Here is a 227,696-nt window from a genome sequence, read left to right as displayed (position 1 = left end):
AGCGCCACCGATTCGGCAGATGACGAGGCGCTGCCTTTGACTCCGGCCGGCGCACGAGACGGAGATACAGAGGTCGGCTCGGGGAATAAGTGGCCCACCTGTTCGTCTTGAGAGCGCACCCATAACGCGTCTCAGGAGGTCAGGTGAAACCTATTCCTATCCATGCATTATCCCGCGTCGCGCTCGTCGCCGGCGTACTCGGCCTTGCGACAGCAACCGCTGCGCTGGCGCATGAAGCTTTCCAGCACTCATCAGGCCCTGCAAAAACGCCCGCCGAAGCCGCTTTTCTTGCCGAAAACGACCTGGCCATGACCCGGATGATGTCGGCCATGACAGTCGAACCGACTGGCGACATCGACCGAGACTTCGTCGAGATGATGGTGCCGCATCACCAGGGTGCAATCGATATGGCCCTGGCGGTGCTGCGCCACGGCAAGAATGAGCAACTCAAACGTCTGGCCCAGGAAATCATCGTTACCCAGCAGCAAGAGATCGTCGCGATGCGACTGGCCATCGGTGACCCATTACCACCCGCACAACCGGCACCAACCCAGGTCGGTGACCATTCAGCGCATTCCGCTGGCCATCCCTAACATCCGCTCGGAGATACCTATGAAAGTCACTCGCTACAGTCTCGACCTGCTCACCGCAGGCTTGCTCGCTCTCTCCGCGTCGACCTGGGCCGGGCAAGTGCCGGGGCCCCTTGACGCCCCGGACATCCCCATCAGCCATCGCGACCGGGTATATGCTGCCGAGCAGTTCTCCAATACCGTTTCGGTCACTGACCCCGCAAGCAACAAGCTGCTCGGCGTGATCCGCTTGGGCTCCCCGCAACCCGGTAACTTCAGCCCGCTGTACAAGGGCCAGGTACTGGTTCATGGCATGGGCTTTTCGCCCGATCATCGCACTCTGGCGGTGGTTTCCATCGGCTCCAACTCCGTGAGCTTCATCGACACCGCGAGCAACGCGGTCAAGCAGGTTACCTACGTCGGCCGCGCACCTCACGAAGCCTTCTTCACGCCAGATGGCAAGGAGGTCTGGGTGACGGTGCGAGGCGAAGATTACATTGCCGTACTGGATGGCAAGACCTACGCGGAAACGCGCCGCATCAAGGTTCCGGCCGGCCCCGGCATGCAGATCTTCTCGCCAGACGGTCAGTACGGTTACATCTGCTCTTCCTTCAATCCTGAAACCACGGTCATCTCGGTCAGCGATCATAAGGTGGTCGGCACCATGAAGCAGGCCAGCCCCTTCTGCCCCGATATTGCCGCGACACCAGATGGCAAACAGGTCTGGCTGACACTCAAGGATATTGGCAAGGTTCAGGTATTCGATGCACGCCCTCCCTTCAAGCCGATCAAGACGCTGGACACCGGCCCGATTACCAACCACGTCAACATCGTCCACAACAAAAACGGCACCTTCGCGTATGTCACCGTCGGTGGGCTAAATCAGGTGAAGGTGTTCCGCACCGACAATTTCGAGCAGGTCGCTACCATCGACGTGGATAAGCTGCCCCACGGGCTCTGGCCGTCAGGCGACGGCACGCGCATCTACGTCGGCCTCGAAAACGCCGATGCCTTGGCCGCCATCGATACTGTGAGTAATACGCTAGTAACCACTATTCCCATCGGCCAAGCGCCACAGGCGGTGGTGTACGTACCCAATGCCGTGCCTAACGGCGACGGCCTGGCTAATCTTCAGCCCCTGGGTGAAGCCGGGCAGACGACGCAATTGCGCCTGCTGGCGACCGATGGCAACACGCAGAACCCAGCCCCCACCAGCGTGACGCTGTTCGATCAGGGTTTGTCGCAAGTGTTGCAGGCCTCGGTAACCGGCCTCACGCCGAAGCAACCCTATGTACTTGCGCTCGCCAGCCAGCCAGACGGTCAAGGCAAACTCGAGCCGCTGGCGTCGTTCATGGCCAATCCAGCGGGTGCGGCAATCGTCAACGCTGTCGGGGCGATCCGGCAGATTGTCCGGCATGAGGATCAAACCCAGCGGCGTTACCTGGTCATTGCCCCGGGCACTGCCGAAGCACCGGGTAAGCCGATCCAACTCCAGGCGCTGTAAGCATTCGCTGCTCTTAACCCCCTGCCTTCCCGGGCAGGGGCTCATCGGACAGTGCGGCGGCCGCAACCATCGTTTTGTCGCGATCGGCCACCAGCGCTGCGCTGAATGAGCTTGAGGCCGTGCCGCAAACCAGGCTGAACGTATCGCCCGGCAACAGCCGTTGATCGCACAGCAGGTTGCCGCCTCTAAAATCGATATGGGGCTGATCGAGGCCCCCTGCCACATGCGGCAACTACTCGCCGAACCCTGGCTCGATGACTAGCTGCTGGTCTTTGTCTCGCCGGCACTGAAGCGCTTCTGGTTGCCCTGCTCAGAGGCAGACACAGGCTAGATCAGTGGGTCGAGTGCCCGTTGCACCGCGGCCGCGCGCGGACTGCTGCCCGTGCTTACCACCGCGTAGTGATAGCCCTGATCGGCCCAGTACTGGGCAAGCAGGTCGCCTTCGCGGCGGCTGCCGCGGCCAATGACGGAATGGCCCGGCGGGCGGATGTAGAAGAGCACGGTTTCACCGCGATCATCCCGGTACAGCACCATCGCCGCGGCGCCCTGCTCTGTGGCCATCAGACGACCGCCCACCGGGTAGAAACCGTAGCTCCTGAGGTCGGGCATCGGTGCCGCGTGGACGAAGTGCATATCCAGCCAGTTTTGCAGTTTTCCCGGCTCGCCGGCGGCGATGTCGACTACCGGGTTGCCGCTCTCGCTGAACAGCCGGTAGGCCTGCACCGCATCGGCCATTGGCAGGCTAGTCGATTGCATGACCATGCCGTGCCCCTGCCAACCGCCCAAACTACCCAGCCCGAAGGCCAAGAGAACCGAAGCAGCGACCGCCAGGCGCGTCTGCCGGCGACGTGCCAGGCCACGGCGTATCGCGGCCGGGTCCAGCCGAGGTTCGGGCTTCAGTGGCGGCAAGCTGGCCAGCGCTGCGCGAAGCTGCTGATTCTCCGCGTGCAGCCGATCGATCCAGCCGGCCAGACCAGCGTCCGCGGCGGCAAAAGCCTTGATCTCGGCGTGCCGCATGGCGTCTAGCTGCCCGTCCACATAGGCCTGCAGTTCGTCTTCACTGGGGTAATTGGGTTTCATTTGATTAACCGCAACGGAGGTTGAGTGATCTGCCCTTCGCTGGCCTCACGTAGCGCTTTACGCGCCCGGGACAGTCGCGACATGACGGTGCCTATTGGCACATCGAGTGTTTCGGCAACTTCGCGATAGCTTAACCCCTCGACGCCCACCAGCAGCAGGAGCGCGCGTTGCTCCGTGGTCAGTCCCGCAAAGGCATCGAGCGTCGAGCGGGCTATCGTCACCTCTTCGGCCGATGCCGCTTGCGGCTCGTCGCCAGTGAAGAACTGCAGAATACGGGCATAGCGACGGCTGCGCCGCTGCCCGTCGAGGAACAACCGATAGAGAATGGTGAACAGCCACGCCCGCAAGTCGCCCTCGGCCTGCTTACTGGCGCTGCGGCTCAGCGCCCGCTCAAGGGCGGACTGAACCAGATCATCCGCACTCGCACTGTGGCGGGTCAGCCAAAGCGCGAAACGTCGCAAGCGCGGCAACAACTCACGCAACTGCTCATCCGTCATTTCCAAACTCATCTGCATCCACCGACTTGACCGGCTCGATTGGCCAGTAGCGACCGTAAGACGCAGGGGTGCGCGGATTATTCCAGGAGCAGCAGACTATTTTGAGCGCGGGAATAAAGCGCGGTGTCCGGCGTATTACCAACGTCCTGCCGAGCGATTCGACAGGTTCCCTACCACCCCTTCAGAGCTTACAAGCATGCGCCGACAACTATTCAGCCTATCCCTTCTCGCCGTTTCGATGCCTCTGCTTGCCGATGGCCAGCCACCGCCAATCATCGACCGAACCGGAACCTATCTGCATCTGGACATCGACAAAATCCTCGAGAGCACGGACCTCACGAGCTTCTGCGGCATTCAACCGGCGCAACTCAAATACCTCGACCACGCGGGGAACGTTCACCTGCTCGAGTACCAGGTAGCGGGCCAGTGCAGCAACGAGAACTAACCCACTCATCAGGACAACAACATGACGCTCAAACCACAGATCCTTCTAACCATGCTCTCACTCGCCATCGGTAACGCCCAGGCGAGCACCACCAGTGATGCAGCGGAGGCGCATTTCAAGGCAATCGCCACAAACGATCTTGCGGCGCTCATCAACAACTATGAAAAAGATGCTCATCTCACCTGGATCGGCGGCCCACTCGATGGCAGCTACGTAGGTACCGCCGCGATCATGCCCGTATGGCATAAATTCACAGACTCGCAGGGGCCGCTACAGCTAAAGATCGAGAATCTGGAAGAAGCTTCAAACCCGAAAGGTTCTACCGTGACTGCGACGGTATATTTCGCAGGCCGGCAGCCCCTCCATGTGCGCTATGTGCTTGTTTACCGTAACGGTCGCATCGCTGAAGAGGTCTGGCAGGTCGTTCCCTCTTCCTAGATATGCCCAGCCCGCGTCACTGGTCTTCCTTCGCTATTTTTAGAATCGCTGATGGCGGAACTGGGGTTCGCAACCGTGGCCACTGAAGTAGGCTTCCATGCGCTCCACTATAGTCGGTGAGCGGTTGTATAGCGCTGGGCTATCCCTGCAAGTGCGAAGGGATAGCCCAGCCTTTAATCGCTAAATTCGCGAGACCATCGCGAATAAATTCGCTCCTACACACATGCCAATCGTGCAACAACACCGGCAGCGCGATCGGTCTGAATCGCCCCAGCTTTTGTGCGCGATGTCACGCAGCATCCAGCCATGAGGCCCTTGCAGAACCCGAAAAAGAGTCTCACGTTCGTAGACGGGCGCCAGGGCTGCAAACTCTTCCGGCCGATTCATCAAACGCAACAGGCGTACCCAGGCATCCATCAGATCAGATGTGAGCGGAGCGACCGAGAAACCTGCATTGATCGAGACCGTGAACGGCTACAGCTATACACCGTTGGCCGCAGTGGAGGCAGCACGTCGACTGCTGGGTGGTACACGACGAGCCGGCTTTGAAACGCCGGCAAGGGTGCTCGGTATCGGCTTCGCCGAGACCATAGCCGGGACGACCATCACCGATTATTAGAGCTTCGCCCTCACTCGTATCCAATGGCCGCTTTTAGCCGATAGCTGCCAGTCTCCCTTCCGAACACCAATCACCCTAGCCACTTCACAAAAGAGCCCCGCATCGCCTAGAGACGATGCGGGGCTCTGCCTTAGAAGGCGAAGCAGGAGCAGCCGAAGGCGCCCCAGAAGCCCTGGAAGTCACTGACTGGAGCGTTGGAGAGGCGAGCGCGTTCGTGGTTGTGGGCGTGTACAGCGCAGGAGCCCACGCACTGGTGTACCTGGGCCACCAACGGTGCGTTCTGCCGCCAGTGGCCGGGCACCAGGGCCACCGGTGACCAGTCGGGCATCACCGGCAGCGCGGGCGGGCCAAGTTTGTCGAATTCGGCTGCGGCGTAGACCACCTTGCCGTCGACCACGGTGAGCACCGATTCCAGCCACTTGATCTGCTCGTCCTCGATGGCGAAGAAGTCCGCTGACAAGGCAACCAGATCCGCCAGTTGGCCGACCTTGATCTGCCCCTTCTTGCCCTGTTCGCTGGAGAACCAGGCGCTGCCATGGGTGAACAGTTGCAGCGCGGTGGCGCGCGGCAGGCCCTGCGGGTACAGCTCCAGGCCACCAACGGTCTTGCCGCTGACCAGCCAGTACAGCGACGTCCAGGGGTTGTAGCTGGAGACGCGGGTGGCATCGGTGCCGGCGCCGACCGGCACGCCCTCGGCCAGCATGCGCTGGATCGGCGGGGTCTGTTCGGCGGCCTTGGCGCCGTAGCGGTCGACGAAGTATTCACCCTGGAAGGCCATGCGATCCTGGATGGCGATGCCGCCGCCGAGGGCGCGAACGCGCTCGATATTACGTGGGCTGATGGTCTCGGCGTGGTCGAAGAACCACGGCAGGCCATTGAAGGGAATGTCGCGGTCGACCTTCTCGAACACGTCGAGCATGCGCGAGATGGACTCGTCATAGGTGGCGTGCAGGCGGAACGGCCAGCGCTGTTCGACCAGGTGGCGCACCACCGGCTCCAGTTCGGCTTCCATGCTGGCGGCCAGATCCGGGCGCGGTTCGAGGAAGTCCTCGAAATCGGCGGCGGAGAACACCAGCATCTCGCCAGCGCCGTTGTGGCGGAAGAAGTCGCTGCCCTGCCCTGGTTTGACGATCTTGCTCCAGTTCTGGAAGTCGGCCAGCTCTTCCTTGGGCTTCTGGGTGAACAGGTTGTAGGCAATGCGCACGCTGAGCTGGCCCTCCTTGGCCAGTTGCTCGATCACCTGGTAGTCGTCCGGGTAGTTCTGGAAACCGCCGCCCGCGTCGATGGCGCTGGTCACGCCGAGGCGGTTGAGCTCGCGCATGAACTGGCGGGTGGAGTTGACCTGGTACTCCAGCGGCAGCTTCGGCCCCTTGGCCAGGGTGGCGTAGAGGATCATCGCGTTGGGCCGCGCTACCAGCATGCCGGTAGGCTCACCGTTGGCATCGCGGACGATCTCGCCGCCGGGCGGGTTGGGCGTGTTGCGGTCGTAGCCGACCACCCGCAGCGCCGCGCGGTTGAGCAGCGCACGGTCGTAGAGGTGGAGGATGAACACCGGGGTGTCCGGTGCCGCCTGGTTGATTTCCTCCAGGGTGGGCATGCGCTTTTCGGCGAACTGGAATTCGTTCCAGCCACCGACCACGCGCACCCACTGCGGCGCCGGGGTGCGCTCGGCCTGGGTCTTGAGCATGCGCAGGGCATCGGCCAGCGAGGGCACGCCTTCCCAGCGCAGCTCCAGGTTGTAGTTGAGGCCGCCACGGATCAGGTGCAGGTGCGAATCGTTGAGGCCGGGGATGACGGTGCGGCGCTGCAGGTCGATGACCTGGGTGCCGGCGCCGCGCAGGGGCATGACCTCGGCGTCGCTGCCGACGGCGACGAAGCGCCCGTCCTGGATGGCCACTGCCGTGGCCTGCGGGTTTTCACGGTCGACCGTGTGCAGACGGCCGTTGAACAGAATCAGATCGGGATGCATGGAAGAATCTCCTTGCCGTTCGCCACCGAAGATCGGCAACGCCGGCCATAGCGCACCAGCGGCGCCGAGAATGGACGAGGCGGCGAGAAAGCGTCGCCGACTGTTGGAAGGGCTGTCGTCAGTCATGGCGTTCTCCTTTGTCGCCGGCCTCCAGCCAGGGCGCGAGCCAGCGGGTGACGCGCGGCATGAACAGGTAGACCACCAGCAGGACGATGCTCAGGGTGATCACCACGTTGCTCGGCAACCAGCCGCCCAGCCAGGGCCAGGCGACGAATGCCGGGTGCCACAACTGCGGCACCAGCAGGCTCAGCGGCAGGATCACCAGAAAGCTGACGCAGGCCTGCTTCCAGCGCGGTGGCTGGGGCTGCTGCGGGCTGGCCGGGGCGAACCAGAACTCACGCATCGGGTTCAGCTCCAGGGCTTCGTCCTCCAGCAACAGCGGCGCGACCTCCGCCACCAGTTGCCGCCGCACCTCGGAGCCCAGCCAATCCTGCAGACGCTCTGGCCCGGTAAAGCGCAGCACACTGGTAAACAGCGGCGCGCCCTGTTCGTGGCTGCGGATCACATCCACCCCGAGATGCCCCGGATAGTCCTGCGCCACGCCGACGATGCGGCGCAACCAGGCCTCATACAGCGCCGCCTGGGCGGGCCGCACGCGATGGCGGATCAGCAGGGTGACCGGCTCGTCGACCCCCTGCCCTTCATCAGGCCGGAGGGCACTCATTGCAGATGCCGCTTCAGCTCGACCCCAGCCTGGCGCATCGCACTGTGCACGGTGGGCACATGAGCCAGCGGGTTGAGCAGGCCGTAGTCGTGGATCATGCCGTTGTAGCGCACGGCGGTGACCTCGACGCCTGCCGCATCCAGCTTGCGTGCATAGGCTTCGCCCTCGTCACGCAGCACGTCGAACTCGGCGGTCTGCACCAGTGCCGGTGGCAGGCCCTTGAGCTGTTCGCTGCTGGCGCGCAGTGGCGAGGCATGGATGTCGGCACGCTGGGCGGCATCGGTGGTGTAGTTGTCCCAGAACCACTCCATCATCGGTTTGGTGAGGAAGTAGCCCTGGGCGAACTGGCTGTAGGACGCGTTATCGAAGCTGGCGTCGGTCACCGGCCACAGCAGCAGTTGGAAACGCAGTTTCGGCGTGCCCGCTTCCTTGGCCTTGAGCGCGACCACGGCGGCCATGTTGCCGCCGACACTGTTGCCGGCCACGGCCAGACGGCTGGCGTCCACGCCGAGTTCCTTGCCGTGCTCGGCTACCCAGCGGGTCGCCGCGTAGGCCTGGTCGATGGCGGTGGGATAGTGCGCTTCCGGCGACGGCGAATAGCCGACGTAGACCGCTACCGCGCCGGAGTTCACCACCAGGTCGCGGATCAGGCGGGCGTGGGTCGGGTAGTCACCCAGCACCCAGCCGCCGCCGTGGAAGAACATGAACACTGGCGGCTTGCCCTTGACGCCCTCGGGGCGCACGACAGTCAGCTTCAGCGGCTGGCCGCCGACCTGGATGGTCTTGTCCTCGACCTTGACGCCGGAGAGGTCGACCTTCACCGAGCTCTGCGCGCCCACCAGCACGGCGCGGGCGTCCTGCGGGCTGAGGCTTTCCAGCGGCTTGCCGCCGCCCTTTTCCAGTGCTTCGAGGAAGGTGCGGGTGTTGCTTTCCACACCGCTGTAATCAGCGGCGTGCACCTGGCCGATGGCCAGGGCGATCACTGCACTCAGCAAGGCAATACGGGGCATGTCGTCTGCTCCTTTCAATCGACCAGGGTGAGGGTCACGTCGATGTTGTCGCGCGTGGCGTTGGAATACGGACAGACGATGTGCGCCCGCTCCACCAGGGTGTTAGCCGCTTCGGCATCGAGCCCGGGCAGGCTGATACGCAACTCCACCTCGATGCCGAAACCGGTGGGGATGGCGCCGATGCCAACCACGCCCTCGATCGACACGTCAGCCGGGATGGCCAGCTTGTCGCGCGCGGCGACGAACTTCATCGCGCCGAGGAAGCAGGCCGAGTAACCAGCAGCGAACAACTGCTCCGGGTTGGTACCGGCGCCGCCGGCACCACCCAGCTCGCGCGGTGTGGTCAGGGCCACGTCGAGCACGCCGTCGCTGGAAATGGCGCGGCCGTCACGCCCGCCCGTGGCTTCGGCGTAGGCGCGGTAGAGAACCTTTTCGATGCTCATCTCAGTGGCCTTCCGAGGCGTTGAACATGGTCTTGGCGTAGATCAGGCCCAGGCCATAGGCGCCGCCATTCTCGATGGCAGTCTTCACGGTCTGCTCGTAGGTTTCGCCACGAGCCCAGTCACGCTGCAGTTCGAGCAGATATTGCAGGGAGGTCATGGGGCGCGCGCCCAGTTGCAGCATGCGCTGGATCGCCATTTCATGAGCTTCGGTGGATACGTCGCCGCAGGCGTCGGTGATCACGTACACCTCGAAACCCTGATCCAGCGCCGACAGCGCCGGGCCAACGATGCACACGGACGTCCACAGGCCGGCGAGGACGATCTTCGGCTTGCCGATACGGTTCACTTCCACGGCGATGCGCGGGTCTTCCCAGGTGTTCATGGTGGTGCGGTCGATCACTTGATGATCCGGGAATACCGACTTGATCTCGTCAAAGATCGGGCCGGAAAAGCTCTTCTCGGCAACGGTGGTGAGGATGGTCGACACGCCGAACTCGCAGGCGGCCTTGGACACCAGCGCGGCGTTGTTGCGCAGGGTGACGGCGTCGATCGACTTGGTCGCGAAGGACATCTGCGACTGGTGGTCGATCATGATCAGGGTGTGGTTGTGCGCATCGAGCAGGGTCTTGCCTGGAGCGGCAACAGCAGTAGCCATGGTGGTTCTCCAAAACAGAATCAGGGAACCCTCAGCTTCCGCCAGCGCAACGGCGAAAAATTGAAGCGGCGTGCTCGCTTTGAAAGGATGTGTGGCTTTATTGCGGCGCTCGCCCTCGGCTCATGGCGCAGCGCTACAAACTGAGCACAGGCATGCAAGCCTTGGCGCGCCGAGACGCACAAGCTGATGGCATCCATCCAACGAATCGGAGCCATTCATGACACCCGCCACCCCACCACTGCCCGCACCGCTCGCCTGGGGCCTGCTCTTCCTGCGCGTGGCCGCCGCCCTTCTGCTGCTACAGGTGCATGGCTTGCCCAAATTGCTGCACTGGCAGGGCGCCCTACAACATATCGAAGACCCGCTGGGGCTGGGCGCAACGCTGACCCTGAGCCTGGCCATATTCGCCGAAGTGCTCTGCCCCTTGCTGCTGATCGCCGGGCTCTATGCGCGCCTGGCCTGCCTGCCAATCATCGCCGTGCTGCTGGTAGCACTGGTACTGGTGCACCCCGACTGGACGCTGGAGCAAGGCCAGTTCGCCTGGTGGATGCTGGTGATTTTCGCCAGCCTGGCCCTGACCGGGCCAGGGCCTTATCGACTGCCGTTGCCTTGGCGGCAACTGGAGCTTCAGCGCGAGGCGCAGCGATCGGGCTGATGGGGGCGCGAGGTTACGCCCGGCAATTGGGCATAACGGCTCATCCTTGAGCGGTGGTGTGACCTGAACCAGGGTGGACAAGCTTCGCGTTGTCCACCCTACGCGGGGGGTATTTCGACGTAGGGTGGATGACGTTTTTTTCATCCACCATTTGCGGCGGTTGTCCGGACTACTTGCTGGTTTCAACAAGCAGTCGGTCGCCCCAGGCCAGCCGGATCAGATGAGGCCACACACTAATGTTCAAATTTGGCCCAGCCGTCCTCAACCGATTCGGATGGCGCCCATAGCCTACTGGCGCAGTGCTGTTCGCAGCGCGTAGGGTGGACTCAGGAACGCAAGCGAACAGTCCACCAGCCAAAGCCGAGTACGCCCTACAGCGCCGTGTACTTGCTAGGAGAACCGGGGGACAGAGTCCACGATATTTATCCCGCGCGCTACTTCTAACCGCCCCTTCAAGAGTGCCGCACGCGGATTGCTATTCCCCCCAGAAGCCTGACATCCACCGATAGGTCAACCTATCAAGGCGCCAGCCGCTCACGTATCCAGGCCTCACCCTTGAGGCGGTAGTTGAGGCGGTCGTGCAGGCGGCTGGGGCGGCCTTGCCAGAACTCGATGCGCTCGGGCAGCAGGCGGTAGCCACCCCAGTGTGGTGGGCAGTGCGGGGTCTGGTTGAGGAAGCGTTTTTCGGTTTCCGCCAACAGGCTCTCCAGCTCGGCGCGGTCGCGGATCACGCGGCTCTGCGGCGAGGCCCAGGCGCCGATGCGGCTGCCCAGCGGGCGCACCTGGAAGTAGCCGTCGGATTCGGCCGGGGTGACCTGCTCCACACGCCCTTCGATACGCACCTGACGTTCCAGGCTGGGCCAGAAGAAGGTCATGGCGGCGAATGGACGCACGGCGAGCTGACGCCCCTTGGCGCTGTCGTAGTTGCTGAAGAAGGTGAAGCCGCGCTCGTCGAGGCCCTTGAGCAGCAGCACACGGCAGTGCGGGCGGCCGTCGTCGTCGACAGTGGCCAGGGTCATGGCGTTCGGTTCGACCGGCGGTTGCTCGGTCTTCACCGCGTCCTCGAACCATTGGCGAAACAGGGAAAGGGGCTCCAGCGGGGCCTGAGTCTCGCTCAGGCCATCGCGGGTGTAGTCACGGCGCATGTCGGCCAAGGTTTGGGTCATGACAATTCCTCAGTCCTTTGGAAATGCCCCAAGCTTACTCCGACTTGCTTTGTTTTCCTTGATCTACGGCAGCTACCTTGGGCGCGTCTTTCAGTTCGGCCTTGGCTGGATGGCTGTACTTGGCGATCAGGCCTTGCATGGTGTCACGCGAGGTGAGGAGGATTTCCACACGGCGGTTGAGGGCACGGCCAGCGGCGCTGTCGTTGGCGGCGCGCGGGGCGTCGGAGCCCAGCCCCATGACCTGCAGGCGGTTCTGCTTGAGGCCACTGAGGCGGAAGATGGAGGTCACGGCGCGGGCGCGCTGCTGGCTCAGGTCGCGGTTGGCGGCGGCGTCGCCGCTGCTGTCGGCATGGCCGAGCACCACCACGGCGATGTCGTTGTCGGTTTCGAGCAGCTTGGCCACACGGGCGATCGGGCCGAGGCTGGCCGGCAGCAGCATCTGCGGGCGATCCGGGTTGAACGAGCCTTGCACCGGCGCGGTGACCACCAGCAGGTTGTCGCGGCGCTCGAACTCGAAGTTGCTGCCCTTGACGGCTTCACGCACCTTGGGTTCGTACTCGTCGAGCCAGGCGCGGGTGACCTGCGGCGGCGGCATGACGGCCGGTTTGGCCACTTCTTCTTTCTTGTCGGTGTTGGAGCAGCCAGCGAAGAGCAGGCAGCAGCTCAAGGCGATGATGGTGTTACGCATGAAGCCCCCAGGGTCTCAGTCGATTCGTGTTATTGAAAGTACGACTGCCAGGCAGTATGGCCAGGCAGTTACAAGCATTGGGCCAGCACGCGCGCTATTTTTTGCGCACGCGGATCCATCAGCACATAGGGCCCCAGATTGTTGATGACGAAACCGAACGCGACATCGCGCTCGGGGTCGGCAAAGCCGCTGGAGCCGCCCGCCCCTGGATGGCCGAAGGCATTGCAGCCCAGGCCGTAGGTGGCGTTGGCCACCTCGGCTTGATCGAGCATGCAGCCGAGGCCGAAACGGGTGCGGGTCAGCAGGGTCTTGTCCTCGCCGACGCCGTGTTCGCGGGTCATCTCGGCGAGCAGTTCGCTTTCCAGCAGGCGGCCGTCGAGCAGGCCGGCGTAGAAGCCGGCCAGGCTGCGAGCGTTGCCATGGCCATTCGCCGCCGGCTGCTGCATGCGCCGCCATTCGGGCTTGTTGGTGCTGGTCATGATCGATGGCGGGTTGGTGAACGAGCGCGTGCTCATGGCACTGGCGTCGCTCATCATCACCTTGAGCAGGCGTTGCGCGGCGGTATCGCCGAGGTTGCCCTTGCCACGGCCGATATGTGCCACACGGTCGAATTCGCTATCCGGCAGGCCGACATGGAAGTCCAGCCCCAGGGGTTTGGCGATTCGGGCGGCGATGCTCTCACCGGGGCCACGGCCTTCGACGCGGCGGATCAGTTCGCCGACCAGCCAGCCATAGGTGATGGGCGCATAACCCTGGCCGTCGCCAAGCGGCCACCAAGGGGCCTCGGCAGCCAGCGCGGCGGTCATGGTCGACCAGTCATAAAGGGCTTCAGCCGGCAGCAGCTCGCGCAGCGCCGGCAAACCGGCCTGATGGCAAAGCAGGTGACGCAGGGTGATGCGCTCCTTGCCGGCGGCAGCGAACTCGGGCCAGTAGCGGGCTACCGGGGCGTCGAGTTCGAGCTTGCCTTCGCCCACCAGTTGCAGGGCCACCACGGCGGCAAAGGGTTTGGTGCAGGAGAACAGGTTGGCGATGGTGTCGCTGTGCCAGGCCTGCTGGCCGTCCTTGTCCATCACGCCGGCCCAGACATCCACCACGGTTTCCCCGCCGATCTGGATGCAGAGCGCAGCGCCACGCTCCTGGGGATCGTCGAACAGGCTGGCGAAGGTTTCCTTCACCGCCTCGAAGCGCAAGTCGAAATAGCCCTGAACCTGCACGTTTGACTCCTTTGACCAAATTGCGCGCATTGTTTCAGTCAATGCGCGGGTTGGGAACCGTTACCAATCGACAAAACGCCCGTGTCACGGGCGCTTCAGTGAATTTCCCGACGAAAGGGCGGCAGTGCGTTGAGAATCGCCTTGCCGTAGCGCTGTGTGACCACGCGCCGATCCAGCAGGGTGATGCTGCCGCGATCGGCCTCGGTGCGCAGCAGTCGCCCACAGGCCTGCACCAGACGCAGCGAGGCGTCGGGCACAGCGATTTCCATGAAGGGGTTGCCGCCACGTGCCTCGATCCATTCGGCCAGCGCCGCTTCCACCGGGTCGTCCGGTACGGCGAAGGGGATCTTGGCGATCACCACGTGCTCGCAGTAGGCACCGGGCAGGTCGACGCCCTCGGCGAAACTGGCCAGACCGAACAGCACGCTCTCCTCGCCGGAATCGACGCGCGCCTTGTGCTTGTTCAGCGTCTCCTGCTTGGACAGGTTGCCCTGGATGAACACGCGCTTGCGCCAGTCACGGTCGAGGCCGTCGAACACGTCCTGCATCTGCCGGCGCGAGGAGAACAGCACCAGCGTGCCCCGGCTGCCGGCGACCAGCGCTGGCAGTTCGCGGATGATCGCAGCGGTGTGCGCGGTGGCATCGCGTGGGTCGGCCTTGAGATCGGGCACCCGCAGCACACCAGCATCGGCATGGTGGAAGGGGCTCGGCACGATGGCGGTGACGGCCACCTTGGGCAAGCCGGCGCGCATGCGGTAACGGTCGAAGGTGCCCAGGGCGGTGAGTGTGGCGGAGGTCACCAGGCAACCGTGAGCAACGTTCCACAGGTTGCGCCGCAGGGTCTCGGCGGCGAGGATGGGGCTGGCGTTGACCTCGATGTCGAACAAGGCGCCGCTCTCGGCCAGGGTCAGCCAGCGCGCCATCGGCGGGCTTTCCTCCGGGTCTTCGGCGGTGAAGGCCAGCCACAGTTCCCAGTTGCCCTTGGCCCGTGCCATCAGGCTGCCGAACAGCGGGTACCACTCCTCGGCCTGGTGGCTGGCGATGCCCACCGCGCCCTCGCCGTCCATCGCCTCCTTGAGCAGCTCGGTGACGCTGGTGAACAGGTCATTGAGCTTGGAGAAGCCCTTCTTCAGCTCCAGCCCCAGTTCGCGCAGGTGCTCCGGCACCACGCCGCCAACGAAGCGATGACGCGGGCGTTCGCGCCCTTCCATGTCCTCGCCGGCCTTGAAGTCGGCCACCTCTTCGCAGGCCGTGAACATGAACTGCTGCTGGGTCTTGAGCTCGCGTGCCAGCTCCGGCACCTGTTCGATCAGGCGGCCGACATCGCCTGGCAGCGGGTTCTGCGCCAGCAACTTGGTCAGGTTCTTGTCGATCTGAGTCAGCCACTCGGAGGTACTGCGCAAGCGGGTGAAGTGGGCGAAGTGGCCGATGGCCTTGTCCGGCAGGTGATGGCCCTCGTCGAACACGTAGATGGTTTCGCGCGGATCCGGCAGCACCGCGCCGCCGCCGAGGGCAAGGTCGGCCAGCACCATGTCGTGGTTGGTGACGATCACGTCCACCTTGCTCATGCCTTCGCGTGCCTTGTAGAAGGCACATTGCTGGAAGTTCGGGCAGTGGCGGTTGGTGCACTGGCTGTGGTCGGTGGTCAGTTGCGACCAGCGGCTGTCTTCCAGCTCTTCTGGCCAACTGTCGCGGTCGCCGTCCCACTTGTTGCCGGCGAGTTTTTCGATCATCGCGGTGAACAGCTTCTGCCCCTGTTCGTCGACGTCGAGCTTGAAGCCTTCGTCCTCGAACATCTGCGCCGTGGCGCTCTGCGCGGCGCCGTCCTGCAGCAGGTTGTCGAGCTTGGACAGGCACAGGTAGCGGCCACGGCCCTTGGCCAGGGCGAAGCTGAAGTTCAGCCCGCTGTTGCGTAAAAGATCCGGCAGATCCTTGTGCACGATCTGCTCCTGCAGGGCCACGGTAGCGGTGGCGATCACCAGGCGCTTGCCAGCAGCCTTGGCCGTGGGGATGGTGGCCAAGCTGTAGGCCACTGTCTTGCCGGTGCCGGTGCCGGCCTCTACCGCCACCACGGCAGGGTCGCCCAGGCGCTTGCCCTCGTCATCGCTCTTGATGGTGCCGAGCACCTTGGCGATCTCGGCGATCATCAACCGCTGGCCGTAGCGAGGCTTGAGTGACTTGGCCTCGAGGAAGCGGGAATAGGCGCCCTGGATCTGGGACTTGAGTTCGCTGCTGAGCATGGATTCCGTAACGAAAAAAGGCTGGATAAATTTTCAGTATTCGCGGAGCGGCCGCTATCATAACGCGCCAATCGATCCGGCGCAGAACCCTGTGCCGAACGATTGCGCCAAGAACCGACAGGAGAGGCCCGATGACCTTCTACGCACCGCTCTACACCCTGCACCTGCTGGCCGCCCTGATCTGGGTCGGCGGCATGTTCTTCGCCTGGATGATCCTGCGCCCCGCCGCCGTCGAGGTGCTGGAAGCCCCCGCCCGCCTGCGCCTGTGGTTGAGCGTGTTCAAACGCTTCTTCGTCTGGGTCTGGATCGCGGTGCTGGTGTTGCCGGTGACCGGCATGGGCATGCTGCACGCCGGCTACTCGGGCTTCGAGGGCGCACCGCGCTACGTGCACATCATGATGGGGCTGTATCTGGTGATGCTGGCGCTGTTTCTGCGCATACAGGCGCTGCAACTGCCGGAGCTGCGTCGCGCGGTGGAAGCGGAGAACTGGCCAGCCGGGGGCGAAGTGCTGGGGCGCATCCGTCGGGTGGTGGGCAGCAACCTGCTGATCGGCCTGGTGCTGATCGCACTGGTGGCCATGCGCCCGTCGTTCTGAATGGGCTGATGTGCGCCGGATAGCACCCGGCGCACAGGCTCAGAAACGCAGCACCTGCATTGCGCCCTCGGGCCCGGCACTGCCTTCCCGCCCCGGCTCGCCTGGGCGGCCATCCGGCGCACCCTTGACGCCATACAGCCAGCAATCCTTGGCCGCACCACCGCGCCCACCCTTGCCAGCCGTACCGGCCGGGCCGCCATCGCCGCCATCAAGCAGTACCTGCACACGCTCGACCTCGACATGGTAGGGCACCTCCAGCGTGACCTTGCCACCTGGCGCCCCGGGATGCCCGTCGCTGCCGTCCTGGCCATCGTAGCCCGCACTGGCACTGCCCCAGGTACAGCCGCCGGGCTGCCCATGGGCGCCATCGAGGCCGTCATAGCCCGGCCTGCCGCGGCCACCGCGCACGTCCAGGGTCAGCGACTCGAGCGTCAGGTCATGCATCTTGATGCTGATTTCTCGCCCGGGAGTCGCCGGATGCTCATGAGTGCCAGGCGCGCCCTTGGCGCTGATCCAGGCGCCAGGCCCGACATCGGCGTTCTGCACCACCAGGCGCAGTGGCTGCTCGCTGGGTGCGACCCCGATGCGTGCCTCGCGGCCCATCTTCAGCTCGCCAATGCGCAGCTCGGTAACGCCAGGGGGGATCAGCAAGGTGGCGTGATCGGCCACCTCGACCCGCTGCAACTGCAGCGAGGCATGGCCTGCCGGCAAGCGCATCAGGCTATTGGACGGCACCTTGATCTGCGAGGCGGCCAGCACCGGAGTGACACACAAGCATAACGCCAAGGCCAGGCTACGCATGGGCAGCCTCCTGCTCAGCGCAAGCGCTCGGGCTGGCGGGCTCGTTCTGCACCGGCTTCAGCGAATAGAGGTGGAAGATGCCGAACAGCAACACCTGCAGGCGCGCTCCCCCGCCATTGCCAGCCGTTGCCAGCAGGCTCGAGAACAGCCATAGCTGCAGGCCGTGCAACAGCGCCATCGAGACCGCCAAGAGCAGGATCAGTTGCTCAAACGGGCTGTCCCACCAACCCGCCAGCGTGCTCAGCGACAGCAACCAGAACGCCAAGGACAGTGCCTTGCCGCCAATCATCAACCCCTTCATCCCCGCCCTCGGTAAGCATTGTTCTAATGGTGCGCAAGTTAACGGGTCATGCGCGCAACCACCAGAGCAGGCGGGCAGTTTTCCGGGATTTTCTGCATCCCCAGAAATGACGAGGCCCCGTCTGACCGAAATCAGACGGGGCCTGACCATCATCCACTGCTATCAGGGACGCGCTTCGACACCCGCTTCGACGCGACGGTTGATGGCGCGACCTTCCGCTGTGGCGTTATCGGCCACCGGACGGGTTTCGCCATAGCCCACCGCATCCACGCGGTTGCCTTCTACGCCGTACTGCTTGACCAGTACGTCACGCACCGCATTGGCGCGACGCTCGGACAGCTTCTGGTTGTAGGCATCGCTGCCAACGGAGTCGGTATGACCTTCGACCACGGTGGTGGTGGACGGGTACTGCTTCATGAAGTCAGCCAGCGCCTTGATATCGCCATAGCTTTCCGGTTTGACCTGCGCCTTGTCGAAGTCGAACTTCACGTCCAGTTCGACGCGCACGACTTCCATCGGCTCCGGCGCGACCGGCTCTTCGACGATCACTTCTTCCTCGACCACTGCCACCTGCTGCTCGTCGGCGCCATGCACCCAGCAATAAGCAGCACCCATACCGGCACCCACCAGTGCGCCACCACCCGCCCAGGTAGAACTTTCGATCGCCCCCAGCGCAGCGCCACCAACACCGCCAACGGCAGCACAGGTGGGCCAGTCGGTTTTCTGCAAGCCAGCGCAACCGGTCAACAGGGTACTGGCCAGAACCAGGGGTACAGCGTTCCTTGTGATACTCATAGTTTTAGGTCTCCAATGTTCATCGGCCCATAACCGATAACAACTCAGTAAAGACGGCTCTCACTCTCTCCGCCAGTTATCCATCTACTCAACGCTGATGTACGCAACCACGAACGCGTTCACGACGCCCTCATCGTCACGAACCTGTCGGCCATTAACCTAGGCCATTGCCTGGCTCTGAGTTAGCCTTTAATTCCACACACGAGGACGCCCGATGACCAGCCGCCCATCTTCCCGTACACCGCAGCAGGCCTTGGCGGCGCTGCTCGACCGCTACGCCCCGCAAACGCTGCTGCTGGTTGGCGCCAGCAGCCTGCCCGCCGTCAGTGCCTTTCAAGCGGCACACCCAGGGTGCCGAATAGACATCGCCCCAGCAGCCCCGCTCGCGACCGAGCTCAGTGGCAAGCGTTTCGACCTCGCCCTGCTGGTCGATTGCCTCGAGCATCTGCCCAAGCGCCAGGGCCTGGAGTTGCTCGCAGGCATACGCAATCTCAATGCCAGCCGCGTCGCCGCGCTGGTGGATCTGGCGGACTGCGACTGGCAGGAAACCGATTTCTTCGCCCTGGCCATGCAGGCCAGCGAGCAGTTCAAACGTGAAGGCCAAATGCTACATCTGTTTACCTATGATCTGCTCGATTACAAGCAAGTTCCCGACTGGTTGAACGCAAAGTTCTGGGCCAACCCGGAAAATTTCGGCAAGTACTGGTGGTGAACCCGATGAGCAATTCCCTTCCAAGCTGCCCGTGCGGCAGTGGCAACCCGCTCGAGCAGTGCTGCGGTCGCTATCACCAGGGCACCCCAGCGCCCTGCGCCGAGCAACTGATGCGCTCGCGCTACAGCGCCTACGTGCTGGGTCTGGTGGACTATCTGATCGCCACCACGCTACCCGCCCAGCAGTCCAGGCTGGCTCGTGACGCCATGGCGGCCTGGAGCGCGCAAAGCACCTGGCTCGGCCTCGAGGTGCATGGCAGCGAGGTGTTCGGCGGCCAACCCGAGCATGCCCAGGTCAGCTTCACTGCCCGCTGGCATGACACCAAGGGAGAGCACAGTCATCGAGAGTGCTCTTCTTTCGTGCAGCACGCTGGGCACTGGTATTTTCTCGACCCGACCGTGCCACTCAAGCACGGGCGTAACGACCCGTGCCCATGTGGCAGCGGGCAGAAATTCAAGAAATGCTGCAGCGCCTATCTGAGTTGATTCCTGACAAGTCTCAGCGCTTCTGCTTGAGTTGAACGAGCCGGGTGTGCCAACCACCGGCCCAACAAGGAGAAGCACATGCACAAGCAAAGCGCCCTCAGCCTCATTCTGGCCAGCCTGCTGGCCGGTTGCGCCAGTGGCCCCGGAGAACACGCCGGGCAATACGTCGATCTCGGCGACAGCCAGCGCGTCACGCGGCTGTTCGCCTACCCCAACAATTGCAACGTCATCTGCTACCGCGACTGGACACTGGAACAGACCGTCGAGCACTACCTCGAGCAGAGCCTCGAACGCGACGGCTATCCACAGGCCAGAGTCGAGGTGAAGCACGAAGGCGAACGCATCCATGCCCATTTCACCGGCGTCCCCCCAGACTACGGCAAGCCGCTCAAGCAGTTGCTCGATTCCGGTGACCTGGCCTACCAGGGCGCCAGCCAACTGAACCGCGACGGCAAGTGGCAGTACAACTGGTATTTCTTCCTGCCGCTGGGCATGGCCCTGGAAAACCGCAAGAGCGTCGAGCTGCTGCACTTCCCACCGGATTATTCCCTGACCCAGGCGCAGGATTATCTACGCTCCAGCACCACGGATCGCTGGGCGTCCTTGCTCGGCTACAACGGCATCCCGTTGGCCCAGACACCTGCCTATCAGACCATCGTCGACATCGCCCCCATCGCCGCGCCGGCCAGCGCCGGTAGCACCCTGGAGGGCGTCTACAGTTACTTCAACACCTACCAGCAGCGCATGGTCAGCGAACTCAGTGCGGGCAAGGGTGGCACCAGTCTGCCCATGGTCGCCTTCGGCAGCCCGGTGCGTGACTGGGTCAAGCAGCAGTATGGCGTGTCCCTGGCAGTACTCGGCCTGGGTCAGATCGACGCAGCACCCGGTCAGCAGGTTGCCGTGCTCGGTGCCAACCACCCCAGCTATATCTGGTATGCAGCCGACCCGGCCAATAATGGAGGCAGCCAGGCCAAAGCCGACGCGAACGGGATCAAGGTCATGGGGCAGGATCTGAGCGCCGCCTGCTGGCAGGCCGGCATGGGCCAGAACCCACCGGGTAATGCCCAGCAGACCCTCAGCGCGTGCACGCAGAAATGGCAGGTGACGGACAAGTTGCAGACCTGTGAGCTGTTCTACGTCACGGTTCGCAAGCTAAAACCGCAAGACGCCGAAGCCAAGTGCAAGAGCCAGGCAGGCTAGCAGACCGCGACCGGGTAAAAGGTCGTGGCACAGCGTAGCCTGGACGCAATCCGGGAGCTTTGCTCAACCTGGCCCCGGATTGCCTCCGGGCCAGGTCAGAGCACTTCATTCCTGCAGCTTGAGGTGGGAAGTATCGGGTGGCGGAGCTGCCGCATCGGCCTTGGCCTGGCCCATATCGCTACCCACTGGCGCCAGGCTGAACTGCGACAGATCCACGGCAGGCGCCACCGGCTCGGCCTTGGCCTCCTGCAGATCGCTGCCCACCGGGGCGATGCCGAAATCCGGCGCATCCACCTCGCTGAAGGCGGCCATGTATTCATCGCGCGGCGCCACCTGCAAGCGCCCAGGCCTCGTTGCAGCGCCTGGCGCGACCTCGGCAGGCGGCGGGGCCAGCTCCACCTCCTCGATGGGCATATCCATGTCGAGCACCTCGACCAGGGCCCCGGCACGCTCCAGTGTCGACCGGTACTTCTCGGCAGCGGTGGCATCGAGGTTGTTCTTGATCACGATACGGCGCCCGGAAAACAACTGGGCGATGCGCTGGGCGTCAGCCTGGAACAACCGGGCCAGATTGGCCTTCACCGTCTCTGGATCGGCACCCGGCACCAGTTGCCCGGAAAAGGCGATCTCGTAGCGACTCATGGTCACACTCCTGTCCTATTCGCCGCTCAGTATGGCGCAGCTTTTTACCGCCTCACAGCGACGCCATCTCAGCTTGCCCATGTCGAGTCTCTCGCTGTGCCCGGACACCGTCTGGGCAGCCACTTGAAGTGCCCTGACACAGTGATCGACACAGGCGGAAAATAATTGACGCCCATCCAGGTTGCAGCCAAGCAGTTGCTTGTTACACTGGAGCGCATCGGGGGTATGAAATGTTTTATCAGGCGCAAACGATAAGAATTATCAGCCTAATGATGTTTGTGGGCCTCGCCAGCGGCCTCGCTGGATGCTCCACCTGGATGACAGGTGGTTTCAAGGATCCGGACGTCCAACTCATCAAGGTGGATGTGATCAAGGCCAGGCTGCTCGAACAGGAGTTTCGCCTGCGCTTTCGCATCGACAACCCCAATGGCGTCAGCCTGCCAGTGCGCGGCCTGGTCTACGACATCACGCTCAATGACATACCTCTGGCCGAGGGTGTTTCCAACGAATGGTTCACCGTGCCCGCCCATGGTCACCACAGCTTCGAGGTGCCCGTGCGCACCAACCTGTGGCGGCACGTGCGCCAGGTGGTGAAGATGCTGGAAAAACCCGACCAGCCCATCCGCTATAGCCTCAGGGGCGAGGTGAAGACCGGCATGTTGTTCGGTCGCAGCGTGCACATGAGGCGCAATGGCGAGATAATCCCCGGCGATTTCATCCCGGAGTGACCTCATGAGCAACACACCCCACGTTCACGGCCCTGACTGCAACCACGACCACGATCATCAGGAGCACGGCCATGTGCATGGCCCACATTGCAACCACGGCCATCAGGAGCCGGTGCGCAACGCCCTGAAGGATGTCGGCCGCAACGACCCCTGCCCCTGCGGCAGCCAGAAGAAATTCAAGAAGTGCCACGGTGCCTGACTCGGGCATGAGTACGCTCGGCCTGACGCTGCTGGTTCTGGGCCTGCTGCTGATCGCGGGCCTGGCCACTTACGCCTGGTACCTCTGGCGGCGCGTCTGGGCACGGCAGAACGCCCAGATCCAGGCTCAGCGCGAACGCCTGCAGCGGCTCGGTGGCGACCTGCAGATCCTCGCCAGCAGCCTGCTGGATGAACAGCTCCCGCTGATCGAAGGCGCCATCCGCATCAAGGTGCTGCTGGACAACTACGACAGCGACCTGAGCAACGACAGCCGCTGCCTGGTCTTCCATCAGCTCTTCGAGGCCACCGCCGACGTGCCCACCCATGCGGCCTGGAAAGCGCTGGACAAGGCCGAACGGCGGCGCTTCGAGCAGCGCTTCAACGTCCTGGAACTGCAGCACAAGGCTGCCGCGCGTACTGCCGCACGCTGGTTGCTGGACGAAGGGCTCAAAGGGTCTCAGGCAAACGTCTGAGCCCTCTTGCCAGGCAACCTCGGCCTCTTTACCTTGGCGCCTTTGTGGCCGGTCATCGCATGATCGGCTTCACCCTCCGCACACCAAGGAACCTCGCCATGCGCACGCTGGCCCGCCTGACGCTTGCCGCCTCCCTGATCAGCCTCGCCGGCTGCCAATCCCTGCTCAACAGCCGCTACGCCGACAGCGTGCCGCCCACCCGAGGCGTGGAGCGGGTCAAGGGCGTGGCCGAAAGTGCATCGGTCAGGCGCAACGCCCTCGGCATGCCGCTGATCGAATCGAGCACCTTCCACGACGCCCTGTTCACCCTGGGTTACGTGCACGCCGGTGACCGCCTCAGCCAGATGGTCGGCATGCGCCTGCTGGCCCAGGGCCGCCTGGCAGAAATGGCCGGCCCCGGCGTGCTGGAGATGGATCGCTTCATGCGCGCGGTGAACTTGAAGAAGAGCGCCGAGATTCTCTACGCCGACGCCTCGCCGCGCCTGAAGCGCTTCTTCGAGGTCTACGCACGCGGCGTCAATGCCTACCTGTTCCGCTACAAAGACCGCCTGCCGATGGAGCTGGCCGAGTCCGGTTATCGCCCAGAGTACTGGAAGCCAGAGGATTCGGTGCTGCTGTTCTGCCTGCTGAATTTCGGCCTGTCGGTGAACCTGCAGGAAGAGATCGCTGCGCTGACCATGGCCCAGCAAGTCGGCGTCGACAAACTGCCCTGGCTGCTGCCGATCTACCCGGACGAGCCCCTGCCCTTCGCCGAGGCGGAAAAACTCGCCGGCCTCGACCTCAAGGGCCAGTTGCCGGACCTGCAGGCGATTGCCCGCAGCGCCGCGCAGATCGCCGACCAGCACATGCTTGGCGTCGCTGCCTCGAATAACTGGGCCATCGCCCCCGAGCGCAGCCGCGGCGGCAGGAGCCTGCTGGCCAACGACACCCACCTGCCACTGAGCATGCCCTCACTGTGGAACTTCGTGCAGATTCGCTCGCCCAGGTATCAGGCCGCAGGCGTTTCCCTGGCCGGCGTACCGGCCGTGGTCGCTGGCTACAACGGCAAGCTGGCCTGGGGCATGACCATGGTCATGGGCGACAACCAGGACATTTTCCTCGAGCGCATCAAGCGCGAGGGCAGCCGCCTGATGTACCAGGCCGACGGCAAGTGGTTGCCGCTGCAAGAGCGCCAGGAAACCTTCTTCATCAAGGGCGAGCGCCCGATCCGCGAGACCCTCTACGAGACCCGCAATGGCCCACTGCTCAATACGGTACTGGGCGAGCGCAAGCACATGCTGCAACCACTGCCCCTGCAGAGCAGCTATGGCCTGGCGCTGAAAACCACCCAATTCGAGCGTGACAAGAGCCTCGACGCCTTCTTCGAGCTGTCCCGCGCGCAGTCGGTGGACGAAGCCTTCGAGGCCGCGCGGGAAATCCGCGCCATGCCGCTGAACATCGTCTTCGCCGACGCTCAGCACATCGGCTGGCAAGTCACCGGGCGCTATCCCAACCGTCGCGAAGGCCGTGGCCTGCTGCCGTCACCTGGCTGGGACGAGCGCTACGCCTGGGACGGTTTCGCCGACCCCATGCTGCACCCTTATGACCAGGATCCGCCGCAAGGCTGGCTGGGCACCGCCAACCAGCGCAGCGTGCCACCAGGTTACGGCATGCAGCTTTCCAGCTCCTGGTACTACCCGGAGCGCGCCGAGCGCATCGCCGAGCTGGCCGGCAATGGCCGTCATGACCAGCGCAGCATGATCGCCATGCAATACGACCAGACCTCCACCTTCGTCGCCAAGCTGCAGGCCATGTTCAATGACCCGACCATGCACGAGGCGCTGCGCCAGGCTATCGCCGCCCTGCCCGCCGGCCAGCGCGAACGCGCCGATGAAGCTTTGAAGCGTCTGATGGCCTTCGACGGCAAGCTGGCTGCCAGCTCGGCCGATGCTGCCATCTACGGAGCCTTCCTGCAGGAAAGCGCGCGGCAGACCTTCCTCGACGAACTCGGCCCGGAAACCAGCCCGGCCTGGAAAGCCCTGGTGGAAACCGCCAATACTTCCTACTCGGCGCAGGCCGATCATCTGCTCGGTCGCCCTGACAGTCCATTCTGGGACGACATCCGCACCCCGCAGAAGGAAGACAAGCCCGCCATCCTGGCGCGCAGCCTGGCCGCCAGCATCGACCTGCTGGAAAGCCGCCTGGGCAACGAACGGCGAAACTGGCAATGGGGCAAGCTGCACACCTACCAATGGGTCACCGACACCACCCGCCTGGCGCCGTACATGAGCGCCAGCCAGCGCACCAGCATCAACACGCTGAAAGGCTACCTGGATCGCGGCCCCTACCCGGCCGGTGGCGACTACAGCACGCTGAATGTCTCGGGCTATCCCTGGGGCGAGAACTTCGACACCTTCCTGATCCCGGCCATGCGCATCGTCGTCGACTTCTCTGCCGACGAACCGCTGATCGGCGTCAACAGCTCGGGCCAGTCCGGCAACCCGGCCAGCCCGCACTATGCCGACGGTATCGAGGCCTGGCTCAAGGGCGGCTACATGAGTTTCCCGTTCAAGGCGGAGAATCTCGACAAGGTCTATGGCAACCAGCGTTTGCTGCTGGTGCCAGGCAAATGATGACCGTTCGTCGGGCAACGCTGAACCTTTAGCTCAGCGCCCCACTCTGAATAATCGACTTACTCCATAGATCATCTTTGAGGCGCCTCTGGCGCCTTTTCTTTTGCCTGCATTCCGTGCCTTTCTTGATCTGGCAGTCTGGCCCATAAGGAGCTTCTTCAGACTCGCGGCACGACCCACTCTCCCCAAGCGGGGCATGCAGAAGACATCCAGCGTATAGCCGCTCGGCTCATCATCACGGTGGCAATCGTGACTGCGTGACAAACCTTGCCTGGCGCGGGTACCAAAAGCCCCCCTGACCGGATGTAAACAGTGATTGCGGACTGCTTTCCTCTGCATTCCACGAAGATCCTTTTTACACTCGGCATAAAAAAGCCCCGCCAATGGCGGGGCTCAACAGGAGCTACTACTCGTGAAGCGGCTTAGAACACGTACTGCAGGCGCATAGCGATAGCATCGCCATCGTTATCGTCTTCGTCGTTGGTGATGTTGTGGGTCGAGCCCTTGATGTAGTTGGCAGACACCTTGACGGCCTCGTTGGCATACCAGTTAACACCGACGGTGTGAGTCTTGGCCTTGGTGTCTTCGACGTCTTTCTCTTCGACCTTGGCGTTGTCGTAGCGGTAGAAGACTTCCCAGGCACCGATCTGCTTGTCGCTCGGTTTGATGCTGTCGAACTTGCCGCCGTCGAGCTTGTAGCCACGCGCCTCGCCAGTCAGGGTGTAAGCCAGTTGCACGTTGTAGCCGCTGGCTTCACGATCATCGGCGATAAGGGAGTCAGACTTGGCATCGATATCGCGCTTCAGGTATTCGCTCTGTACCGAGAACGGACCTGCGGCGAAGGCTGCCTCCAGGCCCCAGGCACTGTCACCATCGAACTGCCCGGGCTGGCTACCAGCGAAGGTCAGACGGTTGCCGTTGGTGGTGTCTTCGGTGGTGCCACGAACGCCCATACGCGACGTTACGGAGCCGTTGAAATCTTCGACATCACGATTGGCATAGTTGACGCCGAAGTGCAGCACATTACCCGCTTCGGCCATCGGAGCGAATACAGCGCGCAGGTTGTAGGTAGGCTGATCCTTGCCGTGCTCGTCTTCGTAATCGGCGCCGTCTTTATTGAAGTAGCCAGCCGAGCCGTAGAACATGTTGCCAGCTACGCCACTGACTTGAACGCCCATGCCATCCTGCTTGTCGTTGACCCAGGAAGCGATTTCATAGATGCCGGAACGCTCCATGGCGGTGATCCACTTGGAGCTGGTGGCTTTTTCCAGGCCGAAATCGGGGTCGAAACGACCGACCTTGATGGTTACCGGAGCGAAACCAGTGTAAGCGATGGACGCTTCGTCCCAATCGGAGCTATTGCCGGACGAAGTGTTGCCGTTGCTGAAGTCATAGTTGAAAACGTACTTCCAGTCCTTGTAAGCGGTGCCGGAAATTTCCAGGATGGCACGGCGGAAGAATGCCTCGTTGGCAGTCTTGCCGTCATCGGTGAATACGCCATCGAATTGGGTGTAATCGGCCTGCAGACGACCACCGATCTTGAAACCGAATTCCTTGTCAGTGGTAGCGACTTCCAGACCACCTTTGGTCTTGACTACGATGTCGGCGCCGTCAGTGGTAACGGTACCGGCGAAAGCCTGGGCGGAGACGGCCAGAGCCAGAGCGCTGGCTGCGAAACCGGCGAAGTGCTTACGGATCATCGAGGATTCCCCTGTTGACTTTAAGTGTTGAAAACACCCGAGCAATGGCTCGTTCGTGTTGGGGGGAATCTTGGCGAGGGGTTATTTCAGCGCAGTTGCCGATATATAAAGATTTGGTTACAGCGGAACTTTTTAATCCGCTTGCTTATAAGGCATATAGCCAGATTCACGATGCCTGCAGTCGTGGCCCGAACAGGATGATGCCGGCACCGACCAGGCATAGCACAGCGCCCAGCCAGTCGCTGACCAGCGGCCGGCTCTTCTCCACCCAGGCCAGCCAACCCAGTGAGGCAACGATGTAGACGCCGCCGTAAGCCGCGTAGGCGCGCCCGGCAAAGGCAGCCTCCACCCGTGTCAGGAGCAGCGCGAACAGGGTCAGACTGAGCAGGCCGGGCAGGATCCACCACGCACTGCGGTCGAGGCGCAGCCACATCCAGAAGGCGTAGCAACCAGCGATCTCGAACAGGGCGGCGAGCAGGAACAGCAGGTAGTTGAGCATCATCTCTTAGCCGCGCAGACTGCCTTCGCGCTCCCAGGCACAGCGCACGCGCAAGGCGCCTTCCTGGGGGCTGTGAAAGCCACTATCGGACTCCCAGCGGAAGGTATGCATGCCGTTGAGTTCGGTCTCCAGATGCACCACGGCGCTGGCCCAGTACAGGCGCTTGAGCAACGTCTCGAAGGCCTCGATCCACAGGTTCCATTCGTATTCGACGCTGCCATAGCTGGCGCCGAAGTGAATCACCTGGGTCTGGTACAGCCCCGCCCCGGGCAGCTCGCAGAAAGAGAACATTTCCCGACCGAGGAAGGGCCACAACTCCCCGGCCGGCAGCTCGGCCAGGACGCTGCGGTTGCTTTCGCGGCGCAGGTGACGCTGCTCGGGGTCATCCGACGGCCAATCGCGGATACAGCCATAGACGATGGATTCGGACTCCATACCGGCACTCCAGAAAAAACAGACAGCCTTCTAACACAGGCCGCCAGCGCACGAAAGGAACTGCCGCCGATAATCAGCGACGTGCAGGCTGCCTGCGCCCCAGGCGCCAGGCCAGGCCCACCATGACCAGCGCCATTGTACTCAGTACCGCGAACGGCAAGCGGTAACTACCGGAGAGATCACGCGCCAGCCCGGTCAGGATAGGCGTCAGGCTGCCCAGGCTGTAGCCAGTGAACAGCATCATCGCCGTCCAGCGACTGACCGCCAGTGGCGAACCGGCTTCATAGAGTGGCAACACCAGCGACAGCGAGAAGGAACCGCCCAGCGAGAAGCCCATGGCGAATGCCCAGACCTCCGGCATCAGGCTCGGCATGAAGGTAATCATGCTCAGGCACAGGCAGGTGCTCAGGCCGCATGCCATCAACAGGCCGTAGCGCGCATCGAAGCGCTGGGCCAGCCAGGGCAGCAGGAAGGAACTGGGCATGCCCATGAGCATGATGATGCTGAGCAGCGAGTTGCTGTGCAGCATGCTCAGGCCCGCCTCGTGATAACGCGCGACTATCCAGGTGGCGATGGCATAGAACAGCCCGGCCTGCAAGGTGAAGAAAGCGCTCACCAGCCAGGCCTTGGGCACACGCCAGGGCAAGCCGGCGGCTTCGCCGTCCGCCGTACTGCTCATCCGGTTAGGCAGGCTTATCCACAAGGCTGTCGCGATCAACGCCGGGACTGCCCAACTCGCCAGCCCCAGATCCCAGGCATCGCCGAATAGCTGGGTCAAGGGTGCGGTGAGCACCGCACCAGCGCCGCCACCGATGGCCATGCCCAGCGAGTACCAACCCACCACACGGCCGACCTGGTCGGCGAAATGGCGCTTGATGAAGCCCGACAGCAGTGGCCCGGCCACGGCAATGGCCGCACCGAGCAGGATCGCGCTGCCGATCAGCAGACTGCTCTGCCGGGCGGCCAGACGCAGCGCCAGCGCCAGGGTGATGGAGGCCAGGCACAGCATGATGGTGCGCTCCAACCCCAAGCGCTGGGCCAGACGTGGCGCCAGCGGCGCGAGCAGCCCCATGCACAGCACCGGCAGGGCGGTGGTCAGGCTGATGAAGCCACGGCTCAGGGAAAGCTCGGTGGCGATGCGCTCGATCAGCGGCGCGAGGGAAGTGATACCGGGGCGCAGGTTGATCGCCGCCAGTATCAGGGCCAGCAACATCAGGCCCCGAGAAAAGGCAGTCACGAAGGCTCCACACTCAGTCGGCCGGCAGGCCGGGGGGCGCCACCCTACCCCCGAAGCCCCGATGAGGCAAGCCTGTCAGCCAGGAAAACTGACTGACCGATCAACTCATCGAACGCGCCTTGCTGCGCATCTTCTCGGCCATGCTGGCCATTTCGTCGTACAACGCCTGCGGGTTCTTCTGCTTCAGAGCCCAGGCCATGCGTCCCATCTCGTGCGGCAGGATGAGGAAGCTGCCCTTGGCCATTTCCGCATGAATGTAGTCGGCGATATCGGCTGCGCTGATCGGCGAGCTTTCCAGCAGCTTGCCCACCTGCGCCTTCATGGCTGGGGTCGGGCCACGGAAGGAGTCGAGCAGATTGGTCTGGAAGAACGACGGACACACCACATGCACACCGATCCCCTGCTCACGCAACTCCACCAGCAGACTTTCCGACAAGGCCACCACACCGGCCTTGGCCACGTTGTAGTTGCTCATCGCCGGCCCCTGCATCAGCGCCGCCATGGAGGCGATATTGACGATCCGCCCCTGGCTCTTTTCCAGCAACGGCAGGAACGCCTTGCAGCCCTTGACCACGCCCATCAGGTTGATGGAGATCTGCCAGTCCCAGTCCTCCAGCGACAGTTCACCGAAGAAACCACCAGAGGCCACACCGGCATTGTTGACGATCACATCGATGCCGCCGAACTTCTCCTCGCAGGCTTGGGCCAGGGCGGTCAATTGACTGTAATCGCGCACGTCGCAACGCTGCACGAAGCCATCGCCACCAGCCTGCCGCACCAGCGCGAGGGTTTCCGCCAGGCCGGCCTCGTTGACATCGGCCAACGCCAGCTTCCAGCCATCACGCGCCCAGCGCAGGGCGATTTCACGCCCCAGCCCGGAGCCTGCGCCAGTGATCATCATGCGGTTTTGCATAGCGGCCTGCCTTTGAATGTTCAGTTGCAATGGCTGGCAGTGTAGCCAAGGTGCACACCTCTCCGCGCCTCCATCAGCCTCATGAATGAAGCAGGCAAATCAGTGTGCAGAGCGCTTGCGGCGACGCCAGACCAGGCCCGCATAGACAACCCCATTGACCGCGACCACCAGCACCGCGAGCCCTAGCTGAATCTGCGGGGTCAGCCCACTGGGGTAAATCACCGGCAACAGGTAATACTCGACGAAACTGCCGGAATACCCGGCATCACCAGCAGCATGGCGGAGCTGGTTTTCCCAGGGAGTCAGCGGGCAGATCAGCTGAAAAGCCTCGACCACTATGCCCCAGGCCACGGCCGGCAGGTGCAACCAGCACAGCCGTGGCCAGCGCCAGACCAGCAGCCCGCCAAGCATCACGAACAGGATGAACATCAGGTGCAGCAGCACCACTGCATCGGCCGCCAGGCGCAGAAGCATTCCCATCTCCTCGGTGAAGGGTATCCAGGTTCCGACAAAGATACCCCGGTACCAAGACCCCATGAACAATAGACGATACCTTTCGATGAAAATCTATCGATTCAACAAGACTATCGACACCATGCAAAGGCCGAATTTCATTTCGCGCCTCCAGAGCACTAGCCTGGCCACATCGGTAAATGATTCTCATCGAGGTGTGCCATGCTCAAGACCCTGACCTTCACCATCATGCATTTCTGCATCGCTTTCGGCGTCGCCTACCTACTGACGGGCAGCATCGCGGTCAGTGGCCTGGTGGCTGCGGTCGAGCCGCTGTGCAACTCGGTCGGTTTCTATTTTCACGAGAAGATCTGGCAGCGCTTCGAGAAACGTCGCCAGGCCCCGCAGGAACGGCCCAAGCATGCCTGGTTGCATCACCACGCCTGACTTGCCAGCCCCCACCTCCTGCGCGGCATACTCGGCGCCAGGATCGAAGCTATCGTCATGCCGTGCCTCGTTCGTAAACGCTAGATAACCCCGGCTCATTGGCAGGCAAAGCGAACGCCATGGCACTTTGCCCGACTTGGCGTTGTCATAAACCCGCTGCTTAATCCAACGATCTCTTCGCAAAGGGACTTATCCTTCATGTCCAGCCTTGCACGACTGACCACCTGGTTGGGTGGCCTGCTGTTCTGTGTATCCGCCGTTGCCGCCGATATCGACGTGCAGAGCTACGGCTACCCGCTGGCCAATCCTTTCGAGGCCACCATTACCACCACGCCACCAGCACTGCGCCCCACTCTGCCGGATGACGCCGATATCGACCAGAGCGACTATTCGATACGCCTGCGCCCCGAACGCGAATTCGAGCTGTCGGAGAATTTCTGGCCGGTCACACGCATGCATTACCGCCTTGCCAGGCAGAAAGGCCGCGCACCGCTGATCTTCATCATCTCCGGCACCGGCGCCAGCTACGCCAGCAACACCACCGAATACCTGAAGAAGCTGTTCTACGGTGCGGGTTTCCACGTCGTCCAGCTCTCCTCTCCCACCAGCTATGACTTCATGGCCTCGGCCTCACGCTTCGCCACACCGGGTTACAGCCCGGATGATGCTGAAGATCTGTACCGCGCCATGCAGGCGGTACGCGCCCAGCATCCCAATCTCGAGGTCAGCGAGTTTCTTCTTACCGGCTACAGCCTGGGTGCCCTGCATGCGGCCTTCGTCAGCCATCTCGACGAAACCCGCCGTGCCTTCAACTTCAAGCGCGTGCTGATGCTCAACCCGCCGGTGAACCTCTACACCTCCATCAGCAACCTCGACAAACTGGTGCAGACCCGCGTACAGGGCATCAATAACAGCACCAACTTCTATGAGCTGGTGCTGGGCAAGCTGACCCGCTACTTCAACGACAAGGGCGGTTTCGATATCAACGAAGCCATGCTCTACGACTTCCAGAAGTCCAGGGAGCACCTCACCAACGAGCAGATGGCCATGCTCATCGGCACCTCGTTTCGCTTCTCCGCCGCCGACATTGTCTTCACCTCCGACCTGCTCAACCGCCGCGGTCTGATCACCCCACGTGGTTACCACATCACCGAAAGCACCAGCCTCACCCCCTTCTTCCAGATGTCCCTGCGCTGTGATTTCGATTGCTACATGACCGAACAACTGCTGCCCATGTGGCGCGCCCGCTACGACGGCGGCAGCCTCAACCAGCTCGTGCAGCAGACCAGCCTCTACGCCCTGGAGGACTACCTCAAGAGCAGCGACAAGATCGCCGTGATGCACAACGCCGACGACCTGATTCTCGGCCCGGGTGACATCGGTTTTCTGCGTCGCACCTTTGGTGACCGCCTGACCCTCTACCCGCGTGGCGGGCACTGCGGCAATCTCAACTACCGCGTCAACGCCGACGCCATGCTGGAGTTCTTCCGTGGCTAAGCACAGCATTCTCATCGTCGCCCTGCTGCTGGCCAGCGGGCAAGTCATGGCCGAACGCCGAGTCGATGCCGACGGCTTCACCAATCCGCTGCAGTACCTCAAGTTCAACCCTGGGCTGGATCAGCAGGAGTTCGAGCGCGCCTCCAGCGACGCCCTGCAGGTACCCGACCCCTGGGAACCCTGGAACCGGCGGGTCTACCACTTCAACTATCGCTTCGATCAGTGGGTCTTCCTGCCGGTGGTCGCGGGCTACCAATACGTCACGCCGGATTTGCTGCAAACAGGCGTGCACAATTTCTTCAGCAACCTCGGCGAAATCCCCAGCCTGGCCAACAGCCTGCTGCAGCTCAAGGGCAAACGCGCGATGAACAGCACCGCGCGCCTGCTGTTCAACACCATCATCGGCATCGGCGGCATCTGGGATCCGGCCACCGCCATGGGCCTGCCCCAGTACCGCGAGGACTTCGGCCAGACGCTCGGCCATTACGGCGTGCCGGCTGGCCCCTATCTGATGCTGCCGCTGCTGGGGCCTTCCAACCTGCGTGACACCAGTGGCCTGGTGGTGGATTACGGCTTGGAGAACGCGGTGAACTACCTGGACTACACCGATGCCAGCAGCGAAAACCCCGGTCTCAGCGTCTTGCGCGGCATCGACCAACGTGCCAACACCAGCTTCCGTTATGGCCAGTTCAACTCGCCGTTCGAGTACGAAAAGCTGCGCTACCTGTACACCGAATCGCGCAAACTGCAGATCGCCGATTGACCGGCTACCGGCTCATGTATCGAACCATTCGATACATGAGCCGAAATTTTTTCACCCAAATATCGATTCAATCGGCCTAGCATGACGTCATGCCACCTTTTCAGGAGCCTGCCATGACCACGCAACGCCGCATTCTCAGCATCCAGCCCGGCCAACCCGCCTCCGATGGCGCTGGCGTGCGCCTCAACCGCGTGATCGGCGGCCCGGGCCTGGAACGCTTCGATCCCTTCCTGATGCTCGACGAGTTTTCCACCGACAACCCCGACGATTACATCGCCGGCTTCCCGCCGCACCCGCATCGCGGCTTCGAGACGGTGACCTACATGCTCGAAGGGCGCATGCGCCATGAAGACCATCTGGGCAATGTCGGCCTGCTCGGCAGCGGCGGCGTGCAATGGATGACCGCCGCGCGCGGCATCATCCACAGCGAGATGCCCGAGCAGGAGTCCGGCGCCATGCGCGGCTTCCAGCTCTGGCTCAACCTGCCGGCCAAGGACAAGCTGGGAGAAGCCGGTTATCGCGACATTCCCGCTACGGATATTCCTCGCCTGACGACGGCAAAGGGTGTGGAAGCAGTGGTGATCGCTGGCAAATTCGACGATGGCGAGATTCGTCAGACTGGCGCCGTGCAACGCCCGCATACCGAGCCACAATTGTTCGACCTGCGCCTGCCAGCCGACAGCGCCATAGCGCCCAAGCTGCCGGATGGACATCGAGTGATGCTCTACGTCTACCAAGGTGAGCTGAACCTGCCGGATGCGAGCCCGGAGCCGATCAAGGCAGGTCGTCTGGTGCGCCTGTCGGACGAAGGCGCGCTGCACCTGGCTAGCAGCCAGGGCGCCGGCGTGCTGCTGATCGCCGGCAAGCCACTGCACGAACCCATCGTGCAGTACGGCCCGTTCGTGATGAACAGCCGTGAAGAGATCGAACAGGCCCTGCGCGATTTTCGCGATGGCGTGCTGGCCTGACTATCAGGCCATCTGCACCACTTCGGCCAGCCCGAGAAAAGCGCAGAGCTCCGCCTTACGCGCCATGGCGTCCTGGTAACCCAGCTCGATCAGCTCGTTACAGTAGCCCGGCTCGAACAACAGGTAACTGAGCACGCCGGCACCACCAGCCTTGGTCGCGCCTGGGCCACGCAGGAACAGGCGCAATGCTCTGGGCATTTCCCGCCGATGGCGGGCGGCAATCTGATCCAGCGGCCGGCTCGGCGCCACCACCAGCACCTCCACGGGCTTCAGCCCGAGGCCGTGCGGGCGTGACTCGCCAGGCAGCATGGTGCTCAGTTGATTGATCCGGTTGAGCAGCTCGATATCGCTTTCCAGACTATCGATGAAGGTGCTGTTGAGCATGTGCCCACCGATCTGCGCCAGGGTCGGTGGCCGCAGACCGGCCCCCCTGCTCGGCGGCTCGGCAGCCTGGCCATTACCACTGACCCCGATCACCAGCACCCGGCTGGCGCCCAGGTGCAGGGCCGGGCTGATCGGTGCCGACTGACGCACCGCACCATCGCCGAAATACTCGCGACCGATTCTCATGGGCGGAAATATCAACGGAATCGAGGCACTGGCCAGCAGGTGGTCGAGCGCCAGGCGTGTGGGGATACCCAGACGACGATGGCGGAACCAGGGATCGATGGTCGCCCGCCCCTGATAGAAGGTCACCGCCTGGCCACTGTCGTAGCCGAAGGCCGTCACCGCCACGGCGCGCAGTTTGCGCTGGCGCACCGCCGCGGCGATTCCGGAGAAATCCAGCTCCTGCTGCAACAGATCACGCAGTGGCGAGCTGTCGAGCAATGCCACCGGCGTGTCACGCCCCAGACCGAGCAAGCTGTGGGCGATGAAGCGCGAAGCCTGACGCAATACGCCGGGCCAGTCGCTGCGATACACCTGATGAGTATGAAAGCGCTGCCACACCATGGTCAGGCGCCGCACAGCCTCACCAAACTGCAAGGCGCCACAGGCCAGGCTGACGGCGTTGATCGCCCCGGCAGAAGTGCCGACGATTACTGGAAAGGGATTGTGCGACGCGTCTGGCAGCAGGTCGGCGATGGCGGCCAGCACCCCGACCTGATAGGCCGCACGGGCACCGCCACCGGACAGGATCAGCCCCGTGACGGGCTCATGCGGACGGGCTATGACGGTCATGGGCGATCCTGTTTTTTTGTTTGAGTATAGAGTGACTAACGGCGCTTTCCGTAAAGCTTCGGTTCACCCTCGGGACGCGTCTTGAAACGACGGTGTGCCCACAGGTATTGCTCGGGGCAAGCACTGACCACCTGCTCGACCCACTGATTGATGCGCAGGCAGTCGTCCTCTTCGCTCTCACCCGGAAAATTCGCCAGCGGCGGATGGATCACCAGACGATAACCGCTGCCATCGTCCAGGCGGCGCTGGGTAAAAGGCACCACGCGCGCCTTGCCCAGGCGGGCGAACTTGCTGGTGGCGGTGACGGTGGCTGCCTGGATACCGAACAGCGGGACGAAAATGCTCTGCTTGCGTCCGTAATCCTGATCCGGTGCGTACCAGATGGCGCGGCCGGCGCGCAGCACCTTGAGCATGGCGCGGATGTCCTCACGCTCGATAGCGCTGGCATCGAGATTGTGTCGCTCACGGCCACGACGCTGGATGTAATCGAACAGCGGGTTCTTATGCTCACGGTACATGCCATCGATGGTATGCAACTGCCCGAGCAACGCGGCGCCGATCTCCAGGGTGGTGAAGTGCACAGCCATGAGGATCACCCCCTGCCCCTCGGCCTGAGCCTGTTGCAGGTGCTCAAGACCTTCGACGTGCGCCAGTCGGGCCAGACGCGCCTTGGGCCACCACCAGCTCATGGCCATCTCGAAGAAGGCGATACCGGTGGAGGCGAAGTTCTCGCGCAGCAAGCGCTCGCGCTCGGCAGCGCTCATGTCGGGAAAGCACAACTCCAGGTTGCGGGTGGCGATACGCCGACGCGAACCCGCCGTGCGATACATCAAGGCTCCCAGTGCACGTCCCAGCTTCAGTTGCAGGCCATAGGGCAACTGCACCACCAGCCACAGCAGCGCGAAGCCCAGCCACAGCGGCCAGAAGCGCGGATGAAGGAAGTAGGAACGAAAGCGGGGGCGATCCATGAAGGGGTTCCAGTTACGAGCAAGGCCGCGCATTCTAACAGGCTGTTGAAAAACTACCTGCGTTGGCAATACTGCGTTTAAAACATCAAAATGCTCATTTACAGCACGTAAACCCGAGTGCGGGCCCAGTCCTTTTTGACTCACTGCGTTCGCCCTTCGGGTCAGCCTTCGACTGTTACTCCCGCTGGTCGTTGCGGCTGTTTTTGCGGGGCCGCCATCGGTATTGTCTTGCCTACCTCGGCTCGGGCTTCCTGCTTCGCTCTACCTCCTGCATCCATGCAGTCGTCGCCTACGTTTTTCAACGGCCTGCTAACGCAGTTTTCCCACCAGCTCGGACACCCGGCCTGGTGCATGGCCCGCGCACATGGCGCGGCAACGCCCGAATCGCTCGTCATCCCCATGATCTCCATTGGCCAGCAGGCGCCGTGCTGGTTGCGGCCTGCAGCTCGAATCGCTATAAGTCCGGCATCTTTCGCATCGCCAGAAGGCCCATCGCCTCACCATGAGCCAAACCGACCTCCTCGCCCAAGACCCCGTATTCCAGCTCAAGGGCAGCATGCTCGCCATCACCGTGATGGAACTGGCGCACAACGATCTCGAGCGCCTCGACGCGCAACTGACGGAAAAGGTCGCCCAGGCCCCGGCCTTCTTCAGCAACACACCGCTGGTGCTGGCGCTGGACAAGCTACCCGAAGGCGAAGGTGAACTTGACCTGGCCGAACTGATGGCCGTCTGCCGTCGCCACGGCCTGCGCACCCTGGCCATCCGCGCCGCGCGCGAGAGCGACATCGCCGCCGCCGAGTCCATGGACCTGCCGGTACTGCCGCCTTCCGGCGCGCGCGAACGACCCATCGATCCGACGCCGCCCAAAGCCCCGGAGAAACCGGCCGAGCCCGAGCATCGGCCCAGCCGCATCATCACCACCCCGGTACGCGGTGGCCAGCAGGTCTATGCCCAGGGCGGCGACCTGATCGTGCTGGCGCCGGTCAGCGCTGGGGCGGAACTTCTCGCCGATGGCAACATCCATGTTTACGCACCCATGCGCGGCCGTGCCCTGGCGGGAGTCAAAGGCAACGCCCAGGCACGCATCTTCTGCCAGCAGATGGGCGCCGAGATGCTCTCGATCGCCGGCCACTACAAGGTCGCCGAAGATCTGCGCCGCGACCCGCTATGGGGCGATAGGGTACAGGTCAGCCTGTCAGGGGACGTGTTGAACATCACCCGTCTTTAACGGATACTTCCGCCACTTTTTACGGACATAAAAAGGGCATCTGGAGGCCTTGGTTGGCCTCGGATTCCCGCGTTTTATTCATTTTTTGGGGTGAATCACCTTGGCCAAGATCCTCGTAGTCACTTCCGGCAAGGGTGGCGTCGGTAAAACCACCACCAGCGCTGCCATCGGTACCGGTCTCGCCCTGCGCGGGCACAAGACCGTCATTGTCGACTTCGACGTCGGCTTGCGTAACCTCGACCTGATCATGGGCTGCGAACGCCGCGTGGTGTACGACTTCGTCAATGTGGTCAACGGCGAAGCCACCCTGACCCAGGCCCTGATCAAGGACAAACGCCTGGAGAACCTCTACGTACTGGCCGCCAGCCAGACCCGCGACAAGGACGCCCTGACCCAGGAAGGTGTCGAGAAGGTCATCAATGAGCTGTCGCAGAACTTCGAGTACGTGGTCTGCGACTCGCCGGCCGGTATCGAGAAAGGCGCGCACCTGGCCATGTACTTCGCCGACGAGGCCATCGTCGTGACCAACCCGGAAGTGTCTTCGGTACGTGACTCCGACCGCATGCTCGGCCTGCTGGCCAGCAAGTCGCGCCGCGCCGAACAGGGCGGCGAGCCGATCAAGGAACACCTGCTGCTGACCCGCTACAACCCCGAGCGCGTCACCAAGGGCGAGATGCTCGGCGTCGAAGACGTCGAGGAAATCCTCGCCATCCGCCTGCTCGGCGTGATCCCCGAATCCCAGGCCGTGCTCAAGGCCTCCAACCAGGGCATTCCGGTCATCCTTGATGACCAGAGCGATGCCGGCCAGGCCTACAGCGATGCCGTCGACCGCCTGCTCGGCAAGGACATGCCACACCGCTTCCTGGATGTGAAGAAACAGGGCTTCCTGCAACGCCTGTTTGGAGGTCGAGAATGAATATTTTCGACTTCTTGCGTTCGCGCAAGAAGGAAACTACCGCATCCATCGCCAAGGAACGCCTGCAGATCATCGTCGCCCACGAGCGTGGCCAGCGCACCCAGCCGGATTACCTGCCAGCCCTGCAGAAGGAACTGGTCGAGGTGATTCGCAAGTACGTCAACATCGATCAGAAGGACGTGCAGGTGGCACTGGAAGATCAGGGCAGTTGCTCGATTCTGGAACTCAACATCACCCTGCCCGATCGCTGATCGAGCAGGGTGACGCTCACGGCGGCTTCGGCCGCCGTGTTCGTTTGTAGCAACACGCACCTGTAGGAGCGGATTCCTCCGCGAAGCGTCTACAGGCCAAAAGCATCGCGAATGAATTCGCTCCTACACCAGCCCACACACCATGCCGCTGAGCCAGATCGAAATACTCCACCAGGACGCCGCCCTGCTGGTGATCAACAAACCCACCCTGCTGCTGTCGGTGCCCGGCCGCGCCGATGACAACAAGGATTGCCTGGTCACCCGCCTGCAGGAAAATGGCTACCCCGAAGCGCGCATCGTCCATCGGCTGGACTGGGAAACCTCCGGCATCATCGTCCTCGCCCGCGACGCCGACAGCCACCGCGAGCTGTCCCGGCAGTTCCACGACCGCGAAACCGAGAAGGCCTACACCGCGCTGTGCTGGGGTCAGCCACAGGCCGATAGCGGCAGCATCGACCTACCGCTGCGCTACGACCCGCCGACCAAGCCACGCCACGTGGTCGATCACGAACTGGGCAAGCACGCCCTGACCCACTGGCGCATCATCGAACGCTGCGGCGACTGGTGCCGGGTCGAACTCACCCCCATCACCGGCCGTTCGCACCAGTTGCGCGTGCATATGCTGTCCATCGGCCATCCGTTGCTGGGCGATCGCCTCTATGCCCATGACCAGGCCCTGGCCGCACATGAGCGTCTGTGCCTGCACGCCAGCATGCTCGCCCTGACCCACCCGCAAACGGGTGAGCGCCTGCGCTTCGAGTGCCCGGCACCGTTCTGATCCTCCCGATTACTCCAGAGCATTGCCCACCCACCTCATCAGGATTGTGTGGGCGTCGGTAACACCTACCCCGCAAACCAGAAGAAAGTTGGCTACCCAGGTCAGCCAGCACTGCCAATCCTGAAGTTGGCACGGCTGGTTCCTCCACTCCTTGGAGAAGCCTGACCAACCTTTGGCAGGCTGCCGTATAGGCGCTGCAGGCCTGAAGAGACCATGCCAGCCGGTACATCGACGTGGACGCAGGTAGTGCATAGGGATGTTCGAGAACAACGATGAAGCGCGGCTCATCCAGTTGCAGCACATCGGCAGGTGCTATCGGCTGGCCGACAGGACGCTGCCGGTCCTGCAAGACGTCAACCTGGTCATCGAACGGGGAGAAAGCTGCGCCCTAATCGGCCGCTCCGGCTCGGGCAAGAGCACCCTGCTCAACGTTCTGGGCTTGCTCGACCGTCCCGATACAGGGAGTTACCACATCAATGGCACGGACATCGCCCAGGCCAGCACGGACGACCTGGCTGCGCTGCGCAATCGCCTGATCGGTTTCGTGTTCCAGAGCTTCAATCTGCTGCCTCGGCTCAGTGCGCTGGATAACGTCGCCCTGCCCCTCACCTATCGCGGTATCCCGCCAAAGCAGGCACGTGTGCAGGCACACGCCATGCTCGAACAGGTCGGCCTGGCAGAACGCGGCGACCACCGCCCCGCCAGCCTGTCGGGCGGCCAACGGCAGCGCGTCGCCATCGCCCGTGCGCTGATCGGCAATCCCGCGCTGATCCTCGCCGACGAGCCGACCGGCAACCTGGATGCCGCCACAGCCCAGGAGATCATGAAGCTGCTGATTGACCTCAACAGCCGTCAGGGTGTCACGCTGATCGTGGTCACCCATGACCCGGATATCGCCAGCCGCCTGGCACGTCAGATCGAAGTGCGCCAAGGGCAGCTATACGAGTCGACCCAGCGATGATCGCCGTGATACCGGAAACGGGCGGCCCGACTGTCAGGCAGATCCTGCTCGAAGCCATTGGCAGCCTGCGCACACTGGGCAAACGCGCCTTGCTGGCCCTGCTGGGTATCGTCATGGGCAGTTGTTCGGTGGTCGCCCTGCTCAATATCGGTGGCAATGCCGCGACACAATCGCTGGCGATCTTCCGCAACCTGGGCAGCAACACCCTGATCTTGCAATTACCCCCACAGGCGCAGGGGCAAGACGGCCTGCCCCTACGCCTGGATGTCGACACGCTGCGCCAGGAAACGCCTGCCATCGCCAGCCTGGCGCCGCTGATGAGCTACGGTGCCCCTGCGATATTCAATGGCCAGCAAAGCAATGCCAACATCATCGCCACCACCCCTGAGCTGTTCGAGGCGGCACGCCTGCCCATCGAGGCAGGTCGCGCACTGTCGAGCTTCGATCGCCGAGAAACCTATGCCGTGATCGGTGCATCGCTGGCCCAGGCGCTGAGCCAGCCCAACGCTCCACTCGGGCTTGGCGACCGCTTGCGCCTGCATGCCTATCAGTTTCAGATCGTCGGCATACTCAAGCAGGAAGCCCCTGGCCTGTTGCTGCCGTTCAATGCCAACGAAACCCTTTTCATTCCACTCGAAGGCATGCCACGCCTCGACCCCCATGCTCACCTGAGCCATGTGGTGGCCCGCGCCAAGAGCGCCGAACAGGTGCCGCTGGCCGGGGAGCAGCTAAGTGCAGCGGTCACTCGCCGCCTTGTGGGTAGCAGCCAACCCACTCTTTCCTATGCACAGCAGATTCTCGAAGGCATGCAGCAGCAAAGCAGAACCTTCACCTACCTGCTCGCCGCCCTTGGCCTGGTTTCCCTGCTGGGTGGTGGAGTGGGGGTGATGAACGTGATGCTCATGAACGTCAACGAGCGCCGCCGGGAGATCGGCATACGCCTGGCCTTGGGGGCACGCCAACGCGACATCCGCAACCTGTTCCTGGTCGAAGCGCTAGCACTGACCAGCATCGGCGCGCTGTTCGGTGCCACGCTGGGGGTGGCGGGCGCATGGGGCTACGCCCAAGTCTCGGGTTGGGCATTCTCGCTGGAACCGGGAGCGCTACCACTGGGGCTCGGCAGCACCCTGCTGGTCGGCCTGTTCTTCGGCCTGCATCCGGCGATGACCGCCTCACGCCTGCAACCGGTGGAGGCCTTGCGTGATGAATGAACGGCTGGTAGTTGCCGTGCTCCTGGTCATGGCATGCGCTCCGTCCCAGGCAGCACGAGAGCAACCGCTGAGCCCTTCGGCCCCCAGCATGCCGGCCCCAGCAAGCCCGGTTCTGCTCAGCGAGCAAATGGCGGACTTGTCCCTGCTCGATGCCGTCTTTCTCGGGCTGCGTAACAACCGCTCGATCAAGAGCGCCTATCTGTGGCGGATCGCCGACAAGTTCGACCTGCGGGTAGCTGAAGACGCCTTCAGCCCCAAGCTATATCTGTCCAGCAGCTACCGCGCTGCTCGCGGCCATGATGATCGTGAGCGCAGCGCTCAGCTCGGCGCGACAACCACGCTGCTGGGCGAGTACGGCACGCGCATCAGCCTTGGCTGGAACAAGTACCACAGCGAAGCCGACATGGCTGGCTGGCGGCGCAACGACGGCGTCGACTTCAGCATCATCCAGCCACTGTTACGCGGCGGTGGACGAGAGGTCACCACGGCCCCGCTGCGGCTCGCCCGCCTCACCGAGCAGGCCAATCGTCTCGGGCTCAAGGCCAGCATTGCGCAGACCGTCTCAGCGATCATCTATGCCTATCGCGACCTGCTACGTGCTCAGGAGCAACTGCGCATCGCCAAGGCCGCCTTGCAGCGCTCGCGGGAGTTGCTGGAGGTCAACCGCGCCATGATCCAGGCCGGGCGCATGGCAGAGTTCGATGCCGTGCAGACCGAAGCCAGCCTGGCCAGCCAGGAACTCGGCGTGGAAGAGGCGGCTAACCTGGTGGACACCAGCCGGCTCGAACTGTTGCGCCTGCTCGCGCTGGATCTCTCCTCGCCCGTGCGGGCGACCGACACCCTGCAGGCAGAGGCGATAGAGATCGACCCCGAGCAGGCCATACGCCTGGCCGAACATCAGCAACCCGACTATTTACGCCAACTGATCCAGCGCCAGCAGGCGGACATCAACCTGCTGCTCGCCAAGGATCAGAGCAAGTGGGATCTCTCCGTCGAGATTGGCGCCAGTCAGGCACGCGACCGTTATGGCTCCCCCTACGACAACGGTGCCCAGAGAAGCTGGGATAGCTATGCCGGGCTGCGCCTGGACATTCCCATCGGCGACCTGAGCCGACGCCAGGGCGAAGTCAGTGCGCGGGTCAACGTCGAGGATCAGCAACTGCAACTCGAGGAGGCTCGGCAAGCACTGATCCGCAACGTCAAGGATGTGGTGCGTGACCTCGGCACGCGCTGGCGGCAATACGAGATCGCCCAGCGCGGCGTGGAGCTGTCCCAGCGCAAACTGGCGATCGAACGGGACAAGCTGGCCGCCGGACGTTCCAGCAACTTTCAGGTACTCAGTTTCGAGAACGACCTGCAGAGCGCCGAGAACGCCCGTCTCAACGCCCTGATCGCCTACCTCAACGCACAGACGCAACTGGATCTGACCCTGGGCATGACGCTGGAAAGCTGGGAGATCATCATCAATGACCATTGAACTGACGCACCGGCGCGGGCTGCGCCTGGCGTTGGCCGCCCTCGCCCTGCTGCTCGGCACGGCCGCTACCTTTTTCTTTCAACCTCGCTCAGGCGCTAGCGCCGAACCCAGCTCCGGCCACTGGCTGGCAGTGCAACCCAGTCTTCTGGAACATCGCATCGGCCTGGTCGGACGCATCGAGCCAGAACGAACTCTCACCATCAGCGCCCCCTTCAACGGCAATGTCGCGAACCTCTTCGTCGAACCGGGGCAGCGCGTGGCCAAAGGCGAGCGCTTGCTGGAAATGGATGCCAGCGAGTTGGAAATGCAGGTACGCGACGCCCTGTCCACCTTGCTCAAGGCACGCCGCAACGTGCGAGAACTGCAGGACTGGGAAAACGGCCAGGAAGTCAGTCGCGCCCGCCGCGCGTTGCGCAGCGTGCAGATGAGCCTGGACGGCAACGAGCAGAAACTCAAGGAAACCCAGGCCCTGCACGAAAAGGGCATCGTGCCTCGTAACGAGCTGGAAGACCTGCTGCGCCAGACCCGTCTCCAACGCCTCGACCTGCGCGCGGCACAAGCCGAGCTGGAAAGCGCGCTCCAGCGTGGCCAAGGCGAGTACCGGCAGATCGCCGAAATGGAATTGACCAATGCCGAGGTCAAGCATCAGGCCCTCAAGCAACAACTGGCAGCACGTGAAATAAGGGCGCCGTTTTCCGGCATCGTCGTGCAAGCCCCAGGCATCAGCGCCGAAGAAGCAGCCAGAGGCCCACTGCAGGTTGGCAGCCGCGTCAGCCAGGGGCAACCGCTGTTCGGTCTAGCCAGTATCGAGGGGCTGAGCGTTATTGCGCGTGTTGCCGAACTCGACGTCAACCAGCTCCAGGAAGGCCAGGCGGTGGAGGTCACCGGCGACGGCTTCGAGGGTCAGCAGTTGCACGGCAGCGTCAAGGTGGTGGGCGGGCAGGCGCTCAGCGGCGCCTCCAGCGGCAGTTCGCAATTCGAGGTGGTAGTAGCCATTCCCGCCCTGAATGAAGCGCAGATGCGTCGAGTCAGACTCGGGATGAGCGCCAAGCTGAGCATCCTCACCTACCGTAACGCCAAAGCGCTGGTGGTGCCGGCCGCTGCTTTGCAGCAAGACGGACAACACTGGCGCATCGACTACCGGAGCACGCCGCAGCAGCCCATGAGGCAGGTCGAAGTCGAAACTGGCCGCTCGATGCCCGAGGGCGTGGAGGTTTTCGGTCTGGAACCTGGCTATGTCCGAGTGCCGGACTGATGGCACAAAGCCCCGCCCCCCATCCATTGGTATGGCAAGGAAACAGCGAATGAGTACGTTCTTCCCAAATTCCCATATTTGACCGAACGATCAGAGTCCCTCCCATCCTTGGCTGGGGTTTCCTTTCGCCTGAGAGGATTACCTTAGATAGCAGATATCGAAACAGCTCATCCGCAGATATTCGATCTGCGCTCTTTGAACTGCCTCGACTCAACTGCCACATCATGGAGCTTGAATCAGATGGACTTGCTCACCGACAAACTTTTCATCCTTTCCCATTTCCTGTCGAGCCGATATTTCTTCGTGCTGCGCACAGGTCATCCATTTATTTCTTCGGCCAGTCGCCGCTGAAGAAATAACAACACACTACTCGATATAGGGATTAGGCAGCTCACCGCTTGCCTGCAAGACAGTTCATTGCCTGCATAACGGTATATCCCTGTTAACAGGGTGCCACCCGCATTCAATGAACTGTACGCCCCATGACTGACTTGAACCACGAGTGCAATCATCGGGGTAATACAGGGCTGTATAGAGAAAGTCGAATTTTTGTTGTGCATCTCGTAACAGCCAGACATACAACAACTCTCTGTTAGTGAGGAAACAATGAAAAACCATAAACTGCTTAGCGCTATGGGTGCCCTGGTAATCGGCCTGGGTGTATCGAGCGCGGCCTCGGCTGCCACCATCACCGGCTCCAGCTTCACCGCAACGGGCACCATTGCCGTTTCCGGGCCGTCGTCTTTCGGTGCCACGGTGAACTGCAACGTCACCTTCAATGGCAGCGTGGATGCTGGCGGTGCCACCGCCAGCATCACCGGCGTCAGCGTCAGCGGCAGCTCGCTGTGCGCCCAGGCGAACATCACTGGCCTGCCCTGGACGCTGACCCCGACCACCAGTTCCGATGGCGGTAATACCTGGGCCGGCACCGTTTCCGGCGTCGGTTTCACCATTGCCGGTGCTCCGCCCTTTATCCCGGCATCCAACTGCGCGGGCCCAAGCACCATCAACGCGCAATGGATCAACTCCAGCACCACCCTGCGCATCACCTCCGCCCAGTCCCTGGCCGGGGGCTGCACTCTGCGCTCGCTGAACGTCACGGCACCGGGCATTTCGGTCAACTGATCGAGTAGCCGAAAGAAGTAATAACCCGCGTGCTTATTAGAATATTCGACGAGCGCGCGGGTTATCGAACAATAAGTTCTCCTTATTAGAGATCAGCCATGCGAAACAACAATAAAGCACTTCCTGCCATACCCCATCGAGCCCTCTGCCTGGCAACTCTGGCCGGCTCGCTAATTATCACTTCACAAGCCCATGCCGGCGCATTCGGCGTACCGACTTACGGCACCCCTGGCTGGGGCCGTGCATTCGCGGGTGGTTCGATGTGGGAGAACGATCCCAGCGCTGCCTTCAACAATCCAGCCGCCATGGCCTTTATCAATCAGAACATTGCCCAGGTATCCGTGCACCACGCACGTGTTAGTTTGAAGTTCAAAGGCAATGTTTATGACTATCAAGGCGGCTTGCGCTCGGATCGGGATTTTGAGCGTGATGCGGCTGGCAATCCGACAGGCGGCATCATCGATAATGGCGCCATTACCAATGACGGTGGCCAAGGCGGTTTCGCAGCAGTGCTGCCCACCAGTTTCCTGGTCATGCCGATCAATGACCGGCTGAGCTTCGGCTTGAGCCAGGTCGTGCCCATGGGGGCCAGAACGACCTGGGATCGCGACTGGAAAGGCCAGGATTTCGCCGTCGATACCAAGGTCGAAACGGTTGGTCTGACCGGCTCGTTGTCGTTCAAGGTCAACGACACCTTCGCGGTCGGTGGTGGCATCATCGTTCAGAACACCAAAGGCTTCATCAGTCAGAACATCGATATTCTGGCCGCCGCAGGCACACCCACGTCACAGCTGAATCTGCCCCTTCCCTCAGGTCTCAGCGATGCCCTGATCCGTATCAAGGTGGACAATACCTCCTTTGGCTGGTTTACCGGCGTCGCCTGGAAGCCCACCGATCGCGATACGCTGGGCCTCAATTACCATGCCCGCATTCGCAACAAGCTGGAGGGCAAGTACAGCTTCTATGCAGATGAGTTCTCCCAATCCCTCATGGACGATCCGTTCTTTGGGAGCGACCAGACAGCCGTCGAGCAGGCCTTTCCCGGCCTGAGCCTGAATTCAAATGGCGCCAATGCAAAATCCCGTCTGGATGTACCTGCCAGCGCCACACTGGACTGGGTACATGAGTTCAATGACCGCCTCTCCCTGGGAGCGAGCATCACCTGGACCGAGTGGTCATCGTTCAAGGATCTCAAACTGAAATCCAACGGCAACACCCTGGTGGCCATCCCCTATAACTACAGAGATAGCTGGATGTATGCGATTGGTGGCGACTACCGCGCCACCGATCAGCTTACCCTGCGTGCAGGTGTGGCCCTGGATCAGACGCCGACACGCAACTCCACCCGCGATGCGCGTATTCCCGACGGTGACCGCACCTTCGTCTCCTTCGGTGGCAGCTACCGTTTCGCTTCCGAGCCTAACCTGAGCATCGACGCGGCCTATTCCCGCCAGTTCGTCGACAAGGCACGCCTGCGCACCGTCAACCAGGATCGCCTGGGCGGCGCACGCATGGATGGCGAAGTGAAAGCCAGGGGGGATGTATTCAGCCTCTCCGCTACCTATAAATTCTGATTGGCCATCTTGGCCACTGCGGATACCGGCAGATTGAAGGGCTGTCGGTATCCGTTTTTTCTCCCTTTGGTTCCGCCTCACCTAGCCTGATCGCCACAGGCTATCCGCTCGATGCATGCAGCGTTCTGCCAAGAAAAGGCAAAAGCGTTACACTCGCGCCATCGTTGTCCGGAGTCCCTATGCGCGAAGAACTGATCCAAGGCCTGCTCGATTTTCTCAACGCCTCGCCGACCCCCTTTCATGCCACCAGCAGCCTGGCCATGCGCCTGGAAGCCGCTGGCTATCGTCATCTGGACGAACGCGCGCCCTGGCACCTCGACGCCGGTGGCCGCTACTACGTGACCCGCAACGACTCCTCGCTCATTGCCTTCAAACTGGGCAAACGCCCGGCCGTCGAGGGCGGCATTCGCCTGGTTGGCGCGCATACCGACAGCCCCTGCCTGCGCGTCAAGCCAAGCCCCGAACTGCAACGCCAGGGCTTCTTCCAGCTCGGCGTGGAAGTCTATGGCGGCGCCCTGCTTGCGCCCTGGTTCGACCGTGACCTGTCGCTGGCTGGCCGCGTGACCTACCGCCGCGACGGCAAGGTGGAGAGCCAACTGATCGACTTCTACCAGCCCATCGCCGTGATCCCCAGCCTGGCCATTCATCTCAACCGCGAGGCCAACCAGGGCTGGGCGATCAACCCGCAGAACGAGCTGCCGCCGATCCTGGCACAACTGGCCAGCAGCGAAACCGCCGATTTCCGCGCCCTGCTCGCCGAACAGCTAGCCATGGAGCACGACTTCAACCCGGATGCGGTGCTGGATTACGAGCTGAGCTTCTACGACACCCAGAGCGCCGCCATCGTCGGCCTCAACCAGGACTTCATCGCCAGTGCGCGCCTGGACAACCTGCTGTCCTGTTACGCCGGCCTGCAGGCGCTGATCGACTCGGACGACGAGGAAACCTGCGTGCTGGTCTGCACCGACCATGAAGAAGTGGGCTCCTGCTCCGCCTGCGGCGCCGATGGCCCCTTCCTCGAGCAGGTGCTGCGCCGCGTGCTGCCCGAGGGTGACGACTTCGTGCGCAGCATCCAGCGCTCGCTGCTGGTGTCGGCTGACAACGCCCACGGCGTGCACCCGAACTACGCCGACAAGCACGACGGCAACCACGGGCCCAAGCTCAATGCCGGCCCGGTGATCAAGATCAACAGCAACCAGCGCTACGCCACCAACAGCGAGACTGCCGGCTTCTTCCGCCATCTGTGCCTGGAGAACGAAGTGCCGGTGCAAAGCTTCGTGGTGCGCAGCGACATGGCCTGCGGCTCCACCATCGGCCCGATCACCGCCAGCCAGCTCGGCGTGCGCACGGTCGATATCGGCCTGCCCACCTTCGCCATGCACTCGATCCGCGAACTGGCCGGCAGCCATGACCTGGAACACCTGGTGAAGGTGCTGACGGCCTTCTACTCCAGCCCCGAACTCCCCTGAGGTTCTGAGACCTGCCATGATCGAACATATCCGCAACAGCCTGCAGGAAGCCCAGCGTGCGCTTGAGGCCTTCCTCGCCAACGAACAGACGCTGGGCAACATCCAGAAGGCCGCCGAGCTGCTGATCGAGAGCTTCGAGCACAAGGGCAAGGCCTTTTCCTGCGGCAACGGCGGCTCGATGTGCGACGCCATGCACTTCGCCGAGGAGCTGACCGGGCGCTACCGCAAGAACCGCCCCGGCATCGCCGCCGTGTCGATCAGCGACCCCAGCCACATCAGCTGCGTGGCCAACGACTTCGGTTATGACTTCATCTTCTCGCGCTACATCGAGTCGCACGGTCGCGAAGGTGACGTGCTGATCGCCCTCAGCACCAGCGGCAAGAGCCCCAACGTGGTCAAGGCCGCCGAAGCGGCCAAGGCCCTGGGCGTGAAGGTCATCGCCCTGACCGGCAAGCCGGGCTCGCTGCTGGAAAGCCTGGCCGACGTGTGCATCTGCGCCCCGGGCGGCGACTTCGCCGACCGCGTGCAGGAGCTGCACATCAAGACGCTGCATATCCTCATCGAGCTGATCGAGCGTAAGCTGAGCCCGCAGAACTACGCCTGAACACGTAGCCCGGATTGCATCCGGGCCACCTCGAGGCGGTGCGCACAGCGCACCCTACTTTCCTGTGCTCGTGAACAGCAGCGGCAAAGGCTTCGCGTGCAAAGCTTGCTCCTACGACAGCGGTATCGACTCAGGCGACGCGCAGGCGTTTCGGGGTCAGGCCCAGGTAGCGGCGCATGGCCGTGGTCAAGGCGCTCTGGCTGGAAAAGCCGCATTCCTCGGCGATCCGCACCAACGGCAGATTGCTCTCGCGCAGCATGCGCGCGGCGCGGTCGAGACGAGTCTTGAGCAGGTATTGATGGGGCGTGAGCCCTACGCTGTCCTTGAACTGGGCATGGAAATGACTGGGGCTCAGGCACATCACCTGGGCCAGTTCGGCCACGCTGATGCGCCGTGCCAGATGCTCGTCGATATAGCCATCCAGCCGCTGCAGATCCAGGGCTCCCTGCGGCGCCCGCTGCTGTTCACCGAACAGGCGCAGGTGCAAGGCCCGCAACAGCACGCCGCCAATGGAACGCGCCAGGATCGAGTCGCTACCATAGCGCTCCAGCTCAGCGCCGGCGTAGCTCAGCAGGTTCTGGAAATCTGCATCCAGGGCCGGGTAACAGGGCTTCTCGAACAGCCGCTGCAGCAGCTCCAGGTCTTCGCCGGGCGTGTCCTGTTCATCCAGATCGAGAATCAGCATGCGATTGTCGCCCATACCGGCGAACTGGTGAGCCTCATCCCCGGGCACCAGGCAGGCGCGCATCCGGCAAACCTCACCGCCGCGTCCACCGACCTCGAACTCGGCGCGGCCGGCCAGCGACATCACCAACTGATGATGATCATGGGCATGTTCATGGGCCTGTTCGTCCAGGCGAATCACTCGGGCTTGCAGCATGGCTAGGACTTGCGACGTGGAGCGAAGGTTGCAACTTTACTCCCTTTCGACAAAAAACGCCGCAACCCCTAAAAAACAAAAGTTGCACCTATAGCAACCCAAGCAATTCAAAACCTCGAATTTCTCTACAACTGGAGAATTGGAGCACTCAGCCCAATCCCATGTATTAGACTGCCGACACGCGGTCATGCATGCCATGACACGCCGCCTTACTCAGCCCACCCCAAGAAGCGGGCCTTATGCTCAATGAACCCTTGACCATGCTTGCCCTGGTGCTGGCACTGCTAACCCTTGCGTTCGTACTGGGCAGACACCCTTCCCCGCGACGCGAGCAAATGCGCTGGCAACTGGACAACCAGCTCATCCGCCATTGCCTGGATCTGCTCCAGGCGATGCAGAAACACCGGGGCCTGGGCGCTCTGCATGATGCCATGGGTATCACCCAGCGCCATGCGGTAGCCGACGAGCTCGATCAGCTCTGGCAGGACTGGCCAGGCGCCGACCTGCAATTACCAGCGCTGCACGAGCAATGGCCGATGCTAAGGCGCAACCCGCACGACTTCGACGGCCACTGTCGCCAGATAGAAGCCCTGCTGGAAGTGCTCGAACAGCTCGAGGATCGCCTCTATCAAAGACAACACCTGGACATTCGCGGCCTGGGCGAAGCCTGCCGAGCCCAGGAAAATCTCGCTCGCCTGCGTGGCCTGGCAGTACGCGCCGCCTATCATGGGCGCTGCCCATCCGGACTAAGGGTACAACTGGAGTTTCTCTGCTCACATCTGCATATCGAAGACGATGAGTCCGAGTTGCCTGCCCTGCTCGAACGCCTGCGCGAGGACTTGATTGATGCTCCCCAGGTTCGCATCACCCCGGGCGAGTGCTTCGCCCTGTTCACGCCACTTCTGGAACGACGCCTGCAACGCATCCGTCAGAAGTGGTCATGAAGCGGCATGGCAGCCGTTGAAAAGCCCGAGCCCTCTCCCCATGTAGCATCCAACGCATACGCAAAGGTGCTCCATGAACGATCAGGACAACACCCCGGAAGCTGTCGAAGTTCACGTCCAAGCCAGCAGTACTGGCCTGGTACTGCCTGCGCAGCAGTTCCCGGACAAGCTCTACATCATTCCCATCCACAACCGCCCGTTCTTCCCGGCGCAGGTGCTGCCCGTGATCGTCAATCAGCAGCCCTGGGGCCGCACCCTGACGCGCGTCGGCAACACCGAGCACAAGTGCATGGCGGTGTTCTTCGTCGACACCCCGCCGGACGAGCACGGCGAGTTCGATCTGGCCAGCCTGCCCGAGCACGGCACCCTGGTGCGCGTACACCATGTCAGCGAGGAAGGTGGCAAGCTGCAGTTCGTCGCCCAGGGCCTGACCCGCGTGCGCATCCGCGGCTGGCTCAGCCGCCGCGGCCCGTACCTGGCCGAAGTGGAATATCCACAAGCCCCGGCCGACCCGCGTGATGAGGTCAAGGCCTACGGCATGGCGCTGATCAATGCGATCAAGGAGCTGCTGCCGCTCAACCCGCTGTACAGCGAGGAGCTGAAGAACTACCTCAATCGCTTCAGCCCCAACGACCCGTCGCCACTCACCGACTTCGCCGCCGCGCTGACCACCGCCCCAGGCCGTGAGCTGCAGGAAGTGCTGGATACCGTGCCTATGCTCAAGCGCATGGAGAAGGTGTTGCCGCTGCTGCGCAAGGAGGTGGAGGTCGGCCGCCTGCAGAAAGAGTTGTCGGCCGAGGTGAACAAGCAGATCGGCGAGCGCCAGCGCGAATTCTTCCTCAAGGAACAGCTCAAGCTGATCCAGCAGGAGCTGGGCATCAGCAAGGACGACAAGAGCGCCGACCGCGAGGAATTTCTCGCCCGCCTCGAAGGCAAGACCCTGCCAGCCCCCGCACAGAAGCGCATAGACGAAGAACTGAACAAGCTGTCGATCCTGGAAACCGGCTCGCCGGAATACGCCGTCACCCGCAATTACCTGGACTGGGCCACCGCCCTGCCCTGGGGCGTCAACGGCGAGGACAAGCTCGACCTTGGCCGCGCGCGCAAGGTGCTGGACAAGCACCACGCCGGCATGGACGACATCAAGCAGCGCATCACCGAGTTCCTCGCCGTCGGCGCATTCAAGGGCGAGATCGCCGGCTCCATCGTGCTGCTGGTCGGCCCGCCCGGGGTGGGCAAGACCAGCATCGGCAAATCCATCGCCGAATCACTCGGCCGGCCGTTCTACCGTTTCTCGGTGGGCGGTATGCGTGACGAGGCGGAGATCAAGGGCCATCGCCGCACCTACATCGGCGCCATGCCCGGCAAGCTGGTGCAGGCGCTGAAGGAAGCCGAGGTGATGAACCCGGTGATCATGCTCGACGAGATCGACAAGATGGGCACCAGCTACCAGGGCGACCCGGCCTCGGCGCTGCTGGAAACCCTCGATCCGGAGCAGAACGTCGAGTTCCTCGACCACTACCTGGATCTGCGCCTGGATCTGTCCAAGGTGCTGTTCGTCTGCACCGCCAACACCCTCGACTCCATCCCCGGGCCGCTGCTCGACCGCATGGAAGTGATCCGCCTGTCCGGCTACATCACCGAGGAAAAGCTGGCCATCGCCAAACGCCACCTGTGGCCCAAGCAGCTGGAAAAAGCCGGCGTGCCGAAGGCGCGCCTGTCCATCAGCGATGCGGCGCTGCGCGCAGTGATCGAAGGCTATGCCCGCGAGGCCGGCGTCCGTCAGCTTGAGAAACAGCTAGGCAAGCTGGTGCGCAAATCGGTGGTCAAGCTGCTGGAAGATCCCGAGGCGAAGATCCGCATTGGCGCCAAGGATCTCGAGGAAGCCCTCGGCATGCCGGTGTTCCGCAACGAGCGGGTGCTGGCCGGCGTCGGCGTGATCACCGGCCTGGCCTGGACCAGCATGGGCGGCGCCACCTTGCCGATCGAGGCGACGCGCATCCACACGCTCAACCGCGGCTTCAAGCTTACCGGCCAGCTCGGCGAGGTGATGAAGGAGTCGGCGGAGATCGCCTACAGCTACGTCAGTTCGCACCTCAAACGGTTCGGCGGCGACCCGACCTTCTTCGACCAGGCCTTCGTCCACCTGCACGTGCCGGAAGGCGCCACACCCAAGGACGGCCCCAGCGCCGGCATCACCATGGCCAGCGCCCTGCTTTCGCTCGCACGCAACCAGGCGCCGAAGAAAGGCGTGGCCATGACCGGCGAGCTGACCCTCACCGGCCAGGTGCTGCCCATCGGCGGCGTGCGTGAGAAGGTGATCGCGGCGCGCCGGCAGAAGATCTTCGAGCTGATCCTGCCGGAGGCCAACCGCGGCAGTTACGAGGAGTTGCCGGACTACCTCAAGGAAGGCCTGACCGTGCACTTCGCCAAACGCTATGGGGATGTAGCAAAGGTACTTTTTGAATAGCCGCAAACGGCAAGCTTCAAGCCGCAAGAAGGAGCGGCGGCCGCTTCGGCTTGTCGCTTGCAACTTGTGGCTTGTGGCTTGTGGCTTGTGGCTTGCCGGTAAGGCTATGCTGGGCCAGGTTTTATTGACTGGAGTTCAACATGCACGCCACCTTGCGCCTGCTCACACTGCCCGCCCTGGCCTTGCTCAGCGCTTGCACCCACCAGTCCGGCACACTGGAGTTGAGCCAGCAGCGGCAATGTCCACTGACCCTGGACAAGGGTCAACTGCTGATCCTCAGTCTGCCCAGCAACCCCACCACCGGCTTTCGCTGGGAGGTGCGCGATGGCGCCGAGAGCGTGCTGCAAAGCCTCGGCCCCGAGGTCTACAGCAACCCCGAAGATCCCGGCCTGGTCGGTGCTGGCGGCATCTCCACCTGGCGTTTCACCGCCCAGGAACGTGGCGAAGGCCGCCTGCTGCTGACCTACCAGCGCCCCTGGGAGACAGACGTGCCACCGGCTGAAACCTTCGAGTGCGAATTGCGGGTGAAATGAACAGAACTGCTTCTGTGGGGAGGGGCTTTAGCCACGACGACTCAAAATCAGTCGCCACTAACAGGCCGTTGAAAAACGTAGGCGACGACTGCATGGATGCAGGAGGTAGAGCGAAGCAGGAAGCCCGAGCCGAGGCAGCCAGTGCAAGGTAAAAACAGGCGAAAAAGCGCAGTTTACGAGTTGTAAATGAGCATTTTGAGCCTGTTTTTAACGCAGCAATGGCAACACAGGTAGTTTTTCAACAGCCTGCTAAAGCGCCTCCCACAAATCCCTGCCAGGTTCAGCTCTTGAGCCGGTAGCCGGTCTTGAAGATCCACCCCACCAGCAGAATGCATAGCGCCAGAAAGCCCAGCACCATCGCCAGGCTGACGCCGACGTTGACGTCGGACACGCCGTAGAAGCTCCAGCGGAAGGCGCTGATCAGGTACACCACTGGGTTGAACAGGGTCACCGTCTGCCAGGCCGGCGGCAGCATGCTGATGGAGTAGAAGGCCCCGCCGAGGAAGGTCAGCGGCGTGACGATCAACGCCGGGACGATCTGCAGTTTCTCCCAGCCATCGGCCCAGACGCCGATGATGAAGCCGAACAGGCTGAAGGTCAGCGCCGTCAGCACCAGGAACGCCGCCATCCACAGCGGATGCTGGATCTCGAAGTCGACGAATAGCCTTGCGGTGAGCAGGATGATGATGCCGAGAATCACCGACTTGGTCGCCGCCGCACCGACATAACCGATCAAAATTTCCAGGTAGGACACCGGTGCCGAAAGAATCTCGTAGATGCTCCCCGAGTACTTGGGCATGTAGATGCCGAACGAGGCGTTGGAAATGCTCTCGGTCAGCAGCGCCAGCATGATCAGCCCGGGAATGATGAAGGCGCCGTAGCTCACGCCCTGTACCTGGGTCATGCTCGAACCGATGGCCGAGCCGAACACCACGAAGTACAACGAGGTGCTGATCACCGGGGTGGCGATGCTCTGCAGCAGGGTGCGCCAGGTACGTGCCAGCTCGAACAGGTAGATGGCCTTGATGGCATACAGATTCATGCGCGCGACTCCTTGAGCAGGGATACGAAAATCTCTTCCAGCGAACTCTGGCTCGACTGCAGATCCTTGAAGTCGATGCCGTGCTGGGCCAGATCACGCAGCAGTTCGGCGATACCAGTGTTCTCGTGCTGGGCATCGAAGGTGAACACCAGGGCATGGCCCTGATCGGCCAGTTCCAGACCATAGTGCGCCAGCTCGGCCGGCACGCAGGACAGCGGCTGCTGCAACTGCAGCGTCAGTTGCTTCTTGCCCAGCTTGTGCATCAGCACCTGCTTGTCCTCTACTAGGATGATGCGGCCCTTGCTGATCACCCCGATGCGATCGGCCATTTCCTCGGCCTCTTCGATGTAGTGGGTGGTCAGGATGATGGTTACGCCCCGCTCGCGCAGGCGCCGCACCATGTTCCACATATCGCGGCGCAGCTCGACGTCAACGCCTGCGGTGGGTTCGTCGAGAAAGAGAATCTGCGGCTCATGGGAGAGCGCCTTGGCGATCATCACCCGGCGCTTCATGCCGCCGGACAGCTCCATGATCTTGGCATTGCGCTTGTCCCACAGCGACAGATCCTTGAGCAGTTGCTCCAGATAAGCCGTATCGGGCTTCTTGCCGAACAGGCCGCGGCTGAACTTGACCGTGGCCCAGACCGTCTCGAACACGTCACTGACCAGCTCCTGCGGCACCAGGCCGATCTGCGAGCGGGCCGCGCGGTAGTCGTGGACGATGTCCTTACCGCCGACCAGCACCTTGCCTTCGCCCGGATTGACGATGCCACAGATGATGCTGATGAGGGTGGTCTTGCCGGCGCCATTGGGGCCCAGCAAGGCGAAGATCTCGCCCTGGCGAATGTCCAGGTCGATGCCCTGTAGCGCCGGATGCCCGGACGCATAGATCTTGTTCAATTGCTGAATGGAAATGACCGACTGCACGGTGGATGGCCCCTTGCCTGCGGAAAACGCCACAGTTTACAGGGCATGAGCCGGCGACATCAGCGCATAGGAGAAAAAACGGCGCACTTGTGGTGCGCCGGGGATGCTGCAGGTGAGGTAGAAAACGATTACAGCGCTTGTGGCGATGCAACCATAGGCCAGGCGGCAGGCACCGCCCGGCGTATTCGCTGGCGAGCGGGATCAGAGCGGCGTCAGCAGCTTGCCGGTGGCGATGAAAGCGCGCAGGTTGTCCAGCACCAGATCGGCCATCTGCTGGCGCGTCTCGACACTGGCGCTGCCGACGTGCGGCAGCAGCACCACGTTGTCCAGTTCGCGCAGCGCCGTCGGCACCTGGGGTTCACGCTCGAAAACGTCCAGCCCGGCGCCAGCGATCACCTTCTGCTGCAACGCCGTGATCAGTGCGGCCTCATCGACCACCGAGCCACGTGCCACATTGATCAGAAAACCATCCGGGCCAAGTGCTTCGAGCACCTCGCCGTTGATCAGATGATGGGTGGCCTTGCCGCCCGGGCAGGTCAGCACCAGGAAATCCGCCCAGCGCGCCAGCGCCAGCAGATCCGGCTCATGCTGGTATGGGCTGCCCTCGACCGCACGGCGATTGTGGTAACGCACCGGCATGGAGAAACCCGAGGCGCGCAGGGCCACCGCCTCGCCAATGCGGCCGAGGCCGACGATACCCAGGCGCTTGCCGCTGACCCGACGCGCCAGCGGGAAACCCGTGGTGCTGTTCCAGGCGCCACTACGCACGAATCGATCGGCCTCGGACAGACGCCGAGCGCTGTCGATCATCAGGCCCATGGCCAGGTCCGCCACGCAATCATTGAGCACGTCCGGCGTGGTGCTGAGGACGATGCCGCGATCACGCAGCAGCTCTAGCGGATAGGGGTCGTAGCCGACGCCGAAACTGCAGATGGCGCGCAGATTCGGCAGCAGCGCAAGCTGGTCAGCCGTGCAGCCGAAACGTGCCGAGGACACCATGTAAATGAACTGCTCGCCCTGCTCGCGCAGGAACGCCAGCGGCTCGACCTGCTGCCACAGTGCACTGACCTCGTATTCCTCGGCCAGCTCGCGGTTGAAACGCTCGCTCAGCGGGCCGATCTGCAGCACCTTGGGTTTGCTCATGGTTCCTCCTGTTTGGATCGTGCGACTCACAGCAATTTGCCCGGATTCATCAGCCCGGCCGGATCCAGCACCTGCTTGATGCGGGTCATCAACTCCAGCTCCAGCGGCGCCTTGTAGTGCTGCGCAGCCATGCGCTTGGATTGGCCCAAACCATGTTCGGCGCTAATGCTACCGGCATCTTCCAGGGTCGAGTCGTAGATCACCCGCATGATCGCTTCGGCCTGCGCCTTGAACGCGGCATCCTCGGCGCCGATTGGCTTGCTGATGTTGTAATGCAGGTTGCCGTCGCCGACGTGCCCGTAGGCCACGATGCGCACACCGGGAAACGCCTGCTGCAGCGCCCGGTCGGTACGCGCGATGAAGTCGGGAATACGGCTGACCGGCACGCTGATGTCGTGCTTGAGGCTCGGCCCTTCATGGTTCTGCGCCTCCGAGATGCCTTCGCGCAGCGCCCACAACGCGCGCACCTGGGCGTCGCTGGCGGCAACCACGGCATCCAGCACCACGCCTTGCTCGAAGGCGGCGCCGAGGCCCTGTTCTAGCAGTTCGTTCAAGAGCGCGTTGGGCTGGGTGTCACTCAGTTCAATCAGCACGTACCAGGGATGCGCTTCGGCAAAAGGGTCGCTGACACCAGCGACATGACGCAGGACGAACTCGACGCTTTGCCACGACATCAGCTCGAAGCCGGTCAGGCGGTCGCCACACAAACCACGCATCTGCCCGATCAACTCGACGGCTGCCTGCGGGCTGGACAGCGCCACCCAGGCGGTGGTCAGGCTGCGCACGGCCGGGAACAACTTGAGCACGGCGGCGGTGATGATACCCAGGGTTCCCTCGCTGCCGATGAACAGGTGCTTGAGATCGTAGCCGGTATTGTCCTTGCGCAACCCGCGCAGGCCGTCCCAGATGCGCCCATCGGGCAGCACCACTTCCAGGCCCAGGGTCAGGTCGCGCATGTTGCCGTAGCGCAGCACCGCGGTACCGCCGGCATTGGTCGCCAGGTTGCCACCGACCGTGCAACTGCCCTCGGCGCCCAGCGACAGCGGGAACAGCCGGCCGACTTCGGCGGCGGCCTCCTGCAGTTGCTGCAGGATCACCCCGGCCTCGACGGTGATGGTGGCGTTGGCCACGTCCACTGTGCGGATGCGCTTCATGCGCGTCAGCGACAATACGACCTGCGCTCCGGAGTCGTCCGGAATCGAGCCGCCGCACAAGCCGGTATTGCCGCCTTGTGGCACCAGGGCAACGCCGGCCTTTGCGCACAGGCGCACCACGGCGGCAACCTCCTCGGTCGAGGCCGGGCGCAGCACAGCAGCCGCCTGGCCACGGTAGGCGCCGCGCCAGTCGCTCAGGTAGCTCTGCATGCGCTCGGCGTCAGTGATCAGGCCAGCCTCGCCGACCGCCTCGCGCAGCGCCTGGAGCAGATCATCCGGCAGGCCACTCATCTCAGGTCACCGGCGCCGGGTTGAACAGCACCAGATCGTTATGCAGACGCAGCCGTTCGGCGCAGGTCTGCTTACGACCGCTGGCCACGTCCAGGTAGAGCTGGAAGATGTGCCAGCCCATATCCTCCAGCGTCATGCGCCCGGAAACGATCTGCCCGGCGTCGACGTCGATCAGATCCGGCCAACGCTCGGCTAGCTGGGTGCGCGTGGCCACTTTGATCACCGGCACCATGGCCAGACCATAGGGCGTACCACGCCCGGTGGTGAAGATATGCAGGTTCATGCCCGCCGCCAGTTGCAGGGTGCCGCAGATGAAGTCGCTGGCCGGCGTGGCGCAAAACCACAGGCCCTTGCCACGGATGCGCTCGCCCGGCGCGACCACTCCGGCGATGGTGCCGTTGCCGGACTTGGCGATGGAGCCCATGGCCTTCTCGACGATGTTGTTCAGCCCGCCCTTCTTGTTGCCCGGCGTGGTGTTGGCACTGCGGTCAGCCATGCCGCGCGCCAGGTAGCGGTCGTACCAGTCCATCTCGCGGATCAGCGCATCGGCCACTTCGACACTGGCGGCACGCGGCGTGAGCAGGTGAATACCGTCACGCACCTCGGTGTTCTCGGAGAACATCACGGTGGCGCCAGCGCGCACCAGCAGGTCGGCGGCCACGCCGAGCGCCGGGTTGGCGGTGATGCCGGAGAAGGCATCGCTGCCGCCGCACTGCATGCCGACCACCAGTTCGGAGGCCGGCACGGTCTCGCGGCGACGCTGGTCGAGCACCTTCAGGCGCTCCTCGATCATGCCCATGATCTGCTCGACCATGCCGGTGAAGCCGGTGCCGGAGTCCTGCAGGCGGAACAGCCAGTCCTCCTCGTCCATGCCGCTGGTGAGCAGGTCGCCATCCATCAACTGGTTGGCCTGCAGCTTCTCGCAGCCGAGGCTGATCACCAGCGCCTGGCCACCCAGGTTGGGATTGCGGCTGATGTTGTACAGGGTGCGGATCGGCACCACCGCGTCAGGCGCGTTGATTGCCACGCCGCACCCGTAGCTGTGCGACAGCGCCACCACGTCATCGACATTCGGGTACTTGGGCAGGATTTCCTTGCGCACGCGCTCGACCACATGATCGAGCACGCCGACCACGCACTGCACGGTGGTGGTCACGCCAAGGATGTTACGGGTGCCGACGCTGCCGTCCGGGTTGCGGAAGCCCTCGAAGCTGTAGCCCTCCAGTGGCTCGCCAGGCGCGGCCTTGAGGGTCGCCTTGGGCAGGTTGTCCAGCAGCGGCGGCTCGGGCATACGCAGCACCTGCTCGGTCACCCAACTGCCAGCGGCGATGGATTTGAGCGCATAGCCGATGACCTCGCCATAACGCACCACCTCACCGCCTTCGGCGATATCCACCAGCGCCACCTTGTGGCTCTGCGGGATGCCTTCGATAGCCGTCAGGCCGTCGTCGAACTGTCCGCCTGCGGCGACGCCCTGGTCATTGACCACCACGCCGACGTTGTCGCTCGGGTGCAGGCGGATGTAACGGGGCGAATCCTGATGGGGAATCAACTGCATGCTGCGTGCTCCTGTTGTGCGCTCAGGATGCCGAGCCGGACGTGGCGTCCAGCTCGACCCTGTGAATACGGCCGACGATCAGGCCGAAGCTGACGACCGCCAGCAGGGCATTGAGGCCGACATAGACCAATGCCCCATCGAAAGAACCGCTGTGGCTGACCAGGTAGCCGATGACGATGGGCGTGGTGATCGCCGCCAGGTTGCCAAAGGTGTTGAACAGGCCGCCGGACAGGCCGAGGATCTGCCGGGGCGAAGTGTCGGCCACCAGCGTCCAGCCCAGCGAGCCGAGGCCCTTGCCGAAGAACGCCAGAGCCATCAACGCCACCACGGCAGCATCGCTGTCGACATAGATGCACAGCACCACCGCACTCGACAGCAGCAGGCCGAGCACCATCGGCAGCTTGCGCGCCAGGGTCAGCGAGTGGCCGCGACGCAGCATGCCGTCGGACAACAGCCCGCCGAGCACGCCACCGATGCAGCCGCTGATGGCCGGCAAGGCGGCGGCGAAACCGGCACCGAGAATACTCATACCGCGCGCCTGCACCAGGTAGACCGGAAACCAGGTGAGAAAGAAGTAGGTAATGGCGTTGTTGCAGTACTGACCGAGGTAGATGCCGATCATCGTGCGCTGGCGCAGCAGCAAGCCCAGGTAGCGCCACTGCGAACCGCCAGTACTGCCGCGCTGCCCTTCCAGATCGATCAGCGCCCCACCCTGCTCCAGGTGGGCCAGCTCCGCTGCACCAATACGCGGGTGCTGACGCGGGCCGTGTAGCTGTTTGAGCCAGACGAACGACAACGCCAGACCGAGGCAGCCAAGCACGATAAATACCGACTGCCAGCCCATGGCTTGCACCACCCAGCCCATCAACGGCGCGAACAGCGCGGTGGCGGCGTACTGCGCCGAACTGGAAATGGCCGTGGCGGTGGCGCGCTCGGCGGTGGGAAACCAGGAGGCGATGATGCGCGCATTGCCGGGAAAGCACGGCGCACTGGCAAAGCCCACCAGCAGCCGCAGCAGGAACATCGAGGTCACCGCCCAGGTGGTCGGCAGCCAACCGACGAAGCCCTGCAGCAGGGTCAGCGCCGACCAGACGAACAACGCCAGGGTATACACCGGCTTGGTGCCGAAGCGGTCGAACAGCCAGCCGCCGGGAATCTGCCCGATCACGTAGGCCCAGCCGAACGCCGAGAAGATATAGCCGAGGGTCACCGCGTCGATGCCCAAACCGGCCTGCATCGCCGAACCGGCGACCGACAGACTGGAGCGATCGGCGAAGGTGATGGTGGTGACCAGAAACAGCATCAGCAGGATGCTGTAGCGCACATGACCGGGTTTGGCGGCTGGCATCAGGGGAACTCGCGCGGGGAACGAAGGGCCCGGCGCACGGCGCCGGGCGACCTGGCTCAGCGTACCAGGCAGGGCTTCTTGTTATCGAAGGTCCAGCCCGGAATCAGGTACTGCATGGCCACTGCGTCGTCACGCGCCCCCAGGCCCTTGGCCCGGTACAGCTCGTGCGCCTTGGCCAGCGCATCCCAGTCCAGCTCGACGCCCAAGCCTGGGGTTTTCGGCACCTGCACCAGACCACCTTCAATGCGCAGCGGGTTGCGCGTCAGGTACTGGCCGTCCTGCCAGATCCAGTGGGTGTCGATGGCGGTCACACGCCCCGGCGCGGCGGCGGCGACGTGAGTGAACATGGCCAGGGAAATGTCGAAGTGGTTGTTCGAGTGCGAGCCCCAGGTCAGGCCCCAGTCGTTGCACATCTGCGCCACCCGCACGGAACCGGCCATGGTCCAGAAATGCGGGTCGGCCAGCGGGATGTCCACCGATTGCAGGGAGATGGTGTGGCCCATCTGCCGCCAATCGGTGGCGATCATGTTGGTCGCGGTGGGCAGACCGGTGGCACGGCGGAACTCGGCCATCACCTCGCGACCTGAGTAACCGTTCTCGGCGCCGCAGGGGTCTTCGGCATAGGCCAGCACGCCATGCAGGTCACGGCACAGGGCAATGGCCTGATCCAGCGACCAGCCACCATTGGGGTCGAGCGTCACACGAGCATTCGGGAAGCGCGCGGCCAGGGCACGGATCGCCTCGACTTCGGCCTCGCCATGCAGCACGCCGCCCTTGAGTTTGAAGTCGTTGAAGCCATAACGGGCATGGGCGGCCTCGGCCTGACGGACGATGGCCTCGGGAGTCAGCGCGGTCTGGTTGCGCACGCGCTCCCAGGCGTCGTCGGCGTCGCGCTCATCGCGGTAGCCGAGATCGGTCTTGTCCTTGTCGGCGATGAAGAACAGATAGCCGAGCATCTCCACCGCGTCGCGTTGCTGGCCTTCGCCAAGCAGCGCGGCGACCGGCACACCGAGGTGCTGGCCGAGCAGGTCGAGCAGCGCCGACTCCAGGGCGGTGACGGCATGGATGGTGATGCGCAGGTCGAAGGTCTGCAGGCCACGGCCGCCGGAATCGCGATCAGCGAAGGCGCGGCGCACCTGATTGAGCAATGCGTTGTAGTTGCCGACTGGCTGGCCGACGAGGATCGAGCGGGCGTCTTCGAGGGTCTTGCGAATGCCCTCGCCGCCGGGGACTTCGCCGACACCGACGTGGCCGGCGCTGTCCTTGAGAATGAGGATATTGCGGGTGAAGTAAGGGCCGTGGGCACCGCTCAGGTTGAGCAGCATGCTGTCCTGGCCGGCGACCGGTACGACTTGCAGCTCGGTGATCAGCGGAGTACCGACAGCGGCAGGGGTCTGTGAATTCATGAGCGTTACCCTGTTGTTCTTATGGGGTGGATGGTCATTCAACGCGGCCGCGCCCGTAAACGGGCGCGGCGCCAAGGCTAGTGGTCGCTCAAGGCATGAGGAACCGATAGCGGTATTACTGCGCGCCTTGCGCTTCGATCAGCTTGGCCAGGGCTTCGTACTCGTCCGGCAGCAGATCGGTCAGCGGTGCACGTACCGGGCCGGCATCGTAACCGACGATCTTGGCACCGGCCTTGACGATGCTCACCGCATAACCGGCCTTGCGGTTACGGATGTCCAGGTACGGCAGGAAGAAATCGTCGATCAGTTTGCCAACGGTGGCGTGATCGTCGGCGGCAATGGCCTTGTAGAAGGCCATGGCGGTTTTCGGGATGAAGTTGAACACGGCCGAGGAATATACCGGTACACCCAAAGCCTTGTAGGCCGCGGCGTAAACTTCGGCAGTCGGCAGGCCACCGAGGTAGGTCAGGCGCTCACCCAGACGCCGACGGATCGACACCATCAGCTCGATATCGCCCAGGCCGTCCTTGTAGCCGATCAGGTTCGGGCAACGCTCGGCGACCTGCTCCAGCAGGCTGGCGTTGAGACGGCAAACGTTGCGGTTGTAGACCACCACACCGATCTTCACCGATTTGCACACCTGCTCGACATGCGCGGCAACGCCGTCCTGCGAGGCTTCGGTCAGGTAATGCGGCAGCAGCAGCAGGCCCTTGGCGCCCAGGCGCTCGGCTTCCTGCGCCATCTGGATGGCCACGCGGGTCGGGCCACCAACGCCAGCCAGGATGGGCACGGACTTCTCGCAGGTGTCCACGGCGGTCTTGATCACGGCGCTGTATTCGTCCGGCGCCAGGGAGAAGAACTCGCCCGTACCGCCGGCTGCGAACAGGGCGGAGGCGCCGTAAGGTGCCAGCCACTCGAGGCGGCGGACATAGCCAGCCTGGTTGAAATTACCGGCAGCATCGAAGTCGGTCACCGGGAAAGACAGCAGACCGGAAGAGAGGATGGACTTGAGTTCTTGTGGATTCATTGTGCGAACACCCTGTAATGCGAGTTGTGAGAAATGGCGTCAGCCTCGGCTGTAGAGATACGTTATCGTACAACAAATAAAAAAACACCAGTTTTTCCATTCACCGTTCGTCGTAGCGCTTCCCCGCATCCCTCAACTTTCAACGCACGGCCCCGTGTTATCAAGGAAATTCAGATACAGAGGATGCGCTCAACACGCCTCTCGAGCAGCAGCAGGGTTATCATCAGCAAGCAAAACAGCGTTGACAGGTCAGGATCGGACTGGTACTAATTTCGCCAAGTCATACGACAACCTATGACAAACCAATAAAAACAAGCGAGGCCCAGGTCATGTCACAGACCTTCATTGCCGCCCTGCCCTGCCATCGTGCTGGTCATTGCACCGACGCCAGCAGCCGCCCGAACAGCGCAATCCGTACAGGCTTCGTTGCCGTCCATGCCCATGCTCTCACTTGCCGCCGCGAGGCTCGCCTGCCGACCCCGGCGCACGACTGAACCGTACCTTCGCCATTGCGGCCAAGGGCCGCGCCAGTTTCGGAGCCCCAGCCAAGATGTACGAAGCATCCCGCCACAGCACGCCACAGATCGTCGACATGCAGGTCATCCCGGTCGCCGGCCATGACAGCATGCTGCTCAATCTGTGTGGCGCCCATGCCCCCTACTTCACCCGCAACCTGGTACTGCTCAAGGACAGCGCCGGTAACACGGGTTGCGGTGAAGTGCCAGGTGGTGAAGGTATTCGTCAGGCACTGGAGCGCTGCCGCGAACGGGTGATCGGCCAGCCGCTCGGCCGCTACAACCGCATTCTCAACAGCCTGCGCCAGGCCATCGCCGGGCCGGCCAAGGGGCCGCAGACCACCCGGCACCAGGTCACCTCGGAATCCGAAGCACGCGTGCTCAAGCAACCGCACGAGATCAACCTGCGCCTGGACAATGTGATCACCGCCGTCGAGGCGGCCCTGCTCGACCTGCTCGGCCAGCATCTGGACGTTCCGGTGGCCGAACTGCTTGGCAGCGGCCAACAGCGCGACAGCGTGCCCATGCTCGCCTACCTCTTCTATATAGGTGATCGTCAGCGTACCGACCTGCCCTACCTCGCCGGCGAAGGCTCGGCGGATGACTGGTACCACCTGCGCCACCAGGCTGCGATGGCCCCGGAAGCCATCGCCCGCCTGGCCGAAGCGGCGCATGCGCGCTATGGCTTCAACGACTTCAAGCTCAAGGGCGGGGTGATGCGCGGCGCCGAGGAAATGGAGGCGATTCGCGCGATCAAGGCGCGCTTCCCCAACGCCCGTGTCACCCTCGACCCCAATGGCGCCTGGTCACTGGATGAAGCCATCGCCCTGTGCCAGGGGCAAGGCCATGTGCTGGCTTACGCCGAGGATCCCTGTGGCCCGGAAAATGGCTTTTCGGGCCGCGAAGTGATGGCCGAATTCAAGCGCGCCACCGGCATTCCCACCGCCACCAACATGGTCGCCACCGACTGGCGGCAGATGGGCCACTCGCTGCGCCTGGAGGCCGTGGACATTCCCCTGGCCGACCCGCACTTCTGGACCATGCAGGGCGCCGTGCGCCTCGGCCAGGTGTGCGAAGAATTCGGCCTGACCTGGGGTTCGCACTCCAACAACCACTTCGACATTTCCCTGGCCATGTTCACCCATGCCGCCGCAGCCGTGCCGGGTCGCGTCACCGCCATCGACACCCACTGGATCTGGCAGGAAGGCACCGAGCGCCTGACCCGCGAGCCGCTGCAGATCATAGGCGGCCAGGTGCGGGTAACCGACAAGCCCGGCCTCGGCATCGAGCCGGACATGGAGCGGATCATGGCCGCTCACGAGCTTTACAAGAAGGTGGCCAACGGCGCGCGTGACGACGCCATGGCCATGCAATACCTGGTTCCGGGTTGGCAATACCACCCGAAACGTCCCAGCCTCGGTCGCGACTGACTCACGCGACTTCGATTCACCATCCGGAGCATTCCAATGAAAAAAACATTCCGCGCCTCCCTTCTTTCTGCCATCGTCGGCATCGGTGCCCTGGTCAGCCATGCGGCCACCTTCGCCGATGAGGTCAACTGGCCGACCCGCCCGATCCAGGTGGTGGTCATCGCCAACCCCGGCGGCGATACCGACTTCAACGCCCGCATGATGGCCAAGTACTTCAACCAGATCACCGGCAAGACCATGGTGGTGACCAACGTCGCTGGTGGCGGTGGCACCCTGGCGGCCGAACAGGTCAAGGGCGCAGCGCCGGATGGCAACACCATTCTCTTCACCCATCCGGGCCAAATGATCGTCAACGAGGTCGCCGGGCTGACCGAAGACAGCTATGAGACCTTCGACGTGTCCTGCATCGCCGGCGTCGACAAGAGCACCGTGTTCGTCGCCTCCAAGCAATCCGGCGTGACCAACATGCAAGACCTGATCGACAAGTCCAAGGCCAATCCGGGCAGCATCACCTATGGCACCGAGATGGGCAGCTTCTCCCACCTGCAGGGCCTGATGCTGGAAAAACTCGCCGGCATCAAGCTGAAGATGGTCGACGGCGGCACCGTATCCGACCGTGTGGTCGGCATGCTCGGCGGTCGCCTGGACATGGGCGCCATCACCTATGGCTCAGTGCAGGACTATGTCCAGGGCGGGCAGATGGTCGCACTGGGCCAGCCCAACGCCGAGCGTAACCCCATGATTGGCGATGTACCGACCCTCAAGGAACAGGGCCTGGACATCACCATGGACAAGCCCTACATCGTGGCCTTCCCGAAGGGCACCGACCCAGCCATCGTCAAGAAGATGTCCGACCTGATGAAGCAGATCACCGAAGTGCCCGAGTACGCCGAGGATCTGAAGAAGTTCAAGCAGCCGGTCGCCTTCTATCCCACCGAAGAAGCCAAGGCCATCCTGGCCAAGACCCGCGACGATTTCATGCAGTTCAAGGATGAGCTGCGCAAGGCCAAGTAAGCCCTCAAGTGATGCGGGCTGGCATCAGGCTGGCCCGCATCGCACCTCAGAACATCGAGGCATGCGATGAGCACCCTGAACAAGAAAGAACTGATCATCGGCGTCGCCATGCTGGTCGCCAGTATCGGCTACATGGCGATGAGTTACCAACTGCCCGGGCACGCCGGCGTCGACGCCGCCACCCTTCCCGTCCTGCTCTCCGGCCTGCTTCTGCTATTGGGCGTGATGCAGGTGCTCGGCGCCTTTGCCAGCAAGACGGCAGTGAACAACGAAGCCCCCAGCCAGGATGACAGCAGCGAAACCGCTGCACCCGCGATCGTCGAACCCAGGACGGTGTTCAAGACGCTGGGCCTGATCCTCGCTTACATGGCCCTGCTCGGCCCGGTGGGTTTCCCGATCATGACCGCGCTGTACCTGTACCTGCAGTTCATCGTGCTGACGCCGGTGAACCAGAAAGTCCGTCACCTGACCTACGCCCTGATCGCCGTGATCAGCTCGGCCGTCATCTTCCTGCTGTTCCGCGAGGCCTTCGACCTGTTGCTGCCCGCTGGCCTGCTGAACGACTTCCTCTGAGGATCGACCATGCTCGAATTACTGCAGCAAGGCTTCGGTGCTGTCTTCTCCATCCATATCATGCTGCTGATGGCCATCGGCGTAGCCGTGGGCATCGTGTTCGGCGCCGTACCCGGCCTGTCCGCCACCATGGCGGTAGCCCTGTGCCTACCGCTGACGTTCACCATGGGCCCGCAGGCGGGCCTGTCGCTGCTGGTGGCGCTGTTCATCGGTGCCACCTCCGGCGGTCTGATCTCGGCGATTCTATTGAAGATTCCCGGTACGCCCTCCTCCATCGCCACGGTGTTCGACGGCGGCCCACTGATGGAACAGGGCCATGGGGTCAAGGCACTGGGTATAGGGATCGTCTTCTCCTTCCTGGGCACCATCTTCAGCATCGTCGCGCTGATGTTCCTCGCCCCGCAACTGGCCAAGGTGGCCCTGAGCTTCGGCCCGCATGAATACTTCGCCATCGCCGTGTTCTCCCTGACCCTGATCGCCACCCTGTCGGCCGGCTCCATGGTCAAGGGGCTATTCGCCGGTGCGCTGGGCATTGCCGTGTCCACCGTCGGCATCGCACCGGTGGAAGCCATCCGCCGCTTCACCTTCGACTTCAGCGAGCTGAACGGCGGCTTCTCCATGCTCACGGTGATGATCGGCATGTTCGCCGTGGCCGAGATCATCAAGGTAGCCGAAACCGGCCGTCATGCCGTACAGGGCAAGGCCAAGTCGGTGAGCATGAAGAACATCAAGGGCTTCGGCTTCTCGCTCAAGGAGTTCCGCGAACAACTGCCCAACGCCGGCCGCTCCGGGCTGATCGGCCTGGGCATCGGCATCCTCCCGGGCATCGGTGCCGGCACCTCCAACCTGGTGTCCTACATCATCGCCAAGAAGCGTGCGAAGGACGGCCACACCTACGGCAAGGGCAACATCGGTGGCGTGGTAGCCAGCGAAACGGCCAACAACGCCGGCATCGGTGGCGCCATGCTGCCGCTGATGACCCTGGGCATCCCTGGCGACACCGTCACCGCGATCATGCTCGGTGGCTTCCTGATCCACGGCATCCAACCCGGCCCGCTGCTGTTCATCAGCCAGGGCCCGCTGGTGTACACCATCTTCGCCGCGCTGATCGTCGCCACCTGCATGATGCTGTTCATGGAGTTCTACGGCCTGCGCCTGTTCATCAAGCTGCTCGACGTGCCCAAGCACATCCTCCTGCCGATCATCCTGGTGCTGTGCGTGGTCGGTGCCTTCGGCCTGTCCAGCCGCTTGTTCGACGTCTGGTCGATCCTGCTGTTCGGCCTGCTCGGCTATGGCTTCGTCAAGGCGGGCATGCCGGCGGCGCCGTTCATCATCGGCTTCATCCTCGGGCCGATGGCGGAAACCAACCTGCGTCGTGGCCTGATGCTGTCGGACGGCAGCTTCGCCGACTTCTTCACCAATCCCATCGCCGGTACCTTCCTGGGTCTGGCCCTGGCCTTCGTGCTCTGGCAGGTGTTCAGCGCACTGCGTCCCAAGCCCAGCGCGATCAACGAGATCCTGCGTACCTGAGCCAGACGGCAAAAAAGGCCCCGCCAGCTAATCGGTTGGCGGGGCCTTTTGCTTGATTACTTGCAGACTCGCTTGGCGATCCAGCGACGGTACCTCTAGCATCCCTTGGCTGCATGGCTCGCTGACAGCCTTTGCTGCGGCAGAAAACGGCCAGGAGCAGCCGGTCGCTAGTCGAGCCTCTAATCAAATACTGGTGTCACAAGCAGAGTTGATGTGTGGTTGCCAGTGCTTTTGTTGTGAGCTAAGTTGCCTGCGACATTTGAAAGATGGCCGCCATGGGATCGGAGATTCTGGTGGTTGGGTGATTATCTCTGGAGGCAAGCTTTGGCGTGTACCTGGCATATCCCTTTGTCGCACCGCGGAGTGTCGGGGCACGGCACACAGAACTTTCTCTGGCAAAACGGCCCTGTCTACATCATGGACAATCACCGGGCCGCCTGGTGGTGCTGGCTACGACACCTAGTGCCCGGCGAGCCGATTGACCTTTTTCATATCGATCGACACACCGATACACTGACTAGCAATTTGCCGCTCTGGAAGCAAAGCTTACCTACACAAATGCATGGCGTTTCCCTGCAGGATTATCTGGGGTACCGAACCGAAGTGCACGGCTTTGATACGGTGACGATTCGATGGGATAACTACCTCAGCCTCTTCCTCGAATACGAGCAAGCGAACCTCGGAAGTGTTTTCTTCGCGACGCATGGGGACGGTGATGCCCCTAATCTCCTCTCAGGCTCGTGGCGGGACATCGTTCCCTGGGAGCTACCTGCCAATTTCGACTTCTACTTAAGCCAGGGAAATAACTGGATCGTTAATGTCGACTTGGACTATTTTTTTTGCAAAATGGACGATGGGAGCTGCCAGCGCTTTCTGGCTGAGGCCTATGTGCGAGACCTCTGTTTTGCGATCAAGAAGAACCTGGACAATGGTCGGATCAAGGTTCTGACGATTTGCCTGACACCTGATGATGATGGCTTTAGCGGTGGATGGGCTTCTGCGGAGACGCTGTGCGCCGAGGTCTGCCAGTACTTAGGGATCCAGGACTTCCAGTTACCTTCTTGAAGGACTCACGAGTCATGGCCAATCAATCACAGTCACAAGAGCAAGGCGTTTGGATATTCAAAGACCAGTCTCCAAAGAGGGTCGAGCGATGTTATTTCTGAGAACGGAAGGTATCTAAAAAAGCCGGGGCTATTCAGTGGGCTGTCGGGCAGGCCTTCATTTAGACATCGCAACCCCCAGCATCTGGCCTCAGAGACAGCACTTTTTGTACTTAATGCCGCTTCCACAAGGACACGGGTCGTTGCGTCCATACTTCTTAGGAGCGAGCGCCCGTTCCATTGTCTTAATAGCCCTTCCGAATGTAGAAGAAGGCTTCATGTCTTTGGTTAACTCATCCATCTCAGGGGATCGTTCCCAGGGGAAACTGAGCGTGATTCCGAATTGGATTTCGCCCTTGAGCCCCACAGACACCCCGTACCACTGTGCAGCCCGCTGAGCGTACTTTCGTTTGGCGCAGTGCACCTCCAGGGATCTGACGGCGTCTTGGCTGGGTGTAGGATTGCAATGGAAGCAAATCCCCGTCCCTGGCTCAGACATTCCCAGTACGAAGTCATGCCGTTTGCCATCCATCTTTGCCATGTTGGTCAAGCCTTCGATGGCCTTATGAACCGTCTTACACGATTCCTCCCCCATAGACAGCAGAGTGAACCCCAGCTCAAGAACCGCAGGTTCAGGCTGGCGCTCGATCTGCTCAATCAATCGCTCGTAAAACGTCCCCCTCATCTTGGTGAGGATGCCTTCAGGGACTCGCTTGCCGGGGAGACCTTCCCGCCGAACAGTCATTGCGGTGTCCAAATCCGCTGCGATCGAGTCCTCCAGCATTACTAGGTTGTATTCGTCATCGAGCCAGAGATTGCACCGCAGATGGTAGGCAAGAGCGGTAAGCTCGTGCCCCATCATCAGCTTATGTGACGACTCAAGGCGCATTCGGACGTAGCTCAGAAAACGCAACGGTGTATCCAGCATCTCTGCTAGTACATCCAGCAAAAATACGTCCATCACGAAGGGCGGGCGAACAATCTCATCAGAGTTATATTTCAGGTACTGGCTGGCTTGAAACGCTAGTGCAGGGTAGTGATCGGACACCACGCAGAACGGGTAGATTTCCTTGATCTGCTTCGGTAGCACGACAGCCTGGCCACGATCATCTTCGAGCCTGCATTTTCCGGAGTTAATAGCCGCGGCGCACTCCGCCCCTTGGTCATAGGCCTTCTGAATCGCTGCGGCGAAGTCAGCCTTAATTTGCCCATCGTTACCTTTGCGGGCAGCTAGGGTTAGCTTTTTGGCTTTTGCCTGAACGATGATGATCCGGTCACCAAAAATGACCAGTACGTCCGCTTCGGCAACAATCCGCTTGCCCTCAAATAGATTGACGTTGGTATAGACACCGGCCTTTCCAAAGACGGAGGCCAGGCGGCGCTGAGAAAACTGTTCGGTGAAGGCTCCTCGATTGTCCGAAGCCTGTTGCTTGTAGTTTTCATCCTGGTTCATCCAGAAGAAAGGCGACTCGTAGAGCGCTTCGTAAATCGAGTAGTGAGAGAACAGCAACACTGAGCCACGCCCTGTCGGCAGCAATGGGGTTGCTGCGACTTGGTTGAAGTCTCCGATCTCCTTGAACAGGCCATTGTGGCCACTGAACGTTAGCGCTTTGAAAACTGCTTCAACGACATCAATCTCCTGACCAGAACGCTGGGCTATCTCCTGCGCGGTGAACTCGAAGAGCTCAAGAACCGGGCCTACAGGTATTTCTCCTACCTTGGTTTCGCCGATCAATCCTGTTTCATTGGTGGCGCGCGCATCCATCAACGAACACATCGCACTCGCCACTCGAAGAGCTTGGGCACTGCTGAACCCCATAACTCTCTTTAACCAGTCATCATCGGGGGCGTGCTTCTCCGCAAAAAAATCACGGTACTGGAAGCTGTAGGCTGACTCGGTGCCATAGAAAATTGGCTCCTTCATCATTGCGCCTTGCCAAAAATCGTCCATGGCGGTGCCCTGTTGAGCCTGGGTGATGAGCTCGCCGATTGTCAGGCCGGTCATAGCGTCGTGAAGCTCGCCTAGCAATTCGTCAGTGCGGGAAACATAACCTCTCAGCGTGCCTTCATCGACCTCAGTTAGATCTACAGGTTGACGCATCATCAGTCCCAACAACGTGCTTATTTCATTGCGATTGAGTCTTTTTCGGCTAAACAGATACTCAAGGTCGGAAGCCTTGTACTCACCTTGAAACGATACGAGGTTGTCGCGGTAACAAATACCGGCCACAGCATGAACGTAACCAGGCTGGGCCGTTAGAACTCTCAATTCCTCAAAAACTTCGGCTTCGCTTCGTTGCGTGGAATGCATTCCCGTTACTCCAAGGTTCATGACTTAGGATTGGTGCCGGTGGACGCTCCTCACCTAGTACAAGCTGATGCGGCAGCCGATCATTAGATTCGTGAGGCTAGCAAAAAAAAATCTGCGGATCTGTCCGACAATAAATGGAATTGACCGCTCTGAGGTACCGGACGCCCCGCGAGCAAACAGGGCTGGGGCTTGCAATGCTCACCTACTGGGATGTACGTGACGATCTTGAGGAAAACAGCTTGCGGCTGGGGGAGCCGGAAGAGGAAACTCCGAGCAACTCTTCATCATGGCTGTGCCTCCAACCAGCCAACAAATGCCACATCGCCTGCGTGTCTTTCTCGACCAGCTAGAGGCATCTTTGTGCAATCCGCATTGACCGCTATTGGCCGATGCCAGCCGGACGTGACAGCCCGCAATGGGTCGAAAGTCTCCTGATACGAGTGGCCGACCTCGCCACATGCCCGGCCTCCAGGCGGGGCATATCCAACGGCTCACCATAGGTTCCGAAGAACCTTCCCTATCAGTCTCGCCGCCCCACCTCGGACTGCTGCACCGTCCACCCAGCCACCTGCTCGCTCAGGCTCAGGCCAAGGCCTGGACGAGTCGGCACCAGCATCCGCCCATCGCGGATTTCCAAACGCTCGTTGAACAGCGGCTCCAACCACTCGAAATGCTCGACCCAGGGTTCGCGCGTATGGCTGGCGGCCAGGTGCACATGCAGCTCCATGGCGAAGTGCGGCGCCAGGGTCATGCCAGCCTGCTCGGCCAGGGTCTGCACGCGCAGGTAAGGAGTGATGCCGCCGACACGCGGCGCATCGGGCATGAGGAAGTCGGCGCCGCGCTGGCGGATGAACTCCCAGTGCTCGGCCGGGCTGGTGAGCATCTCGCCGGTGGCGATCGGTGTATCGAACAGGCGCACCAGCTCGGCATGCCCCTCGGCGTCGTAGCAGTCCAGGGGCTCCTCGATCCAGATCAGATCGAAAGGCTCCAGGCGTCGGCACATGCGCCGTGCGGTCGGGCGATCCCACTGCTGATTGGCATCGACCATCAGCGGAAAGCTCTCGCCCAAATGTTCACGCACCGTGCTGACGCGGTGGATATCCAGTGCCCAGTCGGGCTGGCCGACCTTGAGCTTGATGCCGCCGATGCCCTTCTCGCGGGAGATATCGGTGTTATTCAGCAACTGGTCGAGCGGTGTATGCAGGAAGCCGCCGGAGGTGTTGTAGCAACGCACCGAATCGCGGTGGCTGCCAAGCAGGCGCGCCAGCGACAGCCCGGCACGGCGTGCCTTGAGATCCCACAGGGCAACGTCGAAAGCGCCGATGGCCTGGGTCGCCAGGCCGCTACGGCCGACCGAGGCTCCGGCCCAGCACAGCTTGTCCCACAGCTTGGCTATATCGCTGGGGTTCTCGCCGATCAGGTTCGGCGCCACTTCCACAGCATGGGCGAACTGGCCGGGGCCGCCAGCGCGCTTGGAATAGCTGAAACCCAGGCCGCGATAGCCGTCACGGGTCTCGATCTCGGCGATCAGAATGGCGATTTCGGTCATCGGCTTCTGCCGGCCGGTGAGCACCTTGGCATCACTGATCGGGTTGGCCAGCGGCAGCGCCACCGAGCGCAAGCTCAGCCAGGCGATGCGGTCGTCATCGGCGCAGACAGGGGCGGATCGATCGTTCATGCAAACCTCCTCGGGATGGACAATCGACGACCCAACCAGGCCGCCGAAGATGGACAACCCGATTCAGGCTACGATGATTGCGCAATCATTCAAGGGTCATAGAAGCAGGAAACGCGTCGCCATGAGGAGGACGAATCAGAAACAGGCCACAATCTCGACAACAGCCGCCATCCCTTATCCACTCCCCCGCCCTACCACCTCAAATCCCACATCCAGCCTTAACGGCTGGCGCGCCAGGGTCGGTTCGGCGATACGGGCCAGCAGGGCTTCGGCGATGGCGGTGCCGATGCGCGGGCCGTCGATGCTGATGGTGGTCAACGGTGGGTGACTATGCGCGGCGCTGGAGAGGTCGCCGAACCCCATGACCGCCAGGGTCGCCGGCGCTGGCAGTATCTGCATGCCGAGTAGCTCCACGCCTTGCGTAGCCAACGCCTGCTCCAGGCTGCGGTAGCGACGCAAGCCGCGCGGGTCGTCGAGGGTGACCACCGAGATGCGCCGGTAGCCCTTGCCCAGCAGATAGTCGGCAACGGCCTGGCCCACCGCCTCGTGGGAAAAACCTATCTGCATGTCCAGCGGTTTCGCCGACAGATCCCAGGCTTCCACGACCGGAATACCGACTCGCGCCAGGCGCTCGCGGCTGGTCTGGGTGTGCTCGGTGCCGGTGAGCACGATACCGTCCGGTCGCCGCCCGAGCACGGCTTCGAGCAAGGCTTCTTCCTGCTCCGGACAGTAGCCGGTCAGCCCCAGCAGGGTCTGGTAGCCAGCAGCGGCCAGACGCTCGGTCAGTGCCTGCACGGTGTCGGCAAAGATCGAATTGGCGATGGTCGGCAGAAACACTGCCACCAGCCGGCTGCGGCTCGAGGCCAAGGCCCCGGCGGCCAGGTTGGGCACGTAGCCAGTCGCCCGCACGGCCTCCAGTACACGCCTGCGAGTCACGGCCGTGACCAGCTCCGGACGGCCGAGCGCACGCGACACGGTGATCGGCGACACGCCGGCCACCTTGGCCACATCCACCAGGGTCGGCGCCCGAGCGGAACGCGCCAGAGAATTGCTTCGCCCCATGCGTGCCTCCCCGTTACTGAGACAAATCGCGCCAGCGTTGTCATACAACATTAGTCGTATATAGCCTGAGCCCACTGCCTGTCACCGAGCCCCCTGCGCAGGCCCAGCCGTTGATCGACCGAGAGCGGGCAAGACGCCCGATCTAGAGCCTTGAAAGCACTTTCAGGCAGCCTTGCCCTGACGTCTCGTGAGACCTTTGGCCGAGCCCGAACGCGACCATGGCCTGGCAACGCCTGAACAGGTTCGCGTTGACATCCGGCAAATCAGGTGCTGACATCAATGCCATGTCATATGACAACGTATGACAACTCGATAACAACAAGCAACCAGAGTTCAGGCACCGCCATGACCAGCACCTCCAGCGCGCTCCGCCCCTTCAATCGCCTGCTACTGACCGGCGCCGCCGGTGGCCTGGGCCAGGTACTGCGCGAACGCCTGCGCCCTTACGCCAATGTTCTGCGCCTGTCCGACATCGCTGAGATGGCTCCACCCGCCGGCCCGCACGAAGAAGTCGTGCGCTGCGATCTGGCCGACAAGCACGCCGTGCATCGGTTGGTCGAAGGCGTCGACGCCATCATTCACTTCGGTGGCGTATCGGTGGAACGTCCCTTCGAGGAAATCCTCGGCGCCAATATCTGCGGCGTGTTCCATATCTACGAAGCGGCCCGTCGCCATGGCGTGAAGCGCGTGGTGTTCGCCAGCTCCAATCACGTCATCGGCTTCTACAAGCAGGACGAAAAGCTCGACGCCCACTCCCCGCGCCGCCCGGACGGCTACTACGGCCTGTCCAAGTCCTACGGCGAGGACATGGCCAGCTTCTACTTCGACCGCCATGGCATCGAGACCGTCAGCATCCGCATTGGCTCGTCGTTCCCCGAGCCGGCCAACCGCCGCATGCTGAGCACCTGGCTGAGCTACGACGATCTCACCCAACTGATCGAGCGCAGCCTCTACACCCCCGAGGTCGGCCACACCCTGGTCTACGGTGTGTCGGATAACCGCGAGGTGTGGTGGGACAACCGCAAGGCCGCGCATCTGGGCTTCCAGCCCAAGGACAGCTCGGAAGAGTTCCGCGCCAAGGTGGAGGCACAGCCGATGCCGGCCGCCGACGACCCGGTACGCATCTATCAGGGGGGCGCCTTCGTGGCCGCCGGCCCATTCGGCGACGATTGAGCCGCTCAATGCCTCCGCTTCAAGCCATAACCAGAGCGCTTCAGCCATGACTGCCGAACTGATCGTCGATGCGCGCAACGCCACGGGTGAAAGCCCAGTGTGGAATGCTGTCGAACAGGCCCTCTACTGGGTGGATATCCCAGCCGGACGCCTGCATCGCTGGCAGTTGGCCGGTGCCCAGACGCAAAACTGGCAAGCCGACGAAATGCTCGCCTGTCTGGCCATGCACCCAGCCGGTGGTTGGCTGGCCGGCATGCAGAGCGGCCTCTTCCATCTGCGCCCTCAAGACGACGGCAGCCTGCAGGCCGAGCGCCTGGCCCCCGTCGAGCATGCCCGCCCAGAGATGCGTTTCAACGACGGCCGCTGCGACCGTCAGGGCCGCTTCTGGGCTGGCACCATGCTGCTGGACATGGCGGCTGGTGCACGAGTCGGCGCACTGTATCGCTACGACGGGCAACTGCAGCAGGTACTGGCTGACCTGATCGTGCCCAACGGCCTGGCCTTCAGCCCGGATGGCCGCACGATGTACCTGTCCGACTCGCACCCGTCGGTGCAGGCGGTATGGGCCTTCGATTACGACACGGACAGCGGGACGCCGCACGATCGCCGCCTGTTCATCGACATGAAGCAGCATCCCGGCCGGCCGGACGGCGCGGCCGTGGACATCGATGGCTGCTACTGGATCTGCGCCAACGATGCCGGTCTGATCCACCGTTTCACCCCCGATGGCCGCCTCGACCGCTCGCTCGCCGTGCCGGTGAAGAAACCGGCCATGTGCGCCTTCGGCGGCGCCAGCATGGACACCCTGTTCGTCACCTCGATCCGCCCGGCTGGCGATCTCTCCGACCAGCCCCTGGCAGGCGGCGTATTTGCCCTGAACCCCGGCGTGCGCGGCCTCGAGGAGCCGAGCTACCGCCCCTGAATTCGCTTCACTCCGGGCCACCTGGCGGCGCCGGACTTGCACTGCTGTTCTCTCCAACAACAACAAGATGGAGCTTTCCGCATGAACCTCAAACGCAAGCTGCTTCTCGCCACACTTCCGCTAGCCCTCGGCCTCTCTTCCTTCGCTCAGGCCGAGGTGACGCTGAAGATCGCCGAGATCCATCCGGCCGGCTACCCCACGGTGGTGGCCATGGAGCACCTGGGTCAGAAACTCGAAGAAGCCACCAACGGCGAGATCAAGTCGCGCATGTTCGCCGGCGGTGTGCTCGGCTCGGAGAAGGAAGTCATCGAGCAGACCCAGATCGGCGCCGTGCAATTGACTCGCGTCAGTCTCGGCTCGGTCGGCCCGGTGGTGCCCGCCACCAACGTGTTCAACATGCCGTTCGTGTTCCGCGACGTCGAGCACATGCGCAAGGTGGTCGACGGTGAGATCGGCCAGGAAATCCTCGACGCCATCACCGACTCCGACTTCAACATGGTCGGCCTGGCCTGGATGGAGGCCGGCAGCCGCAGCCTCTACACCAAGAAGCCGGTGCGCAAGATCGAAGACCTCAAGGGCATGAAGATCCGCGTGATCGGCAACCCGCTGTTCATCGACACCCTCAATGCCATGGGCGCCAACGGCATCGCCATGGACACCGGGGAAATCTTCAGCGCCCTGCAGAGCGGCGTGATCGACGGCGCCGAGAACAACTCGCCGACCCTGCTCGAGCACAACCATTTTCGCGCGGCCAAGTACTACACCCAGACCCACCACCTGATCCTCCCCGAGCCGCTGCTGATGTCCAAGACCACCTGGAACGCGCTCACCCCCGAGCAGCAGGCTCTGGTCAAAAAGCTGGCCAAGGAGGCCCAGCAGAAAGAGCGGGCGCTGTGGGCCGCGAAGGAGAAGGCCAGCGACGAGAAACTCAAGGCCGCAGGCGTCGAGTTCATCGAAGTCGACAGCAAACCCTTCTACGACGCCACTGCCCCGGTTCGTGCGAAGTACGGCGCGCAGTTCGCCGACCTGATCGAGCGCATCGAAGCGGTCAAATAACGCCCGACTTCTGAACAACGACGTGGCGCTGAAAGGCGCCACCTGTGGTGAAGCCTCATGAAAAACCTGGTACTGGGCATCAATGACATCATCTACCGGGCCTGCATCGCAGTTGCCGGGTTGGCGATCACGATCATGGCCCTGATCATCCCCTGGGGTGTATTCAGTCGCTATGTGCTTGGCCAGGGCCTGGGCTGGCCGGAACCGGTGGCCATCCTGCTGATGGTGCTGTTCACCTTCGTCGGCGCTGCGGCCAGCTATCGCGCCGGTGCGCACATGGCTGTGCAGGTGCTGAGTGACCGTCTGCCCGCTATGGCTCAGCCCTTTCTCACGCTGTTCGTGCGCCTGGCGATGGGGGCGATCAGCCTGTTCATGCTGATCTGGGGCTACAAGCTGTGCGTGGCGACCTGGAACCAATACCTCAGCACCCTGACCTGGATGCGCGTCGGCATCAGCTACGCCCCCATTCCGCTAGGCGGCTTCATCACCCTGCTGTTCGTCATCGAGCAACTGCTGTACGGCGATCAGCACCAACGCCGCGCCGTCGATTACGAACACTGCGCCGACTCCAAGGAGGCCGTGTAATGGACGCCTTGATCCTGCTGGGCAGCTTCATCGCCCTGATCCTGCTGCGCGTACCGGTAGCTTACGCTCTGGGTATCTCTGCCCTGATCGGCGCCTGGTGGATCGACATTCCGCTGCACGCGGTGATGATCCAGATTACCGGCGGCGTGAACAAATTCTCCCTGCTGGCCATTCCGTTCTTCGTGCTGGCCGGCGCGATCATGGCCGAAGGCGGCATGGCGCGGCGCCTGGTGGCCTTCGCCGGGGTGCTGGTGGGCTTCGTTCGTGGTGGCCTGTCGCTGGTCAATATCACCGCCTCGACCTTCTTCGGCGCCATCTCCGGTTCGTCCCTGGCTGATACCGCCTCGGTCGGTTCGGTGCTGATCCCGGAGATGGAAAAGCAAGGCTACCCGCGCGAGTTTTCCACGGCGGTCACCGTCTCCGGCTCGGTGCAGGCGCTGCTGACGCCACCCAGCCACAACTCGGTGATCTACTCACTGGCCGCTGGCGGCACGGTGTCCATCGCCGCGCTGTTCGTCGCCGGTATCGGCCCGGGCCTGCTGCTGAGCGTGAGCATGGCCGCGCTGTGCCTATGGTTCGCCAGGAAGCGCAACTACCCCAAGGGCGAGGTGATTGCGCTGCGCCAGGCGCTGAAGATCTGCGTCGAAGCGCTGTGGGGCCTGATGACCATGGTCATCATCCTCGGCGGTATCCTCAGCGGCGTGTTCACCGCCACCGAATCGGCAGCCGTGGCGGTGGTCTGGGCGTTCTTCGTGACCCTGTTCATCTACCGCGACTACAAGTGGAGCGAACTGCCGAAGATGCTGCACCGCACCGTGCGCACGCTGTCGATCGTGATGATCCTCATCGCCTTCGCCGCCGCGTTCGGCTACATCATGACGCTGATGCAGATTCCCTCGAAGATCACCGCCGCCTTCCTGGCCCTGTCGGACAACCGCTATGTGATCCTCATGTGCATCAACTTCATGCTGCTGGCACTGGGCACGCTGATGGACATGGCGCCGCTGATCCTGATTCTCACGCCAATCCTGTTGCCGGTGGTCACCTCCTTCGGCGTCGACCCGGTACACTTCGGCATGATCATGCTGGTCAACCTGGGTATCGGCCTGATCACGCCGCCAGTGGGCGCGGTGCTGTTCGTCGGCGCTGCCGTCGGCAAGGTCAGCATCGAGAGTACGGTCAAGGCCCTGCTGCCCTTCTATGCCGCGCTGTTCGCGGTGTTGATGGCGGTCACCTACATCCCGGCCATCTCGCTGTGGTTGCCGAGCATCGTGCTCTGATCACCAGGCGGCTGATGCGGGAACGAACTCATGCGTGCTCACCTCGAAGATCACGCATGTCTTCACGCCGACAGCTATACACCGGCGTAACCCGAGTCGCCTGGCGGCGCCTCGCTTCACAAGGACACAACGCCCCTTCATGTCAGCCGTTCCCTTCCCCCGGCATGTCGCCGCGCTGATTCTCGCCACCCTGGCCTGCGCCTTCGCCGGCAACCATATCGCCGCGCGGATCGCTTTCGATCATGAAGCAGGCCTGCTGCTGGCCATTCTCTGCCGTTCGGGAGTGACCTTCCTGGTACTCAGCGCACTGGTGCTGTGGCAACGCGATTCGCTGCGGCTGAACCGCAGTACCTGGGGCTGGCAACTGATGCTGGGGCTGCTGATCGCGGTTCAGAGCTTCTGCATCTACTCCGCCGTGGCACGCATCCCGGTGGGCCTGGCGCTATTGGTGGTGAACCTCTCGCCCATTCTTCTGGCGCTGCTGACCTGGCTGCTCGGCGGGCCTGCACCGACCGGCCGTGCCGCGGCGATCATGGGCGTGATCCTGTTCGGCCTGGTGCTGGTGCTGGACGTGCCGGCGCGCCTGAGCGGCGCAACCAGCATCGACGCCCACTGGCTGCAGGGCGTGCTGTTCAGCCTGACCGCCGCGGGCGTATTCGCCGTGGCCCTGTGGATCACCGAGCACCGGCTATCACGCATGCCCGGACGAGTACGCAGCATGCTGACCATGGCCGTGGTGTTCAGCGCCTCCACCCTCGCTGGCCTCAGCGGCGCGCTGCCCGGGGGCCTGGGCCTACCCAACGCCATCACGGGCTGGATGGCCCTGGCGGTGCTGGTGCTGCTCTACGGCACGGCCTTTTCCCTGCTGTTCATTCTCATGCCCCGGCTGGATATCGCACGCAACGCGCCGGTGATGAACATGGAACCCGTGGCCGGCATGTTCTTCGGCTGGCTGATCCTGGGTCAGTTGCTGGGCGGGTTGCAGGTGCTGGGCGGGCTGATCGTGGTCGGCGGCATCGTCGCCCTGGCCTACCGCCGTTGAAGGAATGAGCAGCCCGCCTTTGTCCTTGTCAGCCGTGCAGCGCCTCGGCCTCGGCGGCTTCGTGGGCCTGGCGCAGACGTTCACGGCTGTTGGTCAGGTGCAGACGCATGGCCGCCCGCGCCGCTTCGGCATCCTGGCGGGCGATGGCCTCGAAGATCTGCTCGTGCTCGCGCTCCAGGCGCGCCATGTAGTGCGTCTGATCGTCATGCGCCAGACGCGCGGAATTGACCCGGGTACGCGGGATGATGCTGGTGCCCAGGTGGCTGAGAATGTCGGTGAAATAGCGGTTGCCGGTGGCTTCGGCGATACGCAGGTGGAACTGGAAGTCCGAGGACACGGCATCGCTGGAGTTGGCCGTGCTCTCGTTGATCGCATCCAGCGCCTCGCGAATGGCCTGGAGCTGGGTGTCACTGCGGCGCTGGGCAGCCATGCCGGCAGATTCCACCTCCAGGCTGATGCGCAGCTCGAGAATGGCCAGCACGTCACGCAGGGTGACGATGGTCGCCGGGTCGATGCGAAAACCGCTGGCGCTGGGCGTATCGAGCACGAAGGTGCCGATGCCGTGGCGGGTCTCCACCAGGCCGGCGGCCTGCAGGCGTGACAGAGCCTCACGCACCACGGTACGGCTGACGCCCTGCTCCGCCATGATCGCCGACTCGGTCGGCAGCTTCTCACCGCGTTTGATCACACCATCGCGAATACGCTGCGACAGCTCGGCCACCAGTTCCTGGGCCAGGCTGCGTTGCTTGCGAGGGGTGCGGGGTTGGGCAGGGATATTGTCCATATCGATGGCGATTCTCGGCTTACGGTCAGCACCAATCATAGCCCAGCAGTTGTACGATGACACTATCAATTGCGACCTTGACCCTGCCCAGTGCTGTCGCTGCAATACAGCCTCGCCCGGTTGCAGGCGCCAGCGCAGCGTATGTGGCTGCGCGATGTAGACAAACTGTCCCGCGAACAGGTCGCCATTGTTGCGCAATGGGATTTCTACGTTGCGCGAGCATTACCGTCCGAGCCGCTGGACAATACCTTTACCGATTGGTCCGGTGAGGCGCGCATCATTCAGTTATCAATTGCACGACCGAACACAGGACAGCTCGATCTACCTGCTGTTCTGCCCGCCCGAGCGCCCCTTCTTCTGCTTCGAGCCCGTCAGCCATCCGGTCAATAGGCACCATTTGCCAGGCCGGGCGGGACTCGAATTATTGCAGCCCGGCGCAACTTGCCAATTGCGCTACGAATTGCAATCCCAGGCGTGGATGGCATGACGACGCTGGACAGTCGAGAACTTTTGGCGATAATGGCGCGCACTGTTTCGAGCGCTGCAGATAGCAAGTTACATCTCCACTGTAACTAAACGGGAAAATCACGCTCCAAGGTACTGCCGGGCCAGCATGGCCGGTTCAGAACTACCGAATCAGAGGATGGCCGCAACAGTGAAGTCGATGCTTCACGTGCCACCTGAAATCATTGAAGAAAAATAGGAAAGCCAAGTGACGAAAGACGAACTGCGCGCCGAGCTCGAGCGCCAGGCGCAGCGTTACAAGGACGTATACGGCGGGGAAGTCATCACCTACGCCGCTCAACCGGATCCCGACCGCAAACCCTGGCGCAAACGCCCAAGCCTGCTCGATCAGGCCTTCGATAAAGAAATCGAGAAGATCGAAAAAGAACGCAGAGAGAAACAGGAAGCGGCAGAAGAACTCGGCTAAGTTCGCCGCTGTCGTCATTTCCTCGAAGATATCTCGAATAACTAACGAGCTTGTACTGCCGCATGAACCAACGCGCGGCCACGACAAGTCGTGCCCGCGCGCTCATTAGCTGCGCCCTCGGTTCTTCGACATTCAGCGTTTCTTGCTACCCAACAGCGAGCCCATCAGACCGCGCACCAGTTGCCGGCCAAGTTGATTGGCTGCCTGGCGCACGGCGGACTTGAGGGCTTGCCCGGCAATGCCACCAAGAAACTCGCCGGCCATTTGTCCCAGCCCCGGCGCCTCTGCCGTTGCCTTGGCAGCCTTGTCAGCATCGGCGGCCTGGGTCGCCCGAGCCAGCAACCGCTCGTAGGCCGATTCGCGGTCGATGGGTTTGTCATAACGCCCGGCCAAAGGCGACTGGCGCACCAGCGCTGCGCGCTCGCCTGCACTCAAGGGGCCGATGCGCGACTGCGGCGGCGCCACAGCCACACGCTGCACCATGGCCGGGGTACCCTTGTCCTCCAGGGTGGCGACCAACGCCTCGCCGATCCCCAGCTCGGTCAGCACCGTCAGGCTGTCGAAGGCAGGGTTGGGACGGAAGCCTTCGGCCACTGCCCGCAACGCTTTCTGCTCCTTGGTGGTGAAGGCGCGCAAGCCGTGCTGAATACGCAAGCCCAGTTGCGCCAGCACCTCATCGGGCAGATCACTGGGCGACTGGGTAACGAAGTAAACCCCCACGCCCTTGGAACGAATCAGCCGCACCACCTGTTCCAGGCGCTCCTGCAGGGCCTTGGGCGTCCCCTGGAAGAGCAGGTGCGCCTCGTCGAAGAACAGCGCCAGTACCGGCTTGTCGGCATCGCCGCGCTCCGGCAGTTGCTCGAACAATTCGGCCAGCAGCCAGAGCAGGAATGTGGCATAGACCTTGGGCGCCTCGTGCACCAGGCGGCTGGCATCGAGCAGATGTATCCGTCCGCGGCCATCGCGATCCGGGTGCAGCAGGTCTTCGAGCTGCAAGGCCGGCTCGCCGAACAGGGCCTCGGCGCCCTGCTGCTCCAGCCCGGCCAGACGCCGCAACAGCGCCTGCGCCGAGGTATTGGTGAACAGCGCGGCGTCATCGCCGAGCACCTGCGGGTTGTCCTTGAGGTAGCCGAGCAGAGCCTTGAGATCCTTGAGATCGAGCAGTAACAGCCCTTCGCGGTCGGCCACCTTGAACGCCGCGTAGAGCGCCGCCTGCTGGCTGTCGGTCAACTCCAGCAGGGCGCCGAGCAGCAACGGCCCCATCTCGCTGAGCGTGGTACGCAACGGGTGACCGCTGAGGCCATGCACATCCCACAGCGTCAGCGGATAAGCCTGCGGCCGATGCTCCAACCAGGGCATGCTGGCGATGCGCTCGGCCACCTTGCCCTGTGGTGCGCCCATGGCTCCCAGGCCGCATAGGTCGCCCTTGACGTCAGCGGCGAATACCGCCACGCCGGCATCGCTGAAGGTTTCGATCAAGCGTTGCAGTGTCACGGTCTTGCCGGTACCGGTGGCCCCGGCGATCAGGCCGTGACGGTTGGCCAGGCGCAGCGGCTGGCCCACCGGCTGCCCCTGGCTACCGGCGCCGATGATGAACTGGGAACTTGCAGGCATCTTGCCGTCCTCTGGGTTGGAGTCTGTCGCTGTTTCGTGCACCTCGGATCTGCGCCATCCGCCACCGTCGCTGCGAATACGCCAGGCAGCCAGGGCAAGCGCCCCTCAGGTGGGATCCGCTTCGTCCGCTTCGTCCTGCAATTGCTGCCACAGCTCGGCGGCCCCTGCGAAGTCGGTGCCATCCTCTTCGCTCAAGGCCTCGGGATCGTAGCGCCGCACACAGCCCTCGCCCAGGGTCGGGGGTGCGCTGGATGTCGCCTTGTCCAGTGGATCGCTCATGAATACAGTCTCCGCTCAGTTCGCCTCGACATGACCGGGATCGTGCTGGGCGAATTCCTTCACCGCGCGCAACACATCATGCCGACTGACCTGGCCCACCAGACGACCGTCCTCGACCACCGGCAGACGGCCATGTCGACCGTTGAGAAAACGTTCGGACAGCTCGATGACATCGACGTCCGGGCCTATCGCCTCGACATCGGTGGTCATGTAGGCACTGACGCAACCACCAGTGCCCTCGTAATAGGCACCGGAGAGAATGCCGCGCAGGCAGTCGCCCTCCGACAGCATGCCAATCAGATGGCCCTGGGTATCGACCACCGGAGCCCCGGAAATACGGTGCTCCAGCAGACGGTTGATGGCGGTGAACAGATCGGTGTCGGATCTGAAGGTCACCAGGCGGCGGGTCATGTAGTCGCGCACCTTGATGGATTTGAGCATGGGCAGCGTCCTCCACAGTGGGGGGGTTCGGCCCCGACGACGGATCAGTCGAATACCACCGTCTTGTTGTCGTGCACCAGAACCCGGTCTTCCAAGTGATAGCGTAGCCCACGAGCCAATACCATCTTTTCCACGTCCTTGCCGAGGCGCACCATCTCCTCGATATCGTCGCGATGGGTCACGCGCACCACGTCCTGCTCGATGATCGGGCCGGCGTCCAGCTCTTCGGTAACGTAGTGCGAGGTCGCGCCAATCAGCTTCACGCCGCGCAGCGAGGCCTGATGATAGGGCTTGGCACCGACGAACGACGGCAGGAAGCTGTGGTGAATGTTGATCACCCGCTGTGCATACTCGGCGCACAACGCCGGCGGCAGGATTTGCATGTAGCGCGCCAGGACGATCACATCGGCCTGGTGCTCCTTGACCAGTCGCTCCACCTCGGCGAAGGCCGGTGCCTTGTCCTTGGGGTCGACCGGCACATGGAAGTAAGGGATGCCATGCCACTCCACCATGCGCCGCAGATCGTCATGGTTGGCGATCACGCAGGGGATCTCGCAATCGAGCTCGTTGCTGTGCCAACGGTGCAGCAGATCGGCCAAGCAGTGCGACTCACGACTGGCCATCAGCACCACACGCTTTTTCTTCGCCGAATCGGTGATGCGCCACTCCATGGAAAATTCACGGGCGATGGGCGCGAAGGCCTGCTTGAAGCCCTCCAGATCGAATGGCAAGGAATCGGCACGGATTTCGTGACGCATGAAGAACCAGCCACTCTGGGTATCGGAGTGATGGCTGGCTTCGGTGATCCAGCCGTTATAGGTGGCCAGGAAATTACTGACTTTGGCAACGATGCCGACACGGTCTGGGCAGGAAATGACCAGTCTGAACGTACGCATGAAGTTTTGACCCCAGGTAACAGCGCAAAAGTGCGCCATTCTAGGGTTTGCAGAAAAAACCGTCGAGCGCAGACGAGCGCACCGCCGTGCATTCCAGGCGGCGGCCCTGACGCGCAGCATCCTGGTATTCACCCGCAATATCCGCAGCCTCAACTTGTCTGACAGCGAGGCTTTTCACCTCATGCAGCAGGCGCGAAATACAAAACACACGCCGACAACGCTTCGGTACTTCAGGATGAAAAGCGAATCATGAACTAAACGAACAATCTTGGTTCACTATTGTCTGGCAGATACAATCGGTTGCAGAGCGCAAGCAGAAGTTTTTATTTCAGTGTTTACTTGTTTTGAACGCATGACTATTATTGGCCCACTGGTCGCCGTAAATCCAAATCATAAGGTAAATTCCATGTCGCTGATCACCGAATACCGCTCGCTCGAAGAGAACATCAAGGAACTGCAAGAGCGCCTGAAGAATCTGTCGCAAGACGACAAACTGAAAAAAGAACTCGAGTTCGAGGGCAAGCTGCGCAGCCTGATGGGTGAGTATCAGAAGTCGCTGCGCGACATCATCGCCCTGCTCGACCCGGAGGCCAAGTCGGTCAAGGCTCCGCGCAGCGCCAAGCCTGCTACCAAGCGTGCGCGCAAGGTCAAGCAGTACAAGAACCCGAACACGGGTGAAGTCATCGAAACCAAAGGCGGCAACCACAAGACGCTGAAAGAGTGGAAAGCCAAGTGGGGCGCCGACACCGTAGAAAGTTGGGCCACTCTGCTGGGCTGATCCAAGCACAGCGCAGACAAAACGCCAGCCTTGCTGGCGTTTTTTATGCGCGCTAACTGGCTCCAACCATGCCGCACTCCTGCTGTAGCCGTGTGTCATGAATCTGGCGTCAGCGTCTTGCCTGCAGCCCCCTCTAAGAACTACCTGCGTTGCGGCTCAACATGCTCATTTACAATGATGAGCCCAGTGCTTTTTCACCTGTCTTTGTCGGGTCGCCATCGCTATTGCGCTGACTGCCTACGTCTTCAGAGGTGCCCTACGGGCGATGGCTGAACGCTCTCATGTTCACGCTAGCGACCGCACCACTATTGGGCGCTGCCCCCAACTCAGGAATTGCCGAGCCCATAGCGGCTTTCCAGTGCCTGGGCATAGCTGAGCCATTGCGCAAGAAGTTGCCCCTGCTCGGCGGAACATTCACCGCGTAACTTCTCCAGCGCTAGCTTGAATTGCTCAAGGGTATTGGGAGCACCGAATTCAGGCTGGCTCAGGCGTTGTCGGCAGAAATCGAACCAGCGCTGTTGCTCATCCGCCGAAAGTGTCTGCGCGAAGTTGCGCGCGCGATAACGAAAGAGCAATTCCGGTAAACGAATATCGTCGAAAGAAAGTGACTGATTGGTCAGCTCTTCAGGTTGCGCCCGCCGTACCTGCTCGCACAGCCGGCGGTCACGGTCACCGATGAAACCATCGTATAGCTGCTGTTCAGGATCGAGACTGGCGGCGAAGGCTTCCTCGCGATAGATCGAAGCCAGCTTGTCCTGCCAGGCCGCGAGGTTGTCGCGCAGCAGCGCGGCATGCCGCTCGCATTGCGACCAGTCCAGGGCCAGACGCTGGCGATCCTCCTCGCGCAGCACCGAAAGCGGCGCCACCACCGGGCAACGATTGATGTGCAACAGCTTCAAGGGTACCGGCGCCTGCCCCTCACCCAGCTCATCGTGGCGGGTGTACAGGCGACTGCGCAGGGTTTCGGCGTCCAGCTCCAGCAGCGGCGCCGGGTCGGCCTGCAGGTCGACCACGATCAGCGCGTTGCGGTTGCGCGGATGCCAGGCCAGCGGCAGCACCGGCGCCAGATAATGGCGCGCCGCCGAAAAACGGCCGGAAATGTGCAGCAGCGGTTGCAACAGGCGAATCTGGTCGAGTACACGCTGCTTGCTGCGCAACTGGTAGATGAAGTCGTACAGCCGTGGCTGGCGCTCACGCAGCAGGCGCGCCAGGCCGATGGTGGCGCGCACGTCGGACAGCGCATCGTGCGCCTGCCCGTGGTCGATGCCGTTGGCCTGGGTCAGACGCTCCAGCTTGAGACTGACGCGCCCGTCCTCCTGCGGCCATTCGATGCCTTCGGGGCGCAGCGCATAGGCGGTGCGTACCAGATCGATCAGATCCCAACGGCTGTTACCACCCTGCCATTCACGGGCATAGGGGTCGAAGAAATTGCGGTACAGGCTGTAGCGCGTGACCTCGTCATCGAAACGCAGGGTGTTGTAACCGGCGCTGCAGGTGCCAGGCTGCGCCAACTGCGCATGCACGCGGGTGATGAACTCACCTTCGTCGAGCCCCTGCTGCGCCAGGCGCTGTGGGTCGATGCCGGTGACCAGGCAGGCAGCCGGGTGCGGCAGGATGTCGTCACTCAGACGGCAATAGAGATTCAGCGGCTCGTCGATCTCGTTGAGCGCCTCGTCAGTGCGGATACCGGCCACCTGAATCGGTCGGTCACAGCGTGGGTTGATGCCGGTGGTCTCGTAGTCGTACCAGAAGATGCTGCGGCTCAAAACCTATCCTTCCAAGCGATGACGACAGCGGGCTCTGCCGTTGCCGTCGAGAAACGTGAACGAGCACTCATTGCAGCCAATGCTTGCAGACTGCCATTGAGTGACGCGGCGCAAGCCACTACGATGCCGTTTCCCGCCACTCCCTACAAGGACGCAACCGTGAGTGAGACCAGCGTACTCAATCCGTACTCTGCCCCCAGCAGCGATCTCAACCCCATCAGCAGCGACCAGGTCAGCGCCGATCCGCACCTGGCACTGGCGCGTGGTTACGACTTCTCCATCGGCGAGCTGCTCGCCACCGCCTGGCGCAAGACCAGTGGCACCAAGGGCCTGATCTGGGGCGGTTTTCTGGTCATGATGGGTGCGCTGTTCATGGCGCAGATCGTCCTGTACATCGTCGCCATGATCTTCGGCATCGGCTTTATCGGCCTCGGCGCCCTGAGCGGCTCTGAAGGCGGAATGGCCGTAGCCGGAGCCTTCGGTCTGTTCGGCTTCATCCTGATCAGCTCGGTCGCGGTCGTGGCATTGATGTACCCCTTCCTGGCCGGTCTCAACATGATCGGCATTCGTCAGGCAGCAGGCCAGCCCCTGCGCTTCGCGGAAATATTCAGCCACTTCGGGCGTACCTTGCCACTGTTCGTCGCTGGTCTACTGATCGTGATTGCAACCAACATTGGCTACATGCTGCTGATTCTTCCCGGCATCTATCTGCAAGTCGCACTGCTGCTCACCATCCCATTGGTGGTCGAGCGCAAGCTCTCGGCCTGGCAAGCGATCGTGGTGTCCTGCAAAGCCATAAATCGTCACTGGTTCAAGGTGTTCTTCCTGATGCTGAGCATGGGCATCTTGCTCTTGATCAGCGCGCTGCCATTCGGTATCGGCCTGATCTGGACCATGCCGATGTTCATCGTGATGATAGGTGAGCTGTACAACCGCATCTTCGGTGTTCTGCCGGCGCCTGCTGCCTGAGTCCCATGCCGGGCCCATCCTTCGGCCCGGTTGCGTTCGTGTCCCGCTGCTCGCTAGCATCGGGCTTTCGCCCAGACAGACCGCCGATGCCCCTGACCACAAGCACACGCGCCACTGCCGATACCCCGGCCCTGGATACCCACTATCAAGTGGAAACCCCGGAAGGCATCGACCTGCATCTGCGCCCCGCCAGTCTGGTGCCACGTGCCCTGGCATTCGCCATCGATCTGGCCATACGTGGCCTGATTCTCGGCGTGGCCTACGTGGTGCTGGGCCTGCTCGGGCAGTTCGGCTTGGGCCTGGCCACCATCCTGCTGTTTCTCGTGACCTGGTGGTACATGGTGCTGTTCGAGGTGCTCAACCAGGGCCGCTCCCCCGGCAAGCAGTTGCTCGGCCTGCGTGTGGTGCATGACGACGGCACGCCCATCGGCTGGGCTGCGTCGCTGACGCGCAACCTGCTGCGCTTCGTCGATCTGCTGCCATTCGGTTACACCTTCGGCATCCTCAGTTGCCTCAATCATCCGGCTTTCAAGCGCCTCGGCGATATCGCCGCCGGCACCCTGGTGGTCTATCGCGAGGTCGCCCCGAGCCGCCCCGAGCTGCCGGATGCCGAGCCGCTGCCAGCCCCCTTCCCGCTGACGCTGAGCGAGCAGCGTGCCTTGCTCGGTTTCGCCGAGCGCGGCGGGCAGCTCTCCAGTGCGCGGCGCGCCGAACTGGCCGCCCTGTTGGCCGAGCCGCTGCAGATTCCAGCCGAACAGGCCGAAGCGCGGCTCAATGGCATCGCCCGTGGGCTGCTGGGAGCTGCGCCATGAAACAGAGCCTGTTCGAGACGCGTCACCAACGCGAGTGGGACAGCTTCGCCCAGCAACTCGCCGCGCTTGAACAGGGCAAGGCCCAGGGCGAAGCCTGCACGCGCTTCGCCGCCGATTACCGGCAGCTCTGCCAGCACCTGGCCCTGGCCCAGGCGCGCGGTTACAGCAGCCACCTGATCGACCAGTTGCAGCAACTGGCCATGCGCGGCCACCAGCAGTTCTACCGTCACCGCAGTACCCTCGGCGCGCAGTCGATTCGCTTTTTGCTCGGCGGTTTTCCGCGCCTGGTGCGTCGCGAATGGCGCCTGGTATGCGCAGCCAGCCTATTGTTCTTCGGCACCCTGGCGTTGATGGGGGTGCTCACCTACCTGTTTCCCGAGCTGATCTACAGCCTGGTGGCGCCGGATCAGGTCAGCGAGATGGAGCGCATGTACGACCCGGATGCCCGGCGCATCGGCCGCTTCGGTGAGCGTGATGCCGGCGACGACTGGATGATGTTCGGCTTCTACATCATGAACAACATCGGCATCGCCTTTCAGACCTTCGCCGGCGGCCTGCTACTGGGCCTGGGCAGCCTGTTCTTCCTGCTCTTCAATGGCCTGATGATCGGTGCCGTGGCCGGCCACCTGAGCCGCATCGGCTACGGCGAAACCTTCTGGTCCTTCGTCATCGGCCATGGTGCCTTCGAGCTGACCGCCATCGCTCTGGCTGGCGCCGCCGGGCTCAAGCTGGGCTGGGCGCTGCTCGCCCCCGGCCGCCTGCGCCGTGGCGAAGCGCTGCGCCAGGCCGCCAGCCAGGCCATCCAGCTAGTGGCCGGGGTCGTCCTGTTCCTGCTGCTGGCCGCCTTCATCGAGGCCTTCTGGTCGTCCACCACAGTGGCCACGCCCCAGGTCAAATATGCCGTCGGTGCCCTGCTCTGGATCCTCGTGCTGAGCTACCTGACCCTGGCCGGGCGGAGGCAACATGCGCCTGACTGAAGCCAGCCTGGCCATCCGCCCACGCACGGCCTGGGAAGCGCTGGATCTGGGCGTGCTCATGGCTCAGCGCCACGCCGGCCTGCTGATGGCCAGTTGGGCGCTGGTCACCCTGCCGATCTTCGCGCTGCTCTGCGCTCTGCTCTGGGAGTATCCGGGTGCAGCCATCCTGCTGTTCTGGTGGTTGAAGCCAGCCTATGAACGCCTGCCGCTGTACATCCTGTCGCAGGCATTGTTCGGCAACACGCCGACACTCAAGCAGGCACTGAAGGCCTGGCCCAGGCTGCTGAAACCGCAACTGCTGGCCAGCCTGACCTGGCGCCGACTGAGCCTCACGCGCAGCTTCGACCTGCCGGTGCTGCAGCTCGAAGGGCTTTCCGGACAGGCGCGCAGCCAGCGTCTGATCGTACTGTCACAGCGCGGCAGCGGCGCGGCGACCTGGCTCACGGTAGTCGGCGTGCATCTGGAAAGCGCCCTGCTGCTGGGCCTGAGCACCCTCTTCTACCTGATGCTGCCACAGCAGATCGAACTGGACTGGAGCTGGCAGAGCCTGATCGCCGCGGACGGCAGCCAATGGCTATGGCTCGAGCACCTGTCCAACCTCGGCTACGCCCTGCTGCTGATCGTCTGGGAGCCGGTCTACGTCGCCTGTGGTTTCACGCTCTACCTCAATCGCCGCACCGAACTGGAGGCCTGGGACATCGAGCTGGTGTTCCGCCGCCTGCGCCAACGCCTGATCGGCACGGCCTACGCCCTGTTGCTCGGCTGCGCCCTGCTGCTGGGCCAGCCGGCCAGCACGGCCTGGGCCGACGAGGCAGCCACGGCGCCACAGAACGACCCGCTGGGCCCGCAGGCACCACGCTTGCTGGAGCAATCTCTAAACAGCCAGGCCGCGCACGAAAGCATCACCCGCCTGCTCGACGAGCCGCCGTTCCAGAATCGGGAAACCGTCACGCGCTGGCGCCTGGGCGACGAGTCTGCAGAAGAGAAAGAGGAACCAGTCGAGCCCACGGGCTTCCTTGACCTGCTGGAAAAGCTCGGGCAGCTCTGGAAAAGCCTGGATACCATGGCCCAGGTCTTCGAGGTGTTGCTCTGGGGCAGCCTGTTCGCTCTGCTGGCGTTCATCCTCTGGCGCTACCGCGACTGGCTGCAGACCTTCGGCGAGCGCGTCGGCCTGCCGCAACGCCGCACGGTGGTGGCGCCCACGCAATTGTTCGGCCTGGAAGTGGCCCCGCAAAGCCTGCCCGAGGACGTGGCCAGCGAAGCGCAACGGTTGTGGGATCAGGATCCACGCGCGGCCTTGAGCCTGCTCTATCGCGCGCTGCTCAGCCGCCTGCTGCACGATCATCATCTGCCACTGAAGGCCTCGCACACCGAGGGCGAAGTCCTGCACCTGGTCGCCACCCTGCAGCAGCAAGCCCTGCAGCACTACAGCGAACAGCTCACCGGCCATTGGCAGGCGCTCGCCTACGGTCATCGCCAACCGCCAGCCGAACAGGCCCAGCACCTCTGCCAGAGCTGGCGTGAGCTGTTCGGTCAGCAGGTTCGCGCATGAGCCGCCGCGCCGGATTCCTCACGGCCATGGCCGTGCTGCTGGCCCTGGGGCTGCTGGCCATCTATCTGCTGGGGCGCCTGCAGCCCTACCAGGAAACCCTCGAACACGGCCCCGCCCCCGAAGTGGACGCCAACCCTTACCTGGCCGCCGAACACTTCCTGCGCCAGCAAGGCATCGCCGTGCAGCGTGCCGACAATCTGGAAGTCCTCAGCACCCTGCCGAGCCAGGGGCAGACCCTGATGCTGCTGGCCGACCGCGGCAACATGACGCCACGCCAGGCCGAGCACGTGCTGCAATGGACGGCCAATGGCGGCCACCTGCTACTGATCGCCGAGCGCCTGTGGGACGCGGACGAAGGCAAGAGCGGCGATCTGCTCCTTGACCTGCTGGACATCGAGCAGTACATGAGCGACGACCTCGACGACGACGAAGCCGAAGGCGAGCCGGCCGACGCGCAGAGCGAAGACGCCTACCCGGATCTGACCAAGCTGTACCTGCAGAACGAAGACGCCCCGGCCTACATCGCCTTCGACACCGCCTTCCACCTCTACGACGCGCAGAACCGTGCCCATGCCTGGGCCAACAGCGCCCAGGCCACCCACCTGCTGCAGCTCTATCACGGCGACGGTCTGATCACCGTGATGAGCGATCCGTGGATCTGGCAGAACCAAGCCATCGGCGAATACGACAATGCCTGGCTGCTCTGGTACCTCAGCCAGGACAGCGTCGTCACCCTGCTCTACCGTGCCGACCACGATGACCTGTTCACCTTGCTGCTGCGCCACTTCCCACTGGCGCTGGTGGTGCTGGCCCTGCTGATCGCCGCCGCCCTGTGGCACGCCGGCATGCGCCATGGCCCGCTGCTGGCGCCGGCCAGCCGCGCGCGCCGGCAACTGGCGGAACACCTGCGCGCCAGCGCCGACTTCCTGCTGCGCCGCAGCGGCCAGCACAGCCTGCTGCACATCCTCCAGCAGGACATCAAACGCCGCGCCAGGCGCCGCTACCCCGGCTTCGAGAAACTCGGTGTCGCCGAACAGTGGCAGGTACTTGGCCGCCTGACCCGCCTGCCCAGCAAGGCGATCAGCCAAGCCATGCGCCCGCTGCCCAAGCAGCGCCTATCGGCCAGTGACTTCACCCGCCAGGTCGCCCACCTGCAAACCCTCAGGAATGCCCTATGACGAGCGAACAGACGCCTGATACCGAAAACCTGCCGGCTGCCGATGCAGCGGCTGCCGCCCCGGTCAATCCACAGGCCCAGCAGCGCCAGCGCGCCAGCGCCCTGGCCCAGGCCCTGCGCAGCGAATTGCGCAAGGCCGTGATCGGCCAGAACGCGGTGATCGACGACGTGCTCACGGCGCTGATCGCCGGTGGCCACGTGCTGGTCGAAGGCGTACCCGGCCTGGGCAAGACCCTGCTGGTGCGCGCCCTGGCGCGCTGCTTCGGCGGCGACTTCGCGCGCATCCAGTTCACCCCGGATCTGATGCCCAGCGACATCACCGGCCACGCCGTGTACGACCTGCAAAGCGAGCAGTTCAAGCTGCGCAAGGGGCCTATCTTCACCAACCTGCTGCTGGCCGACGAGATCAACCGTGCCCCGGCCAAGACCCAGGCTGCCCTGCTGGAAGTGATGCAGGAGCGCCAGGTGACCCTGGAAGGTCGCGCCCTGGCCGTGCCACTGCCGTTCATGGTGCTGGCCACGCAGAACCCCATCGAACAGGAAGGTACCTACCCGCTGCCGGAAGCCGAGCTCGATCGCTTCATGCTCAAGCTGCGCATGGACTACCCTGAGCCGGACGAGGAGCTGAGCATGGTGCGTCAGGTGACCCGTTCGGCCAAGGCCGACATGCTCGAAGTCAACCCGCTACGCACCCTGCTGCAAGCCAAGGACGTGCTGGCCCTGCAGAAGATCGCCAGCGATCTGCCCATCGATGACCAGGTGCTCGACTACGCCGTGCGTCTGGCCCGGGCCAGCCGCGCCTGGCCGGGTCTGGCCATGGGCGCCGGGCCGCGCGCCTCGATCGCCCTGGTGCGTGGCGCCCGCGCCCGTGCCCTGCTGCGTGGCGGCGACTTCGTGCTGCCCGATGACATCAAGGGCTGCGCCCTGGCCGTGCTGCGCCATCGCGTACGCCTGGCCCCCGAACTGGACATCGAAGGCCTGTCGGTGGATCAGGTGCTGCAACAACTGCTCGACCAGGTACCGGCACCGCGTCTATGAAGCCTTCGCGCCTGCTCCTTGCCCTACTCGCAGCGCTGCTGGCAATCGCCGTACTGCTCGGCGCCCTGCCACTGTTCGGCATCGCGCTGCCGGCCAGCCTGCAACCCTTGAGTTGGGGCATGCTCGTCGCCCTGTTGCTGGTCGCGGCCAGCGATGCCCTATGGCTGCGCCGCCTGCCCACGCCACGGGTGCAGCGCACCTTGCCGGGCAACCTGCCGCTGGGGCGCTGGAGCGACGTGCAGTTGCAGGTGCATCATGACTTCTCGAACGCGGTGCAGCTCGAACTGTTCGACCATGTCCCGGCCGGCATGGCCTTCGAGGGCATGCCACTGCGCATCGACCTGCATCCGGGCCAGCAGACGCAATCGAGCTACCGCCTCAAACCCCAGCAACGCGGACACTTCGCCTTCGCCCGCTGCGAACTGCTGCTGCCCAGCCCGTTACGCCTGTGGCAGGGCCGCCGCCTGCTCGACATGCCTGGCGAGAGCCGTGTGTTCCCCGACTTCGCCCGCCTCTACGGCGCCCAATTGAAAGCCGTGGACGACTGGCTCAGCCAGCTTGGCGTGCGTCAACGCCCGCGCCGTGGTCTGGGTCTGGAATTCCATCAGCTACGCGAGTTTCGCGACGGCGACACCCTGCGCCAGATCGACTGGAAGGCCACCGCGCGCAAGCGCACGCCCATCGCCCGCGAATACCAGGACGAGCGTGACCAGCAGATCGTCTTCCTGCTCGACTGTGGCCGGCGCATGCGCAGCCAGGACGACGAGCTATCGCACTTCGATCACGCCCTCAATGCCTGCCTGCTGCTCAGCTACGTGGCCCTGCGCCAGGGCGACGCGGTGGGCCTGGCGACCTTCGCCGGCAATCACCAGCGCTACCTGGCCCCGGTCAAGGGCCAAACGCAGCTCAACAGCCTGCTGGGCGCCGTCTACGACCTGCAGACCAGCCAGCAGCCGGCCGACTTCAGCGCCGCCGCCGACCTGCTCCTGTCCCGCCAGCGCCGCCGCGCCCTGGTGGTGCTGGTGAGCAACCTGCGCGACGAGGATGACCAGGATCTGCTCGCCGCGGTCAGGCGCCTGTCGCGCCAGCATCGCGTGCTGGTCGCCAGCCTGCGCGAAGAGGTGCTCGACCAGCTCCGCCAGGAGCCCGTGACGGGCTACGAGCAGGCCCTGGCCTACTGCGGCACACTGGATTACCTCAACGCTCGCGCCGGGCTGCACGAGCGCCTGGCCGCGCATGACGTGCCGGTGCTCGATGCCCGCCCAGGCGAGCTGGGGCCGGAGCTGGTCAGCAGCTACCTGGCCTGGAAGAAAGCGGGTGCACTTTGACCCCGCAAGGCGGTCGAAGATATCGACGCAGAGGCCCTGGCACCGGCTTTCCCACACAGATGTTGCGTGGTTATGGCCGAGGCTGGGTGCTATGATTCCGAGTCTGTGGCGCAAGGAGTACAAACTCCACGCCGCTCGCAGGCTGGGATCAGCCTGCCTTCAGGGCCGCCCGTGATCGGCCTCATGCGCATACCGCACACGACCTGAGTAGGAGATAGACCATGGCTTTTGAATTGCCGCCGCTGCCTTACGAAAAGAATGCCCTCGAGCCGCACATTTCCGCCGAGACCCTGGAATTCCACCACGACAAGCACCACAACACCTACGTGGTGAACCTGAACAACCTGGTGCCGGGCACCGAGTTTGAAGGCAAGAGCCTGGAAGAGATCGTCAAGACCTCCTCGGGCGGCATCTTCAACAACGCCGCCCAGGTGTGGAACCACACCTTCTACTGGAACTGCCTGTCGCCCAACGGCGGTGGCCAGCCCACCGGCGCCCTGGCTGACGCCATCAACGCCGCTTTCGGTTCCTTCGACAAGTTCAAGGAAGAGTTCAGCAAGGTTTCCATCGGCACCTTCGGTTCCGGCTGGGGCTGGCTGGTGAAGAAGGCTGACGGCTCCCTGGCCCTGGCCAGCACCATCGGCGCTGGCTGCCCGCTGACTTCCGGCGATACCCCGCTGCTGACCTGCGACGTCTGGGAGCACGCCTACTACATCGACTACCGCAACCTGCGTCCGAAGTACGTCGAGGCGTTCTGGAACCTGGTCAACTGGGACTTCGTCGCCCAGAACTACGCGGCCTGAACCCAGGCAAGGTAAGACAAGAACCCGGCCCTGCAGCCGGGTTCTTTTTTCAGCCCTCGAAAGTCACGAAACAAAGACACTTCGAGCGCCCCGAGCAAATGCTTGCAGTCGGCTCGACGACGATCCAGTATCAACTTTCTGTCAGCACATGGCACTAAAGTCCTAGCCTTCTTCACCGACAACCTCATCGAGACGGCGCGGCCCGCTCTGCGGACTCACGCACGAAAAATGCATACATCCATGGTGGCCCTTTGACGGCCAGGGCGAGATTGCCAATACTTGCCCGATGACGCTGCTGCACTGACACAAGGAATTGACGTTGAAGCTGGAATTGAAGAACAGCTTGTCACTCAAGTTGCTCCGCGTAGTGCTGCTTTCAGCATTCGTGGTCGGCGTCGTATTGAGTTGTGCGCAGATCGTCTTCGACGCCTACAAGACGCGCCAGGCAGTGGCCAACGACGCGCACCGCATCCTCGGCATGTTCCGCGACCCCTCGACCCAGGCGGTTTACAGCCTGGATCGGGAAATGGGCATGCAGGTGATCGAAGGCCTGTTCCAGCACGAATCGGTGCGCTACGCGTCCATCGGTCACCCCAACGAACCCATGCTGGCCGAGCGTTCACGGGATCTGGCGCAGATTCCCACGCGCATGCTCACCGATCCGATCCTCGGCCAGGAGCAGCAGTTCTCAATCAAGCTGGTTGGTCGCGGCCCCTACAGCGAATACTACGGCGATCTCACCATCATCCTCGACACCGCGCCCTATGGAGAGAACTTCGTCACCAACTCGGTGATCATCTTCATTTCCGGCGTGCTGCGGGCCATGGCCATGGGCCTGGTGCTCTACCTGGTCTACCACTGGCTGCTGACCAAACCGCTGGCGAAGATCATCGAGCACCTGACCAATATCAACCCCGACCGCCCCAGCGAGCACAAGCTGCCCATGCTTCCGGGCAACGAGAAGAACGAGCTGGGCCTATGGATCAACACCGCCAACCAGTTGCTCGCCTCCATCGAGCGCAACACGCAACTGCGCCGTGAAGCGGAGAACAGCCTGCTGCGCATGGCCCAGTTCGACTTCCTCACCGGCCTGCCCAATCGCCAACAACTGCAACAGCAGCTCGACCAGATTCTCGAGGATGCCGGTCGTCTGCAACGCCGTGTCGCCGTGCTCTGTGTCGGCCTCGACGACTTCAAGGGCATCAACGAACAGTTCAGCTACCAGAGTGGCGACCAGTTGCTCCTGGCCCTCTCCGACCGCCTGCGCAGCCACAGTGGCCGCCTCGACGCCCTGGCCCGCCTGGGTGGCGACCAGTTCGCCCTGGTGCAGGCCGACATCGAACAACCCTACGAAGCCGCCGAGTTGGCGCAGAGCGTGCTGGACGACCTGGAACTGCCCTTCATGCTCGACCAGCAGGAGGTGCGCCTGCGCGCCACCATCGGCATCACCCTGTTCCCGGAAGATGGCGACAGCACCGAGAAACTGCTGCAGAAAGCCGAGCAGACCATGACCCTGGCCAAGAGCCGCTCGCGCAACCGCTATCAGTTCTACATCGCCAGCGTCGACAGCGAGATGCGCCGCCGTCGCGAACTGGAGAAGGACTTGCGCGACGCCCTGGCGCAGAACCAGTTGCACCTGGTCTATCAGCCGCAGGTGGACTACCGTGACCATCGCGTGGTCGGCGTCGAGGCCCTGCTGCGCTGGCAGCATCCGCAGCACGGTTTCGTCGCGCCGGATCTGTTCATCCCGCTGGCCGAGCAGAACGGCACCATCATCCCCATCGGCGAATGGGTGCTCGACCAGACCTGCCGGCAACTGCGCGAATGGCACGACCAGGGGTTCAGCGACCTGCGCATGGCCATCAACCTGTCCACCGTGCAGTTGCACCACTCCGAGCTGCCACGGGTGGTCAACAACCTGATGCAAGTCTACCGCCTGCCGCCCAAGAGCCTGGAGCTGGAAGTCACCGAAACCGGCCTGATGGAAGACATCAGCACCGCCGCCCAGCACCTGCTCAGCCTGCGCCGCTCGGGGGCGATGATCGCCATCGACGACTTCGGAACCGGCTATTCCTCGCTGAGCTATCTCAAGAGCCTGCCACTGGACAAGATCAAGATCGACAAGAGCTTCGTGCAGGATCTGCTCGAAGACGAGGACGACGCTACCATCGTTCGCGCCATCATCCAGCTCGGCAAGAGCCTGGGCATGCAAGTCATCGCCGAAGGCGTGGAAACCGCCGAGCAGGAGGCCTACATCATCGCCCAGGGCTGCCATGAGGGGCAGGGCTACCTCTACAGCAAGCCGCTGCCGGCGCGTGAGCTGACCCTGTTCCTCAAGCAATCCCAGCGCCTGAACTCCGCCGCCACGCTGTAACCAGCACGCCGCACTCAGTCGCGGCGGCGTGTCAGGTGTCTCACCAGTTCTGCACACCCAGCACCCAGGCCGTGGCCAGTGCACCGACCAGACACAGCACGGCACCAGCCGCCGCCTGCCAATAGAAACCGCGCGCCAGTTCGTCCTCCCCGGCGTTGGCCAGAATGAAGGGCTGTGCCTCCCTCGGCCTGGCCATCTGATTGCGGGCCGGCTCCTGCGCGCGCAGGCGCTGGCGATCCTCGGCCTCCAGCCGCGCAGCCAGACGCACCCGATCCCATTCCCGCTCATCCAGTTGACCGTTGCCGTCGCTGTCGAAGCGACGCAGCAGGCCGGCGAAGTCGCCCTTCCATTCGCGTATCACCGCGCCCTGCGCCGCCGTCGGATCGAAGCCCTGCTGCGCCGCACCCTGAGTGCGAAAATCGCCGATGGCATACAGCGGCTGGCCGGCATGCAGGCGTTCCTCGACGTAGCGGTAGCGCCTGCCACTGCTCAGAAAGCGCCAGAACCCGCTCTTTACCGGCCCCAACGGATGGCGCAGGTTGCCCTCCCAGCTATCGCGCACCACCGGGCGCACCTCGGCGCCGCGCGGGTCGATCAGGCACTCGCCGGTGCCGTCATCCAGACGCAACCAGGCCTCGCTGCTGCCGCGCTCGACCACCCGCCAGGTGCTCTTGTTGTCGCTGGACTGGTATTCCTCGATGCGATAGCGCCACCACAGGCAGGGTTTGCCGGTCAGCGGGCCGCGCACCTCGGCTCCAGGCAGCTCGTGCAACACGCCATACAACTCGACATAACCCTGCGCCGCCGAACGGATCTTCGAGGTGGGGGTATCCAGCAGATGGCGCGCCTGTGACCAACGCCGCAGGCACCACCAGGCGCCGCTCAGACAGGTGCCGAGGGTGAAAGCCAGGGTGACGAAGAAGCCCAAGGGATCACCCTGCATCATGGTCAGTTGAACAGCGACTTGAGGTCGACGTCGGCCTTCTCCGCCTCGCTGAATACCAGCAGCTCGGCAGCCTGGAAATTGAACATCCGCGCCAGGATCACGTCCGGGAACTGTTCGATGCGCACGTTGTTGAGGTTCACCGCCTCGTTGTACAGCTCGCGGCGGTCGGCGATGCCATTCTCCAGACCGCTGATGCGCTGCTGCAGATGCTGGAAGCTATCGTTGGCCTTGAGCTGCGGATAGTTCTCGGCCAGGGCGAAGAGCTGACCGAGCCCGGCGCGCAGACCGCTTTCGGCCTTGCCCAGGGCGCCCACGTCCTGTTGCTCACGGGCGCTGGCCACGGCGCTGCGGGCGGCGATCACCCGCTCCAGGGTAGCGCCCTCGTACTGCATGTACTGCTTGCAGGTTTCCACCAACTTGGGCAACTCGTCGTGGCGCTGCTTGAGCAACACGTCGATGTTCGACCAGGCCTTGCTCACGCCATGCTTGAGGCGCACCAGGCCGTTGTAGAGGGAAACCGCATAGGCTCCCAGCAGTACGGCGACGACGAGCAGAATCACAGCGGTCAGGCTCATGCAGTTATCTCCATGTAGAACTGCGCAACGGAGCGGGCATTCTAGGGTCTGTTGCCGTTTCGCGCACGGCCGCAACGAAACGGCAGTCGGCCCAGCGCCACCAGCAGAGAGGTTCCGCACAGCTTCGCATAATGGCCTTTACACATAATGCGAAACATTTGCATTATGTCGGGGTTTCGCAGATACGCTCGCGCATCTATCACAACCCGCACACGCAAAGGACTCCGCCATGATTCGTATGCCCCTGGCCTCGGCCAGCCTCCTGGCCATCGCCATTTCTCTAGCCGGTTGCGGTGACGACAAAGCACCGGCCAGCCAAGCCGCCGCTCCGGCCGCCAGCGAGAGCGCCGCTCCGGCAGCCACCGCCAGCAAGGTGGACGAAGCCGCCGCCAAGGCCGTGGTGAATCACTACGCGGATCTGGCCCTGGCCGTGTTCAGCGACGCCGCCAGCACCGGCAAGGCGCTGCAAAGCGCCGTCGACGCCCTGCTCGCCAACCCCAGCGAAGAAACCCTGAAAGCTGCCCGCCAGGCCTGGCTGGCCGCGCGCGTGCCCTACATGCAGAGCGAAGTGTTCCGCTTCGGCAACCCGGTGGTGGACGACTGGGAAGGCCAGCTCAACGCCTGGCCGCTGGATGAAGGCCTGATCGACTACGTCGCCCCCGACTACCAGCATGCGCTGGGTAACCCGGGCGCGCAGGCCAACATCATCGCCAACACCGAGATCCAGGTCGGCGAAGACAAGATCGACGTCAGCAACATCACAGGCGATCTGCTGGCCAGCCTGAACGAGCTGGGCGGCTCCGAAGCCAACGTCGCCACCGGCTACCACGCCATCGAATTCCTCCTCTGGGGCCAGGATCTCAACGGCACCAAGCCCGGCGCTGGCGAGCGTCCGTACACCGATTATGTAGTGGGTGAAGGCGCCACCGGCGGCCACAACGAGCGTCGCCGTGCCTACCTCAAGGCCGCCACCGACCTGCTGGTCAAGGACCTGAACGACATGGTCGAGCAGTGGAAGCCCGGCGTCGAAGGCAACTACCGCAGCGAGCTGGTGGCCGACTCCGGCGAGAATGGCCTGCGCAAGATGCTGTTCGGCATGGGCAGCCTGTCCCTCGGCGAGCTGGCTGGCGAGCGCATGAAAGTCGCGCTGGAAGCCAACTCCACCGAAGACGAGCATGACTGCTTCAGCGACAACACCCACAACTCGCACTTCTACAATGGCCTGGGCATCCGCAACGTCTACCTGGGCGAGTACAAGAAGGTCGACGGCAGCACCCTGACCGGCCCGAGCCTGTCGGAGCTGGTGGCCAAGGTCGATCCGCAGACCGACACCACCCTCAAGGCCGACCTCGACGCCACCCAGGCCGAACTGCAGAAGCTGGTGGACAGCGCCGAGAAGGACAACGTGCATTTCGATCAACTGATCGCCGCCGACAACGCCGAGGGCCAGGCCCTGGTGCGTGGTGCCATCGCAGCGCTGGTCAAGCAGACCGGCGCCATCGAGCAGGCCTCGGGCAAGCTCGGCATCGCCGACCTGAACCCGGATACCGCTGATCACGAGTTCTGATCGATCCGCGCGTGACGCAACGGCTCGCCCTCTTGGGGGCGGGCCGTTTTTGTTTGTGGGTGATGGGGGGCCGGACTGGCAAGTTTGTATGAGTGCTCGCTTGTTTTCAGCGTTCGGGCTGCTTATCGGCGTTTCGGCGTCTGTTCCGAATTGCCGCGTTTCTGCTGATGTTTTTGGTTTCGCCCTCCCGGGCGGGTGTTCTAACGCCGCTACGGTATGTTCAGATAGTCCGGGTTTCGCCCCCTCGGGCGACTCACTTTTCTTTGAACTGCGCAAAGAAAAGTAAGCAAAAGAAACGCACCCCCGCCATCCGGGTCTCGCTTCGCTCGACTTCCCTCACTCCGGCATTGCTCCGGGGTCGGCTTGCAAGGGCCATCCATGGCCCTTCAAGCCTCTCGTGGCATCCATGCCACTCGCCCCCTGCGCAATGCCTGCGTTCGGCCTCCTGAAGGGGGAGTTAGCGCGCCGGAACGTACATTTGGCTCCGGGCATGCCCGGCGTGTTCTGGTAGCTGTGGAGCCGCGATTTGGCTGTCGAATAAAACCAATACTTTCATTCGCGTAGGGCGTACTCGCGAAGCAGTACGCCGTTGGTGGGAGTATTGAACGTAGGTTGTGGTGCCGAACTCGGCGTGGCCCGGCGGACTGTTCGCTGGCGCTCCTGAGTCCGCCCTACGGCCGCCCTCTCAAACACTCCGTGCTACTTCTGGGTTACCGCAGGCTCAGGCGCGTGCAGAGCCCGCCCAGGAGGGTGAACGGAATCGTCGTGGAAGAGGTTGAGCGACATGGATGTCGCGAGAGCCGCGATGGGCCAGGGATGGCCCACCGCGGCGGGCCTCTGGAGCGGCGATGGAGTGAACGAACCCTGGCGCAGCCAGGGCCGGATGACCGGGCGGAGGTTTTGGTTACTTTTGCCCCAAAAGTGACTCGCCCGGGAGGGCGAAACCAAAAAACATCAACAAAAACGCGGCAATCCGGAACAGGAGACTGTCAGATTTTTCGTGTGCGGGCGTTAACGCCCGTCACCTGACGGACAGTGAATTCACCAGGCGGGCCTGGTGAAGCGAGACACACAGAACAGCCAACACCGAATTGCCAGTCCAGTGCTCCCCCCACTAAACCACCATCTGCCTCACCACCTCCACCCCACGCTCCATCACCACGCCCTCCAATCCCAACACCTCACCCAGATCCGAATACACCCCACAGCCCCGCTCACTGACCCACTTCTCCCGCCCATCGGCGCACAGCAGGCGATATTCGAGCACGAAGGGCCGCCGTGCCCGCAAGCCATCCTGCACGCCACGCCAGACCTGTTCGCGGTCGTGCGGATGGATCAGCCCGTTGTAGGTCAGATCCTGGCTGTCGATCAGCCGCTCGGCCGAGTAGCCGGTCAGCTCCAGGCAACCGGCACTGACGTACTCCATGCTCCAGTGGCGGTTGTTGCGGCAGCGATAGACCATGGCCGGCAGGCCGTCGAGCAGGTTGCTCAGGCTGCGATGGCGCGCCAGCAACCGTTCGCGCTGCGGCATCTGCGCGCTGACGTCGCTCAGGGTGAGCAGATGATCCGTGGCACAGCGCCGTGCACGTACATCGGCCCAGCGCAGTTCGCCGGCCCGTGTGGTATAGCGCAGGCAACCGCTCCAGAGGGGTTGCGTCGGGGTCAGGCCATGCAGGCCAAGCTGCCAGGCGACGTGATCCTCCAGATGCAGAAAGGCCTCGTGCTCACGCCCAATGCACTCGCCAGCGCGATAGCCGCTGAAGGTCTCCCAGCCACGATTGACCCGGCACAGCCGCCCTTGCCCGTCGAGCTGGATCAGCGCCAGGGGCAATTCGTCGGCGCCCGGCCAGGGTAGCCGGGCCGCCAGCCAATGCAGCAACCCCTTCATGGAAATTCCCCCGAATGACGATGCACCCAGGCCGCCAGCTCCAGGCGTGAGCGCAGGTTGAGCTTGCTCAGCAGGTGCTTGACGTAGACCTTCACGGTGCCATCGCTGATACCGAGCTGGCGGCCGATCAGCTTGTTGCTGAAGCCCTCGGCGATCAGCGCCAGGGTCTGCCGCTCACGCTCGGTGAGTTCGATACGCGCCACTGGGGCAGCGGCGTCGCGCTCGCCCAAGCTGCTGGCGAGCAGCCGCGAGAGAGCCGGGTCAAGCCGGCTCTGGCCATGAGCACAGGCACTGACCGCCGCCAGCAGCTCTTCCGGCTCGCTGTCCTTGAGCAGGTAGCCGTCGGCGCCTGCCCGCAATGCCGGCAGCACATCCTCGCGTGCTGCCGAGGCGCTGAGCACCATGACGCTGATTTCCGGCTGGTCGCGCTTGAGGCACTCAAGGGTCTCCAGGCCACCCTGCCCCGGCATGTGCAGGTCGAGCAGGATCAGCGCCGGGTTCAGCGCGCGTGCCAGGGCGATGCCCTCGCGGCCAGTGGACACGCTGCCAACCACGCGAAACTCGCCGCTACTCTCGAACAGCTCGGCCAGGCCACGGCGCAGCATGGGGTGATCGTCGATCAGCAGCAGGTCGAAAGGCGCGTTCATGCCACCCCCCAGCGCAACAGCACGCGCGTGCCGCCCGTCGGTGCCGACTCGATGCGCAACTCGGCGCCAATGGCGGCGGCACGCTCACGCATGATGTGCAGGCCGAAATGCCCCGTCGGCGGCAACTGCTGCGGCAGGCCGACACCGTCGTCGCACACCTCGACGGCGCCACCGTCGGCGCTCGGCCACAGGCGAATCCATACCTGCCGAGCATGGGAGTGGCGCACCACGTTGGCCAGTGCCTCGCGGACGATCTGCAGCACCTGCAGTTCGCTCTCGGCCGGCAGGCAGTGCCCAGGGAGGCGATTGTCCAGGCTGAACACGCAACTGCTGCTACGGGCGAACTCGGCGACAGACGCCTCCAGGGCCTGGCGCAAGGTGCGGCCATCCATGGTCAGGCGCGCGCTGCTGATCAGTTCGCGCACCTGGCGTTGCAGGGTGCGCAGGGTGTCGCGCAGATCGTCGAGCATGGCATCGGCCTGTTCGCGTTGCTGCGGATCGGCCAGCACCTGCTGCAGGCGGCTGCTGCGAATCTGCAGGTAACCGAGCTGTTGCGCCACCGAATCGTGCAGCTCGCGCGCCAGCACGCCACGCTCGGCACTCAGCTCGCTGCGGCGCAAACGGCGTTCCTCGGCGAAGGCCTGCAGCACCTCGGCCAGTTGCCGGCCGATCAGGCGCAGACACTCGCGCTGACGGGCATCGGGGCGCCGGGCGAATGCCACCTGCAGCGAGGCGACGCGCTGCTGTTCCAGGTGCAAACCGCACAGGGCGAGAAAGCGTCCCTGCTCCAGACAGCGCCCGCATAGCTGCAGCGACCCCGGCGACACACCCGCCAGGTCATGAACGCCATCGGTGCAAGGCAACGGCTCGCCCAACAGACGCCAACCCAGCACTCCCGCCTGCGGCAGCAACAGGCTGACCTGTGTGGCCTGCAGGGCGTCCTCCAGCAGTGGCAGCAAGGCACGCAGGGGGGCTTCGATGCTGCCCTGCTGCAGGGCGCGCAACGGCAGCTCCAGCAGCGCCTGGCGATAGGCAGGCAATGCCGTCTCGACCGGCCTGGCCGGGTGCACGGTGAGCAGGGAACGCAACAACGCCTGGAACATCCAGCCTCCGTTCGAGCGGGGATTCTCAGCAGGCTTCAGCAAGTTCCATGCCCCATCCGCACGGAACAGATAACACTGAAAAGAAAGAAAAATTCTCTATAGGAATTTATCCACCTACCTGCATCTGCACCAATCCGAAGCCACCGCGCCTTCGTTCAGGGCAACGCCGCTGCTCCGATTACCTCCAAGGAGGTATCCCCAACGGGCGAATTGCGAGGGGCTAGCAAGCCCGTAAGGTAATTCCCACGAGGAAATTTCAATTCCTGACAATCATCAAAACGATCCGCACGGGAGAGCTTCCATGACCACTCGCATCGCCATCATCGGCGCCGGCCCCTGCGGCCTGGCCCAGCTTCGCGCCTTCCAGTCCGCCGCTGCCAAGGGGGCGGAGATTCCCGAACTGGTCTGCTTCGAAAAGCAGAGCGACTGGGGTGGCATGTGGAACTACACCTGGCGCACCGGTCTCGACGAACACGGCGAGCCGGTACACGGCAGCATGTACCGCTACCTGTGGTCGAACGGGCCGAAGGAATGCCTGGAGTTCGCCGACTACACCTTCGACGAGCACTTCGGTCGCCCGATGGGCTCCTACCCGCCGCGCGAAGTGCTGTGGGACTACATCAAGGGCCGCGTCGAAAAGGCCGGCGTGCGCAAGTACATCCAGTTCAACAGCACCGTGCGCGGGGTGGTCTTCGACGAAGCCAGCGGCCAGTTCGAGGTCACCGTGCACAGCTATGACCATGACCTCACCCGTACCGAGCGCTTCGACTACGTGGTGGTCGCCAGCGGCCACTTCTCCACCCCCAATGTGCCTTACTTCGAGGGTTTCGAGAGCTTCGCCGGGCGCGTACTGCATGCCCATGATTTTCGCGATGCGCTGGAATTCAAGGGCAAGGACGTGCTCATCGTCGGCTCCAGCTACTCGGCCGAGGACATCGGCTCGCAGTGCTACAAGTACGGCGCCCGCTCGATCACCAGTTGCTACCGCAGCGCGCCGATGGGCTACAAGTGGCCGGAAAACTGGGAGGAAAAACCGCTGCTGAGCCACGTCAAAGGCAGCACCGCGTTCTTTGCCGACGGCACCAGCAAGCACGTCGACGCCATCGTCCTGTGTACCGGCTACAAGCACCACTTCCCCTTCCTGGCCGAGAACCTGCGGCTGAAGACCGACAACCGCCTGTGGCCGCTGAACCTGTACAAGGGCGTGTTCTGGGAGGACAACCCCAAGCTGATCTACCTCGGTATGCAGGATCAGTGGTACAGCTTCAACATGTTCGACGCCCAGGCCTGGTACGCCCGCGACGTGATCCTCGGGCGCATCGCCCTGCCCGACCACGCCGCCATGCACGCCGAAGACCTGGCCTGGCGCGAGGAAGAACTGACCCTGAAGAACGCCCAGGAAATGTTCGAGTTCCAGGGCAAGTACATCCAGACCCTGATCGACGCCACCGACTACCCCAGCTTCGACATCGCCGCGGTGAACCGCACCTTCCTCGACTGGAAGCACGACAAGTACGAGGACATCATGGGCTACCGCAACAAGTGCCACCGCTCGCTGATGACCGGCACCCTGGCCACGCCCCATCACACCCCCTGGCTGGAGGCGCTGGACGATTCCCTCGAAGCCTACCTGGCCGACTCGCCGCAGACAGCCATCAAGGCCGTGGGCTGAGCGCCGCGCACGCCCCGTAGGGTGCGCCGTGCGCACCGGCAGCCATCATAAGAACCCAGGTGCCTTGCATGCAGATGCCCATGATTTCCCGGCCATACGAGCCGGCTCTGTTCGCCCGTGCCCCCGGCCTGGAGCGCCACCGCGTCGCCCCTGGCGGCCTGACGGTGATCGCCCTGGAGCCGGGTGACCGCCTCGAGGTGATCGACCTGGAGGGCGACCAGTTGGCCGAGCTGCTGGCCTTCGACGAGAGCGGCCGCGAAGCGCTCGCCGCCCTCGGCCTACTGTCCAGCCCCGGCGCCGACTTCATCGGCAATCTGCTCAGCGATGGCAGCCGCGAATCACAGCACGTCGCCAGTGGTCTGCTCAAACGCCACATCGACTGCCGCCACCTGCCCATGGCCGCGCGCCTCTGGCAGGCGGGTACACCCGCCGGTTTCACTCGCAGCCTCACCGCTGACGCAGCCTTGCTGGTGGTCGTTGCCGCCCCAGGCGGACAGACAGCGGTGGACAGCCAGCAGCGCGCCAGCGAGCTGCGCCTGATCATTCAGCGCGCCAACCCGTCGAGCCTGCTGATCCCCACCCTGCCAGCGCCCCTCGGAGAGGTGGTCGACGAGTTCACCATCGCCCCCGGCACGGCACGCGACTATGTGGTCGCGGCCGGCCAGTACATCCAGGTGATCGACGTCGCCGGCCGGCAGTGCTCGGACTTCGTCGCCTTCGACCGGCGCGGCCTCGATGCCGGCCGCGAGATCGACCTCGACCCCACAGTCACCCGTACCCTGAATGGCAACGCCTACCCCGGCCCGGGCCTGTTCAGCCGCTTCTATGATCGCGACCTGCAACCGATGCTGGAAGTGGTGCGCGACACGGTGGGCCGCCACGACACCTTCGCCCTGGCCTGCACCGCGCGCTACTACGAGGCCCTGGGCTATTTCGGCCACGCCAACTGCAGCGACAACCTCAGCCGTGCCCTCGCCGCCCATGGCGTGCAGGGGCGGTGCGGCTGGCCGGCAATCAACTTCTTCTTCAACACCGGGGTCGATGCGCACCAGCAGCTTACGCTGGATGAGCCTTGGTCGCGCCCCGGCGACTATGTGCTGCTGCGCGCCCAGCGCGAGCTGGTGTGTGCCAGCAGTTCCTGCCCGGACGACATCGACCCGGCCAACGGCTGGCAGCCGACCGACATCCATATCCGCGTGTATGCCGACAAGGAGCGCTTCAGTATCGCCATGGCCAACCGCAAGACGCCCGACGCCGACCCGGTGCTGACCCGAGAAAGCGGCTTTCACCCGGGCACATCCGCCCTCACCCGCCAGTTCGTCGACTATCGCGGCTGGTGGACGCCCACCCAGTTCGACGGCTACGGCACCCTGGCCGAATACCACGCCTGCCGCGAGCGGGTGGCGGTGATGGACCTATCCGCCCTGCGCAAGTTCGAGGTGCTCGGCCCGGATGCCGAGGCCCTGCTCAACCATTGCCTGACCCGCGACGTGCGCAAGCTGGCGGTTGGCCAGGTGGTGTACAGCGCCATGTGCTATGAGCACGGCGGCATGCTCGACGACGGCACGCTGCTGCGCCTTGGCTCCGACGCCTTCCGCTGGATCGGCGGCGAGGACTTCGGCGGCGACTGGATGCGCCAGCAGGCCGAGAAGCTGGGCATGAAGGTGTGGATCAAGTCCGCCTCCGAGCAGATCAACAATATCGCCGTGCAAGGCCCGCTATCGCGCGAATTGCTCAAGCAGATGATCTGGACGCCGGGCACTCAGCCCAGGCTGGAGGAGCTGGGCTGGTTCCGTTTTCTCATCGGCCGGCTGGACGGCTACGACGGCGCGCCGCTGATGGTCTCGCGCACCGGCTACACCGGCGAACTGGGCTATGAGATCTGGTGCCACCCGAACGATGCGATGAAGGTCTGGCAGCGCCTCTGGCAACTGGGCGAGCCGCTGGGCCTGGCGCCGCTCGGCCTGCATGCGCTGGACATGCTGCGCATCGAGGCCGGGCTGATCTTCGCCGGCTACGAGTTCGACGACCAGACCGATCCGTTCGAGGCCGGCATCGGTTTCTGCGTGCCACTGAAGAGCAAGCAGGACGACTTCATCGGTCGCGACGCCCTGCTGCGGCGCAAGGAGCACCCAATGCAGCAACTGGTCGGCCTGGCGCTGGACGGCAACGAGCCGGCTGTTCATGGCGACTGCGTGCATGTCGGCCGCGCCCAGGTCGGCGTGATCACCAGCGCCACGCGCTCGCCCGTGATGGGCAAGAACATCGCCCTGTGCCGCCTGGCAGTGGACTACTGCACGCCCGGCACCCGCGTGGAAGTCGGCAAGCTCGACGGTCAGCAGAAGCGCATCGGTGCCACGGTCGCCACCGGCACCGTGGCCTATGACCCGGACAAGAGCCGGGTCAGGGCCTGATGTCCCGGGTGCGCACCATGGACGCTTCACTGCAACGACCTTCGGTGCGCACAGCGCACCCTACGGTGTGATGGCACCGACCGCACTGTAGGGTGCGCTGCGCGCACCATGGACGCTTCACTGCAACGACCTTCGGTGCGCACGGCGCACCCTACGGCGTGATGGCACCGACCGCACTGTAGGGTGCGCTGCGCGCACCATGGACGCTTCGCTGCAACGAGGTTCGGTGCGCACGGCGCACCCTACGCGTGAAGGCATCGGCCGCACTGTAGGGTGCGCTGCGCGCACCATGGACGCTTCACTGCAACGACCTTCGGTGCGCACGGCGCACCCTACGCGTGAAGGCACCGACCGCACTGTAGGGTGCGCTACGCGCACCATGAACACTTCGCTGCAACGGCGTTCGGTGCGCACAGCGCACCCTACGCGTGATGGCACCGACCGCACCGTAGGGTGCGCTGCGCGCACCATGGATGCTTCGCTGCAACGACCTTCGGTGCGCACGGCGCCCCCGCGTGGAGGGCACCGAGCGGAATTGGACAAGGAATTGCTAGGCAAGCAAGCAGTGCCCTAGTCAACGTCCAAGGAGGATCGGCCGATGTGGTTCAGCAATACCACCGGAAACCTGGTCAGCGAACTCAACCAATGGCTCGAACACCTGCTCAGCCAGCGCCAGCCAGCCAACGAACGCCCGCACCTGCAGCGACAGCCGCAGTTGCTCGGCAGCCTGGAGCGCCTGCAGCGTGACTGGGAGGAACTGCAGCGTATTCGCCAGCACAGTGAGCAACAGCCGCCAGTCCCCTGTACTGCCGCAGAATATGCCGCGCTGCAACAGCGCCTGACCCTGACCGAACGACAATGCGCGCAGCTCGCAGATGAGCTGCGCGCCAGCCAGGCACAGAACCATAGTTTGGCGGCCGAACAGGCGCATTGGGAGGAGGAGCGCCAGGTCTGGGAGCTGACCAAGCGCACCCTGACCGAAGGTTGCTGGGCGATGAACGTGGTGGACGGCGACCCCGACCACCCACAGAACCTGATCCGCTGGTCCGAGCAGTTCCGCGAGCTGATCGGCTACAGCCACGCCGAGTTTCCCGATGGTTGGGACAGTTACTTCCAGGTGGTCAACCCGGATGACCTCAAGGCGGTGATGCAGGCCTTCAACGCCTCGATGGTGGACAAGAGCGGCGATGGTTTCTACGCCGTGGAATACCGCATGCGCCACAAGCGCCGTGGCGAAGTCTGGTTTCGCGAGCGTGGCCGCTGCCTGCGCGATGCCCAGGGCAAGCTGCTTTACGTCACCGGCGCGGTGCGCGAGATCAGCGACGAGAAGGCCGCCGCCAGCCTGCAGGAACGCGAACAGGCGAGCATCCAGGCCACCTATGGGCAGATCGCTCAGGTCGCCGGGGTGATCAAGGGCATCGCCGAGCAAACCAACCTACTGGCCCTCAACGCCGCCATCGAGGCCGCCCGCGCCGGCGAGCAAGGCCGTGGTTTCGCCGTGGTCGCCGACGAGGTGCGCAACCTGGCACGACGCACCCAGGAGTCGGTGCAGCAGATTCAAAGCATGTTGCAGAAGAACCCCTGAGGCACGACCCATTTTCAGGCGTGGTGCCCACTCGATGAACACAAAGAGGGCATTTTTAAACCAGATGTTTCCGAGACGCGCGGCCACAGGGCCGTGCCAGCAGATGGACTTCTGGCACAAGGATTGCCTATTCACACAGGGAACTTTTTATAACTACAGATAAATAACGACCTGAACGGCATCTACCTGAAGTCCCACTGCCAAGACCGACAGACATTCCAAGAACAGCATCGAGGATTGAAAGATGGAAGAGCAGAAGATACCCACTCTGGAGGAGCTACAAGCTCTGATAGAGATGACCAACACCCTGAATATGGAAATATTCTACTGGTGGTGTGTCGCCCTGATGATCATGATTCACGCCGGTTTCCTGTCCTACGAAATCGGCGCGTCGCGCCTGAAGAACGCGCTGGCCGCTGGCGTGAAGAACATCCTCGCCTTCGGCTTCATCGTCCCCAGCGTGTTCCTGCTCGGCTGGGCGGTCTACAACGGCTTTCCGGACGGCATCGTGCCGCGCATGGACGCCATCCTCGCCGGCATGCCGTGGAGCCAGTCCATGGGGCCGAACATCAGCGATAACGCCACCGGCATTTTCTGGGCCGCCTTCGCCATGTTCGCCGCCACCACCGGCTCGATCCTCTCCGGTGCGCTGATCGAACGTACACGGATGAGCGCCTTCATCATCATGACCATCTTCCTCGGCGGCTTCCTCTGGCTGGTAGCGGCGTCCTGGGGCTGGCACCCGCAAGGCTGGCTGACCGTCAAATGGGGCTTCCATGACGTCGGCGCCGCCGGCTGCGTGCACATGATCGCCGGCTTCTTCACTCTGGCGGTGGTGATCAACCTCGGCGCGCGTATCGGCCGCTTCAACGCCGACGGCAGTGCCAACGCCATCGTCGGCCACAGCATGCCGATGAGCGTGGTCGGTCTGATGATGATCATCGTCGGCTTCTTCGGCTTCCTCGGTGGTTGCATCATCTACAACTCGGGCGCGCAGTGGATCAACATCTACGGTGCTCCCACCAACCTCTCAGCCTTCGCCTTCAACACCCTGATGGGCTTCGCCGGCGGCCTGATCGGCGCCTACCTGACCACCCGCGAGCCGTTCTGGATGATGTCCGGCGGTCTGGTGGGCATCATCTCGGTCGCGCCGGGCCTGGATCTCTACCATCCCGGCCTGGCTTATCTGATCGGCATGGGCGTATCCGCCACTGCGCCGCTGGTCAACAACCTGCTGCTCAAGTTCCGCCTCGACGACGCCGTCGGCGCCTTCGCCGTGCATGGCTTCGGCGGTTTCGCCGGCATCGTCATCAGCGGCATCTTCCTGGCCGGCTACCCGAACGTGAACGGCATGCCGGAGATCAGCTTCCTCGGCCAACTGGGCGGCGCCCTGGTCATGGCAGCGCTGGGCTTCGTGCCGGGCTACCTGATCTCCTATGCCCTGAAGAAAGCCGACCTGCTGCGCGTACCGGCGCATGCCGAGGAGCGTGGTCTGGATCTGACCGAAGTACCGGCCCAGGCTTACCCGGAATGGTCATCGATGTACGGCCAGAGCAACAGCGTCGGCGGCAGTGAGCCGGCAGCGCTGGTTGGCGAAACCAAACCCGCCTGACCAACGAGCGCCCCGCCGTCATCAAGCGGCGGGTCAACCCGAAGCAAAGGAGCATCGCCATGAGCATCACCACTTACGAAGGCGCCAGCGCCGTATTCACCTTCGCCGACAAGCCGACCATCCTGATGGTCATCAGCCTGCTGGTGGCGGGCGTCAGCCTCTATGCGCTGATCGCCACCATGATCCACGAAAAGCACAGCTACGCCCTGCCGGACGAAAAGCTACCCAAACTCAAGTAAGCCCACTGCCGGCGGCAAGGGCCGCCGGCCCTTCCAGGCGTTGCGCCTGCCGGGCATGCACACTGCGCAACGCTCTTTATGCAACAGCGCCCAGGTCGAATACGACCTGGCCCTGGGACATCGAGGAAGTAGTCCATGGCCTGGTTCAAGCCCCCCGCCCCCACTCTGTCGGACTGGCAGCGAGCCTTGCTCGCTGGTGATATCGAAACGGCCCTCGCGCAGAACGATGGCAGCTTGCCCGAACGCTTGCGGAGTTGCCTCGAACGCGGCCTGAGCGACCCACCCGTCAGCGACGGGCGCGCCCTCGGCCTGCTTTGTGGGCGTCTCGAAGCGCTGCAACGACACACCCTGCAGGCCATCGAGCAGAGCGAAAACAGCCTGGGCGAAATTGCCGCACGCAGTGGCGAGCAACTGACCTACCTCGACCATACCCGTGGCTTTCTTCAGCACAGCAGCCAAAGCGCCGATGAACTGCGCGGCAAGCTGGCCTGCGAGCTGGACAATACCCAACGGTTCTTCGCCAGCCAGTTCGCCGAACTGCAACAAGCCATCGAGGAGCGCACCAGTGCCTCGCATCAGGTGATCCGCGCCATCGACGAGATCGGCCGCACCGTGCAACTGCTGTCGATCAATGCCGCCATCGAAGCGGCGCACGCTGGCGATGCCGGGCGTGGCTTCGCCGTGGTCGCCACGGAAATTCGCGACCTGGCCTTGCGCACCCAGGCCAACACCCGCCAGGCCTTCGAGCAGATCGACATGTCGCAACTCAGCGCACGCCTGGCGACCCTGCTCGAAAGTGCCGAGGCGCAGCTACAAGAGCTCAGCGGCCAGGTCGGCACTTCGTTGAGCAGCCTGCATGACCTGTTCGGCCAGATGGCTGGGCGCCTCGATGAGATAGAGGGCAACAATCGCGTCATCGCCGCCGGCGTGCAACTCGGCATGAGTACCGATGCGCAACTGCGCGGGCGCAGCAACTGGAGCCGCGCCCTGCTCAGCGACCTCAGCTCGGTATACGCCAGCACGCAGCCCAAGCAAGGCCTGCAACGCCTGCTGCACGAGGAGCGCCTGCAACTCGACCCAGACTACGATCGCCTGGCCGACATCCGCGCCCGCGGCGAACTGCGCGTGGCCATCGAACCCGCTTTCAAGGGTCTGTCCTTCCGCAGCGAGCCAGGTGCCGAACTACAAGGGCTGGATGCCGAACTGGCGCGGGCCTTCGCGCGCTGGCTGGGGGTCAAGTGCCGCTTCATCGAACACCCCTGGGATCGCTGCCTGCAACTGCTGGAGGCCGGTGCCCAACGCCGCGAGAGCGAGGCTGACCTGGTATGGAGCGCCATGCCACCGATGCCCGGCTATGACCGAGTGGCCTTCTCCATGCCCTACGTGTTCCTGCCCTATGTGCTGGCCAAGCGCGCCGGCGACACGCGCATCCAGGGCGTCGAGGATCTGGCCGACAAGGTGCTCGGCTGCATCAACGACCCAGCCGCCATGGCCACCCTGGAAGAACGTGGCCTGCGCTGGCAGGCCAACCGGCTCAAACCGGGCGGTAAGGTCGAACTGGCCAATCTGTTGGCCTACAGCGACCAGAGCCTGATCCATGAATGTCTGGCCGACGGTACGGTGGACGCTTTCGCCGTCGATCTGCCGATCTACCACTGGGCCTGCCAGGGCGAACGCAGCCCCTGGCGCGGGCGCCTGGAGATCCTGCCAGGTAACCTCAGCCCCAGTCTGTGGTACTACTCCGCCGCCGTGGCCAATCAGCCGAGCAATGCCGCGCTGCTGAGCAGCATCGACCAGTTCATCGCCCACTACCGTAAACAACCGGCCTATCGCGAATTGGTGCAACGCTGGTTGGGCAAGGTCTATGACGACAGCCAATGGCGCTTCGCCGCTGGCATTCATGATGCACGCAGCCTGGCCCGTGCCTGATGACCTCATCAGGGCCATGTCCGCTTCGTCGAAAGGCCCGCCAACAAGCCGGCGGTGGGCCTCAGCCTCTGCGCAGATCGCCACCAGCGGCTGCCATGCCATGGCGGTGGCATGTTACCCAGGCTTGATCTCCTGGCCTGCATACACACCTTCGGGCGCCCACCTGCACCGCTCGGTAACATCTTGCACAGCATGTTCAATGAAGATGGCATATCGCTATACAAAAGTAGCGAAGCGCCATTGCGATATCTGTTCTAGACTCGATTTCAAGGATGACCGCTTACCTGGAAAGCGGCATGTCAGGAAAGCCCGAGTTCGATTGGCGCACGGCCATACGAGCCTCAGAGCCCTCCTGCCTTTTGCCCTGGATTCCCAACTCCATTTCTTACACCGCGTTCAAGGCCATGCCAACGAACGCGACCGATCGCCTGGCGATCGATCCAGGAGCCTCACTTCACACGACAGCCCCGCTCGAGGGCGTGCGGATGGACGCAGGATGCATGAATAGGCTGCGGCCCTTGTTCTTGCGTGCATCAGAACAATCCGCCCATAAGAAATATGTTCATGGCAGGTGCCCTTATGTCGTCCCAGAACACTCGCTTTTCCATCCGAACGCTACTGTATGCCAGCTATGGCTGCCTCCTGGCACTGCTGCTGCTGATAGCGGGCGTCTCGTTCTACAACATCACCGCAGCGGACAGGGATTTCGCCGACTACATCAACGGGATCGAGACGCGTACACGGCTGGCCAACCAGCTCAGCGACGCCGTCAAGGACAGGGCACTGGAACTGCGCAACCTGGCACTTAACAGCGAACCGGCCGAGCGTGGGGCAAAACGTGCGTTCATCGCTCAGCACGAACAGGATGTCTTCGACAAACTCGCGGCCTTGCGCCAGGCGATGAACTCGCACAGTGATGTGTCGAGCCAAAGCCATGAGCTATTTTCGCGCATCGAACAATTGGAAGCACGCTACAGCAAGGTCGCCCATGGAATTGCCGAGCATCTGTTCAAAGGCGAGGACGTCGAAGCCAAGCGCATGGTCAAGGAGCAGTGCACACCGCTGCTCGAGGAGTTGACCAGTACGATCGAGCAATACCTCGAGCACGCCATCAAGCAAGCCAAACAACAAGTTTTGGCCAATGAAGCGCACGCGCTACAACAACGCAATATCCTCATCGCCATCACCGTGATCAGCTTCCTGCTTGCCGCCCTACTGGGCCATCTGATCAGCCGTTACCTGCTGCGCGCACTGGGCGCCGAGCCGAGCGACCTCAACCAGATCGCCCAACGCGTGGCCGAAGGCGACCTGCGCACGATGGAAAAAAGCCTGAACAGCGCCGAGAACAGCGTGCTCGCTGCGCTGCAGCGCATGCAGCAGAACCTGCGCCAGGTGACCCAGGACATCGACAGCTCCTCGCGCACCGTGGCCCATTCCAGCCAGGAGCTGAGCGAGTCGAGCCTGCGCAACGCCGAAAGCGTGGCTCAAGCTCAGCGCGAAGTGGAGCAGATCGTCACCGCCGTGCACGAAATGGCGGCGACCGTGCAGGACGTGGCACGCAATGCCGAGTCCGCCGCGCAGGCCGCCAGCGAGGCCGACCAGGCCGCCGCGCAAAGTCAGCAGAAGGCCGGCCATGCGGTGAGTCTGATCAGCGAACTGGCCCAGGTGATCGACAGCTCCAGCGAGGCCATGGGACGTCTGAAGACCGAAAGCAGCAACATTGGCAGCGTGCTCGACGTGATCAAGTCGGTGGCCGATCAGACCAACCTGCTGGCGCTCAACGCCGCCATCGAAGCGGCCCGTGCCGGCGAGGCCGGCCGTGGCTTTGCCGTGGTTGCCGATGAAGTGCGCAGCCTGGCCCGGCGCACCCAGGAGGCCACCACCGAGATCGAGGGGCTGATCGCCAACCTGCAACGCATCGCCGACGAAACCGCGCGCTACATGGAGCGCTGCCAGAGCTCCAGTTCGCAATCGGTTTCCGGGGTTTCCGAAGCCGGTGAGGCGGTGGCCCGCATCGTCAGCATGATCGAGCGTATCAATGGCATGAACCAGCAGATCGCCACGGCGGCCGAGCAGCAGAGTGCAGTGGCCGAAGAGATCAGCCGTGGCATTGTCTCGGTACGCGACAGCACGGAGCAATCGGCCGACGCCTTCCAGCATGCGCAGCAGGAGAGCGAGAGCCTGGCACGCACCAGCGAAGCCCTGCGCGGCAACATCGCTCACTTCCGTCTATGAGCAACTCAGCTGCGCGGCTCATCAGGCCGCGCAGCGCTCAGCCCAGCAGGTAATCCAGCAGCCGCGCCATCAGCGCGTTGCCCGGCACATAGCGCCTTGGTTCTGCTGCCAGTTGCTCGGGAGTCTGTACCCAGGGGCCCGGCCTGAGTTCGTCGGCGCATTCGTTCAGCAGGTCGGCGACGATCTGCGGGGTCATCTCCGGGTGACATTGTAGGCCGATCACCCGACGTCCGATCTGGAACGCCTGGTGCCGGCACGCCTCGCTGGAGGCCAGCAGTCTGGCGCCCTCGGGCAGGGCGTAGGTTTCCCCGTGCCAGTGCAGCAACTCGATACGGTCGGGAAAGACGAAGCAGCCCTCGCCAACCGATTCGGCCCGCCACACCGGGAACCAGCCGATCTCCGCCAGCGCGTTGGGCTGCACGCGGGCCCCCAGTGCACTGGCAATCAACTGCGCGCCCAGGCAGATGCCGAGCACCGGCACACCTGCCTCGATGGCCTGCCTCAGGAAAGCCTTCTCTTCGATCAGCCAGGGCAGCTCTGCTTCGTCGTTGACGCTCATCGGCCCGCCCATGGCGACGATCAGGTCGCAGCGACCTGGGTCGGGCAAGCGCGCATCCGCCTCGAAGAAACGGGTGTAGTGCAATTCGGCGCCCCGCACCTGGAACCAGTCGGCCATGCTGCCGACATCCTCGAAGGGTACGTGCTGCAATACCTGCACATGCATGGACGGCTCCTCAGGTCAGGGGATCAGGCGTGAATAGCTTGAGGCCGACGATGCCGCCAATGATCATCAGCAGGCACAGGCTGCGCAGCAGGTTCAGGCTTTCGCCGAGAAACAGTGCGCCGTAAGCTACCGTGCCGAGGGTGCCGATACCGACCCACACGGCATAGGCCAGCCCGAGTGGCAGCACGCGTACGGAAAGGCTCAGCAGGTAGATGCTGAGCAGCAGGAAGAAACCGCAGTACAGGCTCGGCCAAAGCCGTGTGAAACCGTCGGTACGCGGGATGATCGAGGCATAGAACACCTCGCACAGCCCCGCCAACAGCAAGAATCCCCAGCCATTCAACCAAGCCATGTACCCTCCTTGCAGACGAATCGGGCCATGGCCCGAGCGACTCGGCTCACACCTTGGCGGTGCGTTTCTTTTTCTCCGGATCGTCGAACGGCAGGCTATGCGCGATGGCGTTGACCGTCAGGCTGCCTTTGACTTCCAGCGCTGCGCCCTGCTCGGCATAGGGCACCTCCATACGCGCGATGGCCATGGATTTGCCGGACAACCGCGAGTACATGGCGCAGGTGATCACCCCCACCTGCTTGCCATCGGCCCACAGGGTGTCGCCGGCCTCGGCAGCCTTGTCGCCTTCGAGCAGCACGCCGAAGATCTTGAAGCGTTCCTTGCCCTGCAGGCGGTAATGTTCGTTGGCCCCACGGAAGCCCTGCTTGCCTGGCGACACCGTGAAGTCCAGACCCAGCTCCCAGAGCGTGTCGCCGGCCGGCTGATCGGCAAAGGGGTACATCTCCGAGTTGTCGTAGGGGAAGAACAGCAAGTAGCTCTCCACCCGCAGCCAGTCCAGCGCGGTGAAGGCACAGGGGATGATGCCCAGGCCCTTGCCCTTCTCCAGGATGCTGTCCCAGATGGCTGGCGCGTCGGCGGCCTTGCAGAAGATCTCGTAGCCGCGTTCGCCGGTGTAGCCGGTGCGCGAGATCATCACCGGGCGCTCGAACAGCCTGGTCTGCAGGTGATGGAAGTAGGGCAGTTCGCGAATGCCCGGCACGTGCTCGGCGAGAAAGTCCACCGCCAGCGGGCCTTGCAGCGACAGGTCGTGCAGGTCGTCGTCGAACAGCACTGCCACCTGCCGGCCCTGGGCCGAACGCACCAGCATCTCGTGGCCGCTGCCAGAGCCGTGCACCACCATGAAGGCGTTGGGGCCAGTGCGGTAGACGATGCAGTCATCGACGAACTTGCCAGCCTCGTTGAGCATGCAGGCGTAGACGCTCTTGCCCGGGTAGACCTTGGAAATGTCGCGGGTGGTGGCCTGATCCAGCAGGCTCTCGGCATGCGGGCCGACATAGTGCACCTTCTTCAGCCCGGACACGTCCATCAGCCCGGCCCGGGTGCGAATCGCCTCGTGCTCGTCGGCCAGGTCGCTGGCATAGGTCCAGGCGGTGCCCATGCCGCTCCAGTCCTCGAGCTTGGAACCCAGTGCACGGTGACGCTCGGCAAGGGCGGAAATACGCCAGGAATTGGCCATGTCAGTTTCTCCTGTTGTTCGTCGTTGAGCCTGCGCAGGCAGGGTTCTGTCTCCCCTCTTCCACCTGTGGGAGAGGGGCTGGGTAGAGGAAACTCGGAGACGCTCAGGCGGCGTGGGCCTGGGGGTCGAACTGGCGCAGCCAGTCCACCACGGTCTGGCGGTAGCGGGTCAGGCCCTTGTAGTCGGCGATCTCGTCCGGCAGGTCGCGCAATACGCGGTGCAGGCGGCAGGCCCAGGCCGGGTTGCTGGCCAGTTCCTCGAGGCTGATCAGGTAGGTGCGGATGCCGAACAGCAGCGCATTGCTGCGTGGCAGGCGCGGCATGAACTGCAGCTCGACGCGCAGGTGCACCAGGCGGGCGACGTTCTCCGGCGTCACCAGGCCGCGCTCATGGCCCCATTGGTGGAAGGTTTCCGAGGAGGTATCCAGGCGCGGGTTGATGGTCATGGTCCAGTTCAGGCGGCGCACCGGCTGGCCAACCGGGATGTTCAGCAGGTACTTCAGCGCGCGGTCGAACACGCCGAGCTGATGCGCCACGCCCGGCACCGGCGCGTGCCACTGCTTGAAGCTCATGCCGGCGTCGAACTTGATCGACCAGTCCGCCGGGCAGGTGACCATGCCGGCGTCCATGAACAGATCGCCGTCGCGCTGGTCGAGCACGGCGAAGTCGCCCTGCACCTGGCGGGTGATGTACTCCAGTGGCTCGAACGGCAGGGTGCTGGCATCACCAAAGGTGAAACGCTGCTCGATGCCCAGCGGGCGGTTGATCCACAGCCACTGATCACCGTCTCGCTCCAGGGCGAAATGCTCGGGGTAGTCAGCGGCCAGGTGCTCCATCAGCATTTCCAGGGTGTCCCAGGCGGCCTGGGCCATGTGCGGCATCACCAGGCAGCGCTGCGGGTCCTTCTCCAGCACGCAGGCACGCTCGGCCATCTCCGAGACGTAGTGCTCGTCGATATCGAACCAGTGCTCGAACACCGAACCCGGCTCGCGCGGCGTGGCCGGTTCGAGGTTGACCGAGTACATGTAGCTGTCCTCGGGAAACGGGAAGGGAAAACGGGCGATGGCCTGCGGGCTGTTGCTGAAGGTGAAATCGTCCCGGTAGGTTTCCAGCGGTTTCATCACGACGGGCATGACTCTCTCCTGTAGGGTGCGCTATGCGCACCATGAGCAAGCGTTGGGGCATTTGCCCCTAGAGATCGAGCAGCAGCGTGCCGGAGCAGCCGCCACGGGAAACACAGGGCATCAGCGCTGCGTCGCGCTGTTGCTCGTCCAGGTAGTGATCGCGGTGCTCCACCTCGCCGCTCAGGTAGCGCGTGGTGCATTGCCCGCACACCCCGCCCCGGCACAGGTTGGGCACCTCCACTCCCGCCGCCTCCAGCGCTTCGAGCAGGCTGTGGTCGCCCGGCACCTGCAGGCGCTGGCCACTGCGCGCCAGCTCGACGGTGAATGGCTGGCCCGGCTCGGGCGCGGCGAAGGCTTCCCAGTGCAGGCGCCCGGCCGACCAGCCATGAGCGGCGGCCAGCACCTTGAGCTCGTCGAGCAGGCGCTGCGGCCCACAGACGTAGAGGTGACTGCCAAGCGGCTTGCCTGCGAACAGGCTGGTGCAGTCCAGGCGCTGGCCGGTAGCGGCGTCGTAACCATGGAAGCGCTCGCCCAGGCGCTCGCGCAGCTCGCTGGCGTAGGCGTCGGTCAGGCCGCTGCGATAGGCGTAGTGCAGTTCAAACGAAGCGCCTTGCGCCTCGAGCTCAGCCAGATAGGCCATGAAGGGGGTGATGCCGATGCCACCGGCCACCAGAATGTGATGGCGGGCCTGCGAATGCAGGGCGAACAGGTTGCTTGGCGCGCCGATCTGCAGACGATCGCCCACCCTGACCTGCTCGTGCAGGTAGCGCGAACCGCCACGCGAGGCCTCCTGCAGGCGCACGGCGATGCGGTACACACCACTGTCGCGCGGGTCGCCCAGCAGCGAATAGGCATTGCGCAGCGTGCGCCCCCCGGTGGGCAATATCACCTGCACGTGGCTGCCGCAGGAAAAGCCCGGCAGCGTGCCGTCGACAGCGCGGAAGCTGAACTCGCGCACCACCGGGGTCAGTTGACGCACGTCGGTGACCTGCACCTCGATCATCGCGTTCATGGCCGCACCTCCGGCGCAAGGGGGGTGTCCGGGTCGAGGCACACGCCCATGTAGGCGCCAAGGCGCTGGGAGAAATGTTCGCGCACGAACAGCCTGACCCGGCACTGGCCACAGGTGCACTCGCCTTCGTTGCCGATGTCCTGGAAATGCCCGCAGTGCACGCAATACAGGCGGCGCCGTGTGCCGCGCTTGAACAGCTCGATCTCGTCACCGAGCAGGCCGGCCTGCCGCGCCAGGCTGTGGATGTGCCAGAGAAAGCTTTCATCGCCACAGACATACAGCCGGGTGCCAGCCTGGGCCTGCTCCAGCAGCATCTGCAAACGCAGGTACAGCGCTTCGCTGCTGGGCAGACTTTCCTGCTCGACACTGCCTGGCAGCGTCTCGCCCAGGCACAGCAGCAGCGTCGGTGTCGGGTGGTCGAGCAACCTGGCGGCCAGGTTCGCCTGCTGTGCCACCACGATCCGGCGGCTGGCCGGCTGCCTGGACGCCTCGCTGGCATAACGTGGGGTACTGAACAGGGTTTCGGTACTGGATGCTGTCATCGGAAATCCTCCCGGGTGAGAGCAAGGCGATGGTCGGTTTGCCTCCAGAGAAAATTCCCTTGGAGAACTTTTTGTTCTCAACAAGAAAGCATGGACTGTGCCATTTCCGTCACCCCGCGCCAGCGCTGGGGCAGACCCGATCAGCCGCACTGCAGGCTGGCGAACGCTGCACAAGGGCGGGGCAATGCGCGCCACTGCGGCGCATGGGGACGTTTTTTGAAAACGGGACTTGAAGGGTGAAGAAAAGGTGGCCACAACAGGCGCCACGCAGAAACGACAACGCCGGCCCCATGCGCCGGCGTCGTTCTTCAGGGCCTGTTGCCACACGAAACGGCAACAGCCCCGGGCAAGGTCAACTGGAGTACTTGTAGCCCACCTCGCCATGCGCGGCGAGATCCAGACCGTCGATCTCCTGCTCTTCATCCACGCGCAGCCCGCCACAGCACAGCGCCGCGATCTTGAATGCCACCCAGCTGGTCAGTGCCGAGAAGAGGATGCTGAACAACAGCACACCGGCATTGATCTGCAATTGCTCGAACAGGCCACGCTCGCCAGTAAAACCCTGCCCGCCCAATTCGCTCAGGGCGAACAGCGGGGTCAGCAGACCACCTAGGATACCGGCCACACCATGCACGCAGAACACGTCGAAGGCATCGTCCAGGCCCATGGCGGGCTTGAGCTTCTCCACCGCCCAGACGCACACCGGCGCAGCGATCAGACCCAGCACGATGGCGCCCATGGGGCCGACGTAGCCACAGGCCGGGGTGATCGCCACCAGCCCGGCGATGGCCCCGGACACCGCACCGAACAGGCTCGGTTTGCCACGGTGCACGCCCTCGATCAGCATCCAGGCCAGTGCCCCGGCGCAGCTAGCCAGCATGGTGTTGACCATCACCAGCATGGCGAAACCACTGGCCGCCAGGGCGCAACCGGCGCAGAAGCCGAGCCAGCCGACCCACAGCAGGCCGCCGCCGATGAAGGTCATGGTCATGTTGTGCGGGGCCACCGCCGACGTGCCGTAGTCACGCCGCCGACCAATCAGCCAGGCACCGACCAGCGAGGCGATACCCACGTTCAGGTGCACCACATTGCCACCGGCAAAATCCTGCACGCCGAGGTTGAACACCCAGCCACCGCCCCAGGCCATGTGCGCCATGGGGATGTAGTTGAGCGTCAGCCAGAGCGCCATGAACAGCATCACCGCCGAGAACTTCATGCGCTCGGCGAAGGCGCCGACGATGATCGCCGGGGTGATCGCGGCGAACAGCAGCATGAACAGGAAGTACAGGTATTCAGGAATGGTGCCGACCACAGAGTCGGTGCCCACGCCCTTGAGGAACAGCTTGTCCAGCCCACCGATCAGCGACTGCCAGGCCCCCCCGTCGGTGAAGCACAGGCTGTAGCCGTAGATGGCGAAGAGCACCGACATCAGCGATGCGGTGCAAAACACCTGCATGAGGATCGACAGCACGTTCTTGCCACGCGCCATGCCGCCATAGAACAGCGCCAGGCCAGGCAGCGTCATCAGCAACACCACCAGCGAGCAGAGCGCCACGAACGCCGTATCGCCACTGTTGATCACGGGCGTCTCGGCCGCCTGCGCGACGGCACTGCCCAACAACGGAATAACCCCCAACGCAACACGACTACGGATCATCGACTACAGCCTCCAATCAGGGAGCCGTCCAGCGCGACCTATCGCGCGGCATCGGCATGCGAGACCCTGCCGGACAACATATCCTGACAGGAATTTTTATTTCCCCACAGGCATAGCAATCCTCTTGCCAATTGGAAACACCCAATTACAAATAAAATAAGTGAAACAAAATCATAAGGTTGAGCAAGGCACACTGACTCACTCGGAGATTCGCTAGCAACAAGCCTCACCGTCTTGGTGCAGGAAACGAAAACGGCGGTTCAGACCTGTAAAAAATGCTGCCCCCTCGCCATGCGGGAGTAGCGGCGTAATAATGGCGCATCATTGCAAGAAAGCATCAAAACGCCATCATTTCGGCATCGGAATACAATTGCCTTCACCAGAACGTGTCATGAAGAAAAACAGGAATCCGCCACGATGAGCGCCTTCGAGCCAGGCAGCGTGTCCGTCAGGCAAACGGGTCGTGCGATACCGCCCCGGCAGCGGACAGCGTACGAGCGCTACGTCGTCCAGCAGCATGGCCGCTTCCTGCTGGCGATCAATTTCATCGCCATGTTCGCCTATGACCTGTACGTCTTCGCCGATGCCCTGCTGATTCCCGACATGGCGCTGGAGTCCCTGCTGCTGCGCAGCGGCCTGAGTCTCATCGGCCTGTTCAACATCTATCTGGTGTTCTGGCGCATCCGCAAGGTGCTGCTGATGGACATGCTGATGCCGATCCACGACATCATCTCCACCATCGCCTGGTTCGAGCTGCTCAAGCGCAGCAGCTCACCCGACGTGCCCACCTTCGTCTACGCCTCGGTGGTCTTCATCATCCTCGCCAACCTCGGTGCACGCTACAGCTTCCGGGGCATCCTGGCCTGCTCAAGCGCCATCTCGGCGATCATTCTGTATAACCTGTGGCTGTTGCATGACGGCCAGAGCAAGCCGGTGCTGGTGTTCAGCATCGCCTACCTGCCGGTGCTGCTGTTCAGCCTGTTCATCAGTTGGACCAACATCAACGGCGTGCGCCGAGCCTTTCTCGAAGATCAGGAAAAACAGCGCCAGCGCGACGAACTGGCTTCGCTCAACCTGCGCCTGGCGGAGCTGGCCAATACCGATGCGCTGACCGGCGTAGGCAACCGCCGTGCCTTCGATCGCACTCTGGCGCAGCACTGGCAGCAGATGCAATGCAACGGTCGCCCCTTCTCCCTGCTGTTGCTGGACATCGACTTCTTCAAGCCCTTCAACGATCACTATGGCCATCAGATCGGCGATCAGAGCCTGCGCCAGGTCGCCGGCTGCATCAGTGCCAGCCTGCGCCATGGCCAGGGCGAGGTGTTCCGCTACGGTGGCGAAGAGTTCGTCGTCCTCCTGCAGATAGCCAATGCCGAGGAACTCCTCGCCCTGGCCGAGCGCTTGCGCGAGCAGGTGGCCAACCTCGCCATCGAGCATCTACACCGCCCCGACGCCCTGATGCACCTGACCATCAGCATCGGCGCCTGCCCCACTCACTCACCTGATGTACAACAGGTTGAAGATCTCTTCGCACAGTGCGACCACTTGCTCTACCGGGCCAAGCAACAGGGGCGCAACCGTGTCTGCGTGCAGGTACCGGCGGAGGCTCAGGTCGGCTGAGTTCAGCGCGCGACACAGATGCCCGAAGGCCTCCTGAGATTTACGGCAGAACGACGCTTCATTGCCCCTCGTCAAGGCACACTGGGCGATTCTGTCTAAGCTTTCCCTTGAGCATGTCGGCAATCGGAACGGATGCCTCGCCCTGGAGCGACCGGCTCATTCGACCTTTGCACGATTGTTGTCTGCCAAACCGCTGGGCAGGCTTCGCTAAAGAAACCCGCTCAGCGCACGATGAGCTGTTCATACGAGAGACTCGAGAACGCACCCGCGCCTCGGGAGGCGCCTGAACCAGGCGCACGTCAGGACGACCGATGACCCCATGTCGAAAGCAGATGCAACCCAGCACAGCAACACTTCCCCCGGCAAAGGCGCACACGCCCCGCATGGCCGCGAGCCCTTGGCCTGCGCTAGTCGCCCTACGCTCGCCCGCTACACCTCAATCCAGATGATAGGTTCATGAAGATGGTCAAGAATGCCCCGTTGAGCGTGAAACTCCTGCTCATACTCATATTTCCCTTGTTCGGCTTCCTGGCCTTCTCTGCCGTGTACCTCGCCGGCAAATACCAGACGCTGAGCGAGATGAAACATACCGTGCTCGCCATCGAGACCGCGCAGAAAATCAGCAACGTGGTTACCGCCCTGCAGCGCGAGCGCGGTGCCAGCGGCGTGTTCCTGGGCAGCAAAGGGACAGCCATGGCCGACGCGCTGAAGCAGTTTCGCCTCGACAGCGATGCTGCAGCCAAGCAGATGCAAGGGCTACCGGCAGATGCCAGCGAAGGCCTGGAACAGGTCATGAAAGACCTCGCTGCGATCGGTGCCTTGCGCCAGCAGGTCGATGGTCAGTCGATCGACAATAGCGAATCCGGCGCCCGCTATACCGCGCTGATCAAAGCACTGATCGGCTACACCCAGTCGCTGGAGGCCAGTGTCAGCGAGCCGCAGATCCTGCGCGCCCTCGGCGCACTCAACCAGTTCGTGGAAATGAAGGAGCGTGCCGGCCGCGAACGCGCCTTGCTGGGACTGGCCTACAGCCGCAACCAGATCGATGCCGAGCTGCTCTCACGCCTGAGCCACAACATCGGCGAGTTCATGGCCTATCAGGATGCTTTCCAGCGCAGGGCGGCAGCGGAGCTCAAGCGCCAGCTCGACGAGACCCTGCAGCAACCCGACGCGCAGGCCGCCATCGGTATGCGCAGCACGGCACTGGAAACGCCCCTGGGTGAAGCGCTGAACGTCAAACCAGCAGACTGGTTCAAGCTCTCCACCGCGCGCATCGACCTCATGGTGCAGGTGGAAAACGCGCTGAGCCAGAGCGTCGGCGCTCTCGCCACGCACGCCTATGAGGAAGCCGCACGCAGCCTGTGGCTGACCGTCGGCGCCATACTCGGGGTACTGGCTGCAGTGGTGCTGCTGGCCTACCTGATCATCCGCAATATCAGATCGGCCGTCAGCGACCTCAACGACACCCTGGTCGCCTTGTCGAAACGCGACCTCACTGCCCATACCCATTACGATGGCCGCGACGAGTTCGGTGTGATCGCCCATAACCTCGACAACATGGCGCAGCAGATCAAGGACGTGATCCAGGAAATCGGCGGTACCGCCGCACAGGTGGCCACCGCTGCCGAAGAGTCCTCGACTGCGGCCCTGCAGACCAGCCAGAACGTGGCCCAGCAGCGCCAGGGCACCGATCAGGTGGCCACCGCCATCAACGAGATGAGCGCCACGGTCAGAGACGTGGCCCGCAGCACCACCGAAGCGGCCGAGATGTCGCGCCAGGTCAACGACGATACCTTGCAGGGCAAGCGCGAGATCGAGAACACCGTGCGCCTGGTGCAGGCCCTGTCGACCCAGGCCGAGCAGACCGCACGGATCATCGTCGAGCTGAAGAAAGAGAGCGATGCCATCTCCTCGGTGCTCGACGTTATCCGTGGCGTTGCCGAACAGACCAACCTGCTGGCCCTGAACGCGGCCATCGAAGCGGCCCGTGCCGGCGAACAAGGCCGAGGTTTTGCCGTGGTCGCCGACGAAGTACGGCAACTGGCGCAGAAGACCCAGGACTCCACCGTCAGCATCCAGCAGATGATCAGCAACCTGCAGAGTGGCTCGGATCGCGCTGCCAGCTCCATGCAGGAAACCCTCGACAAGGCGCAGGCCAGCGCCGGCAACGTGGTCAAGGCCGGCGAACTGCTGGTGCAGATCGCCGACGGCATCGCCAGCATCAGCGACCGCAACATCCAGGTGGCCTCTGCCGCCGAGGAGCAGAGCCTGGTGTCGGAAGAGATCAACCGCAACGTCAACGACATCAACGACCTGGTCATCCAGGTCAGCGCCGCCGCCGAACAGACCGCCGTGACCAGCCGCGAGCTGGCCAGCCTGGCCGATCATCAGCAGCAGTTGGTGGGGCGCTTCAAGGTAGGCTGACAGGCATTCGCTGCCGGCTCTCGACGAGCCGGCAGCCTCTGCGATTCATCGCCTTCAGGATCGAGCCAGACCATGAGCGTCGAGATACGCGCCGCACAGCCAGACGATGCTCCAGCAATCAGCCGGGTGATAGTCGAAACCCTGCGCATCAGCAACGCCAGGGATTACGCCGCGCACGTGATCGCCCAGGTGGAGAAGAACTTCACCGCCGAGCGCGTCGCGCAACTGATCGCTACGCGTCGGGTGCTGGTCGCCGAGCAGGCGCGGCAATTGCTCGGCACCGCCAGCCTGGATGGGCATGTGGTCAGATCCGTCTTCGTCACCCCGAGCGCGCAAGGCCAGGGCGTCGGCCAAGCGCTAATGGCCGCGCTCGAACGGCTCGCCCGCGCGCAAGGCATCACCGAGTTGCGCGTGCCCGCCTCGTTGACCGCCCAGGGCTTCTACCGGCACCTTGGCTTCGTGCTGCAACGGGAAGTGCTCGAAGGCGACGAGCGCATTCTGATCATGGCCCGCCAGCTCGGCTAGCCGAGGGCCTCGCCTGGAACCACAGCGGGCTCCACCTGGTCGGCTATGGCTCTCGCCCCACGGGTTTCCGGCATGGCCAGCCACAGCAGCAGGAAAGCCAGCGCGGCGATACCGGCCAGGGTCAGGAACGCCGCATCGTAGCCGGCGCCCTGCACCACCAACCCGGCCAGGCCGGGACTCAGCGCGGCGCCGAGGCCGAACGCCGTCGACAGCGCGCCCAGGCTGACGTTGAAACGCCCGGTGCCCTGGGTCAGATCCTTGACCACGATGGGCAACAGCGCGCCGAACAGGCCGGCGCCGATGCCGTCGAGCAACTGCACGGCCACCAGCCAGTAGGGATCATCGGACAGGGTATAGAGCGCACCGCGCAGCGGCAGGATCAGAAAGCCTGCCAGCAATAGCGGCTTGCGCCCCCAACGATCAGCCTTGAGCCCCACCAGCATGGCCATCGGCACCATCACCAGTTGCGCCGCGACGATGCAGGCGGAGGTCAGCGGCGTGGCCATCTGCATATTGACCTCCGACAGCTTCTGGCTGACCAGCGGCAGCATGGCAGCGTTGGCCAGGTGAAACAGCGCGCAGCACAATGCGAATATCAGCAATGGCCGGTTGCCCAGTAGCACGCGCCAGCCGGAGGCCTGCTCGTGGGGCAAGGCCGGCACGAAACCACGCGCAACGTCATGGTCGATGGCGCTGGCCGACACTCGGCTGACGGCGATGATGCTGCCGACCGTCATCACCGCCATCAGATAGAACACCGCCACCGGGCCGAACAGATAGGCAAAACCGCCGGCCAGCAGCGCGGCAAAGGCATTGCCGGCATGGTTGAAGCTCTCGTTGCGCCCGATGCGGCCGGTGAAAGCACGCGGCCCGGTGATGCCCAGGGAAATCGCGGCGATGGCCGGGGCGAACACCGAACCAGCGATGGCGCTGATGGTCTGGGTCACGGCCACCCAGCCGAAGCTGGTCAGCCAAGGCAACAGCAGGCAACTGCCGGTCACCACCAGCGCGGCGGCAGCCACAACTGCCCTTTTCGCCTTCGTTCTGTCGACCAGGGCACCGGCCGGAGTCTGCATCAGCAGCGCGCTGACACCGGCCAGGCTCATCACCAGACCGATGCTGGCCGGCTCCCAGTTGTGCACGGCCAGCAGGTAAATCGCCAGGTATGGCCCCAGGCCGTCGCGCACATCGGCGAGGAAGAAATTCAGCCAGTCCAGAGAGAGGGCATTACGCCGGTCGTGATGGTTGTTATCCAATTGAAGACGCTCGCATGGCAGGAGTTGGACGAAGCGGTAAGGAATCATCCATAGAGTCGAATCCCCCACTGCAGTGCCGTGCCTGCCGCGAATTTTGCGTGATCGCCCAGCAAGCCAGACGAACGGCACCGAATTTGCTCAGCGTTGATCCGACACGACCTGCCTAGGAGGCAACATGAAAGTCGAAACTGGAGCCACGAACCTCTTCAGTAGCCAAAGTACGCAAACTCACGCCAACAGAAGTGGCGGCCAGTCGAGCTCGTTCGCCAGCATCCTCGCGGAAAAGTTGCAGGCCGCAGCTAGCAAGTCGGCTTCCGCCACAACCGGCGAAAGCGATGTGAGCAAGAAGTACGACTTCACCCATATGTCACGCAACGAGTTGCTCGAAACGGTGAACGGCCTGATCCACAGCGGTGACCTCACGCTCGACGACACCACCTCGCTGCTGGGTTTCATGGGTTCGTCGCCCTTGCTCAAGGTCGACTATGACGGGCTACCGCTGGAAAACGGCGATGTGCCAATGAACGTCTTCGAGCACATCAAGGCGAGCATGGAAGGCGCACGCTCGCGTAACGAAACCACCAGCATCGCCGGCCTGCAACGCGCGCTCGACGCTCTGATGAAGTTCCAGAAGAGCAACATCGCAGCACAGGCCTGAGCGACCCAAGCTGTGCGCATAACGGCATGGATCCGCCGCTCGATGGCAGCGATTGGCCAGCAGACGGCGAACCTTTGCCGCTACGGTCAGCCACGGCTGACTGACGCACTGACGAAAAAGGGCCGCAACGCCAAGCGTTGCGGCCCTTTTTCATCTTGCTGAGCGGCTCAGTACTGCAGTTGCCCCGGTACCCAGTTGGTGCCGGCCAGCGGCACGCGGGCCATGGCGGCGGCCTCCACGGTGAGGGCCACCAGATCCTCGGGATCAAGGTTGTGCAGGTGCGACTTGCCGCAGGCGCGCGCCATGGTCTGCGCCTCCAGCACCAGCACGCGCAGGTAGTTGGCCAGGCGACGACCGGCGGCGACCGGATCGAGACGCTTGGACAGTTCCGGGCCCTGGGTGGTGATACCGGCCGGGTCGCGACCGTTCTGCCAGTCGTCGTAGTAGCCGGCGGCCGAGCCGATGGCCTTCAGCTCCTCGTCAAGGCGCGGATGGTTGTCACCGAGGGCAATCAGCGCAGCGGTGCCGATGGCCACCGCGTCGGCGCCCATGGCCATGGCCTTGGCCACGTCAGCGCCGGTGCGGATGCCGCCGGAGACGATCAGTTGCACCTTGCGGTGCATGTCCATCTCCTGCAAGGCCTGCACGGCCTGCGGTATGGCCGAGAGAATGGGGATGCCGACGTGCTCGATGAACACTTCCTGGGTCGCGGCAGTACCGCCCTGCATGCCGTCGAGGACGATCACGTCAGCACCGGACTTCACCGCCAGCTTGACGTCGTAGTACGGGCGACTGGCGCCGATCTTCACGTAGATGGGTTTTTCCCAGTCGGTGATCTCGCGCAGCTCGGCGATCTTGATCGCCAGGTCGTCCGGGCCAGTCCAGTCCGGATGGCGACAGGCGCTGCGCTGGTCGACGCCGATCGGCAGGGTGCGCATACCGGCCACACGCTCGGTGACCTTCATGCCCAGCAGCATGCCGCCGCCGCCCGGTTTGGCGCCCTGGCCGAGGACGATCTCGATGGCATCGGCCTTGCGCAGGTCGTCCGGGTTCATGCCGTAGCGCGATGGCAGGTACTGGTAGACCAGATGCTGCGACTGGCCGCGTTCTTCCGGGGTCATGCCGCCGTCGCCGGTGGTGGTGCTGGTGCCGGCGATGCTGGCGCCACGGCCGAGGGCTTCCTTGGCCTGGGCCGACAGCGCGCCGAAGCTCATGCCGGCGATGGTCACCGGAATCTTCAGGTGAATCGGCTTCTTGGCGAAGCGGGTGCCGAGCACCACGTCGGTGCCACATTTCTCCCGATAGCCTTCCAGCGGGTAGCGCGACATGGAGGCGCCGAGCAGCAGCAGGTCATCGAAGTGCGGCAGCTTGCGCTTGGTGCCACCGCCGCGGATGTCATAGATGCCGGTCTCGGCGGCACGCTGGATTTCCTGGATGGTCAGGCGGTCGAAGGTGGCGGACTCGCGCAGCACCGGGGTGATTTTTTCGCTCATTGCAAATTCCTCTTCGGGCGATGGTGCGCATAGCGCACCCTACGGGCCTCGGTAATCGGTAGGGTGCGCTGCGCGCACCGGACGCTGCGGGATCAGTACGCCGAGGCGTTGTCCACCTTGAAGTTGTACAACTGGCGGGCCGAGCCGTAACGCTTGAAGCTGGCCGGATCTTCGTCGAAGCCGGCGCGGTTGAGCAGTTCGGCCAGTTCTTCCAAGTGCTCGGGGCGCATCTCCTTCTCGATGCAATCCGAACCCAGCGACTTGACCCTGCCCTTGACGTAGATGCGCGTCTCGTAGAGCGAATCGCCCAGCGCATCGCCGGCATCGCCGCACACCACCAAACGTCCGGCCTGGCCCATGAAGCAGCTCATATGGCCGATATTGCCGCCGACCACGATGTCTACACCCTTCATCGAGATGCCACAGCGCGCGCCAGCGTCGCCCTCGATCACCAGCAAGCCGCCATGGGCGGTGGCGCCGGCCGACTGCGAGGCGCTGCCCTTGATGCGCACCATGCCGCTCATCATGTTCTCGGCCACGCCGACACCGACGTTGCCATGCACGGTGACGCTGGCCTTCTGGTTCATGCCGGCGCAGTAGTAGCCGGCGTGGCCGTCGATCTCCACGCTCAGCGCTTCGTTCAGGCCCACGGCCAGGTTGTGCTTGCCGCCCGGGTTGCTCACCACCCACTCGCGCTCGGTGAGGGTCTTGGCCTGCTCATGCAGCGCCTGATTCAGGTCGCGCACGGTGGCGCTGGAAAGGTCGATGGTTTTCATGTGCGTGTCTCCCAAAATTAGAGAGTCGAATTCAGGCCGTCGCGAGCGCGCCGAGGGCAAGGAAGAACCGCAGCGAGCCGCGAGACAGTACGAGTAGTACGGCGAGCGGATCGCGAGGATCTGACGCAGCAATCGGTGTGCGCAGCAGGCCTGGAGCGACTCAAGCGCTGCGTTCCCAGATGTACATGGTGGCCGGCTCCGGCTCCCACACCTTGGCCTTGTCGATACCCGGCAGGGTCGACAACGCCTGGTATTCGGAGGCCATGGCCACGTAGTCGTCGGTCTCGGCGAGGATCGCCGGCTTGCAGGCGATGGGGTCGCGGATCACCGCGAAGCCATCACGAGTGCCGATGGCGAAGGTGAAGAAGCCGTCGAGATCCTCCAGCGAATGGTCGAGCGCCTCCTTGAGCGAATCGCCCTGGCGCAGGCGCCAGGTCAGGTAGCCGGCGGCCACCTCGGTGTCGTTCTCGGTCTCGAACTCGATGCCGTGGCGGCGCAGTTCCTGGCGCAGACGGAAGTGGTTGGACAGCGAGCCGTTGTGCACCAGGCACAGGTCCTGGCCGGTGGAGAACGGGTGGCTGCCCTCCATGGTCACTGCGCTCTCGGTGGCCATGCGGGTGTGGCCGATGATGTGGCTGCCCTTCATCCTGGCCAGCGAGAAGCGCTCGGCGATTTCCTTGGGCAGGCCCATGCCCTTGAGGATCTCGATGCTCTGGCCGACGCTCATCACACGCACGCTCGGTGCCAGTTCGGCGAGCACGGCGCGCACGTCCGCCTCGTCAGCATTGGTCTTGAGCACGGCGGCGCTGGCGTTCTGGAACCAGTCCAGCGAGCAGCCCAGACGCCCCTCCAGCTCGCCCATCAGGGCCTTGAAGTCATAGCCGGCGCTGGTGCTTTGCAGGGTCAGCTTGATCCAGCCGTCGCTCACCTCGTCACCGTAGATGGCGAAGCCGGCGCTGTCCGGGCCACGGTCGGTCATGGCCAGCAACATGGGCTCGAAGAGTGCGCCGAGCTGGCTTTCCAGCGCCGGATTCTTCAGATACAAACCTACGATTCCACACATAAGAGCAGTCCTCACTGCGTTCGGTAGCTGCAAGCCTCAAGCGGCAAGCTGACCGAGTTGATACGGACGCCGTGCCAGGCTTCGCTTGCGGCTCGAAGCTTGTGGCTTGGCGCTTCAGAAAAATTCGGTGTAACGCTCGATCTCCCAATCGGAGACGTGGCGGCTGTACTCGACCCATTCCATGCGCTTGAGCTTGAGGAACTCGTCGACCACCTCCGCGCCCAGCACCTCACGGAACAGCGGGTCGGCCTCCAGCGCGTCACAGGCTTCCTTGAGCGACTGCGGCAGGGTCTTGATGCCACGTGCGGCAATCTCGTCCAGGCTCAGGTTGTAGAGATTCTCGTTGCAGGGAGCACCCGGTTCGAGCTGGCGGTCGATACCGTCGAGGCCGGCGGCGATGATCGCGGCGGTGACCAGGTAGGGATTGCAGCCGGCGTCCGGCAGGCGGAACTCGATACGCCCGTAAGGGATGCGCAGCATCGCCGAGCGGTTGTTGTCGCCGTAGGCGATGAAGGCCGGCGCCCAGGTCGCACCGGACAGCGAGCGACCGACGACCAGGCGCTTGTAGGAATTCACCGTCGGCGCGGCGAAGGCGCACAGCGCCGGGCCATGGGCCAACAGGCCGGCGAGGAAGTGATAGGCCAGCTTGGACAGGCCCATGCCGCTGGGGTCGCTGGCGTCATGGAAGAGGTTCTTGCTGGTGCCATTGCCAATCGACAGGTGAAAGTGCATGCCGTTGCCGGCGCGACGCGGATCCGGCTTGGGCATGAACGAGCAGATCATGCCCAGGTCGTTGGCGATCTCGCCGGCGGCCATGCGGAAGAAGGTGAAACGATCCGCCGACTCCATGGCATCGCTGTAGGTGTAGTTGATCTCGAACTGGCCGCAGGCGTCCTCATGGTCGATCTGGTAGATATCGAAGCCCACCGGCTGCAGCGACTCGGTGAGTTTTTCCAGAAAGGCGCGCGAACGCGACAGGCCCTTGTAGTCATAACAGGGCTTCTCCAGCTTGTCGCTGGCATCCACCGGGCACAGTTTGCCCGCGGCATCGCGGCGAAACAGGCTGAATTCCGGCTCCAGCCCGGTATTCAGCGTCCAGCCACGCTCGCTCAGGCGCGCCACCTGCTGCTGCAACACGTAGCGGGTGTCGTAGGGCCAGGGCTGGCCATGGACATGGCCGATGCACACAACGCGACCGTAGCCCGGCTGCCAGGGCACCGGCATCAACGTGGAGAGGTCGCCACGGGCCATGAAATCCGGGCCGTGCGGCTCCATGCCCATGCCCCAGATGGCGAACCCGGCGAAGCCGGCGCCCTCCTCGGCCACCGCCTCAAGGCCCGCGACCGGCACCGACTTGGTCTTGGCCGCACCGTGGATATCGACGAACTGGGCCAGCACGTACTTGATGCCGTGCTGGTCGATTATTTTCTGGGTTTCACTGGGCAACATGGTTTGGGCCTCCGCTGGCGTCGCCATTATTCCGCTGGGGAATTTTAATTTCCCCAAAAGAAATGCAAGCAGCTTGCCAACTGGATATGCCAGGACCGTACCTACCGGAAACCCGCGTCTTTCTTCTATCTGCCGAGGAAAAATGCTTTCATACGAGGAAAGTCGCGATCAAAAAACGCACCGAAGCAAGGCAGCCCGCACATTCCTGGTGCGAATTTTTTATTCATAGAAGAAATAAGCCTGTATGACGACCACGCCGGAAACGCCTCCCCGCCTCAAGCTCGAGCAATACCTGGGCATGCAGATTCGCCGCCAGCGCCAGGCCCAGGAACTGAAAATCGCCGATGTGGCGCGCATCGCCGGGATCAGCCAGGGCATGCTGAGCAAGATCGAGAATGCCCAGGTGTCCACCAGCCTCGATACTCTCAGCCGCCTTTGCGACGTGCTGGGCATGCCCATGTCCAAGCTGTTCAGCCAGTACGACCAGCAAGGCGGTGGCGCCCTGCTGGTGAAGGGCGGCGAAGGCCTCGAAGTGGTGCGTCGCGGCACCGACAAGGGCCACACCTATCACCTGCTCAACCACACCCGTGGGCCGAAGAAGAGCTTCGAGGCCTACATGGTGAGCATGGACGACGCCAGCGAGGAGTTCCCCACCTTCGCCCATCCCGGCACCGAGTTCCTGCACCTGCTGGAGGGGGAACTGGTGTACCGCCACGGCAACCAGCTCTACCCGATGCAGGCCGGCGACAGCCTGACCTTCGACGGCGAAGTGCCGCACGGCCCGGAAAAGCTGGTGAAGGTGCCGATCCGCCTGCTGTCGATCATGAACTACGGGGCGGATTGAGCGCCGCCGTTTATGGGCGCTCGGTTTCCCGTAGCTGCTGGCTCAGCCCGTCGCAACTGCTCGACCATTGCTGCAGCCATTGCGGCAAGGGTGGCGACTGTTCGTCCAGGCCCAGCTCACGAGCGAACTCGGCAGGCGCGACATTGCCCTTCGGTCCACGGAACAGCCCGCGCATGACCACCACGGCGATCACCCGCTGATCCTTGACGAAGCGGTGCTCGACGAAGCTCCACTTGTCGTCCCAGCCCAGCATGCGCGTGTGAATCTCGAAACGCTCGAACAGCTTCAGCTCACGGCGAAACTTGCCCCATACGTCACCGACTATGGGCAGCGCGCGATGGCGCAGGGCCACGCGAAAGGCGCCGCTGCGCAGCACGTAATCCATGCGCCCGACATCGGCCAGGGTGAAGTAACGGCCATTGGTGACGTGCCGGTTGAAGTCCAGATCCAGCGGCCAGACCCGCATGCGCACCACGGTGGTGGCGAGCCCTGGAACCGGCCTGCGCCAGGGGCGGCGCAGCAACATCAGCAGAAGGCGAAACCATAGGTTCATGCGACAAACACCTGTTTGAATGAGAGTGCCGCACTCTAAGTAGGGCTTGTGCAGTAGAGTAGGTGCAGAAATGACTAATAGCATGCGGTTTACGCAAGAGAGCCTTCATGCACATCACCCTGATTCTGGCCGAACACAGCTCGCTGGCCAGTGCCGCCCTGGCCCTGGAAGTGCTGGATGCGGCCAATCGCTTCGCCCTGCCGGCCGCCCCGCCCTTCACCCTCAGCCTGGCCTCGCTGGATGGCCAGCCGGTTACCAGCGCACAGGGCCGCGCCATGCCGGTGGACATGGCGCTGGATGCCATAGAGCACACCGACCTGGTGCTGATCCCCGGCTTTCTGTTCAGCCTGCGCGAGGCACTACCTGCCTTCGGGCACTATCGCGACTGGCTGCGCCGTCAACATGAGCAAGGTGCGGTCGTCGCCTCGATGTGCACCGCCACCTTCATGCTCGCCGAGGCAGGCCTGCTCGACGATATCGAGGCGACCACCCACTGGGCCTTCGCCGACCTGCTGCGGCGCCGTTACCACAGGGTTCGTGTGGACGAACGGCGCATCCTCTGCGAGGACGGCCGGGTGATCACCAGCGCCGGCGCCAGTGCGGCGATGGATCTGCTGCTGCACCTGATCCGCCGCTTCGCCTCGCGCGAGCTGGCGCAGCAATGCAGCCGCTACCTGCTGATCGACAACGTGCGTAGCGAGCAGTCGGTCTACATAAGCTGGTCGATGCCGCGAGGCCATGGCGACGAGGCGATCCTGCGCGTGCAGGACTGGATGGAAGCGCACTTCGCCGAGCCCTGCGGCATCGACGAACTGGCCGCACGCTTCGGCTTCGGCGTGCGCAACTTCAAGCGCCGCTTCAAGGAGGCCACCGGCCACACGCCGCTGGCCTATCTGCAGGCCTTGCGCCTGGAAAAGGCCAAGGAGCTGCTGGAAACCACCCGGCAGAGCTTCGAGACGATCACCAGCCGAGTGGGCTACGAGGACAGCAACTCCTTCCGCCGCCTGTTCTGCCAACGGGTCGGGATCTCGCCGGCCGCCTTTCGCAAGCGCTTCCTGCGCGTGCCGGCAAGCCCCCCGTAACAGATCGAACCTGCTGCTAGCCGGCAATCGCCTTGCGCTGCTGGGCGATGCGCTTGACCAGGTATTCGGCGTCGCGGGCAACCCCGGAAAAACGCCCCGAGCCCCAGGTATGCAACCAGGGCAAGCCGAGGAAATACAGCCCGGAAACCGCAGTGACGCCACGGTTATGCACCGGATGCCCACGGCCATTGAATACCCCGGCATCGACCCAGGAAAAATCCGGGCTGAAACCGATGCACCAGATGACGCTGGTGATGCCGGCCTGCCGCAGATGCAGCTCGGTCGGCACCTGTTGCGGGCGCCAGACCGGTTCATAGGGTTCACCGGGCGGTGCATCGATGCCCTTCTCGGCGATGTAGGCATCGATGCTGGCGTTGATCCGGTTGTAGACCGCATCGGCGGCATCCAGCCTCGCTTGCAGATCGTCGCTGAAGCTCAGGGTCTCGCCATCGAGGCGCTGCAACAGGCCGTACAACTGCATGCCCTCCAGGGCGAACCTGCGCAGGTCGATGTCGCGCCCGCCATCGCGGCCGGTCACGTAGTGGTTGGTATTGTCGCGCACGCCCTCGCGTAGCGGATGCTGGTCGACCCCGATGTCGTAGTAGCCCATCTCGGCCAGCCAGTCGACCACGTCGCGACCACGGTAAAAGCGCGCGCAACGCGGAGCATCACCGACCGCCAGGTAGACCTTGCGCCCGGCCAGGTGCAGATCCTCGGCGATCTGCGCGCCGGATTGCCCCGAGCCCACCACCAGTACGTTACCTTCGGGCAGTGCCTGCGGGTTACGGTACTGCTCGGAATGCAACTGGACGATATCCGCCGGCAAACGCTCGGCCAGGCGCGGGATGATGGGCGTGTGATAACCACCAGAGGCGATGATGACCTGATCGGCGCTGAACTCGCCAGCACTGGTCTGTACCGCATAACCGCCCTGCGGACGCGGGCTGACGCGCTGTACCACGACGCCCTCACGGGCGGGAGCGTCGACGCTGCGAATGAAGCCGTCGAGGTAGTCGATGATTTCCTCACGCTTCATGAACCCGTGCGGGTCGTCCCCGGCATAGGGGTAGCCCGGCAGCGCGCACTGCCAGTTCGGCGTCACCAGGCAGAAGGCATCCCAGCGCTGGGTGCGCCAGCTATGGGTGAGGCTGTGCTTTTCCAGCAGCAGATGGTCGATGCCTTGCTGCTGCAGGTAGTAGCTGGCCGATAGACCGGCCTGCCCGCCGCCGACGATGATGACCTGATGATGGGGAACCTGTACGGATTTGAGATGACTGGGCATTGGGCGCTCCACGGGTGACGGGTGCTGATGAAAGGGGCAGCTAGAACGAGTTCCAGCCGCTGTTGACCTGCCCGGCATGGGCCGTTTGCATGTCGAGAATCTGTACGCTGCCTCCCTCGTAGCGGCGCGCCTGGTGGCGCAGGGCGCCCAGGGTGTCCATGGCCGAACTGCAGTAGAAGCCCTTGACCTCCCTGACCCGCTCGGAAGCGGCGTTGAGGGCGTTCTCGGCACGCAGGATGAAGTCCTCGAGCGCATAGCTGGCACCCGGGCTGAGGTGTTCGTAGATCACGGTGGAAGGTGAATAACCGGACATTTCCTGGCCATCGGGCCAGCGCATCCTGAAGTTGACGGCAGGCATCTCAGCAGTCCTCGCACGCTGGGGTTGATTGGGTGAAACCGGTGAAGGGGCGTTGCCCGAGGTTCCAGAACTCCATGACCTCGCCGCCCAGCTCCACCTGCAGACTGGCGCTGTCGTCGATCCGACCGATGCGCGCACAGGTCAGCCCTTCCAGGGCGAAGGCGGTGCGCACGTCGACCCAGGCGCTTTCCTCCAGGGTCAGCAGGAAGCCGTAGCTGGGAAACGCCTGCAGCCAGCGCAGCAAATCGCCGTCGACCGGGCGCGGCAGTGCATCGAGTTCAAGCCTTGCGCCACAGCCGGTCGGCTCCAGCAGCATCAGCAGGGTGCCCAGCAGGCCGGCGTTGCTGATGTCCTTGGCCGCCGCCAGCAAGCCACCTTCGGCCAGGCGTGGCAGCACATCGAGCTGGCTGCGCAGACGCTCGCCAGAGCGTTGCTCGAAGGCCTTCCAGTACGGCACGCCGGGATGCCAGCGACCATCCAGATCGACCGCCATCGCCAGTACCTGGCCGGGCGCGACATGCAAGGTGGAGAGCAGACGGTGAGCGATGCCGGTTATGGCCACCGCCAAGCCGGCAGGGGCATCGGTGCCCTGGTGGGTATGCCCGCCGGCCAGCAGCAGGCCATAGGCCTGGCAGGCCTCGCGGATGCCCTGAACCAACTGCTCGGCCTTGCCCTCGTCATGGTGCCAGTAGGCATTGACCACCGCCGTGGGGCGCCCGCCCATGGCGGCGATATCGCTGACGTTGGCCATCACCGCCGACCAGCCGGCGAACCAGGGGCTGGACTCGACGAAGGCCGGCAGCATGCCCTCGATGGCCAGCAACTGGTAATGTTCGCCGCAGCGAATGGCCGCCGTGTCGTCACCGGGCAGCGCATAGCGGGCATCGCCCTGCGGCAGCGAGCCGGAAAAACCCTGGGCCGGTCGCTGAATGGCCTGCTTGGCGCGCATCGCCGGGGTGTCGTGCAGTGCCGCGAGCAGTTCGCTCAGGCCCGTGGCTGGGGTCTTGCGCAATGCCTCAGCCATGACGCCGCTCCTTGAGGGGCAGCAACGACACCTCGCGTGGCATGAAGGGATAGCGCGCCAGGTTCGCCTGCATCAGCACGTGCTCGCGCTCGAGCAATTGCAACGACCGCAGGCTCTGCCAATGCAGACCGTGGAACCAGGCTTCGTTATGCGCCTGCACGGTGGCCAGAAAGGTATGGCAGCCAAGCTCGATGGCCCGTGACACGGCCTCGTTGACCAGCGCCTTGCCGATCATACCGTGGCGGCGATAGTCGCGCTCCACGCACAGACGGCCGCCATACCACAGCCCCGGCGCCTGCTCGTAGATGCGTACCGCACCGACCACCCGGTCGGCCACGCCACAGTTGTAGGCAACGGCAACGATAGGCAGGGCCTGGAAGTCGTGCGCATCCCGATCCTGGGCGAACAGCCCCTGCTCGTCGGCGAAGACCGCACGGCGCAAGCGATAGTAGGCTTCCCGTTCCCAGCGCTCGGTGGCGGGCTTGACCAGCAGGTCGCCGGTGAGAAAGTCGTGGAAGCTGTCGTCATTCAGGGCGAAGGTATGTTCGGCCATGGTCGTTTCCCTCACTCGTGGCGTTTCAGGGCCGAGCAGGCGCCACACTTGGCGCAGCCGGCCTTGATCTGTTCGGAATGCAGCCCGTGCCGCTGCAGGCTGGCGCCAATGCGGGGATACAGGCGCTGCATGAAGGCGCTGTCGGGCTTGGGGTGCCGCGCCAGCGGCGTGCCGTCGATGGGCACGAAAGGCACCACGAAGGGGTAGACGCCCATTGCCGCCAGGCGCTCGGCCATGGCCACGATGGCCTCTTCGCTGTCACCTAGCCCGGCCAGGATGTAGGTGCTGACCTGGCCACGCCCGAAGACCTCGACGGCCGCCGCGAAGGCCGAGAAATAACGCGCCAGCGGCACCTGCGCCTTGCCCGGCATGATCCGCCGGCGCACTTCGTCGGTGACCGCCTCCAGGTGCATGCCCAGCGAGACCACGCCGCTGTCGTGCAGACGGCGAAACCAGGCGTCCTCGTCCGGTGGCTCGCACTGCGCCTGGATCGGCAGAGCCACCGCGGCGGTGACGGTCGCTGCCGACTCGCAGAGGATGGCCGCACCGCGGTCGGAAGTCTGCGGCGTGCCGGTGGTCATCACCATGTGCTTGACGCCATCGAGCTCCACCGCCGCCTTGGCCACCTCGGCGAGCTGGGCCGGGCGCTTGCGCGCGATGGTCCTGCCACTTTCCAGGGACTGGCCGATGGCGCAGAACTGGCAGGCACTGGCGGCATCGTTCATGCGGATGCAGTGCTGCAGCAGGGTGGTGGCCAGCACGTCATGGCTGTGCAGGGTGGCGATCTTCCAGTAGGGAATGCCATCGGCGGTGCTGCGTGCGTAGAAGTTCGGCACCCCAGGCACCTGCACCTGGCCCACCTGCTGGCCGTCGCGGTAGATCAGCGCCAACTCGCCCGCCCCCTGCGGACGCACTTCGTAGGGTGAGAGCAGCGAGGCCTGGTTGAGCATCGGCACCATGGCGGTATGCCCGTCCAGCGACAGCGCCTTGTGATCGGACGGCCCGGCGCCGCCCTTGCGCGACAGCCCATGACCATCGTCCTGCCAGCGCGCGCCATGGCACTGCAGCTCGCTGAGCAGATCCAGCGCGGCGATGCGTTCAGAGGCTGACATGCTCGACCTCCTCGGCTTCATGCCGCCCCGGCAGCGCCGTGACACGCTCATGCAGGTGGGCAGTCGGGGTACGGTCGATCAGCAGGCTGAGCAGTTCCGGCCGGCTGTAGTGGCCCACCGAATCCATCATGCGTTTGCGCTTATCGATCAGCGCCAGGTCGAGATCGGCGATCACCTCGCCCTCGCCACTGCGCAGCGGCTCACCCAGCAGCTTACCCTCGGGGCTGACGATGGCGGTGAAGCATCCGCCGGAAATCGGCCCCAGCGCACAGCCGGTGTCGGCCATGATGCGCTGCTGCTGTTGCGGCTCCAGCCAGGCGGTGGCGTTGACCACGAAGCAGCCGGACTCCAGCGCATGGTGGCGGATGCTGACCTCGATCTGCTCGGCGAAGATCTCCCCCACCAGCGAACCGGGAAACATCGCCGCATGGATCTGCTCGCCATCGGCCATCAGCGCGTAACGCGCCAGCGGGTTGTAGTGCTCCCAGCAGGCCAGCGAGCCGATGCGCCCGACCTGGCTGGCCACGGCACGCAGACCGGAGCCGTCGCCCTGCCCCCAGACCATGCGCTCATGGTAGGTGGGGGTGATCTTGCGCCGATGCTGGAGCAGGCTGCCGTCGGCATCGAACAGCAGTTGAGCGTTGTAGATCGTGCCAGCGTCACGCTCGTTGATGCCCAGCGACACCACCATGCGCGCTTCGCGGCAGGCCTCGGCAATCGCGGCGGTCGCCGCCGAAGGCACCTGCACCGACTCCTCGAGCAGGCGCAGATGCTCCTTGCCCATCATGAACGGCGGCTGCACGAAGGAAAAATAGGGGTAATAAGGCACCACGGTTTCCGGGAAGACGGCGAACTGCACCCCCTCGCGGCCCAGGCGCAGGATGGTCTGGACGATCTTCTCGACGGTGCCCTCGCGGCTGTAGAGCACGGGCGAGAGCTGCACGGCAGCGGCACGGACGATGGCCATGGCGGTTTCCTTATACGAACGTGGCCCCTCCCGCAGGAGGGGCGGAGTGGATCAGGCAGTCCAGGTATCGATGATCAGTGCGCCTTCGCGGCGCATCAGCAAACGCAGATCCATCACGTCCAGCGGATTGATGGCGCGGATGCCTTCGATCAGCGCTTTCTCGGTCTGCCCGTACAGGGCCTGCAGGGCGAAGCGGCAGGCATAGACCTCACCGCCTTCCTCGATGAACGCCTTGATCTGGTTGTTGACGGCCAAGTGGCCGGGGAAGGCTTCGTTGCCCAGGGTGGGGAAACCGCGCTGCACGCCGAGCTGCACGCCCGGCCCGTAGAGCAGCACCTTGGTCTCGAAGCCTTTGCGCAGCAGGCGTTTGGCCTGCAGCATGTTGACCAGGCCGATGGAGCCCTCGAAAGCGATGGTGTGGAAGGTGATGAGGGCTTTCTCGCCCGGTTCCGCCTTGACGTCCTCGAAAACCTTCTCTTCGTAGTTGACCAGGAAGTCGCCGTCCTTGTAGTGGGCGATATCGACGCTCGGCATGGGTGCTCTCCTCTTCTCGCTTGTGTCCACGGTGGAAGTCACCGTGCGTGAACGAGCTAGAGCGAAGGCTGTGCCAATTTTCGATGCTCTGTTTTTTGTCATTTAAGATCAAATAGTTAGCTATCTGATCCGGTTTTCAATGACGGTTCTGCACCTATGCAACGGCTACGAAGTCTCGTATAAAAACGAAAGTTCGTAGGGGCGATTACGAGGTTTCGTAGCATGAGCACGAGCGAACCGGACTATCTCGCCGGCTGGGCCGACATGACCTATGCCTCCCGGCACATGGTGTTCGAGCATTGCAGCGAGGCCATCGTGCAGTTCGATCCGGTGGCCAACCGCTTCGTCGACATGAACATCGCCGCCAGCAAGCTGTTCGGTTATGCCCGGCACGAGTTGCTGAACATGACGGTCACCCGCCTGCTCGGCCACCAGCTACCCGAACTGATCGTGTTCACCCAGGCCGTGCTGGAAACCGGCAAGGGCTGGAGCGACGAACTCAGTTGCACGCGCAAGGATGGCGAACGTGTGATGCTGGAAATCTCCGCCACCACGCTGCGCCTCAAGGGCGTGCTCTACCTGATCCTGGTACTGCGCGAACGCAGCGAGCAGCGTTACCTGCTCGACCAGGCGCAAACCGAGCGCACCATGCGCGGCGGCCTGCTGGAATGGCGCAACATCCTCAACCTGTTCCAGGAAACCGAGCGCGACAACCACCTGCTGCTCAGCGCCGTCGGCGATGGCATCTACAGCATCGACAGCGAGGGCCTGGCCACCTACGTCAACCCGGCGGCGGCGCGCATGCTCGGCTGGGAACAGGACGAGATGATCGGCAAGAACATCCACCGCATCCACCACCACAGTCACGCCGATGGCAGCCACTACCCGGTGGAGGATTGCCCGATCTACAAGGCCGTGCACGACGGTCTGGTACATGAAGGCCGCCAGGAGGTGTTCTGGCGCCGTGACGGCAGCATGTTCCCGGTGGAATTCACCAGCACCCCGGTGATCTCCGACGGCCGCATCGTCGGCTCGGTGGTGGTGTTTCGCGATATCACCGAACGCATGAGCACCCAGCAGCGCCTGCACGATGCGCTGGAGGAACTCAAGGAACTCAAGCAGCGCCTGGAACAGCAGAACGAATACCTGCAGGAAGAAATCCGTATCGAGCACAGCTACCGCGAGATCGTCGGGCAGAGCGAACCCATCCTGAAGATCGTGCGCCAGATCGACGTGGTCGGCCCCACCGACGCCAGCGTGCTGATCCATGGCGAATCCGGCACCGGCAAGGAGCTGATCGCCCGCGCCATCCATCAGGCCAGCCGCCGCGCCGCGCACCCGCTGATCCGGGTCAACTGCGCAGCCATTCCCGCCGACCTGTTCGAGAGCGAGTTCTTCGGCCATGTGCGCGGTGCCTTCACCGGCGCCCTGCGCGACCGGGTCGGGCGCTTCGAGCTGGCCGATGGCGGCACGCTGTTTCTCGACGAGGTCGGTGAGATCCCCCTGGAGCTGCAGAGCAAGCTGCTGCGCGTGCTGCAGGAAGGGCAGTTCGAGCGGGTCGGCGAGGAACGCACGCGGCGCGTCGACGTGCGCATCATCGCCGCCACCAACCGCGACCTGCGTGCCGAGGTGCAAGCCAAACGCTTTCGCGAGGATCTGTATTTTCGCCTCAATGTCTTCCCGCTGCAGTCGCCGGCCTTGCGCGAGCGCCGCGAGGACATCCCCTTGCTGGCCAGCCATTTCATCGAGCAGGTCGGCCAGCGCCTGAACCTCCCGGGGCGCCGTCTGAGCAACGGCGATATCGCGCGCCTGCAGGGCTACCACTGGCCAGGCAACATCCGCGAACTGCAGAACGTCATCGAGCGGGCGCTGATCACCTCCAACGCCCCCCTGCTGCGCATCGATCTGCCGTCGCCGAGCAGCATGACGGAGGAAGTGCCCCACCAGGCGAGCAAGCCTCACAGAACCGAAGGGGTGATGACCGAACAACAGATCCGCCAACTGGAAATCGATAACCTGCATGCCGCGCTCGAGGCCGCTGGCGGCCGGTTGTTCGGCCCTGATGGAGCGGCCGAGCTGCTCGGTATCAAACCCACCACCCTGGCCTCCAGGCTGAAGAAACTCGGCCAGCCAGCCCCCGCGAAGAGCGGGCCACGGCAGCGTACATGAACGCCAGGCAGCCAAACCGCTTGACTTAGAGCGCGCTCCAACCTTTAGGGTTTGTTGGCGTTTCGGCGCAGACCGCGCGCAAAACCTCAGCAGACACCAGGATCGCCTCATGGAATCGCACCTGAGCATCGACGAAGTCGCCAGACGTACCGGCCTGACGGCACACACTCTGCGTTATTACGAGCGCATCGGCCTGATCTCGGCGGTCGCTCGAGCCGCTGGAGGGCAACGACGCTATGCAGCATCGGACATGGCCTGGATCGAATTCCTGTTGCGCTTGCGCACCACGCGCATGCCGATCGGCAAGATGCAGACCTTCGCGGCACTGCGTGGCGCCGGTGACTCCACGGTGAAGGAGCGACGCCTGATGCTGGAAGGCCATCTGACGGATGTGCTTGCCGAGATCGAGGCGATGCACCGCGCCGCACAGGCCTTGCAGGCAAAGATCAAGCATTACCGCTCGCTGGAACTAGCCCTGGTGTCGCCCACACCCACCCCTGAAGGAGCTGACGATGAATCCCCAAGACCGCTATGAACGAGGGCTGGCCAAACTCAGAGAGATAGACGGCCACGCCGGTGAAGCCGTGCTGGAGAGTCTGAGCGACATCGCTCCGGACTTTGCCCGCTACCTGATCGAATTCCCCTTCGGCGACATCTACTCCCGTCCGGGCCTGGATCTGAAGAGCCGGGAAATCGCCGTGGTTGCGGCGCTCACGGCACTGGGCAATGCCGCCCCGCAACTCAAGGTGCATATCCAGGGCGCACTCAACGTAGGCGTGAGCCGCGCAGAAGTCGTCGAAACCATCATGCAGATGGCGGTCTATGCCGGCTTTCCCGCTGCCCTCAATGGCCTGGCTGCCGCCAAGGAAGTCTTCGCCCAGGCCGAAGCGACGCACTAGCCCGAGCCCCGGCTCAGCTTCCGGCAGCGCCGAACGCGTCGCTTACCAGGCGCTGCGCCTCTTCCTGCATGGCCTGCGCCAACGCCTGCCGTCGGGCATCGGTCATGCGCGGGCGCGCCAGTGCGCAGCTCAGGGCGCCCAGCGGCTGGCCATCGCCATCGAGGATGGGCACCGCCAGGCCGGTGTAGCCCGGCAGGCGTTTGTCCACCAGGCCGCTGGCGTAGCCCAGGCGTTTGACGCTGGGCAGGCTGGCGGCAATGCGCTCGACCTCCAGGCCATAGTCCAGGCGCAGAGTCGCAGCGTTGTGGGCGAGGATATCGTTGCGCTCGCTGCGCCCGAGCCAGGCCAGCAGCACCTGCGAGGCCTGGCCGACGCCCATGGGGATGCGCCCACCCACCGCGCCGCTGTAACTCTGCACCGGCAGTTGACCAGCCAGCATGTCCAGGCACAGCACCTGATGACCGTCCGCCACCAATAAAAAGAAGGTATCGCCAAAGCGTTGCGCCAGGCGCAGCAGAACCGGCCGTGCCCGTTCGCGCAGCGCGCTGGCATTGCCGGCCTGGGCACCGAGGGCAAACAGTTCATAGCCCAGCACGTAACGCCCGCGCTGCACCGCGCCGCGCACGAAGCCCTGGCGGCGCAGGTACTGCAGCAGACGGTAGGCGGTGGCCTGCGAACAGCCAAGCGCCGCACGCAGTTCATCCAGGCTGGCGCCCTGCTGACCGGTCGCAGCGATCACACGCAACAGCAGAAATGCCCGTTCCAGGCTCTGGGTGCCACTCATGGCTTTTCTCACATGCTGATAAAGGAAGGCCGGCCAGTGCGATGCAAATTGCACGCCCCATCGGCCAGGGCATGCTCACGGCACCTTCCTTCGGTGCGCGCGGCGCACCCTACCCCGGAGAGCCTGTGCATGTATCCGCAGATCGAACAGCTAGCCAGCGACAAGCTGCCCGAGAGCACCGAGGTCGCCATCATCGGTGGCGGCATCATCGGCGTCAGCACGGCTTACTGGCTGGCTCGTCGAGGCATCGCCGTGACACTGCTGGAAAAGGGCCTGATCGGGGCCGAGCAGTCCTCGCGCAACTGGGGCTGGTGCCGCAGCATGGGCCGCGACCTGGCCGAAATTCCCCTGGCCATGGCCAGCCTGCACCTGTGGGACACCTGGCAGACGCAGCTCGGCGAAGACCTCGGCTTTCGCCGCAGCGGCGTGCTATACGCCTGCGAAAATCCGCGCCAACTGCAACAGCAGGCGGATTGGCTGCAGGCCGCCAGCGCCCATGGCGTGCACGCGCGGCTGCTGGAAGGCAAAGAGCTGCTGCGGGTGATGCCCGAAGGCGCCGCTGCCGGCTGGAGCGGCGCGCTGCATACACCCAGCGATGGCCGCGCCGAACCGCACCGCGCCAGTGCCGTGATCGCCCGCGCCGCACAACGCCTGGGCGCGCGCATCGTCACCGGCTGTGCCGTGCGCGGCCTGGATATCGCGGCGGGCAAGGTCACCGGCTTGTACAGCGAACATGGCCGTCTGAGCTGCAGCAGCGTGGTGCTGGCGGGCGGCGCCTGGTCGACGCTGTTCTGCGCCAACCTTGGCCTGCGCCTGCCGCAACTCAAGGTGGTGGCCTCGGTGCTGCGCACCGCGCCAATGGCCGGTGGCCCGGAACTGGCCGTGGGCGCCAGCCGCTACGCCTTTCGCAAGCGCGCCGACGGCGGTTATACGATTGCCCAGCGCAATGGCAACCTGGCGCCGATCACGCCGGACAGCTTCCGTTATCTGGGCGATTTCCTGCCCGCACTGAGCAAACAGTTCCGCGAAGTGCGCCTGCGCCTGGACGGTCGCTTTCTGGAGGAACTGCGTCAGCCACGACATTGGGAGATGGACAGCGAGAGCCCCTTCGAGCGCTGCCGCGTGCTCGACCCGCGTCCTTCCTCGGCCATTCTGAGCGAAGCGCGCGAGGCCCTGGCAGCGGCCTTCCCCTTCTTCCGCCAGATTCGCGTGGAGCAGAGCTGGGCCGGGGTGATGGACGTCACCCCGGACGCCATTCCGGTGATCGGCCCGGTCGAGAAGCTACCGGGGCTGTTCCTGTCCACCGGCTATTCCGGCCATGGCTTCGGCATCGCGCCAGGTGCCGGCCATCTGCTGGCTGACCTGATCGACGGCAGCACACCGCTGGTCGATCCCAAACCCTTCGCCTACGACAGGCTCTGAGCAGCGAGAGCAGCCGCCACGGTTTCGCTCAGCGGTGTGCTCGGGCGACCGATAAGCTGGCTCAGTGCCTTGCCCGGCTCGAACAGCGAGCCCTGAGCTGCCTTGGCATCGCTTTCGGCCAGCAAGGCGGCGAAGCCTTCGGGCAGGCCGACACCGATCAGTGCAGCCTTGTAGTCGGCTTCGGACAGATCCTGATAGCGCACCGGCTTGCCGGATTGGCGGCTGATCTCAGCAGCGAAATCGGCCAGGGTATAGGCCTGGTCACCGGCCAATTCGTAGACCTTGCCGGCGTGCCGAGCGACATCGTCAGACATGACCACCGCAGCCGCTTCAGCGTAATCACGGCGTGCGGCCAGCGACAGTGCGCCATCCGCCGCAGCGCCCAACACCACGCCATGCTCCAGCGCCGCAGCCACGCCCATGGCGTAATTCTCGCTGTACCAGCCATTGCGCAGCAGTACGAACGGCAAGCCCGAGGCGCGGATCAGCGCCTCGGTTTCACGGTGTTCCAGCGCCAGCGCCATCGGGCTGCTGTCGGCATGCAGCAGGCTGGTGTAGCCGATCAGCTTGACGCCAGCAGCCACGGCGGCTTCTATCACGTTGCGATGCTGAGCCGTACGCTGCCCCACCTCGCTGGAGGAGATCAGCAACAGCTTGTCGACGCCCACCAGCGCCCTGGCCAGTGCCTGCGGATCGCTGTAGTCGGCCACTCGCAACTCGACACCCCGAGCAGCCAGATCCTGCGCCTTGGCGGCATCGCGCACCAGACCGACGAGCTTCGCCGCCGGGGCCCGGCGCTGCAGGGCATCGATCACCAGGCGCCCCAGTTGACCGGCAGCGCCGGTGATCAGAATGGTTTCGGACATTGTCATCGCACTCACCTCATGGACTAGAATCGAGACCTGGCTCGATTGTGAGACCAGCATGGCAAACGCGGAAGGAGGCAGTTTTTCGTGACCAGGTTACCCGACGATAACCCCAGTCAGGCGCGCCTCGAGCTGGCCGAACGCTTCCAGGCCTGGAGCGCCATGACCTTTGCCGCTGGGCGCTGCCCGGTACGTGACGTGCTCGACCACCTCGGCGACAAATGGACGACGCTGATCCTCATCGCCCTCGCCCATCGCTCGCTGCGCTTCAGCGATGTGCGCCGCGCCGTGCCGGACATCTCCAAGCGCATGCTGACCCAGAGCCTGCGCGAGCTGGAACGCGACGGCATGATCGACCGCACCGTCCACCCGACCAAGCCGCCCAGCGTCGAATACAGTCTGACCGCACTGGGCGAATCGCTGCTGGTGCCGCTGGCCAACCTGGTCAGTTGGGCCGAACGCAGCCATGCCAGTATCACCGAAGCCCGCGAGCGCTACGACGTCACACAGGCGCAAACGGCCTGAGCTGCCCGCTCACTCGTCTCGTTGAAACCTTCGCGGCACTGATCCTGCCAGTGCCCAGCCCTCCCGGATTGCATCCGGGCTACGGGGTGTAAACCCTCACCCTCATCGGCTTGCCTGCACAACGCAGCGCCTGCGTCGCTGTCGCCAGCCTTCATGTTTCCCAACAGGATAAAAAAGTTCCCAACAGGCATAGACACGACGGCTTCGTTCACTTATAAAAATCACCAGCACGAAAAATAGATTCGTCACAGTAATTTTTATTCACAGACGAACAATTCTTTTATCCATGAAGTTTTCCTGCCGCCGCCCCCAGCAGAGGATTCGCCATGCAGCACGCCAAGCACCCATACGTGATCAAGATCAGTTGCCCGGCTACATCCGGCATCGTCGCCGCCGTAACGTCCTTCCTCGCCGACCATGGTTGCTACATCAGCGAAATGGCGCAGTTCGACGACGAGGTCAGTGGTGCCTTCTTCATGCGCGCGGTATTCCGTTTCAACGAAGGTTTCGCCGGCGATATCCAGCAGATCGAGGACGGCTTCGCCGAGGTCGCCGAGCGCTTCGCGATGAGCTGGGAGCTGCACGACACCACCGAGCCAATGCGCGTGCTGCTGATGGTCAGCAAGTACGACCATTGCCTGGCTGACCTGCTCTATCGCCACCAGAAGGGCGAGCTGCAGATGAAGATCACCGCCATCGTCTCCAACCACCTTGACCTGCGGCCGATGGCCGAGCGCGAGGGCATCCGCTTCATCTACCTGCCGGTGACCAAGGACACCAAGGCCCAGCAGGAAGCCGAGCTGCTGAAGATCGTCGACGAGACCAAGACCGAGTTGGTGGTGCTGGCGCGCTACATGCAGATCCTCTCCGACGACCTGTGCAAGCAACTATCCGGCCGTGCCATCAACATCCACCACTCGTTCCTGCCCGGCTTCAAGGGCGCCAAGCCCTATCACCAGGCCTACGACCGTGGCGTGAAGCTGATCGGCGCCACCGCGCACTACGTCACTTCGGATCTCGACGAAGGCCCGATCATCGAGCAGGAAGTGCAGCGCGTGGATCACAACTACACCCCCGACGCCCTGGTGGCGGTGGGGCGCGACACCGAGACGGTGGCCCTGTCCAAGGCGGTCAAGTACCACCTCGAACACCGCGTGTTCCTCAACCACGACAAGACGGTGATCTTCCGATGAGCGCGCAACTGATCGACGGCAAGGCCGCCGCCGCGCGCGTGCTCGCCGAGGTCGCCGCTGACGTGGCCGTGCTCAAGGCCCAGGGCATCGAGCCGGCACTGGCCGTGGTGCTGGTCGGCGATGACCCGGCCAGCCAGGTCTACGTGCGCAACAAGGTGCTGCGCGCGAACGAGGTGGGCATCCGCTCGCTGGAATATCGCCTGAGCGCCGACGCCAGCGCCGAGTCCGTGCTGGAAGTAATCGCCGGGCTCAATGCCGACGCATCGGTCAACGGCATTCTGGTGCAGTTGCCGCTGCCGGCGCATATAGACGAGGCGCAGGTGCTGCAGGCCATCGACCCGGCCAAGGACGTCGACGGTTTTCACAGCGAGAACGTCGGCGGCCTCAGCCAGGGCCGTCCGGTGCTCACGCCCTGTACTCCGGCCGGCTGCATGCGCCTGCTGCGCGACACCCTCGGCGACCTGTCCGGCAAACACGCCGTGGTGGTGGGTCGCTCGAACATCGTCGGCAAGCCGATGGCGGCGCTGCTGCTGGCCGCCAACTGCAGCGTCACTGTGCTGCATTCGCGCAGCGTCAAGCCGGAGAAGCTCTGCGGCCAGGCCGACATCGTGGTCGCCGCCGTCGGCCGGCCCCGGATGATCGGCGCCGACTGGATCAAACCCGGCGCGGTGGTGATCGACGTCGGCATCAACCGCATCGAGGAAAACGGCCGCTCGCGCCTGGTCGGCGATGTCGACTTCGACGCGGTGCTGCCGGTGGCCTCGGCCATCACCCCGGTGCCCGGCGGCGTCGGCCCCATGACCATCGCCATGCTGATGCACAACACCTTGCTCGCCGCCCGCCAGCAACACGGCCTGTCGGCCCAGGAGTAACCGCAATGCCCCTTGCCCTGCTCAAGTACGGCCTGTCCTCGGAATACCCCGTGGAGGTCGACCTGCCTGCGCCGAAGGAACTCAAGCCGGCGTACGACGTGGTCATCATCGGTGGCGGCGGCCATGGCCTGGCCACCGCTTACTACCTGGCCAAGTACCACGGCGTGACCAATGTCGCGGTGCTGGAGAAGTCCTACCTCGGCGGTGGCAACACCGCGCGCAACACGGCGGTGATCCGCTCCAACTACCTCACCAGCGAAGGCGTGCGCTTCTATGCCGAGTCGGTGCGGATGTTCAAGGATCTCTCCAACGAGTTCGACTTCAACATCATGTATTCCGAGCGTGGCCAGCTCACCCTGGCGCACACCGACGCCACGGTGCGCGCCTTCCGCCAGCGCGCCGAGGTGAACAAGCATTTCGGTGGCCGCACCGAGATGATCGACCGCCAGCAGATCCGCGAACTGGTGCCCTGCCTGAACCTCGACCCCGGCCATCTGCCGGTGCTCGCCGGGCTCTGGCACATCGACGGTGCCACCGCCCGCCATGACGCCGTGGCCTGGGGCTACGCCAAGCAGGCGGCCAAGCGTGGCGTGGAGATTCACCAGCTCACCGAGGTGCAGGACTTCGTCGTCGAGAACGGTCGCGTCACCACCGTGCGCACCAACCGTGGCGACGTGCGCTGCGGCTGCGTGGTGCAGGCGGTAGCCGGCGCCAGCTCGCTGCTGATGAACAAGCTGAACATCAAGGCGCCGATCCACACCTACCCGCTGCAGGCCATGGTCACCCAGCCGTTCAAGCCCTTCCTCGACCCGCTGGTGAGCTCCTCGGCGCTGCACTGCTACGTGCAGCAGACCAGCCGTGGCGAGATCGTCTTCGGCGGCGGCTCCGACCCTTACCCGCTGTACAACACCCGCTCCACACTCGACCTCAAGGAAAGCCTGCTGGCCCACGCCATCGAGATGTTCCCCTTCATGGCCGGCGCCAAGCTGATGCGCCAGTGGGCAGGCAGCACCGACATGACCCCTGACTACAGCCCGATCATGGGCCGCTCGCCGCTGGACAACTACTACCTCGACGCCGGCTGGGGCACCTGGGGCTTCAAGGCCACGCCGATCTGCGGCTGGACCATGGCCGAGCTGGTCGCCAGCGGCAAGACCCCGGCGCTGATCCAGCCCTTCGCCCTGGAGCGCTTCACCAACTTCCGCCAGGTCAACGAGATGGGCGCCACGGCGGCGAGCCACTGAACGAACTCCCCTCTCCCGCTTGCGGGAGAGGGGTTGGGGGAGAGGGCTGCTTGACTCAAAGCGCCCTCTCCCCAGCCCTCTCCCATAGATGGGAGAGGGAGCAGATCGAAGCTCGGGGACGTTCCGACGCCACCCGCTGTGCAAGCTGAATGACTGGGGATCACCATGAAGATCATGCCCTGCCCGCTCAACGGGCCTCGCAACATCAACGAATTCACCTACGGCGGCGAACTCAAGCGCATGCCCGATCCGAACACCTGCTCGGACGCCGAATGGGCCGACTACGTGTTCAACAGCGAGAACCGCGCCGGCGTCGTTACCGAGTGGTGGATGCACAACGCCTCCAGCTACTGGTTCCTGGCCGAGCGCCACACCGTCAGCGACGAGATCCTGCGCACCTTCGACCCCAAGGAACTGTTCGACCGCCGCGTCGACTTCGCCACGCCCGCCAAACCCCAGGAGGTGAGCGCATGAGCGCCGCTACCCGCCTGCCGGCCCCGCTGGGCCTGCTGATCGACCGCAACCGCCCCGTCAGCTTCGACTTCGAGGGCACCACCTACCAGGGCCTGGCCGGCGACAGCATCGCCAGCGCCCTGCTGGCCAACCAGAGCTGGCTGCTGTCGCGCTCGTTCAAGTACCACCGCCCGCGCGGCCCGCTGTCGATGGCCGGGCAGGACGCCAACACCCTGGTGCAACTGCCGGACGAGCCCAACGTGCTGGCCGATATGCAGCCGCTGTCTGGCGGCCTGCAAGTCAGCGCGCAGAACTACAGCGGCAGCCTGGACAAGGATCGCGACGCCCTGCTCGGGCACTTCTCCAAGTTCATGCCGGTGGGCTTCTACTACCGCTCGTTCTACAAGCCCAAGGGCATGTGGAAGGTCTGGGAACCGCTGATCCGCAAGAAGGCCGGCCTCGGCGTACTCAACCTCAAGCTGCAGCCGCAGTACCACGACAAGGCCTTCCTGTTCACCGATCTGGCGGTGATCGGTGCTGGCCCGGCCGGCCTGTGCGCGGCGCTGAGCGCTGCCAACGCCGGCGCCAAGGTGCTGCTGATCGAACAGCAGAACTACCTCGGCGGCGCGCTGGCCTGGGCCCGCTTCGACATCGAAGGCAAACGTGCCGCCGAGCTGCGCGCCGAACTGCTGACCGCCGTCGAAGGCCACGCCAATATCCGCATCCTCAAGGAAGCCACCTGCAACGCCTGGTTCACCGATCACTACCTGCCGGTGATCCAGGGCAATCGCATGTACAAGGTGCGCGCCCGCCAGTGCATCGTCGCGGCTGGCGCCTTCGACCAGCCGGTGGTGTTTCGCAACAACGACCTGCCCGGCGTGCTGCTGACCAGCGCCGCGCAGCGTCTGATCAAGCTCTACGCGGTCAAGCCGGGCCAGCGTGCCGTGGTGCTGACCGGCAACGACGACGGCTACCTGGCCGCCCTCGACCTGCTCGATGCCGGCGTCGAGGTCGCCGCCCTGGTGGACATGCGCGAGCGCGCCGATGACGGCAATCTGGCCACCTCCCTGCAAACCCGTGGCGTCGCCTGCCATGCCGGCAGCACGGTCTACGAAGCGCTGGGCGACAAGCACCTGAACGCCGTGGACGTGCGCCGTATCAGCGGCCAGGGCAAGGTGGCGGGCAGCGGCCTGCGCATCGACTGCGACCTGCTGTGCATGTCCGCCGGCTATATGCCGGTGTACCAGTTGCCGTGCCAGGCCGGCGGCAAGCTGGCCTACGACGACGCCAGTGCCTGCTTCAACCTGTCCGGCCTGCCGAGCGGGTTGCAGGTGGTCGGCTCGGTCAACGGTCGCAACGCCCTCGACGCGCTGCTTATCGATGCCACCAACGGCGCCCTCCGCGCACTCGCCGCCCTCGGCCTGGAAGCCAGTCAGCCGCTGCGCGAGCTGCCAAGCGAGCCTCGGGTCAACTTTCCCTGGCCGATCTTCCCCCATCCCAAGGGTAAGGATTTCGTCGACTTCGACGAAGACCTGCAGGTGCGTGACATCGTCAACGCCACCCGCATCGGCTACCGCGACGTGCAACTGGTCAAGCGCTTCTCCACCGTCGGCATGGGCCCCTCGCAAGGCCGCCACTCGGCGCTGCCCACCGCGCGCCTGGTGGCCCAGGCCACCGGCCGCAGCGTCAGCGAAACCGGGGTGACCACCGCGCGCCCGCCGTTCTGCCCGGAAACCCTGGCGCAAGTCGCCGGCCGTGGCTTCGATCCGTATCGGCAAACCGCCATGCACGCGCGGCACCTGGAACTGGGGGCGAAGATGATGCCCGCCGGTATCTGGCAGCGCCCTGCCTACTACGGCAAGCCGGAAGAGCGTGAAGCCTGCATGCAGGCCGAGGCGCGCCAGGTACGTGAGAAGGTCGGCCTGATCGACGTCTCCACCCTGGGCGGCCTCGACGTGCGCGGTCCGGACGCCGCCGAGCTGCTCGAGCGCCTCTACACCTTCGCCTTCGCCAAACAGCCGGTGGGCCGCTCGCGTTACGCGCTGATGACCAACGAGCAGGGTGTGGTGATCGACGATGGCGTCTGCGCACGCTTTGCCGACGAGCATTTCTACGTCAGCGCCACCACCAGCGGCGTCGACCGCGTCTACCAGCAGATGCTCAAGTGGAACGCACAGTGGCGTCTGAACGTGGACATCACCAACGTCACCGCCGCGCTGGCCGCGGTCAACCTGGCCGGGCCGGACTCGCGCAAGGTACTGGCCAAACTGTGCAGCGATGTCGACCTTTCCGCCGAGGGCTTCCCCTACCTGGCGGTGCGCCTGGGCACAGTCGCGGGTATTCCCGCCCGCCTGCTGCGGGTCGGTTTCGTCGGTGAACTGGGCTACGAAATCCACGTCCCGGCGCGCTACGGCGAAGCCCTGTGGGATGCACTGATGGAAGCCGGTCGGGAGTTCGACATTCGCCCCTTCGGCGTCGAGACGCAGCGCCTGCTGCGCCTGGAGAAGGGCCACGTGATCATCGGCCAGGACACCGATGGCATGACCAGTCCGGCCGAGATCGACATGGGCTGGGCCATCGCCCGCAGCAAGCCGTTCTTCGTCGGCAAACGCTCGGTGCAGATCCTCGAAGCGCAGCCGCCGATCCGCAAGCTGGTCGGCTTCACCTTGCCCAAGGGCAGCAGCCAGCCGCTGGAAGGCCATCTGGTGCTCAAGGGGCCGGACATCAGCGGCAACGTCACCTCCTGCGAATACTCGCAAACCCTCGGCCAGATCATCGGCCTGGCCTACTGCGCGCCCGACCAGGCCGCGCCGGGCCAGCGCCTGCCGATCCGCGTCGAAGGCGGCGAGGTGGTGCAGGCCACGGTGGTGAAGCTGCCCTTCTATGACCCTGAAAGCCAACGCCAGGAGCTGTGAGATGCCCCTCCAAGCCAATCGATTCGCAGCACGCAGCCCGCTCTACCGCCTGCAGGCCGGCGCCACCCTCGCCCCGTTCGGCGAGAGCTGCATCGTCACCACCTACGGCCAGGGCGACGAAAGCGCCCTGCTGGGCCACTGCGCCCTGCTCGACCTGACCAACCTGGCCCGCTACGGCGTGCGCGGCCCGGCGGCTGCCGACTACCTGGGCGCACTGGGCTACCGGTTGCCCCAGGCGCCCAACCAGGCGCTGAGCCAGGCCGATGGCGGCCATGTGCTGCGCCTGTCGCAGACCGAGTACCTGCTGCTCGGCAGCCTGCACGATGCCGGCAGCAAAGCGCAGCGCGAGGAAAGCCAATGGCAGGCCAGTGCCGGCCAGTACCTGCTGCCACGTCAGGACAGCCACGCCTGGCTGGTGCTCAGCGGCACTTGCGGAGCCGAGGTGATGGCCAAGCTCTGCGGCGTCGACCTCAGCCCGCAAGCCTTCGCCGTCGGCCAGGTGGCGCAGACCTCGGCGGCGCGGGTCAACGTCATCGTCGCCAACCTGCCGTTGGGCGAAGTGCCGTGCCTGCACCTCCTCTGCGACCGCACCTCGGTGCATTACCTGTGGGGCGCGCTGCTCGACGCCATGCAGGAATTCGGCGGACAGCCCGTGGGCATCGACGCCCTGCCCTGACCCCCGCCGGTGCGCACAGCGCACCCTACGGCCATGGCGCCAAACGTAGGGTGCGCCATGCGCACCACCGAATCTGGAGGACAACCATGGGCATCCAAGAAGACGAACTGGACTACCGCGTACCGGCGCTGCAACGCGGCCTGAGCATCCTGCAGATGTTCAACGCCAGCGAGCGCAGCCTGAGCAGCAACGCCATCGCCGAGCGCCTCGGCGTCAGCGTCTCGGCCATCTACCGCATCCTGGTCACGCTCACCGACATGGGCTACCTGCGCAAGCTCGGCAAGAACAGCTACGAGCTGGGCCCGCAGGTGCTCTGCGACGGCTTCGCCTACCTGGCCAGCCGTGACCTGGTGGACATCGCCATGCCGCACCTCAATGCCCTGCGCGACCGCACCTCGCTGTCGTGCCACCTGTCGATCCGCGAGCAGACCGACAGCCTCTACATCGGTCGCGCCTTCGCCGCCCAGCGGCTGTCGGTGAACATCCCCATCGGCACGCGCATCCCCTGCCACTGCACGGCCATGGGCCGCATGCTGCTCAGCGGCCTGACGCCCATGGAGCTGGACACGCTCTACCAGCACGTGCGCCTGGACGACTACCCGCCGCCCGCACCGAAGACCCTGCCCGAACTGCAGCAACTGCTCGAACGTGACCGCGAGCGCGGCTGGGTGATGCACCGTTCCGACTACTCCACCGCCATCGCCTGCGCCGTGCGCGATCATCGTGGCAACGTGGTGGCGGCCATCAACCTGTCAGGCCCGGAAGCAGTGATGGACAGCCCGGTGGCACGTGAACGCTACCGGGAAAGCCTGCAGCAGTGTGCTGACGCCATCTCGCTCGAACTGGGAAAAAAATGAAGGTTTTTTGGACATATGTTCCAGTAAAAAGCCAATTTCAGGTCATAACTGGCCAATTTCCGCAAAATCCATGAAAGCATATTGCCACCATTAGCTCGACTGTTATCCTGACTCAGTCAGTAGGTCTTTCTGCTGGCAAAAACATTTGCAGGGTGTCTGCAAGGGCTTTGCCTTTTCCCGCCCCACAAGTCCCCCACCCGGCTGGGCAGATCATCGATCAGCACCCAGCCTCCGTCCCCTTCGCTGCCCTCGTTTCGTTCATACAGCCCAGCCAAGCCTTGCATGCGTGCTGAGGCATTTCCTGCGCACCTGCGCGCGAAAGAACCCCATAAAAACAGGAAAGACCATGAATGCACTGACCCGAACCTTGCTCGACCTGAGCGTCCGTAAAAAACTGATGACCGGCTTCGGCCTTCTCATGCTGATTACCCTGTGTATGGCCTGGGTAGGCCACTGGGCGATGGATACCAGCCTGCGCCGCATGGACAACCTGCAATTCGTCAACGCCATGGACAGAACGTTGAGCCAGGCACGACAGCAGGAAAAGAATTACATCATCCGCGGCAACAACCAGTATCTGGACAAGGCCGTCCAGTTTGCCGAGGACGTCGGCAAGCAGGCGCAGGAAAACGAAATACGCCTGCAATTACCGCAGAACAAGGAACTGATGCGCCAGGTGCAGACGGACGTGAAGAACTATCACGACCAGTTGCTCGACCTGCAGAAAGCCACCGAGCTCAACCAGACCGCGCAGAAGGCCATGGAGGAAACGGCCCGAGGCGCGACGCAACGCCTCGAAGCCTTGAACCAGGCGCTACGCCAAGCCACCATCGAGCAGATCAACCAAGGCAACTACCAGGGCAGCGCCGAGCTGTTCGAGCAGAGCAACAAGGCCCATGACCTGGTCGAGGCCGTACTGGAGTCGAGACGCCAGGAAAAGAACTTCCTGCTGCGTGCCGATGAGCGCTACGTCCAGCAACTGGATGAGATCTACACCTCCATGCAGAGCGATATCCAGAATCTCGCGCGCATGAGCACGGAGCCTTCCATCCAGCAACTGCTGAAGGAAGCCTCCACGCAACTCGCCAACTATCGCCAGCATTTCGCCGAACTGCGCAAGTCCATCAGTGAACTCGACCAGTCCGAAGAGGAAATGAACGAGAGCGCGCAAAAGGTGGCCAAGGCTTCCAGCCAGGCCATGCTTCTGCAGCGAGGATTGCTGGAAAGCGGCTCGAGCGACGCCAAGAGCATGCTCATCGGCGCCGCCGTGGTGGCGATCATCCTTGGACTGCTCTGCGCTCTGGGCATCACCCAGGTGATAGTCGGCCCGCTGCAAAAGGTCGTTGGCATTGCCCGGCAGATAGCCGCTGGCGATCTGACCATGAACATCGCCAGCGACCGTCGCGATGAACTCGGCCAGTTGATGCAGGCCATGCAGGAGATGGCCAGCAGCCTGCGCGACCTGATCGGCACACTCGGCGCTGGCATTACCCAGCTCGCAACGGCGGCAGAAGAACTCTCGGCAGTGACCGAACAGACCAGCGCCGGCGTCACCCAGCAGCGAATGGAGACCGAACAGGTCGCCACCGCCATGAACGAAATGACTGCCACGGTACTGGACGTCGCGCGCAACGCCGAAAGCGCCGCCAACTCGGCCAGCGAAGCCGAAGGCCAGACCCGCCAGGGTGGCGCCGTGGTGAAGCAGGCCATCGAGCGCATCGAACGCCTGGCGCAAACGGTCGAGGAATCGGTGGAAACCATTACCCGCCTCAAGGGCGACAGCGCCAATATCGGCACCGTGCTCGACGTGATCAAGGGCATCGCCGAGCAGACCAACCTGCTGGCGCTCAACGCCGCCATCGAAGCGGCCCGTGCCGGTGAGGCAGGCCGTGGTTTTGCCGTGGTCGCCGACGAAGTCCGCGCCCTGGCACGGCGCACGCAGGAGTCCACCGCGCAGATCGAACAGTTGATCGCCGCCCTGCAGAACGGTGCCGAAAGCGCCGTAAGCGTCATGGACAGGAGCAGCGGCATGGCCAGCGACACCGTGGAGGCGGCACGTCAGGCCGGCACCGCACTGGAGCAGATCGACGAAGCAGTGTCACGCATCCAGCAGATGAACCAGCAGATCGCCACCGCCTCCGAACAGCAAAGCTCGGTGGCCGAGGAGATCAACCGCAGCGTTTCCAGCATCCGCGACATCGCCGAGCAGTCGGCCGCCGCCAGCGAGGAAACCTCCGCCTCCAGCGTCGACCTGGCCCGTCTGGGCAGCGACCTGCAGCAGCAGATCAGTCGCTTCCGCGTGGCCTGAAGCATGGCCGGTAGGTGGCGCTCTGTCCTCAGGCGGCCTACCCGAAGCCCCTCTCAAGCACGGTGGGTTTCCGACGGATACTCACCGAACAATGCCCGGTAGTGGCTGGCGAAATGGCTGAGGTGATAGAAGCCCATCTGCGCCGCCACCTCACCGACCTTGAGCTCGGCTGCCGAGGTCTCGATCAGGCGCCGACGCACCGCGTTCAGGCGCAGGTTGCGCAGGTATTCCACCGGGCGCGTGCCGGTGATCACCTGGAAGCTATTCTGCAGCGTGCGGCGGCTGACCCGCAATCGTTCGCACAGGTCGATGATGCTGACGGGTGACTCGCTGCCCGCTTCCATTGCCAGTTCCTGGCTGCGCTTGACCAGGTAGGCGCACACAGCGGAACTGCCGCGCCGGTCACGCTCCTCTCCGCTGGCATGGCTGAACAGGTCGAGAAAGGCATCGAGCAGGGTGTCTTCGAGCATCTTCTCGACGGCGGCATTGACCGGCTCACGGCGTTGCAGCAAGTGCTCGAAGATCGGGTAGATACGCTGGCGCACACGCAGCAGCACTGGCTCGGCCAGCGACACTTGCGGCATCGACCTGAGCAGTTCGAGCTTGTCCGAGGACAGCTCCAGCGCCGCCAGCTTGGCGAAGCGCACCAGGTCGACGTTGGCACCGAGAAAGCACAGGCCCTCCGGCGAATGCAGGAGGAACTCCTCGCCATCGCGCAGCAGCACCACGTTGTGTGCCCCCACCTTCTGCCCGGACACCAACGGCGAACGGTCGGCACTCAGCAACAGGGCGATGCACAGGCGCCCCTTGGGCGAACGGCCATGCTGCACGGTGCGCTTGCCCAGGCTTTCCTGGAATATCTGGAAGTGATCAGCCGCCACCTGGCGCAGTTCGCTGGAGAAGCTGCCGCAGCTTTGCTGGTCGTAGACCTGCTGCCAGCCCTGGATGGCACTGGCATGCTGCTGCGGGTCGGAAAAGGAACGGATTTCACTGAACATGACCATCGCCTCTCTGCACGCTTCGCCGCCTGGAGTCCCCTGATCGGCTAGGCGCCTTCTTGGTTTGCTTGTCCGAAGCCTAGAGCCAGCTCTACTCCCATCATCCGTACGCGGTACTCACCCATCTGGATATCCAACGGTGCCAACAGCGCCCCGGACAGAATCACCTGGCCAGCCCGCAGCGGCTGACCATCGGCCAGCAGCCGGCGCAGCAGCCAGAGCAGGTTCTGTTCGGGTATCTCGCCGGCCTCGGCGCTGCCGAGCACGGCGTCGTCATGCATCAGGCGACATTCGATGCGGCGGCAGGCCTGGGCGTCGAACCGCTGCCAGGGGCCAAGGCAGTACAACCCGGCGGCCGCATCGTCGGCCAGGAAGGCGCCGGCATCGAAGCGCCAGCCCTGCCAGCGGCAATCGGCGATCTCGAAGGCCGGCGCCATGCGGCTCACGGCGGCCAGCAGGCTGACGTCATCATGCTCACCGGGGGCGATGTCGCGGCCCAGCTCGAAGGCCACTTCCACCTCCAGCTTGGGCGCGATCAGCCGCGCCAGCGGCAGCAGGCTGCCGGGCGCGCGCTGCATGTCGGCGCTCAGCCAGCCATATACCGGCTCGCTCAGGCCCAGGCGCGCCTGGGCTGGCGCACCGCTCAGGGCCACCTTCCAACCGCCGAGGGCCACGCCAGCCTGCGCCAGCGCCTCGCCCTGCAGGCGGTAGCCCTCCACCAGCGACACGGCCTGCTCCAGCCTAGGCAGCGGCTGGGCCTGCTGCAGCGCCTGGCGCAGCGCGGCAGGCAGTTCGCTCAGGCCACTCATGACAGTTGCCGGGCCAGCTTGCCCAGCACCTCGTCCAGACGTTCGGGAGTGGTGAGCGCAGCGACGAAGCGATCCGGGCGGATCACCACGACGTTGTCGCGGGCCTTGGAAAACCACTCGGCCAGGCGGTTATCGACGTCTTCCACACTGATCACGCCGTCGGTACTGAGCGGCTGGTTGCGCGCTCCGCTACGCGAACGGTTGATCTGGATGAAGCGGGTTTCCAGGCCAGCCCAGAAGGCCTGGGTTTCGTCGCTCAATTGTTCGAGCGGATTGCAGCGGTAGCCCAGCACCGCATACCAGGGGCCGAGCACCTGGTCGAGACGGATGCGGGTGCCGGTTGCATCCTCCACGTCCGGCTGGATGAATAGCTGGCCGACCAGATCGTCCTCGCGCAGGTCCTGGCGCTCGTGGTGCACCAGGCCCTTGGCCAGGGTGGCCCTGGGCTTGAACTTGAACTCCGAGAGGTGCGAACGCAGGGTGTCCACCGTGTTCACCGCCTGGAACAGCCAGTCCCGCACCCCCGCCACCAGGGGGTTGGTCATGCCCAGCATGGCGCCCATGTTGTCGGCCAGGGCGATCAGGTCGGTGGCGTGGCCACGCCGCTCCTGGTCGTAGGTTTCGATGATCGCCGGGTTGGCCCGCCCCTTGAGCACCGCCGCCAGTTTCCAGCACAGGTTGGCGACGTCACGCAGGCCGGAGTTGAGGCCCTGGCCGGCCCACGGCGGGGTGATGTGCGCGGCGTCACCGATCAGCGCGACGCGGCCGCTGACGAAACGCTCGGCCACCCGCGAGTTGTGGGTGTAGGCACGGATGCGGACGATATCCAACTGATCCACGGCCTCGCCGATATGACCACGGATCAGGCGACGGATATTGCCCTCCTCGCACATGGCCTCCTCGCTCTCGCCTTCGAGCAGCATGAACTCCCAGCGGCGTTGGCGGTACGGCAGGTAGATGCACACGAACGGTCGCTGCGGGTCGGCATGCAACGCGGTATAGGGCGCATCCAGGGTATCGTTGGCGGCATCGACCACCACCCATTTGCGCGGGTGGGTCAAACCGACCAGGGGAATGCCCAGTTGCTTGCGCACGCAGGAACGGCCACCGTCGGCGCCGATCACGTAGCGCGCACGCAGTTCGTAGGGTTCGCCATCGGTATCGCGCACCTGCAGGGTGACGCCGTCGTCGTCCTGCGCCAGCGCCAGCATCTCGTGGCCCTCGCGCAGGTCGACGCCCTCGTGGCGCACCAGTTCCTCGCGCAGGGTGCCTTCGAGCAACTGCTGCATGAAGATGTTGCGCATCGGCCAGCCGTAGTCGGCGACGCTCGGCTTGACCTCGGCGAAGCACACGCCGCGCGCGTTGTAGTAGCGCAGCGGTACGTTGGCGATCATGTCGCGGTGCGCACGCTCGGCCACACCCACGGTCTGCAATACGCGCAATGCCTCGTCGTCCATGCCCACCGCACGCGGATACGGCAGGATGCCCTGGGCCAGCTCCAGCACCACGCAATCGATGCCGTAAAGGCCCATGTAATGCGCCGCGGTGATGCCATTGGGGCCGCCACCGACTATCACCACCTGGGTAGTTTCCCGTTTCATTTTTTGCTCACCCGTTTCTTATTCTGATGGCTTGCTCGCTTGCCGAAGAAAGTCGGCAACGCTGCGGTTGAATGCGTCGCTCTGGTCATCGTGCACGTAATGGCTCGCGCCGGCGATCTCCACGGTACGGATGTTGCGGTTCTGCGCCTGCATCGCCGCCAGGGTGGCGGGCGGTAGGAAGTCCGAATTGCCCCCGCGAACGAACAACGTCGGGCAATCCAGCGCTCGAACTGCGGGCCACAGGTCGACCGGCTCGATGCTCAGGCGTGCCGCAGCGATGCCCTGCTGGTCATGGCGCCAGACGATGCCCTGCGCGGTCTCCAGCATGGAGTGGGCCAGCCGCGACTGCACCCCCTGCTCCGACAGACCGGGACGCGACTTGACCCAGAAGGCTCGCGCCGCCTCCCAGTCGGCGAACGTCAGTGGCGTCTGGCGCATCTCACGGCGGATGCGCTCGGCGCCGTCACCGACGCTCGACGAGCCGGGGCCGATGTCCTCGATCACCATCGCCAGCAGGCGCCCCGGATGTTGCCGCGCATACTCCAGGGCGTTGGCGCCGCCGAGCGAGTGGCCGACCAGGGCGAAGCGCTGCAGCCCCAGGTGCGCGACCAGATCTTGCAGATCCTGCACATAGGATTCGCTGTGGTAGCTGCTGCTCTCGGCCCAGTCGCTGAGACCACGCCCGCGCTGATCCAGGGCGTAGCAGCAGAAGTCATCACCCAGCGTGCTGGCCAGCGACTCCCAGGTCTGCGCGTAGGCACGCAGACCGTGCAGCAGGATCAGCGGTGTGCCTTGCGGGTTACCCCAGCGCAGCACATGCAGGCGCAAGCCGCTGCGGTTGTTGAAGAACTGGCTGTGCGCGGTCATCACGAAGCTCCCGGTCAGGTCAGGCCGTTGTCGCCCTTGATATCAGAGGCTTTCAAGCCGCCCAGGCGGGCATGCAGACGACCACGGGTGGCGAAGGCCCAGATGATGATCACTTCGTCCGGGGCCGGGCCATCGCCGAAGGTCACCGAGATGGTGTCGTACTGGTCACGCACGTAGAGTGCATCCTTGTGCGCCAGCGGCACATCGATGGTGCAGCCAGGCGCACCACGCTTGCCGGTGGATGGCACCCAGGACTTGCCACCGCCCAGAGCCACGCGTACCGGATCGGCTGCCGGGTTGGTGAGGAAGGCGTTGCCATGCTCGTACTCGCAGTTGGTGCCGACCAGGCAGGCCTTGCCGTAGCTGATGATCTTGCGCTCGCCGGCCAACTCGCGAATGCGTCGGCCGAATTCCTCGCCCAGGGCCGGTGAGTCGTCGATCAACTGGCTCAGATCCTGGCTGAAACGCCCGGCATAGGGGTTGTGCACGGCGGCGGCGATGACGTACTTGAACAGCGGCTCGCCGTCGGCCAGTTGCCCGGTCTCGTTGGCCAGGGTTTCCTCGGTGAAGCTGTACCACTTGCGGATGTGATAGCTGGCGAAGTTGCTCGCTTTCATGGTCGTGTCCTTAGAGGGGGTCGAGGGTGATATTGCGACTGGGCGCGCAGGCATCCTTGAAACGGGCCTTGGCGCGCTCGTCGTCGTGATCGGTCTCGAGGAAGAACTCCAGACGGTTGCCGTCCGGGTCGTTGAAGTACAGGCCGTTGCCGATTTCGTGGTCGGTGATCTTGACGATCTCCACCCCCTTGCTCAGCAACATGCCGTAGAGCTGGCGCAGGGTGGTCATGTCCCCTGCGATCTCCATGCCGTAATGCTGCAGGCCCAGGCCGCCCTGATGGGCGCCGGGGGCGGCCTTGATCAGGGCGATATCGTGGTGCTTGCTGCCGAAGGCCATCATCACCCAGGCCTCGCCACGGGCGCTCTCGTGCATGCCGAGCACATCGGCATACCAGAGCGCGGAGGCGTCCGGGTCGGTGACGAACAGGGACAGATGAGTCCGCACGATCTCGACTTTCATCGCGGTTCTCCTCACTTCTTGCTGGTGACAGAGGTATGCGCCGGTTTGATCTGCGCCACGGCGGGCGTCCACAGCACGTCGGCGATCTCGCTGAAGTCGCGCCACTGCTTGAGCCAGCCATCACCGCCGTTTTCCGAGGTGAACAGGTGGCCGTACTTGGTGCCGGCGATGATCTGCCGTGGGTTGCTCGGGTTGATGCCGATGGCCCAGACGCAGGAGTTGGGTTGCTGCGGCAGTGGCAGCACTTCCCAGGTCGCGGCGGCATCGCGCGAGATCAGCACCTTGCTGGTGGTGCCCGGCGTGCCGTCGGAAATACTCAGGTAGAGGGTATCCTCGCTGCCCAGCGGCGCGTTCATGGCGCGCACGTAGTACAGGCCGAAGTCGTCCCTGGCCAATTGCCCGCTCCAGGTCAGGCCTTCGTCCTCGCTGCGGTAGATGGCGTTGACGCACACCACCACGATGACTTTCCTGCCGTGGTTGGGCATGACCAGGATGTTGTGGATGTCCGAGTTGTAATCCCACAGCAGGCGGTCATCGACGCGGGTGAAGCTGTCGCCGCCATCACGGCTGTGGAACAGGCCGCCCTCCTCCAGGCCGAACCACACCTGGTTGCGGTCGGTCAGGTCATAGGCGAAGGCCAGCAGGCGCGGCTTGCTCACCCCCTCGCAGAACTCGGGGATTTCCACTGGCACGCGGTACCAGCTCTGCCCGCCGTCGAGGGTACGCCACAGCACCGCCCGCGACGGCGCGCCAGTGCCAACGAAGATGCGCTGCGGATCCTGCGGATCGACCGCCACCTTCCACACCGTCTGCCCGTTGAACGGCGAGTCCACCAGTTGCCAGTGGCTGCCCACATCGTAGCTGACGATCAGGCCGATGTCGGCGCCGGCGTAGATCACTTCCGGGCGCTGCGGATCGAGGCTCAGCGAACGGGTGATGGCATCGAACTCCAGCGGCTGGCCTAGCCCCTGGCGGTGCCAGGTGGCGCCATTGTCGGCGCTGCGGATGATGGCCTGGCCAACGGTGGCGACCAGAAAGGTTCCGTTGCTCATAGCTGCTTGCTCCTCAGATGAAGATGCCGCGAGTCAGGCCGCCATCGATGCCGATGGACTCGCCAGTGATGGCGCCAGCCTTGGGCGATGCGAGAAAACCGATCAGCCAGCCCATCTCGATGGGCTGCAGGGTGCGGCGGATCGGCGTGGCATCGATATAGCCCTGCTCCACCTGTTGCGGGGTCTTGCCCTGCTTGACGCCTTCGCGCTCGTACAACTCCTGGATGTGCGGAGTGTCGACCACGCCGGGGTGGATCAGGTTGACGGTGATGCCGTTGGGGCCGAGCTGGTCGGACAGGGTCTTGGTCATGTGGGCGATGGCCAGGTTGCGCATGCCCGACAACACCTTGCTGCCACGGCCGGTGAGGCCGCCGATGTTGATGATGCGGCCGAAGCCGGCGGCCTTCATATGCGGGGTCACCGCCTTGGCGCAGCGGAAGTAGCCGATCACCTTGGTGTTCATGTCCGACAGCAGCTCGTCGTCGCCGGCGTGCTCGATGTCGTTGCGCACCACGCCGGAAGGCGCGGCAGCGCCGTTGACCAGGATGTCGATGCGGCCGAAATGCTCGACGGCCTGCTGCACCATGGTCGATACGGCCTGCATGTCATTGGTGTCACAGAACAGCGGCAGCACTTCGTTGCCGGTCTCGGCGCTGATCTCTTCGGCGGCCTGCTTGAGGTATTCCATGCGCCGCGCGCAGATCACCACCTTGCAGCCTTCCTCGGAGAGAAAGCGCGCCACTTCCTTACCGATGCCCATGCCGCCGCCAGTGACGATGGCCACGCGGCCTTGCAGTTGCAGATCCATGATTCTTCCTCTTGTTTTGTCAGGTCAGGCGAGATCGACGTAGACGCTCTTGGTCTCGGTGTAGGCGTCGATCACGTGCTTGCTCATTTCCCGGCCCCAGCCGGATTGCTTGTAACCACCGAATGGCGAGGCCGGGTCGACCACGTTCCAGCAGTTGATCCATACCGAGCCGGCCTTGAGCTGCGCGGCCAGGCGGTGCGCCGAGCGCAGGTCGCGGGTCCACAGGCCGGCGGCCAGGCCATAAGGCGAGTCGTTGGCGCGCTGGGCCAGTTCGTCGACGTCGCTCCAGCTCATCACCGTGAGCACTGGGCCGAAGATTTCCTCGCGGGCCACGCAGGCCTGCTCGGCGCGATCGAAGAACACCGTAGGCTCGATGAAGTGGCCCTGTTCCAGGTGTTCCGGGCGCTTGCCGCCGCAGATCAGCTCAGCGCCTTCCTGCACGCCACGCTGCAGATAACCGTTGACCGTGCTCAGCTGGCGCTCGGAAACCAGAGGCCCGAGAGTGGTGCGGCTGTCCAGACCGGAACCGATGACGTGTGCGGCAGCATGCTTGCGCAGTTCCTCGAGCACCTGGTCGAGCACCTGTTCATGCACGTACAGGCGCGAGGCAGCGGTGCACACCTGGCCCTGGTTGTAGAAGATGCCGTCGGCAGCGCCCTTGGCGGCGCGGGCGATGTCGGCATCGGGCAGGATGATGTTCGGCGACTTGCCGCCCAGCTCCAGAGACACCTTCTTCATGTTGCTGGTGGCGGCCTGGGCGATCAGCCGACCGACCTGGGTCGAGCCGGTGAAGGCGATCTTGTCGACATCGGCGTGCTGCGACAGCGGTGCGCCGGTGCGGGCACCGAAGCCGGTGAGCAGGTTGACCACGCCAGCGGGGAAGCCAGCCTGCTCGATCAGTTGCACCAGACGTACCGCTACCAACGGCGTCTGCTCGGCGGGCTTGAGCACCGAGGTACAGCCGGTGGCCAGAGCCGGGCCGAGCTTCCACACGCACATGTTGAGCGGGAAGTTCCACGGCACGATCAGCGCGCACACACCCACCGGCTCGCGCAGGGTGTAATTGAGCATCGGAGCACCGCTGGCCGGGGAAACCGGCACGGTGCTGCCTTCGATCTTGGTCGGCCAGCCGGCGAAGTAACGGATGATGTTGGCGGCACTGGCGGCCTCACCACGGGCGGCGGCGAGGGTCTTGCCGTTCTCCAGGGTGATCAGTTGCGCCAGTTCTTCGGCATGGGCGTCGATCAGCTCGGCCAGACGGAACAACAGGTAGCCGCGGCGTGCCGGCGTCTCCCAGCGCCACGGCCCCTTGAATGCTGTGCGGGCCGCTGCCACGGCGGCGTCGACATCGGCCTCTTCGCCTTCGGCGACTTCGCATAGCTGGGTGGCGGTGGCCGGGTTCTCGACCGCAAAGCGCTTGCCGCTGGCGGCCTCCACCCACTGGCCGCCGATGAACAGACGTTTGGGGGTGGCAAGAAACTCACGGACGGCAGGTAGCAGTTGAATCTCGCTCATGGCTCACAGCTCCATTTCGATCAGGCAGGGCGCGGCGCTGGCGATGGCAGTCGCCAGCGCCTGACGCAGTTCGAGGTTGCTGCGCACGCTGCTGGCCGGCACGCCGTAGCCCTTGGCCAGGGCCTTCCAGTCCACGCGTGGGCGATCCAGCTCGGTCAATGCCAGCGCCTGCGGGCCGAAGTCGGTGACGCCATAGCGGCGCAGCTCGTTCTGCAGGATCGCGTAGCGGTGGTTGGCGGCGATCAGGATGATCACCGGCAACTGCTCGCGGGCGATGCTCCACAGGGTCTGGATGGTGTACTGCGCGCTGCCGTCGGACTGCAGGCAGAACACCGTATTGCCCGGCTCGGCCAGGGCCGCGCCGAAACCGGCCGGGATGCCCTGACCGATGGCACCGCCGGTGTTGGTCAGCACGCGATGGCGGGCGGCACCGGCCGAGGCGGTGAAGAAGGGGTAACCGCAGGTGCCGCCTTCGATGGAGACGATGCAATCATGCGGCAGCGCGGCGGCCAGCACGCGCCCGACCGATTGCGGCGTCAACGCCTCGTCGGCCGGCGGCAGCTCGATACCCTGCTCGCAGGGAATATGCGCCGGGGCCTCGAGGGCATCGGCCAGAGCAGCGAGCGCACCGGTCACATCGTCGCCGACCTCGGCCAGCGACAGCAGGCGATCACGCTCGGCCAGGCGCGAGGCGATGCCTTCGTAACCGAAATAGCTGATCGGCTCCGGCACGCCGGCGCACACCACCAGGTCGTACTGGTCGAGAATCTCGATGGCCACTTCCGGGAAGTACGGCAGACGATCCAGATCAGGCAGGCCGCCACCGCGATGGCTGACCCGCGGGAAGGTTTCTGCGAACAAACGCACGCCATCGAGCTGGGCCAGGCGCCCAGCCGCTTCCAGGCCAGCCGCCGTCAGGCCGTCATCACCAACGATGAACACCAGGCGCTTGCCAGCCTTGAGTTCGGCCGCCACGCGCTCCACCTTGTCACCGGCGAAGCGCCGCACCGGCGCCTGTAGCGGAGCGAAACGCAGCGCCTCGGCATCCACCGTGTTGGCCTGCAGATCCATCGGCAGCACCAGGCTGGCGATCTGCCCGCGCGGCTGCCAGGCCGCCTGCACGGCGCATTGCAGATCCTCGCCGATGCGCTGCGCATGACGCGAAGTGCGCACCCAGCCGGACACCGCGCCGGCCAGGGCGTCGATATCGCTGGCCAGGGGCGGGTCGTAGTTGACGTGCCAGGAGGCGTGGTCGCCGATCACATTGACGATCGGCGTATTGGCGCGGCGCGCGTTGTGCAGGTTGGCGATGCCGTTGGCAAAGCCCGGGCCGAGATGGGTCAGGGTCATGGCCGGCTTACCAGCGATACGCCCATAGCCGTCGGCGGCGCCGGTGCAGACGCCCTCGAACATCGACAGCACCGGTTTCAGCGCAGGTTCGGCGCCCATGGCCGCGACCAGCGGTATCTCGGTGGTTCCGGGGTTGGCGAAGCAGTACTCAATACCGCTGGCGACAGCGGCCTTGATGAGCGATTCGGCACCATTCATTTGACGATCCCATGGCATGCGTTGACGAATGCGAGATTTATTGCATCGCAACGCAATACCAACAAGCATTTTTTAGCAAAAAGCTCAAAATACGAGATAAATGAGATTTTTTGACCTAAAAATACGCTCGAAAAATAAGCCTTTTCCAAGCTATGCTTCGAGGCACGCGTCCATCACCCCTTCCGCACGGGGCCGAACCTGAAAGGAACACCATGAGCAGCTTGAGCAAGACCCTGGGGGTGCTGGATCTGTTCGGCCCGCAGCAACTGCAGCTAGACCCGGAAACCATCGCCGAGCGCATGGGGCTGTCGCGCGCCACGGTCTACCGTTACGTCAAGGATCTCTGTGAGGCCGGCCTGCTGAGCCGTGTCGGAGCCGGCAACTACGCCCTCGGCCCACGCATCATCGAGCTGGACTGGATGATGCGGCAGTACGACCCCATCCTCATCGCTGGTCGTGAACCCATGCAGCGCCTGGCCGAGGAAACCGGCCTGGCGGTGTTCGCCAGCGTTTTCTACGACGGCCACATCATCAACACCTACATCACCGACCCCAACGAGCAGCACCACTTCGCCTTCGGCCGTGGCCATCCCCTGCCGCTGTTTCGCGGTGCGCAATCGAAGGTGCTGGTGGCTTACCAGAAGGGCCGACGCCTGCTCAAACTGTTCGAGGAGCAGATTTCCAGGGATCCCGACAACCCCTACAGCCAGCGCAGTTGGTCGGAGTTCGCCCGCGCGGCAAAGAAGATTCGCAAGGACGGCTACTGCATCACCCATGACGAACTGAACCTGGGCCTGACCGGCATCGCCGCGCCGATCATCGTCACCGATGGCAAGGAAGTGGTCGGCAGCATCTCGGCCGTGGGCAGCACCGACACCTTCAAACTGCTGCGCCAGGAGCGCGTCATCGACCTGGTGATCCAGACCACCCAACGTATCGCCAGCAACATGCAGGCGCAGCAGGCAGTTGAAGAGAGCTGAAACGCAACCTCAACATGAGCCAGGGCAAACAACCGACTGCGCAACTTCCTGCACAACAAAATATGGATAACCCTGTGGATAAATTTCTGCAGGTTACGCAGCCAAAGGCCTGAAAGGCACTGCGCAAAAACTTGCGCAGCAGTGCGCAACTTCTTGCGCACTTTTTCGTGACCCAGCGCTCAATATGACCGCATGTAATTTAGCGGTCACACCAACTTATTGATTTATATCGACTTACAAAAACTGGCACGCCGTTCGCTTTAGACCAGGCTCCCGGATCACTTTCGATCCATGACCCAAGGCAAGGAGAGCACTCATGCCAACACCCGCGTATCTGTCCCTCGAAGGCACCAAACAAGGTCTGATCACCGCTGGCACCTTCACCGAGGACTCGGTCGGCAACATCTTCCAGGAAGGTCATGAAGACCAGATTCTGGTTCAGGCCTACAACCACCAGGTCATCATCCCGCGTGATCCGCAGTCCGGCCAACCCACCGGCCAGCGCGTACACAAGCCGCTGATGATCACCAAGGTCTTCGACAAGTCCTCGCCGCTGATCTTCAACGCCCTGACCTCCGGTGAGCGTCTGAACAAGTGCCGTCTGGAGTGGTACCGCACCTCCTCCACCGGTACCCAGGAGCACTACTTCACCATCGAACTGGAAGACGCCGTGATCGTCGACGTGCAGTCGCGCATGCCGAACTGCCAGGACCCGAACATGGCCCACTTCACTCACCTGGAAGACGTCTACTTCACCTACCGCAAGATCGTCTGGACCCACGAAGTCTCCGGCACCTCCGGTTCCGACGACTGGCGTACCCCGATCTCCGCCTAAGCTCCGGCCGAGTTCGTGCGTTAACGCAGCGGCCAGGCATCGTCCTGGCCGTTGCGTTTTGAGTGTGTACAGGCTGTAGGTGCGAATTTATTCGCGATCAAGAGCACAGCCTTTGTCGCGCTGCCTGCCTAGAATGGCCCGCGCCTTCATGGATCGAAACGAGAGGAACAAAGAATGTTCGCCCCGGCCAATCAGACCCATTTCAGCCTGAGCATCGAAGGGCTCGAGCACGACCTGCAGGTGCTCGAATTCAGCGGGCGCGAGGCCATCAGTCAGCCTTACGCCTTCCGCGTGGAGCTGATCAGCGAACGCCCCGACCTCGACCTGGAAAGCCTGCTACACCAGCGCGCCTTTCTCGCCTTCGATCAGCACGGCGCCGGCATCCACGGCCTCATCCACCGCATCGCTCAGGGTGAGTCCGGCCAGCGCATGACGCGCTACCACCTGACCCTGGTGCCGCAACTGGCCTACCTGGCCCACCGCACCAACCAACGCATCTTCCAGCACCTGACGGTGGAGAAGATCATCAGCCAGGTGCTCGAAGAACACGGCATCCAGGCCGACGCTTATCAATTCCAGCTCGGTTCGCTCTACCCCGAGCGCGAGTACTGCGTGCAGTACGACGAGACGGATCTGCACTTCGTCCAGCGTCTGTGCGAAGAGGAAGGCATTCATTACCACTTCCGCCACAGCACCGTGGGGCATGTGCTGACCTTCGGCGATGACCAGACGCCGTTCCCGCGCCTGGCGCCGCTGGCCTACCAGCAGGACACCGGCCTGGTGGCGGATGACCCGGTGATCAAGCACTTCGGCGCCCGCGTGGAAACCCGCACCAGCCAGGTCACCCGCCGCGACTACGACTTCGAGAAGCCGCGCCTGCAACTGGAGGCCAAGGCCGACGGTGACGTCCAGCCCAAGCTGGAAGACTACGACTACCCCGGCCGCTACACCGACCGCGAGCGCGGCAAGCACCTGGCCAAACGTGCCCTGGAGCGCCACCGCCACGACTTCGAGCTGGCCGAGGGCGACGGCAACTCGCCGACCCTGGTAAGCGGCCACTTTCTCGAACTGACCGAGCACCCGCGCAGCGAGTGGAACCAGCTCTGGCTGCTTACCGAAGTGCAACACGAAGGCAAGCAGCCGCAGGTGCTGGAAGAATCGGTCACCAGCGACACCCAGCCTGCCGACGGCTTCACCCAGGGCTACCGCAACCGCTTTACCGCCACGCCCTGGGACGTGCCCTTCCGCCCGCTGCTGGCCCACCCCAAGCCGCGCCTGCTTGGCAGCCAGAGCGCCGTGGTCACCGGCCCGGCCGGCGAAGAGATCCACTGCGACCAATATGGCCGCGTGAAAGTGCAATTCTTCTGGGATCGTGAAGGCCAGGCCGACGACAAGACCAGTTGCTGGCTGCGCGTCAGCTCTAGCTGGGCCGGTGACCGCTATGGCGCCATCACCATCCCCCGCATCGGCATGGAAGTGCTGGTCACCTTCCTCGAAGGCGACCCCGACCAGCCCCTGGTCACCGGCTGCCTCTATCATGCCGAACATGTGGTGCCCTACGACCTGCCGGCGAACAAGACCCGCAGCGTCTTCAAGACCCTGAGCAGCCCCGGCGGTGGCGGCTACAACGAACTGCGCATCGAGGATCGCAAGGGGGCCGAGCAGATCTACGTGCATGCCCAGCGCGACTGGGACGAGAACATCGAGCACGACCAGAAGATCCGCGTCGGCAATGAACGTCACGACACGGTCGAGGCCAATGCCTACAGCCACTTCAAGGCCGAAGAACACCGCACCACCCACGCCGACCGCAAGACCGAGATCAAGGCCAACGACCACCTCACGGTGGGCGACAGCCAGCACATCAAGCTCGGCAACGGCCAGTTCATCGAAGCCGGCCAGGAAATCCACCTCTCCAGCGGCCTGAAAGTGGTACTCGAAGCCGGCAGCGAACTGACCCTCAAGGGCGGCGGCAGCTTCATCAAGCTCGACGGCGGCGGCGTGACCCTGGTGGGGCCGGTGATCAAGGTCAACTCCGGTGGTGCGCCGGGCAACGGCTCGGGGGCGGCGCCCATCCTGCCGGGAGCGGTGAGGCCGGCGGATGCGGATGTACCGGGGGCGTTGCTCAAGCAGCGTCTGCGTGAAGAGCTGCCCATCGTCGAACTCTGCCAGAAGCCCAAGGGCGGCACGCCGCTGCAATGCCCACTCTCCGACTGCCCTTGCCGCAAGGCCATGAACGCAGGAGCCAGCGCATGAGCACCAAGCACTGGTTACTGCTGGAGCGTACGGAGCATTTGCTCCCCGAACTTTATCGGCTCGGGGAGGATCCTGATCCGGTACGCCTGTTCGACGACACCGAGCTAGCGGCCTGTGAGGAAGAAAGCCCCCTGCTGATCCATGCGCAGGCCAATCCCTCATTGCTGGCTGCCGTGCAGGGCGAACCACTCGCCTGGCCCGGCCTGTTGCTGGAAACCCCAGCAACGACGCAAGAGCTGCTGGCTCACCTGCGCCACATCCTGTTCATCCGCTTCGATCAGGAGCGCCGAGGCGTGCTGCGCTATTCGAGGCCTCGCACGGCCAGTTACCTCTTCCCAGCCTGCGACGCCGAAAGCCTTGCCACCTGGCTCGGCCCCATACAGCGCCTGAGTTGGTATGGCGGCACCTGGCATGAGCTTGCGAATGGCCAGGCAGCCTGGCGGCATGTCGAAAACCAGCAGGCAAACCGCTGGCAGCCAACGGCCAGCGCACAGGAACTGCACTTGAGCGCCATGCAGGAGCAAGCCCTGCAACGCCAGCAGGGCGAGCACTTTCTTTACCAGTGGTGGGAACAGCAACGCGGTATTGGCTTCCAAACGGCCTGGGACTACCTGAGCGCCGGTATGCAGGCTGGCTTCGTGACGGCTGAATCGCTGAGCGCCTACCTCGACCTGCGCCACGCCAATCCACACGCGGCACCGCCAGTTGCGCTACCGCAAGGCACCGATCAGGAACGCCTCGACGCCCTCGCCAGGCACCTGACCCAAACGACAGACAAGGAAAGCAGCGTATGAGCAACAACGTATGCGCACTGAGCAAAGGCGCCGCCTGCGAGGCCGGCAAGCTCATCGTCCAGGTAGTGGGCAAGGATCACCCGACCACGCAGAAACTGGTGATCTGCGATGAGAACAATGCGCCGCTGACCAGCCTGACCCAGCAGGACAAACCGGAAATCCAGACCAGCGACAGCTTCAGTAGCGTATTGCACGTGTGGGACTGGGAGGGGCAGCCCAAACGGACGTTGTGCCTGGAAATCGCTGCCAGTGAAGGCGGAGCGATTCGCCTGCCGCTGCATGACGAATTGCGCACCACACCTCGCCAACCCGAGCATGGCATTCAATGGAATCAGATCGTGCCTGTGGTGCCCATGACAGCCTTGCCAGGCAGCAAGAGCAGCTATGACCTCGGCACACCGGTCAGCTTGCGCAATGGCTACCTCTACCTGTTCTACCGCGGCAAACTCTGGCGCGAGCTGGAGGTACGCAACAGCGAGAGTGGTGTCACCTACCACGATGTACGAGTCGCCAGCTATCGCCAGGGCAAAGGCTTCAAGTCCGGGCCGCGCAAAGCGGTAGGTGTCGCACTGGAAGAAATCTGGCTGCCCTCGCAATGGAACAACCGCAAGGAGCTTGGCGTTCAACTCTGCTTCTCTGAAATCCAATTGAGTGCGGCCCGCCTCGCCTTTCTCGAGCAAGACACGGCAACCCGGCGCACCCGTACCCAGCAAAGGCAGTTGGATGTCTCCAAGGCCACCTTCGACAAACTGTTCAAAGGAAAACCGGGTGGGCTGGAGATCATCGAGGCCTACAAGCAGATCATGAACTCGGCGCAGTCTCTCAACGAGGCTCGCCTGGTACGAATGAACCTCGATCTCTGGGCCTTTCCACTCAGCATCGCCGCGCCCCAACGCGGCAGACAGGCCGGCTATGAACTCACGCTGGACAACCCCAGCCGCTATCTATGCGACCTGAGTGGTCAATACCCCGCCAAGAGCCTCGCGGCGGCTAATGCCTTTCTCGATGCCTGCCAGGCTGGCAAGACAACGCCCGCGGAACCTGACGTGGAGATGGGCGCCATCGAACAAGCGCTGCGCGAGAAACTGAAGGCGCAGAAGCCCAGAAGCGAGCCGACGTTCGAGGCTAGAGCGCTGTGGCAGGCGCAGCCCGGTGCAGCGGATATCTTTGCCGCGCTACGCCCTCGGCAGCTTTGCGCCATTCTGCTCGACGACAACCAGTTCCGCCTGCGCCACCTGACGGCCAAGATCGCCAGTCACAAGATGCTGCTGGAGCAATGCGCGGAATACGCCCGAAGTCATGGCCACTTTGCCAGCGCCATGCTCGTGCAGCAGACGATAGTGCCTAGAAGCGTATCCGGCGAAGTGAACAAGCTGCATGCCTGCATCAGCAAGATCACACCGACCGGGCTGCAAGACCTGAACCGCTTCACCGCCACCATCGAGCGCATGGAAGCCTGGCAAGCCATGGAAAGCAGCCAGCAATGTCTGGTGGATCTGCTGGAAAAAAGCGCCTGCCAACAGACCCTCGCCGATCACCTCAGCCTCGATCACTTCGACTACACCGCCGCCCTGCACTTTGCCGCCCAGGCCTTTTCCTCTTTGGCGACCACGGCCGCCGATCACGACCCGCTGGCCAGCAATAGCCCGCAACTGGTCGATGCAGTCGATGGCCGGCTGTGCATGAGTCAGCCTGACTCCGCCGGGCGCCGGTTCATCCTGGAAGTCGCCGAAAATGTGCAACATCCCCTGCACCGCATGTTCTGGCCCAAGTATGACCTGGCCCGACTGGAGCAGGCCTATGTCAAGCCGGATCAGGTCGAGGAAAACATTGGCGACGGTGCCTTCCGTGCAACGGTGCTGGCCGCCCAGGAAGGCCAGCAGGCCCCCAGGGAAGCCCAAACCACAATCGATGCCGCGCAGCTCCAAGGCCTGCTCGATGCGGGCGGTCTGGCCAGCGCCGTGATCGTCGAGAGCAAGACCATTGCCAATGGCCTGATCAGCATCTACGAGCACCTGGACGGTGCGATCAATGCGGCCAGCAAAGGTATCGATAAGGCGAAGGCGGAGCGCGCTGCCGCCAACCAGCAGCGCCAGCAAGCGCAAAGCCAACACGACAGCGCCAGGCGCGAGCATGAGAAGGCCACCGAACACCGCCAGCAAGCGGAGAAAGCCCAGCAAACAGCCGAAAGCGGGCAGCGCACGGCAAAGGCCGAACTGGACAAACGTCGCCAGGCGCTGAGCGAAGCCCAGGCGCTGGAAAACGTCACGCGGCGCAAGCTCGCCGCCGAAGCCAGGCCCATGAATATCCGCCTGCATGGCATGAGCATCGCGCAATTGCGCAGCATGCTCACCAAGCACTTCGGCGAACTGCGCCTGATGCGCCGCAGCGCAGCCAATGCAGGCGGCTACTACATCTTCGCGCTGAGTGACCTGCCCCTGGAGATCCAGCGCACGATCCGCGCCTATGGTGAGGTGTTGGATGGCCAAGGCAAGCTGATAGCCAGCAGCAATACCCGTACGGCCAGCCGCCAAGGCTTGCCCAGTGAAACTGCCGATCATATGGTCGCGGCCATGCCGGAAAACCAGAAAACTGCGCGACTGATCAAGGCCTTGAACCGCCACAAGAACGCCCGAATGATGGCCGAACAGGCCGAGAGCATCGCCAGCCAGATCAACGCTGAAAAAAACGCCGTGGTTCACGCCATGGCCCAACAGACAACCGCTGCTCGTCGCCAGGAGGCCGCCTGGGAAAGCCGCATGAAACAGGCCCAGGAACTGGCGCAGACGGCACAGAAGGAAATACAGCTAGCCGATCAGCGTATTCAGGAACTGGCCCGCAGCGTAGACGCCGGGCAGCGCAATCTGTACTTCCAGACGCTCAATAGCGGCGCCTTTTCGATGGCGGTGCTGTCGTTGGAGATGTGGAATTTGTTTGCGGAGTGGGGGGCGCAGGAAAGTAACATTCAACAAAAAGGTATGTTTAGGGCAAGGATAGGGTTTATTGGAGCCACACTTGATCTGGCAATTGCCTTTGAAGTGCTGGCCTTCAAGATAAAGGATGCCAACAGATTCTCCACGGTGATGCGCGCCACGCTCTGGGAGGTGAATAAGGGCAAGGCAATGGGCATTTTGGGCGAGAAGCTTGGAAGCATGTTTGTCGTCGAAATCACTGCTCGTCTACTGGCTACAGCAGTCGCAAGCTTCGTGATGATGGTCGTCTGCATCATGGACGCCATTCATGCCTGGCAATGGGGGGATGACGCCGTCTGGGGCTTTGGCGCCATGGCACTGGGCGCCATGCTCGGTGGCATTGCCCCCTTCTTCAGCGGCAGCAGTGTGTTGTTTGGCTTCAACCCCTTCAGTCTGGCCGCCTTGGTGCTGATCGTGCTCGGCGCGGGCCTGGTGTTCTGGCTTAGCAGCACCCAGTTGGAAGACTGGCTGGAGTGCGGCCCCTTTGGCGCAGAACCGCGCGACTACCTGGCGAACGATGCGCAGGAGGCCTTCTATCGCCTGGTGGGCATCTTCGCCGGCATTCGTATCGCCATCGAGCCCAATCCGTATTTCAACCCAAATACCAAGCTGGACAGAAACCAGGAGCCCGGCGTCTACAGACTCGCCAGTGCCAATACCCGAATCCGTATCAGCAGCAATCTGCCCGGCCTGCTGGCACAAATGGGGGATATCAGCATTTACCCTGAAACCCGCCTGCGCAGCAGTGAAGTCCGTTATCGCGGCAATGGCGACCCCTACCCCGCGACAGTCACCGTGCATAACCCCGACCCAGTGGCTCAGCGCATACTGCCCGACAGCCTCGAGCTGTATATGAACACACCATTGGCCAGACGCTGGACGGGGAGTTTGGGCGATAGCAGCCTGCACCATGAATGGCAGGTGCGTGCACAATTGCGCCTGGCCCTGGATAGTGGCGAAAAGGACTGCCGCCCCGGCGCACTCCTCTGGCTATTCCCCGCCCCGCCCATCAGAAGTGGCAAAGCCGATCCGAGCCAGGCAGCAGCCGCCAACTTCAACAAAACCAATGAACCCTTCTGGGCCGATGAGAAGACCCATGCCGAATCCTGACTCCTTCTACAGCCCCGAGGCCTATCACCCCGAGCGCATACCCAACCAACCCCCGGCTGAGAAACAACCCTGGCTGCGCCGTTTCGGGAGCATGCGCCTGCCTTGGGGCAGCACTCAGGATATGGTTCCAATTAGAGTACTGAATCACTTCCAGCCCAGCGAACTGCGCGCTGAAGAAGCCATGAAAAAGGACAAGGCGGAGCAATTAGGAAAAGGCACCTATGTTCCAAAGCTACTGGAGCACTTGGATCTGCATGCTCGCTTAGACAACGAAAAAATCAGGCATGCTCAATTACCCGCAAGCTCCAAGATCTGGATATACATGCAGATAATTGGAAAATGGGGAGCCATAATACTTGCCCCTTTTGTATTTCTTTCGTGCTTTATCGGAATAAATTTTGAAAAAACTGACTGGTGGCGTTTTTTTTTAGATGCCCTATTAGAAATGTACATGTTTTTTTGTCTTCCATTGCTTATTTCCTGGGGACTAGGCTCGCTTGTCATCAACCACTTCCCCAAACTCTGGATAAAACCCTCCCGAGGCGCGCTCTGGGAGTTCAATCGCCGCACCGGGCTGGTCACTGTCTTCGATTACGACAATAACGGCGAATACAAAAAGAACGGCACCATCGGCGAAAAGGTCGCACCCTTCTACGAGTTCGATGCCTATATCACCGTCACGCCGGATCGCCAGGGCTTGCCCAATAACGTGCTGTGCATCGTCCATCGCTACCGGGACATCTGGATCAATATGGGCAACTTCGTCGGCGCCAGTAATAGCACCTCCGTACCATGCGCCCTCTGGGACTACCTGCAGAACTATATGGACATCAGCAAACCCCTGCCGGATACCCCGGAGCTGGAAGCCTTCCGCCACCTCGACCCCACCACCGCCGAACACGACCGCCAAACTGGCCGTGAACCGCGCTATTGGCGCGATATGGATGATGAAACCTTCAAGGCCAAAGAACGCGAACTGGACGAACGCATCCCCCAGATCGATACCTTCAGCCGCCCCAACCTGATGGCGCTGCATGTGAGCTATGCCGACTGACAATAGTTGAGGCTTTACCGCCTGCCCGACCTTACTTCGACAGCGCCAGGCAGGCCTTCTGGGCCGATGAGCAAACCTACAAGGCCGACACGCGAAACGACCGATGACCGATACCAGCCCTCCCTACGGCCCCCAGGCCTATGACTCCCGGCATATTCCCCAGCAGCCGCCGCAGATTCGCCAGCATGCCGGACTGCTATGCATGCCCCTGCCCTGGGGAGAGGCGCAGGATGTGGCGCCTTACGCATTGATGGAGCATTACGCGCCGGACAGGCTGCGCGAGCAGGAAGAGCACGAGCGCCAGAACCCCGGGGCTCGAGCCCGTGACGAGACGAAGTTTCACAATGCCTGCAACCATGTCTGTTATCGAAGAGCCCATGCCTCGCGCTGGACGCAGTTCTGGGTCTATCTCTGGGGATTGGGGAGAGGATTCTCTTACTTCTTGCTCGGGTTCTCTCTGCTCATCATGCTGCCAATTAGCATTTTTACTGCAGACTCTGTTGGGCAAGTGGTTTCTGACATGCTGGATACCTTATACATACTGTTGCCTTTGCCTCTTAGCTGTTGGCTAATCGGCCATATCGTCGTGCACCGCCTGCCATCCCACTGGATATTTACCCCTTCCAAGGGGCCGCTCTGGGAGCTCAATCGCCAGACCGGCATGGTGACCATCTTTGCCCGCAAACCGGGACAGTTCAGCCAGTACGGTATCGATGGAAACTTCGTCCGCCCCTTCTACGAGTTCGACGCCTCCGTGCATGTGCTGCCGGATCGCCAGGGCATTCCGTTGTATTCGCTGCACCTGGTACATCGCTATCACCCGGTCACCATCGACTTTATGCCTGTAATCGGTCGGCAAAGCTCCGACAAGGACAGTTTGGCGCTCTGGGACATGTGGCAGAACTATATGGACACCAGCAAGCCCCTGCCGGATATCCCCATGTGGGAAGAATTCCGTCACCTCGATCCAGTGACCGCCGAGCACGATCGCCGCTGCGGGCGCAGTCCGCGCTATTGGCGCGATATGGACGATGCCGAGTACAAGGAAGCCGTGGCCTCCATGACCCAGCGCGTCCAACAGCTCGACACCCTGTCGCGGCCCAATATCATGGCCCGCCATGTGCTCTATCTCTGACGATGACCGAAACCGACATCCAACCCTACGGCCCCCAGGCCTACGACTCCCGGCATATTCCCCAGCAATCGCCGCAGATTCGCCAGCATGCCGGCCTGCTCTGCATGCGCCTGCCCTGGGGCAATACTCTGGAAGTCGCGCCACTGACCTTTATCGAGGACGACTCACCGACTGAGCTGCGCGAAAAGGAGGAAGAAGAACGCAGAAACCCGGGTAGCTATGCCCGCAAACAGAAGAAATTTCATAATGCTTGTGACCATATCTGTTATAGACAAGCCCATGCTTCAATATGGAGCCATATGTGGGCATATATGTGGGGTATTGGAAGATTTTTATTCTGGCTCGTATTGATATTGAGCACTATTGGCTCCCTCATAACAGCAACACTCATAAATGAAGAGGGCATTTGGGAGGAAGTGATACGCGAATATAAAACTTTCATTATTCCATGGCTTTTAGCTCCGACACTATTGAGCTGGATTATTGGTCACATAGCCATCCATCGCCTTCCCAGCTATTGGATATTCACCCCCTCCAAAGGCCCAGTCTGGGAACTCAATCGTCAAACCGGCATGGTCACCGTCTTCGCCCGCAAGCCAGGGCAGTTCAAGGAGCAGGGCTATGACGGAGACTTTATCCGCCCCTTCCATGAATTCGATGCCTATGTCCATGTGCTACCCACCCGCCAGGGTATGCCGCTCTATTCCCTGCATCTGGTGCATCGCTACCAGCCGGTGGCCATCGACTTCATGCCCCTGATCGGCCGACAAAGCTCAGACAAGAACAGCCTCGCCCTGTGGGACATGTGGCAGAACTACATGGATATCAGCAAGCCGCTGCCGGATATCCCCGTGTTAGAGGAGTTCCGTCACCTTGACCCCACCACCGCCGAGCACGACCGCCGCACCGGCCGCAATCCGCGCTATTGGCGCGATATGGACGACCGCACCTTCAAGGCCGCGATTTTGGCGATGCAGGATCGTATCAACCAGCTCGATGCACTCAGCCGCCCCAACCTGATGGCTCAGTATTGCCAGTACGTCGACCGCTGACCGGCGCCTACGCCCTTAACCCTACCCAGCCCACTCAAACGCGCTCAGCCATAGTTCCTTGCGCGGGGCACTTGTTCAGCATGAAGAACACCACCACCGCGAGCACGCCGACCATCGCTGCCGAGGTGAGCAGCAGGGTCGAGTGGGTGGCCGAGAAAGCTGCCTTGGCTGCCTCGATCAGGGCGCTGGCCTGGGGTTCGGCCAGGCCCTTGGCGACCTGGTAGCTGTCGCCGATGGAGCGTGCCGCGCGCTCGGCCAACGGCGCGGCGAGTTCGGTGTCGAGCACGATGCTGTGGCGGAACACGCTGCTCATGAACACGCCGAAGAAGGTGATGCCCAGGCCCGTACCCAGTTCGTAGGCGGTGGCTTCCAGCGAGCCGGCTGCCCCGCCCTTGCTGGCCTCCACCGAGCCCATGATGGCGATGGACGAAGCCGTCAGGCCGATGCTCAGGGTCAGGCCCAGCAGCGCCAGCATCGCCGGCACGCCGAAGCCCGGCTGGTGGAAATCGGCCAGGGCCAGAAAGGCCAGGGCCACGGCGGACAAGCCCAGGGAACCACTGGCCACCAGACGCAGGCCGCAGAGGTTGGACAGGTAACCAGCCACCGGACCACCGACAGCAGCGGCGGCCATGATCGGGATCATGAAGATGCCGGCCTGCAGCGGCGTCTTGCCCAGCACGTACTGCAGCTCCTGCGCCAGGGTCAGTTCGACCCCGGCCAAGGCACCGATGGCCACCACCGCCATGATGATCCCGGCCAGGATCGCCGGGCGCGAGAACAGCGTCAGGTCGAGCATGGGCGTCGCCGAACGCAGTTGCAGGCGCACGAAGAGGCTCAGCAGGGCGAACCCCAGCAGCGCCATCAGCAGTGCCACGCCCAGCGGCTGCGTGGCGCCGACAGCCGCCTTGATGCCATACACCAGCGCCAGCATGCCGGCGATCAGCAGCAGGGCCTGGCCCAGCGCCCAGGTGCCGGGCGTGGTTTCTTCGCTGCGCGGCAATAGCAGGAACACCAGCGGCGCGACCACCAGCATGACCGGCACGTTGATCAGAAAGGCCGAGCCCCACCAGAAGTGCTCCAGCAGCGCCCCGCCGATCAGCGGCCCGAGCGCCGCGCCGGCCGCACCCACCATGCCCCACAGCCCCAGGGCCATGGCGCGCTCGTCGTCATCCTCGAAGGTGCGGCGGATGATGCCCAGCACGCAGGGCATGATCATCGAACCGCCGAGGGCCAGCAGTACCCGTGCAGCGATGAGCAGCGCCGGGGTCGGCGCAAAGGCCGCCAGCAGCGAGGCGATACCGAACACCACCAGGCCGGTGAGCAGCACGCGGCGGTTGCCGATACGGTCGGCCAGGGTACCCATGGGCACCAGCAGGCCCGCCATCAGCAGCGGGTAGATGTCGATGATCCACAGCACTTCGGTGGCCGAAGCGCCGAGCGCCAGGGTCAGCAAGGGCACGGCGATGTGCAGGATGGTCATGTCGATGACCACCGGCAGGAAGGCCAGCATGACGGCCAGCAGGATCAGCCAGCGACGGGGAACGACAGCACGCATGGAGAGGCTCTCGGGCAAGGTGGATGGACTCTACTGAGCGCTCGCGACAGCGGCAATCTCCGCCACATCGCGCTCATGCAGGCCACCACCGAGCGACTTGTACAACGCCACCCGGTTGGCGATTTCCGCGCGGCGCAGCTCCAGCAGCGCCTGCCGTGCGGCCTGCAACTGGCGCTGGGCGTCCAGCAGTTCCAGGCGCCCTTCGACGCCCGCGCGGTAGCGCAGGTCGGACAGCGCCAGGCGCCGCTCGGCAGCGCCCACCGCGCGCAGTTGCGCCTCGATCTGGCGATCGAAGGTGGCGGTGCCGGCCAGGGCATCGGCCACCTCGCGAAAGGCAGTCTGGATGGCGCGCTCGTACTGGGCCACGGCCTCGGACTTGCGCACCTTGGCCAGGCGCAGTTCGGCGCGCAGGCGCCCACCCTGGAACAGCGGCTGGGAAATCTGCGGGGCAAAGCGCCAGACCTGGCGGCTCGGGTCGAACAGCCCACCGAGCGAGGTGCTGGCGTAACCGAAGGAGGCGGTCAGGGAAATCTGCGGAAAGAACGCCGCCCGTGCCGCACCGATATCGGCATTGGCGGCCACCAGCACCTGCTCGGCCTGGCGCAAGTCCGGCCGGTTCAGCAGCAGATCGGCTGGCAACCCCGCCGGTAGTGGCGCAATCACCGATTGCCGCTCCAGTGGCAAGCCGACGGGCAGATCGCCCGGCAGCTCGCTGCCCACCAGCAACTGCAGGGCGTTGTCCGCCTGCGCCAGGGCGCGTCGGCGCGCTTCCAGGTCGGCTTCGGCCAGGGCCACCTGCCCTTCGGCCTGGGCCACGTCCAGGCTGCTGTTCTGCTCGGCCTGCTTGAGCAGGCGGGCAAGTGTCAGGGACTGTTGCCAGTCGGCCAGGGTGCGTTCGGTCAGTTGCAGTTGCTCGTCGGCCAGGCGCTGGGCGAAGTAGGCCTCGGCCACTGCGCCGACCAGAGTGATCTGCGCCGCATCGCGGCCCTGCTCGCTGGCCAGGTAGCGCGCCAGCGCCGCATCGGACAGCGAGCGTACACGGCCGAACAGATCCAGCTCGAAAGCGCTGGTGCCGACGTTCACCGCGACCTGGCGATTCACCTCGCGGCGCGATTCGCCGGCATTGCCCTGCGCCAGGGCCCGTTCGCGGGTGTGGCTGGCATCGAGTGACACCGACGGCAGGCGTGCGGCCTGCTGGATATTGAACATCGCTCGCGTCGCTTCCACGTTCAGCGCAGCCAGACGCAGATCGCGGTTATTGGCCAGCGCCAGGTCGATCAGCCGCTGCAGGCGCGGGTCACCGAACATGGCGCGCCAGCCCAGGGCACTGGCCGGCTCTGCCGAAGCCGGTGCGGCAGCAGCCATGGGGAAGCTCGCCGGCACCGGTGCGGCCGGGCGCTCCAGGGTTGGCGTCAGCGAGCAGGCGCACAGGCAGACGAGCAGCGGCAGGGTCAGTAACGGGCGCATCAGGGGTTCTCCTGGCTCAGCGCGGCGCGGCCACGCTGCGCACGCCAGGCGCTCATACGCTCCTGGGTGCCGATGACGAAGACGAAGAAGGCCGGCACGAAGAACACCGCCAGCAGGGTGCCGCTGAGCATGCCGCCGAACACCCCGGTGCCGATGGCATGCTGGGTTTCGGCACTGGCGCCGGAGGCCAGCATCAGCGGCACCACGCCGAGGGTGAAGGCCAGCGAGGTCATCAGGATCGGGCGCAGGCGCAGGTGTGCGGCGGTCACGGCGGCGTCGATCAGCGTGCGTCCCTCGGCATGCAACTGGCGGGCGAACTCGACGATGAGGATGGCGTTCTTCGCCGACAGGCCGATGATGGTGATCATCCCCACCTTGAAGAACACGTCGTTGGGCATGCCGCGCAGCATCACCGCGGCCACCGCACCGAGCAGGCCCAGCGGCACCACCAGCATCACCGACAGCGGGATCGACCAGCTCTCGTAGAGCGCCGCCAGCACCAGGAACACCACCAGCGCCGAAAGCAGCATCAGCAGTGGCGCCTGCGCCGCCGACTGGCGCTCCTGCAGCGACTGCCCGGTCCAGGCCACGGCGAAGCCCTGCGGCAACTGCGCCACCAGGCGCTCCATCTCGGCCATGGCCGCACCGCTGGACACGCCAGCCGCCGCGCCCCCGGCGATACGCACGGCGGGAAAGCCCTGGAAGCGCATCATCTGCTGCGGCGACTCGCTCCATACCGGCGTCACCACCTCGCGCAGCGCCACCATGCCGCCACTGGCATTGCGCACGCGCAGGCCGAGCACGTCGTCCAGTTGCATGCGCGCTGGGGCGTCGGCCTGCAGGATGACCTGCTGCATGCGCCCGGCATTGGGGAAATCGTTGACGTACAGCGAGCCCATGGCCGCCGACAGCGTGCTGCTCACGGCAGCGAAGGACAGGCCCATGGCCTCGGCCTTCTGCCGGTCGATCTCCAGGCGGATGCTCTCGCCGGGCGGCAGGCCATCGGGGTAGACATCGTTGACCACCGTGCTCTGCGCTGCCAGTTCCAGCAGGCGCGCCTGCGCCGCCAGCAGCGCGGCCTCGCCCCGATTGGCGCGATCCTGCAGGAACAGGGTGAAGCCGGAGGACGTGCCCAGTTCGTCGATGGCCGGCGGCATCAGGCTCATCACCGTGCCTTCGACATTGCCCGCCATGGCCTGCTGCGCCAGCGCCGCCTCTTCGGCAGCCGTGGCGCCCTTGCGCTGATCCCAGTCCTTGAGCATGGTGAAGGCCATGGCGGCGTTGGGGCCGGAGCCGGCGAAGCTGAAGCCCAGCACCACCATGTTGGCATCCAGCCCTGGCCGCGTGGCGACGTGCGCCTCGTAGGCCTTGACCACGTCCAGCGTGCGTTCGCTGGTGGCGCCGGTGGGCAACTGGATGGAGGTCATGAAGTAACCCTGATCCTCCTCGGGCAGAAAGGACGACGGCAGTTGCGCGGCAGCGATGGCCAGTACCACGCAGAGCACGGCGAAGGCCACCATCATCCGCCCGCTGCGCCCGACCAGGCGCGCTACCTGCGCGCCGTAGCTCGCCGTGAGGCGCTCGAAGGCGCGGTTGAAGGCGCCGAAGAAGCCGCGTTTATCCTGATGGTCAGCCCCCACCGGGCGCAGCAACGTGGCGCACAGCGCTGGCGTCAGGCTCAGGGCGAGGAAGGCCGAGAACAGGATCGACACCGCCATCGACAGGGTGAACTGCTGGTAGATCACCCCCACCGAACCGCTGCCGAAGGCCATGGGTATGAACACGGCGGTGAGCACCAGGGTGATGCCGATGATCGCGCCGGTGATTTCCCGCATGGCCTGCCGGGTCGCCTCCTTCGGCGACAGCCCCTGGGTGGCCATCAGCCGCTCGACGTTCTCCACCACCACGATGGCGTCGTCGACGATGATGCCGATGGCCAGCACCATGCCGAACATGGTCAGCGAGTTGATCGAGAAACCGGCCAGCAGCATCACCGCGAAGGTGCCGAGCAGCGCGATGGGCGCGACGATGGCGGGGATCAGCGTGTAACGCAGGTTCTGCAGAAACAGGAACATCACCAGGAACACCAGCGCCATGGCCTCGAACAGGGTGTAGATCACCTTCTCGATGGACACCTTGACGAAAGGCGCGGTGTCGAACGGCACCGAGTAGGCCATGCCCACCGGCATGCTCGGCGCCAGCTCGGCCAGACGCTCGCGCACGGCTGAGGCAGTGCGCACGGCATTGGCCCCGGGCGACAGTTGAATGGCCGCGCTGGTCGCTGACACGCCGTTCTCGCGGTTGGAAAAACCATAGGACTGCGCCCCCAGCTCGATGCGCGCCACATCGCCGAGTACCACCCTGGCGCCATCGGTGCCGGCGCGCAGCACGATGGCGGCGAACTGCTCCGGCGTGCTCAATTGCCCTTGCACGGTCAGTGGCACGGTCAGGCGCTGGCCCGGCAACGCCGGCTCGTCACCGACCCGGCCGGGGGCTATCTGCGTGTTCTGCTGCTCGATGGCCTGGGCCAGCTCGTTCATGGTCAGGCCGTAGGCGGTGAGCTTGTTGGGGTCGACCCAGACGCGCATAGCCTGCTCGGCGCCAAACAGTTGCACGCGCCCGACGCCGTCGATGCGGCGCAGCTCCTGCACGATGTTGCGCGCCAGGTAATCGTTCAGCGCCACTTCATCGAACTGGCCGTTGGGCGAGGTCATGCCGACCATCATCAGAAAGCCCGAGGCGGCGGACTCCACCTGCAGACCGTTCTGCCGCACGGCCTGGGGCAGGCGCGGCTCCACCGCCTTGATGCGGTTCTGCACGTCCACCTGGGCCAGCTCGGCGTCGGTACCCGGCTTGAAGGTGGCAGTGATCTGCGCGGTACCCGAGGTGTCCACCGAGGACTCGAAGTACAGCAGGTTCTTCACCCCCGACAACTCACGCTCGACCAGGCTCACCACCGAGTCGTTGAGCGTCTGCGGAGTGGCCCCCGGATAGGTGGCATAGAGGGTTACCGAGGGCGGCGCCACCGAGGGGTAGCGGGCGATGGGCAATTGCGGGATGGCGATTAGGCCGACCAGCACGATGAACAGGGCGATGACCCAGGCGAATACCGGGCGGTTGATGAAGAACTGCGGCATGACGATCTCTCCGAACTCAGCGCGCGACGGCGCTGAGGCGTTCGCCGTTGGCGGCGGGCTGCCAAGGGCGCGTGGCGACCTGGGCATCGGGACTCAGGCGTTCGATGCCCTCGACCACCACCTGCTGTCCGGCACTGAGCCCGGACACCACGCGGTAATGGCGCTCGACCAGCTCACCGAGCTCGACGGGCACCGGCCGTGCCTGGCCCCGGGCATCGACCACCCACACGCTGGCCTGGCCTGCCGTGCGGGTCACTGCCTGCTGCGGCACGCTCAGTGCAGCCGAGTAATGCGCACGGGGAATCCGCGCCTGCACGTAGAGGCCGGGCAGCAGGCGGCGCTGCGGGTTGTCCACCAGCACACGCAGCAGCACGTCGCCGGTGCCGGCATCCACCTCGATGCCGGAGAACAGGATGCGCCCGCGCAGGCCCAGTGGCTTGCCGTCGCTGCCTAGGATGTCGACGCTCAGTTCCGGTGTCGCCGAGCCGGCCTGCTGACGCAGCGCGTCCAGCACCGAGGCGGACTGGCGCACGTCGACGTACACCTGGTCGATCTGCTGGATGCGCGCCATGGGCGTGGTATCGGTGGGCGACACCAGCGCGCCTTCGCTGACCAGCGCCTGGTCGATGCGCCCGGCAATCGGCGCCTCGACGCTGGCGAACTGCAGATCCAGCCTGCGCCGCGCCAGCGTCGCACGAGCCTGGGCCACATCGGCGGCGGCCTGCTCGCGCTGCGCCACGGCGTCGTCATACACCTGGCGGCTGACCGCCTCGGCCTGCACCAGCGGGGCCAGGCGCTCGGCCTGAACGCGCGCCCGCGCCAGGGTCGCATCGGCGCGCTGCAAGGCGGCAGCGGCACTGTCGACCTCGGCCTTGAACGGCGCCGGGTTGATCTGGAAGAGCACGGCACCGGCCTCGATCTCGGCGCCCTGCTCGAACAGGCGGCGCTGCACGATGCCGCCGATCTGCGCGCGAATCTCGGCGCTGCGCACGGCGGCCACACGCGCTGGCAGATCCTCGCTGACCGCCAGTTCGTGCGCCTCGAGCGTCAGCACCGAAACCTGCAGCGGCGCGGCTGCTTCGCGTTGCTCGGGCTGCGCGTCGCACCCAGCCAGTGCCAATACGGCAAGCCCTGCGAGCACGATGCCCAGATGCCGCTGTTTACTGCCCATGACCCACTCCTCACTGAACACTGGGCTCCGATGACCTGATACCGGCCGGAGCTGATCGAGGCAGCAGTCTGACGCGCGGCTGTTGCGAATGATTCGAGGCTTTGTGGAGAAAGCATGGAGGGCGCGATAACATTCGCAGCCACCGTCTGCGAGCCTGCCCATGTCCGATCCCCACGCGCGCGCGCACCACGCCTCCCCCGCCCCGGCACTGGTGCTGATCGCCGAGGACGAAGCCGAGATCGCCGACATTCTCATCGCCTACCTGCAGCGCAGCGGCCTGCGCACCCAGCACGCCAGCGACGGCCAGCAGGCCCTGGCCCTGCACCAGGCGCTCAAGCCGGATCTGCTACTGCTCGACGTGCAGATGCCGGTCGTCGACGGCTGGAAGGTGCTCAGCGAAATCCGCTCCCGTGGCGACACCCCGGTGATCATGCTCACCGCGCTGGATCAGGACATCGACAAGCTGATGGGGCTGCGCCTGGGCGCAGACGACTATGTGGTCAAGCCCTTCAACCCGGCCGAGGTGGTGGCGCGGGTGCAGGCGGTGCTACGGCGCACGCGAGCCAGCGCACCTGCAGCCACCCAGGTGTTGCGCGTCGGTGCATTCCAGGTCGACCTGGACAGCCACGAGGCCAGCGTGCTGCGTGATGGCCAGCCGCACACAGTGGAACTGACCCTGACCGAGTTCAAGCTGCTGGCCTGCCTGATGCGCGCGCCGAAACGGGCATTCAGCCGCGCCGAATTGCTGGAGAGCTGCCTGCCCGAAGGCGACACCCAGGAGCGCACCGTGGACAGCCACGTCAGCAAGCTGCGCAAGAAGCTCGAAGCCCTCGACATCCAGGGCGTCCCCGCCAGTGTCTGGGGCGTGGGCTATCGCTTCGGCGCCGAGCCATGAAGCCGACCCCGGGCCTGCGCCGGCAGTTCATCCAGTCCCTGGCGGTGATGGCGCTGGGCATCATCTTCATCGCGGTGTTCGGCTCTTACGTGTTCTACGCCATCGCCGTGGCCTACCTGCCGGGCAGCATCTCGGAAACCTGGTTGCCTTCGCGGGTGGAGATGATCTGGATCGGCTGCACCATCATCGCCGCCCTGGGCATGGCGGTGTTCGTTGCCGTGCGGCTGTCGCGACGGCTGATCTCCCCCCTCAATTCGGTGGCGCACAGCCTGCGCGAAGTGGCCCAGGGCAGGCTCGATGCGCGCGCACCGCTGGACGACCAGGCCATGGGCGAGACGGCGCAACTGGTGCGCGACTTCAACGCCATGGCCGAGCGCCTGCAGAGCATGACCCGCGAACGCGAATTCTGGAACGCCGCCATCGCCCATGAGCTGCGCACCCCGGTGACCATTCTGCGCGGCCGCCTGCAGGGCCTGGCCGAAGGCGTGTTCAGCCCCAGCAGCGAGCTGTTCGAGGGTCTGCTGCGCCAGGTGGAGGGCCTCAACCACCTGATCGAAGACCTGCGCGTGCTCAGCCTCAACGACAGCGGCCACCTGGAAGTGCAACGGAGCCGCGTGCCCCTGGCCGATGAACTGGGCAGCGTGCTGCAGGCCTTCGCCACGCCGTTGGCGGAAAAAGGCTTTCACCTGCAGCAGGAGCTGGACGCCGGGCTGCTGGTGGAGTGCGATGCCATGCGTATCCGTCAGGCGCTGATGGCGCTGCTGGAAAATGCCCTGCGCCATGCCGACCCAGGCACGCTGCGGGTACGCCTTGAGCAGGTCGACGGCAACTACCGGCTGAGCGTAGAGGACGACGGCCCCGGCATCGACAGTGCCCTGGCCGCCGACATCTTCGAGGCCTTTCGCCGTGGCGACCCTTCGCGCTCACGCAAGAGCGGCGGCAGCGGCCTGGGCCTGGCGGTGGTCAAGGCCATCGCCGAAGCCCATGGCGGACGGGCGTTCTGGCAACCGTCCGCGAACGGCGGTAGCTGCTTCGTGGTGAGCTGGCCGGTGCAGCAATAAAAACAGCCACCTGAAGGCGGCTGTAGGACAGGCGACCGGCACGTACGGCCCGGTCGCACCAGGAAGGTCTCCACCTCAGAACGGCACGATCACCATTAGCTGACTGTAAACGTTGGTGCCATTACCGCCGACCTGATTACCGCCGTTGTCGGCACTCTTCTTAGGCTGATACAAGCCCACCAGCGGGCTGATGATCAGGTGATCGCTGACCGCCCACTCGGCGTACAGATCCAGCTCGCGGGCATCCAGGTTGAGCGTGTCGCGGTCATGCAGGGTGCTGTAGTCGAAGTACAGTGCCCCCAAGGTGACGCCCTCCATCGGTGACGCCTTCAGGGCGACATGATGAATGCCGGTATTGCTGTTGAAAGGGCCGGCGTAGTTGCCCGCCACCTCACCCTGAACCCAGGTGCCATAGCCGCTGCTGAGGCCAGTAAACAGCGAGTCCCAGCCGCCCGAATAACGGGTGTAGCGATAGGTCAGGTTCGGCGACCAGGGCGCGTCGGCGAAGGTGTAGCCCGCTTCGGCGTACCAGGCCTTCTCCACCCCGGTATCGACATCCTGCCAGGCATACTCGAAGGCGAAATTGGCATTCTCGATGCCGGCACTGCCTTCGCCACGGATGCTGTAAACGTTCAGGTTGTCGCGCTCGCTCTGGATCGGCGTGGCCCAGCGCTGGTTGACGTCCAGGCCATGCACCCAGGTCAGCCCCAGGGTACCGGCGTAGCTGGTGTAATCCAGGGTGCCAGCGGCCAGTTCGGTTTCGGCCTGGGCACGGTTGTCGGATTTGAGCCAGACCAGCGAGCCATGCACGCCGTCCTCGCCCCCCAGGCGCAGCACGGCGGTGCGGTCGAAGGCGTGACGCGCGGCGATGTAGTAGGCGCCGCCGCGATTGAGGGCACCGTCCGCCGGGCCCTTGCCCAGGTTCGGGCCATCGTCGTTGATCAAAAAGCCACGGCCCAGCTTGACCACCTGGCGCCCAGCGGAGAAGTCCACGCCATCCTTGCCCAGCACGGGGAACAGATCCCCCGAGCGCCACCCCAGGTAGGCATCTTCGATCTTGCTGGTGCGCTCGGTGCCGAGGGTGTTGCCAGCCGGGTCGCCATCGCCCCAGGTGCCGGAACTGACCAGATTGAAGGCGCCATACAGGCTGCCGGCACTACCCAGCCCTTGCTGGCCACTGAGGCCGTATTTGATGAAACCCTCACGCCAGGTGGAACCACCCGTGGTGCCATCGTAGTTCTTGCGGCTGTTCATCATGCCGAACACGGCGAGCAGGTCGGCATTCAACTGGGTGTCGTCATCAGCATACAGCTCGTAGGCATGGCTCTGTCCGGCCAGGGTAGCGGTGATCGCCATGGCCAGAGCGAACGTGCCGTTGTTACGCAGGTTCATCTTCATTGCAGCTCCTCGGTGCTGTGGCAGTCGTTCTTATTGGTTTTGCGAGACTGTGATGAATGCCCGCGCCCGTGGGCGCGGGGCGGCAGGTTCAATGCTTGCTCAGGGCGTTGCTCAGCGCCTCGACAATCAGATCGGCTTCACCGCAAGTGAGGGTAAGGGGCGGCGAAATGACGATCTTGTTGCCGATCGGGCGTACCAGCACACCTTGTGCGCGCGCCGTTTCCGCGATGCGCAGGGCCTGCCCCGTGGCCGGATCGAGCGGTTGGCGGGTGCTTTTGTCAGCGACCAGGTCGAGGGCGATCATCAGGCCCTTGCCGCGCACTTCGCCGACCACCTCGAAACGCTCGCTCAACGGCTTCAGGCCCTCGATCAGGTGTGCCCCGACCTTGGCCGCGTTACCCGGCAGGTCTTCCTTCTCGACGATGTCCAGCACCGCCAGGGAAGCCGCACAGGCAGTCGGGTGACCGCTGTAGGTGTAGCCGTGCATGATCACGTTGGCGAAGCCGGGGGCGTTCTCGATGGCATCGGCGATGCGCTGGTTGAACACCGTGGCGCCCAGCGGGATGTAGCCGGCGGAGATACCCTTGGCCAGACACAGGATGTCCGGCGCCACGCCCCAGCCACGGCTGCCGAGCATGCAGCCACTGCGGCCGAAACCGGTGACCACCTCATCGGCGATCAACAGGATGTCGTGACGGTCGCAGACTTCGCGCAGGCGCGGCCAGTAGGCGGACGGCGGCACGATCACGCCGCCAGCGCCCTGCACCGGCTCGGCGATGAAGGCGGCGATGGTGCCGGCGCCAAGGAAGGCGATCTGATCTTCCAACTGGCGAATGCAGTGCTCGACCAGTTGCTCGGCATCGTCGCAATCCCAAGGGTTGCGGTACAGCCAGGGGGTGTCGAGCAAGTGGCAACCGGCGAGCAGTTGCCCATGGTTGTAGTGGTAGACGCCGTTGCCGCCGACCGAGGTGCCGCCGACATGCACGCCGTGGTAGCCGTTGCGCAGCGAGAGGAAGCGAGTGCGGCCTGGCTGGCCGGAGGCAATCCAGTACTGGCGCGCCATCTTCAGCGCGGTTTCCACGGCATCGGAGCCGCCGGAGTTGAACAGCACACGGGCCATTTTTTCCTGGGCGAACATTGAGGTCAGGCGCTCGGCCAGGTCGAACACGCGCGGGTGGGCGATGCCGTCGAAGGTCTGGTAGTAGGCCAGTTCGTCGAGCTGTGCGGCGATGGCGGCTTTCACTTCCGCGCGGTTGTGGCCGACGTTGACGTTCCACAGGCCGCCGACGCCATCGAGCAGGCGATTGCCGTCGATGTCGGTGATGTAGTTGCCGTCACCACGGGCGATGATCAGGGTCTTGGCCCGGTTGGCCGGCGCCGAAGCGCTCATCGGGTGCCAGAATTTCTTTTCCGCTGTCTTGTATTTCGCGTACGGGGTTTCGCCCGGCGTGGCTTGCGGGGTTTGGCTCTGCTTGAACATGGCATTGGTCGACATGGTGGTGCTCCTCACTGCTGAACCGCGGACTTGCGGGTGAACAACAGTTGCTGAGTGGTGAATTCCAGCAGCCCTTCCTGGCCGAACTCGACGCCGAAACCAGACATCTTGCAGCCGCCGAACGGGGTGTTGGGTTGAATCTGGGCATGGCAATTGACCCAGGCCACGCCGCTTTCCAGGCGCGCCGCAACGGCCTGCGCGGCAGCCGTATCCGGCCCCCATACCGAGCCGCCGAGCCCCATGCTGCTGGCGTTGGCGCGGCGCAGTGCGTCCTCCACATCGCGGTAGGCGATCAGCGGCAGTACCGGGCCGAACTGTTCCTCGTCCACCAGGCGCTGGCCGTCGCTGACGCTGGTGACGATGGTGGGCGGGTAGAAGTAGCCGGCACGCGGCAATTGCGCCCCACCGCACAACACCTGGCCACCCTGGGCGCGAGCGTCATCCACCAGCTCGGCGACCAATGCCAATTGCTCGGAGTTCTGCACCGGGCCGAAGGTGACGCCCTCCTCCAGGCCAGCGCCGACCACCTGGCGCCTGGCGATGACGGCCAGCGCTTCGGCGAAGGCCTGGTACTGCGATTCGTGCACGTACAGGCGCTTGAGCGCGGCGCAGGTCTGGCCCATGTTGAGGAAGGCGGCCTGGAAGATGTCTTCGGCCACGGCATCCACCGACGTACCAGGCAGAACGATGGCAGCGTCGTTGCCGCCCAGTTCCAGGGTCAGGCGCTTGAGGTTGCCAGCCGCTGCCTGCATCACGCGCTGGCCGGTTTCGGTGGAGCCGGTGAAGACGATCTTGTGGATGCCTGGATGGCTGGCGATGGCGCTGCCAAAACCGCGCTCGCCAGTGACGATGTTGATGACCCCGGCCGGGACGTGACGGGCGATGATTTCCACCAGGCGCAAGGTGCTCAGCGGGGTCAGGCTGGACGGCTTGCTGATCACGCAGTTGCCCGCGCGCAGCGCCGGCATGATGTGCCAGATGGCGATCATGAACGGCCAGTTCCACGGGGTGATCGAGGCCACCACGCCCAGCGGTTTGCGGTGCAGCTCGACGCGCTGGGTCGGGGTCTCCTCGACCAGTTCCACCGGCAGCTCCTGGGAGGCGGCGTAGCGCGTCCAGGCGACTCCGCCCATGACTTCGGAGAAAGCCAGCGCCAGCGGCTTGCCCTGTTCCAGGACGATCAGCCTGGCCAGCTCGTCGGCTTCACGCTCGATGTCGTTGGCGATCAGTTGCAGGCGTTCGCAACGTTCTCCACACGAGCTTCGACCCCATCTCGTGAACGCGCGCTGAGCGGCCGCCACGGCCAGCTCCAGTTGCGCCACGCTGCTGGCTGGGCACAGGGCGAAGGCTTTGCCAGTGGCAGGATTGATCACCTCGAAGGGGTCGCCCTGGCCGGCAACCCGGGCACCGTCGATAAGCAGTTGATAGTCGTTCATGTAAAACATCCCCCAGGCCGCCGAGCAGGGTTCTCGCGCGGCGCTTGGTGTCGTGACTGAGTGAATGAAGTGCGGCAGTCCACTCAGAGCTTGTGGCTGCCCAGCACGCGGAAGCGTTCGGGCGAAATGCGCCGCAAACGCGCCGCGAGCATGACGCCCACCATCAGCGAGAGCGGAATCAGCAGGCACAAGCCGTAGGAGATCAGTTGGCTCGAGCCGGTCAGCACCTCGAAGTGCACCACCGCCAGCACCAGCACGAAGAGCAGCGCGATACCGGAGAACGCTGGCAGGATGAAGCGGCGCACGAGGCCCAGACCCAACTCCGGATGCTTGTGGAAGTAGGCCAGCACCGCTACCGACGTCAGCGCCATCAGCAGGATCAGCGACAACGCGGCCAGGCTGGAGAACCAGGCGAACAGTTGCAGGATCGGATCGGCTCCGGCAGCGGCGAAGACCAGTACCACCACGGCGGAGATCAGGGTTTGCACCGACGAACCGACGTGCGGGCTTTGGTGGATGCGGTGGGTGGTGCCCAGCAGGCCATGCAGCAGGCCATCGCGGCCGGTGGCATAGAAGTAGCGCGCCGCTGAGTTGTGGAAGGCCAGCAGGCCAGCGTAGATGCTGATCAGGAACAGCACGCGGATCACCTGGGTCAGCTCGGCACCGACGAAATGATCGGACAGCCCATAGATAAAGGTGGTCGGATCTTCCAGCGATTGCAGCAGCGGCACGATCTTGTCGGAACCCACGCCGATCACCATGGCCCAGATCGACAGGCCGTAGAAGCAGCCGATCAGCAGCACCGACGCATAGGTGGCGAAGGGAATCGCGCGCTGCGGATCCTTCGCTTCCTCGCCATAGATGGTGGTGGCCTCGAAGCCGATGAAGGCGGCGAAGCAGAACAGCAGGCCGATCGACGGATTGCCACTGAATACGTGCTCGGGCTTGAAGGAATCGAGGTTGATACCGTGGTCGCCGCCACTGCGCAGGATGGCAACATCCAGGAAGAGGATCGCCAGATATTCGGCAATGACGATGAACGACAGCACACGGGCAGAAAGATCGATGTTGCGATACCCGAGAATGGCCACGCTGACCATCGCCAGCAGCGCATAGACCCACCATGGCAGGTCGATGGCGAACACGCTGGCCATGGTGCCAGCGGCTACGCCACCGAACATGCCGTACAGACCGATCTGTAGGATGTTGTAGGCGAACATCGCCAGCACACCTGCCGCGCCGCCAGCCAGCCCACCGAGGCCACGCGCCGAGAAGGCGTAGAAGCCACCGGCGTTGGTGACATGGCGCGCCATGGTGGTGTAGCCGACCGAGAAGGCCAGCAGCACCAGCAGGGTCAGCCCCAGCAGTACCGGCGTGCCGGCACCGTTGCCGAGCATGATACCGATGGGGAAGCCCCCTGCCAGCACACTCAGCGGGCTGGCCGCCGACACCACGAAGAAGATGATGAAACCGACGCTGAGGGCGCCACGCCGCAGCTCGTTAGAGCTGACAGCCGGACTCATGGGTACGCTCATTCTCTTGACCTTATTGTATGAGGCAGTCGTTGGTGGGGCGCAGAGCGGCGCAGGGCCTCTCATGCCAACCAGCGAAATAGTTGTTGTAGTCACGCTAGCGACTTCGATCCTAGGCCCATCCCCAACCAGGCGTTAGCCCAAATCGGCAGCATCGACAGCCATGCGCCGAGATGAGGCAGCGCCCCCGGGACGAGGCGATCCACGCCTTCGCTCGAAAGAACCGACAGATCCCCCGGCCCCTGCAACGGCTGGCGCTGCGGGCACCACGCCTGGGCAATCTGGGTGACTGGCTATGAGCTAGAACGGCCAAGGTTCTGGGCAATGCTCGCGCCACTCAGTTGCGTGCCCCCTTACCGAGCAAAGCGGCAGAGTTGCAGGTGCTGCTCGTGCAATCACCGCTGCAGGTGCTCACCCCGGAGCAAAGGCGTAAGAGCTACCTGCTGGAAAGTCGGCGACCTGCAAAAGCTGGCCGTCGATGAGGCCAGGGCCGCTACGAATCTGACCCGATAGCCCGACTATGGCCAGTGCCGGCCTAGTCCGTACCAGAGTGCCATTTGTCGCAAAAGGCCCGCCCACATTGCTGGCAGCAAGCCCACTGCTATCCTGATCCTAGTCATCACATCACTGTCACATCCGCTTCAGAATTCAATCGCAACGACAAGAGGCACCCACCCTGAGTTATATCCCAACCGGGAATGTCGCCAACCAATTTGGAATTGGCAGACGACCGACAGTACAAGGAAGCATCATGAACGTCCTAACTGCTCTTCTGCTCGACCTGAGTGTGCGCAAGAAATTACTCGGCGGCTTCGGTCTGATTCTGTTCATCACGCTTGCCATCGTCTGGATTGGCAGTTCCAGCCTCAATACCACGCTCGAACGCATCGACAGCCTGCAGGGAGTCAGCGCAATCAATACCAACCTGCTGATGGCCCGCCTGCAGGAAAAGAATTACCTGCTACGACAGGACGACAAGGCGCTGCAGGATGCCCTGTCGATCTCGCAGCAGCTCCACACCCAGGCCGCCGAAAAAGAGGCGGAACTCAACCGTCCGGAAAACAAGGCGCTGATGCGCCAGATTCAGGAAGACGCCGACAGCTACCGCAACGAGCTGGTGCAACTCCAGGAAGCCGGCAAGCTCAGCAACGATGCCCTGCATGCCATGGAAAACTCGGCCCGCGCGGCACTCAAGATGTTCACCGAGCTGGAAACCACCCTACGCCAGCAGGCCGTGGTGGAGATTCAGGGCACTGGCGACCAGAATGGTATTGCCATGCTCGATCGCGCCAACCTGGCCAGCACCCTGGCCCGGGAGCTGCTAGAAGCCCGTCGCCGGGAAAAGGACTTCCTGCTGCGCAAGGATGCTCAGTACGCCCAGCTACTCGAAGCGCACTTCAGCGAGATCGAAGAGAAAGGCCAGCAATTGCTTGGCGAACTCGACGACGGCAGTGCCCGCAGCGAAGTGCAGAATGCGCTCGAACAAATGGCCAGCTACCGTGACCACTTCGCTCAACTGCAGAGCAATCTGAGCCAACTGCAGCAGAGCGAGCAGGACATGACCGAGCGGGCGCGCGAAGTCGCCGCAGCCTCGCAGCAGTCGCTGCAGATGCAGCGCGACCTGATGCAAAGCGACTCCAGCATGGCCAGGCGCAACCTGCTGCTGGCTGCGGTGGTCGCGTTCATCCTCGGCGTCGCCTGCGCACTGTTCATCACCCAGGCCATCGTCGGCCCGCTGCAGCGCGTGGTTGGTATCGCCCGCCAGGTAGCCAGTGGCGACCTGACCGCAGACATCCAGAGTGACCGTCGCGACGAACTGGGGCAACTGATGCAGGCCATGCAGGCCATGACCCTCAGCCTGCGTGACCTGATCGGCAAGCTCGGCTCCGGCATCGCCCAGCTCGCCACGGCGGCCGAGGAACTCTCGACCGTCACCGGGCAGACCAGTGCCGGCGTCACTCAGCAACGCATGGAAACCGACCAGGTTGCCACGGCCATGCACGAGATGGCCGCCACGGTACAGGACGTTGCGCGCAACGCCGAAAATGCAGCCAGCTCGGCCACCGACGCCGAAGAGCAGACCCGCCAGGGCAGCACCATCGTGCAGCAGGCCGTCAGCCGTATCGAACAGCTAGCGCGCACCGTGGAAGCCTCTGCCGAAGCCATCGCCCGTCTCAAGGGCGACAGCGCCAACATCGGCACCGTGCTCGACGTGATCAAGAGCATCGCTGAACAGACCAACCTGCTCGCCCTCAACGCCGCCATCGAAGCGGCCCGTGCCGGTGAGGCAGGCCGTGGTTTCGCCGTGGTCGCCGACGAAGTCCGCGCCCTGGCACGGCGCACCCAGGAATCCACCCAGCAGATCGAGCAACTGGTGGTCACCTTGCAAAGCGGTGCCGAGAACGCCGTGGGCGTGATGGCGCAAAGCCGTGGCATGGCCGGGGAAACCGTGGAAGCGGCACGCCAGGCCGGCACCGCACTGACCCGTATCGACGAGGCGGTGTCACGCATCCAGCAGATGAATCAGCAGATCGCCACCGCCTCCGAGCAGCAGAGTTCGGTGGCCGAGGAGATCAACCGCAGCGTTTCCAGCATCCGCGACATCGCCGAGCAATCGGCCGCCGCCAGCGAGGAAACCTCCGCTGCCAGCGTCGACCTGGCACGCCTGGGCAGCGACCTGCAGCAACAGGTCGCGCGCTTTCGCATCAACTGACTCGCCAAAGCGGCCGCGCGACCTGACAACGCGCGGCCCTGGCGGCCTCACCGCGACAACATGGTGTCCCTGGCGCGACCTTTTGCCCTGGCGGTTAACGCAAATTGATCTTATTTAAATGAAGTTAGCCTGCTAATCTTGACGCCCCGCCCGTCCGGATCGCGTTACCGATGTCGCCTTTGCTCCGTCTCTTCCCTCTGCTGGTGCTGCTGAGCGCCTGTGACCAACAACCCCGCTTCACCACCGCAGAGCCTGGCGAGGCACTCTCGGCGGGTGCCGCCACGGTACGCAAGTTCGATCACAACGCCTTTTCCCAGCCCTCGGCCAACCTGGCGCCGAGCCGCCGTCTGGATTTTTCGGTGGGCAACAGTTTCTTCCGCAACCCCTGGGTACCGGCCCCCGCTTCCACCACCGCGCGCGATGGCCTCGGCCCGCTGTTCAACACCAACGCCTGCCAGAACTGCCATATCAAGGACGGTCGGGGTCATCCCCCGGAAGCCGATGCGAGCAGCGCGGCATCGATGCTGGTGCGCCTGTCGATTCCGGCCACGGCAGAAGATGGCGAACGGCGGCTGCACCAGGGCGTAGTGCCCGAACCGACCTATGGCAGCCAACTGCAGGATATGGCCAACCCGGGCATAGCTCCCGAAGGCAAGGTGCGCCTGAGCTACAGCAGCGTACCGGTGCGCTTCGCCGATGGCACCGAGGTGCAACTGCGCAAACCGCAGTTGCAGATCAGCCTGCTCGGTTATGGCCCCATGCACCCAGACACCCGTTTTTCTGCCCGCGTCGCCCCACCGATGATCGGCCTGGGCTTGCTCGAGGCCATTCCCGAGTCCGACATCCTGGCCAATGCCGACCCGGACGACGCCAATGGCGACGGTATTTCCGGTCGTGCCAATCAGGTCTGGGATCGCGCCCTGCAGCGCACCGTGCTCGGCCGCTTCGGCTGGAAGGCCGGCCAGCCCAGCCTCAACCAGCAGAACGCCGAGGCCTTCGCCAATGACATGGGCCTGACCACCACCTTGATTGCCCATGACAACTGCACCCAGGCCCAGACCGACTGCCTGGCGGCGGTCAACGGCGGCGTGCCCGAGGTCAGCGACAACATCCTTGCCAGCGTGCTGTTCTACAGCCGCAATCTGGGTGTGCCGGCGCGCCGCGATGTCGATGCTCCAAAAGTGCTCGAGGGCAAGGGCCTGTTCCATCAGGCCGGCTGCCAAGGCTGCCATACGCCGAGCTTCACCACCGCCGCCGATGCCGCCGAACCCGAGCTGGCCAACCAGCTGATCCGCCCCTACAGCGACCTGCTGCTGCACGACATGGGCGAAGGCCTGGCCGATGGTCGCGAGGAGTTTCTCGCCACTGGCCGCGAGTGGCGCACGCCACCGCTGTGGGGCATCGGCCTGACCCAGGCGGTCAACGGCCATACCCAGTTCCTGCATGACGGTCGCGCGCGCAACCTGCTGGAGGCCATACTCTGGCACGGCGGTGAGGCCGAAGCGGCCAAGCAGCGCGTGCTGCAATTCGATGCCAACGAGCGAGCCGCCCTGCTCGCCTTCCTCAATTCCCTCTAAGGAGCCCGAGATGTTGCACAAGAGCCTGATCGCCTCCCTGCTTGGCCTGGCCCTGGTCGGCTGCGGCCAGCAGGATCAGACCGCCAAGGTCACCGGCGCCCTCGCCGACGGCGTGCTGCTGCCGGCTTATACCAGTTGGCAGGAGGCCGATCGGCAACTGGCCGAACGCAGCGCGGCCTTCTGCGCCGGCACGGCGGATCTGCCCGCCACGCGCCAGGCCTTCCTCGGTGCCATGAGCGCCTGGTCGGCGCTACAACCCCTGATGATCGGCCCCATGGCCGAAGGCAACCGCGCCTGGCAGGTGCAGTTCTGGCCGGACAAGAAGAACCTGGTGCAGCGCCAGGTGGAAGCCCTGCTCAAGAGCAAGCCGCAACTGAACCAGGCCGACCTCGCCAGCGCCAGCGTCGTGGTACAAGGCCTGACGGCTGCGGAATACGTGCTGTTCGACAACGGCATCGACCTCAGCCAGGACGCACAGAAAGCTCGCTACTGCCCACTGTTGCAAGGCATCGGGCAACACCAGCAGGCCCTGGCCGCGGATATCGTCGCGCAATGGCAAGCCGACAAGAATGGCATGGCCGCCCAGCTCAAGACCTTCCCCAATGACCGCTATGCCGATGCCAAGGAAGCCGTGGCCGAACTGCTGCGCGTGCAAGTCAGCGGCATCGACGGCCTGAAGAAGAAACTCGGCGCACCGCTCGGCCGCCAGAGCAAGGGCATTCCCCAGCCCTACCAGGCCGAGGCCTGGCGCAGTGGCGCCAGCCTGGCCAATATCGCCTCGGCCCTGGCCAGCGCCGAACTGCTCTGGCACGGCAGCAACAAGGACGGTCTGCAAGCGCTGCTGAGCAGCGACCAGGCGGAACTGGCCCAGCGTATCGATGCCGCCTACCTCGACACCCGCCAGCGCCTGGCCGCCCTCGACCTGCCGCTGAGCGAACTGCTCGCCAACGAAGAGGGCCGCAGCCAGTTGAACGAACTGTACGACAGCCTCAACCGCCTGCATCGCCTGCAGGAAAGCGACCTGGCCAAAGCCCTCGGCGTACAGATCGGCTTCAACGCCCACGACGGGGACTGACGGATGCAACGCAGAACCTTCCTCGGCCTCGCCGCCCTGCTCGGCGTCGGCAGCACCGCCGGTGCCTTCGCTGGCTGGACGCTGTTCGACAATGCTGGTCAGCCGCTGCTGCTCTCGGCCCGCGACGACGCCGATGGCCGCCACTATGCCGTGGGCTATCGGCTCGACGGCAAGCGCGCCTTCGCCACCGCCGTGAACGAGCGCTGCCACGACGTGGTGCCGCACCCCAGCCTGCCGCTGGCGCTGTTCGTCGGTCGCCGTCCGAGCACCGAAAGCTACCTGATCGACACCCGCGACGGCCGCCTGCTGCAAACGCTGCACTCGCCGCAGGGCCGCCATTTCAACGGCCATGCGGTGTTCCACGGCAGCGGCGAGTGGCTGTACACCACCGAGAACGACACCACCGAGCCTGGCCGTGGCGTACTCGGCACCTATGCCCTCAAGGATCAACGTCTGGAACGCACCGGCGAATACTCCACCCACGGCGTTGGCCCGCACCAGTTGCTGTGGATGCCCGACGGCGAAACCCTGGTGGTGGCCAATGGCGGCATCCGCACCGAGGCCGAGAGCCGCGTGGAGATGAACCTCGACGCCATGCAGGCCAGCCTGGTGCTGATGAAGCGCGACGGCAGCCTGCTCAGCCAGGAGCGCCTGGCCGACCAACAGAACAGCATCCGCCACCTCGCCGTGGCCCGTGACGGCACCGTGGTCAGCGGCCAACAGTACATGGGCGACATGCACGATGCCGTGCCGCTGCTGGCGATCAAACGCCCCGGCCAACCCTACCAGCCCTTCCCCCTCGGCGAAGCACAGCGCGTGGCCATGAACCAGTACACCGCCAGCGTCGCCATCCACGACGAGCTGCGCCTGCTGGCGATGACCGCACCGCGCGGCAACCGCTTCTTCGTCTGGGATCTGGACAGTACCGAAGTGCGCCTCGACGTGCCCCTGGCGGACTGCGCCGGCGTCGGCGCCGTGCGTGACGGCTTCGTCGTCACCTCCGGTCAGGGCCGCTGCCGCCTGTACGACTGCCGCAGCGAACGCATCACCACCAGCGCCCTGCAACTGCCTGCCGGCCTGTGGGACAACCACCTGCGCCTGGCCTGAAACGCAGGAGCCAGCCATTGACGGGCAATGCGCCGACGCATTGCCACTGGCCGTGTCACTTCAGCATGCGGCGCATGACGTCGTTACGCGGATCCTTGTCGAACAACCGATGCTTCATGGTGCCCAGCAGATGCAGCACGATCAGGCCAAGCAGGGTGTAGGCCAGAACCTTGTGCAACCACTGGAAGACCACGAACCACTCATCGTTCTTGGGTAGCAACTCGGGTAGATCCACACCAAAGAAGTACACGCCGTCGCTCATGGTAAAGGTGCTCGACATCGAATACCCCATCAGCGGCACCACGACCAACAGCACGTACATGCTTCGCTGCACCAGTTGCGCGAGGAAGCGCTCGTGTGTGGCGAGGGTTTTCGGAGGTTTCGGCAATACCGGCGTTTTCACCCGTATGACGATCTGCAGCACTACCAGAATGAAAGCCAGTACACCGAAGGATTTGTGCCAGGGGTAATAGAGCACGAACTTGCTCTCTACCTCGTCACTCATCCCAGTCATGTGCCAACCCGCCCAGAGCAGGCCAATGATCAATACTGCGCGCACCCAGTGCAGGAGCAACAGTGTTCTCGGATAGTGGTCGACGGGTTCTTTCTCTATCGCACTCATCGCAGCCCCTTTTCATTGATCAGCAAGGCGTTGGAAATACCGGCGTACCGGCCACCCCTGGCATCGAGGGATGGCGTGGCAGCACGGTGTTTGGGCTTAACTGGGCAGTAATACGGTGACTACTTTCTCTTCGGTGTAGGCAAGCGCCCCACCGAAGCCACCTTCGCGACCGATGCCGCTGGTCTTCACGCCGCCCCAGGGCAGATTGGCGTCCAGCGGGCTCCAGCAGTTGACGCCTACCGCACCAGTCTTCAGCGCTGCGGCTACACGGTGAGCCCGTGTCAGGTTGCTGGTCCATACCGTGGCCGCCAGGCCATAGGTGGAGTCGTTGGCCATTGCAATGGCTTCTTCTTCCGTATCGAAGGTGATCACAGTGCCGACGGGGCCGAATATCTCCTCCCGGGCAATGGTCATGTCATTGCGGGCATTGGCGAAAATGGTCGGACGGACGAAGAAGCCGCGCTCAGGCTTCGATACACCGCCGGCCAACAGCGTCGCGCCCTGCTCGATGCCGAGCTGGATGTAGCGATTGACCCGCTCGAACTGGGCCTTCTTGGCCACCGGCCCCATCTGGTTGTCGGGCTGACGCGGGTCACCAACCTTGACCGAATTGGCCGCTTCGGCCAGCGCCGCTGCGAAACGCTCGGCGATGCTGCGTTGCACCAGAATCCTCGAGCCTGCTGCGCAGACCTGGCCCTGGTTAGCGAACAGGCCGAGCGAGCAGCCAAACAGCGCATCCTCGAACGCAGCATCGTCGAAGACGATCTGCGGGCTCTTGCCCCCCAGCTCCAGCGCCACACGCTTGAACAGCACACCTGCAGTGCGCTGGATCTCACGGCCGGCCTCCGGGCTGCCGGTGAAACTGATCTTGGCCACGTTCGGGTGCTCGCACAGGGCACGGCCCACCTCGGCGCCATAACCCGTAACCACATTGATCACGCCATCGGGGAAGCCCGCCTCCTGAGCCAACTTCGCCAGATGCAGAGCCGATTGTGGCGTTTCTTCCGAAGGTTTGATCACCACCGTGCAACCAGCCGCCAGCAGCGCAGCGAGCTTCCATACGGTGATCATCAACGGCGAGTTCCAGGGCACGATAGCCCCGACCACGCCGACTGGTTCACGCACAGTGTAAGACAGGGTCTTGGTGCCGAAATACCCTCCGCTTGGAATGGTGCGCCCCTCTAGCTGGTTGGCCCACCCCGAGGCGGCCCGCAAATGGGCGATGGCATTGGGCAAGTCCATCCGCCGTGGCTCCATGGGCGAACGGCCGATGGCCTGGGCGTCCATATCGGCCAGCAGCTCGCTGTCACGCTCGACCAGATCGGCCAGCCTGGTCAGCAAGCGAGCCCGCTGGGCACCATCGAGCAGACTCCAGGCGCCCTCTTCTAGCTGCGCATGCGCCGCCGCCACCGCGCGATCGACGTCTTCACGCGTGCCGCGTGCCGAACTGCCATAAAGCTGTTCGGTCACCGGGTCGACGAGATCGATATGGCGGCCGTCCGAGGCCTCGACGGCCGCGCCGGCGATGAAGTGTTTCAAGTGCTGAGTCATGGGCATATCCCTGAGTTGCGCAATGGGTTACTTGAGCGAGGCCAGGGCATCGCCAAAGATGTCCAGCCCCCTGAAGAACAGCGCCCGCGAGATGGTCAGCGACGGCATGAGGCGCATGACGTTGCTGTAGCGGCCGCAGGGGATCATCAGCACACCGTGGTTCATCAGGTAGCCCATCAACTGGCCGATCTTGTCGCGTTCCAGCGGCGTCTTGCTGGCCTGATCCTCGACCAATTCGATGCCGATCATCAGGCCACGGCCGCGCACCTCACCCACCCAAGGGCTGTTGAACCCACGGATACGCGCCTGCGCTTCCAACCCCAGAGCGTGAGCGCGGTTGAGCAGATCGAGCTCCGGATCCTGCAGGATGGCGATGTTGGTCAGCGCCACGGTGGCGGACAGCGAGTTGGCGGCGAAGGTGTTGGGCACGGAGCCATCGGGAATGGCCGCAGCCAGATCCGAGCGCATCATCAGCCCCGCCATGGGCAGATCGCTGCCGATGCCCTTGCCGAAGGTGAGCATGTCCGGCTTCACGCCCGAGTGCTCGACGGCCCACATCTTGCCGGTACGCCCGGCGCCCGCCTGCACCTCGTCGACGATCAGCAGCGCGCCGCTGCGGTCGCAGGCCTTGCGCAGCAATTGCAGGAACTCGGGCGATGGCGGCACATACCCCCCCTCCCCCTGCACCGGTTCGACGATCACCGCCGCCACGTCGTCAGCGCCGGTATAGGGCGTATTGAGCAGGTAGTCCACGTATTCGCCGGCAATCTGCTCGGCACTCTTGTGGGTGGTGTCGAACGGAAAGCGATAGGCATAAGGGTAGGGTGCGTGAATCACGCCGCCCATCTGTGCTCCGTAGCCTTTGCGGTAGGCATTGCCGGTGGTCAGTGCACCCGAGGCATGCCACACACCGTGGTAGCCGCCGTGGAAGGCAACGATCTGATGCCGGCCGGTGATGCGCTTGGCGAACTTGATCGCCGCCTCCAGTGCATCGCTGCCGCCCTGGGTGAAAAAAGTGATGCAATCACCACGCAAGCCCTCGGGGGCGATCTCGGACATCTTGGCCGCCAGCTCGGTACGCCGGGTGCTGTTGATTTCCAGAGCGTGCATGAGCACTTCGGACTGTTCGCGAATCGCCTGTACCACTTTCGGGTGGCAGCGCCCGACGCTGCTGACGCCAACCCCGGCCGACAGGTCGATATAGGTATTGCCGTCTGGATCCTTGAAGGTCGCACCGAAGGCACGATCCATGGCGATGGGCATACGGCCGCCGCCGCGCGCCATGGATTCGGTGCGCGCCGACAGGGCCAGCGCCTCACTGGTTTTCGGGCCGGGCAATGTGCTGGTGACGATTTGCGGAGCATCCGCAAAGTGCAGGGATTCGAGTTTGGCTTCGCTCATGATGGCCTCTGGCAGATGTGATTCAGGGTGAATCGATCATCTCCCCAGCGCCTCGGCAGTCGGTATCCCAAATCGGCACTTGAGTGGTTCCACTCAGCACGAGTGTCGTTTACAAACAGTGGGCAGAATCGTCGGCATGTGCGAGCATCGGCTGCGATAACGGCCTGAAAACAACAAAATGGGTGGAGACCTTACCGTCCATGAAAAGTCAGAACATCAGTCATTTCAGTGACATACATGTTCACGCCGCCACCGTGCAGCAGTGGTGTCAGGACTACAGCCAGCTCACCGCCGGCTCGAGCGAAAGCTCGCTGATGCAACTGACCACCGAGCGCTGCCACGTCTTCCTCGAGCAGATCAACCAGCGCGTCGTGCAGAACGGCGTGGCGCCCCGCAGCAAGATGTGCTTCGCCCTGCCGATCAACGTGCCGGGCTCCATTCGCATGCAAGGCCGAGATGTGGATGACCGCAGTCTGTTCTTTCTCCATGGCGGCGAAGAGTTCATGTTCCATATGCCCACGGGCATGCAGTTGCTGTCGGTCACCTTCGAGCGCGAGATGTTCGAGCAGGCCCTGTCGCAAATCCCTTCGGCGAAGGAAATCGGCGCCCTGCTGCGTCAGCCCGTGATCCGAGTATCCAAACAGCGCTTCACCGATACTCGCCGCCGGCTGTTGTCGATGTTCGCCCAGGCACTGAGCAGTGAAGCGCTACCCGACACCTGGGAAAGAACCCGCGAACTGGCATTGGAGCAGGCGATGCTCGATGAACTGCTGCAATTGATGATCGATCCAGCCTGTGACAAGCAGCAGCGTGCACCCAGCTCAACGCGCAGCTTCATCGTCGAGAAGTGCCACCGCCTGGTGGCGGCGGAAACGACCCAAAGCCCCAGCGTGAACGACCTGTGCGAACGCTTGCATGTCAGCCGGCGCACCTTGCAGAACAGCTTCAACGCGGTTGCCGAGACCACCCCATTGAACTACCTGCGCTCGGTGCGGCTCAACGGCGTGCGCCGGGCGCTGATATCCACCCAGGCAACACAACTGTCGATAGGCGATGCCGCAGCACAATGGGGCTTCAGCCACCTCAGTCATTTCGCCGCCGAATACTTTGAACTGTTCGGCGAGCTCCCCTCACAGACCGCACGCGCGGCCATTCCCGCCACGCCATAACCTGAGCTGGCTCGGGGCCTCCTGCATCTTCGGCTGCATGGATGCACAACGCACTCGCTGGAGAGCCAGGGATGCAAGTCAGGGAATACGGAGATTCAACCGGCAAAACGGTTGTCTATTTCCATGGTGCGCCGGGCTCCCCCAATGAAGCACGCATGCTCGACGCCCCGGCAAAGCAGCACGGCTTGCGCGTGCTCTGCCTCAACAGGTTCGCCATCGACCAGCGCCTCCAGGGCGAGGCTTACTACCGGCATCTCGCCCAATCCATCAACGCTGCCACTTCGAGCGCCCCGCTCGACTTCATTGGTTTTTCCGTGGGCACCCATGTCGCCCTGGAAACCAGCCGCCATCTGCCTGGCCAGGTGAACGCCCTACACCTCGTCTCGGCTGTGGCGCCGCTCGATCGAGGTGATTTTTTGCCAGCCATGGCAGGCAAAGCCGTATTCAAACTGGCCCGAGACCATGCTGGCCTCTTCCGTCTGCTCAGCCGCTTTCAGTCCATTCTTGCCAGACACTCACCTGGCCTTCTGCACCGCATGCTATTTGCCAGCGCCCAGGGCGTGGACGCCGAGCTGGCGCAACAGCCCGAGTTCAAGGCGAGCATGCAACGCATTCTGGCCGAGTGTTTTGCCGAGGGGATTGGCGGCTATGCGCGGGATATCGAGCAGTTTCTGGGGCCATGGTCGGTGGGCATATTTGACGAAGCGACTCCTGTTCATCTCTGGCATGGCAGCGCAGATAACTGGTCACCACCCGGCATGAGCCGCTACCTGGCGCGCGTGATGACCGACAAGGTGCAGGCTCACTGGATGGAAGGCTTGTCCCATTACTCCTGCCTGCAGAAGGCGGCACCCGAGATATGCCGGTTATTGTCATAGTCAGGATGGCTAACTCGAGATGCCCCGAAGCGGCCTGGCCATATAGCGCACCCAGCCAATGCGGCCTTCCTCCTTCTTGCCGAGATCAACGAAACCCGCCTTGGCGTAAGCATTACGCGCCAACCGATTTTCTTCATCCACGGACAGGATAAGTTCGGTTGCCCCAGGCCAATGCTCAGCCAACCAGCCAGGCACAGCCCGCAAAGCGGCAGACCCCAACCCCTTGCCTTGCTGGAGGGTATCGATGCGCATGGCGCTGACAACGACAGCAGTCACCCCTGCCCACGCCGGTGCGCTGGCCCCACGTTTAAGCAGTAGAAAGCCAACCACACTGCCCGCTTCAATAATCGCCAGGCCGGCAATCTCATCAGCCTGATCCGCCTGGCACACCTGAACCGAATGCTCCACCGTGCCGGCAAACTCGATCTGCTGCGCCGTAACGCTCAGAGTCAGGACCGCAGCCTGCTGAGATGGAGAAAGCGATTGCCAGCGCTGAAGTGACACCTCGCGGGATTGCACCAGAGCCTCCATGTTCAGTCTCGATTGCGCAGCCGCCACTGCGCTGCCACTTCACCCATGGTCTTAGGCCTTCCATCCTTGATCCAGGCCATGAACGCACGATCGAACTTGAAACCAGGGCCACAAGCCGCCGTCAGGAATCGACGCACGTTCTGGGTATTCCGATAGCCTTCGGTCACCGGGGTTTCGGCGCTGATCGGGCCGCTGTGCCAGTCAAAATCCACCATCACTCACTCCTTGATATTTAGGTCTGGTCTTGCTCATTCGTAGGATGGGTTGAGTACAACGAAACCCATCATGTCCCTGCCCCCTGGGTATCGCTGCGTTCAAGCCAGGCTACTTACTTGAGCGGCTTGTTAAGGAAAGTCTGAAGAAGACCTCCCGTTTCTGGTGAAATAGGCCAATCCCGTTGCCCGAGTTTCTCAATGAAGCAAATGACTTTCGCCGACGCCGAATACGCCGGTAAACGTAAGCAGACCCGCAAGGAGCTGTTCCTGATCGAGATGGATCAGGTTGTGCCCTGGAAGGGGTTGGTGGCACTGATCGAGCCGCATTATCCCAAAGGTGAAGGCGGTCGGCCGGCCTACCCGTTGATGGCTATGCTGCGGGTACACCTGATGCAGAACTGGTTCGGCTACAGCGATCCTGCAATGGAAGAGGCCCTGTATGAAACGACCATTCTGCGCCAATTCGCAGGCTTGAGCCTGGAGCGTATCCCGGACGAAACGACCATCCTCAATTTCCGTCGACTGCTGGAGAAGCATGACCTGGCTGTCGGCATTCTCGGTGTCATCAATGGCTACCTGGGCGACCGTGGCCTGTCCTTGCGTCAAGGCACCATCGTCGATGCCACGCTGATTCATGCACCCAGTTCGACCAAGAACAAGGAAGGCAAACGCGATCCCGACATGCACCAGACCAAGAAAGGCAACCAGTACTACTTCGGTGCCAAGGCACATATCGGGGTCGATGTGGAGTCGGGGTTGGTGCACCACATCCATGTCACAGCCGCCAATGTTGCGGACGTCACCCAGGTGGACAAGCTGCTGCATGGCGAAGAGAACATGGTGGCGGCTGACGCCGGTTATACGGGCGTCGAGAAGCGCGAGGAGCATGAGGGGCGCCAGGTCATCTGGCAGATCGCGGCTCGGCGCAGCACGTACGAAAAGCACGGCAAGAAAAGTGCACTGTACAAGGCATACCGCAGCCTCGAGAAAGCCAAAGCGCAGACCCGCTCGAAGGTTGAGCACCCGTTCCGGGTGATCAAACGCCAGTTTGGTTACACCAAGGTGCGGTTTCGTGGCTTGGCGAAGAACACCGTCCAGATGGTGACGTTATTCGCTCTGTCGAACCTGTGGATGGCACGCCGATATTTGTTGGTGGGTGCAGGAGAGGTGCGTCTGTAATGTGGAAAATGGCCTCCGCAGGTTGATTGCGGAGGTCAGAAACGGAGAAACAAGCGGGTTATCTGAGCATTTTCGATCAGATGGACTCTTTCAAAATCGGCAGTGGCCGAAGTCGGCCAGAAATAGCGGCCTATTTCAGACCTTCCTTAAGAGACATTTCTCACTTCCTCTTTTACTAGTTCGTCTACAGCATATATTTTTGTGTAATATTTGAACTCCAGAGGCGACAGCATACGATCTATAAAATCTTTCATTTCTTCTACATTTTCATCTGTAGCTATAGCAAACACTAAAGAAAAATCTTTCTTTTCGACTTCATTTAGTGATTCATAAAATGCTCGAAATCGATGAACAAGACCTGATACCATGGACGAACTCATTGTATTCTTGTTCATACGTTTAATTTCAATGGCAGTGATGTTACTTCCTTTTCGAATAACCCCATCAAAAATAAATCTATACCTGTCATTTTGAAACTTCATATCACGCTCAATAGTTTCACCAAACTCATTCTCTAACTTGGCAATTAGAATATCTTCAAGCAACCTTCCTTCCCTCATTCTTTGTCTATTGATGCTTCTCAATATTTCAGAATGCTTAGCTCTTTCTTCTGACGTGCTAATTTTCCCCATGCTTAGTCGTATCTCTGAATCCACTACAGCCTCCTTTACCTTCTCAAGGTCAACAGAATTCACAGAGTCATTACCCAACTCTTGAATATTGTTCGTTAGGAGATCATCGTTCAATTCATTCTCCATCTTTAAGAAGATTTCTGATGCAGAGGCCTTTTGAAGGTTTACAAAGTGCTCTTCATTTTGAAAATCTGAAGGAGCATAAAGAACCTTGTAATTCCAATTAAGAGTTATGAAAAATAATATGACCAAAGTAAAGGGAAAAATCATGAGAAACCATATAAAAAGCTCCTGATTATTTGGGGCTATGTGTGGCAGAACCATTGCTCCACTGATTTCAGCAATTCCAGCAAAAATAGCAATAACGGATAAAGGGTTTTTTATTGTACCAAATTTATTTTGCATTGGTCCTTTCCATCTGGTTTACGCTAGACACGCCTCTTAACGTTTGGTTAAGGGGCGGGCTTTAGCCCGTCCCAGTGAGCGAAGCAAACGGTTTGAATGCTGTAATGGACTCCCCAACGCCACAGTTCTATACCTGAGTGCTGTGGTAGCTGAAATTGGGAGAGCTGTTATGAAGTGCATTGCCGTTGATCTGGCCAAGTCCGTTTACCAAGTTGCCGAGAGTGTCCGTTTCGGCCAGGTGGTGCAGCGCAAGCGGCTGAACCGGGAGGCGTTCAGGCGATATATACAGGAGCAGGCCGAGCCGGTCGAGTGGGTGATGGAAGCCTGCGGCACAGCGCATTACTGGGGACGGTTGGCGCAATCGCTGGGACATCAGGTCCGGCTGCTGCATCCGCGTTACGTGCGGCCCTATCGTCGGCGCAACAAGACCGACCGCAACGACTGCGATGCCATGCTGGAAGCCGCGCGCTGCACCGATATTCATCCCGTGCCGGTGAAGAGCCACGATCAACAACAGCTCCAGCAATTGCATGGACTGCGGGAAACCTGGAAGAAGAGCCGCACCCTGCGCATCAACCTGCTGCGCGGCATGGCTGACGGCACAACGCTGCCAGGCCCGTACACCTGAAAAGCTGACGCAGTTACAGCGATGGGCCGTCGAGACGGCAGCCCGTATCGGTCACAACAAAGCAGCAGTGGCCCTGGCCAATAAGCTGGTGCGGATCTGCTGGGCGGTGTGGTGCCATGAGCAGCGGTTCAGTGGCAATTGGCAGAGCGTAAAGCCCGCCTGACGGCGGGGGTAATCAGAAAGGTGTGATGGTTTTCTTGTGGTTGTGGTGAATAGCGAAACTGTCGGAACAGGCGAGTCCTGCAGCGGAACAAGGCCGATAACAATGATGATCCCAGGGATCGATTGAACGCTTGGCCCCCGCTGTGCGAAATACAGAATGGCCAGGGCGCAAGAGCCCACAACAGGCCGGATATACGAATGCAACCGCGCTGACGACAGGATCGAAAAGCTATTGCTCACTACTTGCGGGGGTAGTCCATATACATTGTTAGCTGACACGCTGCGCATGTAGTGACCGCATAAGAGATTCTCGCGTAGTTAGGTCTTTAACAAAGGAGCTAATTTCTTCAGATGGCATGGTAATTTTGATAGAAAAGTTGGTTCGGGATAATAGTGCTCTTTCTCTTGGTGATCTTGAGGTGTACAGCTCAGGGGGGAGAGTAGAGCCGTGGATTGCAATTGATAAAGACTCGCCATCAAAGGAGGAGTTGAAATCGACGCTATCGATGTACCGTATTATTGAGCCATACTCACATGCTGAGCGGCCTTCGCGCTCACTGATTTGACCAAAGATACGGAGTGGCGTGATTTGGTCTTCTTTTGGCCATGTACCGGTGGTGGCGAGCGATAAAAACTCGCCAGGTGAGAGAAAGAGGCTGATATGGGGACCGTCTTCTCTGATTTGGCTTTCAGATAACGATGAGCTCTCTAGATTCCAGAAATAGAAGATGCTTCGGCTGTATTCAGGCCGAATGTGGGCTTTTATAAGTTCGTCGTTGATGCGGACTGAGCATTCCATGGCGGCAGCTAACAGTGATTAGATAGAAGGCGGTACTAATCCAATAGTAGAGCCTTCCATATAACTCTGCACCATCCAGCTCACAAGCCTTCAAAAAGATCTTGAAAATCAAATCTTTGCGCCTACGCCGACACAGCACGCCGTATTCGCTTGACCTCCGCTTTTGCCCCCTCAATTACGATGGGATAGACAAAAAGCCCACGGATTGCAGCCAACCTTTCCTGCCGAACCACGCCCACAACGCTCGCCCCCGTGACAACGGCGCAAAGCACCAGCAGCCGCCAAAATGCCGCTTTCAGCGCTTAAATACCTTGCAAATGAGCGCTTTTTGACATCGTCAGCGAGCGGCACTATCGTGCTCAGTCCTGCCTATTCCAGGCTCGACCCCGCTCTGCCAAGGAACCGGAATATGTTGCTCCGCCGCATGCTGATCATGCTGGGTGCCGTCTTGCTCGTGGTGCTCGCCCTCGCCGCCTATAAAGGCTTCTCGATCTATAAACAGGTGCAGATGTTCTCGGCGCCACAGCCGGCCATCAATATTTCCGCCGCCACCGCTATCGAGCAGCCGTGGCAAGGCCGCTTGCCAGCCATCGGTACGCTCAAAGCCTATCAGGGCGTGGACTTGTCCGCAGAGGTCGAGGGGATCGTGCGTGAGGTGCTGTTCGAGTCGGGGCAGAAAGTTCAGCGCGGTCAGGCGCTGATCCAGCTCGACAGCGAGGTGGAGCGCGCCAGCCTGGCCACCGCCGAGGCCGAGCGCAGCCTGGCGCAGATCGAGTACGAACGCGGACGCAGCCTAGTCAGCCGCTCGAACATTTCCAAGAGCGAGTTCGACCGCCTGGCCTCGACCCTGCAGAAGGCCACCGCCAGCGTCGCCCAACTCAAGGCGCAGCTAGACAAGAAGCGCATCAACGCGCCCTTCTCCGGCACCATTGGCATTCGCCAGGTCGACCCCGGCACCTACCTGTCCCCAGGCGCGGCCATCGCCACCCTGCAGGATCTGTCGCAACTGAACGTGGACTTCTTCCTGCCCGAGCAGCAGGCGCCGAAACTGGCCGTCGGCCAACGCGTGCAGGTCAGCGTCGCCGCTTACCCGGGCGAGACCTTCGCCGGCAGCATCAGCGCCATCAACCCCAAGGTGGAGAAAGACACCCGCAACCTGCAGGTGCGCGCCACCCTGGCCAACCCGGACGAGAAGCTGCTGCCCGGTATGTTCGCCAATCTGCAGGTGGAGTTGCCGTCCGACCAGGCCCGGATCACCGTGCCGGAAACCGCCATCACCTACACCCTGTATGGCAACTCGGTGTACCTGATCAGCGAGAAGCAGGACGACAAGGGCGAGGCGGTGAAGACCGATGACGGCAAGCCCTATCTGGTGGTGCAGCGCCATTTCGTCACCACGGGCGAGCGGCGTGACGGTAGCGTGGTGATCCTCGAAGGCTTGAAGGCCGGCCAGCAGGTGGTCATTTCCGGCCAGTTGAAACTGGACAACGGTTCTCATGTGGCCATCGTGGATGATCCCGTGCAGCCCAGCATCGAGCCGAGCGCCAACTGACGAACCCCGTGGCCGCCCCTATGTAGGCGGCCACGGTCAGCAACAGCCAAGGAACCCATCATGGCTTTCACCGATCCTTTCATCCGTCGCCCCGTGCTGGCCACCGTGGTCAGCCTGCTGATCGTCCTGCTCGGCATCCAGGCGTTCGGCAAGCTGGTCATCCGCCAGTACCCGCAGATGGAAAACGCCCTGATCACGGTCACCACCGCCTACCCCGGCGCCAATGCCGAGACCATCCAGGGCTATATCACCCAGCCACTGCAGCAAAGCCTGGCCAGCGCCGAAGGCATCGACTACATGACCTCGTCGAGCCAGCAGAACCTGTCCACCATCTCCATCTACGCGCGCATCGGCGCCAACAGCGACCGCCTGTTCACCGAGTTGCTGGCCAAGGCCAACGAGGTGAAGAACCAGTTGCCGCAGGACGCCGAAGACCCGGTGTTGAGCAAGGAAGCAGCCGATGCCTCGGCGCTGATGTATGTCAGCTTCTACAGCAAGGAGCTGTCCAACCCGCAGATCACCGATTACCTCTCAAGGGTGATCCAGCCCAAGCTGGCCACCCTGCCCGGCATGGCCGAGGCGCAGATCCTCGGTAACCAGGTGTTCGCCATGCGCCTGTGGCTGGATCCGGTGAAGATGGCCGCCTACGGCGTGACCGCAGGCGACCTCAACGATGCCGTGCGCAAGTACAACTTCCTCTCTGCCGCCGGCGAGGTGAAGGGCGAGTACGTGGTCACCAGCATCAACGCCAGCACCGACCTGAAATCACCCGAGGCCTTCGGCTCCATTCCGGTGAAGACCCAGGGCGATAGCCGCGTGCTGGTGCGTGACATCGCGCGGGTGGAAATGGGCGCGGCCAGCTACGACGCGATCAGCTCCTTCGACGGCATACCCTCGGTGTACATCGCCATCAAGGGTACGCCCAGCGCCAACCCGCTGGACGTGATCAAGCACGTGCGCGCGGCCATGCCCGACCTGGAAGCGCAGTTGCCGCCGAACCTCAAGGTGGCCATCGCCTACGACGCCACCGAGTTCATCCAGGCCTCCATCGACGAGGTGGTGAAGACGCTGGGCGAAGCGGTGCTGATCGTCATAGTCGTGGTATTCCTGTTCCTCGGTGCCTTCCGCTCGGTGCTGATCCCGGTGGTCACCATTCCGCTGTCGATGATCGGCGTGTTGTTCTTCATGCAGTTGATGGGCTATTCGATCAACCTGCTCACCCTGCTGGCCATGGTGCTGGCCATCGGCCTGGTGGTGGACGATGCCATCGTGGTGGTGGAGAACATCCACCGCCATATCGAAGAGGGCAAGACGCCGTTCGACGCGGCCATCGAAGGGGCGCGCGAGATCGCCATGCCGGTGATCTCCATGACCATCACCCTGGCCGCGGTGTACGCGCCCATCGGTTTTCTCGAAGGCCTGACCGGCGCGCTATTCAAGGAGTTCGCCCTGACCCTGGCCGGCGCGGTGATCATCTCCGGCATCGTTGCCCTGACCCTGTCGCCGATGATGTGCGCCAAGCTGCTGCGCCACGAGGAGAATCCCTCGGGCCTGGCGCACCGCCTGGATCAGCTATTCGACAAACTCAAGCAGCGTTATCAGAAGATGCTCCACGGCACCCTGAACACTCGCCCGGTGGTGGTGGTGTTCGGCCTGATCGTGATGGCGCTGATCCCGGTGCTCCTCAGTTTCTCGCAGAACGAACTGGCGCCCGAGGAAGACCAGGGCATCGTGTTCATGATGACCCAGTCGCCACAGCCCACCAACCTGGACTACATGAACGCCTACACCGACCAGTTCGTGGAGATCTTCAAGACCTTCCCCGAGTATTACTCGTCGTTCCAGATCAATGGCTTCAACGGCGTGCAGTCGGGTATCGGCGGCTTCCTGCTCAAGCCCTGGGATCAGCGTTCGCGCACGCAGATGGAGATCCTTCCGGAGGTGCAAGCCAAGCTCGACAAGATTCCCGGCCTGCAGATCTTCGGTTTCAACCTGCCGTCGCTACCGGGCACGGGCGAAGGCCTGCCGTTCCAGTTCGTGGTCAACACGCCGAACGATTACGAGTCGCTGCTGCAGGTGGCCGAGCGGATCAAGGCGCGCGCGCAGGAGTCCGGCAAGTTCGCTTTCCTCAATATCGACCTAGCGTTCGACAAGCCGGAGATCGTCGTCGATATCGACCGCGAGAAGGCCGCACAGATGGGCGTGTCCATGCAGGATCTGGGTACCACCCTGGCCAGCCTGCTGGGTGAAGGCGAGATCAACCGCTTCACCATCGACGGGCGCAGTTACAAGGTGATCGCCCAGGTGGAGCGCGCCTACCGTGACAATCCGGGCTGGCTGGACAGCTACTACGTGCGCAGCGAAAGCGGCCAGATGGTGCCACTGGGCACGCTGATCAGCATCAGCGACCGCGCACGGCCGACCAAGCTCAACCAGTTCCAGCAGCTCAACTCGGCGATCATCCAGGGCTTCCCTATCGTCAGCATGGGCGATGCCATCGACACCGTGACCCAGATCGCCCGTGAGGAAGCGCCGCGCGGCTACAGCTACGACTACGCCGGCGCTTCGCGCCAATACGTGCAGGAAGGCAGTGCGCTGTTCCTCACCTTCGGCCTGGCACTGGCGATCATCTTCCTGGTGCTGGCGGCGCAGTTCGAGAGTTTCCGCGACCCGCTGGTGATCCTGGTTACCGTGCCGCTGTCGATCTGTGGCGCACTGGTGCCGATCTTCCTCGGCTTCTCGACCATGAACATCTACACCCAGGTGGGCCTGGTGACGCTGATCGGCCTGATCAGCAAGCACGGCATCCTCATCGTCGAGTTCGCCAACCAGTTGCGTCGCGAGAAAGGGCTGAAGGTGCGCGAGGCCATCGAGGAAGCCGCCGCCATCCGCCTGCGCCCGGTGTTGATGACCACTGCTGCCATGGTCTTCGGCATGGTGCCGCTGATCCTCGCCACGGGTGCTGGTGCGGTGAGCCGCTTCGACATCGGCCTGGTGATCGCCACCGGCATGAGCGTCGGCACGCTGTTCACCCTGTTCGTGCTGCCCTGCGTCTACAGCCTGCTGGCCAAGCCGGACGCCGAGCCGCAACAGCAAGCGCAGGCCTCGCCCGCTCACTGATCAGGGCCTTAACCCGTAGGGTGCGCCGTGCGCACCGCCTCTCGGCTTATCGGGAGCGGTGCGCATAGCGCACCCTACGATGACCAAACGACAAAAGGTCGCAATTAACTCTTGCTATTTACGTAATAGGAATTATTCTCAGTTACGTAATGACGGCCAAGGAGAATTGCCATGACCTACCTGATCGATGCCTGGCTGGATCGGCCACATCCCTATCTGCGCATCCTCAACCGCCAGACCGGCGAAGTCTGCGCCGTGCTGGAAGAAGACGCGCTGGACGAGCTGCGTGACCAGGGTGACCTGGATCTGCACGAACTCAACTCCAGCGAGCCCGGCGTGCTCAAGGAGCTGGTGCGCAGCCTGTTCCTGTTCTGCTACGCACGGGCCTTGCGCCCGTCCTGAAACGAAACGGCCCCCTGCCATGCAGAGGGCCGCTCGTTCATAGGGTGGACGACGCTTCACCCGTCCACCGCCGCCAGGGTGTACAAGAACAGCGTGTGCAATTGTTCGGTGCGCAAACACAAACGGGGCGCCCTGTTACCAGGGCGCCCCGTTTCGTTGGATCAGGCTGCCATGTAGGGTGCGCTGTGCGCACCGAAGCAACGGCCAGCTACTCAAGGCTTACAGGATGTCGAGCAGCTCGACATCAAACACCAGCACGCTGTGCGGCGGGATGCTGCCAACACCCTGGGCGCCGTAGGCCAGCTCGCTCGGCACGTGCAGGCGCCACTTGCTGCCGGTGCCCATCAGTTGCAGGGCCTCGACCCAGCCTGGGATCACGCCGCCAACCGGGAATTCCGCCGGCTGGCCGCGCTCGTAGGAGCTGTCGAACACGGTGCCGTCGATCAGGGTGCCGTGGTAGTGGGTACGCACCTGGTCGTCCGCCGAGGGCTTGCTGCCCTCGCCCGCCACCAGCACTTCGTACTGCAGGCCGGACGGCAGCACGGTCACGCCTTCACGCTTGGCATTCTCGGCCAGGTAGGCGCGGCCTTCGCCCGCAGCGGCTTCGGCCTTGGCAGCGGCCTCGGCCTGCATGATTTCGCGGATGACCTTGAAGCTGGCGCCCAGTTCAGCCTCGGAAACGCGGCTGGCCTGGCCAGTGAAGGCATCGGTCAGACCGGCGAGGATGGCCTGCAGGTCGACGCCCGGTGGCGGGTTATCGCGCAGTTGACCACCGAGCTGGCGGCCGATGCCGTAGCTGACGCGGCCCTCGTCGGAGGACAGATCGGGGCTGAAGGTGAATTCGGACATGAAAAGGCTCCGCTAGGGGCTGCAAAAAGGCCGGCCAGACTAGCACAGAAGCCGGGCGCGGAGTCATGGCAAGGTGCCAAGCCTGTCGCGGCGCAAGCCCCTCCCACAGCAGATTCCGTGGGAGGCGCTTCAGCGGCGACAGCCCGGTTCTATAGGTACTTGCGCCCGCGCCGGCAGCGCTCGGAGCAGTAGCGCACCTCATCCCAGCCGCGCGCCCACTTCTTGCGCCAGGTGAACGGCAGGCCGCAGACCAGGCAGGTCTTCACCGGCAACTGACTCTTCTTCATAGCCTCTGTCCGGCATCGAGCCGGGCCAGCAGGCGCTCACCCCAGTTCCACAACGCCTGCTGCTTGGCCTCACTCATGCGCGCCAGATTACGGTAGACCATGCCGATGCGCGGGTTGCGCTCCAGGCGCTCGCGATGGCGCATGAGGAAGTGCCAATACAACGCATTGAACGGGCAGGCAGAGTCGCCGGTGCTCTCACCCACCTTGTAGCTGCAGCCCTGGCAATGGTTGGACATGCGCTTGATGTACTGCCCGCTGGCGCAATAGGGCTTGGAGCCCAGGTAGCCGCCGTCGGCGTGCATCACCATACCCAGGGTGTTGGGCAGCTCGACCCAGTCGAAGGCATCCATGTATACGGCCAGGTACCAGTCGCAGATGGCCTTGGGCGCGATACCGGCGAGCAGGGCGAAGTTGCCGGTGACCATCAGCCGCTGGATATGGTGGGCGTAGGCATATTCCAGGGTCTGACCGACGGCCTGGCGCATGCAGTTCATGCGCGTGTTACCTGTCCAGTAGAACTCCGGCAATGCCCGCGAATTGCTGAAGGTGTTGCCCTCGGCATACTCCGGCATGCGCAGCCAGTAGATACCGCGCACGTACTCGCGCCAGCCGATCAACTGACGGATGAAGCCTTCGGCAGCATTCAACGGCACCTCGCCCGCACGATAGGCCGCCTGCACCTCGCTGCACAGCCTGCGCATGTCGAGTAAGCCGATGTTCAGCGCGGCGCTGATGCGTGAATGGAAGAGAAAGGGTTCGTCATCGGCCATGGCGTCCTGGTAATCGCCGAAGTCGGCCAGGCCATGAGCGAGAAAATGCTGCCACAGGCGTTCGGCCTGCTCGGCGGTCACCGGGTAGTCGAAGCCGTCCAGACGACCGTAGTGATGGGCGAAGCGCTGCGCCACCAGCTCCAGCACCTCACGGCTGATGCCATCCGGCTCGATCTGCAACGGTGGCGGCGGCCGCACGCCTTTGGGTAATGCCTTGCGGTTGTCGGCATCGAAGTTCCAGGCACCGCCCTCGGGGCTGCCGTCCGGGTTCAGCAGCAGGCCGCTGACGCGGCGCATCTCGCGGTAGAAGAACTCCATGCGCAATTGCTTGCGCCCCTGCGCCCAGGCGGCGAAGGTCTCGCGCGAGCAGAGAAAGCGTGTGTCCGGGTGCCAGTGAATCGGCACGCCGCAATGGCGTAGCGCCTGTTCCAGGCGCCAATCGCCACACTCGGTCAGATGTACCTCGGCCGGATTCAACTGCTGCGTCCAGCGTTGCAACTCACCGGGCAGCGAGCCGCTGTTGGCAGGATCGTCCAGCTTCACGTAGTGCACCTGCAGGCCCTGCCCGCGCAGGGCCTCGGCGAAGTGCCGCATGGCGCTGAAGATGAAGGCGATCTTCTTGGGGTGATGGGGCACATGGCTGGCCTCCTCCATCACCTCGGCCAGCAGGATGCGATCACGCTGTGGATCAACGTCGTGCAACGCGCCGAGCCCAAGGGTGAGCTGGTCACCCAGCACCAGGATCAGGCGGCGCACGCTCACTTTGGCCGTCACCAACCGGAACGAAAGGCGATGGGCACACGCAGGCTGTTGTCAGCCGATGGCATGCCGCACATCTCGTCATGCACCGAACTGTGCACCAGAAAGAATGGCATTACTGGCATCTCCTGCAACAGGTCGCGGGCATGTTCGACCGAGCGCAGATTGAGCATGCTGCCCTGCTCATCGCGAATCGGATGAGGATGGCCATCCATACGTGCCTCGAGCAGGTAGATGCCGCCCTCCAGGGAGATCAGGTTGAGTTCATCGATGCGTCCGGCCTGGGCGTGGGTGGAAAGGTCATTGAGCTTCATGGCATATCCTCGTTTTCGCGAAAACTATACAAAAATCTATACAAAAACAATTCTTGTACAGCAAAACAAAAGCACAAGGCCCAAACGAAACCGCCCGTCCGTTTTGCAACGGACGGGCGGCGGTGAAGCGCGGCGGGCGGATCAGTTGTCGTGCTTGGTCAGCTTGTCCAGATAGCCCATGGCGAAAGCGGAGCCAACGAAGGTCAGGTGGATGATGACGTACCACTTGAGGTATTGCAGATCGTAGCTCTTGGCGTCCATGAACACCTTGAGCAGATGAATGGAGGAAATCGCCACGATGGAGGCCGCCACTTTCATCTTCAGTGAGCTGGAATCCATCTTGCCGAGCCAACTAAGCTTCTCGGTGTCCTCATGAATATCCAGGCGGGAAACGAAATTCTCGTAGCCCGAGAGCATCACCATCACCAGCAAGCCACCGACCAGCGCCATATCGATCAGCGACAACAACTTGAGGATCACATCCGCTTCGGCAAGGGAAAAGATCTGCGGCAGGATGTGATAGAGCTCTTGAAAGAATTTTACCGAAAGCGCCAGCACTGCCAGCGACAAACCGAAGTAGATGGGTGCCAGCAGCCAGCGCGAGGCATACATCACGTTTTCAACGAAGCGTTCCATGGGGGCTCACTGAAGATGGCAAAAACGGCGGCGAGTATAACCAGCGGCGCCGGGCATACAAAGCACAGCGAGATATTGTGGATAACCTTGTGGCCAGAATGCCGCTCGTACTGGCCGACAAGACCTGGGCGGGGGCAATTCAGCTCTGCCCGTCGGTATCCGGGCGGAAGCGATACTGCCCAGGGTAGCGACGCTGTGCGTCATTGAGGCGACGCAATTCAGCCTGGATGTGCAGGCTCCAGATCGGCAGTTCGTCGCACTTTTCATAACCTTGCACGGCCAGGCTCTCGACGATGGCCGCAAGCACCTCTTCAGCGGCCTGAGGCCCGTAGAATGGGCCTTGCGCCTTGATGGCGGAGGGTTGCGCGGCAGACATACCCGCCGCACAGATCAACGTCCAGCGGCCACTGTCCCCGGCCAATGGGCGAATCGAGCACTCGATGCGGGTCACGAGTCCCAGGCATTGACGAGTAAGGCAGAGGCTGCGCGACATGGCGGCTGTCCCTCGCAAGAACCAAGCATCAGCCTACACCCCGAATGCCCGAACTGGAAAGCCAAAGTTATCCACGCAAGCTGTGGATAACTCTGTTGATGACAAGTGTGCAACGGGCGCCGTGCGGCTACCCCTGCGGGTCAGGGACAGCCGTGCAAGAACTGATCAGTTCGTCGCCTCGTCATCGGCTTTCTTGCGACGCGGAGCGCGGGCCGGTTTGCTCGCCTCGGCAGCCTTATCCTTGATTTCGGCTGGTTTGCTCTCCTCCTCCAGGCCGATTTCGGCGATCTCGCGCAGGCGTTCGACCACGCGGGCGTTGATGCTGCCCTTGGGGAAACGCCCTTTTTCGTCCGGGTGCCCGGCCGGCTCGCCCACCAGCAGGCTCAGCGCTTCGTCGACATGACGCACGGCATAGACGTTGAACAGCCCTGCCCTCACCGCCTGCAAAACACGCTCGTCGAGCATCAGGTTGGCGACGTTGGAGTGCGGGATGATCGCCCCTTGCTCTCCGGTCAGGCCGCGTGCCTCGCACAGGCGGAAGAAGCCTTCGATCTTCTCGTTGACCCCGCCGACCGCCTGCACCTCGCCGAACTGGTTGATCGAGCCGGTGATGGCGAAGCACTGCTTGAGCGGCGTGCGCGACAACGCCGAGATCAGCGTGCACACCTCGCCGAGCGAGGCGCTGTCGCCATCGACGTAACCGTAGGATTGCTCCAGGGCGATGCTGGCGGAAATCTCCAGGGGGAATTCCTGGGCGTAACGACTGCCGAGAAAGCCGGTGAGGATCATCACGCCCTTGGAGTGAATCGGCTGGCCGAGGCTGACCTCACGCTCGATGTCGACGATGCCGCTGCCGCCCGGATAGACGGTGGCGGAAATCCGCGCTGGCACGCCGAAGGCGGAGTCGCCCACCTCCAGCACGGTGAGGCCATTGCACTTGCCGACGGCAGCGCCGCTGGTATCGATGAGGATGATCCCGGCCAGCATGTCATCGATGATCCGTGCCGACACACGGCCAGTACGGGTGGCCTTGGCCTTGAGCGCGCGCTCGATATGGCCGGCATCGGTGATGGGCTCGCCGGCGAGCTGGCGAATGAAATCGGCCTCGCTGACCAGTTGGAACAGGTCGCCGATGCGTGCCGACAGCCGCCCCTGATGCTCGGCCAGGCGCGCACTGTAGGTGGCCAGACGTGCCACGGCGGCACCGGTTAGCGGCGCCAGGCCCTCTTCCGAGGTGCGCGTCTTCATCAACTGGGCGAACTGCTCCAGGCTTTCCTCGGCCAGCGGGATATCCTCGTCGAAGTCCACCAGTACGCGGAACATCTCCTGGAAGTCCGGATCGGCGTCCTGCAGCGCGTAATAGAGCTGGCGTGAGCCGATGATGATGACCTTGAGCTGCAGCGGGATGACCTGCGGGTTGAGGGTGACGGTGGCGATGCGACCAAGATCGCCCAGGGGCGATTCCATCTTCAACTGGCGCGAATGCAGGGCGCGCTTGAGTGCTTCCCAGACGAAGGGCTCGCCGAGCAGTTTTTCCGCCTCCACCACCAGGTAGCCGCCGTTGGCCCGGTGCAGCGCGCCGGGGCGCAACTGCCGGTAGCTGGTGTACAGCGCGCCCTGGTCGGAGTTGTATTCGATACGGCCGAACAGGTTGTCGTAGGTCGGGTGCGGCTCGAACACCACCGGCGCGCCGCCGTTGGCGTGGTGGCCGACCACCAGGCTCGGGCAGTAGATCTCCTCCAGCAACTTGCGCAGTTGCGGGTCGGCCTTGTCCACGTCCACCAGTTGCTCGACCACGGTTTTCAGCAGGTTGACCTGCATGGCCTGTAGGTAGGCGCAGACGCCGGCGTTCTCCGCGTACTTCTCCGACAGCGGCGCCAGCAGCGGCTGCAGGGCGACAGTGATGGTTTCCTCGTTGAGCTGACGCAACTGGTTGCTCGACTCGCGCTTCCACTGCGGCAGGCTGGCCAGTTCTTCGTTCAGGCGCTCCTCCAGAGCGGCGATATCGGCATGGAAGCGCTCGCGCTCGGCCTCCGGCAACTGGGCGAATTCGGCCTCGTCCAGCGCCTTGCCATCGGCCATGGGGGTGAAGGCGATGTTGGTGCTGTCGCGGTACAGAGCGATGCCCTTCTCCAGCGACAGACGCTCGATCACGTCCAGCGCCTGGTCGTAGCGCTTGTTGAAGGCGCGGTCGATGGCACTCTTCTTCTGCTGATAGGTGGGCGTCTCGAACACCGCCGGGAAGGTGGCCAGCAGGTTGTCGATCAACTGGTTGATATCGGCGATGAACTCACCTGCCGTGCCGGCGGGCAGCTCCAGGGCACGCGGCTCACGCGGCTCGTCGAAGTGATTGACGTACACCCGGTCGGCCGGCGTGGCCATGCGTTTGGCTTCGGCCTTGAGGTAACGCTGGACGAAGGAGAAGCGCCCGGTGCCGGGTTCGCCCATGACGAACACGTTATAACCGGGGCGCGGCATGGCCACACCGAACTGCAGCGCCTCCACGGCACGGGACTGGCCCAGAACGCCGCGGAAGGGTTCGAGTTCATCGGTGCTGGTGAAGTTGAACTGCTCGGGGGCGAAGGGGCGGGTCAGTGATTCGGGGGCAAGGCGCAGTGCA

Annotated in this window: 202 protein-coding genes and 5 pseudogenes (2 of these 207 running past the window's edge); 106 read left to right on the top strand and 101 right to left on the bottom strand. The window is 63.5% G+C overall.

What is annotated here, in order from left to right:
* On the bottom strand, positions 1–8 hold the beginning of the coding sequence (locus PVE35_RS06565) for a DNA-3-methyladenine glycosylase I (RefSeq protein ID WP_277374859.1). The gene continues 154 nt to the left of window position 1, outside the view; only the first 8 of its 162 coding nucleotides appear in the window; its start codon is at positions 6–8; its stop codon lies off the left edge, out of view.
* 135 nt (positions 9–143) lie between these two features.
* Between PVE35_RS06565 and PVE35_RS06560 the strand changes: the two genes are divergently transcribed.
* Both PVE35_RS06560 and PVE35_RS06555 read left to right on the top strand, forming a co-directional pair.
* Positions 144–593 (top strand): DUF305 domain-containing protein, encoded by a 450-nt coding sequence (locus tag PVE35_RS06560; RefSeq protein WP_277374179.1) that lies wholly within the window; start codon positions 144–146, stop codon positions 591–593.
* Positions 594–612: 19 nt separating this feature from the next.
* Entirely contained in the window at positions 613–2,073 is a 1,461-nt protein-coding gene (locus tag PVE35_RS06555; protein ID WP_277374178.1) for a YncE family protein, read from the top strand.
* A gap of 327 nt (positions 2,074–2,400) precedes the next feature.
* Here the strand turns inward: PVE35_RS06555 and PVE35_RS06550 are convergent, their stop codons facing one another.
* Positions 2,401–3,153 (bottom strand): anti-sigma factor, encoded by a 753-nt coding sequence (locus PVE35_RS06550; protein WP_277374177.1) that lies wholly within the window; start codon positions 3,151–3,153, stop codon positions 2,401–2,403.
* Positions 3,150–3,656, bottom strand: coding sequence for a sigma-70 family RNA polymerase sigma factor (locus PVE35_RS06545; protein WP_277374858.1), 507 nt, complete (start codon positions 3,654–3,656; stop codon positions 3,150–3,152). Before PVE35_RS06545 ends, PVE35_RS06550 begins: the two co-directional genes overlap by 4 nt.
* Positions 3,657–3,846: 190 nt before the next feature.
* On the opposite strand from PVE35_RS06545, the gene PVE35_RS06540 reads away from it, so the two are divergent.
* Both PVE35_RS06540 and PVE35_RS06535 read left to right on the top strand, forming a co-directional pair.
* Positions 3,847–4,095 (top strand): DUF2790 domain-containing protein, encoded by a 249-nt coding sequence (locus PVE35_RS06540; RefSeq protein WP_100548216.1) that lies wholly within the window; start codon positions 3,847–3,849, stop codon positions 4,093–4,095.
* A 21-nt stretch (positions 4,096–4,116) separates the two neighbouring features.
* Complete coding sequence (locus tag PVE35_RS06535) at positions 4,117–4,533, top strand: nuclear transport factor 2 family protein (RefSeq protein ID WP_268182225.1); 417 nt, start codon at positions 4,117–4,119, stop codon at positions 4,531–4,533.
* A 282-nt stretch (positions 4,534–4,815) separates the two neighbouring features.
* Here the strand turns inward: PVE35_RS06535 and PVE35_RS06530 are convergent.
* Positions 4,816–4,986, bottom strand: a pseudogene (locus PVE35_RS06530) (AraC family transcriptional regulator); the annotation flags it as partial.
* Between the two features lies 1 nt (position 4,987).
* Between PVE35_RS06530 and PVE35_RS06525 the strand changes: the two are divergent.
* On the top strand, positions 4,988–5,152 hold the full coding sequence (locus PVE35_RS06525) for a hypothetical protein (RefSeq protein WP_268184457.1): 165 nt from the start codon (positions 4,988–4,990) through the stop codon (positions 5,150–5,152).
* Between the two features lie 130 nt (positions 5,153–5,282).
* Here the strand turns inward: PVE35_RS06525 and PVE35_RS06520 are convergent, their stop codons facing one another.
* From PVE35_RS06520 to PVE35_RS06500, 5 genes are read right to left on the bottom strand one after another with little or no spacing between them, the layout of a single operon-like run.
* Positions 5,283–7,247, bottom strand: a complete 1,965-nt coding sequence (locus PVE35_RS06520; RefSeq protein ID WP_277374176.1) for an amidohydrolase — start codon at positions 7,245–7,247, stop codon at positions 5,283–5,285.
* Positions 7,240–7,845: an antibiotic biosynthesis monooxygenase gene (locus PVE35_RS06515; protein ID WP_277374175.1), complete on the bottom strand. Its 606-nt coding sequence runs from the start codon at positions 7,843–7,845 to the stop codon at positions 7,240–7,242. Before PVE35_RS06515 ends, PVE35_RS06520 begins: the two co-directional genes overlap by 8 nt.
* A complete protein-coding gene (locus PVE35_RS06510) occupies positions 7,842–8,855 on the bottom strand; it encodes an alpha/beta hydrolase (RefSeq protein ID WP_277374174.1) in 1,014 nt (337 codons plus the stop codon). The genes PVE35_RS06515 and PVE35_RS06510 overlap by 4 nt, the downstream gene beginning before the upstream one ends.
* A gap of 14 nt (positions 8,856–8,869) precedes the next feature.
* Positions 8,870–9,298, bottom strand: coding sequence for an organic hydroperoxide resistance protein (locus PVE35_RS06505; protein WP_268182217.1), 429 nt, complete (start codon positions 9,296–9,298; stop codon positions 8,870–8,872).
* 1 nt (position 9,299) lies between these two features.
* Entirely contained in the window at positions 9,300–9,953 is a 654-nt protein-coding gene (locus PVE35_RS06500; RefSeq protein ID WP_277374173.1) for a hydrolase, read from the bottom strand.
* Between the two features lie 217 nt (positions 9,954–10,170).
* On the opposite strand from PVE35_RS06500, the gene PVE35_RS06495 reads away from it, so the two are divergent.
* Positions 10,171–10,608 carry a DoxX family protein gene (locus tag PVE35_RS06495; RefSeq protein WP_277374172.1) on the top strand — a complete coding sequence of 146 codons (438 nt, stop codon included), beginning with the start codon at positions 10,171–10,173 and terminating at the stop codon, positions 10,606–10,608.
* Positions 10,609–11,126: 518 nt separating this feature from the next.
* On the opposite strand, the gene pdxH is transcribed toward PVE35_RS06495, so the two are convergent.
* The 4 genes from pdxH to dinG all read right to left on the bottom strand — a co-directional run bounded on the left by pdxH (position 11,127) and on the right by dinG (position 15,916).
* The gene (pdxH, locus tag PVE35_RS06490; protein WP_277374171.1) at positions 11,127–11,774 is read right to left on the bottom strand and encodes a pyridoxamine 5'-phosphate oxidase; all 648 of its coding nucleotides are present in this window, start codon (positions 11,772–11,774) and stop codon (positions 11,127–11,129) included.
* A 34-nt stretch (positions 11,775–11,808) separates the two neighbouring features.
* The gene (locus PVE35_RS06485) at positions 11,809–12,462 is read right to left on the bottom strand and encodes an OmpA family protein (protein WP_277374170.1); all 654 of its coding nucleotides are present in this window, start codon (positions 12,460–12,462) and stop codon (positions 11,809–11,811) included.
* Between the two features lie 68 nt (positions 12,463–12,530).
* Positions 12,531–13,676 (bottom strand): serine hydrolase domain-containing protein, encoded by a 1,146-nt coding sequence (locus PVE35_RS06480; RefSeq protein WP_268182208.1) that lies wholly within the window; start codon positions 13,674–13,676, stop codon positions 12,531–12,533.
* Positions 13,677–13,771: 95 nt separating this feature from the next.
* A complete protein-coding gene (gene dinG, locus PVE35_RS06475; protein ID WP_277374169.1) occupies positions 13,772–15,916 on the bottom strand; it encodes an ATP-dependent DNA helicase DinG in 2,145 nt (714 codons plus the stop codon).
* Positions 15,917–16,047: 131 nt separating this feature from the next.
* Here dinG and PVE35_RS06470 point away from each other — a divergent pair, with 131 nt between their 5' ends.
* Positions 16,048–16,512 carry a CopD family protein gene (locus PVE35_RS06470; RefSeq protein WP_277374168.1) on the top strand — a complete coding sequence of 155 codons (465 nt, stop codon included), beginning with the start codon at positions 16,048–16,050 and terminating at the stop codon, positions 16,510–16,512.
* Positions 16,513–16,551: 39 nt separating this feature from the next.
* On the opposite strand, the gene PVE35_RS06465 is transcribed toward PVE35_RS06470, so the two are convergent.
* The 3 genes and pseudogenes from PVE35_RS06465 to PVE35_RS06455 all read right to left on the bottom strand — a co-directional run.
* On the bottom strand, positions 16,552–17,313 hold the full coding sequence (locus PVE35_RS06465; RefSeq protein WP_277374167.1) for a collagen-like protein: 762 nt from the start codon (positions 17,311–17,313) through the stop codon (positions 16,552–16,554).
* The gene (locus PVE35_RS06460; protein WP_268182200.1) at positions 17,306–17,614 is read right to left on the bottom strand and encodes a DUF1145 domain-containing protein; all 309 of its coding nucleotides are present in this window, start codon (positions 17,612–17,614) and stop codon (positions 17,306–17,308) included. Before PVE35_RS06460 ends, PVE35_RS06465 begins: the two co-directional genes overlap by 8 nt.
* 162 nt (positions 17,615–17,776) lie before the next feature.
* Positions 17,777–18,127 (bottom strand): annotated as a pseudogene (locus PVE35_RS06455) (OmpA family protein); the annotation flags it as partial.
* A gap of 496 nt (positions 18,128–18,623) precedes the next feature.
* On the opposite strand from PVE35_RS06455, the gene PVE35_RS06450 reads away from it, so the two are divergent.
* From PVE35_RS06450 to PVE35_RS06440, 3 genes are all read left to right on the top strand, one after another.
* Complete coding sequence (locus PVE35_RS06450; RefSeq protein ID WP_268182196.1) at positions 18,624–19,121, top strand: DUF6231 family protein; 498 nt, start codon at positions 18,624–18,626, stop codon at positions 19,119–19,121.
* Positions 19,122–19,126: 5 nt separating this feature from the next.
* The gene (locus PVE35_RS06445; RefSeq protein ID WP_268182194.1) at positions 19,127–19,606 is read left to right on the top strand and encodes a YchJ family protein; all 480 of its coding nucleotides are present in this window, start codon (positions 19,127–19,129) and stop codon (positions 19,604–19,606) included.
* A 78-nt stretch (positions 19,607–19,684) separates the two neighbouring features.
* On the top strand, positions 19,685–20,806 hold the full coding sequence (locus PVE35_RS06440) for a hypothetical protein (protein ID WP_277374166.1): 1,122 nt from the start codon (positions 19,685–19,687) through the stop codon (positions 20,804–20,806).
* Between the two features lie 105 nt (positions 20,807–20,911).
* On the opposite strand, the gene PVE35_RS06435 is transcribed toward PVE35_RS06440, so the two are convergent.
* Positions 20,912–21,448: a hypothetical protein gene (locus tag PVE35_RS06435; RefSeq protein WP_277374165.1), complete on the bottom strand. Its 537-nt coding sequence runs from the start codon at positions 21,446–21,448 to the stop codon at positions 20,912–20,914.
* Positions 21,449–21,678: 230 nt separating this feature from the next.
* Between PVE35_RS06435 and PVE35_RS06430 the strand changes: the two genes are divergently transcribed.
* The 4 genes from PVE35_RS06430 to PVE35_RS06415 all read left to right on the top strand — a co-directional run bounded on the left by PVE35_RS06430 (position 21,679) and on the right by PVE35_RS06415 (position 25,459).
* Positions 21,679–22,176, top strand: a complete 498-nt coding sequence (locus PVE35_RS06430) for an LEA type 2 family protein (RefSeq protein WP_268182188.1) — start codon at positions 21,679–21,681, stop codon at positions 22,174–22,176.
* Positions 22,177–22,180: 4 nt separating this feature from the next.
* Entirely contained in the window at positions 22,181–22,375 is a 195-nt protein-coding gene (locus tag PVE35_RS06425) for an SEC-C metal-binding domain-containing protein (RefSeq protein WP_268182186.1), read from the top strand.
* 7 nt (positions 22,376–22,382) lie between these two features.
* A complete protein-coding gene (locus tag PVE35_RS06420) occupies positions 22,383–22,847 on the top strand; it encodes a DUF2489 domain-containing protein (RefSeq protein WP_277374164.1) in 465 nt (154 codons plus the stop codon).
* Positions 22,848–22,945: 98 nt separating this feature from the next.
* Complete coding sequence (locus PVE35_RS06415; RefSeq protein ID WP_277374163.1) at positions 22,946–25,459, top strand: penicillin acylase family protein; 2,514 nt, start codon at positions 22,946–22,948, stop codon at positions 25,457–25,459.
* A 422-nt stretch (positions 25,460–25,881) separates the two neighbouring features.
* Here the strand turns inward: PVE35_RS06415 and PVE35_RS06410 are convergent, their stop codons facing one another.
* From PVE35_RS06410 to PVE35_RS06385, 6 genes are all read right to left on the bottom strand, one after another.
* On the bottom strand, positions 25,882–27,159 hold the full coding sequence (locus PVE35_RS06410) for a porin (protein WP_277374162.1): 1,278 nt from the start codon (positions 27,157–27,159) through the stop codon (positions 25,882–25,884).
* A gap of 166 nt (positions 27,160–27,325) precedes the next feature.
* Positions 27,326–27,658: a YnfA family protein gene (locus PVE35_RS06405; RefSeq protein WP_268184221.1), complete on the bottom strand. Its 333-nt coding sequence runs from the start codon at positions 27,656–27,658 to the stop codon at positions 27,326–27,328.
* A gap of 6 nt (positions 27,659–27,664) precedes the next feature.
* Positions 27,665–28,093: a hypothetical protein gene (locus PVE35_RS06400; RefSeq protein ID WP_268182179.1), complete on the bottom strand. Its 429-nt coding sequence runs from the start codon at positions 28,091–28,093 to the stop codon at positions 27,665–27,667.
* A gap of 73 nt (positions 28,094–28,166) precedes the next feature.
* Positions 28,167–29,306, bottom strand: coding sequence for an MFS transporter (locus PVE35_RS06395; RefSeq protein ID WP_277374857.1), 1,140 nt, complete (start codon positions 29,304–29,306; stop codon positions 28,167–28,169).
* Between the two features lie 124 nt (positions 29,307–29,430).
* On the bottom strand, positions 29,431–30,243 hold the full coding sequence (locus PVE35_RS06390; protein ID WP_277374161.1) for an SDR family oxidoreductase: 813 nt from the start codon (positions 30,241–30,243) through the stop codon (positions 29,431–29,433).
* A 99-nt stretch (positions 30,244–30,342) separates the two neighbouring features.
* Entirely contained in the window at positions 30,343–30,717 is a 375-nt protein-coding gene (locus PVE35_RS06385; protein WP_277374160.1) for a DUF2784 domain-containing protein, read from the bottom strand.
* Positions 30,718–30,918: 201 nt separating this feature from the next.
* On the opposite strand from PVE35_RS06385, the gene PVE35_RS06380 reads away from it, so the two are divergent.
* From PVE35_RS06380 to PVE35_RS06365, 4 genes are all read left to right on the top strand, one after another.
* Complete coding sequence (locus PVE35_RS06380) at positions 30,919–31,143, top strand: DUF2061 domain-containing protein (protein WP_268182175.1); 225 nt, start codon at positions 30,919–30,921, stop codon at positions 31,141–31,143.
* Positions 31,144–31,341: 198 nt separating this feature from the next.
* Positions 31,342–32,640: a serine/threonine protein kinase gene (locus PVE35_RS06375; RefSeq protein ID WP_268182173.1), complete on the top strand. Its 1,299-nt coding sequence runs from the start codon at positions 31,342–31,344 to the stop codon at positions 32,638–32,640.
* Complete coding sequence (locus PVE35_RS06370; RefSeq protein ID WP_268182171.1) at positions 32,633–33,403, top strand: VacJ family lipoprotein; 771 nt, start codon at positions 32,633–32,635, stop codon at positions 33,401–33,403. Before PVE35_RS06375 ends, PVE35_RS06370 begins: the two co-directional genes overlap by 8 nt.
* A gap of 113 nt (positions 33,404–33,516) precedes the next feature.
* Positions 33,517–34,371, top strand: a complete 855-nt coding sequence (locus tag PVE35_RS06365; RefSeq protein WP_277374159.1) for a pirin family protein — start codon at positions 33,517–33,519, stop codon at positions 34,369–34,371.
* Between the two features lie 3 nt (positions 34,372–34,374).
* Here the strand turns inward: PVE35_RS06365 and PVE35_RS06360 are convergent, their stop codons facing one another.
* Together PVE35_RS06360 and PVE35_RS06355 are read right to left on the bottom strand one after the other, a co-directional pair.
* Positions 34,375–35,550: a patatin-like phospholipase family protein gene (locus PVE35_RS06360; protein WP_268182167.1), complete on the bottom strand. Its 1,176-nt coding sequence runs from the start codon at positions 35,548–35,550 to the stop codon at positions 34,375–34,377.
* Between the two features lie 35 nt (positions 35,551–35,585).
* Positions 35,586–36,518 carry a lipid A biosynthesis lauroyl acyltransferase gene (locus PVE35_RS06355; protein ID WP_277374158.1) on the bottom strand — a complete coding sequence of 311 codons (933 nt, stop codon included), beginning with the start codon at positions 36,516–36,518 and terminating at the stop codon, positions 35,586–35,588.
* 502 nt (positions 36,519–37,020) lie between these two features.
* Here PVE35_RS06355 and minC point away from each other — a divergent pair.
* The 12 genes from minC to lpcA all read left to right on the top strand — a co-directional run bounded on the left by minC (position 37,021) and on the right by lpcA (position 49,370).
* Positions 37,021–37,749 (top strand): septum site-determining protein MinC, encoded by a 729-nt coding sequence (minC, locus tag PVE35_RS06350; protein WP_277374157.1) that lies wholly within the window; start codon positions 37,021–37,023, stop codon positions 37,747–37,749.
* A 100-nt stretch (positions 37,750–37,849) separates the two neighbouring features.
* A complete protein-coding gene (gene minD, locus PVE35_RS06345; protein WP_268182161.1) occupies positions 37,850–38,665 on the top strand; it encodes a septum site-determining protein MinD in 816 nt (271 codons plus the stop codon).
* Positions 38,662–38,916, top strand: coding sequence for a cell division topological specificity factor MinE (gene minE, locus PVE35_RS06340; RefSeq protein ID WP_159970531.1), 255 nt, complete (start codon positions 38,662–38,664; stop codon positions 38,914–38,916). Before minD ends, minE begins: the two co-directional genes overlap by 4 nt.
* 142 nt (positions 38,917–39,058) lie before the next feature.
* On the top strand, positions 39,059–39,694 hold the full coding sequence (locus PVE35_RS06335) for an RluA family pseudouridine synthase (RefSeq protein WP_277374156.1): 636 nt from the start codon (positions 39,059–39,061) through the stop codon (positions 39,692–39,694).
* Positions 39,695–39,950: 256 nt separating this feature from the next.
* Positions 39,951–40,655, top strand: a complete 705-nt coding sequence (locus tag PVE35_RS06330) for an ABC transporter ATP-binding protein (RefSeq protein WP_277374155.1) — start codon at positions 39,951–39,953, stop codon at positions 40,653–40,655.
* Positions 40,652–41,866 (top strand): ABC transporter permease, encoded by a 1,215-nt coding sequence (locus PVE35_RS06325; RefSeq protein WP_268182154.1) that lies wholly within the window; start codon positions 40,652–40,654, stop codon positions 41,864–41,866. Before PVE35_RS06330 ends, PVE35_RS06325 begins: the two co-directional genes overlap by 4 nt.
* On the top strand, positions 41,859–43,343 hold the full coding sequence (locus tag PVE35_RS06320) for a TolC family protein (protein ID WP_277374154.1): 1,485 nt from the start codon (positions 41,859–41,861) through the stop codon (positions 43,341–43,343). Before PVE35_RS06325 ends, PVE35_RS06320 begins: the two co-directional genes overlap by 8 nt.
* Positions 43,333–44,598, top strand: coding sequence for an efflux RND transporter periplasmic adaptor subunit (locus tag PVE35_RS06315; RefSeq protein WP_277374153.1), 1,266 nt, complete (start codon positions 43,333–43,335; stop codon positions 44,596–44,598). Before PVE35_RS06320 ends, PVE35_RS06315 begins: the two co-directional genes overlap by 11 nt.
* A 606-nt stretch (positions 44,599–45,204) precedes the next feature.
* Positions 45,205–45,723 (top strand): alkane oxidation protein activator PraB, encoded by a 519-nt coding sequence (praB, locus tag PVE35_RS06310; RefSeq protein ID WP_268182149.1) that lies wholly within the window; start codon positions 45,205–45,207, stop codon positions 45,721–45,723.
* Positions 45,724–45,821: 98 nt separating this feature from the next.
* On the top strand, positions 45,822–47,297 hold the full coding sequence (locus PVE35_RS06305) for an outer membrane protein transport protein (protein ID WP_277374152.1): 1,476 nt from the start codon (positions 45,822–45,824) through the stop codon (positions 47,295–47,297).
* A 179-nt stretch (positions 47,298–47,476) separates the two neighbouring features.
* Positions 47,477–48,766: a M18 family aminopeptidase gene (locus PVE35_RS06300; protein WP_277374151.1), complete on the top strand. Its 1,290-nt coding sequence runs from the start codon at positions 47,477–47,479 to the stop codon at positions 48,764–48,766.
* Positions 48,767–48,782: 16 nt separating this feature from the next.
* Complete coding sequence (gene lpcA / locus PVE35_RS06295; RefSeq protein ID WP_268182143.1) at positions 48,783–49,370, top strand: D-sedoheptulose 7-phosphate isomerase; 588 nt, start codon at positions 48,783–48,785, stop codon at positions 49,368–49,370.
* A 130-nt stretch (positions 49,371–49,500) separates the two neighbouring features.
* Here lpcA and PVE35_RS06290 read toward each other — a convergent pair whose 3' ends face one another.
* On the bottom strand, positions 49,501–50,250 hold the full coding sequence (locus PVE35_RS06290) for an AraC family transcriptional regulator (RefSeq protein ID WP_268182141.1): 750 nt from the start codon (positions 50,248–50,250) through the stop codon (positions 49,501–49,503).
* A 239-nt stretch (positions 50,251–50,489) separates the two neighbouring features.
* On the opposite strand from PVE35_RS06290, the gene PVE35_RS06285 reads away from it, so the two are divergent.
* The 3 genes from PVE35_RS06285 (at position 50,490) to PVE35_RS06275 (ending at position 54,197) form a co-directional block, all read left to right on the top strand.
* Positions 50,490–51,194: a hypothetical protein gene (locus PVE35_RS06285; protein WP_277374150.1), complete on the top strand. Its 705-nt coding sequence runs from the start codon at positions 50,490–50,492 to the stop codon at positions 51,192–51,194.
* 73 nt (positions 51,195–51,267) lie between these two features.
* Complete coding sequence (gene lon / locus PVE35_RS06280; RefSeq protein WP_268182137.1) at positions 51,268–53,664, top strand: endopeptidase La; 2,397 nt, start codon at positions 51,268–51,270, stop codon at positions 53,662–53,664.
* Between the two features lie 140 nt (positions 53,665–53,804).
* Positions 53,805–54,197, top strand: a complete 393-nt coding sequence (locus PVE35_RS06275) for a protease inhibitor I42 family protein (protein ID WP_277374149.1) — start codon at positions 53,805–53,807, stop codon at positions 54,195–54,197.
* Positions 54,198–54,477: 280 nt separating this feature from the next.
* Here the strand turns inward: PVE35_RS06275 and PVE35_RS06270 are convergent, their stop codons facing one another.
* The 8 genes from PVE35_RS06270 to kdgD all read right to left on the bottom strand — a co-directional run bounded on the left by PVE35_RS06270 (position 54,478) and on the right by kdgD (position 64,092).
* Complete coding sequence (locus PVE35_RS06270) at positions 54,478–55,239, bottom strand: ABC transporter permease (protein WP_264145852.1); 762 nt, start codon at positions 55,237–55,239, stop codon at positions 54,478–54,480.
* On the bottom strand, positions 55,236–56,165 hold the full coding sequence (locus PVE35_RS06265; RefSeq protein ID WP_277374148.1) for an ABC transporter ATP-binding protein: 930 nt from the start codon (positions 56,163–56,165) through the stop codon (positions 55,236–55,238). Before PVE35_RS06265 ends, PVE35_RS06270 begins: the two co-directional genes overlap by 4 nt.
* A gap of 201 nt (positions 56,166–56,366) precedes the next feature.
* Positions 56,367–57,308 carry a 2-hydroxyacid dehydrogenase gene (locus PVE35_RS06260; RefSeq protein WP_268182130.1) on the bottom strand — a complete coding sequence of 314 codons (942 nt, stop codon included), beginning with the start codon at positions 57,306–57,308 and terminating at the stop codon, positions 56,367–56,369.
* Between the two features lie 26 nt (positions 57,309–57,334).
* Positions 57,335–58,753, bottom strand: coding sequence for an FAD-binding oxidoreductase (locus tag PVE35_RS06255; protein WP_277374147.1), 1,419 nt, complete (start codon positions 58,751–58,753; stop codon positions 57,335–57,337).
* A gap of 1 nt (position 58,754) precedes the next feature.
* Entirely contained in the window at positions 58,755–60,311 is a 1,557-nt protein-coding gene (gene garD / locus PVE35_RS06250; RefSeq protein WP_277374146.1) for a galactarate dehydratase, read from the bottom strand.
* Positions 60,312–60,333: 22 nt separating this feature from the next.
* Complete coding sequence (locus tag PVE35_RS06245; protein WP_277374145.1) at positions 60,334–61,659, bottom strand: MFS transporter; 1,326 nt, start codon at positions 61,657–61,659, stop codon at positions 60,334–60,336.
* A gap of 56 nt (positions 61,660–61,715) precedes the next feature.
* On the bottom strand, positions 61,716–63,065 hold the full coding sequence (gudD, locus tag PVE35_RS06240; RefSeq protein ID WP_277374144.1) for a glucarate dehydratase: 1,350 nt from the start codon (positions 63,063–63,065) through the stop codon (positions 61,716–61,718).
* Between the two features lie 115 nt (positions 63,066–63,180).
* Positions 63,181–64,092: a 5-dehydro-4-deoxyglucarate dehydratase gene (gene kdgD, locus PVE35_RS06235; RefSeq protein WP_277374143.1), complete on the bottom strand. Its 912-nt coding sequence runs from the start codon at positions 64,090–64,092 to the stop codon at positions 63,181–63,183.
* A 329-nt stretch (positions 64,093–64,421) separates the two neighbouring features.
* Here kdgD and PVE35_RS06230 point away from each other — a divergent pair, with 329 nt between their 5' ends.
* The 6 genes from PVE35_RS06230 to PVE35_RS06205 all read left to right on the top strand — a co-directional run bounded on the left by PVE35_RS06230 (position 64,422) and on the right by PVE35_RS06205 (position 70,219).
* Entirely contained in the window at positions 64,422–64,586 is a 165-nt protein-coding gene (locus PVE35_RS06230; protein ID WP_277374142.1) for a hypothetical protein, read from the top strand.
* 56 nt (positions 64,587–64,642) lie between these two features.
* Entirely contained in the window at positions 64,643–66,037 is a 1,395-nt protein-coding gene (locus PVE35_RS06225) for an enolase C-terminal domain-like protein (protein ID WP_277374141.1), read from the top strand.
* Positions 66,038–66,073: 36 nt separating this feature from the next.
* Positions 66,074–67,051 carry a tripartite tricarboxylate transporter substrate binding protein gene (locus PVE35_RS06220; protein ID WP_277374140.1) on the top strand — a complete coding sequence of 326 codons (978 nt, stop codon included), beginning with the start codon at positions 66,074–66,076 and terminating at the stop codon, positions 67,049–67,051.
* 66 nt (positions 67,052–67,117) lie between these two features.
* A complete protein-coding gene (locus tag PVE35_RS06215) occupies positions 67,118–67,624 on the top strand; it encodes a tripartite tricarboxylate transporter TctB family protein (protein WP_268182120.1) in 507 nt (168 codons plus the stop codon).
* A 9-nt stretch (positions 67,625–67,633) separates the two neighbouring features.
* Positions 67,634–69,154, top strand: coding sequence for a tripartite tricarboxylate transporter permease (locus PVE35_RS06210; RefSeq protein WP_277374138.1), 1,521 nt, complete (start codon positions 67,634–67,636; stop codon positions 69,152–69,154).
* A 297-nt stretch (positions 69,155–69,451) separates the two neighbouring features.
* Positions 69,452–70,219 carry a UPF0489 family protein gene (locus PVE35_RS06205; protein ID WP_277374137.1) on the top strand — a complete coding sequence of 256 codons (768 nt, stop codon included), beginning with the start codon at positions 69,452–69,454 and terminating at the stop codon, positions 70,217–70,219.
* Positions 70,220–70,408: 189 nt separating this feature from the next.
* Here PVE35_RS06205 and PVE35_RS06200 read toward each other — a convergent pair whose 3' ends face one another.
* From PVE35_RS06200 to PVE35_RS06190, 3 genes are all read right to left on the bottom strand, one after another.
* A complete protein-coding gene (locus tag PVE35_RS06200; protein ID WP_277374136.1) occupies positions 70,409–72,568 on the bottom strand; it encodes an SEC-C metal-binding domain-containing protein in 2,160 nt (719 codons plus the stop codon).
* Between the two features lie 520 nt (positions 72,569–73,088).
* Entirely contained in the window at positions 73,089–74,246 is a 1,158-nt protein-coding gene (locus tag PVE35_RS06195; RefSeq protein WP_277374135.1) for a mandelate racemase/muconate lactonizing enzyme family protein, read from the bottom strand.
* A gap of 174 nt (positions 74,247–74,420) precedes the next feature.
* Positions 74,421–75,308 (bottom strand): LacI family DNA-binding transcriptional regulator, encoded by an 888-nt coding sequence (locus tag PVE35_RS06190; RefSeq protein WP_277374134.1) that lies wholly within the window; start codon positions 75,306–75,308, stop codon positions 74,421–74,423.
* 345 nt (positions 75,309–75,653) lie between these two features.
* Between PVE35_RS06190 and PVE35_RS06185 the strand changes: the two genes are divergently transcribed.
* The 6 genes from PVE35_RS06185 to PVE35_RS06160 all read left to right on the top strand — a co-directional run bounded on the left by PVE35_RS06185 (position 75,654) and on the right by PVE35_RS06160 (position 81,366).
* Positions 75,654–76,481 carry an NAD(P)-dependent oxidoreductase gene (locus tag PVE35_RS06185; protein ID WP_277374133.1) on the top strand — a complete coding sequence of 276 codons (828 nt, stop codon included), beginning with the start codon at positions 75,654–75,656 and terminating at the stop codon, positions 76,479–76,481.
* A 46-nt stretch (positions 76,482–76,527) separates the two neighbouring features.
* Complete coding sequence (locus PVE35_RS06180; protein ID WP_277374132.1) at positions 76,528–77,403, top strand: SMP-30/gluconolactonase/LRE family protein; 876 nt, start codon at positions 76,528–76,530, stop codon at positions 77,401–77,403.
* A gap of 81 nt (positions 77,404–77,484) precedes the next feature.
* The gene (locus tag PVE35_RS06175; RefSeq protein ID WP_277374131.1) at positions 77,485–78,459 is read left to right on the top strand and encodes a TRAP transporter substrate-binding protein; all 975 of its coding nucleotides are present in this window, start codon (positions 77,485–77,487) and stop codon (positions 78,457–78,459) included.
* A 57-nt stretch (positions 78,460–78,516) separates the two neighbouring features.
* Positions 78,517–79,044 (top strand): TRAP transporter small permease, encoded by a 528-nt coding sequence (locus PVE35_RS06170; RefSeq protein WP_277374130.1) that lies wholly within the window; start codon positions 78,517–78,519, stop codon positions 79,042–79,044.
* Positions 79,044–80,324, top strand: coding sequence for a TRAP transporter large permease (locus tag PVE35_RS06165; protein WP_277374129.1), 1,281 nt, complete (start codon positions 79,044–79,046; stop codon positions 80,322–80,324). Before PVE35_RS06170 ends, PVE35_RS06165 begins: the two co-directional genes overlap by 1 nt.
* A 139-nt stretch (positions 80,325–80,463) precedes the next feature.
* Positions 80,464–81,366, top strand: coding sequence for a DMT family transporter (locus PVE35_RS06160; protein ID WP_268182087.1), 903 nt, complete (start codon positions 80,464–80,466; stop codon positions 81,364–81,366).
* A 28-nt stretch (positions 81,367–81,394) separates the two neighbouring features.
* Here the strand turns inward: PVE35_RS06160 and PVE35_RS06155 are convergent, their stop codons facing one another.
* Positions 81,395–82,150, bottom strand: a complete 756-nt coding sequence (locus tag PVE35_RS06155) for a FadR/GntR family transcriptional regulator (protein WP_268182085.1) — start codon at positions 82,148–82,150, stop codon at positions 81,395–81,397.
* 90 nt (positions 82,151–82,240) lie between these two features.
* Here PVE35_RS06155 and PVE35_RS06150 point away from each other — a divergent pair, with 90 nt between their 5' ends.
* Positions 82,241–82,540 (top strand): hypothetical protein, encoded by a 300-nt coding sequence (locus PVE35_RS06150; RefSeq protein ID WP_277374128.1) that lies wholly within the window; start codon positions 82,241–82,243, stop codon positions 82,538–82,540.
* A gap of 322 nt (positions 82,541–82,862) precedes the next feature.
* A complete protein-coding gene (locus tag PVE35_RS06145; RefSeq protein ID WP_268182084.1) occupies positions 82,863–83,081 on the top strand; it encodes a hypothetical protein in 219 nt (72 codons plus the stop codon).
* A 132-nt stretch (positions 83,082–83,213) separates the two neighbouring features.
* Here PVE35_RS06145 and PVE35_RS06140 read toward each other — a convergent pair whose 3' ends face one another.
* The 4 genes from PVE35_RS06140 to purU (PVE35_RS06125) form a co-directional block, all read right to left on the bottom strand.
* Entirely contained in the window at positions 83,214–84,695 is a 1,482-nt protein-coding gene (locus PVE35_RS06140) for a helicase HerA-like domain-containing protein (protein WP_277374127.1), read from the bottom strand.
* Between the two features lie 105 nt (positions 84,696–84,800).
* A complete protein-coding gene (locus PVE35_RS06135; RefSeq protein WP_268182081.1) occupies positions 84,801–84,974 on the bottom strand; it encodes a hypothetical protein in 174 nt (57 codons plus the stop codon).
* Between the two features lie 15 nt (positions 84,975–84,989).
* Positions 84,990–85,415, bottom strand: a complete 426-nt coding sequence (locus tag PVE35_RS06130; RefSeq protein ID WP_268182079.1) for a CBS domain-containing protein — start codon at positions 85,413–85,415, stop codon at positions 84,990–84,992.
* Between the two features lie 44 nt (positions 85,416–85,459).
* Entirely contained in the window at positions 85,460–86,311 is an 852-nt protein-coding gene (purU, locus tag PVE35_RS06125; protein ID WP_268182078.1) for a formyltetrahydrofolate deformylase, read from the bottom strand.
* Positions 86,312–86,717: 406 nt separating this feature from the next.
* On the opposite strand from purU (PVE35_RS06125), the gene mvaT reads away from it, so the two are divergent.
* Positions 86,718–87,089, top strand: a complete 372-nt coding sequence (gene mvaT, locus PVE35_RS06120) for a histone-like nucleoid-structuring protein MvaT (RefSeq protein ID WP_268182076.1) — start codon at positions 86,718–86,720, stop codon at positions 87,087–87,089.
* 326 nt (positions 87,090–87,415) lie between these two features.
* On the opposite strand, the gene sbcB is transcribed toward mvaT, so the two are convergent.
* Complete coding sequence (gene sbcB / locus PVE35_RS06115) at positions 87,416–88,855, bottom strand: exodeoxyribonuclease I (RefSeq protein WP_268182074.1); 1,440 nt, start codon at positions 88,853–88,855, stop codon at positions 87,416–87,418.
* A 159-nt stretch (positions 88,856–89,014) separates the two neighbouring features.
* On the opposite strand from sbcB, the gene PVE35_RS06110 reads away from it, so the two are divergent.
* From PVE35_RS06110 to PVE35_RS06070, 9 genes are all read left to right on the top strand, one after another.
* On the top strand, positions 89,015–89,824 hold the full coding sequence (locus PVE35_RS06110; protein ID WP_268182072.1) for a hypothetical protein: 810 nt from the start codon (positions 89,015–89,017) through the stop codon (positions 89,822–89,824).
* Between the two features lie 86 nt (positions 89,825–89,910).
* On the top strand, positions 89,911–90,636 hold the full coding sequence (locus tag PVE35_RS06105) for an RDD family protein (RefSeq protein WP_277374126.1): 726 nt from the start codon (positions 89,911–89,913) through the stop codon (positions 90,634–90,636).
* Entirely contained in the window at positions 90,633–91,613 is a 981-nt protein-coding gene (locus tag PVE35_RS06100; protein WP_277374125.1) for a stage II sporulation protein M, read from the top strand. The genes PVE35_RS06105 and PVE35_RS06100 overlap by 4 nt, the downstream gene beginning before the upstream one ends.
* On the top strand, positions 91,600–93,165 hold the full coding sequence (locus tag PVE35_RS06095) for a DUF4129 domain-containing protein (RefSeq protein WP_268182066.1): 1,566 nt from the start codon (positions 91,600–91,602) through the stop codon (positions 93,163–93,165). Before PVE35_RS06100 ends, PVE35_RS06095 begins: the two co-directional genes overlap by 14 nt.
* Positions 93,162–94,343 (top strand): DUF4350 domain-containing protein, encoded by a 1,182-nt coding sequence (locus PVE35_RS06090; protein ID WP_268182064.1) that lies wholly within the window; start codon positions 93,162–93,164, stop codon positions 94,341–94,343. The genes PVE35_RS06095 and PVE35_RS06090 overlap by 4 nt, the downstream gene beginning before the upstream one ends.
* On the top strand, positions 94,340–95,380 hold the full coding sequence (locus PVE35_RS06085) for a MoxR family ATPase (protein ID WP_268182062.1): 1,041 nt from the start codon (positions 94,340–94,342) through the stop codon (positions 95,378–95,380). Before PVE35_RS06090 ends, PVE35_RS06085 begins: the two co-directional genes overlap by 4 nt.
* Complete coding sequence (locus PVE35_RS06080; RefSeq protein ID WP_277374124.1) at positions 95,377–96,708, top strand: DUF58 domain-containing protein; 1,332 nt, start codon at positions 95,377–95,379, stop codon at positions 96,706–96,708. The genes PVE35_RS06085 and PVE35_RS06080 overlap by 4 nt, the downstream gene beginning before the upstream one ends.
* Before the next feature lie 221 nt (positions 96,709–96,929).
* Positions 96,930–97,511, top strand: a complete 582-nt coding sequence (locus PVE35_RS06075; RefSeq protein WP_003462535.1) for a Fe-Mn family superoxide dismutase — start codon at positions 96,930–96,932, stop codon at positions 97,509–97,511.
* Between the two features lie 319 nt (positions 97,512–97,830).
* Positions 97,831–99,885 (top strand): GGDEF domain-containing phosphodiesterase, encoded by a 2,055-nt coding sequence (locus PVE35_RS06070; protein WP_268182058.1) that lies wholly within the window; start codon positions 97,831–97,833, stop codon positions 99,883–99,885.
* Between the two features lie 40 nt (positions 99,886–99,925).
* On the opposite strand, the gene PVE35_RS06065 is transcribed toward PVE35_RS06070, so the two are convergent.
* Positions 99,926–100,831 carry a GIDE domain-containing protein gene (locus tag PVE35_RS06065; RefSeq protein WP_277374123.1) on the bottom strand — a complete coding sequence of 302 codons (906 nt, stop codon included), beginning with the start codon at positions 100,829–100,831 and terminating at the stop codon, positions 99,926–99,928.
* A gap of 2 nt (positions 100,832–100,833) precedes the next feature.
* Entirely contained in the window at positions 100,834–101,406 is a 573-nt protein-coding gene (locus tag PVE35_RS06060) for a LemA family protein (RefSeq protein WP_268182054.1), read from the bottom strand.
* A 229-nt stretch (positions 101,407–101,635) separates the two neighbouring features.
* On the opposite strand from PVE35_RS06060, the gene PVE35_RS06055 reads away from it, so the two are divergent.
* A complete protein-coding gene (locus tag PVE35_RS06055; RefSeq protein WP_277374122.1) occupies positions 101,636–102,973 on the top strand; it encodes an imelysin family protein in 1,338 nt (445 codons plus the stop codon).
* A 1,114-nt stretch (positions 102,974–104,087) separates the two neighbouring features.
* Here the strand turns inward: PVE35_RS06055 and PVE35_RS06050 are convergent.
* From PVE35_RS06050 to PVE35_RS06040, 3 genes are read right to left on the bottom strand one after another with little or no spacing between them, the layout of a single operon-like run.
* On the bottom strand, positions 104,088–104,861 hold the full coding sequence (locus PVE35_RS06050; RefSeq protein ID WP_277374121.1) for a PAS domain-containing protein: 774 nt from the start codon (positions 104,859–104,861) through the stop codon (positions 104,088–104,090).
* Positions 104,858–105,508 carry a response regulator gene (locus PVE35_RS06045; RefSeq protein WP_268182048.1) on the bottom strand — a complete coding sequence of 217 codons (651 nt, stop codon included), beginning with the start codon at positions 105,506–105,508 and terminating at the stop codon, positions 104,858–104,860. Before PVE35_RS06045 ends, PVE35_RS06050 begins: the two co-directional genes overlap by 4 nt.
* The gene (locus PVE35_RS06040) at positions 105,505–106,611 is read right to left on the bottom strand and encodes an ATP-binding protein (RefSeq protein ID WP_268182046.1); all 1,107 of its coding nucleotides are present in this window, start codon (positions 106,609–106,611) and stop codon (positions 105,505–105,507) included. The genes PVE35_RS06045 and PVE35_RS06040 overlap by 4 nt, the downstream gene beginning before the upstream one ends.
* Before the next feature lie 301 nt (positions 106,612–106,912).
* On the opposite strand from PVE35_RS06040, the gene PVE35_RS06035 reads away from it, so the two are divergent.
* From PVE35_RS06035 to PVE35_RS06000, 8 genes and pseudogenes are all read left to right on the top strand, one after another.
* The gene (locus tag PVE35_RS06035) at positions 106,913–108,283 is read left to right on the top strand and encodes an NAD(P)/FAD-dependent oxidoreductase (RefSeq protein ID WP_277374120.1); all 1,371 of its coding nucleotides are present in this window, start codon (positions 106,913–106,915) and stop codon (positions 108,281–108,283) included.
* 68 nt (positions 108,284–108,351) lie between these two features.
* On the top strand, positions 108,352–110,697 hold the full coding sequence (locus PVE35_RS06030) for an aminomethyltransferase family protein (RefSeq protein WP_277374119.1): 2,346 nt from the start codon (positions 108,352–108,354) through the stop codon (positions 110,695–110,697).
* A 598-nt stretch (positions 110,698–111,295) separates the two neighbouring features.
* Positions 111,296–111,973 (top strand): annotated as a pseudogene (locus tag PVE35_RS25445) (PAS domain-containing protein); the annotation flags it as partial.
* A 129-nt stretch (positions 111,974–112,102) separates the two neighbouring features.
* Positions 112,103–112,255: pseudogene (locus tag PVE35_RS06020) on the top strand (methyl-accepting chemotaxis protein); the annotation flags it as partial.
* Positions 112,256–112,526: 271 nt separating this feature from the next.
* Positions 112,527–113,894, top strand: a complete 1,368-nt coding sequence (locus PVE35_RS06015; RefSeq protein ID WP_268182040.1) for an ammonium transporter — start codon at positions 112,527–112,529, stop codon at positions 113,892–113,894.
* Between the two features lie 59 nt (positions 113,895–113,953).
* Positions 113,954–114,133, top strand: coding sequence for a hypothetical protein (locus PVE35_RS06010; protein ID WP_268182038.1), 180 nt, complete (start codon positions 113,954–113,956; stop codon positions 114,131–114,133).
* A gap of 135 nt (positions 114,134–114,268) precedes the next feature.
* A complete protein-coding gene (locus tag PVE35_RS06005; protein ID WP_277374118.1) occupies positions 114,269–116,062 on the top strand; it encodes a transporter substrate-binding domain-containing protein in 1,794 nt (597 codons plus the stop codon).
* A gap of 579 nt (positions 116,063–116,641) precedes the next feature.
* Positions 116,642–118,297 (top strand): methyl-accepting chemotaxis protein, encoded by a 1,656-nt coding sequence (locus PVE35_RS06000; RefSeq protein ID WP_277374117.1) that lies wholly within the window; start codon positions 116,642–116,644, stop codon positions 118,295–118,297.
* 37 nt (positions 118,298–118,334) lie between these two features.
* On the opposite strand, the gene PVE35_RS05995 is transcribed toward PVE35_RS06000, so the two are convergent.
* From PVE35_RS05995 to PVE35_RS05965, 7 genes are all read right to left on the bottom strand, one after another.
* On the bottom strand, positions 118,335–119,021 hold the full coding sequence (locus tag PVE35_RS05995) for a gamma-glutamyl-gamma-aminobutyrate hydrolase family protein (protein ID WP_277374116.1): 687 nt from the start codon (positions 119,019–119,021) through the stop codon (positions 118,335–118,337).
* 10 nt (positions 119,022–119,031) lie between these two features.
* A complete protein-coding gene (locus PVE35_RS05990; RefSeq protein WP_277374115.1) occupies positions 119,032–119,373 on the bottom strand; it encodes a multidrug efflux SMR transporter in 342 nt (113 codons plus the stop codon).
* Positions 119,374–119,419: 46 nt separating this feature from the next.
* Positions 119,420–120,550: an aminomethyltransferase family protein gene (locus PVE35_RS05985; RefSeq protein ID WP_277374114.1), complete on the bottom strand. Its 1,131-nt coding sequence runs from the start codon at positions 120,548–120,550 to the stop codon at positions 119,420–119,422.
* Between the two features lie 103 nt (positions 120,551–120,653).
* A complete protein-coding gene (locus PVE35_RS05980) occupies positions 120,654–121,682 on the bottom strand; it encodes a DUF3445 domain-containing protein (protein ID WP_277374113.1) in 1,029 nt (342 codons plus the stop codon).
* A 58-nt stretch (positions 121,683–121,740) separates the two neighbouring features.
* A complete protein-coding gene (locus PVE35_RS05975) occupies positions 121,741–122,685 on the bottom strand; it encodes a PDR/VanB family oxidoreductase (RefSeq protein WP_277374112.1) in 945 nt (314 codons plus the stop codon).
* Complete coding sequence (locus PVE35_RS05970; RefSeq protein ID WP_277374111.1) at positions 122,682–123,227, bottom strand: dimethylamine monooxygenase subunit DmmA family protein; 546 nt, start codon at positions 123,225–123,227, stop codon at positions 122,682–122,684. Before PVE35_RS05970 ends, PVE35_RS05975 begins: the two co-directional genes overlap by 4 nt.
* Positions 123,228–123,579: 352 nt before the next feature.
* Positions 123,580–124,884 (bottom strand): ammonium transporter, encoded by a 1,305-nt coding sequence (locus PVE35_RS05965; RefSeq protein ID WP_277374110.1) that lies wholly within the window; start codon positions 124,882–124,884, stop codon positions 123,580–123,582.
* Positions 124,885–125,301: 417 nt separating this feature from the next.
* Between PVE35_RS05965 and PVE35_RS05960 the strand changes: the two genes are divergently transcribed.
* The 3 genes from PVE35_RS05960 (at position 125,302) to PVE35_RS05950 (ending at position 129,453) form a co-directional block, all read left to right on the top strand.
* Positions 125,302–126,504: a GGDEF domain-containing protein gene (locus tag PVE35_RS05960; RefSeq protein ID WP_268182021.1), complete on the top strand. Its 1,203-nt coding sequence runs from the start codon at positions 125,302–125,304 to the stop codon at positions 126,502–126,504.
* Between the two features lie 462 nt (positions 126,505–126,966).
* On the top strand, positions 126,967–128,928 hold the full coding sequence (locus tag PVE35_RS05955) for a methyl-accepting chemotaxis protein (RefSeq protein ID WP_277374856.1): 1,962 nt from the start codon (positions 126,967–126,969) through the stop codon (positions 128,926–128,928).
* 72 nt (positions 128,929–129,000) lie between these two features.
* A complete protein-coding gene (locus PVE35_RS05950) occupies positions 129,001–129,453 on the top strand; it encodes a GNAT family N-acetyltransferase (RefSeq protein WP_268182019.1) in 453 nt (150 codons plus the stop codon).
* Here the strand turns inward: PVE35_RS05950 and PVE35_RS05945 are convergent.
* On the bottom strand, positions 129,450–130,709 hold the full coding sequence (locus PVE35_RS05945; RefSeq protein WP_268182017.1) for an MFS transporter: 1,260 nt from the start codon (positions 130,707–130,709) through the stop codon (positions 129,450–129,452). The two genes, PVE35_RS05950 and PVE35_RS05945, sit on opposite strands and share 4 nt — an antisense overlap.
* Positions 130,710–131,046: 337 nt before the next feature.
* On the opposite strand from PVE35_RS05945, the gene PVE35_RS05940 reads away from it, so the two are divergent.
* Positions 131,047–131,367 carry a hypothetical protein gene (locus PVE35_RS05940; protein WP_277374109.1) on the top strand — a complete coding sequence of 107 codons (321 nt, stop codon included), beginning with the start codon at positions 131,047–131,049 and terminating at the stop codon, positions 131,365–131,367.
* A 167-nt stretch (positions 131,368–131,534) separates the two neighbouring features.
* Here PVE35_RS05940 and PVE35_RS05935 read toward each other — a convergent pair whose 3' ends face one another.
* The 4 genes from PVE35_RS05935 to glnT all read right to left on the bottom strand — a co-directional run bounded on the left by PVE35_RS05935 (position 131,535) and on the right by glnT (position 136,148).
* Complete coding sequence (locus PVE35_RS05935) at positions 131,535–132,860, bottom strand: FMN-binding glutamate synthase family protein (RefSeq protein WP_277374108.1); 1,326 nt, start codon at positions 132,858–132,860, stop codon at positions 131,535–131,537.
* 92 nt (positions 132,861–132,952) lie between these two features.
* The gene (locus PVE35_RS05930; protein WP_277374107.1) at positions 132,953–133,636 is read right to left on the bottom strand and encodes a protein glxC; all 684 of its coding nucleotides are present in this window, start codon (positions 133,634–133,636) and stop codon (positions 132,953–132,955) included.
* A 160-nt stretch (positions 133,637–133,796) separates the two neighbouring features.
* Positions 133,797–134,699, bottom strand: coding sequence for a glutamine amidotransferase family protein (locus PVE35_RS05925; RefSeq protein WP_268182010.1), 903 nt, complete (start codon positions 134,697–134,699; stop codon positions 133,797–133,799).
* Positions 134,700–134,813: 114 nt separating this feature from the next.
* A complete protein-coding gene (gene glnT, locus PVE35_RS05920; protein WP_277374106.1) occupies positions 134,814–136,148 on the bottom strand; it encodes a type III glutamate--ammonia ligase in 1,335 nt (444 codons plus the stop codon).
* 244 nt (positions 136,149–136,392) lie between these two features.
* Between glnT and PVE35_RS05915 the strand changes: the two genes are divergently transcribed.
* Positions 136,393–136,992, top strand: a complete 600-nt coding sequence (locus PVE35_RS05915; protein ID WP_096825832.1) for a helix-turn-helix domain-containing protein — start codon at positions 136,393–136,395, stop codon at positions 136,990–136,992.
* Positions 136,993–137,002: 10 nt separating this feature from the next.
* On the opposite strand, the gene PVE35_RS05910 is transcribed toward PVE35_RS05915, so the two are convergent.
* Positions 137,003–137,545, bottom strand: coding sequence for a thioesterase family protein (locus PVE35_RS05910; protein WP_268182003.1), 543 nt, complete (start codon positions 137,543–137,545; stop codon positions 137,003–137,005).
* Positions 137,546–137,652: 107 nt separating this feature from the next.
* Between PVE35_RS05910 and PVE35_RS05905 the strand changes: the two genes are divergently transcribed.
* Positions 137,653–138,627, top strand: a complete 975-nt coding sequence (locus tag PVE35_RS05905) for a helix-turn-helix domain-containing protein (RefSeq protein WP_277374105.1) — start codon at positions 137,653–137,655, stop codon at positions 138,625–138,627.
* A gap of 16 nt (positions 138,628–138,643) precedes the next feature.
* Here PVE35_RS05905 and PVE35_RS05900 read toward each other — a convergent pair whose 3' ends face one another.
* Genes PVE35_RS05900 through PVE35_RS05870 form a run of 7 tightly spaced genes read right to left on the bottom strand, consistent with a single transcriptional unit; the run spans position 138,644 to position 144,457 of the window.
* Positions 138,644–139,909: an MSMEG_0569 family flavin-dependent oxidoreductase gene (locus PVE35_RS05900; RefSeq protein WP_277374104.1), complete on the bottom strand. Its 1,266-nt coding sequence runs from the start codon at positions 139,907–139,909 to the stop codon at positions 138,644–138,646.
* Positions 139,910–139,949: 40 nt separating this feature from the next.
* Positions 139,950–140,267, bottom strand: coding sequence for an MSMEG_0570 family nitrogen starvation response protein (locus tag PVE35_RS05895; RefSeq protein WP_277374103.1), 318 nt, complete (start codon positions 140,265–140,267; stop codon positions 139,950–139,952).
* 1 nt (position 140,268) lies between these two features.
* Complete coding sequence (locus PVE35_RS05890; protein WP_277374102.1) at positions 140,269–141,291, bottom strand: sll0787 family AIR synthase-like protein; 1,023 nt, start codon at positions 141,289–141,291, stop codon at positions 140,269–140,271.
* Positions 141,284–141,844 carry an MSMEG_0567/Sll0786 family nitrogen starvation N-acetyltransferase gene (locus PVE35_RS05885; protein WP_277374101.1) on the bottom strand — a complete coding sequence of 187 codons (561 nt, stop codon included), beginning with the start codon at positions 141,842–141,844 and terminating at the stop codon, positions 141,284–141,286. The genes PVE35_RS05890 and PVE35_RS05885 overlap by 8 nt, the downstream gene beginning before the upstream one ends.
* Before the next feature lie 11 nt (positions 141,845–141,855).
* The gene (locus PVE35_RS05880) at positions 141,856–142,938 is read right to left on the bottom strand and encodes an MSMEG_0568 family radical SAM protein (RefSeq protein WP_346772063.1); all 1,083 of its coding nucleotides are present in this window, start codon (positions 142,936–142,938) and stop codon (positions 141,856–141,858) included.
* 4 nt (positions 142,939–142,942) lie between these two features.
* A complete protein-coding gene (locus PVE35_RS05875; RefSeq protein WP_277374099.1) occupies positions 142,943–143,923 on the bottom strand; it encodes a Nit6803 family nitrilase in 981 nt (326 codons plus the stop codon).
* A 51-nt stretch (positions 143,924–143,974) separates the two neighbouring features.
* Positions 143,975–144,457: an MSMEG_0572/Sll0783 family nitrogen starvation response protein gene (locus PVE35_RS05870; RefSeq protein ID WP_003461629.1), complete on the bottom strand. Its 483-nt coding sequence runs from the start codon at positions 144,455–144,457 to the stop codon at positions 143,975–143,977.
* 222 nt (positions 144,458–144,679) lie between these two features.
* Here PVE35_RS05870 and PVE35_RS05865 point away from each other — a divergent pair, with 222 nt between their 5' ends.
* The 3 genes from PVE35_RS05865 (at position 144,680) to PVE35_RS05855 (ending at position 147,525) form a co-directional block, all read left to right on the top strand.
* Positions 144,680–146,626 carry a sigma 54-interacting transcriptional regulator gene (locus PVE35_RS05865; RefSeq protein ID WP_277374096.1) on the top strand — a complete coding sequence of 649 codons (1,947 nt, stop codon included), beginning with the start codon at positions 144,680–144,682 and terminating at the stop codon, positions 146,624–146,626.
* Positions 146,627–146,735: 109 nt separating this feature from the next.
* Positions 146,736–147,161 (top strand): MerR family transcriptional regulator, encoded by a 426-nt coding sequence (locus tag PVE35_RS05860; RefSeq protein ID WP_277374095.1) that lies wholly within the window; start codon positions 146,736–146,738, stop codon positions 147,159–147,161.
* Complete coding sequence (locus PVE35_RS05855) at positions 147,139–147,525, top strand: carboxymuconolactone decarboxylase family protein (RefSeq protein ID WP_268181984.1); 387 nt, start codon at positions 147,139–147,141, stop codon at positions 147,523–147,525. Before PVE35_RS05860 ends, PVE35_RS05855 begins: the two co-directional genes overlap by 23 nt.
* 13 nt (positions 147,526–147,538) lie before the next feature.
* Here the strand turns inward: PVE35_RS05855 and PVE35_RS05850 are convergent, their stop codons facing one another.
* A complete protein-coding gene (locus PVE35_RS05850) occupies positions 147,539–148,309 on the bottom strand; it encodes an IclR family transcriptional regulator (RefSeq protein ID WP_277374094.1) in 771 nt (256 codons plus the stop codon).
* 129 nt (positions 148,310–148,438) lie between these two features.
* On the opposite strand from PVE35_RS05850, the gene PVE35_RS05845 reads away from it, so the two are divergent.
* On the top strand, positions 148,439–149,731 hold the full coding sequence (locus tag PVE35_RS05845) for an FAD-binding oxidoreductase (RefSeq protein ID WP_277374093.1): 1,293 nt from the start codon (positions 148,439–148,441) through the stop codon (positions 149,729–149,731).
* Here PVE35_RS05845 and PVE35_RS05840 read toward each other — a convergent pair.
* Positions 149,716–150,603, bottom strand: coding sequence for an SDR family oxidoreductase (locus tag PVE35_RS05840; protein ID WP_277374092.1), 888 nt, complete (start codon positions 150,601–150,603; stop codon positions 149,716–149,718). The two genes, PVE35_RS05845 and PVE35_RS05840, sit on opposite strands and share 16 nt — an antisense overlap.
* Positions 150,604–150,684: 81 nt before the next feature.
* Here PVE35_RS05840 and PVE35_RS05835 point away from each other — a divergent pair, with 81 nt between their 5' ends.
* From PVE35_RS05835 to PVE35_RS05795, 9 genes are all read left to right on the top strand, one after another.
* Entirely contained in the window at positions 150,685–151,122 is a 438-nt protein-coding gene (locus tag PVE35_RS05835) for a helix-turn-helix domain-containing protein (RefSeq protein ID WP_277374091.1), read from the top strand.
* A 326-nt stretch (positions 151,123–151,448) separates the two neighbouring features.
* On the top strand, positions 151,449–152,315 hold the full coding sequence (purU, locus tag PVE35_RS05830) for a formyltetrahydrofolate deformylase (RefSeq protein ID WP_277374090.1): 867 nt from the start codon (positions 151,449–151,451) through the stop codon (positions 152,313–152,315).
* Positions 152,312–153,187 (top strand): bifunctional methylenetetrahydrofolate dehydrogenase/methenyltetrahydrofolate cyclohydrolase FolD, encoded by an 876-nt coding sequence (gene folD / locus PVE35_RS05825; protein ID WP_277374089.1) that lies wholly within the window; start codon positions 152,312–152,314, stop codon positions 153,185–153,187. Before purU (PVE35_RS05830) ends, folD begins: the two co-directional genes overlap by 4 nt.
* A gap of 5 nt (positions 153,188–153,192) precedes the next feature.
* Positions 153,193–154,431 carry an FAD-dependent oxidoreductase gene (locus PVE35_RS05820; protein ID WP_277374088.1) on the top strand — a complete coding sequence of 413 codons (1,239 nt, stop codon included), beginning with the start codon at positions 153,193–153,195 and terminating at the stop codon, positions 154,429–154,431.
* 165 nt (positions 154,432–154,596) lie between these two features.
* Entirely contained in the window at positions 154,597–154,905 is a 309-nt protein-coding gene (locus tag PVE35_RS05815) for a sarcosine oxidase subunit delta (RefSeq protein ID WP_277374087.1), read from the top strand.
* Positions 154,902–157,799, top strand: a complete 2,898-nt coding sequence (locus tag PVE35_RS05810) for a 2Fe-2S iron-sulfur cluster-binding protein (RefSeq protein WP_277374086.1) — start codon at positions 154,902–154,904, stop codon at positions 157,797–157,799. The genes PVE35_RS05815 and PVE35_RS05810 overlap by 4 nt, the downstream gene beginning before the upstream one ends.
* A 1-nt stretch (position 157,800) precedes the next feature.
* On the top strand, positions 157,801–158,475 hold the full coding sequence (locus PVE35_RS05805) for a sarcosine oxidase (RefSeq protein ID WP_277374085.1): 675 nt from the start codon (positions 157,801–157,803) through the stop codon (positions 158,473–158,475).
* An 86-nt stretch (positions 158,476–158,561) separates the two neighbouring features.
* A complete protein-coding gene (locus PVE35_RS05800) occupies positions 158,562–159,332 on the top strand; it encodes an IclR family transcriptional regulator (RefSeq protein ID WP_277374084.1) in 771 nt (256 codons plus the stop codon).
* A 346-nt stretch (positions 159,333–159,678) separates the two neighbouring features.
* Positions 159,679–161,640, top strand: a complete 1,962-nt coding sequence (locus PVE35_RS05795; RefSeq protein WP_277374083.1) for a methyl-accepting chemotaxis protein — start codon at positions 159,679–159,681, stop codon at positions 161,638–161,640.
* A gap of 53 nt (positions 161,641–161,693) precedes the next feature.
* On the opposite strand, the gene PVE35_RS05790 is transcribed toward PVE35_RS05795, so the two are convergent.
* The 10 genes from PVE35_RS05790 to PVE35_RS05745 are packed head-to-tail and all read right to left on the bottom strand — an operon-like array spanning position 161,694 to position 171,915.
* Positions 161,694–162,638, bottom strand: coding sequence for a helix-turn-helix domain-containing protein (locus PVE35_RS05790; protein ID WP_268181964.1), 945 nt, complete (start codon positions 162,636–162,638; stop codon positions 161,694–161,696).
* Between the two features lie 47 nt (positions 162,639–162,685).
* On the bottom strand, positions 162,686–163,447 hold the full coding sequence (locus PVE35_RS05785) for a 2-keto-4-pentenoate hydratase (protein WP_268181962.1): 762 nt from the start codon (positions 163,445–163,447) through the stop codon (positions 162,686–162,688).
* Complete coding sequence (locus PVE35_RS05780; RefSeq protein ID WP_277374082.1) at positions 163,444–165,048, bottom strand: bifunctional 3-(3-hydroxy-phenyl)propionate/3-hydroxycinnamic acid hydroxylase; 1,605 nt, start codon at positions 165,046–165,048, stop codon at positions 163,444–163,446. The genes PVE35_RS05785 and PVE35_RS05780 overlap by 4 nt, the downstream gene beginning before the upstream one ends.
* Before the next feature lie 18 nt (positions 165,049–165,066).
* Positions 165,067–165,915: an alpha/beta hydrolase gene (locus tag PVE35_RS05775; RefSeq protein WP_277374081.1), complete on the bottom strand. Its 849-nt coding sequence runs from the start codon at positions 165,913–165,915 to the stop codon at positions 165,067–165,069.
* 14 nt (positions 165,916–165,929) lie between these two features.
* Positions 165,930–166,532: an amino acid synthesis family protein gene (locus PVE35_RS05770; protein WP_277374080.1), complete on the bottom strand. Its 603-nt coding sequence runs from the start codon at positions 166,530–166,532 to the stop codon at positions 165,930–165,932.
* 10 nt (positions 166,533–166,542) lie between these two features.
* Positions 166,543–166,992, bottom strand: coding sequence for a VOC family protein (locus PVE35_RS05765; protein ID WP_268181955.1), 450 nt, complete (start codon positions 166,990–166,992; stop codon positions 166,543–166,545).
* 11 nt (positions 166,993–167,003) lie between these two features.
* Positions 167,004–168,044 (bottom strand): YCF48-related protein, encoded by a 1,041-nt coding sequence (locus PVE35_RS05760; protein WP_277374079.1) that lies wholly within the window; start codon positions 168,042–168,044, stop codon positions 167,004–167,006.
* 13 nt (positions 168,045–168,057) lie between these two features.
* Positions 168,058–168,852, bottom strand: a complete 795-nt coding sequence (locus tag PVE35_RS05755) for an SDR family oxidoreductase (protein WP_277374078.1) — start codon at positions 168,850–168,852, stop codon at positions 168,058–168,060.
* A gap of 24 nt (positions 168,853–168,876) precedes the next feature.
* Positions 168,877–170,367 carry an aldehyde dehydrogenase family protein gene (locus PVE35_RS05750; protein WP_268181950.1) on the bottom strand — a complete coding sequence of 497 codons (1,491 nt, stop codon included), beginning with the start codon at positions 170,365–170,367 and terminating at the stop codon, positions 168,877–168,879.
* 3 nt (positions 170,368–170,370) lie between these two features.
* Positions 170,371–171,915 carry an acetolactate synthase large subunit gene (locus PVE35_RS05745; RefSeq protein WP_268181949.1) on the bottom strand — a complete coding sequence of 515 codons (1,545 nt, stop codon included), beginning with the start codon at positions 171,913–171,915 and terminating at the stop codon, positions 170,371–170,373.
* Positions 171,916–172,127: 212 nt separating this feature from the next.
* Between PVE35_RS05745 and PVE35_RS05740 the strand changes: the two genes are divergently transcribed.
* From PVE35_RS05740 to PVE35_RS05705, 8 genes are all read left to right on the top strand, one after another.
* Entirely contained in the window at positions 172,128–172,895 is a 768-nt protein-coding gene (locus tag PVE35_RS05740; protein WP_277374077.1) for an IclR family transcriptional regulator, read from the top strand.
* A gap of 316 nt (positions 172,896–173,211) precedes the next feature.
* Positions 173,212–173,730 (top strand): Hcp family type VI secretion system effector, encoded by a 519-nt coding sequence (locus PVE35_RS05735; RefSeq protein WP_003241180.1) that lies wholly within the window; start codon positions 173,212–173,214, stop codon positions 173,728–173,730.
* A 174-nt stretch (positions 173,731–173,904) separates the two neighbouring features.
* Positions 173,905–175,986: a type VI secretion system tip protein TssI/VgrG gene (tssI, locus tag PVE35_RS05730; protein WP_277374076.1), complete on the top strand. Its 2,082-nt coding sequence runs from the start codon at positions 173,905–173,907 to the stop codon at positions 175,984–175,986.
* Positions 175,983–176,780 (top strand): DUF4123 domain-containing protein, encoded by a 798-nt coding sequence (locus PVE35_RS05725; protein ID WP_277374075.1) that lies wholly within the window; start codon positions 175,983–175,985, stop codon positions 176,778–176,780. Before tssI ends, PVE35_RS05725 begins: the two co-directional genes overlap by 4 nt.
* Positions 176,777–180,862, top strand: coding sequence for a hypothetical protein (locus PVE35_RS05720; RefSeq protein ID WP_277374074.1), 4,086 nt, complete (start codon positions 176,777–176,779; stop codon positions 180,860–180,862). Before PVE35_RS05725 ends, PVE35_RS05720 begins: the two co-directional genes overlap by 4 nt.
* A complete protein-coding gene (locus tag PVE35_RS05715; RefSeq protein ID WP_277374073.1) occupies positions 180,849–181,916 on the top strand; it encodes a hypothetical protein in 1,068 nt (355 codons plus the stop codon). Before PVE35_RS05720 ends, PVE35_RS05715 begins: the two co-directional genes overlap by 14 nt.
* Positions 181,917–182,019: 103 nt before the next feature.
* A complete protein-coding gene (locus PVE35_RS05710) occupies positions 182,020–183,051 on the top strand; it encodes a hypothetical protein (protein WP_277374072.1) in 1,032 nt (343 codons plus the stop codon).
* A 2-nt stretch (positions 183,052–183,053) separates the two neighbouring features.
* A complete protein-coding gene (locus tag PVE35_RS05705; RefSeq protein ID WP_277374071.1) occupies positions 183,054–184,103 on the top strand; it encodes a hypothetical protein in 1,050 nt (349 codons plus the stop codon).
* 34 nt (positions 184,104–184,137) lie between these two features.
* On the opposite strand, the gene PVE35_RS05700 is transcribed toward PVE35_RS05705, so the two are convergent.
* Genes PVE35_RS05700 through PVE35_RS05685 form a run of 4 tightly spaced genes read right to left on the bottom strand, consistent with a single transcriptional unit; the run spans position 184,138 to position 191,433 of the window.
* Entirely contained in the window at positions 184,138–185,658 is a 1,521-nt protein-coding gene (locus PVE35_RS05700) for an MFS transporter (RefSeq protein WP_277374070.1), read from the bottom strand.
* Positions 185,659–185,688: 30 nt separating this feature from the next.
* On the bottom strand, positions 185,689–187,125 hold the full coding sequence (locus tag PVE35_RS05695; RefSeq protein ID WP_277374069.1) for an efflux transporter outer membrane subunit: 1,437 nt from the start codon (positions 187,123–187,125) through the stop codon (positions 185,689–185,691).
* A complete protein-coding gene (locus PVE35_RS05690) occupies positions 187,125–190,262 on the bottom strand; it encodes a multidrug efflux RND transporter permease subunit (protein WP_277374068.1) in 3,138 nt (1,045 codons plus the stop codon). The genes PVE35_RS05695 and PVE35_RS05690 overlap by 1 nt, the downstream gene beginning before the upstream one ends.
* A 16-nt stretch (positions 190,263–190,278) precedes the next feature.
* Positions 190,279–191,433, bottom strand: a complete 1,155-nt coding sequence (locus PVE35_RS05685) for an efflux RND transporter periplasmic adaptor subunit (RefSeq protein WP_277374067.1) — start codon at positions 191,431–191,433, stop codon at positions 190,279–190,281.
* Positions 191,434–191,593: 160 nt separating this feature from the next.
* Here PVE35_RS05685 and PVE35_RS05680 point away from each other — a divergent pair, with 160 nt between their 5' ends.
* Together PVE35_RS05680 and PVE35_RS05675 are read left to right on the top strand one after the other, a co-directional pair.
* Positions 191,594–192,328 (top strand): response regulator, encoded by a 735-nt coding sequence (locus PVE35_RS05680; RefSeq protein WP_277374066.1) that lies wholly within the window; start codon positions 191,594–191,596, stop codon positions 192,326–192,328.
* Complete coding sequence (locus tag PVE35_RS05675) at positions 192,325–193,389, top strand: ATP-binding protein (protein ID WP_277374065.1); 1,065 nt, start codon at positions 192,325–192,327, stop codon at positions 193,387–193,389. Before PVE35_RS05680 ends, PVE35_RS05675 begins: the two co-directional genes overlap by 4 nt.
* Positions 193,390–193,464: 75 nt before the next feature.
* Here PVE35_RS05675 and PVE35_RS05670 read toward each other — a convergent pair whose 3' ends face one another.
* From PVE35_RS05670 to PVE35_RS05655, 4 genes are all read right to left on the bottom strand, one after another.
* Positions 193,465–194,745: a hypothetical protein gene (locus PVE35_RS05670; RefSeq protein ID WP_277374855.1), complete on the bottom strand. Its 1,281-nt coding sequence runs from the start codon at positions 194,743–194,745 to the stop codon at positions 193,465–193,467.
* Between the two features lie 130 nt (positions 194,746–194,875).
* Positions 194,876–196,177: an aminotransferase class III-fold pyridoxal phosphate-dependent enzyme gene (locus tag PVE35_RS05665; RefSeq protein ID WP_277374854.1), complete on the bottom strand. Its 1,302-nt coding sequence runs from the start codon at positions 196,175–196,177 to the stop codon at positions 194,876–194,878.
* A 116-nt stretch (positions 196,178–196,293) separates the two neighbouring features.
* Positions 196,294–197,718 (bottom strand): aldehyde dehydrogenase family protein, encoded by a 1,425-nt coding sequence (locus PVE35_RS05660; RefSeq protein WP_277374064.1) that lies wholly within the window; start codon positions 197,716–197,718, stop codon positions 196,294–196,296.
* Between the two features lie 83 nt (positions 197,719–197,801).
* On the bottom strand, positions 197,802–199,253 hold the full coding sequence (locus tag PVE35_RS05655; protein WP_268181922.1) for an APC family permease: 1,452 nt from the start codon (positions 199,251–199,253) through the stop codon (positions 197,802–197,804).
* A 748-nt stretch (positions 199,254–200,001) separates the two neighbouring features.
* Between PVE35_RS05655 and PVE35_RS05650 the strand changes: the two genes are divergently transcribed.
* From PVE35_RS05650 to PVE35_RS05635, 4 genes are all read left to right on the top strand, one after another.
* Positions 200,002–201,963, top strand: coding sequence for a methyl-accepting chemotaxis protein (locus PVE35_RS05650; protein WP_277374063.1), 1,962 nt, complete (start codon positions 200,002–200,004; stop codon positions 201,961–201,963).
* A gap of 158 nt (positions 201,964–202,121) precedes the next feature.
* Complete coding sequence (locus tag PVE35_RS05645; protein WP_277374853.1) at positions 202,122–203,540, top strand: di-heme oxidoredictase family protein; 1,419 nt, start codon at positions 202,122–202,124, stop codon at positions 203,538–203,540.
* Positions 203,541–203,550: 10 nt separating this feature from the next.
* Positions 203,551–204,615 (top strand): imelysin family protein, encoded by a 1,065-nt coding sequence (locus PVE35_RS05640; RefSeq protein WP_277374062.1) that lies wholly within the window; start codon positions 203,551–203,553, stop codon positions 204,613–204,615.
* Positions 204,616–204,618: 3 nt separating this feature from the next.
* Positions 204,619–205,722 carry a DUF1513 domain-containing protein gene (locus tag PVE35_RS05635; RefSeq protein WP_277374061.1) on the top strand — a complete coding sequence of 368 codons (1,104 nt, stop codon included), beginning with the start codon at positions 204,619–204,621 and terminating at the stop codon, positions 205,720–205,722.
* A gap of 55 nt (positions 205,723–205,777) precedes the next feature.
* On the opposite strand, the gene PVE35_RS05630 is transcribed toward PVE35_RS05635, so the two are convergent.
* From PVE35_RS05630 to PVE35_RS05620, 3 genes are all read right to left on the bottom strand, one after another.
* Complete coding sequence (locus PVE35_RS05630) at positions 205,778–206,344, bottom strand: cytochrome b/b6 domain-containing protein (RefSeq protein ID WP_277374060.1); 567 nt, start codon at positions 206,342–206,344, stop codon at positions 205,778–205,780.
* A 96-nt stretch (positions 206,345–206,440) separates the two neighbouring features.
* On the bottom strand, positions 206,441–207,895 hold the full coding sequence (locus PVE35_RS05625; RefSeq protein ID WP_277374059.1) for an aldehyde dehydrogenase family protein: 1,455 nt from the start codon (positions 207,893–207,895) through the stop codon (positions 206,441–206,443).
* A gap of 27 nt (positions 207,896–207,922) precedes the next feature.
* Complete coding sequence (locus PVE35_RS05620; protein WP_277374058.1) at positions 207,923–209,296, bottom strand: aspartate aminotransferase family protein; 1,374 nt, start codon at positions 209,294–209,296, stop codon at positions 207,923–207,925.
* A gap of 200 nt (positions 209,297–209,496) precedes the next feature.
* Between PVE35_RS05620 and PVE35_RS05615 the strand changes: the two genes are divergently transcribed.
* Entirely contained in the window at positions 209,497–210,465 is a 969-nt protein-coding gene (locus PVE35_RS05615) for a helix-turn-helix domain-containing protein (RefSeq protein ID WP_268181911.1), read from the top strand.
* 155 nt (positions 210,466–210,620) lie between these two features.
* On the top strand, positions 210,621–211,343 hold the full coding sequence (locus PVE35_RS05610) for an alpha/beta hydrolase (RefSeq protein WP_277374057.1): 723 nt from the start codon (positions 210,621–210,623) through the stop codon (positions 211,341–211,343).
* A gap of 9 nt (positions 211,344–211,352) precedes the next feature.
* Here PVE35_RS05610 and PVE35_RS05605 read toward each other — a convergent pair whose 3' ends face one another.
* Both PVE35_RS05605 and PVE35_RS05600 read right to left on the bottom strand, forming a co-directional pair.
* Complete coding sequence (locus tag PVE35_RS05605) at positions 211,353–211,874, bottom strand: GNAT family N-acetyltransferase (RefSeq protein WP_268181908.1); 522 nt, start codon at positions 211,872–211,874, stop codon at positions 211,353–211,355.
* A gap of 2 nt (positions 211,875–211,876) precedes the next feature.
* Entirely contained in the window at positions 211,877–212,086 is a 210-nt protein-coding gene (locus PVE35_RS05600) for a DUF6434 domain-containing protein (RefSeq protein ID WP_268184211.1), read from the bottom strand.
* A 201-nt stretch (positions 212,087–212,287) separates the two neighbouring features.
* Here PVE35_RS05600 and PVE35_RS05595 point away from each other — a divergent pair, with 201 nt between their 5' ends.
* Positions 212,288–213,268, top strand: a complete 981-nt coding sequence (locus tag PVE35_RS05595; RefSeq protein WP_277373914.1) for an IS5 family transposase — start codon at positions 212,288–212,290, stop codon at positions 213,266–213,268.
* Positions 213,269–213,414: 146 nt separating this feature from the next.
* On the opposite strand, the gene PVE35_RS05590 is transcribed toward PVE35_RS05595, so the two are convergent.
* Positions 213,415–214,305, bottom strand: a complete 891-nt coding sequence (locus tag PVE35_RS05590) for a hypothetical protein (RefSeq protein WP_268181906.1) — start codon at positions 214,303–214,305, stop codon at positions 213,415–213,417.
* Positions 214,306–214,474: 169 nt separating this feature from the next.
* Between PVE35_RS05590 and PVE35_RS05585 the strand changes: the two are divergent.
* The 4 genes and pseudogenes from PVE35_RS05585 to PVE35_RS05570 all read left to right on the top strand — a co-directional run bounded on the left by PVE35_RS05585 (position 214,475) and on the right by PVE35_RS05570 (position 220,968).
* Positions 214,475–215,096 (top strand): annotated as a pseudogene (locus PVE35_RS05585) (transposase).
* A 1,207-nt stretch (positions 215,097–216,303) separates the two neighbouring features.
* Positions 216,304–217,446 (top strand): efflux RND transporter periplasmic adaptor subunit, encoded by a 1,143-nt coding sequence (locus PVE35_RS05580; RefSeq protein WP_268181905.1) that lies wholly within the window; start codon positions 216,304–216,306, stop codon positions 217,444–217,446.
* Between the two features lie 60 nt (positions 217,447–217,506).
* Positions 217,507–220,566 carry a multidrug efflux RND transporter permease subunit gene (locus PVE35_RS05575; RefSeq protein ID WP_277374056.1) on the top strand — a complete coding sequence of 1,020 codons (3,060 nt, stop codon included), beginning with the start codon at positions 217,507–217,509 and terminating at the stop codon, positions 220,564–220,566.
* A 171-nt stretch (positions 220,567–220,737) separates the two neighbouring features.
* Entirely contained in the window at positions 220,738–220,968 is a 231-nt protein-coding gene (locus PVE35_RS05570; protein ID WP_277374055.1) for a hypothetical protein, read from the top strand.
* A gap of 219 nt (positions 220,969–221,187) precedes the next feature.
* On the opposite strand, the gene PVE35_RS05565 is transcribed toward PVE35_RS05570, so the two are convergent.
* The 7 genes from PVE35_RS05565 to PVE35_RS05535 all read right to left on the bottom strand — a co-directional run.
* Positions 221,188–221,817, bottom strand: coding sequence for an FKBP-type peptidyl-prolyl cis-trans isomerase (locus tag PVE35_RS05565; protein ID WP_268181899.1), 630 nt, complete (start codon positions 221,815–221,817; stop codon positions 221,188–221,190).
* Positions 221,818–221,966: 149 nt separating this feature from the next.
* Positions 221,967–222,104: a DUF2256 domain-containing protein gene (locus PVE35_RS05560; RefSeq protein WP_277374054.1), complete on the bottom strand. Its 138-nt coding sequence runs from the start codon at positions 222,102–222,104 to the stop codon at positions 221,967–221,969.
* Positions 222,101–223,636 (bottom strand): cryptochrome/photolyase family protein, encoded by a 1,536-nt coding sequence (locus tag PVE35_RS05555; protein WP_268181895.1) that lies wholly within the window; start codon positions 223,634–223,636, stop codon positions 222,101–222,103. The genes PVE35_RS05560 and PVE35_RS05555 overlap by 4 nt, the downstream gene beginning before the upstream one ends.
* Before the next feature lie 8 nt (positions 223,637–223,644).
* Positions 223,645–223,947 carry a DUF6482 family protein gene (locus PVE35_RS05550; RefSeq protein ID WP_277374053.1) on the bottom strand — a complete coding sequence of 101 codons (303 nt, stop codon included), beginning with the start codon at positions 223,945–223,947 and terminating at the stop codon, positions 223,645–223,647.
* Positions 223,948–224,088: 141 nt separating this feature from the next.
* Positions 224,089–224,583 (bottom strand): TIGR00645 family protein, encoded by a 495-nt coding sequence (locus PVE35_RS05545; protein WP_268181892.1) that lies wholly within the window; start codon positions 224,581–224,583, stop codon positions 224,089–224,091.
* 139 nt (positions 224,584–224,722) lie between these two features.
* Positions 224,723–225,076: a hypothetical protein gene (locus PVE35_RS05540; protein WP_268181890.1), complete on the bottom strand. Its 354-nt coding sequence runs from the start codon at positions 225,074–225,076 to the stop codon at positions 224,723–224,725.
* Between the two features lie 165 nt (positions 225,077–225,241).
* Positions 225,242–227,696, bottom strand: the 3' portion of a protein-coding gene (locus PVE35_RS05535; protein WP_268181889.1) for an ATP-binding protein. 20 nt of this gene lie beyond the right edge of the window; 2,455 of the gene's 2,475 nt are visible here — the last part of the coding sequence; its start codon lies beyond the right edge, outside the window; its stop codon occupies positions 225,242–225,244.

Source organism: Pseudomonas sp. AA-38 (assembly GCF_029457475.1).
In the GTDB taxonomy this organism is placed as follows: domain Bacteria; phylum Pseudomonadota; class Gammaproteobacteria; order Pseudomonadales; family Pseudomonadaceae; genus Aquipseudomonas.
This window is presented reverse-complemented; position numbering and strand designations above follow the sequence as displayed.

What these genes read in the sequence shown, in the direction of transcription:
- PVE35_RS06555 (WP_277374178.1), top strand. Translation starts at nt 613, where the DNA reads ATGAAAGTCACTCGCTACAGTCTCGACCTGCTCACCGCAGGCTTGCTC.
- PVE35_RS06550 (WP_277374177.1), bottom strand. Translation starts at nt 3,153, where the DNA reads ATGAAACCCAATTACCCCAGTGAAGACGAACTGCAGGCCTATGTGGAC.
- PVE35_RS06540 (WP_100548216.1), top strand. Translation starts at nt 3,847, where the DNA reads ATGCGCCGACAACTATTCAGCCTATCCCTTCTCGCCGTTTCGATGCCT.
- PVE35_RS06535 (WP_268182225.1), top strand. Translation starts at nt 4,117, where the DNA reads ATGACGCTCAAACCACAGATCCTTCTAACCATGCTCTCACTCGCCATC.
- PVE35_RS06520 (WP_277374176.1), bottom strand. Translation starts at nt 7,247, where the DNA reads ATGACTGACGACAGCCCTTCCAACAGTCGGCGACGCTTTCTCGCCGCC.
- PVE35_RS06515 (WP_277374175.1), bottom strand. Translation starts at nt 7,845, where the DNA reads ATGAGTGCCCTCCGGCCTGATGAAGGGCAGGGGGTCGACGAGCCGGTC.
- PVE35_RS06510 (WP_277374174.1), bottom strand. Translation starts at nt 8,855, where the DNA reads ATGCCCCGTATTGCCTTGCTGAGTGCAGTGATCGCCCTGGCCATCGGC.
- PVE35_RS06505 (WP_268182217.1), bottom strand. Translation starts at nt 9,298, where the DNA reads ATGAGCATCGAAAAGGTTCTCTACCGCGCCTACGCCGAAGCCACGGGC.
- PVE35_RS06500 (WP_277374173.1), bottom strand. Translation starts at nt 9,953, where the DNA reads ATGGCTACTGCTGTTGCCGCTCCAGGCAAGACCCTGCTCGATGCGCAC.
- PVE35_RS06495 (WP_277374172.1), top strand. Translation starts at nt 10,171, where the DNA reads ATGACACCCGCCACCCCACCACTGCCCGCACCGCTCGCCTGGGGCCTG.
- pdxH (WP_277374171.1), bottom strand. Translation starts at nt 11,774, where the DNA reads ATGACCCAAACCTTGGCCGACATGCGCCGTGACTACACCCGCGATGGC.
- PVE35_RS06485 (WP_277374170.1), bottom strand. Translation starts at nt 12,462, where the DNA reads ATGCGTAACACCATCATCGCCTTGAGCTGCTGCCTGCTCTTCGCTGGC.
- dinG (WP_277374169.1), bottom strand. Translation starts at nt 15,916, where the DNA reads ATGCTCAGCAGCGAACTCAAGTCCCAGATCCAGGGCGCCTATTCCCGC.
- PVE35_RS06470 (WP_277374168.1), top strand. Translation starts at nt 16,048, where the DNA reads ATGACCTTCTACGCACCGCTCTACACCCTGCACCTGCTGGCCGCCCTG.
- PVE35_RS06465 (WP_277374167.1), bottom strand. Translation starts at nt 17,313, where the DNA reads ATGCGTAGCCTGGCCTTGGCGTTATGCTTGTGTGTCACTCCGGTGCTG.
- PVE35_RS06460 (WP_268182200.1), bottom strand. Translation starts at nt 17,614, where the DNA reads ATGAAGGGGTTGATGATTGGCGGCAAGGCACTGTCCTTGGCGTTCTGG.
- PVE35_RS06450 (WP_268182196.1), top strand. Translation starts at nt 18,624, where the DNA reads ATGACCAGCCGCCCATCTTCCCGTACACCGCAGCAGGCCTTGGCGGCG.
- PVE35_RS06445 (WP_268182194.1), top strand. Translation starts at nt 19,127, where the DNA reads ATGAGCAATTCCCTTCCAAGCTGCCCGTGCGGCAGTGGCAACCCGCTC.
- PVE35_RS06440 (WP_277374166.1), top strand. Translation starts at nt 19,685, where the DNA reads ATGCACAAGCAAAGCGCCCTCAGCCTCATTCTGGCCAGCCTGCTGGCC.
- PVE35_RS06435 (WP_277374165.1), bottom strand. Translation starts at nt 21,448, where the DNA reads ATGAGTCGCTACGAGATCGCCTTTTCCGGGCAACTGGTGCCGGGTGCC.
- PVE35_RS06430 (WP_268182188.1), top strand. Translation starts at nt 21,679, where the DNA reads ATGTTTTATCAGGCGCAAACGATAAGAATTATCAGCCTAATGATGTTT.
- PVE35_RS06425 (WP_268182186.1), top strand. Translation starts at nt 22,181, where the DNA reads ATGAGCAACACACCCCACGTTCACGGCCCTGACTGCAACCACGACCAC.
- PVE35_RS06420 (WP_277374164.1), top strand. Translation starts at nt 22,383, where the DNA reads ATGAGTACGCTCGGCCTGACGCTGCTGGTTCTGGGCCTGCTGCTGATC.
- PVE35_RS06415 (WP_277374163.1), top strand. Translation starts at nt 22,946, where the DNA reads ATGCGCACGCTGGCCCGCCTGACGCTTGCCGCCTCCCTGATCAGCCTC.
- PVE35_RS06410 (WP_277374162.1), bottom strand. Translation starts at nt 27,159, where the DNA reads ATGATCCGTAAGCACTTCGCCGGTTTCGCAGCCAGCGCTCTGGCTCTG.
- PVE35_RS06405 (WP_268184221.1), bottom strand. Translation starts at nt 27,658, where the DNA reads ATGCTCAACTACCTGCTGTTCCTGCTCGCCGCCCTGTTCGAGATCGCT.
- PVE35_RS06400 (WP_268182179.1), bottom strand. Translation starts at nt 28,093, where the DNA reads ATGGAGTCCGAATCCATCGTCTATGGCTGTATCCGCGATTGGCCGTCG.
- PVE35_RS06395 (WP_277374857.1), bottom strand. Translation starts at nt 29,306, where the DNA reads ATGTTGCTGGCCCTGATACTGGCGGCGATCAACCTGCGCCCCGGTATC.
- PVE35_RS06390 (WP_277374161.1), bottom strand. Translation starts at nt 30,243, where the DNA reads ATGCAAAACCGCATGATGATCACTGGCGCAGGCTCCGGGCTGGGGCGT.
- PVE35_RS06385 (WP_277374160.1), bottom strand. Translation starts at nt 30,717, where the DNA reads ATGCTTCTGCGCCTGGCGGCCGATGCAGTGGTGCTGCTGCACCTGATG.
- PVE35_RS06380 (WP_268182175.1), top strand. Translation starts at nt 30,919, where the DNA reads ATGCTCAAGACCCTGACCTTCACCATCATGCATTTCTGCATCGCTTTC.
- PVE35_RS06375 (WP_268182173.1), top strand. Translation starts at nt 31,342, where the DNA reads ATGTCCAGCCTTGCACGACTGACCACCTGGTTGGGTGGCCTGCTGTTC.
- PVE35_RS06365 (WP_277374159.1), top strand. Translation starts at nt 33,517, where the DNA reads ATGACCACGCAACGCCGCATTCTCAGCATCCAGCCCGGCCAACCCGCC.
- PVE35_RS06360 (WP_268182167.1), bottom strand. Translation starts at nt 35,550, where the DNA reads ATGACCGTCATAGCCCGTCCGCATGAGCCCGTCACGGGGCTGATCCTG.
- PVE35_RS06355 (WP_277374158.1), bottom strand. Translation starts at nt 36,518, where the DNA reads ATGGATCGCCCCCGCTTTCGTTCCTACTTCCTTCATCCGCGCTTCTGG.
- minC (WP_277374157.1), top strand. Translation starts at nt 37,021, where the DNA reads ATGAGCCAAACCGACCTCCTCGCCCAAGACCCCGTATTCCAGCTCAAG.
- minE (WP_159970531.1), top strand. Translation starts at nt 38,662, where the DNA reads ATGAATATTTTCGACTTCTTGCGTTCGCGCAAGAAGGAAACTACCGCA.
- PVE35_RS06335 (WP_277374156.1), top strand. Translation starts at nt 39,059, where the DNA reads ATGCCGCTGAGCCAGATCGAAATACTCCACCAGGACGCCGCCCTGCTG.
- PVE35_RS06330 (WP_277374155.1), top strand. Translation starts at nt 39,951, where the DNA reads ATGTTCGAGAACAACGATGAAGCGCGGCTCATCCAGTTGCAGCACATC.
- PVE35_RS06325 (WP_268182154.1), top strand. Translation starts at nt 40,652, where the DNA reads ATGATCGCCGTGATACCGGAAACGGGCGGCCCGACTGTCAGGCAGATC.
- PVE35_RS06320 (WP_277374154.1), top strand. Translation starts at nt 41,859, where the DNA reads ATGAATGAACGGCTGGTAGTTGCCGTGCTCCTGGTCATGGCATGCGCT.
- PVE35_RS06315 (WP_277374153.1), top strand. Translation starts at nt 43,333, where the DNA reads ATGACCATTGAACTGACGCACCGGCGCGGGCTGCGCCTGGCGTTGGCC.
- praB (WP_268182149.1), top strand. Translation starts at nt 45,205, where the DNA reads ATGAAAAACCATAAACTGCTTAGCGCTATGGGTGCCCTGGTAATCGGC.
- PVE35_RS06305 (WP_277374152.1), top strand. Translation starts at nt 45,822, where the DNA reads ATGCGAAACAACAATAAAGCACTTCCTGCCATACCCCATCGAGCCCTC.
- PVE35_RS06300 (WP_277374151.1), top strand. Translation starts at nt 47,477, where the DNA reads ATGCGCGAAGAACTGATCCAAGGCCTGCTCGATTTTCTCAACGCCTCG.
- lpcA (WP_268182143.1), top strand. Translation starts at nt 48,783, where the DNA reads ATGATCGAACATATCCGCAACAGCCTGCAGGAAGCCCAGCGTGCGCTT.
- PVE35_RS06290 (WP_268182141.1), bottom strand. Translation starts at nt 50,250, where the DNA reads ATGCTGCAAGCCCGAGTGATTCGCCTGGACGAACAGGCCCATGAACAT.
- PVE35_RS06285 (WP_277374150.1), top strand. Translation starts at nt 50,490, where the DNA reads ATGCTCAATGAACCCTTGACCATGCTTGCCCTGGTGCTGGCACTGCTA.
- lon (WP_268182137.1), top strand. Translation starts at nt 51,268, where the DNA reads ATGAACGATCAGGACAACACCCCGGAAGCTGTCGAAGTTCACGTCCAA.
- PVE35_RS06275 (WP_277374149.1), top strand. Translation starts at nt 53,805, where the DNA reads ATGCACGCCACCTTGCGCCTGCTCACACTGCCCGCCCTGGCCTTGCTC.
- PVE35_RS06270 (WP_264145852.1), bottom strand. Translation starts at nt 55,239, where the DNA reads ATGAATCTGTATGCCATCAAGGCCATCTACCTGTTCGAGCTGGCACGT.
- PVE35_RS06260 (WP_268182130.1), bottom strand. Translation starts at nt 57,308, where the DNA reads ATGAGCAAACCCAAGGTGCTGCAGATCGGCCCGCTGAGCGAGCGTTTC.
- PVE35_RS06255 (WP_277374147.1), bottom strand. Translation starts at nt 58,753, where the DNA reads ATGAGTGGCCTGCCGGATGATCTGCTCCAGGCGCTGCGCGAGGCGGTC.
- garD (WP_277374146.1), bottom strand. Translation starts at nt 60,311, where the DNA reads ATGCAGTTGATTCCCCATCAGGATTCGCCCCGTTACATCCGCCTGCAC.
- PVE35_RS06245 (WP_277374145.1), bottom strand. Translation starts at nt 61,659, where the DNA reads ATGCCAGCCGCCAAACCCGGTCATGTGCGCTACAGCATCCTGCTGATG.
- gudD (WP_277374144.1), bottom strand. Translation starts at nt 63,065, where the DNA reads ATGAATTCACAGACCCCTGCCGCTGTCGGTACTCCGCTGATCACCGAG.
- kdgD (WP_277374143.1), bottom strand. Translation starts at nt 64,092, where the DNA reads ATGAATCCACAAGAACTCAAGTCCATCCTCTCTTCCGGTCTGCTGTCT.
- PVE35_RS06230 (WP_277374142.1), top strand. Translation starts at nt 64,422, where the DNA reads ATGTCACAGACCTTCATTGCCGCCCTGCCCTGCCATCGTGCTGGTCAT.
- PVE35_RS06225 (WP_277374141.1), top strand. Translation starts at nt 64,643, where the DNA reads ATGTACGAAGCATCCCGCCACAGCACGCCACAGATCGTCGACATGCAG.
- PVE35_RS06220 (WP_277374140.1), top strand. Translation starts at nt 66,074, where the DNA reads ATGAAAAAAACATTCCGCGCCTCCCTTCTTTCTGCCATCGTCGGCATC.
- PVE35_RS06215 (WP_268182120.1), top strand. Translation starts at nt 67,118, where the DNA reads ATGAGCACCCTGAACAAGAAAGAACTGATCATCGGCGTCGCCATGCTG.
- PVE35_RS06210 (WP_277374138.1), top strand. Translation starts at nt 67,634, where the DNA reads ATGCTCGAATTACTGCAGCAAGGCTTCGGTGCTGTCTTCTCCATCCAT.
- PVE35_RS06200 (WP_277374136.1), bottom strand. Translation starts at nt 72,568, where the DNA reads ATGCATTCCACGCAACGAAGCGAAGCCGAAGTTTTTGAGGAATTGAGA.
- PVE35_RS06195 (WP_277374135.1), bottom strand. Translation starts at nt 74,246, where the DNA reads ATGAACGATCGATCCGCCCCTGTCTGCGCCGATGACGACCGCATCGCC.
- PVE35_RS06190 (WP_277374134.1), bottom strand. Translation starts at nt 75,308, where the DNA reads ATGGGGCGAAGCAATTCTCTGGCGCGTTCCGCTCGGGCGCCGACCCTG.
- PVE35_RS06185 (WP_277374133.1), top strand. Translation starts at nt 75,654, where the DNA reads ATGACCAGCACCTCCAGCGCGCTCCGCCCCTTCAATCGCCTGCTACTG.
- PVE35_RS06180 (WP_277374132.1), top strand. Translation starts at nt 76,528, where the DNA reads ATGACTGCCGAACTGATCGTCGATGCGCGCAACGCCACGGGTGAAAGC.
- PVE35_RS06175 (WP_277374131.1), top strand. Translation starts at nt 77,485, where the DNA reads ATGAACCTCAAACGCAAGCTGCTTCTCGCCACACTTCCGCTAGCCCTC.
- PVE35_RS06170 (WP_277374130.1), top strand. Translation starts at nt 78,517, where the DNA reads ATGAAAAACCTGGTACTGGGCATCAATGACATCATCTACCGGGCCTGC.
- PVE35_RS06165 (WP_277374129.1), top strand. Translation starts at nt 79,044, where the DNA reads ATGGACGCCTTGATCCTGCTGGGCAGCTTCATCGCCCTGATCCTGCTG.
- PVE35_RS06160 (WP_268182087.1), top strand. Translation starts at nt 80,464, where the DNA reads ATGTCAGCCGTTCCCTTCCCCCGGCATGTCGCCGCGCTGATTCTCGCC.
- PVE35_RS06155 (WP_268182085.1), bottom strand. Translation starts at nt 82,150, where the DNA reads ATGGACAATATCCCTGCCCAACCCCGCACCCCTCGCAAGCAACGCAGC.
- PVE35_RS06140 (WP_277374127.1), bottom strand. Translation starts at nt 84,695, where the DNA reads ATGCCTGCAAGTTCCCAGTTCATCATCGGCGCCGGTAGCCAGGGGCAG.
- PVE35_RS06135 (WP_268182081.1), bottom strand. Translation starts at nt 84,974, where the DNA reads ATGAGCGATCCACTGGACAAGGCGACATCCAGCGCACCCCCGACCCTG.
- PVE35_RS06130 (WP_268182079.1), bottom strand. Translation starts at nt 85,415, where the DNA reads ATGCTCAAATCCATCAAGGTGCGCGACTACATGACCCGCCGCCTGGTG.
- purU (WP_268182078.1), bottom strand. Translation starts at nt 86,311, where the DNA reads ATGCGTACGTTCAGACTGGTCATTTCCTGCCCAGACCGTGTCGGCATC.
- mvaT (WP_268182076.1), top strand. Translation starts at nt 86,718, where the DNA reads ATGTCGCTGATCACCGAATACCGCTCGCTCGAAGAGAACATCAAGGAA.
- PVE35_RS06105 (WP_277374126.1), top strand. Translation starts at nt 89,911, where the DNA reads ATGCCCCTGACCACAAGCACACGCGCCACTGCCGATACCCCGGCCCTG.
- PVE35_RS06100 (WP_277374125.1), top strand. Translation starts at nt 90,633, where the DNA reads ATGAAACAGAGCCTGTTCGAGACGCGTCACCAACGCGAGTGGGACAGC.
- PVE35_RS06095 (WP_268182066.1), top strand. Translation starts at nt 91,600, where the DNA reads ATGCGCCTGACTGAAGCCAGCCTGGCCATCCGCCCACGCACGGCCTGG.
- PVE35_RS06090 (WP_268182064.1), top strand. Translation starts at nt 93,162, where the DNA reads ATGAGCCGCCGCGCCGGATTCCTCACGGCCATGGCCGTGCTGCTGGCC.
- PVE35_RS06085 (WP_268182062.1), top strand. Translation starts at nt 94,340, where the DNA reads ATGACGAGCGAACAGACGCCTGATACCGAAAACCTGCCGGCTGCCGAT.
- PVE35_RS06080 (WP_277374124.1), top strand. Translation starts at nt 95,377, where the DNA reads ATGAAGCCTTCGCGCCTGCTCCTTGCCCTACTCGCAGCGCTGCTGGCA.
- PVE35_RS06075 (WP_003462535.1), top strand. Translation starts at nt 96,930, where the DNA reads ATGGCTTTTGAATTGCCGCCGCTGCCTTACGAAAAGAATGCCCTCGAG.
- PVE35_RS06065 (WP_277374123.1), bottom strand. Translation starts at nt 100,831, where the DNA reads ATGATGCAGGGTGATCCCTTGGGCTTCTTCGTCACCCTGGCTTTCACC.
- PVE35_RS06060 (WP_268182054.1), bottom strand. Translation starts at nt 101,406, where the DNA reads ATGAGCCTGACCGCTGTGATTCTGCTCGTCGTCGCCGTACTGCTGGGA.
- PVE35_RS06055 (WP_277374122.1), top strand. Translation starts at nt 101,636, where the DNA reads ATGATTCGTATGCCCCTGGCCTCGGCCAGCCTCCTGGCCATCGCCATT.
- PVE35_RS06050 (WP_277374121.1), bottom strand. Translation starts at nt 104,861, where the DNA reads ATGAAGGGGTTGCTGCATTGGCTGGCGGCCCGGCTACCCTGGCCGGGC.
- PVE35_RS06045 (WP_268182048.1), bottom strand. Translation starts at nt 105,508, where the DNA reads ATGAACGCGCCTTTCGACCTGCTGCTGATCGACGATCACCCCATGCTG.
- PVE35_RS06040 (WP_268182046.1), bottom strand. Translation starts at nt 106,611, where the DNA reads ATGTTCCAGGCGTTGTTGCGTTCCCTGCTCACCGTGCACCCGGCCAGG.
- PVE35_RS06035 (WP_277374120.1), top strand. Translation starts at nt 106,913, where the DNA reads ATGACCACTCGCATCGCCATCATCGGCGCCGGCCCCTGCGGCCTGGCC.
- PVE35_RS06030 (WP_277374119.1), top strand. Translation starts at nt 108,352, where the DNA reads ATGCAGATGCCCATGATTTCCCGGCCATACGAGCCGGCTCTGTTCGCC.
- PVE35_RS06015 (WP_268182040.1), top strand. Translation starts at nt 112,527, where the DNA reads ATGGAAGAGCAGAAGATACCCACTCTGGAGGAGCTACAAGCTCTGATA.
- PVE35_RS06010 (WP_268182038.1), top strand. Translation starts at nt 113,954, where the DNA reads ATGAGCATCACCACTTACGAAGGCGCCAGCGCCGTATTCACCTTCGCC.
- PVE35_RS06005 (WP_277374118.1), top strand. Translation starts at nt 114,269, where the DNA reads ATGGCCTGGTTCAAGCCCCCCGCCCCCACTCTGTCGGACTGGCAGCGA.
- PVE35_RS06000 (WP_277374117.1), top strand. Translation starts at nt 116,642, where the DNA reads ATGTCGTCCCAGAACACTCGCTTTTCCATCCGAACGCTACTGTATGCC.
- PVE35_RS05995 (WP_277374116.1), bottom strand. Translation starts at nt 119,021, where the DNA reads ATGCATGTGCAGGTATTGCAGCACGTACCCTTCGAGGATGTCGGCAGC.
- PVE35_RS05990 (WP_277374115.1), bottom strand. Translation starts at nt 119,373, where the DNA reads ATGGCTTGGTTGAATGGCTGGGGATTCTTGCTGTTGGCGGGGCTGTGC.
- PVE35_RS05985 (WP_277374114.1), bottom strand. Translation starts at nt 120,550, where the DNA reads ATGGCCAATTCCTGGCGTATTTCCGCCCTTGCCGAGCGTCACCGTGCA.
- PVE35_RS05980 (WP_277374113.1), bottom strand. Translation starts at nt 121,682, where the DNA reads ATGCCCGTCGTGATGAAACCGCTGGAAACCTACCGGGACGATTTCACC.
- PVE35_RS05975 (WP_277374112.1), bottom strand. Translation starts at nt 122,685, where the DNA reads ATGAACGCGATGATCGAGGTGCAGGTCACCGACGTGCGTCAACTGACC.
- PVE35_RS05970 (WP_277374111.1), bottom strand. Translation starts at nt 123,227, where the DNA reads ATGACAGCATCCAGTACCGAAACCCTGTTCAGTACCCCACGTTATGCC.
- PVE35_RS05965 (WP_277374110.1), bottom strand. Translation starts at nt 124,884, where the DNA reads ATGATCCGTAGTCGTGTTGCGTTGGGGGTTATTCCGTTGTTGGGCAGT.
- PVE35_RS05960 (WP_268182021.1), top strand. Translation starts at nt 125,302, where the DNA reads ATGAGCGCCTTCGAGCCAGGCAGCGTGTCCGTCAGGCAAACGGGTCGT.
- PVE35_RS05955 (WP_277374856.1), top strand. Translation starts at nt 126,967, where the DNA reads ATGGTCAAGAATGCCCCGTTGAGCGTGAAACTCCTGCTCATACTCATA.
- PVE35_RS05950 (WP_268182019.1), top strand. Translation starts at nt 129,001, where the DNA reads ATGAGCGTCGAGATACGCGCCGCACAGCCAGACGATGCTCCAGCAATC.
- PVE35_RS05935 (WP_277374108.1), bottom strand. Translation starts at nt 132,860, where the DNA reads ATGAGCGAAAAAATCACCCCGGTGCTGCGCGAGTCCGCCACCTTCGAC.
- PVE35_RS05930 (WP_277374107.1), bottom strand. Translation starts at nt 133,636, where the DNA reads ATGAAAACCATCGACCTTTCCAGCGCCACCGTGCGCGACCTGAATCAG.
- PVE35_RS05925 (WP_268182010.1), bottom strand. Translation starts at nt 134,699, where the DNA reads ATGTGTGGAATCGTAGGTTTGTATCTGAAGAATCCGGCGCTGGAAAGC.
- glnT (WP_277374106.1), bottom strand. Translation starts at nt 136,148, where the DNA reads ATGTTGCCCAGTGAAACCCAGAAAATAATCGACCAGCACGGCATCAAG.
- PVE35_RS05915 (WP_096825832.1), top strand. Translation starts at nt 136,393, where the DNA reads ATGACGACCACGCCGGAAACGCCTCCCCGCCTCAAGCTCGAGCAATAC.
- PVE35_RS05910 (WP_268182003.1), bottom strand. Translation starts at nt 137,545, where the DNA reads ATGAACCTATGGTTTCGCCTTCTGCTGATGTTGCTGCGCCGCCCCTGG.
- PVE35_RS05905 (WP_277374105.1), top strand. Translation starts at nt 137,653, where the DNA reads ATGCACATCACCCTGATTCTGGCCGAACACAGCTCGCTGGCCAGTGCC.
- PVE35_RS05900 (WP_277374104.1), bottom strand. Translation starts at nt 139,909, where the DNA reads ATGCCCAGTCATCTCAAATCCGTACAGGTTCCCCATCATCAGGTCATC.
- PVE35_RS05895 (WP_277374103.1), bottom strand. Translation starts at nt 140,267, where the DNA reads ATGCCTGCCGTCAACTTCAGGATGCGCTGGCCCGATGGCCAGGAAATG.
- PVE35_RS05890 (WP_277374102.1), bottom strand. Translation starts at nt 141,291, where the DNA reads ATGGCTGAGGCATTGCGCAAGACCCCAGCCACGGGCCTGAGCGAACTG.
- PVE35_RS05885 (WP_277374101.1), bottom strand. Translation starts at nt 141,844, where the DNA reads ATGGCCGAACATACCTTCGCCCTGAATGACGACAGCTTCCACGACTTT.
- PVE35_RS05875 (WP_277374099.1), bottom strand. Translation starts at nt 143,923, where the DNA reads ATGGCCATCGTCCGTGCCGCTGCCGTGCAGCTCTCGCCCGTGCTCTAC.
- PVE35_RS05870 (WP_003461629.1), bottom strand. Translation starts at nt 144,457, where the DNA reads ATGCCGAGCGTCGATATCGCCCACTACAAGGACGGCGACTTCCTGGTC.
- PVE35_RS05865 (WP_277374096.1), top strand. Translation starts at nt 144,680, where the DNA reads ATGAGCACGAGCGAACCGGACTATCTCGCCGGCTGGGCCGACATGACC.
- PVE35_RS05860 (WP_277374095.1), top strand. Translation starts at nt 146,736, where the DNA reads ATGGAATCGCACCTGAGCATCGACGAAGTCGCCAGACGTACCGGCCTG.
- PVE35_RS05855 (WP_268181984.1), top strand. Translation starts at nt 147,139, where the DNA reads ATGAATCCCCAAGACCGCTATGAACGAGGGCTGGCCAAACTCAGAGAG.
- PVE35_RS05850 (WP_277374094.1), bottom strand. Translation starts at nt 148,309, where the DNA reads ATGAGTGGCACCCAGAGCCTGGAACGGGCATTTCTGCTGTTGCGTGTG.
- PVE35_RS05845 (WP_277374093.1), top strand. Translation starts at nt 148,439, where the DNA reads ATGTATCCGCAGATCGAACAGCTAGCCAGCGACAAGCTGCCCGAGAGC.
- PVE35_RS05840 (WP_277374092.1), bottom strand. Translation starts at nt 150,603, where the DNA reads ATGACAATGTCCGAAACCATTCTGATCACCGGCGCTGCCGGTCAACTG.
- purU (WP_277374090.1), top strand. Translation starts at nt 151,449, where the DNA reads ATGCAGCACGCCAAGCACCCATACGTGATCAAGATCAGTTGCCCGGCT.
- folD (WP_277374089.1), top strand. Translation starts at nt 152,312, where the DNA reads ATGAGCGCGCAACTGATCGACGGCAAGGCCGCCGCCGCGCGCGTGCTC.
- PVE35_RS05820 (WP_277374088.1), top strand. Translation starts at nt 153,193, where the DNA reads ATGCCCCTTGCCCTGCTCAAGTACGGCCTGTCCTCGGAATACCCCGTG.
- PVE35_RS05815 (WP_277374087.1), top strand. Translation starts at nt 154,597, where the DNA reads ATGAAGATCATGCCCTGCCCGCTCAACGGGCCTCGCAACATCAACGAA.
- PVE35_RS05810 (WP_277374086.1), top strand. Translation starts at nt 154,902, where the DNA reads ATGAGCGCCGCTACCCGCCTGCCGGCCCCGCTGGGCCTGCTGATCGAC.
- PVE35_RS05805 (WP_277374085.1), top strand. Translation starts at nt 157,801, where the DNA reads ATGCCCCTCCAAGCCAATCGATTCGCAGCACGCAGCCCGCTCTACCGC.
- PVE35_RS05800 (WP_277374084.1), top strand. Translation starts at nt 158,562, where the DNA reads ATGGGCATCCAAGAAGACGAACTGGACTACCGCGTACCGGCGCTGCAA.
- PVE35_RS05795 (WP_277374083.1), top strand. Translation starts at nt 159,679, where the DNA reads ATGAATGCACTGACCCGAACCTTGCTCGACCTGAGCGTCCGTAAAAAA.
- PVE35_RS05790 (WP_268181964.1), bottom strand. Translation starts at nt 162,638, where the DNA reads ATGTTCAGTGAAATCCGTTCCTTTTCCGACCCGCAGCAGCATGCCAGT.
- PVE35_RS05785 (WP_268181962.1), bottom strand. Translation starts at nt 163,447, where the DNA reads ATGAGTGGCCTGAGCGAACTGCCTGCCGCGCTGCGCCAGGCGCTGCAG.
- PVE35_RS05780 (WP_277374082.1), bottom strand. Translation starts at nt 165,048, where the DNA reads ATGAAACGGGAAACTACCCAGGTGGTGATAGTCGGTGGCGGCCCCAAT.
- PVE35_RS05775 (WP_277374081.1), bottom strand. Translation starts at nt 165,915, where the DNA reads ATGACCGCGCACAGCCAGTTCTTCAACAACCGCAGCGGCTTGCGCCTG.
- PVE35_RS05770 (WP_277374080.1), bottom strand. Translation starts at nt 166,532, where the DNA reads ATGAAAGCGAGCAACTTCGCCAGCTATCACATCCGCAAGTGGTACAGC.
- PVE35_RS05765 (WP_268181955.1), bottom strand. Translation starts at nt 166,992, where the DNA reads ATGAAAGTCGAGATCGTGCGGACTCATCTGTCCCTGTTCGTCACCGAC.
- PVE35_RS05760 (WP_277374079.1), bottom strand. Translation starts at nt 168,044, where the DNA reads ATGAGCAACGGAACCTTTCTGGTCGCCACCGTTGGCCAGGCCATCATC.
- PVE35_RS05755 (WP_277374078.1), bottom strand. Translation starts at nt 168,852, where the DNA reads ATGGATCTGCAACTGCAAGGCCGCGTGGCCATCGTCACTGGCGGCGGC.
- PVE35_RS05750 (WP_268181950.1), bottom strand. Translation starts at nt 170,367, where the DNA reads ATGAGCGAGATTCAACTGCTACCTGCCGTCCGTGAGTTTCTTGCCACC.
- PVE35_RS05745 (WP_268181949.1), bottom strand. Translation starts at nt 171,915, where the DNA reads ATGAATGGTGCCGAATCGCTCATCAAGGCCGCTGTCGCCAGCGGTATT.
- PVE35_RS05740 (WP_277374077.1), top strand. Translation starts at nt 172,128, where the DNA reads ATGAGCAGCTTGAGCAAGACCCTGGGGGTGCTGGATCTGTTCGGCCCG.
- PVE35_RS05735 (WP_003241180.1), top strand. Translation starts at nt 173,212, where the DNA reads ATGCCAACACCCGCGTATCTGTCCCTCGAAGGCACCAAACAAGGTCTG.
- tssI (WP_277374076.1), top strand. Translation starts at nt 173,905, where the DNA reads ATGTTCGCCCCGGCCAATCAGACCCATTTCAGCCTGAGCATCGAAGGG.
- PVE35_RS05725 (WP_277374075.1), top strand. Translation starts at nt 175,983, where the DNA reads ATGAGCACCAAGCACTGGTTACTGCTGGAGCGTACGGAGCATTTGCTC.
- PVE35_RS05720 (WP_277374074.1), top strand. Translation starts at nt 176,777, where the DNA reads ATGAGCAACAACGTATGCGCACTGAGCAAAGGCGCCGCCTGCGAGGCC.
- PVE35_RS05715 (WP_277374073.1), top strand. Translation starts at nt 180,849, where the DNA reads ATGCCGAATCCTGACTCCTTCTACAGCCCCGAGGCCTATCACCCCGAG.
- PVE35_RS05710 (WP_277374072.1), top strand. Translation starts at nt 182,020, where the DNA reads ATGACCGATACCAGCCCTCCCTACGGCCCCCAGGCCTATGACTCCCGG.
- PVE35_RS05705 (WP_277374071.1), top strand. Translation starts at nt 183,054, where the DNA reads ATGACCGAAACCGACATCCAACCCTACGGCCCCCAGGCCTACGACTCC.
- PVE35_RS05700 (WP_277374070.1), bottom strand. Translation starts at nt 185,658, where the DNA reads ATGCGTGCTGTCGTTCCCCGTCGCTGGCTGATCCTGCTGGCCGTCATG.
- PVE35_RS05695 (WP_277374069.1), bottom strand. Translation starts at nt 187,125, where the DNA reads ATGCGCCCGTTACTGACCCTGCCGCTGCTCGTCTGCCTGTGCGCCTGC.
- PVE35_RS05690 (WP_277374068.1), bottom strand. Translation starts at nt 190,262, where the DNA reads ATGCCGCAGTTCTTCATCAACCGCCCGGTATTCGCCTGGGTCATCGCC.
- PVE35_RS05685 (WP_277374067.1), bottom strand. Translation starts at nt 191,433, where the DNA reads ATGGGCAGTAAACAGCGGCATCTGGGCATCGTGCTCGCAGGGCTTGCC.
- PVE35_RS05680 (WP_277374066.1), top strand. Translation starts at nt 191,594, where the DNA reads ATGTCCGATCCCCACGCGCGCGCGCACCACGCCTCCCCCGCCCCGGCA.
- PVE35_RS05675 (WP_277374065.1), top strand. Translation starts at nt 192,325, where the DNA reads ATGAAGCCGACCCCGGGCCTGCGCCGGCAGTTCATCCAGTCCCTGGCG.
- PVE35_RS05670 (WP_277374855.1), bottom strand. Translation starts at nt 194,745, where the DNA reads ATGGCGATCACCGCTACCCTGGCCGGACAGAGCCATGCCTACGAGCTG.
- PVE35_RS05665 (WP_277374854.1), bottom strand. Translation starts at nt 196,177, where the DNA reads ATGAGCGCTTCGGCGCCGGCCAACCGGGCCAAGACCCTGATCATCGCC.
- PVE35_RS05660 (WP_277374064.1), bottom strand. Translation starts at nt 197,718, where the DNA reads ATGAACGACTATCAACTGCTTATCGACGGTGCCCGGGTTGCCGGCCAG.
- PVE35_RS05655 (WP_268181922.1), bottom strand. Translation starts at nt 199,253, where the DNA reads ATGAGCGTACCCATGAGTCCGGCTGTCAGCTCTAACGAGCTGCGGCGT.
- PVE35_RS05650 (WP_277374063.1), top strand. Translation starts at nt 200,002, where the DNA reads ATGAACGTCCTAACTGCTCTTCTGCTCGACCTGAGTGTGCGCAAGAAA.
- PVE35_RS05640 (WP_277374062.1), top strand. Translation starts at nt 203,551, where the DNA reads ATGTTGCACAAGAGCCTGATCGCCTCCCTGCTTGGCCTGGCCCTGGTC.
- PVE35_RS05635 (WP_277374061.1), top strand. Translation starts at nt 204,619, where the DNA reads ATGCAACGCAGAACCTTCCTCGGCCTCGCCGCCCTGCTCGGCGTCGGC.
- PVE35_RS05630 (WP_277374060.1), bottom strand. Translation starts at nt 206,344, where the DNA reads ATGAGTGCGATAGAGAAAGAACCCGTCGACCACTATCCGAGAACACTG.
- PVE35_RS05625 (WP_277374059.1), bottom strand. Translation starts at nt 207,895, where the DNA reads ATGACTCAGCACTTGAAACACTTCATCGCCGGCGCGGCCGTCGAGGCC.
- PVE35_RS05620 (WP_277374058.1), bottom strand. Translation starts at nt 209,296, where the DNA reads ATGAGCGAAGCCAAACTCGAATCCCTGCACTTTGCGGATGCTCCGCAA.
- PVE35_RS05615 (WP_268181911.1), top strand. Translation starts at nt 209,497, where the DNA reads ATGAAAAGTCAGAACATCAGTCATTTCAGTGACATACATGTTCACGCC.
- PVE35_RS05610 (WP_277374057.1), top strand. Translation starts at nt 210,621, where the DNA reads ATGCTCGACGCCCCGGCAAAGCAGCACGGCTTGCGCGTGCTCTGCCTC.
- PVE35_RS05605 (WP_268181908.1), bottom strand. Translation starts at nt 211,874, where the DNA reads ATGGAGGCTCTGGTGCAATCCCGCGAGGTGTCACTTCAGCGCTGGCAA.
- PVE35_RS05595 (WP_277373914.1), top strand. Translation starts at nt 212,288, where the DNA reads ATGAAGCAAATGACTTTCGCCGACGCCGAATACGCCGGTAAACGTAAG.
- PVE35_RS05590 (WP_268181906.1), bottom strand. Translation starts at nt 214,305, where the DNA reads ATGCAAAATAAATTTGGTACAATAAAAAACCCTTTATCCGTTATTGCT.
- PVE35_RS05580 (WP_268181905.1), top strand. Translation starts at nt 216,304, where the DNA reads ATGTTGCTCCGCCGCATGCTGATCATGCTGGGTGCCGTCTTGCTCGTG.
- PVE35_RS05575 (WP_277374056.1), top strand. Translation starts at nt 217,507, where the DNA reads ATGGCTTTCACCGATCCTTTCATCCGTCGCCCCGTGCTGGCCACCGTG.
- PVE35_RS05570 (WP_277374055.1), top strand. Translation starts at nt 220,738, where the DNA reads ATGACCTACCTGATCGATGCCTGGCTGGATCGGCCACATCCCTATCTG.
- PVE35_RS05565 (WP_268181899.1), bottom strand. Translation starts at nt 221,817, where the DNA reads ATGTCCGAATTCACCTTCAGCCCCGATCTGTCCTCCGACGAGGGCCGC.
- PVE35_RS05560 (WP_277374054.1), bottom strand. Translation starts at nt 222,104, where the DNA reads ATGAAGAAGAGTCAGTTGCCGGTGAAGACCTGCCTGGTCTGCGGCCTG.
- PVE35_RS05550 (WP_277374053.1), bottom strand. Translation starts at nt 223,947, where the DNA reads ATGAAGCTCAATGACCTTTCCACCCACGCCCAGGCCGGACGCATCGAT.
- PVE35_RS05545 (WP_268181892.1), bottom strand. Translation starts at nt 224,583, where the DNA reads ATGGAACGCTTCGTTGAAAACGTGATGTATGCCTCGCGCTGGCTGCTG.
- PVE35_RS05540 (WP_268181890.1), bottom strand. Translation starts at nt 225,076, where the DNA reads ATGTCGCGCAGCCTCTGCCTTACTCGTCAATGCCTGGGACTCGTGACC.